Origin of the sequence: Pseudomonas sp. EL_65y_Pfl2_R96, from assembly GCF_963970905.1 — a bacterium.
Classification (GTDB): Bacteria; Pseudomonadota; Gammaproteobacteria; order Pseudomonadales; family Pseudomonadaceae; genus Aquipseudomonas.
On sequence record NZ_CAXAQH010000006.1, the window covers coordinates 57,672 to 249,208 of the forward strand.

Consider the following 191,537-nt stretch of genomic DNA (forward strand, 5'->3'; position numbering starts at 1 on the left):
GTCGGTGGCCCGCGCCAGTTCGGCCTTCACGGCAGGCACCATCAATTCGGCCGCGCCCGGTCCGAGACCGATCACCGCCAGACGCCCGCGCGGGCGGCCAATCTGTGTCACATCCAATGGCTGCGCGGCGACGGCGATGGCCAGGCACTGCGCCACCGCAATGATCGTTGCATCGGGCACCGCGCTGCGCGCCAACTCACCGCCATCGGCTGCCGCCGCAACGAAGCGCAGTGGCACTCCGAGCTCCAGCGCCGCTTCACGCAATGCCGCACTGGCGATCAAATCATCAGCCGCCACCAGGCACGCCAACGCTTGCACTGCCACTTTCGCCTGCTGCAATGCCGCGCGAACCCTGTTCGGCAGATCAGCCACTTCGGCACTCACCGCCACCGCGACGCTGCGCGGATAAATCAGCAGTTCGTTGGCGCTCGCCTCACGCTCGGCAGTGCCGACATGGATCGAACGCTGCGCCTGCGGATCTTCCGGCAGTTGCGCCTGATCCAACCACGGCGCCCCCCCTTCGATACGCACGCTGTGCCCGGCGAGCAGGTCAGAGACGAAACGCTTGCCCAGCTCCAGATCGCCGAGGGCATAACCGCTGGGCGGATTGAGCAGGCAGGTGCCAAAGCGCAATTCACCACTGGTGGTGATCGCCGCAGCGACCTGCAATCCGGCAGCGATCTCTCGCGCCATGACATTCACCCCGCCGAGGCCGCCAAGCAGCGGCACCACCGCGCTACCGTCTTCAGCCACGGCCAGCACCGGTGGCTCGGCCCCCTTCTCCAGCAGCAACGGTGCCAGGGTACGAATCACAATCCCCGCCGCGCAGAGGGCGATGATCGGCGTGTCCTGTTGATAAAGCTCGCGCAGGGTTGCGCCGAACTCGTGATAAACACGGTCAGCGCCTTCCACCCGTGCGGCCAGTCCATGGATCAGTGCGCCAGGGTATAGCTGCGCAATCTTGCGTGCGGTCGCGAGGCTGCCATTGCCGAGAATGACAATCGCCGGAGCGGAATGGGCCATCAGCCTTGCCACCTTTCACCGGGAACGATGATCAGCGAGAAATACGGCGAAGACATCGGCTCGACCTGATCCAGCGGCACGATTTTCTGGTTGGCCATGGTCGCGCGCTCCACGTACAGCGCGCGCTCCGCCAGACCGAGCTCTTCCAGCACCTGACGGACCTTGGGGAAGTTGCGCCCCAGTTTCATGATCACCGCCGCATCGGCATCGGCCAGTCGCCGCTTGAGGTCTTCGTGGGGCAACACACCCGACAACACCGACAGGCTCTGGTTGCGATACACCAACGGCGCACCGAGTACCGACGCGCCGCCGAGCATCGAGCAGACACCCGGCACGACTTCGGCTTCATAACGCTCGGCCAGACGATCGTGCAGGTACATGTAGGAGCCGTAGAAGAACGGATCGCCTTCGCAGATCACCGCCACGTCACGGCCCGCATCCAGATGCGCGGCGATTTCTTCGCCGGCGGCATCGTAGAAATCGCTGATCACTTGTTCGTACGACAACGGCGCCGGCAGCGCTTCGGTGGTCACCGGGTAAACCAGCGGCAGCAGGGTTTGTGCGTCCTGCAGATGCGCTTCGATGATGCCGAACGCATTGCCCTTCTTGCCCTTGGCGACGAAGTACGCCACCACCGGTGATTCGCGCAGCAGGCGCAAGGCTTTGACGGTAATCAGTTCCGGATCACCGGGGCCGACGCCCAGGCCAATCAAACGTCCAGGTTGCTGCATCATTCGATCTCCGTGGCGAGGGCGTTGACGGCGGCGGCGGCCATGGCACTACCACCCAGCCGGCCTTGCATGATGACGAAAGGAACGCCACGGCTGTCCGCCGCGAGCATCGCCTTGGATTCGGCGGCGCCGACGAAGCCCACCGGGAAGCCGAGGATCAGCGCCGGTTTCGGGGCACCGGCGTCGAGCATTTCCAGCAGATAAAACAGCGCGGTCGGCGCATTGCCGATCACCACCACACTGCCTTCCAGGTGCGGGCGCCACAGTTCCAGCGCGGCGGCGGAACGGGTATTGCCCAACTCGCGGGCAAGCTCCGGGACGCTGTCGTCGCGCAGGGTGCAGATCACTGGGTTATTGGCAGGCAAACGCGCGCGGGTCACGCCTTCGCTGACCATCCGCGCGTCGCACAGAATCGGCGCGCCAGCGGCCAGTGCATCGCGCCCGGCCTTGCCGGCGCCTTCGGAAAACTGCAGACCGTCGATGGCCTCGACCATGCCGCAAGCGTGGATCACTCGCACCGCGAGTTTCTCCAGGTCGGCCGGAATGCGCGCGAGGTTGGCCTCGGCACGAATGATCGCGAAGGAGTTGCGATAGATCTCCTGACCGTCGCGGATGTAATCAAGCATCAAAGGAACTCCGTGAGCGGGCGTCGAGCAAGGCCACGACCGCTTCAATAGTAAGGTTGCGTGCGTGCAGCGCGCCGAAACCCGGCTGCGCTGCATCGCGAAAATAGAGGTCGTAGTGACCGGGTGAGACGGCCAGCAAAGTCACTGGCGTGACGTGCGCCGCCGCGCAGGAACGCGCGCAGCCAGACAGATGCACATCAAAGACTTGGCCGTGACGTTGCAGCAACGCCGCCAGTTGCAGGGCATCACCCTTGGTGTCGGACAGGCCTTTGCCGCAACCCGCCGAACCGGTGCAGGCGATCAGATGCGCCAAGGCATCGTCTGCCGAACAGCGCAGGCCCAAACTTTCCAGGCTGTGGATAACTTGAGCGGCGTCGTCTTCGTGGATATCTGGCAGCAGCAGGCTTTGCCAAGGTGTGAAGCGCAGACTGCCATCGCCCCGTTCACGGGCCAGTTGTGCCGCGCCCCGAAGCATGGCGGGATCGAGCCGGCCCAGAGGCGGCGTCGCGCCGACATAGACACGACCGGTTTCACGCTGAGGATGAGCGCCTATGTGCAGAACACGAGAGTGCAGAACGCTTGAGTTCGTAACGCGCGGCTCGTTCACGATGGACAGTAGCGGCACACGTTCGGCCACTTGAGCGACAAACCCGGCCACCGGGTATTCGGCCAGCAGATGACGCATGCGCGTCTGATCGGGACGCGCCAGATCGAGGAACAACTCAAGCACCGCGATCACCAACGCATGGCCGTCCTCCAGTCGTACCGCGCCCGACGGAGTCTGGGTCGGGCAACCCGCCAGACCGAAGGCCAGCACGCACTCACCCTCTTGCTCAACGGCGCTCAACCACAGGTCGTGAGGATGTTCGAGCATCGCCAGGCTTTCGCCGCCATCGAGTTGCACGGCAAATTTGGCGCTCAACTGGTGAAAACGCTCATGGCTTTGCAGGCTGGTGAGGGTCTGTTCGGCCAGCGGGCGCGTATCGAGCAACATCTGCTGGTCGATCCCGGCGGTCGGGCTAAGCATCAAATTGCGAACATCGTCGCCCGCCGCGGTACGCGGGCCCAATCCTGCGGCGAGCAGGCTGTCGATCAAGGCCGCCTGCTCGCTGCCAATCCCGCGAATCTGCAGGTTGGCGCGGTTGGTCGCCTCGATCACGCCCCCGGCAAAGCGTTCGGCCGCACTGGCCACCGCCTCAGCCTGAACCGCGCTGATCGAGCCGCCATTCAATTTGATCCGACAGATACCGCCATCCAGTGCCGGGACAATACGCAGCAACCCCGGGCAGGCCGAGGGGCGTAAGGCGGTGGACATCGGGCGTTCGTTCAAAGGGGCGACCGGCTGTGTGGGAAAGGCGCTTCGCGGGCGAAGGCGCGGTATTATGCCTGCTTTGTCCGACGGCATGAAAAGCCTGCCCGTCGGAACAGTCCGTTTGTGGACTTTTTTTGAGGACGGCAGATGTCACCCTGGCTGACAGTAGTAGGTATCGGTGAAGACGGCTTCAAGGGCCTGGGCAAGAACGCCCGTCGCGCCCTGCTGGGCGCCTCGCGGATCTTCGGCGGCCAGCGGCAACTGGATTTATTGCCGGTGTGCATTCGCGGCGAGCGGCAGCTCTGGCCCAGCCCGTTTTCCCTTGAACCATTGCTGGCACAGCGTGGCGAGCCGGTTTGTGTGCTGGCCAGCGGCGACCCGATGTTCTTTGGCGTGGGCGCCAGCCTTGCGCGGCAAGTGCCCGCCGAACAGATGCTGATTCTGCCGGCGCCCTCTTCTTGCTCTCTCGCGGCAGCGCGAATGGGCTGGCCGTTGCAGGACGTGGTGACGCTTTCGGTAGTCGCCCGCCCCGTCGCCGCGCTCAACGCCCATGTGTTCAGTGGTGTGCGCTTGCTGGTGTTGAGCAACGACGGTCAGAGTCCGGCGGCCATCGCGGCGTTGCTGCGCGAGCGCGGTTTCGGGCCGAGTCGCCTCACCGTGCTGGAACATCTGGGCGGCGAAGCCGAACGACGCATCGAAGGTGTCGCCAACGATTGGACTGACCCGGCGATCGCCGACCTGAACCTGATCGCCATCGAATGCATCGCTGAAACGAACACCCCGCGCCTGTCCCGACTGGCCGGCCTGCCGGACTCAGCCTTCCAGCATGACGGCCAACTGACCAAGCGCGATGTACGCGCCATCACCCTCGCCCGCCTTGCTCCGATACCCGGCGAACTGCTGTGGGATGTCGGCGCTGGCAGCGGTTCGATCGGCATCGAATGGATGCGCGCTCATCCGAGTTGCCGGGCGCTGGCCATCGAAGCTGATGAAGGGCGGCAGCTGTTGATCGAACACAACCGCGATGCCTTGGGCGTCCCCGGTCTGCAACTGATTCGCGGCAGCGCGCCGCAAGCCTTGGCCGGGCTAGAACGCCCGGACGCGATTTTCATCGGCGGCGGCGTCACCCGCGAAGGCGTGCTCGACACTTGCTGGGCGCAACTCAAACCCGGTGGCCGGTTGATCGCCAACGCCGTCACCCTGCAAAGCGAAGTGACCCTGATGGCCTGGCGCGAACGGCATGGCGGTGAACTGACCCGCATTCATGTCGCTCAGGCGCAACCGCTGGGCGAGTTCGACACCTGGCGTCAGGCGCTGCCGATTACCCTGCTGGACGTGACGAAACCCCTCGATGCGTGACGAAACCGCCGAACAACCCGCCCCGCTGCGCAGCGGCCTGACCACTGGCAGCTGCGCCACCGCCACCAGCCTCGCGGCGGCACGCCTGCTGCTTGGTGGCGTGGAAGCGGACGCCGTCGAGATCATTCTGCCCAAAGGCAAACGGGTGCAGATGCGCCTGGAATTCTGTCGGCTGATGAACGACGGCGCCGAAGCCGGAACGATCAAGGACGCCGGCGACGACCCGGACGTGACCCACGGCGCCCTGCTCTTTTCCCAGGTGCGCCTGCACCGCGAGCCGGGCATCCGCTTCAGCGCCGGCCGTGGCGTGGGCACCGTCACCCGGCCCGGCTTGGTGCTGGGCGTCGGCGAACCGGCGATCAACCCGGTGCCGCGCAAGATGATCAGCGAGCACCTGACGCGGCTGGCCGAGGAGCTGGATTACCAGGGTGGTTTCGAGGTCACGGTGAACGTCGAGGACGGCGAAGCCCTGGCGCTGAAAACCATGAACCCGCGACTGGGGATTCTCGGCGGCTTGTCGATCCTCGGCACCAGCGGCATCGTCCGGCCATTCTCCTGCGCGGCCTACATCGCCTCGATCCATCAAGGCATCGACGTGGCCAAAACCAACGGCTACCTGCACATCGCCGCGTGCACCGGCAACGCCAGCGAAGACACCATGCGCCGAGTCTACGACCTGCCGGAAATCGCCCTGATTGAAATGGGCGACTTCGTCGGCGCGGTGCTCAAGCATTTGCGCAAAGTGCCTGTGGATAAACTCAGCCTGTGCGGCGGCTTCGGCAAGATCAGCAAACTGGCGGCCGGGCACATGGATTTACACAGTCGGCATTCAAGTATCGACCTGCCGCAACTGGCTGAATGGGCCGCAGCGGTCGGCGCCGATGAGGCGTTGCAACAAGCGATCCGCGACGCCAATACCAGTCAGCAGGCGTTGGCGATGGCCAGCGCCGCCGGGATCGCGCTCGGCGACGCGGTGTGTCAGCACGCCCTGGACTTTGCCCGCAGCGTGGTGCCGGCGCAGGTTCAGGTCGAAGTGTTCGCCATCGATCGCCAGGGCGGGATTGTCGGCCATGCGGGAGTTTTCCAATGAAGCGTGTGTTGTTGCTCGGTGGCGTGACTGAAGCATTGGCCATCGCCCGGAGTCTGGGCCCGGAACACATTTACAGCCTGGCCGGTGTCGGTCGTGTACCGACGGATCTGAACTGTCAGGTTCGCGTCGGCGGCTATGGCGGCGCTGAAGGTCTGGCGCAATTCATCCGGGATGAAGGCATTGACCTGCTGCTGGATGCGACCCATCCCTATGCAGCGCAAATCAGCCAGAACGCCGCCACCGCCGCGCAATTGTGCGGCATCGCCTGCTGGGCCCTGCGGCGTCCGGCCTGGCAACCACAAGCCGGGGATGACTGGCGCGAAGTCAGCGACTGGGCCGAACTGATCGAAGCGCTCAACCCCTTCCGCCGACCGCTGTTCACCCTCGGACGCGAACCGTTGCAGCACCTGCACGAAATCCCGCCGGAGCAATTCTGGACGTTGCGTGCACTGGACGTTTATCCGGGTAACGAGCGCTGCGAAGTGATCGGCGCGCGTGGGCCGTTTCTGATCGAGGATGAACGCGAACTGTTCGAGCGTCGGCAGATCGATGTGCTGATCAGCAAGAACAGCGGCAGCACCGCCACCGAGCCGAAACTGGAAGTGGCGCGGGAACGTGGAGTGCCGGTGCTGGTGTTGAAGCGGCCGGTGTTGCCGGGGGTTGAGCGGGGGTTTGAGGCGGTGGATGAGGTGCTGGCAGAACTGGGGAAGCGCAATCTAACGGACGCGTAAATAATTGTGGCGAGGGAGCTTGCTCCCGTTGGGCCGCGAAGCGGCCCCCCTATCTCAAAAAAGAAAGGGACCGCTGCGCAGTCCAACGGGAGCAAGCTCCCTCGCCACAGGATTGTGGATTAGCCTCAACTCATCCGGCATTTCCAATCGATACCGCTACACTCGTTTGAAAATCTGCTGCGACACCACACCGCACGCGGCCTTTTTACTTATCGCCCCTGATCAGGCTAAATAGCCGCGCCTGATTGCCCACTCAACCGGATCTGCCCTCATGTCCCGACAACGGCTTGCATTTGCCTGGATCGCCTGCTTTGCAGTGCTGTTCAACATGCTCGCCATGCCGATGTCCGGAGCGATGGCGCAGACGGCGAAATCGCCTGCCGAGCAGTTGTTGTGGGGCAGTTTCTGTTCTTCCAGCGGCACGAAGCTGGTGGCGATTTCCCTCGGCGCTATCGAGCAGAAAGCTCCGCAGAGCGACGACCATTCCAACATGCAACATTGCTGGTGTTGCTCGGGTTCCGCACCGTTAGTGGCGCTACCGGGGCATGCTCCGCAATTGTATTTCGCGCGATTCGAGGCCAATCGAAGCCTGCCGCCTGCCACGCTCGACACACCGACACCGCGCCAGCAATGGCCCAGTCTCAACCCCCGCGCGTCCCCTCTGGTGTGATTCCTTCTCGCAATTGACCTGCGTTTTGAATCGTTCTGGAGAACTGCCATGTTGAACAAACTCATCGTTCTGGCTGTGTTGCTGCTGCCTGCCTGTTTTGCCAATGCCCAAGAATACAAGGCTGGCGAGCTTGAGATCGCCGATCCGTGGTCGCAAGAGTTGCCGCCCAATGCGCCCACCGTCGCGGCGTATTTCGTGATTCACAACAGCGGCAAAACCGCTGACCGGCTGCTCAGCGTCGGATCGCCGATATCCGGCAAGGCCGAGTTGCACGAACATGTGATGCAAAACGATCTGATGAAAATGCAGCAAGTGCCCAGCGTCGAGGTTCCGGCTGGCGGCGAAGCCACCTTCGCGCCGATGGCGTATCACGTGATGCTGCTGGAGCTGAAAGACCGCAGCCTGTTGAGCGACGGCAAGCGCTTTCCGCTGACGATGCACTTCGAGAAGTCTGGCGATGTGACGGTCGAGGTCACGGTGCAGAAAAAGGCACCAGACGGCATGCAAGAGCATATGCACGCCCAGTAATCGCCCGCGTTGAAATCGCCCATGCGCCCGCTTGGCGCCAGGTCATCCGTGCAACGTCGTCAGTCAATGAGCCTGACGCGTGGCAGCTGGATCAGCCTGTTCGCCATGCTGATGATCTTTATCGGTCCGCTGATTTCTCAGTCGATGCCGATGGATTCGCGTGCCTCGATGTCCTTGAGCATGTCGATGGACATGCCCATGGACATGTCGGCCATGGAGCATGGCGCGCAACCCGCCGCCGAGCACTGCCCACCCAAAGCCGACCATCATGCGCTCTGGGAAAAATGCGGCTATTGCAGCCTGCTGTTCAATTGCCCGGCGCTCACTGGCGGCCAGTCCTTCGTCGCCTTCAACAATCCACAGACAACCACCTTCACCACACCCTTCACCCGCCTGGGCCACGCCCGGCAAACCTTCTTCCCCGGCGCCCGCACCCGCGCGCCGCCCATCGTCGCGTAAACACCCACCTCCGCTCTCACACGGTTTAGAAGACAGCCGCAGGCTGCCGGCCGTGTCGTTTACGACTGTTCGATGGAAATTGTCATGTCCAGGTTTTCTGCTGACACACGTTTGGGCACTGCCCAGGCTTCTCTTGCCCTGAACCAATCCTGCGTTCGTTTCAGGCAGGCCACCGCCGTCCTTTGCGGCTTGCTGCTGACACCGATGGTGCTGGCCGATGAACACACAGGCCACACCGAAGAACTGAGCCCGACGGTGATCACTGCCATCGCGCCAAGTTCGCCGCTGACCATCGTCACCAACCCCAAGGACCCGCGCCAACCGGTGCCGGCCAGCGACGGTGGCGATTATCTGAAGACCATCCCCGGTTTCGCGCTGGTACGCAACGGCGGCACCAACGGCGATCCGGTGCTGCGCGGCATGTTCGGCTCGCGCCTGAATATCCTCACCAACGGCAGCATGATGCTCGGCGCCTGCCCCGGCCGCATGGACGCGCCAACCTCATACATTTCACCGGAAACCTACGACAAACTGACCGTCATCAAAGGCCCGCAAACCGTGCTCTGGGGGCCCGGCGCATCGGCTGGCACCATCCTGTTCGACCGCGAGCCGGAAAGCTTCGGCGAACTCGGCACCCGGGTGAACGCCAGCGTGCTGGCCGGTTCCAACGGCCGCTTCGACAAAGTGGTGGACGCCGCTGCCGGCGGGCCGCTGGGTTACGTGCGGGTGATCGGCAACACCGCGCATTCCGACGACTACAAGGACGGCGACAACGACACCGTGCCTTCGCGCTATGACAAGTGGAACGGCGACGTTGCTGTCGGCTGGACCCCGAGCGCCGACACGCTGCTGGAGCTGACTGCCGGCAAAGGCGATGGCGAAGCCCGTTACGCCGGGCGCGGCATGGACGGTTCGCAGTTCTTGCGCGAAAGCCTGGGCCTGCGCTTCGAACAATCGAACATCGGTGAGGTACTGGATAAGGTCGAGGCACAGGTCTACTACAACTACGCTGACCACGTGATGGACAACTACACCCTGCGCACACCGTCCGGCACCGGGATGATGGCCGGCCCCATGGCCTCCAACGTCGACCGCCGGACCCTCGGCGCGCGGATCAAAGCCACTTGGCGCTGGGCCGACGTGCAGTTAATCAGTGGCCTGGATGCGCAAACCAACGAACATCGCCAACGCAGCGCCATGGGCGTCGACACTTACAAGGATGTGCCACGCAACAAGGACGCCGACTTCCACAATTACGGCGTGTTCAGCGAACTGACCTGGTACGCCGCCGACCGTGATCGGCTGATCACCGGTGCACGACTGGATCGCGCCTCGGCCAAGGATTACCGGCAGACCATCGGCTCCGGGATGATGACCCGCTCGAACCCAACGGCCGACGACACCCGCGCCGATACGCTGCCGAGCGGTTTCGTCCGTTACGAACATGACCTGGCCGACAGTCCGACCACGCTGTACGCGGGCCTCGGTCATGCCCAGCGCTTCCCGGATTACTGGGAGCTGTTTTCGCCCAACTCAGGCCCTGCCGGTTCAGTGAATGCGTTCGACTCGATCAAACCGGAAAAAACCACCCAGTTCGACTTCGGCCTGCAATACAAGACCGAAGACCTCGAAGCCTGGGCCTCGGGTTACGTCGGCCAGGTGCGTGACTACATCCTGTTCAACTACACGCCCGGGATGACGGGCACCACCTCGCAAGCCGAGAACATCGACGCGCGAATCATGGGCGGCGAACTCGGTGTGGCCTACAAGCTGACAGCCCACTGGAAAGCCGACGCGACCCTGGCCTACGCCTGGGGCAAGAACAGCAGCGACGGCAGCGCGCTGCCGCAAATGCCGCCGCTGGATGCACGTTTCGGCCTGACCTACAGCGAAGACAACTGGAGCGCCGGCGCCCTGTGGCGGGTGGTCGCGGCGCAGAACCGCATCGACCAGAACAAGGGCAACGTGGTCGGCAAAGACTTCGACACAAGCTCGGGCTTTGGCGTGTTTTCGCTCAACGGCGCGTACCGGATCAACAAGAACTGGAAGGTCAGCAGTGGCGTCGACAATTTGTTTGGCAAGGCTTACGCCGAACACTTGAACCTGGCGGGCAACGCCGGTTTCGGCTTCCCGGCCAATGATCCGCAAGCCATCAACGAACCGGGGCGCACGCTCTGGACCAAGGTGGATATGAGCTTCTAAAAGCTTCGCGGGCAAGCCCGCTCCCACACGGGCGACGTTGAACCTGTGGGAGCGGGCTCGCCCGCGATCGGTTGCGCAGCAACCGCACTAAACAACAAAAACCTACGCCTGGCGGAGCACACGAATGAAACACCCCAAACCGAATTTCTACAACCTGGCCTGGCGCTGGCATTTCTATGCCGGCCTGTTCGTCGCACCCTTCATGGTCATGCTGGCCCTGACCGGCATCATCTACCTGTTCAAACCGCAACTCGATCCGTTGATGTACGGCAGCCTGCTGAACGTCCCGGCCGCTCATCACACAGTCACCGCCGACGACCTGCTAAAACGCGTGAAAGAGGCGTATCCACAAGGCCGGATCAAGCAGTACCTGCCACCGGTCAACGCCGAGCGCAGTGCACAATTTGTGGTGATCAATGAAGGTCATGAACTGAACGTGTTCATCGATCCGTACCACGGCGACATCCTTGGCGAGCAAGACGCGAAGAAGAATCTGCAAGCGATTGCGCGCTCGATTCACAGCGAATTGATGATCGGCACCGTCGGTGATCGGCTGGTGGAACTGGCCGCCGGTTGGGGCGTCGTGCTGGTGGTCTCCGGGCTATTTTTGTGGTGGCCGCGCGGCCAGTCCGCCGGGGTTCTCTGGCCACGTTTGAACAGTCGTGGCCGCGTGCTCTGGCGTGACCTGCACGCAGTGACCGGTTTCTGGGGCGCGGCGTTCTTGCTGGTGATGCTGCTCAGTGGCATGACCTGGACCGGGTTCTGGGGCAAGCAATACGCCAACCTCTGGAACCGCTTTCCGGTCGCCATGTGGAATGACGTGCCCAAGTCCGACGTCGAGGCCCGCAGCCTCAACAGCGCCACGCGCCAGACCGTGCCCTGGGCCATGGAGAACACGCCGATGCCGATGTCCGGCGACCACGCTGAACACATGGCTCACACCGGCACACAGGCCGGTCCGGCAGCGCCGACCATCAGCCTGCAAGACGTGCAGAACATCGCCGTGCAGCGCAAGGTCGAGCCCGGCTACAGCATCACCTTCCCCACCACGGCCACCGGTGTGTTCACCCTCGCGGTGTTCGCCGACGACCCGCGCAACGACGCCACCCTGCATATCGACCAGTACACCGGCGACGTCCTCGCCGACGTGCGCTGGCAGCATTACAGCAACGTCGCCCGGGCCACGGAAGTCGGCGTGATGCTGCACGAAGGCAAGATGTTCGGCCCGTTCAATCAGATCATCGTGCTGCTGATCTGCCTGATGATTTTGCTCAGCGCCGTCAGCGGTGTGGTGATCTGGTGGAAGCGTCGCCCGCAGGGCAAATTCGGCGTGCCGCCGCTGCGTCATGATCTGCCGAAGTGGAAAACCGCGATGGTCATCATGTTCGGGCTGGCGGTGATGTTTCCGTTGGTGGGGGCTTCGCTGGTCGTCGTGTGGGCATTGGATTGGACGCTGCTGTCGCGCTTGGGCCGGCAAACTGAATCCACCTCACCTTCATCATGAAACAGGCGAGATGCGCGGGATAGAAGGATCTGTAGACTTCCGGCGCTTATCTCCCGGTCATTTTCAGTGTTACTGTATAACGAGAATGTACCGCCTTGCCCGCAGCCGGATGCTGCGGGTTTTCTTTTGAAGAAGTGACTCACCGCCTCGATGAACAAGTACCTCTTGTCCGGCCTCTGCCTGCTCGCGATGAATAACAGCGCCCAAGCGCAGCCGCTGACTCTGCCGACCGGCACCATCACCGCACCGGCCTTTGACGACGACACCGTCAGCCTGAACACCCCGACCACCGCCGGTTCACGCCTTGATCTGACGTCGCTGGAAACCCCGGCCAGTGTCGAAAGCCTGACCGGCGAACAAGTCCGCTCGCGTGGTGATCGCAACGTGCAGGACGCGGTGTCGCGCAGCACCGGGATCAGCCGCACCGGTACGCCCGGCGATGGCGGCACGTCGTTGTCGGCGCGGGGTTTTACCGGGCAGGGTTCGGTGATGCAGTTGTTCGACGGCAACCGAATGTACTCCGGCATGGGCACCGTGACCTTCCCGGTCGACACCTGGTCGGTGGAGCGGGTCGATGTGCTGCGCGGCCCGGCGTCGGTGCTGTACGGCGAAGGCGCGACCGGCGCAGTGGTCAACGTGATCCCGAAAAAGCCCTTTGAAGGCGAGATCGAAAACCACGTTCGCCTCGGTTACGGTTCCTACGACAGCCAGCAACAGGCCTTCGACAGTGGCGGTTCGTTGAGCGATACGTTGAGCTACCGCTTGAACCTCAATCGCCTGCGCAGCAACGGTTGGGTCGACCGTGGAGATTCATCCAGCGACTTCATCAGTGCCGCCCTGCGTTGGCAGGCAACGGATGATCTGGCCATCACCCTGGCCCATGATTACGGCGATCAGAAGCCGATGAATTATTTCGGCACGCCGCTGATCAACGGGCACTTCAAAGAGAGCCTGCGAGACAAGAACTACAACGTCAGCAATGACAAGCAACACTACAACGATCAATGGACGCGCCTGACCAGCGACTGGCAGATTTCCGAGAACATCAGTTCGAGCAATGAACTCTATTACCTCAAGGCCCAACGTCGCTGGCAGAACGCCGAGAACTACAACTTCGACCGCGATAACCAACAACTCAGCCGTAGCGGCTATTTCGGCATCGGCCACAAGCAGGAACAGGTCGGCGACCGTCAGACCTTCACCTTCAAACACTCGCTGTTCGGTCTCGACAGCCAGACCGTGACCGGCGTCGATTACAACCGCATCCGCTTCCAGCTCGAAAGCAACTCGCCGTTCACTGACGTCTTGCCCGATGGCCAACCGGTCGATCTGTATCACCCGCAGCGCGGCAACTTTGAGAGTGCCGATCCGTACCGCGATCAGTTCCAGTCCACCACCAGACAAATGTCGGCCTTCGCCGAGAACCGCACCCAGCTGAGCGAACGCTGGTCCCTGGTGACCGGTGTGCGTCGCGACTACGTGCACGTGGACCGCGAGAACCTGATCGATGGTAGCCAAAGCGACAAGACCCTGACCGGCAACAACTGGAAGGCTGGCCTGGTGTTTGCCGTGACCCCAGACACCTCGTTCTACGGCCAGTACGCCACCAGCACAGATGGTGTCGGCGGTTTGATTTCCCTGAGCCCGAGCCAACAGCAATATGACCTGGCTAGCGCCAGGCAGACCGAAATCGGTGTGAAGCAGATGTTCTGGGACCAACGCGGCGAATGGACCCTGGCGGCCTATCGCATCGTCAAAAAGAAACTGCTGACCGATGATCCAGGCAATCCGACGCTCAAGCAGCAGGTCGGTCAGCAATCGTCCAACGGGCTGGAAGCCAGCCTCGATCTGCAACTGCCGCACGCCTGGCAGTTGCAGGCCAACGCAGCCATCGTCAAAGCCAAATACGATGACTTCGAAGAGGTGGTCAGTGGTGTGCCAGTGTCGCGCAACGGCAATCGCCCGGCGGACGTGCCACGGCGCACGGCGAATCTGTGGCTGAGCAAAGCGATCAACGATGACCTGAAGGCCGGGGCCGGTGTGCGCTATGTCGATGCGCGTTTTGCAGACATGACCAACCAGAACGAACTGCCGAGCTACACCGTGGTGGACGCCACGCTGTCATGGAAAGCGCTGCGTAATACGACGCTGGGGGTGCAGGTGAACAATCTGTTTGACCGTCAGTACGCGCAAAGCCAATACAATGAGGGCCAGCAGTGGATCCTCGGCGAGCCGCGATCGTTTTTTGTCACCGCTGATTACACCTTTTAAAAGATGGAATGCTCTTGTGGCGAGGGAGCTTGCTCCCGCTGGGTTGCGAAGCGACCCCAAAACCAGGCGCGCCGGTTTTCTCTGACACTGCGCATTGTCTGGTTTTGCGACTGCTGCGCAGCCGAGCGGGAGCAAGCTCCCTCGCCACAGGTGTGTGCTGACTTGAACGATCATCAGGAATGAAATGACCTCGCTGAACCTCACGAACCTCGCCTGGACACCCCTGGGTCACGGTCACTGTCATCACCAGTTCCAGCTGCGTGACGCATCGCTGCACGTGGCTGCCGGTGAGTTCGTCGGGTTGATCGGCCCCAACGGCAGCGGCAAAACCAGCCTGTTGCGTTGCGCCTATCGTTTCAGCAAACCGGAAAGCGGTGAGGTCAAACTCGACCATCACAACGTCTGGAAGCAATCCTCTCGTTGGTGCGCGCAACGCATCGCGGTGGTGTTGCAGGAGTTCCCCGATGCCTTCGGTTTGACCGTCGAAGAAGTGGTCGCCATGGGCCGCACGCCGCACAAAGGCCTGTTTGATGGCGACACCCTTGAAGACCGAAAACTCGCGACCAACGCCCTCGAATCGGTCGGCCTCAAGGGCTTCGAAGACCACGCCTTCGCCACCCTTTCCGGCGGTGAAAAACAGCGTGTGATCCTCGCCCGCGCCCTGGCCCAGCAACCGCAATTGCTGATCCTCGACGAGCCGACCAATCACCTCGACCCGCGCTATCAGCTGGAGCTGTTACAACTGGTCAAACGCCTGCAAATCGGCACGCTGGCGAGTATTCACGACCTCAATCTGGCAGCGGCTTTCTGCGATCGGCTGTACGTAATCAATCACGGTCACATTGTGGCCAGCGGCCCCCCCAAAGAAGTCCTGACCGCACAACTTTTGCACAACGTGTTCGGCGTCGACGCCCTGATCGATGACCATCCCTTGCACGGCTACCCACGAATCACCTGGATAACCCAACCATGACTTTGCGTTCCCTGTTTTGCGTCGCTCTGTTGCTGGGCAGCGCCCAAGCATTGGCCGAGGCCACCCATTACCCGCTGACCGTCCAGAGCTGCAACCGCGAAGTCACCTTCAAGGCAGCACCGAAACACGCGGTCAGCCATGACATCAACATGACCCAGATGATGCTCGCCCTCGGTCTCAAACCCAGGATGGCGGGGTATAGCGGCGTGACGGGCTGGAAGTCGGTGACGCCCGAGATGCAGACCATCCTCGATGGCTTGCCGGAGCTCGCGGCCAAGTACCCGTCGGTGGAAACCCTGCTCAACGCCAACGTCGATTTCTTCTTTGCCGGTTGGGATTACGGCATGCGCGTCGGCGGCGATCTCACGCCGCAAACCCTGCAACCGCTGGGCATCAACGTCTACGAACTCACCGAGTCCTGCGCCTTCGTCATGAAGCGCCCGCCGGCCAGTCTGGAAGACACTTACAACGACCTGCGCAACCTCGGGAAAATCTTCGACGTGCAGGACCGCGCCAACACCGTGATCACCCAAATGCAGGCGCAAGTCGCCGACATCCGCAAGGATCTGCCGACGGACAAACCTCGGGTATTTCTGTACGACAGCGGTGAGGACCGGGCCATGACTTCCGGGCGCCTCGGCATGCCACAGGCGCTGATCGATGCCGCCGGTGGGCGCAACATTCTCGACGACGTTGATGCGAGCTGGACGCGGGTGAATTGGGAGAACGTGGTCGAGCGCAATCCGCAGGTGATCGTGATCGTCGACTACGGCGAAGTCACCGCCGAGCAGAAGGAACAATTCCTGCTGAACAACCAGGCCCTGCAATCGGTGGACGCGATCAAGAACCAGCGTTTCATCGTCATTCCGTACGTGCAGGCCACGCCCGGGATCGACAACGTGCTGGCGGTCGAAACCCTGGCCAAGGGTTTCCACGGCGAATGATCGATCGTCGCTATGCCTTGTTGCTGATCGCCCTCGGCGCGCTGTTGCTGGTGTCGTGTGTGGTATCGCTGGGCTTCGGCCCGGCGCGGGTGCCGGTGGAGGTGGTCTGGCGGATATTGCTGCACAAGATTGTTGGTGTCGGTGTTGCGGACTGGACTGCCGGCCAGGAACACATCGTCTGGCTGATCCGCGTGCCACGCATGTTGCTCGGTGCGCTGGTAGGCGCCGGTCTGGCGTTGATTGGCGCGGTGCTGCAAGCGGTAACGCGCAATCCATTGGCTGATCCGCACCTGCTTGGCGTGACCTCCGGCGCGACCCTCGGCGCGGTGATCGTGGTGCTGCATGTCGGTGAAATCGTAGGCCTGCTGACCTTGCCGATTGCCGCGTTTATTGGCGCGCTGCTGAGCATGTTGATCGTGCTGATGATCGCCAATCACAATGGGCGGCTGGACAGTGATCGGCTGCTGTTGTGCGGCGTGGCGGTGTCGTTCGTGATGATGGCGATCGCCAATTTGCTGTTGTTTCTCGGTGATCACCGCGCCAGTTCTGCGGTGATGTTCTGGATGCTTGGCGGGCTCGGGTTGGCGCGTTGGGAGTTGCTCGCGGTGCCGGCCGCCAGTGTGTTGCTTGGGTTGGTGTTGTTGCTGGGGATGGCTCGGCCGTTGAATGCGTTGATGGCGGGTGAACAGACGGCGGTGACCCTCGGCCTCAATGCTCGCACCGTGCGGCTGCGGGTGTTTTTGATTGCCTCGTTGATGACCGGGGTGTTGGTGTCGATCAGTGGGTCTATCGGGTTTGTCGGGCTGATGGTGCCGCACATTGCGCGGCGATTGGTTGGGGCAGAACATCGGCGATTGCTGCCGGTGTGCGTCTTGTTGGGCAGCCTGTTCCTCGTCTGGGTGGATGTGGCCGCACGTACCCTGATCGCCCCGGAAGACTTGCCCATCGGCGTCGCCACTGCGGCGATTGGCGGGTTGTTCTTCATCGGCCTAATGCGTCGTCGCTGACTCCACAAGGACACCACTGGACCTGTGGGAGCTGGCTTGCCTGCGATGGCGGCGGCACATTCAACATTTCTGTGGCTGACCCACCGCTATCGCGGGCAAGCCCGCTCCCACAGGGATGTATGGCTCCGCATACCCGGATTTGATCGTTCCCACGCTCCCGCGTGGGAATGCCGCCAGGGACGCTCCGCGTTCCGCTGTTGAATGTTTAACGGATGTGTCAAAACACGGAACTTTCCCACGCCTTTTTCAGGTTGTTCGTCGGACGCGAGCCCTCTAGTCTTGGGCTGTCGCTGAAAACTCAGCGATCGGGTGTGAGAGCCCGGAAGAGGTTTTAATCCATCGCCAGTACCACCATAATCGCCGACAGCTTATCCGCTGCCTGCAATGCTCTATGGCGGCTGTGTGCGGGCGGACTTCGGTCCGGCCGGGTTTGATCCTCTACCGGTTTCTCACTCCGCACATAGCTGCCACCACTCCGTCGCGTGAGAAACGACGAGTGATGGCTTCAACTGATTAGAGGACATTTCAATGAATAAGAAACTCGTACCAGACCCACCCTTCAATACCACCACCCCCAACGCCGAAGCCTCGCGCACCGAAGAATTACTCAAAGACCGCGAAGCCATAAAACGCGCCCTCGACTACTACCTCGATCCCCCGGCGCCCTACACCGAAAAACCCCGCCGCCCCAGCACCATGTTCATCGTCGCCCCGAATATGGATACCGAAAGCCTCCTGGCCCACGCCTGTGAATCGTTGGCCACAGCGAGTGTCCTGGCCAGCGATTCCGCCAACAACCTGATCGGACCGCAGCGCTATACGGTGTTGGCGATTCAACAGAGCATCATGCTGGCGGAGCTGGCGGTGAACCGGGCGCTGGATAACGTCGATCCGGCGTAGACCGCGTTATCGTTCATCGCGAGCAGGCTCGCTCCCACAGGGATTATCGTCGTCCACAGATTCCGCGTACGACACACATCTACTGTGGGAGCGAGCCTGCTCGCGATGGCGGCGACACATTCAATACTCTTGTGACTGACTCACCATCTTCGCGAGCAAGCTTCGCTCCTACAGGAGCCAGGCAATATCTGCGCCCCAATGTGGCGCACCTCTTCGCACCAACGCGCCAATCGCGATCCTTCATGGTGCGCCGCCCACACCGCGCAACCGCTCTAATACGACATTTCCTTGCCCTTCCCCGACCGGGCACAGCCCTTGCTAAAGACCCTTCAGTCGTCCGCATCTGCCAACCATAAAAAACCTTAACGTTCATGGAGATCGCACAATGAAGCGTCGCAGTTTGATCAAGGCTTTCACACTATCGGCAAGCATTGCCGCGATGGGCATGGCCTGGACGGTCCAGGCCGCCGAGACCATCAAGGTCGGTATTCTGCATTCGTTGTCCGGCACCATGGCGATCTCCGAAACCTCGCTCAAAGACATGGCGTTGATGACCATCGACGAAATCAACGCCAAGGGCGGCGTGAACGGCAAGATGCTCGAACCGGTGGTGGTTGACCCGGCATCAAACTGGCCGCTGTTCGCCGAAAAGGGCCGGCAGTTGCTGACTCAGGACAAGGTGGCGGTGGTGTTCGGTTGCTGGACGTCGGTGTCGCGTAAATCGGTGCTGCCGGTGTTCGAAGAGCTCAACGGCCTGCTGTTCTACCCGGTGCAATACGAAGGCGAAGAGATGTCGCCGAACGTGTTCTACACCGGCGCGGCACCCAACCAGCAAGCGATTCCGGCGGTGGAATACCTGATGAGTGAAGAAGGCGGCAGCGCCAAGCGCTACTTCCTGCTCGGCACCGACTACGTCTACCCGCGCACCACCAACAAGATTCTGCGCTCGTTCCTGCACTCCAAAGGTGTGGCGGACAAGGACATCGAAGAGGTCTACACCCCGTTCGGCCACAGCGATTACCAGACCATCGTGGCCAACATCAAAAAATTCTCCGCCGGTGGCAAGACAGCGGTCATCTCCACGGTCAACGGCGACTCCAACGTGCCGTTCTATAAGGAACTGGCCAACCAGGGCCTGAAAGCCACCGACGTTCCGGTCGTGGCGTTCTCCGTGGGCGAAGAAGAATTGCGCGGCATCGACACCAAGCCGCTGGTGGGCAACCTCGCGGCGTGGAACTACTTCGAGTCGGTCGAGAACCCGCAGAACAAGAAATTCGTCGCCGACTGGAAAGCCTACGCCAAGAAACACAACCTGCCGGGCGCCGACAAAGCGGTGACCAACGACCCGATGGAAGCCACCTACGTCGGCATCCACATGTGGGCGCAAGCGGCGGAGAAAGCCAAGTCCACCGACGTCGACAAAGTCCGCGAAGCCCTGGCCGGCCAGACCTTCGCTGCGCCGTCCGGCTACACCCTGACCATGGACAAGACCAACCACCACCTGCACAAGCCGGTGATGATTGGCGAGATTCAGGCCGACGGTCAGTTCAACGTGGTGTGGCAGACCGAAGGGCCGATCCGCGCCCAACCGTGGAGCCCGTTCATTCAGGGTAACGACAAGAAGCCGGATTATGCGGTGAAGAGCAACTGATTCACCCCGCTTAGCCTGATCGTTCCCACGCTCTGCGTGGGAATGCCTCAACGGACGCTCTGCGTCCGCTTTGGGACGCGGAGCGTCCCGGGCTGCATTCCCACGCGGAGCGTGGGAACGATCAATACAGGACACTCGCTATGCCCACCGCCCTTTACCGCTTGATCCTCGTCATCGCACTTTTGTTACCGATGGCCACCCACGCCGGCGACGCCGAAGACTTCGTCGCGGCCAATCCCTTGCAACAAGCAAAACTTCTGGAAGCCTGGGCCGCGCAACCCGATCCGGTCCGTATCGAACTGATCAACGCCCTGCAACAAGGCGAATTGACTGTCGATGGCCAGCCTAAAATCCTGCGCCTGAATAACCGCTTGCGAGGTCTGATCGACACCGCTTTGGCCAGCCACCAATTACTCGCCGCCGACGCACAAATCCGCTTGGCCGCCGCACAGCAATTGCAGAAAAGCGCCAAACCCGCGCAGCTGAAATTCCTCGACCAGCAACTGGCTGGCGAAAAAGACGAAACCGTTCACGCCGCCCTGAGCCTGGCGCTGGCCAATCTGCAACTGGTCGATACCGACCCGGTCGTGCGCCTCGCCGCTGTGCGTCTGCTCGGTGAAACCGGCGACCCACTGGCCCGCACCCGCCTCGAAGGTTTGCTGGAGCCGGGCGTTGAAGCCGATGCCAGCGTGCGCACCGCCGCTGAAACCAGCCTGGCTCAGGTCAAACGCAAACTGCTGATCGGTGAGATCCTCGGGCAAGCCTTCAGCGGTATGTCCCTCGGTTCGATTCTGCTGCTGGCGGCATTGGGGCTAGCAATCACCTTCGGCCTGCTCGGCGTGATCAACATGGCCCACGGCGAGATGCTGATGCTAGGCGCCTACTCGACTTACGTGGTGCAATTGATGTTCCAGCGCTTCGCCCCGCAAGCCATTGAGTTCTATCCGCTGATTGCCCTGCCGGTAGCGTTTTTCGTCACCGCTGCAATCGGGATGGCACTGGAACGCACGGTGATTCGTCATCTCTACGGTCGCCCGTTGGAAACCCTGCTCGCCACGTGGGGCATCAGCCTGATGCTGATTCAATTGGTGCGGCTGGTGTTCGGCGCGCAGAACGTCGAGGTGGCCAACCCGGCGTGGTTGTCGGGCGGGATTCAGGTGCTGCCGAACCTGGTGCTGCCGTACAACCGCATCGTGATCATCGCGTTCGCCTTGTTTGTGGTGGTGCTGACCTGGCTGCTGCTGAACAAGACGCGCCTGGGCCTGAACGTGCGCGCCGTCACCCAGAACCGCAACATGGCCGCCTGCTGCGGCGTGCCGACCGGGCGCGTCGACATGCTCGCCTTCGGCCTCGGCTCGGGCATTGCTGGCCTCGGCGGCGTGGCGCTCAGCCAGATCGGCAACGTCGGCCCGGACCTCGGCCAGAGCTACATCATTGACTCGTTCCTGGTGGTGGTACTCGGCGGTGTCGGTCAACTGGCCGGCAGCGTGCTCGCCGCCTTCGGGCTCGGCATCGCCAACAAAATTCTCGAACCGCAGATCGGTGCGGTGCTGGGCAAAATCCTGATCCTCGCGCTGATCATTCTGTTCATCCAGAAACGTCCGCAAGGCCTCTTCGCACTGAAAGGACGGGTGATCGACTGATGAATCAGCCTCTGATACTCACGGCCACACAAAAAGCCGGCCCCAAGGTCACGATCGCCGTCGGTGGAGTAATCCTCGCTCTGCTGCTGGCGTTGCCATTGCTGTCGTTGTTGCCAGCAGACAGCATCTTTCATGTCTCGGCTTACACGCTGACGCTGGTGGGCAAGATTCTTTGCTATGCCATCGTCGCCCTGGCGCTGGATCTGGTCTGGGGTTACGCCGGCCTTTTGTCGCTGGGTCACGGTCTGTTCTTCGCCCTCGGCGGTTACGCCATGGGCATGTACCTGATGCGCCAGGCTTCGGGTGACGGCTTGCCGGCGTTCATGACGTTCCTGTCGTGGACCGAGTTGCCGTGGTACTGGACCGGCACCAGCAGCTTCCTCTGGGCCATGTGCCTGGTGGTGCTGGCGCCGGGTTTGCTGGCGCTGGTGTTCGGTTTCTTCGCCTTCCGTTCGCGGATCAAGGGCGTGTATTTCTCGATCATGACTCAGGCCCTGACCTTCGCCGGGATGCTGCTGTTTTTCCGCAACGAAACCGGGTTTGGCGGCAACAACGGTTTCACCAACTTCCGCACCATCCTCGGGTTCGGCATTACGGAACCGGGGACGCGTGCGGTGTTGTTTTTCGCCACGGTGCTGTTGCTGGTGGCGAGCCTGTTCATCGGCTGGCGGCTGGCGCAAAGCAAGTTTGGCCGAGTACTGACCGCGTTGCGCGATGCCGAAAACCGCCTGATGTTTTGCGGCTACGACCCGCGTGGTTTCAAACTGTTCGTGTGGGTGTTGAGCGCGGTGCTATGCGGTTTGGCTGGCGCGCTGTATGTGCCGCAAGTCGGCATCATCAACCCGAGCGAAATGTCGCCGACCAACTCGATCGAGGCCGCCGTGTGGGTCGCCTTGGGTGGTCGCGGCACGCTGATCGGGCCGTTGCTTGGCGCCGGAGTGGTCAATGGCATGAAGAGCTGGTTCACCGTGGCATTCCCGGAATACTGGCTGTTCTTCCTCGGCGCGCTGTTCATCGTCGTGACGTTGTACCTGCCTAAAGGCGTGATCGGCCTGCTGAAAAAAAGAGGTGAACAATGAGAGTCACTGCGACGGCGGAATTCATGCTCGAACCGGCCTTTTTCCCCGTGGAGCCCAACAAGGACGCCGGCAGCAGCCGCGACGCCATCGGCCTCGGGCAACGCGTGGGCCCCGGCCTGAATACGCGCCACGGCACCATCCTGACCCTGGAAGACATCAGCGTCAGCTTCGATGGTTTCAAGGCGCTGAACGATTTGAACCTGTACATCGGTGTAGGTGAATTGCGCTGCATCATCGGCCCCAACGGCGCGGGCAAGACCACGCTGATGGACGTGATTACCGGCAAGACTCGCCCTAGCCATGGCAAAGCCTGGTTCGGTGAAACCCTCGATCTGACGCAGATGAGTGAAGTGCAGATTGCCCAGGCCGGCATCGGTCGCAAGTTTCAGAAACCGACAGTGTTCGAAGCGCTGAGTGTGTTCGAAAACCTGGAGCTGGCACAGAAGACCGACAAGTCGGTATGGGCCAGCCTGCGGGCACGTCTGAGCGGCGAACAAACAGATCGCATCAGCGAGGTGCTGGAGACCATTCGCCTGACCGCTTCGGTCAATCGCCCGGCGGGTTTGTTGTCCCACGGTCAGAAGCAGTTTCTGGAAATCGGCATGTTACTGATGCAAGACCCGCAACTGCTGTTGCTCGACGAGCCGGTGGCAGGCATGACCGACGCCGAAACCGAATTCACCGCCGAGCTGTTCAAAAGCCTGGCCGGCAAGCATTCGCTGATGGTGGTCGAACACGACATGGGCTTCGTCGGCTCGATCGCCGACCACGTCACCGTGTTGCACCAGGGCAGCGTGCTGGCCGAAGGGTCGCTGGAACAGGTGCAGGACAATGAGCGGGTGATCGAGGTGTACCTCGGTCGCTAGACCTGCAAATACAAAACCTGTGGGAGCGGGCTTGCCCGCGATGAGGCCTGCACATCCAACATCTTTGTTGAGTGACACACCGCCATCGCAGGCAAGCCAGCTCCCACAGGGTTCTGTGTGGAACAGAAGGAATTAGAACATGCTGCAAGTCGACAAGCTGCACCAGTACTACGGCGGTAGCCACATCCTGCGGGGCCTGACGTTTGAGGTGAAGGTCGGCGAAGTCACCTGCCTGCTCGGGCGCAATGGCGTGGGCAAGACCACCCTGCTCAAATGCCTGATGGGTTTGCTGCCGGCCAAAGAAGGCGCGGTGAACTGGGAAGGCAAACCGATCACCACATTCAAGCCGCACCAACGGGTGCATGCCGGCATCGCTTACGTGCCTCAGGGCCGGGAGATCTTTGGCCGACTGACCGTGGAAGAAAACCTGCTGATGGGCCTGTCACGGTTTCCCGGCTCTGAAGCCAAGGAAGTCCCGGCGTTCATCTACGAGCTGTTCCCGGTGCTGCTGCAAATGAAGCAACGGCGTGGCGGTGACTTGTCCGGGGGGCAGCAACAGCAACTGGCGATCGGTAGAGCACTGGCCAGCCGTCCACGGTTGCTGATTCTCGACGAACCCACCGAAGGTATCCAGCCGTCAGTGATCAAGGAAATCGGCGCGGTGATCAAGCAGCTCGCAGCGCGGGGCGACATGGCGATTCTGCTGGTGGAGCAGTTCTACGATTTCGCCGCCGAACTGGCCGACCAGTATCTGGTGATGTCTCGGGGAGAGATCGTGCAGCAGGGTCGTGGCGAAAATATGGAGGCCGAGGGTGTACGCGGTCTGGTTACGATCTAATCTGTAGCGTCCTAACGATAATTAGAAAATATGACCTTACCTGCCCACACCATCCTGTTCACCCCCAGCTGGCATGCCGAGCTGGAACTGGGTTACGCCCGTTTCGGTGACAGCACACGCCCGGTCCAGCGCCGTCACAAAGGCCCGCTGCGGGTGCAGAAGCATCTGTATGCCGAAGGCCCCGAGGTGTGTCAGCACATCATCGTCCACCCGCCGGGCGGGATTGCCGGTGGTGATCGGCTCGACATCTCAGCCAGCGTCGGTACGCACGCCTGGGCGCAAATCACCAGCCCCGGCGCCGCCAAGTGGTATCGCGCGGTCGGGCCGGCTTATCAGAAACTCGACTTGCGTGTTGCCGCCGGTGCTACGTTGGAGTGGCTGCCGCAAGAGACGATTATCTTCAGCGACGCTCAGGCGGAACTCAGCACGAGCATTGATCTGCAAGGCGATGCACGGCTGTTCTACTGGGACGTGGTGGCATTGGGTCGCCCGGCCAGTGGCGAACGCTTCGACCTCGGGCATTTTCAGGCGCACCTGAATATCCGCCGCGACGGCCAGTTGCTCTGGCACGAACGCCAGCGCATTGTCGGGAACGATGGTTTGCTGGACTCGCCGATAGGGCTGGATGGCCAACCGGTGTTTGCGACGTTGCTGGTGACGGGTGAAATTGATAGCGAATTGCTGGAGAAGTGCCGCTCGCTGAGCAATGACGTGCGCGGGGATCTGACGCAGCTGCCGGGGCTTTTGGTCGCCCGATGCCTGGCCAGTGAAGCGCTGTTGGCGCGAGGCTGGCTGATCGATTTGTGGCGGTTGCTCAGGCCAGCATTGCTTGGCCGAGAAGCCGTCCCGCCCAGAATATGGGCCACCTGAATGATGCTTTTATGTGGGAGCGAGCCTGCTCGCGATAGCAGTCTTACAGCCAACATCTCTATTGGATGTGATGACCCCATCGCGGGCAAGCCCGCTCCCACAGGTTTTGTATTTACAGATCCGAATACCTTTTTATCTGCCCGGATGGATTCCAAACGATGGACCTGACCCCACGCGAAAAAGACAAGCTGCTGATCTTCACCGCCGGCCTCGTGGCCGAACGACGTTTGGCTCGCGGCGTGAAGCTCAATTACCCGGAGGCCATGGCCTATATTTCCGCGGCGTTGCTCGAAGGCGCGCGGGACGGCCAGACCGTGGCCGAGCTGATGCATTACGGCACCACCCTGCTCAGCCGCGAACAAGTGATGGAAGGCATCCCGGAAATGATCCCGGAGATCCAGGTCGAAGCGACGTTTCCCGACGGCACCAAACTGGTCACCGTTCACCAACCGATCGCCTGAGGCCGCGCCATGACTTTCCACATCCGCGATGCGCTGCACGCCGATCTGCCAGCGATCCGCGATATCTACAACGACGCCGTGCTCAATACCACGGCGATCTGGAACGAACAGGCCGTGGACCTGGGCAACCGCCAGGCCTGGTTCAGCGCCCGGCAAGCCCAGGGTTATCCGGTGCTGGTGATCGTCGACGGCGACAACAGCGTACTCGGCTACGCTTCTTTCGGTGACTGGCGGCCGTTCGACGGGTTCCGCCACACGGTCGAGCACTCGGTGTATGTGCGCAACGACCAGCGCGGCAATGGCCTCGGCCCGCGCCTGATGGAAGCGCTGATCGAACGCGCCAAAGGCTGCAACAAACACGTGATGGTCGCCGCCATCGAAAGCGGTAACGGCGCCTCGATCCGGCTGCACGATCGGGCCGGTTTTGTCGTCACCGGCCAAATGCCGCAGGTGGGTACCAAGTTCGGCCGCTGGCTGGACCTGACCTTCATGCAACTGATTCTCGACCCGGGCGTAATGCCTCCCGGTCCCCACAAGGAGTGATACCCATGAACGCCGCCCAACTGCGCCGCGTCAACGTTGAAAGCTTTGCGCACTATCGTCAGGGTTTGATTGATTTGCTGCTCGACGCCGTCGGCTATGGCGCCAGTGTCGGGTTCATGGCGGATCTGGACGCCACCCAGGCCCGAGCCTATTTCGATGAAGTCCAGGACAACCTGAACAAAGGCAACGTGCTGCTCTGGGTGGTGGTCAAGGACGAACAGGTACAGGCCAGCGTGCAACTGACGTTGTGCCAGAAAGCCAATGGGTTGAACCGCGCCGAAGTGCAGAAACTGCTGGTGCGTGAACACGCCCGTCGTCGCGGCCTGGGCCAACAGATGATGCATGCCCTTGAACTCGCTGCCCGCCAACACAAACGCGGCATGCTCTACCTCGACACCGAGGCCGGCTCCCCCGCCGAAGACTTCTACAAGGCGATGGGCTACACCCGCGCCGGCGAAATCCCCGACTACGCCTGCGACCCGAACGGCCAGTACAAACCGACTGCCCTTTACTACAAGATTCTCCAAGGAGCCCATTGATGATTCCCGGTGAATACCAGATCCAGCCCGGCGACATCGAACTCAACGTCGGCCGCCGCACCCTCAGCCTGAAGGTGGCCAACAGCGGCGACCGGCCGATCCAGGTCGGCTCGCATTACCACTTCTTCGAAACCAACGACGCTCTGACCTTCGACCGCGCCGCCAGCCGCGGCATGCGCCTGAACATCCCCGCCGGCACCGCCGTGCGCTTCGAACCGGGGCAGAGCCGCGAGGTCGAGCTGGTGGACCTGGCCGGGCATCGCCGGGTGTTCGGCTTTGCCGGACGGATCATGGGCGACCTCGACTGACTGATCGTTCCCACGCTCTGCGTGGGAATGCATCCCGTGACGCTCCGCGTCACATAACGGCGGACGCAGAGCGTCCATGGCGGCATTCCCACGCAGAGCGTGGGAACGATCAATGAAGGAACTGCAATGAAGATTTCCCGTCAGGCCTACGCCGACATGTTCGGCCCCACCGTCGGTGACACGGTCCGTCTGGCCGACACCGAGCTGTGGATCGAAGTGGAACAGGACTTCACCACCTACGGCGAAGAAGTGAAATTCGGCGGCGGCAAAGTCATTCGCGACGGCCAGGGCCAGAGCCAGTTACTGGCCGCCGAGGTCGTCGATACCCTGATCACCAACGCGTTGATCATCGACCACTGGGGCATCGTCAAGGCCGACGTCGGCCTCAAGGACGGGCGCATCGCGGCCATCGGCAAGGCCGGCAACCCGGACATCCAGCCGAACGTCACCATCGCGGTCGGCGCCAGCACCGAAGTCATCGCCGGTGAAGGCATGATCCTCACCGCCGGCGGCATCGACACCCACATCCACTTCATCTGCCCACAGCAAATCGAAGAAGCGCTGATGAGCGGCGTCACCACCATGATCGGCGGCGGCACGGGACCTGCCACCGGCACCAACGCCACCACCTGCACCTCCGGGCCATGGCACCTGGCGCGCATGCTCCAGGCCGCCGATGCGTTCCCGATGAACATCGGCCTCACCGGCAAGGGCAACGCCAGCCTGCCGGAACCGTTGATCGAACAAGTCAAGGCCGGCGCCATCGGCCTCAAGCTCCACGAAGACTGGGGCACCACCCCGGCGAGCATCGACAACTGCCTGACCGTGGCCGACCAGTACGACGTGCAAGTGGCGATTCACACCGACACCCTCAACGAGTCGGGCTTCGTCGAAACCACCCTCGCCGCCTTCAAGGGCCGCACCATCCATACCTACCACACCGAAGGTGCCGGTGGCGGTCATGCCCCGGACATCATCAAGGCCTGCGGTTTTACCAACGTGCTGCCGAGCTCGACCAACCCGACCCGGCCGTTCACCCGCAACACCATCGACGAACACCTCGACATGCTGATGGTCTGCCACCACCTGGACCCGAGCATTGCCGAAGACGTGGCCTTCGCCGAAAGCCGCATCCGCCGGGAAACCATCGCCGCCGAAGACATCCTCCATGATCTCGGCGCCTTCTCGATGATCAGCTCCGACAGCCAGGCCATGGGCCGGGTCGGCGAAGTCATCACGCGCACCTGGCAGACCGCCGACAAGATGAAAAAACAGCGGGGCCCGCTGCCTCAGGATGGTGAAGGCAACGACAACTTCCGCGCCAAACGCTACATCGCCAAATACACGATCAACCCGGCAATCACCCACGGCATCAGCCATGAAGTGGGTTCGGTCGAGGTGGGTAAATGGGCGGACCTGGTGCTCTGGCGTCCGGCGTTTTTCGGGGTAAAACCGACGCTGATCCTCAAGGGCGGTGCTATCGCGGCCAGCCTGATGGGCGACGCCAACGCTTCAATCCCGACACCGCAACCGGTGCACTACCGCCCGATGTTCGCCAGCTACGGCGGCTCACTGCACGCCACCAGCCTGACCTTTATCAGCCAGGCGGCACAGGAAGCCGGTTTGCCCGAAGCCCTGGGCCTGAAGAAAAAAATCGCCGTGGTCAAAGGCTGCCGCGACGTGCAGAAAACCGACCTGATCCACAACGATTACCTGCCGAACATCGATGTCGATCCGCAGACCTATCAGGTCAAGGCCGACGGCGTGTTGCTCTGGTGTGAGCCAGCGGATGTGTTGCCGATGGCGCAGCGTTACTTCCTGTTCTAGATTTTCTGATAATCCTGTGGCGAGGGAACTTGCCCTGATGCCAGTCAGTTAAGGCGCGGAACCTGTGGGAGCGGGCCTGCCCGCTCCCACAGGGATTTCGGTTGCCTTGGCCCCCCCTCGCCACAGATGCATACAGCTCCCGCACATCTGCTTGAGCATTCGCTCGACTGATATGGGGCTAAGATGCGACTCCCGCCCTTTGCTCCACAGGTAATCGCCCATGCGCCTCAGTGATTTCATCGTTCAGAACGTAGACCGTATCGTCGATGAATGGGAGCAATTCGCCAAAACCATTACCCCCGCCGCCGAAAACATGGACAGCATGGCTCTGCGCGATCATGCAAAAGCGATCCTGCTGGCCGCCACACGGGACATGAACAAGCCTCAGTCCGCCAGTGAACAACTGGCAAAAGCCAGGGGCGAAGGTCCGGAAAAAACCCCGAGCCTGGACGAAGCCGGTGCCAACCACGGCGAGCTGCGGCATACCGTGGGTTTCGACCTGGTGCAGATGACCTCGGAGTTCCGCCATCTGCGCGCCTGTGTGATCCGCTTGTGGGTCAACAGCCTGGACTCGCCGGATCTGGCCTATTTCCAGGACATGATCCGTTTCAACGAAGCCATCGACGAAGCCCTGGCCGAATCCACCGCGGCGTATGCCGAGCAGGTCAATCGTTCCCGGGACATCTTTCTGGCGATCCTCGGCCATGACCTGCGCGCACCGCTGCAAGCAGTGAGCATGTCCACCGAAATGCTGATGCGCAAAACCACCCTTGAGGGCGACGCATTGACCTGTGCGCTCCACATCAAACGTGGCACCCGCCACATGGCGGTGATGGTCAGCGATTTGCTCGAGCTGGTCCGCAGTCGCCTGGGCAAGCGCCTGCCGATCGAACCGGTGCCCATGGATCTTGCCGAGGCGACGCGTGACGCGATTGCCCAAGCCTGCGCCGCTCGTCCGCAATGCGATCCGACACTGAACGTCGAAGGCGATGCCCAAGGTGTGTGGGATGGCCGAAGGCTCAATCAAATGCTGCAAAATCTGATCGGCAACGCATTGCAGCACGGTTCGAACCACAGCGCGGTCAAACTGACCCTCAGGGGCGAAGCGGACAGTGTTCGGCTCACAGTGCATAACGACGGCACGCCGATTCCGCCCGAGGCGATCGACACGATCTTCGATCCGCTGGTACGCAGTGCCGACGAAGAACTCGGCGGGCCGACCACCAGCCTCGGTCTGGGACTGTTCATCGTCAAGGAAGTGGTTGATGCGCATCAAGGGACGATCGAGGTCAGTTCCAATGAGACCGATGGCACGCTGTTTACCGTGGTGTTGCCCAGGAAGGTGTGAGGCAGGAAGACCCCGTTATCGTTCTTCGCGAGCAAGCCCGCTCCCACAGGGGAATGCGATCGAATGTGGGAGCGGGCTTGCTCGCGAAAGCGTCCTCAAAGGCAATACAAAAACACAGAACGACTATTCGATCAGCAGCCGCCCCAACCGCTGCCTGAGCATGCGGTTCTCGGCCCGCAGTTGCCGGACCTCTTCAAGCAGGTCCAGCGCCAGGGCAACGCCTTCCCATTCCAGCTCCAGATCGCGCCGCAGCTTGGCGGCGCGCTTGGCCAGTGCCAGCTCATAATCGGTGAAGCGCCAATCCTTGGGCAAGGCTCCCTGAGGTTCAAGGATGCCGTGTTCGACGATCTCGATCACATGCACGTCCGACAGTTCGGTCGCCTCGCAAAATTCTGCCAGGTCCAATAGAACGATCACGGGGTCGCTCATGATTGGCTACTCCTTATCTTTGAATCAAAAGTTCTCTCGCGGATCGAAAGCGGCTTTTTTCGCCAACTCCTCCCACAACTCTTTGACGTCATGGTCGAGTTTTTTCGGCATCACCGCCTTGAGCTGCACGAACAGGTAGCCACGGTGGCCGGCCTTGTGCAGCAAACCGTGGCCCTTGGCGCGCATGCGCTGGCCATTCTGGCTGCCGGCCGGAACCTTGAGGTTGATCTTGCCGGTCAGGGTCGGCACCGCGACTTCGGTCCCCAGCGCCAGCTCCCACGGTGCCAGCGGCAAGGTGATGATCAGGTTCTCGCCTTCGACATCGAATTTAGGGTGCGGCGCAAAACGAATGGTCAGGTACAGGTCGCCATTGACCCCGCCGCCAATGCCCGGAGCCCCCTGGCCCTTGAGGCGGATGCGCTCGCCGTCGGCTACGCCGGCAGGGATCTTCACGTTCAGGCTTTTGCTGGTGTTGCTGACATGCTGGCCGGCAGCGTTGTACTGCGGCACCTGGAAGCTGACCTTCTTCGATTCGGTCGAGAGGGTTTCTTCCAGAAAAACCGGTAATTCCATTTCCACGTCTTGCCCTCGACGTCCGGCGCTATGGCCCGACCGTCCACCACCATTGAAACCCGGACCACGGTTGCCGAAGATCGAACTGAAGAAGTCCGAGAAATCGCCCGTGTCCTGACCACCACCACCGAAACCACCGCGGCTCTGCCAACCCGGCGGGCCCTGAAAGGGCTGGCCGTGGTGGCCGTATTTGCGCAAGTCGTCGTATTCGGCGCGCTTGTCGGCGCTTTTCAGCGCTTCATAGGCTTCCGACGCGTCCTTGAATTTGGCCTCGGCATCCTTTTCCTTGCTGACGTCGGGGTGGTATTTACGCGCCAGCTTTCGATAGGCGGCCTTGATCGCCTTATCGTCCGCGGTCGGTTCCACACCGAGAATCTTGTAATAGTCTTTGAAGTCCATCGAGGGAATCACCATCCATTATCGAAATCGCGCAGCTCGGTACAGCATGCTCTTGTTTGCAGCGTCTGGATTGACCAATCTCAACTTTGTGACCGGGCAGCGCATCAGAAGTTTATCGGCAGCAGGGCGCGGTTCTTGCAGTCGCCCCAAGGGTTGCCAAGTCTATGCAGGGAAGTTTGGGGGTGATGGACCATCTTTCAAGCGCTGACCGCTGCGATTTAACAGATAGTCGGCCTTCGAATCTTCGCCGCACTGGCATACACTGCGCGGCCGTTTTTTAACCGGAACTTGAAAGACATGAAAAACGCATCTCCAGCCCGTGCCTGTGGTATCGACTTCGGCACGTCCAACTCCACCGTCGGCTGGCTGCGCCCCGGCATGGAAACGCTGATCGCGCTGGAGGACGACAAGATCACCCTGCCCTCGGTGGTCTTCTTCAATATGGAAGAACGCCGCCCGGTGTACGGCCGACTGGCGCTGCACGAGTACCTGGAAGGTTACGAAGGCCGGCTGATGCGCTCGCTCAAGAGCCTGCTGGGCTCCAAGCTGATCAAGCACGACACCAGCGTCCTCGGCACGGCGATGCCGTTCAAGGACCTGCTCGGGCTGTTCATCGGTCAGCTGAAAAAGCGCGCCGAAGCCGACGCCGGTCGGGAGTTCGAGGAAGTGGTGCTGGGCCGCCCAGTGTTCTTCGTCGATGACGACGAACTGGCCGACCAGGAAGCGGAAAACACCCTGGTGGACGTGGCCCGCGCCATCGGCTTCAAGGACGTCTCGTTCCAGTACGAGCCGATCGCAGCGGCGTTCGACTATGAGTCGACCATCGAAAAGGAAGAGCTGGTACTGATCGTCGACATCGGCGGTGGTACGTCGGACTTCTCGCTGGTGCGCCTGTCGCCTGAGCGCCGCAACCACGACAACCGTCACGACGACATCCTCGCCACCGGTGGCGTGCACATCGGCGGGACCGATTTCGACAAGCAGCTGAGCCTGCAAGGCCTGATGCCGCTGTTTGGCTACGGCAGCCGGATGAAGAGCGGCGCCTACATGCCCACCAGCCACCACATGAACCTGGCGACCTGGCACACCATCAACTCGGTGTACTCGCAGAAGTCGACCCTGGCCCTGGGCAGCATGCGTTACGACATCGAAGACACTGGCGGCATCGATCGCCTGTTCAAGCTGATCGACCAGCGCGCCGGGCACTGGCTGGCCATGGAAGTGGAAGAAACCAAGATCCAGCTGACTCACGCCGACAGCCGCCATGTGCCGCTGGATCGCATCGAGTCCGGTTTGAGCGTGGAACTGACCCGGGCGCTGTTCGAATCGGCCATCGACAACTTGCTGGAGCGGGTGCGCAACAGCGTGACCCAATTGCTGAACGACGCCAATGTACGGGTCGATCAGGTGGATACGGTGTTCTTCACCGGCGGTTCGAGCGGGATTCCGGCGCTGCGCAACAGCATCTCGGCCATGTTGCCGAACGCGCAGCATGTTGAGGGGAACATCTTCGGCAGCATCGGTAGCGGGTTGGCGATCGAGGCGATGAAGCGTTACGGCACCCTCGCATAATGATCGTTCCCACGCTCTGCGTGGGAATGCCGCCATGGACGCTCTGCGTCCGCTGTTGAGGCTGTGACGCGGAGCGTCACGGGATGCATTCCCACGCAGAGCGTGGGAACGATCCGGCGGGGTTACACCATCCCCACCAGCTTCAACTCACTCTTCAGATACGCGTAGTAAATCGGCCCCGCCACCACCCCCGGCAGGCCGAACGCGGCTTCGAACACCAGCATCGCCAGCAGCAACTCCCACGACTTGGCACTGATCTGCCCCCCGACAATGCGTGCGTTGAGGAAGTATTCGAGCTTGTGGATAAAGATCAAATAACCCAGTGCCGCCACCGCCACCCAGATCGACAGCGACAAGCCGACGATGGTGATCAAGGTGTTCGACATCAAGTTGCCGATCACCGGCAGCAGGCCGAGCAGGAAGGTCAGCACGATCAGGGTTTTGGTCAGTGGCAGCTTGATCCCGAACATCGGCAGGATCACCGCGAGGAAAATCCCGGTGAAAAAGGTGTTGAGCAGCGAAATCTTGATCTGTGCGAATACGATGTTGCGAAACGCCTGGACCAACAGGTGCAAACGGTCGAACAACGCCGCGGCCAAGGGCTTGCGTTTGGTCAGGTCCGGCACGCGCTGCAAGGCGATGATCGCCCCCAGCACCATACCGATCAGCAACGTCACGAACATGTGCGCCGCGTCCTTGCCCACCAGTTGCAAGTCGCTGAGATGCTTGCTCATCCACTCGCCGATGGCCACCCGGAACTCGGCGGCACTGGCGGGCAAATAAGCGTCGATGAACGGCGGTAACTGCCCGCGCGCGCGGTCGACCACGACCATGAATTTGTCGAGAGAAGCGCCGGGGTTTTCCGCCTCGTGCAACAGAAAACTGATCGCACCGGCAAAGATCAGTGCCAGCACACTGACCACTAATGTCCCCAGCAACGCCACCGCCAGCCAGCGCGCACGCCGACCTTCGATCAGCCGCTGCAACTGCGGCGTGAGCATGTTGACCAGTTCGAACACCAACAACCCGGCCAGCAGACTGGGCAGCAATCGCAGAGGGATCACCAGCAGCAAACCGCCAAAAATGATGACCCAACTGATGAGCAACAGAACGTGACGCTGAGAAAACGCTGACATACAGCCTCAAAACGAACGACGTAAAAGGATTGGCAGTCTGCCAGCGTTCCGGGGCGAGCACTAGGGATTGTATCGGTCGACCTTACCGGCCACAAAGCGTCCCGATCTGACCTCCCTGCTTATTTTTTCTTCAGGCACTCGCTCATGAACGCTTTGCGCGCATCGCCCTTCAGGGCTTTGGTAGCGGCATCGGCGTTGCAGGTTTTCATCTTTTCCTGTTGAGGTGTCATGGGTTTGGCGGCATCGGCGGCCGGCGCGGCTTTGAGGCAAGTGCTCATGAAGGCTTTGCGCTCGTCGCCCTTGAGGCTCTTGGCGGTAGCGTCGGCATTGCAGGTGGTCATCTTGTTCTGTTGGGCAGTGGCGGCGAAACCCTGGGAGCAGAGCAACAAACCGATCAACAACAACGGGGCACGCAACATCTTCATGGAGTTTTCTCCTTGTTACCGCACCGATGGGTGCGGCCTCGCTCTGAAGTGTAGACAAAGCCTGTTACACGTTCACCTGCTATCGAGGTGGCTGCGTCGATACTGTTCCGGCGTACACCCGGCCTGGCGCTGAAACATCGCGATAAACGCCGAGCCGGTGCTGTAACCCATGTCGAAGGCGATTTCCTGAATGTTACGGTGGCTGTCCAGCGCTTCGATCGCCGCCAGAAACCGCAACCGTTGCCGCCACTCCCCGAAGCTCATGCCCAATTCACGGACAAACTGCCGCGCCAGCGTGCGCTCGCTGACATGAATGTTCGCGGCCCAATCCGCCAATGGTCGGTTGTCTCCGGGGGCGGCCTGCAGGGCTTGCAGAATACCGAGTAACCCGGGGTTGCTGGCGTAGGGCAAGTAACACTCTTGCATCGGCGCCTGTTGCAGTTGGTCCACCAGCACTTGAGCCAGACGCTTGTCCGCGTCGTGCTCGGGAATTTTCACATCGCGGGCGGCGAAGTCTTTCAGGATCGCCTTGAGAATGTCGCTGATCGCCAGGGTGCAGGCCTGCTGCGGCAGATCACGGCACAGCATCGGCGCCAGGCAGACCGCGCGATAGTTGATCGGCTGATTGCTATAGAAACTGTGCTCGGTCCCGGGCGGCACCCACACCGCGTATTGCGGCGGCGACATGAAACGGCTGCCGTCGACATCCATGTGCAACACACCATGGGCCGCGTACTCCAGCGTGCCCCACGGATGCCGGTGAGGCGCGGCGTATTCGTGGGCGTTGAAGTCGGCGTAGCGGAAATACACTGCTGACGGCAGTTCGCTGAAATCCAGCAGATCGATGTGTTTGCTGTTCATGCTGTCCGGAATCAGAGGCAGGTTGTCTGGATTGAAGTATAGGCTTTGATACAGACAGACGGATAATCCCCCTTCATTAACATTCTGGCTTTTTTCCGATGCAATACGCTTATCCCCTGCTGGCCATTTTCATTTGGGCCGGCAACACCGTGATCAATAAACTCGCGGTCGGCGCGATCTTCCCCGCCGAAATCGGTTTCTACCGCTGGCTGCTGGCCGGGATTCTGTTCACGCCTTTCATGCTTAAACCGGTGATTAGCCACTGGCCGGCGATCCGCCCGAACCTGAGCAGGATTTTCATCCTTGGTGTGCTCGGCATGGCGGTTTATCAGAGCCTGGCCTACTTCGCCGCGACGCTGACGTCGGCCACCAACATGGGGATCATTCTGTCGCTGATGCCGTTGATGTCGCTGGCCATGGCGATGGTCAGCCTCGGCCAACGCCTGACCGCCGGCGCACTGGCCGGTGCGGTGTTGTCGTTTGCCGGTGTTTTGGTGGTGGTGTCGTCCGGCAGCCTCGGCGCATTGCTGGAGCATGGGGTGAACCTGGGCGACGCGATGATGCTGATCGCCACGCTGGCTTATGCGGTTTACAGCACCCTGTTGAAAAAATGGCAGCTGCGTTTGCCGCCGCTGGTGTTGCTGTATTTGCAGGTGCTGGTCGCGGTGGTGGTGCTGTTTCCGTTGTTCCTTGCCTCACCGAAAATCGGCCCGACCCTGCACAACATTCCACTGGTGCTTTACGCGTGCCTGCTGGCCTCGATGCTTGCGCCGCTGGCGTGGATGCAGGCCGTGGTGCGCCTGGGGCCGAGCCGGACCACGCTGTTTTTCAATTTGCTGCCGTTGATTACGGCGCTGATTGCGGCGGTGGTGCTGCATGAGCAGTTGGCGCTGTATCACCTGGTGGGTGGAGTGCTGACATTGGGTGGGGTGATTTTGTCGGAGCGGTGGACCACCGTGCTGGGGCGTGCGTAACCATTTGTGGCGAGGGAGCTTGCTCCCGCTCGAGCGCAAAGCGGTCGCAATATATGGGGCTGCTTCGCAGCCCAACGGGAGCAAGCTCCCTCGCCACAAGGGGCTAAACCCCGGCCGCCTTCAACCTCGCCGCATGTTCGACAAACAACCGCACCGGCTCTGCGCCCTTGCCCACCAACCCCAGCGACTGGTTGACGATATCGAAGTGATCCATCGGGTATTCATCACCAATCACCGTCCCCAGATGCGAGCTGTAACGCCCGACCATCCCGTCGCAATGCCCCGCTTCACGCACAAAGGTTGTGGCAAACAACCGGCAACTGCGATTGGTCCCGTCGAACAGGTTGCACCCGCGATCGGTTTTGCCCGGCTGTAAAGTCCCGGACCAGGAGTAATAACGCACGCCGTTAACCTCTTCCGGCCCCTGCCCGCCCCAAGTGTCAGGCAACCCCTGTGGATAACGCTGATTGAACAGCGCCACGCCTGCCGTGGTCAGCGATTGGTGCGAAGCCTCGATATCCACCGGCAGTCTCGGCCCCCGATAACCGGTTTCCAGCAGGCACATCAACGCGCTGATCAGCCACAGCAAAAAGCTGAGCAGCCGGCCTTTGGCGCTGTCAGCCGGATAATTTTCATGTAGGTAGTCCGCCAACTCCGAGCCATGGTTGGGGCCGGCCACCGAGGTCACCGACGCCACCTGGTCCGGGCGTTTTGCCGCGGCATAACGGGCGGTCAACGAGCCTTGGCTATGGCCGATCAGATTGACCTTCCCGGCTCCGGTTTCGCGCAGAATCTCCTCGATCCGTGCCAGCAATTGCTCGCCGCGTACCTCCGTGGAATTGAGCGGCGAGACCTGCACCGCGATCACGGTCGCCCCATCCCGGCGCAACGCCGAAATAATGCCGTACCAATAGGGGTAGAGCAGCAGACGGATAAACCCGAGCATCCCCGGGACCAGCACCAACGGGTAACGCGTGGCGGAACCTTGCGACATGGATGAACAATCCTTGTGAGCGGTGAGATGAAGCGAGGCTGGATGCAAGGCATCAGCCAAGCATCGTCACCCAAGATGACAACTCGACGACCCGTCTATGACAGCCACCCTACTTCAACCCTGCCACGCCTGCCACAATCAGCCCGACCGACACCAGCTTGAGCATGGTCAGGCTTTCACCGAGTAGCGCAAAACCGAGGAACACCGTGCCCAGCGAACCGATGGCAGTCCAGATCGGGTAGGCGATGCTCACCGGCAACTCGCGCATGGCCAGCGTCAGAAAGTAAATCCCGCCCACCGCGGCCACCACGGTGATCACCGAGGGCCAAAGCCGGGAGAAGCCTTCGGCGTACTTCATGCCCATGGCGAAGGTGACTTCGAACCCGGCGGCGATCAGCAAGAACAGCCAGGCCATCTACAACTCCCTGGCCAGCGCCAGCAAACGCTGCTCGGCCTCGGCCACGGAAACCTGGAAAGTACGCTCGGCAGACTCTTCGCCCTCGGCGGCGACAACCGTAATGTCGGTGATGCCGATGAACCCCAGCGCCGTGCGCAGCAACGGATCGGCATGGTTCATCGCTTCCAGCTCACCACCCGGCCCGAAGCCGAATCCGCCGCGACTGGTGACGATCAACGCTTTCTTGCCTCGCACCAGTGGTTCGTACTGAGCGACGCCGTTGTCCAGGGTGTGATTGAACGTCAGCCCGAGCCGCACAATCTGGTCGATCCAGGCCTTGAGGCCGCTGGGCACGCTGAAGTTGTACATCGGTGTGGAAATCACCAACAGATCATGGCCGAGCAACTCCCCCACCAATTCATCGCTGAGTGCCAGGTCGGCCTGCATCGACAGCGGTCGCGCTTGCGGCTCTGGATGAAAAGCGGCCGCTACGAAGGCTTCGTTGACGGGTGGAATCAACGCCCGACCGACTTCACGGCGAGTCAGTTTCGACTGCGGGTTGCGGACCTGCCAGGCCGAAATAAACACCTCGGCCAAACGTCGTGAATGGGAACGGTCGCCACGGGGGCTGGCGTGAATGGCAAGAATTCTGCTCATCTGAATCTCCTGAAGACTAAACTCTAACTGTTTGTGGCTCGCAGCTTGAAGCTGGCAGCCGCGTCTATTCAAATGAGCAAAAATCAGTTTGGGTGAATCTATTTCACCCATGGAGTTTCAAATGTTTGCCTCGTTACCGCTGACCGCCCTACGGGCCTTCGAATCCGCCTCGCGCCTGCTGAGTTTCAAGGCCGCCGCCGAAGAGCTCTCCGTGACGCCGACGGCGGTTTCCCACCAGATCCGCTCCCTGGAAAACTGGCTCGGCGTGCCGCTGTTCGAACGACTGCCACGGCAGGTGCGCCTCACCGAGAGCGGCGAACGGCTGTTCCGCAGCCTGCACGGCGCCCTGCTGGAAGTGGCGCAAAGTGTCGATACCTTGCGCCCGCAACGCAGCGGCACGAGCCTGACGGTCTCCACCACGGCCGCCTTCGCGGCCCTCTGGCTGGTGCCAAGGCTGGGCCGGTTTTACGCCCGCCATCCGAACATCAGCCTGCGGCTGGACACTCACTGCGAAGTCATCGATTTGCATCAGGACGCCAGTGTCGATCTGGTGGTGCGTTACAGCCTCGACGATTACCCGAACCTGTATGGGCTGTGCCTGTTCGACGAATCCTTCGGGGTCTATGGCTCGCCTGAACAAGCGGCCCTGGCAGCCCGTCGGGTACCGACCCTGATCAGCGTGCGCTGGTACAACTCCAAGCTTTACGCCCACGGCTGGGAGGCCTGGTGCGCGCAGTCCGGCGAAACCTGGCTGGCCGGGCAACCGCTGGTGCGCGAATACGACGAAGAGCATTACGCGCTGCAAGCCGCCATCGCCGGGCAAGGTCTGGTACTGGCGAGCAATATTCTGGTGTCGGAAAGTGTGGCCAGCGGTTTGCTGGTGGCTTATCGGGGTGGTATTCAGGTCGACGGGGCCGGATACAGCGCGCTATGCGTGCCGGGCCGTGAACGGCATCCGCCGGTGCGGGCATTCTTTGCGTGGTTGCAGGAGGAAGCTCGGTTGTCGGGTCTATTGCCAAGATCGCAGCCTGCGGCAGCGCCTACAGGAGAACTCATTTCCCTGTAGGCGCCTGCGAAAGCGTCATAACAGACGCCAACGGATTACCGGGTTGGCTTAACCGTCACCGGCGCCTTCCCGGCCTTCATCTGCTCCAGCAACGGCGCACATTGATTGGGCTCACCCGCGCTGGGCGCTATCAGCGCCAGCAAGCCCGCCGCTGGCGCGGCAATCACACCCAATGCCACCATCCCCGCCCCACGCAACATCAATGGCACCGCTTTCACACCCGCATCCGGCTTGATGAATTTGCCCCGCACATACAGCGGCGAACGCAGCGAAATCAAACGCCAACCCTTGGATTCCGGGCTGATGGTGAGGTCCAGTTGCTCGGTCGCCATGTTCGCCGAGCCATCGATGTAGACGATCGCGTTCTCGGTATCGAAGACGAACAGCCGCGTGGTCGCCAGCCCACTCTTGATGTCGAAATCGGCCGCCGCGCAGTTGATCCTCACTTCCTTGTCGCCAAAGATTTTGCCGACCACATAGTTGCCGACGTTCAATCCCGCCAGTTCCATCAGTTCGCGGCTGATCGCGCCATCATTGATCAGCATTTTCAGATTGCCATCGGCAGTGCCCAGCAATTTGGCCACCGAGTTGCCCCGTCCGGTAAGGTCGGCGTCGCCATTGAGTTCACCGAAACTGGTTTTCATCAGATCAAAGGTGGGAAATAGCTGCTCGAGCTTGAACTTGCGCGCGGTCAGTTTGGCCTGGCCTTCCAAGGGCTCGGTACGTCCGTTCAGACGAATCTGCGCATCCAGGTTGCCGCCGGCCACACCGAAACGCAGGGGCTCGAGGCTGAGCACGCCATCCGTCAGCACTAGATGTGTGTAGAGATCGTTGAACGGCAGTTTTTCGTTGTGAACAATGCGCTTGCCGGTGAACTCAACGTCGGCATCCATGGCGCGCCAGCGTTCGGTCTTGAACTCCTCGACCGGCAGCACCTTGTCTGTCGGCTGCTTGCTTTCACCGCCACGGGCCGTTTGCTTGGCATTGGAGTCGGCGCCGATCAGCGGGGCCAGGTCGCTAAACAGCAGTTGATTGGACACCAGCGCCCCGCTGAGTTTGGGCCTTGGCTGGCTCGCGAGATAAGCCAGGTTGCCGTGGATGTCACTCTCGCCGATCTTGCCGTTGAAGTCCTCATAACGGTACAGCGCCCCGCCCGGTTCATGCAGCTTGGCGGTCAAGTGCCCGTCGGTGGCGTACGGCGGAGTATCCGGGAGCGTCACGCCGATCAGCGGATAGAGATTGCCCAGGCTGGCACCGGCCAGTTTCAAGCGCAAATCCAGGGCGCCGAGATTCAATGGATCGGTGAGCGTGCCGGCCAGCTCGACGCTGGTGTCGGCGATGTTCACTTGCGCCTGAAGCGGGAACGGCCTGGTGGCATCCTGTAAGGCCAGCAACCCCCCGATTTTGCCTTGGCCGGCCAGATTCTGGCCGTGGTATTGGCCTTTGACCTTCAACGCGAACGCGTAATCCTGCGGCGAACCGCCCTTCTCAAGCGCGGTTTTCGCCGCTTTGTCGCCGACGATGTCACTGAACGGAATCGGCTTGCCCAGCGGATCGATAAGCAAGTCGAGGCGGGTTTTCAGGCTCTGGTCGTCGAGCGTGACATGGCTCTTGTCGAAGCCGATGGCACCAATGTCCAGCGCCCAGTGTGAAGGCTCGGCGTTCGGGTCCTTGGGATCGAACTTGAACGTCCAGTTGGCGCGGCCGTCGGCCAGACGCTGCAGGTCGGCATTGGGCTCGGTCAAATCGATGCGCGGGATCACCACCCGCTGCGTCAGCAAGGCCAGCGGCGAGATGCGCAGTTCTACGCGCTTGAGGGTGGCCATCTGCGGTCGCTTCGACCAGTCCGGGCTGCCCAGGCTCAGGTCCTCGGCCACCACATGTGGCCACGGCACCCAGGCCCGCCAGCCGCCCTCGTCGGGCTCGCGCTGCCAGACCACCGCGAGGTTGCCATTGATGGCGAACGGACGATGCAGTTCTTCGGACACTTTGGCGTTCAGGGGCGGCTTGATCCGGTTCCAATCGAAGAACGCGATGATCAGTACCAGAACGGCCAGCAGGACAACGAGGCTGGCGAAGGTCCAGGCAAACATTTTACGAGTGCGCGTCATTGCACAGGGCTCCTGAATACGACTGAGCGCCCGGACAGCGACGCACCTATGAAACGTTAGGCCAGAACCGGCCTGCCATGACATCTAGGACTGGGAAATGGCGTGCAGGTTTAACCGCATAGCCGTTTAACACTCAAATAATCGGTCGTGGCCACACTGCTCCCTCATCCGGCGTTATAGACCCGCACTTTTGTGCTGCACGAGTGAGTCGAAAATACCCACATCAGCGCAAAAACGTTCGTCGGCAACGCCCGTTCTAGAGCGCTTCGACGGAACAATCAATTCCGTTGATTATTACCATTGCGTTTATGAACTTTTACATCGACTTATCGAGAGTAGCATTGCCCTCGTACCCACTTTATCGCCCTCCCAAGGAGCAACCCATCATGAAACGCGAATTACTGCTTAGCCTGACCCTCTCGATGTTAGCCAGCACCGCTTTTGCTCTGCCGGCCGCTGATCAGGCCACTCCACAAGTCAAAGACAGCCACTCGGTGTTCAGCCAAACCGTTGCCGAAGGCGGTAATGATCGCCTGAAAGAAAAAGGCCTGATCACTCAAGATGGCTCAGACCGTACCCCACAAGGTCAAACCCTGGCCGCTGACGGTACCGACCGCACCCCACAAGGCCAAACCCTGGCCGCTGACGGTACCGACCGTACCCCACAAGGCCAAACTCTGGCTGCTGACGGTACCGACCGTACCCCACAAGGCCAAACCCTGGCTGCTGACGGTACCGATCGCACTCCACAAGGCCAAACCCTGGCCGCTGACGGTACCGACCGCACCCCACAAGGCCAAACCCTGGCCGCTGACGGTACCGATCGCACCCCTCAAGGCCAAACCCTGGCTGAAGGCGGTGGTGACCGTATGATCGAACGCAACAGCGCTGTGAGCTAAGCCCATGGTGGCCCTGAAAAAAGCCCAATCCCCGGATTGGGCTTTTGACTTTATAGAAGCCGAATTTCCCCGCGCAATCCCCCGATAGTCGTTCGACGCCAGCGAAGCCGATTTGCTAGAGTGCGCCGCTGTCCCTGTCCAGAAAACACTCTTGCGATGCTGCCCCGCGCCGAACAGAAACAACAGACCCGCAACGCCCTGATGGACGCTGCCCGCCACCTGATGGAAAGCGGCCGAGGATTCGGCAGCCTGAGCCTGCGGGAAGTCACCAGAACCGCCGGAATCGTCCCCACCGGTTTCTACCGGCATTTCGCCGACATGGATGAGCTGGGCCTGGCGCTGGTGAGCGAAGTCGGTCAGACCTTCCGCGAAACCATCCGCCTGGTGCGCCATAACGAGTTCGTCATGGGCGGCATCATCGATGCCTCGGTGCGGATCTTTCTCGATGTGGTCACGGCCAATCGTTCGCAATTCCTGTTTCTGGCCCGCGAGCAGTACGGCGGTTCGCTGCCGGTGCGCCTGGCCATCGCCCGCTTGCGCGAAGACATCAGCTCGGACCTGGCGGCCGACTTGGCGCTGATGCCGAAACTGCAGCATCTGGACATTGCCGGCCTGAGCGTCATGGCGGACCTGATCGTCAAAAGCGTGTTCGCGACCTTGCCGGACATTATCGATCCACCAGCGCAGGCGTTGCCGGAGCATCTGACGCCGCAGGCGAAAATTACCCAGCAGTTGCGGTTTATCTTTATTGGCTTGAAGCATTGGCAGGGACTCGGCAGTACCGAGTAAACAATTCCCCCCTGTGGGAGCGGGCTTGCTCGCGAAGAGGGAGTGTCAGTCGACATCAATGTTGCCTGGCACACCGCCTTCGCGAGCACGCCCCCTCCCACACCGTTAATCGCGCCGCATTTTGGTGCGCCGAAAACCCTCTCGCACCAACTTCAATCAACCCCCTGCAACACTCTGCGTCTCCCTCTTCGCTCTGACAGGCATTTCCCGCGTCTCACCCGATTGGCAAGCCCCTTGCTCTAGCTACAACATCGTCTATTGCTGGAAGCCTTCCGATGCTGGTGATTCACCGCAGAATTGACCCTCAACCCGTCTGGGCCGCCGAGTTACACCTGACCTTCGAAGCCCGGAGCAAAAGCCGCTTGCGCTGTTTCAGTGCCGAGGGTGAAGACGTCGGGTTGTTTTTGGAGCGCGGTCAGCCGCCACTGTTTGACGGCGAATGCCTGCGAGCCGAAGACGGGCGCGTCGTTCGCGTTTGCGCTCGCCCCGAACAACTGCTGCACGTCACCTGCGCCAACGCCTTCGAACTGACCCGCGCCGCCTATCACTTGGGCAACCGCCATGTGGCCTTGCAAGTCGGCGACGGCTGGTTGCGCCTGCTCGACGATTACGTGCTCAAGGCCATGCTTGAACAGCTTGGCGCCAAGACCGAAAACATCGAAGCACCGTTCCAGCCAGAACACGGTGCCTACGGCGGCGGCCACCACCACTCGCGACACGGCGACGAGGATTTCAACTACCCGCCGAAACTGCACCAGTTCGGCGTGCGCTTATGAACCCGGCCTGGGCGCTGCTGCGTCTGGCCAGCCCGCAGCTGCCGATCGGCGGCTACAGCTATTCCCAAGGTTTGGAGATGGCTGTGGATAACGGCCGCGTGAACGATCCCGACAGCGCGCGACGCTGGATCAGCGATCAGTTGTTGCTGAACCTCTCCCGTTTCGAAGCACCATTGCTACTCGCCCATTGCACCGCCGCGTCCGAAGAAAACTGGGACGAGTTGCTGCAACGCTGCGAAGAGCATCGCGCCAGCCGCGAAACCCGCGAGTTGCATCAGGAAAGTCGGCAGATGGGCTATTCGCTGCAGCAATTGCTCAACGGCTTGCCGGAACTGGATGCGCCAGCCCGTGCTTTCCTCGACCAACGCCCCGAACCGCATCTGGCCCTCGGCTGGGCTCTGGCGGCCCGCGCCTGGCAAATCAGCCCGCAAGATGCGCTGGCCGCCTGGCTCTGGAGCTGGCTGGAAAATCAATTGGCGGTGCTGATGAAAACCCTGCCCCTGGGCCAGCAAGCCGCCCAGCGCCTGACCAGTGAGCTGCTGCCGTTGCTGCAACAGGCGCAGCAAGACGCCACCCGAATCAACCCCGAACACGTTGGCAGCGCCGCTTTCGGCCTGTCCCTGGCGTGCATGGCCCATGAGCGCCAGTACAGCCGTCTGTTCCGTTCCTAGGGCCTTTTATTTTGGAGAATCACATGAACGCACAACCTCTGCGCGTCGGCATCGGCGGCCCGGTCGGTTCCGGCAAAACCGCCCTGACCCTGGCCCTGTGCCTGGCTCTACGTGAACGCTACAACCTCGCCGTCGTGACCAACGACATCTACACACGCGAAGACGCCGACTTTCTGGTGCGCAACGAAGCCCTGGCGCCGGAGCGGATCATCGGCGTGGAAACCGGCGGCTGCCCGCACACGGCGATCCGCGAAGACGCCTCTATCAACCTTGAAGCCGTGGATCAACTGAACCGGCGCTTCCCGGGGCTGGACCTGATTCTGGTGGAGTCCGGTGGCGACAACCTCTCGGCGACCTTCAGCCCGGAACTGTCCGACCTCACTATCTACGTGATCGACGTCTCGGCCGGCGACAAGCTGCCGCGCAAGGGCGGGCCGGGGATCTGCAAATCCGACCTGCTGGTGATCAACAAGATCGACCTCGCGCCGCTGGTGGGCGCGTCGCTGGAGATGATGGACAGCGACACCAAACGCATGCGTAACGGCAAACCGTTCGTCTTCAGCAACCAGAAAACCGGCCAGGGCCTGGAAGCGATCATCGCCTTCATCGAACGCCAGGGTCTGCTGACTGCGGCCTGACCACACTTATCAACAAGGAAGCTTATCCATGACACTGAAACGCATTCTGGGCGCCATGGCCCTGCTGCTGACTCCAGCCATTGCCTTCGCTCATCCGGGCCATGGCGACAATGGTTTGATGGCCGGTATCAGCCACCCGATCGGCGGCCTCGATCACTTGCTGGCGATGGTTGCCGTAGGGTTGTGGGCGGCGCAGCAGAAAGGTGCTGCGCGCTGGGCACTACCGTGCACGTTTGTTGGCACCATGCTGATCGGCGGCTTGCTGGGTTTTGAAGGACTGAACCTGCCGGCGCTGGAAAGCGCGATAGCGGCATCGGTATTGGCACTGGGCCTGGCGGTGGCTTTGGCGGTGCGTCCACCATTGAGCCTGGCGGTGGCTGCGACCGCGTTGTTCGCGCTGTTCCACGGCGTGGCGCATGGCCTGGAATTGCCGGACATGTCCAGTCCCTGGGTGTACGCGGCGGGGTTTGTGGTGGCGACGGCGGCTTTGCATGCAACGGGTTATGCGGTGGTTCGAGTGCTGCCTCAAGCGGCCGCTCCGTTGGTTCGGCTGGCCGGTGCGGCTTCGGCGGCGACCGGGGTCTGGTTGTTGGCAGGCTGACTTTTTTATCGCCTGTTCTGGCCTCTTCGCGAGCAAGCCCGCTGCCACAGATCGAGTGTGGGAGCGGGCTTGCTCGCGAAGGCGGCCTGACAGACACCGCGTCTCTCGGGCCTGCCTCTCTGCTACCATGTCGCGCAATCGCCCCTGCCGTGACGACGCCAGCCAATGCCGCCTGTTTCCCGCTCTGCTTCCCAGCCTGAATTGACCGCCCTGTTCGCCTCGGTGCAACAGCACTTCCAGAACGTGATCGTGCCGCTTTGGCAAGGCCCCGGCTGGAACGCCGACATGGCATTGCCTTTTGAAGCGCTGGACGCCGAACATCGACCGCTGCCCCCTCAGCGCTACCGGGCCATGGCCTGCGCGCGGCAGTTGTATCTGTTTTCCAGCCTGATCGGCCAAGTGCCCCAGGCCGAAGAACGTGCGGCGGCGCTGTTCCGTTCCTTGCAGCGGCATTTCCACGATGCCGAGCATGGCGGCTGGTTCTACAGCATCGACCCGCAAGGTGCGCCGCTGGATCAACGCAAAGACCTCTACACCCACGCCTTCATCCTGTTCGCCTGCGCTCATTACTGGAGCAAGGTCCGCGAACCGCTGGTGGAGTCGGTGCTCAACGCCGCGCTGGAAGTTGTGGCGCAACGTTTCGCCACGGGCGACGGCCTGTACGAAGCCAGCCTGGACCGTGACTGGTCCTCGCTCGAATCCGGGCCGCTGCAGAATCCTTTGATGCATTTGGCCGAAGCCTTCCTCGCCACCCTTTCGGTGCGCGAAGACGCTGCTGTGCAAGGCGCGCTCGTCGAGTTATGCACAGCCATGCAGAAACGCTTCATCGATCCGCAACACGCGGTGCTGATGGAGAAACCGCTGGGGGCTGTGGATAACTGGTTCGAGCCGGGCCATCAGTTCGAATGGTATTTCCTGCTGCAATCCTCACCGCTGCTGCGTGGCTCGAAACTGCACACCTCGCTGGAACGCGCGTTTGCGCTCACCGAGCAACGAGGTGTCGATCAGCAGACCGGTGCTGTGCGAGCGATGCTGGAACTGGACGACCGCCCACGCGACGCGACCCAACGCATCTGGGCCCAGGCCGAATATCTGCGCGCCCTGACCTTGCGCCCGGGCAGCGAAGCATCGGTGCAGCACCAATTGCAGGCGTTGCAACAGCGCTTTCTGCATGGGGGCGGTTGGTATGAGTGTCGCGATGAGCATGGCGAAGTGAGCCGCAAGGACATGCCTTCGACCACGCCTTATCACTTGGCAACCTGTTATCGCGGGTTGGCCGAGTATCTCGGCTGAGTTTTTTGTGGCGAGGGGGCTTTTGCCCCCGTTGGGCTGCGCAGCAGCCCTTGTGTTTTGTCAGTTGCATCGCAGGTGGCTGCTTCGCACCCGAACGGGGGCAAGCCCCCTCGCCACAATTACGCCTTGCCACCATTACGCTCAATGGCAAACCCGCTCCAGGTCTGGCTCACCGGCATCAGCTCGAGGCTGTTGATATTGATGTGGGCCGGCGCGTTGAGCACCCAGAAAATGGTCTCGGCGATGTCTTGCGGCTGGATCGGCTCGGCACCGGCGTAAGTGGCGTTGTAACGCTCCTGATCACCGGCAAAACGCACCAGCGAGAACTCGCTCTCGCACAGGCCCGGCTCGATGTTGCTGACCCGTACACCCGTACCTTGCAGGTCGCAGCGCAGGTTCAGGGAGAACTGCTTGACGAACGCTTTGCTCGCGCCATACACGTGGCTGCCCGGGTACGGGTAATTGCCGGCGATGGAGCCGAGGTTGACGATGCTGGCGCCACGACCATGAGCGATCAAACGCGGCAGCAACAGGCGGGTGCTGTACATCAGGCCTTTGATGTTGGTGTCGACCATGGTGTCCCAATCATCAAGATCGCACTTGGGGGCCGGGTCCACGCCCAAGGCCAGGCCGGCGTTGTTGATCAGCCCGCGCAACTTGGCGAAGGACGGTGGCAGATTGGCAATCGCCTCCTCCATGGCCTTGCGATCCCGTACGTCGAGTACCAGGCCATGAACCTCGGTCTGCTTCGACAACTCGGCGCACAGGGCATTGAGGCGCTCTTCACGACGACCTGTCAGCACCAGCTTCCAGCCGGCCTCGGCAAAACGACGGGCACAGGCTTCACCAAAACCGGAAGTCGCGCCGGTAATAAACAGGGTGTTGGACATCGTGTTCTCCTTGCTTCGACTGATCGACAGCCCTTGGAATAGAAAATCAGCTCGCAGCATGCCCGGCCTTGTCCACAGCGGCAACCGTCGAAAAAAACGTACAAAAAACGATCAATGCTGGCAACGCCATATGCGCCGTGGGTTGCAGCCATGTACGCGCACCTTATCCACAGGCCGGTCCACAGTTTCCGGGGGCAAGTGGAAAAGCTGCAAGCCGCTGTCCACAAGGCTTTGCGGGCAGATTAGAAAGTTTTTTGCTTGACCCTCGGGGGCCTGCTGTGTAGCCCCGGGCAATTCGCACGACCGAGCGGGCAAACCGACGATGGCGCCAAGCCAGTAACTACGGCCCTCAGCCGAGTCTTTCCAGAGTTTAATCACAGACTTATCCACAGGCTTGTCCACCTCGATTCATACGGTGTTCGCCCATAATAAACAGGTTGACAACGCCGGCTCGAGGGCCAGCAAAAACACCTGATCAAAAAACAACCACACCTCTGCAAGCCACGGATTCAAAGGCTTGCAGCCAGCTACTCCCACGTTATTCACAGCCAGCTCCACAGCAAACGGGGACAAGTCAAAACCGTGACAAAACAGCAATTTGCAGCGGCTTTATGTCGCGCTTTGCGAGGTCATGAATATTGTTTTCCACAATTTCCCAAAAGCACACCGCCCATGTGGGAGCGAGCTTGCTCGCGATAACGGTGGGTCAATGAAAAGCATGTCGACTGACACTCCGCTATCGCGAGCAGGCTCGCTCCCACAGGGTTAGTGGCGTTTCATAGATAGAAAAAAGCCCCGACGATTGCTCGTCGGGGCTCGTTGTTGCAACGCAGAACTCAGTGGCCGCCAAGGTAGGCGTTACGCACCTCCTCGTTCACCAGCAGTTCCTTGCCGGTACCGCTGAGGCGGATCTCGCCGTTGACCATTACGTACGCCCGGTCCGACAGCTTGAGGGCGTGGTTGGCGTTTTGCTCCACCAGGAAGATGGTCATGCCGGTCTTGGCCAGTTCCCGCAGGGTCGCGAAGATCTGTTTCACCACGATCGGGGCCAGGCCAAGGCTCGGTTCGTCGAGCAGCAGCAATTTCGGCCGGCTCATCAGTGCACGGGCGATGGCGAGCATCTGCTGCTCGCCGCCAGACATGGTCATGGCCCGCTGGGTGCGTCGCTCTTCGAGGCGCGGGAACAGCTCGAACATGCGCTGCATGTCTTCCTTGGCGTACTTGTCACCGATCGGGATGGTGCCCATCAGCAGGTTTTCCTCGACGGTCATGTCAGGGAACACCCGGCGGCCTTCCGGCGATTGAGCGATACCGTTGGACGCGATGTAGTGGGACGACTTGTGAGTGATATCCACACCCTGATAGACGATTTGCCCGTCAGCCGCCCGTGGCTGGCCGAAGATCGACATCAGCAGGGTCGACTTGCCGGCACCGTTGGAGCCGATCAGGCTGACGGTTTCACCTTCATTGATGTGCAACGAGACTTTCTTCAGGGCCTGGATCGGTCCGTAGAACACGTCGATCTCTTTCAGTTCGAGGATCGGTTGACTCATACCAGCTCCTCTTCGTCGGCGCCCAGGTAGGCGGCAATCACTTTCGGATCGTGTCGGATCGCTTCGGGTCCGCCCTCGGCGATGACAACGCCGTGGTCCAGCACCACGATGTGGTCGGAAATGCTCATGACCATGCCCATGTCGTGTTCGATCAGCACCACGGTCAGATCGTGCTCGTCGCGCAGCAGCCGGATCATCGCGCTCAGCGCTTCGGTTTCCTGAGGGTTGAGGCCGGCGGCCGGTTCGTCGAGGCAGATGATCTGCGGCCGGGTACACATGGCCCGGGCGATCTCCAGACGACGCTGCTGACCGTAGGACAGTTCACCGGCCAGCCGGTTGGCGCAATCCACCAGGTCCACCACTTCCAGCCAGTAGAACGCATGGTCCAGCGCATCGCTTTCGGCCTTGCGGTAGCCCTTGGTATTGAGGATGCCCGCCAGCATGCCGCGGTTGACCCACATGTGCTGGGCCACCAGCAGGTTTTCCAGCACCGACATCTCCTTGAACAGGCGAATGTTCTGGAAAGTCCGCGCCAGACCGGCACGGTTGATCAGGTGCGTGCCACCGAACATCTTGTAGCGGAGCCGGCTGACGAAGCTTTTCGGCGAAACGAAATCGATGGCCTTGAACGGTTCCCCGAGCATCTTGATGACGTTGGTTTTCACGCCTCGGGTGTTGAGCTCGATATGCCCGCCGGACGCTTTGTAGAACCCGGTCAGGCAGTTGAACACGGTGGTCTTGCCTGCGCCGTTGGGGCCTATCAGCGCGAAGATCGAGTTGCGCTTGACCTTCAGGCTGACGTCGCTCAGCGCTTTGATGCCACCGAAGTGCATCATCAGATTCTCGACCGAGAGTACGACTTCACTCATGGCGCTACTCCTTTACGCGGGGTCACACCGGTACGGCTGATCCGAATCAGGCCGCGCGGTCGCCAGATCATCATCAACACCATCAGGATGCCGAACAGCAGCACGCGATACTCGGCGAAGCCGCGCAGCAGTTCCGGGGCAACGGTCAGCACGAACGCTGCAATCACCACGCCGATGGTCGAACCCATGCCGCCGAGTACCACGATGGCGAGGATCAGTGCCGATTCGAAGAAGGTGAACGACGTCGGGTTCACAAAGCCTTGATAGGTCGCGAAGAACACCCCGGCCAGACCCGCCGTCGATGCGCCGATGGTGAACGCCGACAGCTTGACCAATACATGATTGAGCCCCATGGAGCGGCAGGCGATTTCGTCCTCACGCAAGGCTTCCCACGCGCGACCGACCGGCATGCGAGTCAAGCGGTGCTTGATGTACAGCACGGCCAGCACCACCAGGAACAACACCGCATAAATGAAGTAGTACTTCACGTCCGGGTTATAGGCGATGCCGAAGAACTCATGGAACGGAACTCCGCCCTCTTTCGCCCGTTTGCCGAACTCGATACCGAAGAACGTCGGCAACGGTGCCGCCATACCATTCGGGCCACCGGTCAGGGTCAGCCAGTTGTTGAGGATCAGCCGGATGATTTCACCAAAACCCAGGGTCACGATGGCCAGGTAATCACCGTGCAGGCGCAACACCGGGAAACCCAGGATGCACCCGGCCAGCCCGGCGGTGATCGCCGCCAAAGGCAATACCGTCCAGAAGCCCAGCCCCAGGTATTGATAACCGAGCGCCAGCCCGTAGGCACCAATGGCGTAGAACGCCACGTAACCCAGGTCGAGCAGACCGGCCAGGCCGACCACAATGTTCAGGCCCAGGCCCAGCAGCACGTAGATCAACCCGAGGATGACCACGCCCAGCAGGTAGGAGTTGGAGAAAAACGGCAGCACCACGGCGATGACAATCATCAGCGGGATGATCCAGCGCAACCGGGATTTGTAATCGGGCGCCAGTACATGAACGCCAGAGCCGGTGCTTTCAAAGCCTTCGAGAATTCTCAGGCCTTTGGGTGTTTGCAGAAACAGGCTCAGGGCAAAGCGGCCGGTCATGACGATGGCGACAATCCAGCCCACCCTCACCGGCTCCAGATTGAAGCTGTAGCCGTCCAGGACAATGCCGACAATCGGGCCGAACACAATCAGGGCAATCAGGCCGGCAAGAATCGCGTCAACCAGGCTTTTTTTGACATCAATGGTTTTTTTAGTGGTTGAAGACATCGCTTACACCTTCGACACAAGAGGACGGCCGAGCAGGCCTTGAGGCCGAAAGACCAGAACAAGAACGAGCAGCGAGAAGCTGAAAACGTCTTTGTAATCCGAGTTGACCAGCCCCGAGAACAACGACTCGGAGATCCCGAGAATGATCCCTCCCAGCATGGCGCCGGGCAGTGAGCCGATCCCGCCGAGTACCGCCGCGGTGAACGCCTTGATACCGATGACGAAGCCCGCGTAGAAGTCGAACGTGCCGTAGTTCATGGTGATCAGCACGCCGGCCAGGGCCGCCATCGCGGCACCGATGATGAACACGTAGGAAATCACCCGATCGGTGTTGATCCCCAGTATCGAAGCCATCTTGCGGTCTTGCTGGGTAGCGCGGCACATGCGGCCGAGTTTGGTGTACTTGATGACGTAGGTCAGCAGGCCCATCCCGACGAATGCGGCGACCAGAATGAAGATTTTGGTGTAGGTGAGTTGAACGAAGCCGCTTCCGACTTCAACGCGCCATGCACCGGTCAGCAGTGTCGGTACACCCTGTTGGCGGGCGCCCTGACTGATCTGTGCATAGTTTTGCAGGATCAGCGAAATACCGATGGCGCTGATCAGCGGTGCCAGTCGGGTGGAGTTGCGCAGCGGTTTGTAGGCGACGCGCTCGATGACCCAGCCATACACCGCGGTGACGATGATGGTGAAGACCAGCGTGCCGAGCATCAGCAGCGGGAAGGATTCGATACCGAAGTAAGCCAGCAGAGCCAGACTGATCGCCGCGAGGTACGCAGAGATCATGTAAACCTCGCCATGGGCGAAGTTGATCATGCCAATGATGCCATAGACCATTGTGTAGCCGATGGCGATCAGGCCATAGACCGACCCGAGGGTCAGGCCGTTGACCAGTTGCTGCAGGAAAATACCATCCATAACGCAATCTCACGCACTTGAGAGACTGCACAGAAGCCAGTTGCAACAGACCGCGGTTCAGCCGCCGGTGCAACACGCTGGTGTGCAGCTCTACGAGAAAAGACAGACGAGCCTTCTGGCGGATACCAGTCAGCTAAATAGCGGTGAACACAATCTTTGTGGCGAGGGAGCTTGCTCCCGCTGGGTCGCAAAGCATCCCCTAAAACAGGACTGCTGCGCAGTCCAACGGGAGCAAGCTCCCTCACCACAGGCCGGTCACACGCTCATATCACTTCTGTTTTTCCAGTTGGTGGTATTTGCCGTCCTTGTCCCACTGGTAAACCACGTAGTCAGAGACTTTCAGGTCGCCCTTGGCGTCCCAGGTCTTCTCGCCCATCACGGTTTGGACCTTGTTGGCTTTCAGCCATTTGGCGGCGTCGTCGCCCTTGTTGGACTTGGCACCGTTGAAGCCGGCAGCCAGGGCCTGAACCGAAGCGTAAGCATAGAGGGTGTAGCCTTCAGGCTCGGTACCGGCCTTGCGGAAGGCGTCTACCACAGTCTTGCTGTCTGGCAGCAGGCGTGGGTCGGCACCGAAGGTCATGTACACGCCATCAACGTTCTGTGGGCCACCGGCGGTGGTCACGAGTTCGTCGGTCACGATGCCGTCATCGGACATGAACTTGACGTCCTTGAGGCCCTGCTCACGCAGTTGACGAACCAGTGGACCGGCTTCCGGGTGCAGGCCACCGAAATAGACGACATCGGCACCGGCCGCACGGATCTTGGTTACCACGGCGCTGAAGTCTTTCTCGCCACGGGTCAGGCCTTCGTACAGCACCGGCGTTACGCCGCGCTTGGCCAACTGGGCCTTGGTGGCATCCGCCAGACCTTGGCCGTAGGTGTCTTTGTCGTGCAGAACCACGACTTTCTTGCCCTTGAGCACGTCGACGATGTAGTCGCCGGCAACGATGCCTTGCTGGTCGTCACGGCCGCACATACGGAACATGGCGGCCAGGCCGCGTTCAGTGACCTGCGGGTTGGTGGAACCTGGAGTGATCGCAATGATGCCCGCTTCGTCGTAGATCTCGGAGGCCGGAATGGTCGACGAGGAGCAGAAGTGACCGACCACGCCAGCGACTTTCTGGTTGGTCAGGTCCTTGGCGACCGTCACAGCCTGCTTCGGTTCGCAGGCGTCATCGCCTTTGACCAGTACGATTTTTTCCCCGTTGATACCGCCGGCGGCATTGACCGCATCGGCCGCTGCCTGTGCACCCTTCATGTACTGTTCGCCAAATGCCGCGTTGGCGCCTGTCATCGGACCCGCCACACCGATTTTCACATCAGCCTGTGCAAACGCAGAAACACCCAACGCAGCTGCCACTGCGAGGGCCAGAAAGCCTTTCTTGTAAAACGTCTGGGACATGAGGTGGTGCTCCAAGGTTTTTTTTTAGTTGGCACTGCGACTTCACTGAATGCTCAGAGCAAGGGCCGTGCCATCGGTTTTTTATTCTGAAAAAAGTCGCTGCTTTATTGTTATTTCGACTGTTTCGGACCCTTTTTCATTGGGTGTGCAACCGTCTAAACCGCGAGAGGTGAAACCATTTATTTTAAAAGGCGCAACCCGTATGAGCCATCATTGCAACCGCAGCACTAAACGATGTGCAACCGGCCTGTAACAGCCTGCGTCACCGAACTGCACACTGCTGGTGCGCAACTGCTACAACCCGCACCTTTTACAGGCTAGCCGCTTCGCGAAAAAGCGCCGCTTCCAGCAACACATTTCAACAATCAAATAACGATCCGCAGGCACTGGCCTGCGTGATACAGCGAAAATCCGGCCTCGTACAGACAGCTGCGCAATCCCACACCCGCCAATGGCTGCATGGGTGCGAAGGGAATCGGCAGGGCTTGAGGATTTCCGTTACACAGATAATCAGCAAAGGCTTTGCCGACCACAGTGCCAGTAGTGACGCCCCGGCCGTTGTAACCGGTAACGGCCACCAGACCCGGCGCCGGCTCGAACAGGCGCATCAAATGATCGGGGGTGAAGGCAATGCAACCGGTCCAGGTGCATTCCCATTCCACCGGTTTCAGGTAGGGGAAGTAATGCTGCTGAACCCGGTCGGCCCAGGCTTTCAGGAACCAGGTCGGTTTCTGGTTGCCATTGCCGAGACTGCCGAGCAACAACCGCCCTTCGGCATCGCGACGGATGCTGCTGAGCACCTGCCGGGTGTCCCAGGACCCTTGGCCACCGGGCAGAATCCGTTGCGCGGCGTCTTCGGTCAGCGGCACCGAAGCCACTTGATAGTAATAACCGGGGAAGAAGTTGCGCCGCAGCGCTGTCCAGTCGCCTTCGGTGTAGGCGTTGGACGCAATCACCACCTGCTCGGCCAGCACCGAACCCTGGGCGGTCTGCACCGACCAGCGCTGGCCCTGACGTTCGAGTCGGGTGACCGGGGAGTGATCGAACAGCTGACCGCCAAGACCGATGGCCGCGTTGGCCAGCCCCGTGGTGTAGGCCATCGGGTTGATCGTGCCGGCGCGCCGATCGAGCAACGCGGCGGCGATCTTTTGGGTGCCCGTGGCTTGTTCGCAGGCAGCTCCGGAGAGCAACTCCACCGGTGCACCGCGACGTTTCCATTGGGCTTCGCGACTGCGCAGATCCGCCTCGCCACGTGCGTTATGCGCCATGTGCAGCGTGCCTTCGCGGCGCAACTGGCAATCGATGTTGTATTTGTCGATCAGGCTGAACACCAGCGACGGCGCCGCACCGAGCATGCGGTTGAGCTGACTGCCGACCGCTTCGCCGAAACCGGCTTCGATTTCGTCCGGTGGAATCCACATCCCGGCGTTGACCAGCCCGACGTTACGTCCCGAACCGCCATGCCCGGCGCGATGGGCTTCCAGCACACAGACGCTTTTACCTTGTTCCAGCAGGTGCACCGCCGCCGACAGGCCGGTGAAACCGGCACCGATGACGCAGACATCCACCATCACCTCACCCTTGAGCGCCGCATTGTCGGGCCTTTGCGGCGTCAGCTTTTCCCACAGACATTCTTCGCGTAACGGCATTGCCAGACTCCAATCAGAAACCTAACCAACACACCATTCCCCTGTGGGAGCGGGCTTGCCCGCGATAGCGTCAGCACATTCATCATCTGAGTGACTGACAGATTGCCATCGCGGGCAAGCCCGCTCCCACAGTGTTCTTCATGGGTTCAAAGGATGCACTTAGTCGAACGTAATCCCCTGAGCCAACGGCAGCTCCAGCGAATAGTTCACGGTGTTGGTCTGACGGCGCATGTACCCGCGCCATGCGTCCGAACCGGACTCACGACCACCGCCTGTTTCCTTCTCACCGCCAAACGCCCCGCCGATTTCCGCGCCGCTCGGGCCAATGTTGACGTTGGCGATGCCGCAATCGCTGCCCACCGCCGACATGAACTGCTCGGCTTCACGCACATCGGTGGTAAAGATGCACGACGACAGGCCTTGTGGCACGGCATTGTTCAGGCGCAACGCCTCTTCGAACTCGCTGTAACCGATCACGTACAGAATCGGCGCAAAGGTTTCGCTGCACACCACGTCACTCTGCTCCGGCATTTCGACGATGGCTGGCGAGACGTAATAAGCGTTGGGGAATTTGTCTTCCAACTGACGCTTGCCGCCGAACACCCGGCCGCCTTCGCTCAAGGCCTGCTCCAGCGCGTCCTGCATGTTGTCGAAGCTGTGTTTGTCGATCAGCGGCCCGACCAGATTGCCTTCCAGCGGATGGCCGATGCGCACCTTGGAGTAAGCGGCTTTCAGGCGGGTGACGATTTCTTCTTTCACCGACTCGTGGGCGATCAGGCGACGCAAGGTGGTGCAACGCTGACCGGCAGTGCCGACGGCGCTGAACAGAATCGCCCGTACGGCCATGTCCAGGTCGGCGCTTGGGCCGAGGATCATCGCGTTGTTACCGCCCAGTTCCAAAATGCTGCGGGCAAAACGTGCGGCGATTTTCGGCGCCACTTCACGGCCCATGCGGGTGCTGCCGGTGGCGCTGACCAGCGCGACACGCGGATCATCAACCAGAGCTTCGCCGGCATCGCGACCACCGATGATCACCTGGCTCAGGTGCGGCGGGGCGTCGCTGAAATTCTTCAGGACGCGGTCAAACAGCGCCTGACAGGCCAGTGCGGTCAGCGGGGTTTTCTCCGACGGTTTCCAGATCACCGGGTTGCCGCAGACCAGCGCCAGCGTCGCGTTCCAGGCCCAGACGGCAACCGGAAAGTTGAAGGCGCTGATCACGCCAACGATGCCCAGCGGGTGCCAGGTTTCGCGCATGTGGTGGCCAGGGCGCTCGGAGGCAATGGTCAAACCGTACAGCTGACGGGACAGACCGACCGCGAAGTCGCAGATGTCGATCATTTCCTGAACTTCACCCAGGCCTTCCTGAGTGATCTTGCCCGCTTCCCAGGACACCAGCTCGCCCAGATCGGCCTTGTACTCGCGCAGGATGTCACCCAACTGGCGCACCAATTCGCCACGGCGCGGCGCCGGCACCTTGCGCCACAGTTCGAACGCATGATCTGCGCGACTGATGTGCTGCTCGACTTCAGCAGCGCCTTCCCAGTTCACGGAGGCAATCCGGCTGCCATCGATCGGCGAATGCACCGGCACTTTGCCGTTCTGGTACAGGGCCGGGTTTACACCAAGACGATCAAGCAATGCGGCAACCATGGGTCACTCCTCAAGCAAAAAACAGAAAACGTGCAGCCGGATTAATTCGACTGATGAGACCTGTAGTTTTAGCGCTCCCGAGGTTACCCAACAAACGACCTTTAAGAGAGATATCATTCCGTTTATTCATGCTGCGAATCTGCCGGTAAAAAAGAGCATCGAGAGAAACAAGAAGAAGGAAAACCAATGCTGAATAAACGCTACCTGCCGTCGATCACTGCGCTGCAGTGCTTCGAGGCCGTGACCCGGCATTTGAGCTTCACCCGGGCCGCCGAAGAGCTGAACCTGACCCAGAGCGCCGTCAGCAAACAGGTCGCGCAACTCGAAGAATTGTTGCAGCACCTGCTGTTCCGCCGGGTGCGCCGACGTCTGCAAATGACCCCGGCGGGGGATTTGTACCTGGTAGAGGTGCGAAAAATCCTCACCCAAGTTGAAATGTCGACCCATTACCTGCGTTCCTACGGCGGTGACACCGAAGTCTTGCGCGTCTCCACGCCTCCGACTTTCGGTGCGCGCTGGCTGGTGCCACGCTTGAAAGGCTGGCGCCTGCGTCATCCGTCAATTCATCTGGACCTGTGCAGCGAACAGGAAGCCGACGATCTGCTGCAAGGTCGCAGCGACCTGGCGTTCTACTTCGGCCAGGGCTCACGGCCCGGCACCGAATGCCTGAAGCTGTTTGGCGAAGAGCTTGTTCCTGTGTGTGCCCCGGGCAGTCTGCCAGATACGCCGTTCACCGATCCGACCCAACTCACCGACCTGGTCCTGCTGCAAAACGCTTCCCGCCCCCAGGCCTGGCACGACTGGTTCGACAGCCAGGGCTACCACACCGAACACAGCTACCACGGCCCGCGTTTCGAAACGTTCTATATGTGCATCCGTGCTGCCCAGGTCGGCTGCGGCGTGGCGCTGCTACCGAAGTTTCTGGTGGAAGAGGAATTGGCCGACGGCAAACTGGTCATTCCCTGGCAGCATGCAATGCCCAGCACCGACGCCTATTACCTGGCCTATCCGGAGCATTCGGCGGAAGTGCCCAAGGTGCGGGATTTTGTGAAGTGGATGCTGGAGCAGATGGACAATCCGGATGCGCCGCAAAGTTGAAATATCACGCAACCTCCGTGGTAAGGGGGCTTGCCCCCGTTGGGCTGCGTAGCGGCCCTAAAACCGGCAACCCGGTTTGTCCGGCTGATCATGGCGTCACGCAATAACAAAGCGGCCATCGACGACTTTGGTTTGAGCGAGACGAGCGCGCACATCATCATCGATGGCGGGATCATCCATTCTGTAAAGCCGCACCCTGCGATACGCATTGACTCGATTGATCTGCTGTCCAAGATACTCCCAAACCACCCTCGAACACGCAGGAGTACGATGGTCACCTGCGGAAACGCCCATCTTCAAGCCATTGAGTCGAGTAATACAGCTTTTGAAGCTCGGGATGAGAATGGTTTGGCTAATCTCGTTGGACGTCAGCGACTCATAATCGATGAGGAACAAGCGATCCTGTAAGTAGTAGGCAATCCCCACGTATCGATACCGCTCAAACTCCCCATCCGTCCCAGTTATCTGTAAGCGTTCATTTCGTTCGTATACGAAATGCTGCCCCTCCTCGTACATATGCACCAGGGAGCACAGAACGGAACCGGGCTCTGTCATTGCATGGTAGTACTCGTAGTAGTAACCCGTGTGGGCTTTTAGCTGCGACGAAGACTGTTGCCGAAGGTGATCAAGCATCCGCTGCGGTGCCGTCACCTCGCTGGACGGACTGATTCGCCTTGCTTTAGCGCCGATAAGAATGATGAATTGCTCTGTCGGCAAACCTATTTCGAACTCTTCGACTCCGAAAAAATCACAGATCCGTTTAAGGTTAAAAGGTGTGGGAAGGCTATTTCCGCATAGATATTTATTAAATTGCCCACGATTAATTCGAAGTTTCCTACAGACTTCCGCGACGGATCGATAGTGACTACACAGCAGCCTTAAGTTAGCCGGAAAAAAATCAGACATACAAACCCATCACAATAGTGCCAGAAGACTCGAACATAGCATCAACCCGCATCATTTTTAACCAACTTGCGAAATTGCGCGCAACGATAGATGACCGGATATTACGGTTCCTGAAAGCTTCAGGACCTGCTACACCATAAATCCGCCAGCACTCTAAATAGCAAGGAGCTTTGAATGCTTGACATCATCAACGACTTTCTCTCCGGCAAGGTTTTGATACCTTTAGTTCTTGGGCTGGGAAGCTATTTCACAATCCGCTCAAGATTTGTCCAGCTCCGATACTTCATCCACATGATCTCGGTATTACGCGGGAACTGGCATACCGGCAATCATCACTTGAGTTCATTGCAGGCATTGACGCTCAGCCTGGCCGGCCGCGTCGGAACCGGCAATATCGTTGGTGTCGGCATTGCCGTGAGCATGGGCGGCCCCGGTGCAGTGTTCTGGATGTGGATGACCGCTCTATTGGGGATGTCGAGTAGCTTTTTCGAATGCGCGCTGGGTCAACTCTACAAGCGCTGCGATGCAAACGGTCAATATCGTGGGGGCCCGTCCTGGTACATCCAGCATGGTCTGGGCAAACGCTGGCTCGGAACGATTGCTGCGCTCCTGCTTTTGGTGACCTTCGGGTTTGCCATCAATGGCCTTGAGTCCCATGCCGTATCGCACTCTCTCAACAATGCCTTTGGTTTATCGACGACATGGTCCGGACTCACGCTGTCTCTGTTACTGGGCATTGTGTTCGTGGGCGGTATAAAGCGCATCGCGGCGGTTGCCGATTTATTGGTTCCCCTTAAAGTTATCGCCTATATCGGTGTAACGCTTTACGTGATCGTGTTGCAAATTGACCTGGTCCCCGGAGTGCTGCTCAGCATTGTCAAAAGCGCGTTCGGACTGGATCAGGCTTTTGGCGGGCTGGTGGGCAGTGCAATCATGATGGGGGTGAGGCGCGGAGTGTTCTCCAATGAAGCAGGACTGGGCAGTGCGCCTAACGTCGCCTCTGCGGCAAAAATCGCCCATCCGATAGCACAAGGCGTGGTGCAAGCGTTCAGTGTCTTCATCGACACCATCATTATTTGCACGTGTACCGCGTTGATCATTTTGCTTTCCGGCTTTTATGCTCCCGGTTTCGAAGGCGACGGCATTGCGTTGGCACAAAACTCACTGGCTGAGGTAGTAGGCGATTGGGGCCGGATGTTTATCAGCGTGGTACTTGCCCTGTTTGTGTTCACGGCAATGCTCTACAACTACTATCTGGGAGAAAACAGTTTACGATTCATCTTCGCAGCGCCCCATAAATCATTAATTGCGTACCGCATATCCGTATTGATGCTGGTCTTTTGGGGTTCGGTTGAAGACCTTTCCACGGTGCTCGCGTTTGCCGACATCACCATGACATTTTTGGCGTTGGTCAACCTTATTGCGATGACACTGCTATTCAACGTCTGTATGCGAATCCTGGGCGACTATGATGAGCAACGTCGCGTAGGAATAAAAAAACCCGTTTTTGACTCAAGCACATTCAGCGATCTGGATCTCGATTTGATGGCTTGGCCCGCGATAACAAATCCTCTCCCGCCGAAGAACCCTGTTTGTGCGGATCGGCCTCCAGCTAAAGCTCAGATCGCATAAATTTCAATGAACGCTGAGCCATTGCACTTATGCGATGGTTCAGCAGATAAGCAATGCCCAGGCAACATCATCACCCCCCCAAAAAAAATAATTACTCTCGCCCTCATAACCCAAGCGCGCTCAAGGAGTTCGTCTATGAATCGCTACCAGCCCCTTAAATCCAACGCATCTAACATTCCAACTTTTTATATAGACTCACAGGTCGCATCCCACCTGTTATTTGAAGATGCCTGTTTCAGAATACGCGCCGCAACGAGCCTTTTAGAGGCGCTGACCTCTGTAACCGTTAAAAACACTAATGACGCTGACTTTTTCCGCCTGATACTTCCGGCCTATATATTGCTACAGGACGGTGTCGACGCGCTGGACCAAATAACATTTAAAGGATTGTAAGTCATGGCCAAATCAGCGACTCATGAAATGATAAAAGCAGCAATGATCAAGGCAATTGAAACAGGGCTTATTCCTCGTCACTCCCACTTGGATGGCTATGTAAGAAGTTGGGAGAGCCTGGCGCTCGTCATCCAGGCAGCGCTCGAGGCAACAGCAGATAACTGAGGAGTCGCAGGTGTTTGCATATGAAGGTGCCAGCAACATGTGATTATTCCAGCATGAACACAAAAAAAGCTGGCAATCCTCACCGCTGATATGCGCCACTAGCCCCATTCATTGAAACAGCTGCAACGCCGCTGCCCCGGGCCGCGGCCCGCCTGGAGAACCCCGTTATGAGCGAGAGTGTGTTTGCCGATCGTATCGTGCAGAACCTGCTCGACACCGACTTCTATAAACTGACGATGATGCAGGCGGTGCTGCACAACTACCCTAACGTGGAAGTCGAATGGGAGTTTCGTTGCCGTAACAGCGAGGATCTGCGCCCGTACCTGGCGGAGATCCGTTTCCAGATCGAGCGTCTGGCCGAGTTGAGCCTGAGCGCCGATCAGTTGAGCTTCCTGGAGCGCATCAGCTTCCTGAAACCGGACTTCCTGCGTTTTCTCGGGCTGTTCCGTTTCAATCTGCGCTATATCCACACCGGCATTGAAAACGGCGAGTTGTTCATCCGCCTGCGCGGGCCGTGGCTGCACGTGATTCTGTTCGAAGTGCCGTTGCTGGCCATGGTCAGCGAAGTGCGCAACCGCTATCGCTACCGGGAAATTGTCCTGGAACAGGCCCGCGAGCAGCTCTATCGCAAATTCGACTGGTTGACCGCCAACGCCAGCACCGACGAATTGTCCGAGTTGCAGGTAGCCGATTTCGGCACTCGCCGTCGCTTCTCGTACCGCGTGCAGGAAGAAGTGGTGAACGTGCTCAAACATGACTTCCCCGGTCGCTTCGTCGGCACCAGCAACGTGCACCTGTCCCGGGAGCTGGATATGAAGCCGCTGGGCACCATGGCCCACGAATGGATCATGGCCCACCAGCAACTCGGTCCACGGCTGATCGACAGCCAGATTGCCGCCCTCGATTGCTGGGTCCGCGAGTACCGTGGTCTGTTGGGCATTGCCCTGACCGACTGCATCACCTCCGATGCCTTCCTCAGCGATTTCGATCTGTTCTTTGCCAAGCTCTTCGACGGCTTGCGCCACGATTCCGGTGACCCGGTGCTCTGGGCCGAAAAAGCCATCGCCCACTACCACAAGCTGGGCATCGACCCGATGAGCAAGACCCTGGTGTTTTCCGACAGCCTGACGCTGCCCAAGTCTCTGGAGATTTTTCGGGCGTTGCGCGGTCGGATCAATGTCAGCTTCGGTATCGGTACCAACCTGACCTGCGATATTCCGGGTGTCGAACCGATGAGCATCGTGCTTAAAATGACGGCATGCAACGGCCAACCGGTGGCCAAGATTTCTGATGAGCCTGGCAAGACTCACTGCAAAGACCCGAATTTCGTCGCCTATTTGCGACACGTTTTCCAAGTACCTGCCGCCCTTTCCAGTACATCAAGCAAGGAGTGAATTCATGCAAGCCGTACAGCGTGAGATTGCTGAACAGCTCAAGGTCCAGCCGCCGTTCGCGGATCAACTCGCCCTCGAGGCTGAAGTCGCCCGTCGGATTACCTTCATTCAGGACTGCCTGGTCAATTCAGGGCTCAAGACGCTGGTGCTAGGCATCAGCGGCGGCGTCGATTCCCTGACCGCCGGCCTCCTGGCCCAACGCGCCATGCGTGAACTGCGCCAGCGTACCGGTGATAACGGCTACAAGTTCATCGCCGTGCGCCTGCCGTACCAAACGCAGTTCGATGAACACGACGCCCAGGCCTCGGTGGACTTCATCGCCCCGGACGAGCGCCACACGGTTAACATCGGCCCGGCGGTGAAATCCCTGGCCGGTGAAGTGGCAGCCTTCGAAGGCAAACAGGCGGTCTCGGTGGATTTCGTATTGGGCAACACCAAGGCGCGGATGCGCATGGTTGCGCAATACACCATCGCTGGCGCAGCTCATGGCCTGGTGATCGGCACCGACCACGCAGCGGAAGCCGTGATGGGCTTCTTCACCAAGTTCGGTGACGGCGCCTGCGACCTCGCACCGCTGAGCGGCCTGGTGAAAAATCAGGTCCGGGCGATTGCCCGTAGCTTCGGCGCGCCGGAGCCGCTGGTGGAAAAAATCCCGACCGCCGACCTCGAAGACCTGTCGCCGGGCAAACCGGACGAAGCGTCCCACGGCGTGACCTACGCCGAGATCGACGCCTTCCTGCACGGCGAACCGGTGCGCGAGGAAGCGTTCAAGATCATTTGCGATACGTATAAAAAGACTCATCACAAGCGCGTGATGCCGTTTGCGCCGTGAGCCGTGAATGAACGAAAAAGCCCGCTGAGGAGTTGATCCTCAGCGGGCTTTTCTTTGGCTTGAGCTGAGCATTTGTCGATGCTGAAGGCCCATTCGCGAGCAAGCCCGTTCCTACACTGGGTCTGCGGTGTATACAGATCAAATGTGGGAGCGGGCTTGCTCGCAAAGAACGATAACGCGGCAGCCCGTCTTACTTCAGGGTAACAGTGCCTTTCATCATCGAGATGTGGCCCGGGAACGAGCAGAAGAAGCCGTATTTTTCCGCAGCATCGAGCTTCGACACATCGAACGTCACCGAGTCGGTTTCCTTCGCACCGATGACTTTGGTGTGAGCGATGATGCGGGCATCGCCTTCTTTCAGGTAGTTCTTGTCGATGCCAGCGGCCAGGCCGTCGGTGGCGATCGGCTGCATGTCTGCCTCTTTGCTCAGCACCCAGTTATGACCCATGACGTTTTTCGGCAAGCTGCCGGAGTGAGTCAGTTCAACGGTGAACGTCTTGCAGCTTTTGTCGATTTCAATGGCCTTGGTGTTGAAGGACATCTGATCGGTGGAGTCGATGGTCGTCTTGCACTCGGCAGCCATCAATTGGCTGCTGGCCAGTGTCAGCAGGGATACCGCAACAAGTTTGGCAAACATGGTGAATCTCCAAGGCAGGGTTAACAAAAGTGCGAATGGGCAGAAGACTGCCTGAAATCTTCGCAAGTTCCTATGACCTGAATCAAAAATTGTATACAACTTTCGGGCTATGACTCTCATCGAAACAATCTACCAGCCAGACGCCTGGCATGGCCCTATCATCAGGGCCGTCATCTCTCATCTGGAGCGTCTGTCATGTCTTTCAACAGTTTGTTGAGCAGTTTGCTCGCCGCCTATGCCTGTGGTGCCAGCGGTACTTACGAAACACCTGAACACGAAGTTTAGTCCTTGGAACGATGCAAACCTGCCTTTACTCTGTGGCCCTGATGACCGTGGAGTAAGGCATGCCTTTAGCATCCGTTTGTGTATTTTGCGGTGCCAGCACCGGCACCAATCCGGCTTATCGTGAAGCGGCTGTCGCCCTGGGGCGAGCATTGGCCGAGCGCAAGCTGACCCTGGTCTATGGTGGCGGCGCCGTCGGGCTGATGGGGATTGTGGCCGACGCCGCACTGGCGGCCGGTGGTGAGGTGATCGGGATCATCCCCCAGAGCCTCAAGGACAAGGAAATTGGCCATAGCGGCCTGACCCGCCTGGAAGTGGTCGACGGCATGCATGCGCGCAAGGCGCGAATGGCCGAACTCAGCGATGCCTTCATCGCCCTGCCTGGCGGTCTGGGCACACTGGAAGAACTGTTCGAAGTCTGGACCTGGGGCCAGCTCGGCTATCACGGCAAACCGCTGGGTTTGCTGGAAGTAAACGGTTTCTACAGCAAGTTGACGTCTTTTCTTGATCATATCGTCGGCGAAGGCTTCGTTCGCGAAGCGCACCGTGACATGCTGCAAATGAGCGAATCGCCGCAAACCCTGCTCGAAGCACTGGACGCCTGGCAACCCTCGGTACCGCCAAAATGGACCGAGCAAAAACCCAGCTAACGGCTCGGCATCGATACAGGGCAGAATATGCGCCGCTCAACCTCACCTTCGACCCCAGAGGATCGCCCATGGCTAAACCTAATTATTCCTTCGCCAAACGTCAGAGAGACTTGGCCAAGGAGCAGAAGAAAGAGGAAAAGCTTCAGCGCAAGAAAGCTACAGCTGAAGAAGAAGCAGCAGCACTGAACCCGGATACCGAAGGCGAAGTGGCTACAGACGAAGCTGAAGCACCGAAAGATCAGGCGCCCGACGCCTGAGACCCTCAGGGCCCGATGATCTGATCAGGCCCACCGGATCTGTGTCCAGGGTCAGCAACGATGTTGCTGACCCTCACAGGCCAATCTGAAAATACCCCTCCAGAACTGACTTGCACATCCCCATGTGGGAGCGAGCCTGCTCGCGATGACGGCGGCACACTTAGCAGTTACCTGACCGATACACCGCTATCGCGAGCAGGCTCGCTCCCACAATTTGATCTCAGTTACTCCAACGGCATTACTGTGACCCGAACCTCGGGATCGTGGCTGCCACCGCCCAGGATCACTCCGCGCAATGGCGACACATCGGAAAAATCCCGGCCCCAGGCCAAGGTGATGTGCTCCAGCGCTGGTTGCACATTGTTGGTCGGGTCAAAATCCACCCAGCCCAGCACCGGACAAAACACCGACACCCACGCATGCGACGCATCGGCGCCGATCAGCCGTGGCTGGCCCGGCGGTGGCTGGGTCAGCAGGTAGCCGCTGATGTACCGCGCCGCTAATCCACGGGAGCGCAGGCAAGCGAGCATCAAATGCGCAAAGTCCTGGCAAACCCCACGTCGCCTCTCCAGCACTTCAACCAGCGGCGTCGCCACTTGGGTCGCTTCGGCATCGAAGGTGAATTCGCTGAAGATCTTCTCCATCAACGCCTGAACACCCAGCAGCAATGGCCGACCAGGAGGAAAGCAACTTTCGGAGAACTCGACGAAACTGCGCTTCAAATGCACATAGGGCGACTCGAACCGGTAACGGCAGGCTTCCAGCAACTCGGATGAAAGTGGCTGACTGCTGTAGGTCAGCGCGTTGCAGGTCTCTTCCCAGGCCGGCGATTGATTGAAGTCCAGCGACGGCCGGGCCAGCACTTCGACGGTGAGCCGGGCATTGACCAGCAATTCATCGTGGGGCCGCTCGAACGCCAACCGGGTCAGCGGGTTGCCGAACACATCCAGCTCATCCCGGCGCGAAGTCGGCTCGGGACTGATCTGCAATTGCTGTTCGGTGCAGCGCTGCCAGGCACAGGCTCGCGGCCACAGATGCGCCAGTTGCTGGGCCAGGGACACTGGGCTGTCGTAGTGATAATGGGTGTCGTGGAAAATCTGGTAATGGGCATTCATCAGACGGACACCGTGCGCTGGCTGACATCATCGACATGGGCGAAATGGCGCAAGGCCAGGCGATCCGACACCTGTCCGCTGGCATCGGCGATCTCTTGCAGCAGATCGGCCAGCCCCTCTATGGCGGCTCGGACACTGGCCTCGCCGAATAGCGAATTCTCCAGGCAGCCCAGATCGAAACGCGCCAGCCGCTCCACCAACTGCGGCAGACCTGTCTCACGCGGCGCGCCAAAGTCGTCGTTCAAGCGTTTCAACGTGCGGGTCACCAGTTTCAACTGGAACAGCACCGCGTGAGGGTTCTGCTCGTCGAGCAACAACAGGTCGAGCACCGGGATCAATTGCGCCACCGCCAGGTACCGCGAGCGGTAGGTGATGCTGCTGTTACCCAACTCCAGCAGCCACTCCAGCCCGGCCTGATCGAAAGCCCCGGCGCCGCGCAAAAACGCCGCCAGACTGCCGCTGAGAAATTGCAGCCGTTCGATTCGCCGACCGATCATCAGGAAACGCCAGCCTTCGTCCCGGGTCATGTCGTCCAGGGCAAAACCGGACAGCGCCGCCAGGGACATTACCAAGCGGTTGAGGAAATCCAGCAACTCGCCGAAATCCGGCTCTTCGGTTTCCAGTTCCATGGCCTCGCGCTGCAACTCCACCAGCGCTTGCCAGTTTTCCCGGGAGAGCTTGCCGCGCACCTGCGAGGCCGCCCATTGCAGACGTTGCAGATTGGAACGCAGGCTGAACGGCCAGTCATCGCCGAGCAATGCCGCGAGCAAGCGCTCCGGCAGTTCGCCTTCGTCGGGCAACAGGTGCAGCCGCTCACCAAGGTCGACCGCCGCCTCCAGCGCTTGCGGACCATCGCCATCGACATAGCGCGCCAGCATGATCCGCAGCAACCGCGCGCTGTCATCGCAGCGCTCGCAATAACGGCCAAACCAGAACAGGTTCTCCACCACCCGCGACGGAAGATACGGATCGCGGCGCACCAAGTCATGAACACCGATGGTGCGCTGGGTTTTCCATTGTTCGCCGCTGGGGGCCCGCTCACCGAGCACCCACGTGTCCTTGCTCGCACCACCGCGCTGCATCGACACCACTTCGGCGTCTGCCTCGGCCGCCACTCGGGTCAAGCCACCCGGCAGCACTCGATAACCATCACGACTGGCCACCGCATACACCCGCATGCCGATGGCCCGAGGCTGCAACTGACCGTCCTCGGCCTGCCAGATCGGCGCCTGGGAAAGTTGCGCCAATTCTTGCGCAACATAGGCATAAGGCCGAGCCTGCATGCGCCCAGCCAGCGCCCGACGCTGTTTTTCACTCAAATCACGGCCAAATACCGGCGCGAAGCTCTGGGATGGAAACGCCGGTTTGATCAGCAATTCCGGGAGTTTTTCCAACGCCTGGGCCAGTACCGGCGCTTCACCGCACCACCACGTGGCGATGGACGGCAGGATCAGTTCTTCGCCGAACAAGAACTGATTGATCCTTGGCATGAAGCCCAGCAACCCCGGCGACTCCAGTACGCCGCTGCCCAGGGCGTTGGCCACCAGCACCCGGCCCTGGCGCACAGCTTCCAGCAACCCCGGCACGCCGAGGGCCGAGTCGGTGCGCAATTCCAGCGGGTCGCAGAAATCATCGTCGAGGCGGCGCATGATCGCGTGAACCCGGCGCAGACCGCTCAGGGTTTTCAGGTAGACGGTGGCGTCACGAACGGTCAGGTCGCCGCCCTCCACCAGTGGATAACCGAGCTGACGCGCCAGGTACAAATGTTCGAAATAGCTTTCGTTGAAGCGACCCGGTGTCAGCACCACCACCAGCGGCGCTTCATCGTCACACGGCGCCTGGCGAGCCAGGGTTTCCTGCAAGGTGCGGAAGAACCCGGCCAGGTGCTGCACTTTCAAATCCCGGTACAACTCGGGGAAGGCCCGGGACACGATGGTGCGGTTTTCCAGCGCATAACCGGCACCGGATGGCGCCTGGGTCCGGTCAGCGGTGACCCACCAACGACCGTCAGGCGTGCGCGCCAGGTCCACGGCATACAGATGCAAAAAGGCCCCGTCAGGCGGAGAAATACCCTGACAAGGCCATAAAAAGTTGTTGTGCCCGAACACCAGCTCGGCCGGCAGCAGTCCTTCAGCGATCAAACGCTGCGGGCCATAAAGGTCGGCCAGCACCGCATTCAGCAAACGCGCCCGCTGGGCAATCCCGGCGGACAATTGCTCCCACTCATCGGCGGCAATCACATGGGGCAACAGGTCCAGCTCCCAGGGCCGGTCGGCGCCCTTGGGATCGGCATAGACGTTGTAGGTCACGCCGTTTTCCTGAATTTGCCGGGTCAACAACGCCTGGCGCTGCACCAGTTGTGTCGGGGTGCTGCGTTGCAATTGGTCGAACAGCCGACGCCAGTGCGGGCGCACCGCGCCGCTGTCGTCGAGCAGTTCGTGATAAGTGCCCGCCGTCAGCGGGTAGCGGTCAAGCAGGTCAGGCATGGAAAGCTCGGCAGACAGCAAAGAACGGTCAGACTAACGCAGGCTCATGACGCCCGGATAGACGAAAAATCCGAGCGTCGTGTAGGGCTTAGAAACGTCGTAAATCGAGCGTCATCGGCAGCTCGTCGTTAATCGTCACGTTCGGTATAGGAAGTTTCCCTGGGGTGTGCCCGATTCGGAAGAATCGCGCCATGCGTCGGCTCTCCGCTTCATTAGCGTTCACCGGCAAGCTGTCGTAATTGCGCCCGCCCGGATGGGCGACGTGGTACTGGCAGCCGCCCAGCGACCGTTCCATCCAGGTGTCGAGCAGGTCGAACACCAGCGGCGCGTGGACCGGGATGGTCGGTTGCAGGCAGTTGGAGGGCTGCCAGGCACGAAAGCGCACGCCTGCAACGAATTCGCCAACCCGGCCGGTCGGTTGCAGCGGCACCGGAATGCCGTTACACGTCAGCAAATAACGTTGCGGCGCCAGTCCCGTGACTTTGACCTGCAAGCGCTCCAGGGACGAATCCACATAACGCACCGTGCCGCCCACCGCGCCCTCTTCACCCAGCACATGCCAAGGCTCCAGGGCCTGACGCACTTCCAGCTCGATACCACTGACGGCGTAGTCGCCGACCTTGGGAAAACGAAACTCCAGATGCGCGGCAAACCACTCGGCGCGCACGGGATAACCGGCGGCATCCAGATCGACGATGACGTCGGCGAAATCCTGCTCGATAAAGTGCGGCAGCAAGAAGCGATCGTGCAGTTCGGTACCCCAGCGCGCCAGTTTCGGCGGCGCATAGGGTTCGCGCCAGAATCGCGCCACCAGCGCCCGCAGCAACAATTGCTGCGCCAGGCTCATGCGCGCATGAGGCGGCATTTCAAAGGCGCGCAACTCCAGCAAACCGAGGCGCCCGGTGGCGCCGTCGGGTGAATAGAGTTTGTCGATGCAGAACTCTGAGCGGTGGGTGTTGCCGGTGACATCGATCAACAAGTTGCGCAGCAGTCGATCCACCAGCCACGGCGCGCATTCTTCCCCCGGCTTCGGCATCTGGGCGAAGGCGATTTCCAGCTCATACAACGAGTCGTTACGCGCTTCGTCCACCCGTGGCGCCTGGGATGTCGGGCCAATGAAAAGTCCGGAAAACAGGTAGGACAAGGACGGGTGGTTATGCCAGTAACTGATCAGGCTGCGCAGCAAATCCGGACGACGCAAAAACGGTGAATCAGCCGGCGTCGCACCACCCAATACGAAATGGTTACCGCCGCCGGTGCCGGTATGGCGACCATCGATCATGAATTTCTCGGTGGTCAGGCGAGTCTGGCGTGCTTCTTCGTAGAGAAATTCGGTGCGTTCAACCAGTTCGTCCCAAGTGGCGGACGGTTGCACATTGACCTCGATCACGCCCGGATCCGGGGTGATGCGAAAGTTGCTCAGACGAGGATCGCTCGGCGGTTCATAGCCTTCCAGCAACACCGGGCAATGCAGCTCCTGGGCCGTCGCCTCGATGGCGGTGACCAGTTCCAGGTAGTCCTCGACCTGCTCCAACGGCGGCATGAACAGGTACAAGCGGCCATCCCGAGCCTCGGCGCAGAATGCGGTGCGGGTCAGCCAGTCTGCGGATTCGTCGACCTCGATATCCCGTTCAACCGCTTCGGCCGGCGTGCCCGGACTGTTCAACTGCTGAGTGTCCGGCAGCGCCGGGAATTCCTGGTTCGGGTCGTTGGGGTAAATGAATGGATACTCGGCCGCTTTCACCCAAGGCTGTGACCCCAGCGGCAAGCGATAACCCAGCGGCGAATCCCCCGGTACCAGCCGGCAGTGTTCATCGCGCAGGTACCAGCGACCGCTCTGCCATTGATCACCCTTGGCGGTGCGGGCCAGCGGCAGGACCTGACCGATCACCTTGTCCAGGCCCTGGCTGAAGACTTTGCGCAGCCGCGCCCGCTCCAATGGTTCTTCCAGGCGCGAATCTTCGGCGCTGACGTTCTGCGGCAAAGCGCCTTCGCGCCAGAGGTAATAGAAATTGTCTTCGTAGGCCGGAAACACGAAGCGTGTCGGAATTTTCAAGCGCTCGGCGACACTCGCCAGAAAACGCCCGGCCAGTTCGCCATCGGCGCCGTAGTCTTCCTGCTCATCGGCGATCAGCGCGCTGTTGTGCCAGATCGGCACACCATCCCGCCGCCAGTAGCAATTCAACGACCAGCGCGGCAGTTGTTCACCGGGGTACCACTTGCCCTGGCCGAAATGCACCAGGCCTTTGGGCGCGTAGTGCTTGCGCATGCGCTGGAACAGTTCGGCGGACAGGCGACGCTTGTCCGGGCCGAGGGCGGCGGTGTTCCACTCGGCGCCGTCGGGGTCATCGATGGAAACGAAGGTCGGCTCGCCGCCCATGGTCAGGCGTACGTCGCCTTCCAACAGGTCGGCATCGATCTGCCGGCCCAGCGCCTGAATCGCCTGCCATTGATCTTCGGTGTAGGGCTTTGTGACGCGCGGCGCTTCCCAAATCCGCTCCACGGACATTTCGTGGGTGAATTGACACTCGCACGGTTCCACCAAGCCACTGATCGGCGCCGCAGAGCCCGGATCGGGACTACACGCCAACGGAATGTGTCCTTCACCGGCAAACAGCCCTGAGGTTGCGTCCAGGCCGATCCAGCCGGCGCCGGGCAAGTAGACCTCGCACCAGGCATGCAGGTCAGTGAAGTCCACCTCGGTGCCCGAGGGGCCGTCGAGGCTTTTGACATCGGCGGTGAGCTGGATCAGGTAGCCGGAGACGAAACGCGCCGCCAACCCGAGGTTGCGCAGCAGTTGCACCAGTAGCCACGCCGAGTCGCGGCAGGAACCGGAGGCGTGTTCGAGGGTGTGTTCGGGGGTCTGGACGCCAGGCTCCATGCGAATCAGGTAGCCGATGTCTTCACTCAGGCGCTGGTTGAGGGCGACCAGAAAATCGACGCTGGGCAGCGGCGTGCGGTCGATGCCGTCCAGGTAGGCTTGGAACTTCGGCGTCAGGGGCAAGGTTTCCAGATAGGGGGCCAGCTCCTGGCGCTCATCGGCGGCATAGGTGAACGGGATTTTTTCCGCGTAGGGCTCAAGGAAGAAGTCGAACGGATTGAACACTGCCATTTCTGCCAGCAGGTCGACTTCGATCCGCAGCTCATCGGTTTTTTCCGGGAACACCAACCGCGCCAGGTAATTGCCCTGAGGGTCCTGCTGCCAGTTGATGAAGTGCTGCTCGGGCGAGACTTTCAGCGCATAGGACAAAATCCGCGTGCGACTGTGGGCCGCCGGGCGCAGGCGAACGATCTGCGGACCGAGCTCGACAGCACGGTCGTAGCGGTAGTGTGTGACGTGATGCAATGCGACATGAATCGACACGGCGAGCCTCCTGCGAGCCTTAAGCGTATTCGAAAGCGCGCAAGACTTATGCCACCCAGCAGCGCAGGCACTTTCATAGATTTGCTTAGGGCAGTACAGCACCAAAATCGGGCGATGCGGGAAATTGCTTTGGGCCAGGTGCACGCAAATGTGGCAAGCCGCTACTGTGTGAGCCTCACAGGGTGTGCTTCAGGCTCGCTTCGAGCCGCTTGATCCGCTGGCGGATGCGAGCACCCACCTGCAAAACCCTGATCCCACGCTGGTAGCGCCGCTTGCTCATCAAGTACAAACCGATCAGCGACGGCACCGCCGCTATCCAGGCAAACCCGGCATGATTCGCCTCGACCATCACCAGCAACGTGATCGACAGACAGAACACCAGCATCGTGAACAATCCCCAGACCGCCTTGGCGTAGCCGCGAGTCAGCGCAATGAAACACAGGGACATCACCAGACACCCGCCGAACATGGCGAAGATGACGTTCTCCATCATCGGGTAGTCATGTGGGAAAAATGCCGTACCGAACACCGAGCCGGTCAGTGACATGGCAAAAATCGTCATCATCATGACCGCCACATGAATCCACCCATAGCGCCGCACATACGGTTGCCAGGCCAGCCAGTGGGCGAATTTCAACTGCATGAGTTTGTCGGCGGCGGTTTGTGGCGCGGGGGATTTCTTGCGGCGGGACACGGTGTTCTTCCTTGAAGTTGAAAAGCTGCAGCCTGATCGTCCCACGCTCCTGCGTGGGACGATCAGCAAAACGCCAACCCGAAGGTTGGCATTCTGTTGTCAGCGATCAGCGTTTAGCGCGGGACAACCGGCTTACGCGCAGGCTTGGGCCCTTTGCCTTTGGCCGCGTCCTTGCGATCCTTGGCCGCTTGCTGATTGCGGGCAAACGCCGCAGCCTTGGCCTGTTCACGCTTGTCCCACGGGTTGCCGCCATCGCTGGCGCGCGGTGGCAGACCGGTGTGCTGGGTCAGAATCTTGGTGGTCTTTTCCCCTGCCACTTTGTGGCTGCCGGCCGGTGTCGAGTTCTTGCGACGGGCGCTCTGGTAGCTGTCGGTCGCCGGCTGATGCAGCGGGATCAGCTGGTTCTTGCCCGGCCCGATCAGGTCGGCGCGGCCCATGCGGGTCAGCGCTTCACGCAGCATCGGCCAGCCTTTGGGGTCGTGATAACGCAAGAACGCCTTGTGCAGACGACGCTGCTCTTCGCTCTTGACGATGGTCACGCCGTCGCTCTTGTAAGTGACCTTACGCAGCGGGTTCTTGCCCGAGTGGTACATCGCGGTGGCGGTGGCCATCGGCGACGGGTAGAACGCCTGCACCTGATCGGCACGGAAACCGTTGCCCTTGAGCCACAGAGCCAGGTTCATCATGTCTTCGTCGGTGGTGCCCGGGTGAGCGGCGATGAAGTACGGAATCAGGTACTGCTCTTTCCCGGCTTCCTTGGTGTACTTCTCGAACATGCGCTTGAACTTGTCATAGCTGCCGATGCCCGGTTTCATCATCTGGTTGAGCGGACCTTCCTCGGTGTGTTCCGGGGCGATCTTCAGGTAACCACCGACGTGGTGGGTCACCAGCTCCTTGACGTATTCCGGCGACTCGACCGCGAGGTCGTAACGCAGGCCGGACGCGATCAGGATCTTCTTCACACCCGGCAAGGCACGGGCGCTGCGATAGAGCTGGATCAGCGACGAGTGGTCGGTGTTCAGGTTCGGGCAAATGCCGGGGAACACGCATGAAGGCTTGCGGCACGCGGATTCGATTTCCGGGGTCTTGCAGGCGATGCGGTACATGTTCGCCGTCGGGCCGCCGAGGTCGGAAATGACGCCGGTGAAACCTGGGACCTTGTCACGGATCTCTTCGATTTCGCGAATGATCGACTCTTCGGAACGGTTCTGGATGATCCGGCCTTCGTGCTCGGTGATCGAGCAGAACGTACAGCCACCGAAGCAGCCGCGCATGATGTTCACCGAGAAACGGATCATGTCGTAGGCAGGAATCTTTTCCTTGCCGTATGCCGGGTGCGGAACCCGTGCGTAAGGCATGCCGAACACGTAGTCCATTTCTTCGGTGGTCATCGGAATCGGAGGCGGGTTGAACCAGACGTCCACTTCGCCGTGCTTCTGCACCAGCGCACGGGCATTGCCCGGGTTGGTTTCCAGGTGCAACACGCGGTTGGCGTGAGCGTAAAGAACCGCGTCGCCACGGACTTTCTCAACCGACGGCAGACGAATCACGGTCTTGTCGCGCGTCATCCGTGGGCTCGCCAGGATCTGCACGACCTTGGCTTCGCTCGGGTCTTCAACCGGCCCCTTTTCCTGCTCGATCGCGCAAGCCTGGGTATCTTGGGTGTTCACGTACGGGTTGATGATCTTGTCGACCTTGCCCGGACGATCGATACGCGTGGAATCGACTTCGTACCAGTCTTTCGGCGTGTCGCGACGGATGAACGCGGTGCCACGCACATCGGTGATGTCTTCGATCTTGTGACCATAGGACAAGCGCTGGGCGACTTCGACAATCGCACGCTCGGCGTTGCCGTAGAGCAGGATGTCGGCGCAGGCGTCGATCAGGATCGAGTTGCGCACCCGGTCCTGCCAGTAATCGTAGTGGGCGATGCGGCGCAGGGAGGCTTCGATGCCACCGAGCACGATCGGCACGTGTTTGTAGGCTTCCTTGCAGCGCTGGCTGTAAACCAGGCTCGCGCGGTCCGGACGTTTGCCCGCTAGGCCACCGGGGGTGTAGGCGTCGTCGGAACGGATTTTCTTGTCGGCGGTGTAGCGGTTGATCATCGAGTCCATGTTGCCGGCCGCGACACCGAAAAACAGGTTCGGCTCGCCGAGCTTCATGAAGTCGTCTTTGGACTGCCAGTTCGGCTGCGCGATGATCCCGACGCGGAAGCCCTGGGCCTCCAGCAGCCGGCCGATGATCGCCATACCGAATGACGGATGGTCGACGTAGGCATCACCGGTGACGATGATGATGTCGCAGGAATCCCAGCCGAGCTGATCCATCTCCTCCCTGCTCATTGGCAGGAATGGCGCTGGCCCGAAACATTCGGCCCAGTACTTGGGATAGTCAAATAACGGCTTGGCTGCTTGCATGTCGATAACCGGTGTTGGCTTTCATTGAATTTCGCGGGCGCGGAATATAGCACAAATTTTGACCAATTCCGACGGCTATGGTCGGAAATTGCGGCGACCCATCGCGGGCAAGCCCGCTCCCACAGGTTCGGTGTAATCCCTGTGGGAGCGGCGGTGCGGCGATCCGACTTGCCCGCGATGAGGCCCGATCAGGCGATGTAGATATTACTCATCGTCGTCGAAGTTGTAGCTACCCGGCGCCAGGTTTTCAAATCGGGTGTATTTGCCGATGAAGGCCAGGCGGATAAAGCCGATCGGGCCGTTCCGCTGCTTGCCGATGATGATTTCGGCAATGCCTTTGTGTTCGGTTTCCGGGTGATACACCTCATCCCGGTACACGAACATGATCACGTCGGCGTCCTGCTCGATCGCACCCGATTCCCGCAAGTCGGAGTTTACCGGGCGCTTGTTCGGCCGTTGCTCCAGGGAACGGTTGAGCTGGGACAGAGCCACTACCGGGCAGTTGAATTCCTTGGCCAGGGCTTTCAGGGACCGGGAGATCTCGGAAATCTCGTTGGTCCGGTTGTCACCGCTGGAGCCGGGGATCTGCATCAGCTGCAGGTAGTCGATCATGATCAGGCCGATCTCACCGTGCTCACGCACCAGACGACGAGTCCGCGCACGCATTTCCGAGGGGCTGATACCCGCCGTGTCATCGATGAACAGCTTGCGATCGTTGAGCAGGTTGACCGCCGAGGTCAGGCGCGGCCAATCGTCGTCTTCCAGACGACCGGCCCGGACCTTGGTCTGGTCGATCCGACCGAGGGACGACAACATACGCATGATCAGCGATTCGCCTGGCATCTCGAGGGAGTAAACCAGAACAGCCTTCTCGCTACGCAGCACGGCGTTTTCCACCAGGTTCATCGCAAAGGTGGTTTTACCCATGGATGGACGGCCGGCGACGATGATCAGGTCCGACGGTTGCAGACCGCTGGTTTTCTCATCGAGGTCGGTATAGCCGGTGGACAGGCCGGTGATGGCATTGTCGGTGTTGAACAAGGTGTCGATACGGTCGATGGCCTTGGTCAGCAGGTCGTTGACGCTCACCGGGCCGCCGGTTTTCGGACGGGCTTCGGCGATCTGGAAGATCTGTCGTTCAGCTTCGTCGAGAATCTCGGCGGCGGTGCGACCTTCCGGGTTGAAGGCGCTGTCGGCGATTTCGGTGCTGATACCGATCAGTTGGCGCAAGGTCGCCCGCTCGCGAACGATTTGGGCATAGGCCTTGATGTTGGCGACGGACGGCGTGTTTTTCGCCAGTTCGCCGAGGTAGCCGAGGCCACCAACCTGGGACGTCTGACCTTCCTTGTCCAACTGCTCGGCCAGGGTCACGACGTCGATCGGCTGGTTCTGGTCCGCCAGTTTGGCGATCGCCCGGAAGATCAGGCGGTGGTCATGCCGATAGAAATCGCCGTCGGAGACTTGATCGAGCACGCGTTCCCAGGCGTTGTTGTCCAGCATCAAACCACCGAGCACGGCCTGTTCGGCCTCGATGGAATGCGGCGGCACCTTCAGGGCAGCGGTTTGCAGATCGTATTGCTCGGGAGCGGAGATATCGTTCATGGCCACTTGGTTTGTCAGGAAGAGCTGGGATTATAAAAATCAGGAACTACAGAAAGACAAAGGGCACGACCTGTAAACAGGATCGTGCCCGATGTTACCGGCAAGCACCCAAGGGTGCCAGCCGACAAGTGCTGCTTAAGCTGCTACCACGACAACGCGTACGGTGGCTTCAACTTCGGCGTGCAGGTGCACGGCTACGTCGAATTCGCCTACGTTGCGGATGGTGCCGTTCGGCAGACGAACTTCGCTTTTTGCAACTTCAACGCCAGAGGCGGTCAGTGCATCAGCGATGTCGTGGGTGCCGATCGAACCGAACAGCTTGCCTTCGTCACCAGCGGTGGCAGTGATAGTCACTTCCAGCTCAGCCAGTTGGGCGGCACGGCTTTCAGCCGAAGTTTTACGGTCTGCTGCGGCTTTTTCCAGCTCAGCGCGACGCTCTTCGAACGCAGCCAGGTTGGCTGGGGTCGCAGCGGTAGCTTTGCCGTAAGGCAGCAGGTAGTTACGACCGTAACCAGCCTTAACGTTCACTTTGTCACCCAGGTTGCCCAGGTTGGTGACTTTTTCCAGAAGGATCAGTTGCATGTGAAAATCCTCTTAACTTTTAACCTTCACCGTTCGCGTTATCGGCATCTTTCGGCGCCGAACGACCGCGAAAATCAATCAGGCTGTCGACGATGGCCAAGACCACCAGCAACGGATAGATCAGCTGCATGAACAGCAACAGCGTGACGTACAACCCCACCAGCCAGAATTTGGCCAGTCGCTTTTGCGCCACCAGCCCGTGAATCAAGGCCAGCCCGGCGAACACCAGCGGTACGCTGCACAACGGTGTCAACATGGCCATCTGCGAACCTAAGTTAGGCCCCAGAAGCATCAACACCAGCAGCAACATCGCCGGCAAAAGCGGGATTCGGATGGCGCGAAACTCGCGACCAAAACCACCCGGGTTGTACAACAACGCCTGCCAGTAGCGCCCGACAATCAGGCTCAGCACACTGACGATTTGCAACAAGGCCGCAATCAGGCCGGTCAGGACCGGTGCAATCAGGGACGCGAAACGCGCTTGCTCGTCTACCGACAATTGCTGGTAGACATCACCGAGTAGCGACGGCATGACTTTTATCAACGCCTGCGCCAGCATCTCGATCTGGGGCGCAAAAGCCACCCCCAGCACCACTGAAAACACCAATCCCATCGCTATGCTGACCAGCAGCACGCGGTTCCAGGACTCGCTTGCGCGCAAAACCAACGCAAGGCTCGAAGACCCCAGCAGCACCAGAAGTGCCCGTGGGTCGTCGGAGTAAAGCCACCAGATCAACGCCGGCAGCAGCCCCAGAGCAAGAACGCCCAAGGCGTCCTTCAATCCGCGCCGCAGGAGCACAAGGCATCCGGCGGCAGCACCCAACCAATACAACAACGGCAATGTTGCGCATCCGGCCACTACCAGAGTGGCCTGCATACGGCCGCGCATGATGAACTCAGCTAAGGCGCGCATGCATTCAATCCTTTGCTACGTGTCGACTGCCCGGTCTCAGCGGCCGTGGCTGTCGGTGTAGGCCAGCAGGGCCAGGAAGCGGGCGCGCTTGATAGCGGTGGCCAGCTGACGCTGATAACGTGCTTTGGTACCGGTGATGCGGCTTGGAACGATTTTGCCGGTCTCGGATACGTAAGCTTTCAGAGTGTTGAGATCTTTGTAATCGATCTCTTTCACGTCTTCAGCGGTGAAGCGGCAGAATTTACGACGACGGAAGAAACGTGCCATGTAATAGGCTCCTCAAAAGGTCCGTGGATTACTCGTCAGCGTTATCGCTGGCGTCGCTGTCATCACCATCAACGCCTTCGGCGTCGGAGTGCTCAGGACGGTCGCGACGCTCACGGCGCTCACTGCGGTTTTCTTCAGCCTTGAGCATCTCGGATTGGCCGGTAACGGCTTCTTCGCGACGGATGACCAGGTTACGGATCACTGCATCGTTGTAGCGGAAGTTGTCTTCCAGCTCGGCCAGGGCCTTGCCAGTGCACTCAACGTTCAGCATCACGTAGTGAGCCTTGTGAACATTGTTGATTGCGTAGGCCAGTTGACGACGGCCCCAATCTTCCAGACGGTGGATTTTGCCGCCGTCTTCTTCGATCAGCTTGGTGTAACGCTCAACCATGCCGCCGACTTGCTCGCTTTGATCCGGGTGGACCAAAAAGATGATTTCGTAATGACGCATGAATGCTCCTTACGGGTTGTAGCCTGCCGCTCAAAAGCGGTCAGACAAGGAGTGAATGACACTTATGGACTTGCCGGCGATAGACACATGCGTGCCTGCCGTCACAGCAAGGGGCGCAATTGTAGAGAAGGGTCGAGAGAGGTGCAAGGCAATTGGTGATTATTTGAACAACCCCAATCTTCGCCCAGACACAAAACCACTGTGGGAGCGAGCCTGCTCGCGATGGGGTGCAACATTCAACATTTGTGCTGAATGTAACTCCGCTATCGCGAGCAGGCTCGCTCCCACAGGGATTACAACCGGATCAGGACTTTTTGGCGGTTCCGGCGGCTTTGACGCCGCGCTGGCGCAGGGCCTCGAACAGGCAGACGCCGGTGGCCACGGAAACGTTGAGACTGCTGACGCTGCCCGCCATCGGCAGGCGCACCAGATAGTCGCAAAGGTCGCGAGTCAGGCGGCGCATTCCGCTGCCCTCCGCCCCCATGATCAGGATGGTCGGGCCGGTCAGGTCCTGCTGATACAGATCCTGCTCAGCCTCACCTGCCGTACCGACGACCCACAAGCCACGCTGCTTGAGCTTTTCCAGGGTGCGCGCCAGGTTGGTCACGGCAACCAACGGAATGACTTCCGCCGCACCACAGGCGACTTTCCGCACCGTCGGGGTCAGGGTCGCTGACTTGTCCTTCGGCACGATCACTGCCAGCGCGCCGGCCGCATCGGCCGAACGCAGGCAAGCGCCGAGGTTGTGCGGATCGGTCACGCCGTCGAGTACCAGCAGCAACGGTGCGCCTTCGGTGCGATCGAGCAGCTCGTCGAGCATCGCCTCGCCCCAGACCTGGCTCGGACTCACGTCCGCCACCACGCCCTGGTGCACGCCTTCAACCCACGCATCCAGCTCACGGCGCTCGGCCTGACCGACGGCTACGCGATTTTCGGCAGCGAGCTCGATCAGCGTCTGAACCCGCGGATCACTGCGGCCTTCAGCCAGCCAGATCTGCTTGACGCGTTTTGGGTGGTGACGCAGCAATGCTTCTACCGCGTGCACGCCGTAGATCTTTTCCAACTGACTCATGACTTGGCCTTAGGTTTACGCGCCCCGCCGCTTCTGGCGGCTGGAGCGGAACCCGCTTTTGGCGGGCCTTTACGGTGTTTGCTTGGTTTTGCTGGCTTGCCGCCGGAGGCCTTGTCAGGCGCCGACCGCCCGGTCTTTCCCCCAGACGCCGCTTTACCGCCGCCTTTCGCTTCAGACAGCAATGCCTGTTTCATTTCACGACTTTTGCGCAACTCGGCATTTTTTGCCGCGGCATCGCTCGGGCGATAGGCTTCGACAGCCTTTTCCTTGGCAGGACGACGACCGGTTTTCGCCGGCGCCGGCTCCACAGCCGATTTTGTAGTAGCGGCGGCAGGCGCAGCGGTTTCAGCGCCACGCTTTTTGCGGCCGATCGGCGCGCTGATGGTTTTTTCAGCCATCTCGAAGTCGATCTTGCGCTCGTCGAGGTCGACGCGCATGACCCGCACTTCAACGGTGTCGCCAAGGCGGAAACTGCGACCGGTACGCTCACCGGCGAGGCGATGGTGCACAGGGTCGAAGTGGTAGTAATCGCCCGGCAGCGCGGTGACGTGCACCAGGCCTTCGACGTAAATATCGGTCAGCTCGACGAACAGGCCGAAACCGGTCACGGCGGTGATCACACCCGGGAACGATTCGCCCACGCGGTCTTTCATGAACTCGCACTTGAGCCAGTTCACCACGTCGCGGGTCGCTTCGTCGGCACGGCGCTCGCTCATCGAGCACTGCTCGCCGAGCTGCTCCAGGGTCGCTTCGTCGTACGGATAGATGCGCGCCTTCGGAATGGTCATCGCGCCGGCACGACGAACGTGCGGGGTGTCCATTTTCGAATGGATGACGCTGCGAATCGCCCGGTGCGTGAGCAAGTCCGGGTAGCGGCGAATCGGCGAAGTGAAGTGGGTATAGGCTTCGTAGTTCAGGCCGAAGTGGCCCTGGTTATCGGCGCTGTACACCGCCTGACTCAACGAACGCAGCATGACGGTCTGGATCAGATGGAAATCCGGACGATCCTTGATGCTTGCCAGCAAAGCCTGGTAATCCTTCGGCGACGGACCGTCCTTGCCTTTGTGCAGGGACAGGCCAAGCTCGCCAAGGAAAGCGCGCAGTTTTTCCAGACGCTCCGGTGGCGGGCCATCGTGGACGCGGTACAACGCAGGGATTTCGTGTTTTTTCAGGAATTCGGCGGTGGCCACGTTGGCCGCCAGCATGCATTCCTCGATCAGCTTGTGGGCGTCGTTACGAACAGTCGGGCGGATTTCGGCAATCTTGCGCTCGGAACCGAAGATAATCCGGGTTTCCTGCGTTTCGAAATCGATTGCGCCGCGCACGTGACGGGCCGCCAGCAGAACCTTGTACAGCGAGTACAGCTGCTTGAGGTGCGGCAGAACGTCAGTGTATTCACCACGAAGCTGACGCGCTTCGGTGGCTTTCGGCGTTTCCAGCATGGCGCTGACCTTGTTGTAGGTCAGGCGGGCGTGGGAGTGAATCACCGCTTCGTAGAAGCAGTAGTCGGTCATCTCGCCGGATTTGGAGATGGTCATCTCGCAAACCATGGCTAGGCGATCGACGTGCGGGTTCAGCGAGCACAGGCCGTTGGACAGCTGTTCAGGCAGCATCGGCACGACGCGCTCGGGGAAGTACACCGAGTTGCCACGAACCTGGGATTCGTTATCCAGCGCCGAACCGATTTTCACGTAGCTGGAAACGTCGGCAATCGCCACGTACAACTTCCAGCCACCGGAGAACAGGCGCAGCTTGCCCGGCTTGGCTTCGCAGTAGACCGCGTCATCGAAGTCGCGCGCATCTTCGCCGTCGATGGTCACGAACGGCAGATGGCGCAGGTCGATGCGCTTCTCTTTGTCTTTCTCTTCGACTTCAGGCTTGAGCTTGGCAGCTTCCTTGAGTACCGCTTCAGGCCAGACATGAGGAATATCGTAGGTGCGCAGGGCGACATCGATTTCCATGCCCGGCGCCATGTAGTTACCCACGACTTCGACCACGTCGCCTTGCGGCTGGAAGCGTGGCGTCGGCCAGTGAGTGATCTTCACCTCAACGAACTGACCGATCTGGGCATTGGCGTTGCGACCTGGCGTCACCAGCACTTCTTGCTGGATCTTCGGATTGTCCGCGACGACGAAACCGATGCCGCCCTCTTCGAAGTAACGACCGACGATGGACTCGTGGGCACGGGACACCACTTCGACGATCATGCCTTCGCGGCGGCCGCGACGATCGAGCCCGGAAACACGCGCCAAGGCACGGTCGCCGTCGAACACCAGGCGCATTTGCGCCGGGCTCATGAACAGATCGTCACTGCCGTCGTCCGGGACCAGGAAGCCGAAGCCGTCACGGTGACCGCTGATGCGGCCCAGGATCAGGTCGAGCTTGTCCACCGGCGCATAAGTGCCGCGACGGGTATAGATGAGTTGAGCGTCGCGCTCCATGGCGCGCAGGCGGCGGCGCAGGGCTTCGATCTGGTCTTCTGTGGTCAGACCGAACTCTTCGACCAGCTGCTCGCGGTTAGCAGGCGAACCTCGATCAGCGAGGTGCTGAAGGATCAGTTCGCGGCTAGGAATAGGGTTTTCATATTTTTCCGCTTCACGAGCGGCCTCGGGATCGAGGGACTGCCAATCGGCCATTAGAGAGTTTTCACCTTGTCTATATGCGGGTTAGTTTGGCATAGGCGTAATGAAACGGGAAATTTCAGGCTATGACAGCCCATCTAAAGCCCTTTATCGACACCGCAAAGCTGATTTGAATGCCGCCGGTAAAATTTTCCAGGTTTTTTTGATGACAGGGGTTTACAGTTAAAAAGACGCTCCGTATAGTGCGCGCCATCGACGACGCACTAGCGCTGCCGATACTGCCCAGATGGTGAAATTGGTAGACACGCCAGCTTCAGGTGCTGGTGACCGCAAGGTCGTGGAAGTTCGAGTCTTCTTCTGGGCACCAATTTCGAGCTTGAGATTAGATCAATTTCAAGGCTCATACAAAAACCCGCGAAAGCGGGTTTTTTGCATTCCAAGCTTCTGATTTATTAAAACTAAATCAGGGGTTTACAGATCAAAATGCTCTCCGTATAGTGCGCCACATCAACAGCGGCAACGCTGAAGATACTGCCCAGATGGTGAAATTGGTAGACACGCCAGCTTCAGGTGCTGGTGACCGCAAGGTCGTGGAAGTTCGAGTCTTCTTCTGGGCACCAATTCAAATTCAAGGTCTCGATCTTGAATTTCACAAAAACCCGCGAAAGCGGGTTTTTGCGTTTTGTGGCGAGGGCGCTTGCTCCCGCTGGGGCGCGAAGCGGCCCCCTCATTCTTTTAGTCAAATCTTATTGCCCGGTTTTGCGACTGCTTCGCAGCCGAACGGGAGCAAGCTCCCTCGCCACAAAGGCCCGCCCCACCCCCTCTAGCCAACACTCCTCAGACCCGCAAGGCGCACTTGAGAAGCAATATCGTTTATCATTGTTTCAAGTTTTTGCAATGCGACAGTGAGGAACCCTGCGAATGATGTTTCGAAATACCCTGCGCCGCGGCCTGACCATCACCCTCCTCGGCCTGACACTCGCCACTCCTCTCACCCAAGCCGCCGATCCGGTTTCCCTGACACTCTATAACGGTCAACACAAGGAAGTCGGCGACGCCGTCGCCAAAGCCTTCGAGGCCAAGACCGGGATTCACGTCAATGTGCGCAAGGGCAGCAGCAACCAGCTCGCCAGCCAGATCGCCGAAGAAGGCGATCGCTCCCCCGCCGACGTGATCTACACCGAAGAATCGCCACCGCTGAACAAACTCGGCGAACAAGGCCTGCTGGCCCAGACCGATACCGCCACCCTCGCCGTTCTGCCCAAAGACTACGTCGCTGGCAACGGTACCTGGATCGGCATCACGGCACGGGTCCGCGTCGTCGCTTTCAACCCCAAGCTGATTGACGAAAAAGACCTGCCCAAATCAGTGATGGAATTCTCCGATCCAAAATGGCAAGGCAAGGTCGGCTTCGTGCCTTCCAGCGGCGCCTTCCAGGAGCAGGCCGTAGCGATCATCAAAGTCCACGGGATGGACGCCGCCGAAGAATGGCTGACCGGCCTGCGGGCGTTCGGCAAGACCTACAGCAACAACATGGTTGCGCTGAAAGCCGTGGAAAATGGCGAAGTCGCCACCGTGCTGGTGAACAACTATTACTGGTTCGCCTTGCAGCGTGAAAAAGGCCAGCTCGACTCGAAACTGCATTACTTCACCGGTGGCGACGTCGGTGGGCTGATCACCGTTTCCAGCGCTGCGGTGCTGAAATCCAGCAAGCATCCAAAAGAAGCGCAGCAATTGCTCGCCTACATGGCCAGCGAAGAAGGTCAGCGCGTGATCACCCAGACCACCGCCGAATACCCGCTGCACAAGGGCATGGCATCGGATCGCGGTCTCAAGCCATTCAGCGAACTGCAAGCGCCGAACGTCACGCCGGCCGACCTCGGCAACGCCGAAGAAGCCCTGGACCTGGAACGCGACGTTGGCTTGAACTGATGAGCGCATCGTTATCCGCCCCCGCCTTGCGCGGGAGCTACGTACCACCGCGCAAGCGGCCGTCGATCTGGTTGTTGCTGCCGGTTTTGCTGCTGGTGGTGCTCAGTCTGTTGCCGCTGGCTTATGTCGGCCTCAAGACCTGGCAAGCCGGCTGGGCCGAGGCGTTGCATCTGTTGTGGCGGCCCTACGTGTTTGGCCTGTTGCGCAATACGCTGGCGCTGATGCTGGGCGTCACATTGGCCTGTGGTGTGATTGGCTTGTCACTCGCCTGGTTGCTGGAGCGCAGCAATCTGCCGGGACGGCGGTTATGGGGCGTGATCCTGTGTCTGCCATTCGCGGTGCCGGCGTTTGTCAGCAGCTTCACCTGGGTGTCCCTGAGCGCTCACTTCGAAGGGCTGGGCGGTGCGATTCTGGTGATGAGCCTGTCCAAGTACCCGCTGATCTTTCTGCCGGTGGCGGCGACGCTGCGCAATCTCGATCCCTCTCTTGAAGAGTCCGCACGGACCCTGGGGCAGAATCGTTGGGGCGTATTCTTCAAAATCACCCTGCCCCTGCTCTGGCCGTCACTGCTCGCCGGCTCGCTGCTGATTGCGCTGCACATGCTGGTGGAGTTCGGCGCGCTGTCGATCATCGGCCTGCAAACCTTTACCACGGCGATCTATCAGCAGTTCGAACTGGAGTTCAGCAATGCCAACGCGGCAATGCTTTCTGCCGTATTGCTGGCGCTGTGCCTTATGTTGCTGTGGCTCGAATTGCGAGTGCGCGGCAAAGGCCGACATGTGCGCACCGGCCAGGGCGCGGCGCGGCATGCGGAGCAGGTTCGTCTGGGGCCATGGGCGACTGCCGGACAGCTTTACTGCTTGCTGCTGGCGATCATCGGCAGCGGCATTCCACTGGGAATGCTGGCGTACTGGCTGATGGTGGGTTCATCGGCGGCGTTCCCGGTAGCCGCGATCAGCGAGGCATTGTTATCGTCCCTGGCGCTGTCGCTAGGTGGAGCTGCGCTGTGCCTGGTGCTGGCGGTGCCGGTGGGGTTGCTGGTGGTGCGCCATAAAGGCCGGCTGGCGATCTGGGCCGAGCGCCTGCCGTATCTGCTGCATGCATTGCCAGGGTTGGTGATTGCGCTGACCCTGGTGTATTTCGCTCTGCATTATGCGCCGGTGCTGTACCAGACCTCGGCGCTGCTGCTGATTGCTTATGCGTTGTTGTTTCTGCCACTGGCGCAGGCGCCGATTCGCACGGCACTGAACAAGGCTGCGCCACAACTGGAAGAGGCCGCGCGCACGCTGGGGGCCTCGTCTTTCAGCGCGTTTTGTCGGGTGACCCTGCCCATCATCTTTCCCGCCCTGGGCGCAGCGTTTGCGCTGGTGTTTCTGGATGCGATGAAAGAACTGACGGCAACGCTGCTGCTGAGCCCGACCGGGCTCAATACATTGGCGACGGAAGTCTGGGCGCACACTGCGAATGTGGAGTTTGCGGCGGCGGCGCCTTATGCGGCGTTGTTGATTGTGGTGTCGGGGTTGCCGGTTTACTTGCTTACGACCCGGATGTATTTGAGCCGCTGACATCGTCATCGCGAGCAGGCTCGCTCCCACATTTGATTTAGGGTGTTCACACATTTTGTGTCCACCAACAATCACTGTGGGAGCGAGCCTGCTCGCGATGAGACCCTACCAGCCAATACAAGCCTTAAGCCCTGAACTGCCCCAGGCTCGCCTTCAACTGCGCCGCCAAGCCATCCAGCACCTTGCCACTGGCCGTGGTTTCCACCACCGCCTGAGCAGCCTTCTCAGCTTGAGCATGGATAGTCTCAACCCGCCCACGTACTGCCTGTGCACCTTGCGCCTGATGCGCCGCGGCCTGGGTCGCCAGACCGATCGCCGCATGCACCTGTTCGACCGACACCTGCACCGACTGCTGCAACCGCGCACTGTCGCGCAACACCAGCAAACCTTCGCTGGCCTGACGTCCGGCCTGCCCGATTGCCGCAACGGCCTCGCGCGCGCCCTGCTGCAACGCAACGATGTGCGCCTGAATGTCGCCGGTCGAGCTCTGAGTCTTGCTCGCCAGCGCCCGCACCTCGTCCGCCACCACGGCAAACCCGCGACCGGTCTCACCGGCACGCGCCGCCTCAATGGCCGCGTTCAGCGCCAACAAGTTGGTTTGCTCGGCGATCCCGTGAATCACCGTCAGCACCACTTCAATCTGCTCACTCTGCTGCGCCAGCCGCTCAATGACTTTCGCCCCGGTATCAACTTGTCCGGCCAACGCTTCGATCAGGCTACCGACTTTCGCTGAGGTCCGAGTGTTCTCATCGGTGGCCTGACGAATATCCACCATCTGCTTCAAAGCAGCCTGCATCGCATGGCTTTCAGACTGAGCTTCGTCAGCCATCTGCGACAACGCGCGCAAGCTTTCGGCCACTTCATCGCGCTGCATGCCAGCCGCGGCATCGGCGCCGGCATTGCGCAAGGTCATGGCGCCGATTTCCACGCCGGTACGCTGGGCCACATCGCCAGCCTCACGCACGATCGGCTGCAACTTATCCACAAAGCGATTGACCGCCGAGGCCATGTCGCCGATCTCATCCTGACTATTGATCTGCACGCGCTTGGTCAGATCACCCTCACCTGCCGCCAGATCATCCATGGCGGTGATCAGCATCTTCAAGCGGTTGACCACTCGACGGCCCAGCACCACCGTCAGCAACAGCAGCACACCGAAACCCACCACCACCAGGCTCATACCAATTCGCCAGCGCAAAGTCCCCGCAGCTTCCTGCACGGTACTGGTAGTATTGGCTTTCATTTCAGACGCGGTGGACTGCGCCGATTGCAGACGCCCACGCATCGCCGTTGCGCTATCAGCCGCCGCGCCTTTGAGGCTGTCACCCACCAATTGATCGCTGCTGGCGATCAACGCCGAGAAGCGCTTGTCCAGCGCCGCCAGATCGGTTTCCACGGAGGCGGTCGAGACCCCCATCAAAACCTTGCCGATCTCCACCCCATTGGGGCTGATCGAGGCTTCGAGGTAGTAGACCGACGGATCGCTCTTCGCCGCATCCAGCACCTTGTCCAGCGCCCGCTCGCCCTGGCCTTTTTCCAGAAGCGCCTTGTTGATCGGGTTCTCCCGATTGAGATAGCGCGTCAGGTGCTGGCCCGTCGCATCATCGTAGATCACGAACAACACATTGGGATTGCGCTGGGCACGGCGAGCGAACTCGGACAGGGTTGGAATGTCACCGTCCCACATGGCGCGAGGTGCGACCGAGGCCAGAAGTTGCGCCATCTCGTTGGCCGAATCCTTCAGGCCCTTCTCCAGCGTCGTACGCAGCTGTGCCTGCTCGTCCTTCAGACGCGAAGACAACCCGGCGGTCAGGCGCTGACGGGTACTGGTGGACAGGCTATCCAGGCTCGACGTGACTTCACGCCCTGCCTGCTCAAGCTCACCGGAGAGCTTTTGGCTATCAGTGCTCAGGCGCACACCCAAATCGGCTTCCAGTGCAGTCACTGTGCTCCGGGTCAGAGCGACAGCCACCAGCACCTGCACCAAAAGGGCGATACCAAGGGTAACGAACACAGGCCGCAAGAGACGGCTTTGTAACAGTGAGAGAACGGCCGACACTGGAAATCCCTCTGCTTTAACGCCATTAAATTGATGGCACTCTGAAGGCGATATTCACAGCAAAGGTCATGCCGTCCAACAGGCATAAACGACAAAGGCCCCGATTAAGGGGCCTTTGTGTTTTACATCAACGACTTATTAAGCGAACGGGTGACGCAGAACGATGGTTTCGTTGCGGTCCGGGCCCGTCGAAATAATGTCGATCGGCGCACCGACCAACTCTTCGACGCGTTTGATGTAGTTGCGTGCAGCCTGAGGCAGCTCTTCCAGGGTCTTGGCACCGACGGTGGATTCGGTCCAGCCTGGCATTTGCTCGTACACCGGCTCCAGGCCGATGTAGCTGTCGGCGTCAGTCGGTGCGTCGATCACTGCACCATCCTGGTTCTTGTAGCCCACGCAGATGTTGATGGTTTCCAGACCGTCCAGCACGTCCAGCTTGGTCAGGCACAGGCCCGAGATGCTGTTGACGTCGATGGCGCGACGCAGGATGACGGCGTCGAACCAGCCGCAACGACGGGCACGGCCGGTGGTAGCACCGAACTCATGGCCACGCTTGGCCAGAAAAGCCCCCACGTCATCGAACAGCTCAGTCGGGAACGGACCCGAACCCACGCGAGTGGTGTAAGCCTTGGTGATGCCGAGGATGTAATCCAGGTACATCGGACCAAAACCCGAACCGGTGGCGATGCCGCCTGCGGTGGTGTTGGAGCTGGTCACGTACGGGTAGGTGCCGTGGTCGATGTCCAGCAGGGAGCCCTGGGCGCCTTCGAACATGATGTCTTTGCCGTCGCGACGCAGGTTATGCAGTTCGGCGGTGACGTCGAGCATCATCGGCTTGAGCAGCTCGGCGTATTCCATGCACTCGTCGAGTGTCTTCTGGAAGTTGATTGCTGGCTCTTTGTAGTAATTGACCAGTACGAAGTTGTGGTAATCCAGCAACTCGCCCAGCTTGGCGGCGAAACGCTCACGGTGGAACAGGTCACCGATGCGCAGACCGCGACGGGCTACCTTGTCTTCGTAAGCCGGGCCGATGCCGCGACCGGTGGTGCCGATCTTCAGCTCGCCACGGGCCTTTTCACGGGCCTGGTCCAGCGCTACGTGGTAGGACAGGATCAGCGGGCAGGACGGGCTGATACGCAGGCGCTCGCGCACCGGTACGCCTTTCTCTTCCAGCTTGATGATTTCCCGCAGCAGGGCGTCGGGTGCAACCACCACGCCGTTACCGATCAGGCACTGCACGCCTTCGCGCAGCACGCCCGACGGGATCAGGTGCAAGACGGTTTTTTCGCCGTCGATCACCAGGGTGTGGCCAGCGTTGTGACCACCTTGGTAGCGCACTACGGCGGCAGCATGTTCGGTCAGCAGATCAACGATCTTGCCTTTGCCCTCATCACCCCATTGGGTGCCCAGGACTACGACATTCTTACCCATAACACTTGTCCTCATTCGCGCAAACTTGGTGCCGGCGGCGGCCGGCAGGAAAACTCAAGAAGCCAGTGGCGATACTTGCCAAAGCCCGTTCTGCTGAATCAATTGCCGGTCGCAGTCCGCTTCACGGGCGGCGGCCAAAGGCTGCCCAGGCAATGCCTGGACGACACGCTGACCCTCACTGCGCAACTGGCAAACCTGCTGCCAGAGTGCTGCATCCGTACTGTCAGGCATCCAGATACCGCCAGACGGTAGCTCGATCTCAGCACGCCCCAGGGTCACCAGGGTTTTCAAATCGGTAGAGAAACCGGTCGCCGGACGGGCGCGACCGAAGTCGGCGCCGATGTCGTCGTAACGACCGCCCTGAGCGATGGACTGGCCAACGCCCGGCACAAACACAGCGAACACCACACCGGTGTGGTAGTGGTAGCCGCGCAACTCGCCCAGGTCGAAGTACAGCGGCAACTCCGGGAAACGCGTAGACAGTCGCTCGGCAATCGCCAGCAAATCGTCCAGCGCCGCCAGAACAGGCGCTGGCGCATTGGCCAGACGCTCACGTGCAGCGCTCAACACTTCACGACCGCCACACAGGTCGACCAGCGCCCGCAGCATGCCCGATAGATCGGCAGGCAAGCCTTCGGTCAAGGTAATGACCTCGTCGATGGCTTTACGTTGCAATGCATCGAACAACTGTTGCTCGACTTCGCCGGACAAACCGGCGGCGCGGGCCAGGCCACGGTAGATGCCGACATGACCGAGATCCATGTGCACATCCGGCACATCGGCCAGTTGCAGCATGGCCAGCATCAGGCTGATGACTTCCACGTCGCTGCTAGGGCTGGCATCGCCGTACAACTCGGCGCCCAGTTGAATCGGGCTGCGTGAGGACGACAAGGCACGTGGCTGAGCATGCAGCACGCTACCGGCATAGCACAGACGGCTCGGGCCTTCACGACGCAAGGTGTGCGCATCGATGCGCGCCACTTGCGGCGTGATGTCTGCACGGAAACCCATCTGCCGGCCCGATTGCGGGTCGATGACCTTGAAGGTACGCAGATCGAGATCCGAGCCCGCGCCGGTCAGCAGGGACTCCAGGTACTCGATATGGGGGGTCACGACAAACTCGTAACCCCAGCTCTGGAACAGATCCAACACCTGACGACGCGCTACTTCGATACGCGCGGCTTCTGGTGGCAGTACTTCTTCGATGCCATCTGGCAGCAGCCAGCGGTCTACCGTTGCCATTACGCCATTCCCCTATGATCCGGGCAGCAAGCCTTTGGGCGAGCCTTGAGTGAAGCAGAAAATGATCGGCTCATGTGCATAAACCACGCGCATGAACAACGGGGCGAAAAGCCTGAAACCGGCTTCGCCAACCACTTTCCTCGAAAAACCTGTCGAGTCATTCAACTCGGGCGCCTGCATAAAAACAGCAATCAAACGTGCAGACGCAAAAAAGCCGGGAATTTCCCGGCTGCCGCATCATACACACGTTTTCCCAAAGGATCACCCCGCCCGAGGTTTTAGCCGCCCGGCGGGATGATTCAGGTCAACGTCGTATCAAGGCTTGGCTTTTTCCAGGTAACGGAAGAAGTCGCTGCCCGGGTCCAGGACCATGACGTCGGATTTGTTCGCGAAGCTTTCACGGTAGGCACGCAGGCTACGGTAGAACGCGTAGAACTCCTGATCCTGACCGTATGCCTTGGAGTAGATCGCAGCAGCCTGGGCGTCACCGTCACCGCGAACCTCTTCGGATTCACGATAGGCTTCAGCCAGCAGCACGCGGCGTTGACGGTCGGCGTCGGCACGGATGCCTTCAGCCAGCTCGTTACCCTTGGCGCGGTGCTCGCGAGCTTCACGCTCACGCTCGGTGCTCATACGTTCGAACACGCTGCGGTTCACTTCCTTCGGCAGGTCGATGGTTTTGACCCGGACATCGACCACTTCGATGCCCAGCTCTTTTTCCGCCATCTTGTTCAGCGAATTGGTGATGTCTGCCATCAGCGCATCGCGCTCACCGGACACCACTTCGTGCAGGGTGCGCTTACCGAACTGGTCACGCAGGCCCGACTCCAGACGACGGGAAAGACGCTCGTCGGCAATCTGCTTGAGGCCGGAAGTCGCGGTGTAGAAGCGCTCGGCATCTTTCACGCGCCACTTGGCGTAGGCATCGACCATTACGGCTTTCTTTTCCAGCGTCAGGAAGCGTTGTGTCGGTGCATCCAGCGTCATCAGGCGCGCGTCGAATTTGCGCACCTTGTTCACGTAAGGCACTTTCACGTGCAGGCCCGGCTGAACATCGGCCTGGACCACGCGACCGAACTGCAGCATCACCGCGCGCTCGGTCTGAGCCACGATGTAGAAGCAGTTCCAGGCAACGATCGCCACGACGACGCCGATAATAAGGGCGATCAGCGATTTATTGCTCATCAGCGACTCTCCCTGGTACGTGCTTGCTGTTGCTGCAGATCAGTTGCCGCACGCGCATTCACTTCATTACTGCTGGCTGCTGCGCCGGTCACCGGAGCGCCGGGGCTGCGACCACTGTCGATCATCTTGTCCAGCGGCAAGTAGAGCAGATTGTTCTGGCCATTCTTGTTGCCGGTCACGAGAACCTTGCTGGTGTTGCTGAAGATTTCCTGCATGGTGTCCAGGTACAGACGCTGACGGGTAACTTCAGGGGCTTTGCGATACTCGGCCACCAGCTTGGTGAAGCGATCGGCCTCACCCTTGGCACGGGAGACGGTCTCGTCGCGGTAACCGTTGGCATCCTCGAGGATGCGCTGGGCCTGACCACGGGCTTCCGGCACGACGCCGTTGGCGTAGGTTTCAGCCTGGTTGCGCGAACGCTGCTCGTCTTCACGGGCGCGGATCACGTCGTCGAAGGCTTCCTGAACTTCACGCGGTGCGGCTGCGCTCTGTACGTTGACCTGGGTGACGGTGATACCGGTGCGATAGGTATCGAGGAAGCGTTGCAGACGCTCCTTGATTTCGCTGGCCATCAACTCACGACCTTCGGTCAGCACCTGATCCATGGCGGTAGAACCCACCACGTGACGCAAGGCACTGTCGGTCGCGTGCTGCAGGCTGATTTCCGGCTGGTCGACGTTCAGCACGAAGTCTTGCAGGTTACTGATCTTGTACTGCACGGTCAGCGGCACTTCGACGATGTTCTCGTCTTCAGTCAGCATTTGACCCTGCTTGGTATAGGCACGCTCACGCGTGACGTTTTCCATGTACTTGCGATCGATCGGCGGGAAATAGATGTTCAGGCCCGGGCCGACGGTTTCATAGTATTTGCCGAAGCGCAGCACCACGGCTTGCTCCTGCTCGTCGACCACGTAGACAGCGCTGTACAGCCACACGGCCGCCAGCACGACCAGGCCGATGCCGAGCAGGCCGCCGAAGCCGCCACTCTTGCCCGAACCGCCGCCCTCGTCACCGCGTTTTTTACCACCACCGAACAACCCGTTCAGGCTTTCCTGCAGCTTTCGGAAGGCCTCGTCGAGATCCGGTGGGCCCTTGCGGTCGCCGTTATTACGGCGCTTGCCACCCCAAGGATCCTGATTATTCGAGTTGCCACCCGGCTCATTCCAAGCCATAGCGCTCTCCATCTGATAAAGCAAAGACGCACCCACGGCGCGCCGACCAATGCTACAGAATGCCTGTCACCACGGCACAACCGCTTTCTCAGGCTTTTATTGCAAAGTGTGTTGCTCGATGAATTCCATCGGTTGCAGACCTTCGCGGCTCACGAGTCGATTCAATTCAATTCGTGGCAAGCGAACGGCCAGCAAGCTGATGCCTTCTTCGTCGTGTTCTTCTTTTTGCACCGCACCGAGTTCGAAAAACTGCGCACGCAGTCGAGCAAAACGTTGCGGCAACCGCAAGGTACCAACAAACAAATCACTGCCTAACAGTTCGGCCACGGCCTGCTTGAGCAAGTCCAGACCGGTACCGTCCTTGGCCGACAACCAGACCCGCTGCGGTTTGCCATCGGCATCGCGCTGGATCTGCGGCTCAACACCCTCGAGCAAATCGAGTTTGTTGTATACCTCAAGGATCGGCAAGTCTTGTGCTCCGATCTCCCCGAGCACCACCATGACCTGTTCTATCTGGGCCATACGCTCAGGCTCATGCGCATCGATCACATGCAGCAGCAGGTCGGAGTTGCTCGACTCTTCGAGCGTAGCCCGAAATGCCTCGACCAGCTTGTGCGGCAGGTGACGAATGAAGCCCACGGTGTCGGCCAGCACGATCGGCCCGAGGTCATCGAGCTCGAGTCGGCGCAAGGTCGGGTCGAGGGTCGCGAATAACTGGTCGGCGGCGAAGACGTCGGAATCGGTGACCGAGTTGAACAGCGTCGATTTGCCGGCGTTGGTATAACCCACCAGTGAAACCGTCGGGATGTCAGCACGTTTGCGCCCGCGACGAGATTGCTCGCGCTGGCTGCGGACCTTTTCCAGGCGCCCCTTGATCTGCCGCAGGCGAACCCGCAACAGGCGCCGGTCGGTTTCCAGCTGGGTTTCACCCGGACCGCGCAGACCGATACCGCCCTTCTGCCGTTCAAGGTGAGTCCAGCCGCGAACCAGCCGCGTACTCATGTGCTCAAGCTGAGCCAGTTCGACTTGCAGCTTGCCTTCATGGGTGCGGGCGCGTTGGGCGAAGATATCGAGAATCAAACCCGTGCGGTCAATCACGCGACACTCGAAAATACGTTCGAGGTTACGTTCCTGACTGGGCGTGAGGATGTGATTGAAAATCACCAGATCGACCTGTTCGGCGCTGACCAGGTCGCGTAACTCTTCGACCTTGCCGCTGCTAATCAGGGTTTTGGCGGTTGGCCGATGACGCGGCACGTTAAAAAACGCGACGGTCTCGGCGCCAGCCGAAATTGCCAACTCCTGAAACTCCTGCGGATCTTCGCGCGCCTCAGGGTCCTGACCATCCAAGTGAACGAGAATTGCCCGTTCACCACCACCGTGGCGCTCAAAGAACAAAGGAGACTCCTATCAGGCGTTACCTGGCTCAGCGTCACCTGCTTCGGATTCGGTTGCGCTAGGCAGACGAATTGGACGAACCGGCACCACTGTAGAGATAGCGTGTTTGTAAACCATTTGGCTAACGGTGTTTTTCAGCAGGATAACGAACTGGTCGAAAGACTCGATCGTGCCTTGCAGCTTGATCCCGTTGACCAGGTAGATGGAAACCCCCACTTTCTCTTTACGTAAAGTATTCAAGTAAGGGTCTTGTAGCGAATGCCCTTTTGACATGTGCCGCACTCCTTTAAGGATTCAATATAAAAAATAGGTAAACAGATGGCTTGGGGCCGTCACACCCCCAAGGATAGACGGCAATTGCAAGGACTCAGCTCAATATGGAGATGGTCCCGAGGTATTTCAAGGCGCGCGGCAGATTGTCGCAATCGAGACTGTCCAACCAATGTAAATCAGCCCAACTGCGCAGCCAGGTGAACTGGCGCTTTGCCAATTGGCGCGTGGCAATGATTCCACGCTCCTGCATCTCGGCTTGCGTCAGCTTGCCATCCAGGTAATCCCAGACTTGTCGATAGCCTACAGCACGTATAGACGGCATCCCCGAATGCAGGTCACCTCTATCTCGCAGGGCTACGACCTCATCGATGAATCCCTGTTCCAACATATTTGTGAATCTTTGTTTAATGCGCTCGTGCAGTACCTGGCGATTTGCCGGAGCGATGGCCAAGTTCGCGACAGTATAGGGCAATTGTTGCAGTCCCGAAGCGGCTGCTTCAGTACTTTGCGCAGATTGTCGCAAGCGTAGCTCAGTCATGCTCTGACCACTGACGCGATAAACTTCCAGCGCTCGACTGAGACGCTGCGGATCGTTCGGATGAATACGCGCCGCGGATTGCGGATCGATGACTGCCAATTGATCGTGCAGGGCTTGCCAGCCAAGGCGTGCAGCCTCTTCTTCGATTTGCGCGCGCACGTCTGGATCGGCCGCCGGCATGTCGGCCAGACCTTCGAGCAAAGCCTTGTAGTAGAGCATTGTGCCGCCTACCAGCAGCGGAATTTTGCCCCGCGCGGTGATCTCGGCCATGGCCTCAAGCGCATCACGACGAAAATCCGCAGCCGAATAACTCTCGGCCGGGTCGAGAATATCGATCAGGCGGTGCGGGAATTCGGCCAGAATTTCTTTGGAAGGCTTGGCGGTGCCAATGTCCATGCCACGGTAAACCAGCGCCGAGTCGACGCTGATCAGCTCGCAGGGCAGGACCTTGGTGAGTTCTATAGCCAGGTCGGTCTTGCCGGCAGCCGTCGGCCCCATCAGGAAAATCGCAGGAGGGAACTGGCTCATCAACGACCGCGCAAAAACAGTTTGTCCAGATCGTCCAGGCCCAGTTGGGTCCAGGTCGGTCGGCCATGGTTGCATTGACCGCTGCGCTCGGTGTTTTCCATGTCCCGCAGCAGACCGTTCATTTCCGGCAGGGCCAGACGCCGATTCGCACGAATCGCGCCGTGGCAGGCCATGGTGCCGAGCAGTTCGTTCAAGTGCGCCTGAATCCGGTCGCTTGTACCGTATTCCATCAAATCCGCCAGAACGTCGCTGACCAGTCGATTGGCTTCAGCCTGTTTCAGCAACGCGGGGATTTGCCGGATCGCCAGAGATTCCGGCCCAAGGCGCTGTAACTCAAAGCCCAGACGCTGGAACCAGGCGACGTGTTCTTCGGCGCAATCGGCTTCACGCTGACTGACCGCCAGGGATTCTGGCACCAACAACGGCTGACCGCTCAGGCCTTCGCTGGCCATGGCGATTTTCAGGCGTTCGTACATGATCCGCTCATGGGCGGCGTGCATGTCCACCAGCACCAGGCCCTGGGCGTTTTCCGAAAGAATATAGATGCCCTTGAGCTGCGCCAACGCGTAACCCAGCGGCGGAATATCGTCCTGCCCGGCCGGCAGCGCGACCGCATTGGCCTCGGGCAACGGCGCGAAGAACTCGCGGTAGGCCGCCTGAGCTTCGGCGACGGGCACACCGGACTGAGGCCGTGGCGTGTATTGATACTGATAACCGGCACCCGCGCCAGAACCCGCCGTGGTATTGAAGGTCGGTTGGGCCTGAGGCTGTTCCAGCAATGCATTGGCCGCCAGACGCATCTCGCCCTGAGGGCCGAACTCGCCGGCTTCGATGCCGGTCGGCCGGACCACTGCGGTCGCGACAGGCGCGCCCAGATGATCTTCCGGCCGCACATCGCCGAGGGCGCGGTGCAAGGTGCCATAGAGGAAGTCGTGAACCATGCGCCCGTCGCGGAAGCGTACTTCGTGCTTGGTCGGGTGCACGTTGACGTCGACGCCCGCCGGATCGACTTCGAAAAACAGCACGAACGTCGGGTGCCGACCATTGAACAGCACGTCGCGATAAGCCTGGCGCACCGCGTGGGCCACCAGTTTGTCGCGCACGGCGCGGCCATTCACAAAGAAGTACTGCAAGTCTGCCTGGCTGCGGTTGAAGGTCGGCAACCCGACCCAGCCCCACAAGTGCAAACCATTGCGCTCGATTTCGATCGGCAGCGCTTGCTCCAGAAAACCCGCCCCGCAGATCGCCGCCACACGCCGGGCACGGGCCGCATCATCATGGGCTTCGTGCAGGCTGAGGATGGTTTTGCCGTTGTGGCGCAGATGGAACGCCACATCGAACCGCGCCAGCGCCAGACGCTTGATCACTTCTTGCAGGTGATCGAATTCGGTTTTTTCGGTCTTGAGAAACTTGCGGCGCGCCGGGGTATTGAAAAACAAATCTCGCACTTCCACCGAAGTCCCCACCGGATGGGCCGCCGGTTGCACGCGCGGCGCCATGTCCCGGCCTTCGGTTTCCACTTGCCAGGCCTGATCGGCATCGCGAGTGCGGGACGTGAGAGTCAGGCGGGCGACAGAGCTGATGGACGCCAGCGCCTCACCGCGAAACCCCAGGCTCATCACCTGTTCAAGATCTTCCAGGTTGCGAATCTTGCTGGTGGCGTGACGGGCCAGGGCCAGGGGCAGGTCATCGGCAGAAATGCCGCTGCCATCGTCGCGCACCCGCAGCAGCTTGACACCGCCCTGCTCCACATCGACATCGATGCGTCTGGCGCCGGAGTCGAGGCTGTTTTCCAGCAACTCCTTGATCACCGAGGCCGGGCGTTCAACCACTTCACCGGCGGCAATCTGGTTCGCCAGCCGCGGGCTGAGCAGCTCGATGCGCGCGGTGTTGGTCAGCACCTGGTTCATTCTTTGGCCGCCAGTTCAGTGCCGGGAATGGTCAGATGTTGACCGACTTTGAGCTCATCATTTGCCAGGTTGTTGGCGCTGCGCAAGGTGGCCGGCGACACCTGATAGCGCACGGCGATCATCGCCAGGGTTTCGCCGGGGTTCACGCGATGGTCACGCGGGCCTTGGGCGATCTTGCCGGAATCGCGCAGCCAGGCAATGTAGGTGCCCGGCGGTGGATTCTGCTGGAAGAACTGCCGCACGCCGCTGCTGATGGAACGCGCCAGCGCTTGCTGGTGGCTCGATGCCGCGAGTTTCGAGGCTTCGTTGGCGTTGGAGATAAACCCGGTTTCCACCAGGATCGACGGGATGTCCGGCGACTTCAACACCATGAACCCGGCTTGCTCCACGCGCTGTTTGTGCAGCGGCGTGACGCGACCGATGTTGCTCAAGACTTTCTGGCCAACGTTCAGGCTGGACGTCAGAGAAGCGGTCATCGACAGATCGAGCAGCACGCCGGCCAGCATGCGGTCCTTGTCGTCGAGGCTGACGTTACCGGCACCGCCGATCAAATCGGAACGGTTTTCGCTGTCGGCCAGCCAACGGGCGGTCTCCGACGTAGCGCCGCGGTCAGATAGGGCAAACACCGACGCACCGAACGCGGCAGCCGAAGGCGCGGCGTCGGCGTGGATCGAAACGAACAGGTCGGCGCCTTTCTTGCGGGCGATTTCGGTACGGCCGCGCAACGGAATGAAGTAGTCGCCGGTACGGGTCAGTTCGGCGCGGAAACCTTTCATGCCATTGACCTGACGCTGCAGTTCACGGGCGATGGCCAGCACCACGTCTTTTTCACGCTGACCGCGAGAGCCCGAGGCGCCTGGGTCTTCGCCACCGTGACCGGCATCGATCACCACAATGATGTCGCGCTTGCCGGCCGGAGCGGGTGGCAGTTTGAGTGTGGGTTCGGACGGCGTGACGGGCACGGCGGGCACGGTGGCCACAGACGGCGTTGGCGCAGGCGGTGGCGCGGCGTCGGCCGCGTTGTCGAACAGGTCGACCACCAGACGATTGCCATATTGGGCGTTCGGCGCCAGGGTGAAGCTTTTCGGCGTGACCGCTTTTTTCAAGTCGATGACCACCCGCAAATCGGTCGGCGTACGCTGAGCCGAGCGCATTGCCGTGATCGGAGTATTGGAAGTGGAGACGTTCAGTGGCGAACCGAGCGTCGCGCCATTGATGTCGATCACCAGCCGATCCGGCGCGGTCAGGGTAAAGACGCTGTGCTGGACAGGCCCCGTCAGGTCGAACACCAGTCGCGTGTTGTCCGGCGCCCGCCACAGGCGAACACTGTTGACCTTTGTCTCGGCCACAGCGTCGACGGTCACCGCCAGAAACAACAACCCTACGGCAGCAACCAACGCGCGAAAGCGCATACCTAACCCCATCATTTAATTGGATTCCAATGCCAAAGCGGCACACCACAGCTCGCCACGCGAGCCCTGGGGCAAAATTTTCAGCGAACGCCCGCTGTCTTGCGGGCTAATGGTAATGGTCAGGTCGGGCTTTGGCAAAAAGCCTGCACCCTTCTGGGGCCATTCAATCAGGCACAGAGCGTCGTCTTCGAAATAGTCGCGGATGCCGAGGTACTCCAGCTCCTCCGGATCGACCAGACGATAGAGGTCGAAATGGAAGGCGCGGACCTCACCAATCTCGTAAGGCTCGACCAGGGTAAAGGTCGGACTTTTTACCGCACCCGTATGTCCCAGGCCACGAATAATGCCTCGAGACAGCGTGGTTTTCCCCGCGCCCAAATCCCCCTCAAGAAAAATCAGACCATGCCCTTCGGTGGTTTGAGCGATGCGAGCGCCAAACGCGGTCATCGCCTCTTCATCAGCCAGGTACAGGGTTACTTCAGACACGGTGCTTGCTCCTCCAACAACTGACGAATGGCTGGAATCAGATCACTGGCCGCCAGCCCGCGGCCGAATTTACCTTGTTGCTCGCCGGCATTGGCGTGCAGCCAGACCGCCAGGCACGCCGCGTCATACGCGTCCATGCCCTGAGCGAGCAAGGCGCCCACCAGACCGGCCAGCACATCGCCCAAACCGGCGCTGGCCATGGCCGGATGGCCCTGATGACACAGCGCAAGGCGCCCATCGGGGCTGGCAATCAGACTGCCGGCGCCCTTGAGCACCACCACCGCTGTGTATTTTTTGCTCAATGCATGGGCCGCGGCCGGACGGTCGGCTTGAACGTCGGCCGTCGATATCCCCAGCAATCGCGCCGCTTCGCCAGGGTGCGGCGTGATAACACAACCCGCGGGCAAGTTCATGCCACCTTCGGCCAACAGGTTCAACGCATCGGCGTCCCAGACTTGTGGCAACGACGCATTGGCCGCGGCCGACAACAGACTGCGCCCCCAGGCGGCTTGCCCCAGCCCCGGGCCGACGACCAGCACCGAGGCCTTTTCAAGCAGGCCCATTAACTGATTGGCCGACGAAGTGCCGAGCACCATGGCTTCAGGCAATCGCGCCAACACAGCCGGAACATGCTCGCCGCGAGTGGCCACGGACACCATGCCGGCACCGCTGCGCAGGGCACTTTGTGCACTGAGCACAATGGCGCCGCCAAAACCGCGATCACCGCCGATGAGCAATACGTGGCCAAAATTGCCTTTGTGGGACGTTGGAGCGCGACCGGTCAGACGCGGCACATTACCGGCCGTCAGGCGACGAGCGCTGACCGTGGCCCCGATAAATGTCTCGGGGGCGGCTTGCAGATCGTTGAAGACCAGATCGCCAACCACATCCGCAGCGTCACCGGTGAACAGACCCAATTTCAAACCGATGAACGTCACTGTCAGGTCAGCCCGGACCGCAATGCCGAGCATGCGGCCCGTATCGGCGCACAGCCCCGAGGGGATATCCACCGCCACCACCGGTAGCCCACTGGCGTTGATCGCGGCAATGGCGCCGGCATACGGCTCGCGCACGTCACCGGTCAGGCCGGTGCCGAGCAAGGCATCCAGCACAATGCCGCGCAATTCGGAGTGCGCGCTCCAGCCTTGAATGGCGACGCCTTCGGCTACTGCCTCGGCATGGGCCGACGCCGCATCGCCCTGCAAACGCCCTGGGTCACCGACGGCCAGCACCCGTACGTGCCAGCCGGCACGCCGGGCCAGCACGGCCACCAGGTAACCGTCGCCGGCGTTATTGCCGTGGCCGGCCACCACGCTCAATTCGTGCGCCGTCGGCCAATGACGGACCAGCGCACGCCAGGTCGCCCGCGCCGCACGCTGCATCAATTCGAAGCCCGGTGTGCCCGCCGCGATCAGGCTCGCATCGAGCCCTCGGACTTGCGCGGCGCTATACAGCGCGTCGGGTAATTCATCTTTAGTGTGCGGCATGCGTCTTCAGGCTCCGATGTCTGGCAGAATTATACGCATCTCAGCTCCGGTTTCTCTCGCCTCATGCCCGCTATTACCACAGACCTGCCCGCCCTCGCCCAATCCATCAAGGACTGGGGCCGCGAGCTGGGCTTTCAGCAAGTCGGCATCAGCGGCCTCGACCTGGCCGAGCATGAGCAGCACCTGGAGCGCTGGCTCGCGGCCGGCTATCACGGCGAAATGGACTACATGGGCGCCCACGGCAGCAAACGCTCGCACCCGGAAGAGCTGGTGCCCGGCACTTTGCGCGTGGTTTCCCTGCGCATGGACTACCTGCCGGGCGACACCGAAATGGCCAAACGCCTGGCCCAACCGGAAAAAGCCTACGTCTCACGCTATGCCTTGGGCCGCGACTACCACAAATTAATTCGTAAACGCGTGCAACAACTGGCGGAAAAAATTCAGGCGGTGATCGGCCCCTTCGGCTACCGCGCGTTTGTCGACAGCGCCCCGGTGCTGGAAAAAGCCATCGCCGAACAGGCTGGCCTGGGGTGGATCGGCAAAAACACGCTGGTCTTGAATCGCAAGGCCGGCAGTTACTTCTTCCTCAGCGAACTGTTCGTCGACCTGCCGCTGCCGGTGGACCCGCCCCACGCCAGCGAACACTGCGGTCGCTGCACTGCCTGCCTGGACATTTGCCCGACCAATGCCTTCGTCGGCCCCTATGTGCTGGACGCCCGGCGCTGCATTTCGTACCTGACCATCGAGCTGAAAAGTGCGATCCCGGAAGATTTGCGGCCGCTGATCGGCAATCGGGTGTTCGGCTGTGATGACTGCCAGATCGTCTGCCCGTGGAACCGCTTCGCCCGGCCTTCCGGGGAAAGCGACTTCAAACCCCGGCACAACCTGGACAACGCCGAACTGGCCGAACTGTTCATGTGGGACGAAGAGAAATTTCTCAGCAGCACCGAAGGCTCACCGCTCAGGCGCGCGGGTTACGAACGCTGGCTGCGCAATCTGGCGGTCGGCCTGGGTAATGCCCCGTCGAGCATTCCGGTGCTGGAGGCCTTGAAGGCACGGCGGGACTATCCGTCGGAACTGGTGCGTGAACACGTGGAATGGGCCTTGAAACAACACGGCCTCGCGTAGGAGCTGCCGCAGGCTGCGATCTTTTGATCTTAAAAAATCAAAGTCAAAAGATCGCAGCCTGCGGGCACGAGTACGGCCCAAGAGATAAGGATGTGATCAAGCCTCGTCGTTATAAACGAACTTGGGCATTTCCCAGTGGAAACGGATCGCCAGCAAGCGCAGCAGAAAGCCGCCGAACAGGGTGATCAGAATCGCCTGCTCACCGGGTAATTGCAGGTAGACACAGAGCAGATAGCACCACGCCGCGGCAAACGAGACGCTGGCGTAGAGCTCGCGGCGGAAGATCAGCGGAATGTCGTTGCAGAAGATGTCCCGCAGGATGCCACCGAACACCCCGGTGATCACGCCGCTGACCGAGGCCACCAGCATGCCGTGGCCCATTTCCAGGGCGGTCATGCAACCGATCAAGGTGAACGCCACCAGGCCCACGGCATCGAGCACCAGAAACAGCGAGCGCAGGTGACGCATCCAACGGGCGATGAAGATCGTCAGCATCGCCGCGACTGAGGTCAGCACCAGGTATTCAGGGTGTTTGACCCAGGTCAGTGGGTAATGGCCGAGCAACACGTCACGCACCGAACCGCCGCCCAACGCCGTGACGCAGGCGATCAGCACCACGCCAAACCAGTCCATTCCGCGACGACCCGCAGACAGGGCGCCAGTCATGGCTTCGGCAGTAATGGCGATCAGGTAGAGCATCAGCAACATGGCGGCGGTCCTTACAAGAAGGCGCGCAGTCTACTCAGATCGTCAGGGCACCAAAAGGGGGCAAGAGAACCTGTGGCGAGGGAGCTTGCTCCCGCTGGGCCGCAGAGCGCCCCCATTTACTGAAAGCGCAATTCTTCAGATAGAACTTTACGACTGCTGCGCAGCCGAACGGGAGCAAGCTCCCTCGCCACAAAAACCGACTCCATACCCAATCAGAACTTGATGAAGTTCTTGCGGTAGTGCTGCAGCTCGGCGATCGATTCGCGGATGTCGTCCAGGGCCAGGTGGGTACTGCCCTTCTTGAAGCTGTCACGCACGTCCGGCGCCCAGCGCGCGGCCAACTCTTTGAGGGTCGACACGTCGAGGTTGCGGTAGTGGAAATAGCTTTCCAGGGATTTCATGTGGGTATAAAGGAAGCGACGGTCCTGGCAGATGCTGTTGCCACAGATCGGCGACTTGCCCTTCGGCACCCATTTCTCCAGGAAGGCGATGGTCTCGGCCTCGGCTTCGGCCATGCTGATGCGGCTGTCGCGGACCCGTTGGGTCAGCCCGGAGCCGCCGTGCTGACGGGTATTCCACTCGTCCATGCCGGCGAGGATCTCGTCGCTGTGATGGATGGCGATCACCGGACCTTCGGCCAAGGTGTTCAAATCACTGTCGGTGACGATGGTGGCCATTTCGATGATGACGTCGGTATCAGGGTTAAGACCGGTCATTTCCAGGTCGATCCAGATCAGATTCTGCGGATTTTGCATGTGTCGGCTCCTAGGCAATGCTGCGCAGTTTAGCCTAGGCCGGTGGCCGGGCGTGCTAAACTCGCGGCCGTTTTACCTAATCGCTGCATTCTCGATACGGAACACCCATGGCCAAACGCCAACTCAATCGTCGTCAAAACTGGCGCATCGAAAAGATTCAGGGCGAGCGCGCTGCCCGCGCCGCCAAACGCGAGTCCTCGGCTGTCGAGGCACTCGAAGGCGGCGACCTGGGTCCGGAACAGACGGGCCTGGTGATCGCGCACTTCGGTGTGCAGGTCGAAGTCGAGGCCCTCGATGGCGAATTGGCCGGCCAGGTGTTCCGCTGCCATTTGCGCGCCAACCTGCCGGCGCTGGTGACCGGCGATCAGGTCGTGTGGCGTGCCGGCAACCAGGGCATCGGCGTGATCGTGGCGCAACTGCCGCGTAAAACCGAGCTCTGCCGTCCAGACAGCCGTGGCCAGCTTAAACCGGTGGCGGCCAACGTCGACTTGATCGTCATCGTCTTCGCCCCGCTGCCCGAGCCCCATGCCAACCTGATCGACCGTTATCTGGTCGCCGCGGAACACGCGGGTATTCGGCCGTTACTGCTGCTGAACAAATTCGACTTGATCGACGAGCAGAACGCCCCGGCGTTGAACGCCTTGCTGGCGGTTTACCGCACGTTGGGCTACCCGGTGCTGGAAGTGTCGGCCCACCACGGCAATGGCATGGAGCAGTTGCAGAAGCAGCTGGACGGGCACATCAGCGTATTCGTCGGCCAGTCCGGTGTTGGCAAGTCGTCGTTGGTCAACAGCCTGCTGCCTGAAGTCGAAACCCGCGTCGGCCCGCTGTCCGAGCTGTCGGGCCAGGGCACCCACACCACCACTACCGCGCGATTGTTCCACTTCCCCGGTGGCGGTGAACTGATCGACTCCCCGGGTATCCGGGAATTCGGCCTGGGTCACGTCAGCCGCGCCGACGTCGAAGCCGGTTTCATCGAGTTCAACGACCTGCTCGGCACCTGCCGCTTCCGCGACTGCAAGCACGACCGCGAGCCGGGTTGCGCATTGCTCAAGGCGCTGGAAGACGGCCGCGTGCAGCAGCAACGGATGAACAGCTATCGGTCGATCATCGCCAGTTTGCCGGAAAGCAGCTATTAAGTAGCCTGGATCATTTTCGTGATGCTACGAAAATGATCAGCAGCATCCCGCAGACACAAAAAAGCCGCGAATATCGCGGCTTTCTCATTTTCAGCGTACGGCTTTTTCCAGCTTCCAGCCCAGCGCATCCAGAGCGTCACAGCCGTCCTGAATCAATATATGTGCAGCATTGGCGAAATGCTCCAGGTCGTGACCTTCGGCGTTTTTGATGCACAGGCAGGTGACGCTATTGAGCATATTGCGGGCGGCTTTGATTCGGTGAGTGGCGGTTTCGAGGAGATCCGAGACTTTGGCTTCGGTGTCGATGTATAGCGTCGGGCCGACGCTGAAGTTGCCTTGCAGAGCGTGGTACTGGGTCATGTTTCTATCTCATCTGATAAGTGAAACTCCCACCCTTTCGCGGCTAAACGAATTGGGTGGTAGCTGTACGCGGGTTAGCCGACCGGACAGATGAACCCGGCACACCCGAAGGTGTCCCACGCACAGCCACCATAGACATGCAGATGCCAGGCAGCAAAAAGCGCCGCGATTATACGGGCGCTTGTGCATCATCTGTTACGACCGGCTAAAGTCGATCACCGATTCGTCGGTGCCGGACGAACTATAGGCGAGGTTCCGGCGAAGTAAAACCCGGTTTATGGGTCTCGGAGCCGTCCTACACCATTCTCCGAACAGTCCTCATTCCTTGATTTTTATCGCCGGTGGCTCAGTCCCATTGTGGGTATAGATCAACTCGCCTTCGATACGCCAACACCTTGCTCGTGCTCCAGATCAACAAGGCGTGTGATGGGGCCATTTGCTTTCAGGCGTTCAGTGACAACTTTTGGCCATAGGTTGCGAGAGCGGCGTTTGGCGAGGCTGTAGGTGAATTCCTGAATGCGAAACCATGGATAAAAGAGAAAAGTCAGAACGAGCATGACTACATCGCTGCCGCCCAAGTAGTTCTTCCCGTCACTTTCCATCCGTCTTTTTTTTATGCCATTGAAGGTGTCCTTGAACCAACCGCTCATGTTTGGCTGCACTGCCAGTTGGCTTTTTACGAAAGCATCAGACTCGCTGTGATTTCCCTGCTCGTCGAAATACGGGCCGTTGTTCATATAGGAACGGATATATTCCCAAAAGCCTTTCTGCATCGCCAATGATTTGCCGAAGGGAGGGCCGATACTGACCATCAATGCAATTTCCGGCGTTTCAAACTGCCACATGCGTATTTCCAGCGAGGTACTTTGCATGCCGCCAATGTGGGTGCCAACGAGCTGGTATTCATTAGCCACGGCGGTTATGCCATCCCATGGAGCGTGGAGCAGTACACCTTCGTGGTTGAAATACACTTCGCGAGTGCGGCGGTTGAACAGAATGGGCAACGGTAAGGGACGAAGGGTTTCCCAAAAAAAAGGAACAAGGAAAAAAGCTGCTGACATGATCAGGCCCATCGGAACGCTTTCCCACTTTCCATTGATCATTAACAAAAAAGCCATTCCTAGCCCACCCAGCCCTATCCACCCGCCAAGACCCGTAAATTGCCCCCGATCCGAATCTCCGCCTGCCTGCAAAGCCAAATAGTGTTCAGTATGCTCATCAGTAATGAACAGCTCCATTGGCTGCTCACCAGTGGGCTTATCCGCTTCCAGCAGTACAGTGGGGATAGCGCTGTATCGCGGCTGATCCAGCGTTTTCATATCCATGCCCAGTCCTTGATTTTTACCGCCGGCAGCGTCAGTCCTTCACGCGGCGAATAGATCAACTCACCCTCAATGCTCCACAAATGCCGCACGCCGTCCTCATGGTAGACGCGTCGGTATGGGGTTATGCCGGCTTGTACAGTAATCCGACTGCCACTATGCCGATCAAAATTTTCACCTGTCCATTCGACCTTTTTGACCCGCTCGGGGTGATATCCGAGTGTATCGCGCCAGACTTCATGGCCCTTGAAGTGGATCATCCCATCCGTCATCTGAATGTTTTCCCCCGGCAGGTTCAGCATCAAGTAGGTGGAGGTGACTTGCCCTTGATAGGGGTGCAACTCTCTCAGTCGGAAGACTTCAAAATTGACAGGAAACAGAATGGGATATAGACGTTCCATTGACTGGGTGTAGTTATTTGACCAACCGCTGTCCGGACGGATACCGAAATGACTGTTTTTTACCCATTTTTCCAGCGGTGAGTCAGTCGTATAGAGCCGGGCAATGACCCCGCCTACAATCACCACGGAGAGCCCCAAAAGCTTGATGCCCAAGTGGGGCACGACATCCAGTCCTTTAGAAATAGCCGCCGCATCCCCTGCTATCACGGCCGCTCGCGCAATGCGCAGTGCTCGAAACGCTTGAGCCTGGAGCCTGATACTTGCTACCGAAGCCCCGATAAGCCCCAGATTAACCGAGAAGCTATCGAAGTCACCTGCCTGGAACGCTTCAAAGGCTTCAAAACCATAAACCACCACATCAAAACAGAGGAAAGCTGATTGCAACAAAGAAGCACCTGCGGCCATTCCCATGGCTCGAACTAACGCGAGCCTCGCTGGAATAGAGTTTTTGCCGCCCTGGCTAATAGCAGAAGTCCAGCTAACCTCTGCTACCCGCTGACCAACTGCCGCACCTGCTGCTCCGACTCCAGCCAAAGCGCCGAAAGCACCAACCCATTTTTTGGTAGTTCCGCTATCTACTAACTGATCCATTGACCAATAAAAATTCAGCCCCGCCATAAACGTCACCAAAACCTTGATCGGCGCTTTATCCCAAGCCCCTTTCAGATCCAGCACGCTACTCAAGTCCACTCCTGATGCCAGATTCACCGGCAACGGTGGCAGTTTGGTGCTGGCCGGCACCAGATGCATGAACGGCACACTCTGCCCCACCGCGCCGACCAGCGGAGCGACACTCAAATGGGCTGGCGCCGCTGGGCGCGTTTCCATCAAATCGCTGTACCACTCGCCCAACTGACGCGACGTAACGCCCAAGGTCTGGATGCGCTGGTCGCTACGGGCCAGGGCCGCCGCCATGTACAAACTCCCCGCTGTGCTGGCCGAATTCTGCGCCTGATGCAGTTGCAACCCGGCCATCGGAGCGATGGCCAGAAACAAGGCCTCCACGCCCGCCGCTGGTTTGTGATGCTTCAGTTTGTCGGCGGTCTTGTTCAGTGCCTCGGCATAGCCGAAAGCACTGGCAAGCTTGCTAGCACCTTCCTGCAACGCCGCCGTGTTGTCGTTGAACGCATCGCCCAGATCGACGAGGTATTTGATTTCACCTTTGCCAAGCCGTGCGGGTAATCCGAGCAAAGCCCAAAGCAGCCAGGGTTTACCCGGCGAGTTACCGCCCAGATTCTGGGTAATCGCCTGAGCACCGATGCTGGTAGTGGCCGGCCCGAGACAAGCCGCCGCGAAATACAACTCCAATGCCTCACGGGCAATCGGTTGGGTAATGTCGAAATGGCCGCAAGCCGTGTCCATGCTCGACGCACCGGTCACTTGCAGGGTGTTGAACCACGCCACCCAGAGTTGGGCCAGACGACGCGTGTCGGCGGTATATCGGTCATTTTGGATTTCCTGATCTCTCCATAGCCGCTGGAGTTCGTCATGGCGGGTGATGGACGGCAACTGTGCACTCAGTTGCCGGTCGCCTTCGCTCAGTGACTTGATGACACTGGCCATCGCCCACGTTTCAGCGTGATGTTCCTGATAACTGTCGAACGCTTCCTTACGCACACGCATCAACGCGGCAAGGTCGAGCAGCACGCCCCACGCATCATCAATAACGGCGTAGGTCTGCTGTTCGCAAGCCTTCATCTGCTTTAGCACTTTCAACCAGTCGGGTGCGTGCTCCGTTTCGGATTGACCGCTCCAGCCGTAGCTCGTCGCATCGGTGTATTCACCAATCTGCTTGGTGACGGTGTCAACCGTGCCGCTGAACGGCGCGACACCCGGAACAAAACTGCGCATGATGCGCTGACGCACGGCGGGGTCTTTTCTGGCGGCCTGGTATTGCGCTTCACTCCAGCGAACGGGCGACCAGACCAATCCGGTAGGGTCGCCCGCTCTTAACACCAGATGGGGTTTGACCCGAATGTCGATCACCCTGCCCGCACGCGGGGTTTGGGTGAGCTGAGCTTTTTCGACCTGATATTCAACCAACTTGGGCGGACTGCTCTCCCAGACGTAGAGCCAACCGTCGCGCAACAAACGCGAGGTGTAATTGAGCGCATGCCCGGTCAAGTCAGGATGCCGAGGCCCCAACTCGGGAAACGAGCCGCTCAGCGCTGGCAAGTCGTAGGCATCGGTATCGACAGCGACGGTTGGACCGAGGGCGTATCGCAGAGGCAAAACGGCAGCGAACAGCGGGCAGGTTCCAACGCGGATTTTATTCTGGGCACTCATGCGTTTTTCTCCGAGTTGGCGGGAAGGCTCAGTGCATGCAGAAGCGGCTCAGGCAAGGTGATTTGCGCGGCCAGACCTTTATTGGCCGGTGCTGAGTCGAATTCAGGCGCTTTGTTTTCCCAAGCGCACACTGGCGCGTTGCCATGGCGTAGCCAGACGCTTTCCACACCAAACCAAAAGCCTGCTGGCCATTGCGCTCCCGCCAAACAGGCGCGTCGCAAAACCGAGCCATCCGCCAGGCGCAGCCACAGCTCTCGCTCATATTCATCAAATATGCGCAACCGACGTTGCAGGATCGGTAGCCATTGTTGTGCACTCTGTGGAGAAGCCAGCCAAACACCGTGTTGCAAGTCAGAGCCACCCCACCATGCGGCGTAGGCCGCGCTACCAAGTGAGGCATTGAGTAGAAATGGCCCCGCTGCGCCAATCGGCTCGTAGGCGGTTCCCTTGAAAAGCGATTGAGGAGCGTCTGCGCCGTAGTGCTCGTGAAGCCAATCGATAGCGTCCTCATACTGGGAACCGTCAAGCAGGAGCAGGCCTTTGTTCGGGGTGATCGGGGTCATGCTTCAGCCCTCTCTGTTAACTGATGTTCCGGGGCGGCATCGCATATCGGGCAAATGCCGGAATCGGCCTCACGAAAGACGATGTTCTGTTTGAGTAGTGCTTCCATGGGAAGGGTGTCGACAACCACTGCCTCGTCAGCTTGGGGAACTACTGACAGTGCCGCCTGCCCGGGCAGGCCCACGACCGGCGAACCACCCTCGACAATAGCGACACTGCTGAAAATCCCGCTCGAATTGATAACGATGTGCTGACCACCGGCCTGCAACGTCAAGCTCGTTCCAGCATTAATGACCACGTTGGCAGCGGTGACATGGGCCTGCGAACCGGCCTGAATCACCAACGTGCCCTCTGCCGTCGTGCTGCTGTTGCCGGTGATTGAGATGAGTTCGTTGCCGCCGATCACCGTGTTGCGCACACCTTGGGTCGTGCGCAACTCGTCGCCCTTGATCAGGCTGGTGCTGTGGTTGTCGACCTGTTCGAAGCGGTCGTTGCTGATCAGGCTGTGGCTGTCGCGGGTGATCTGTTCGCGGCGGTCGTTGCCAATTTTGGTATCGCTGTCGTTGAGGATCAGTTGTTCGAGGTCGCGTTGGGCGCGCAGGTAGATTTGTTCCTGCCCGGCGCGGTCTTCAAGCGACAACTCGTTGTAACCCCCGGTGTCCGGGGAGCTGTGGCTGCGCAAGACGGTTTTGGTTTTGTGCTCGGGCAAGGGGTATGGCACAGGCGTGAGCTTGTTGGTCACGCACCCGGTGATCAATGGCTGGTCGGGGTCGCCGTCCAGATAGGTGACGACGACTTCCATGCCGATACGCGGAACGGTCACTGCCCCAAAGCCATCCCCCGCCCAACTGGATGACACCCGCACCCAGCAACTGCTTTTTTCACTGTTGAGTTCGGCCCGGTCCCACGGCAGTTCGATCTTCACGCGACCATACTCATCGCAGTAGATCTCTTCGCCGACAGGGCCGGTGACTCGGGCGGTCTGGCTGACCAGCGCCGATCGTCGTGCAGGTAGCGGTGGCCGATAAAGCACATCCCATGGAATGGCGCTGAAGTGGTTGCGATAGCCTTGGGTAAAGCCGTCTTCAGGTTTGACGTCGCTGGTGATGGCCTCTTCCAGTGACTGAGGCTGTTTTCCGGCGTGCGACACACTGAGCAACAGCCACAAATCGTTGCACGCTTTACGCGGGTGTTCGGTCAGGTTAAAAAAGTGACCACTGCGCAGGCACGGCTGATCGCTCTGGCCCTCGACCAACTGGTAATCGGCACGGTGCCGCTCCAAGGCCTGGCGAGCGAGTTGTTTGCCGCGTTTTTCGTTCTCGATGAATACGGGGTAGCGATAGTCTTCAAGCTCAGGGCTGAACTCGGCCGTGAAGCGGCTTTCCAGCAACAGACTCGGGCGTTGGAAGTCGTAGTCCCGGCGCGTGGTCGTGCTGGTGCGGCTGCGAAAGCCCATGGAAAACTGCTTGACCACCGGGTGGTCCGCCACCATGCCGGAGTCTTGTTGATAAGGGGTTTCGCCCAGTTTGGGGAGCCAAGTCTGGTCGTCGGTGAACACCAGCAAATGACCGTCTGCCGAATGCTGGTGATGCCACGCGATGCCGTCCTCGGCGCACAGGCGCTGGACGAACTCCAAATCGCTTTCCCCCAACTGAGTGCAGTACTCGCGCTCGGGGCTGGTACTGACATGGAAGGTAAACGCATCGGCCTGAATGCCGTGGCCTTTGAGCACCTGAGCAATGATTTGCGGCACGGTCAAGTGCTGGAAAATCCGTTGATCGTAGCTGAACTGCAAGTAGTGCAGCGTCGATACAAGGGTCAAGTGATAACGGGTCAGGCGTTTGCCGGCTTCACCGACGAACACCTCTTCAATATGGCCATGAAGGCCTTCGCCGTTAAGTCCGAACTGGAGAAATGCAGTCTGACTGAGCAGGCTCTCCAGATCGAAATCCGGGTTTTCGCTGACCAGTTCAACCTGGATCGCGTACAAGGCACTGATGGCCTCAACACCGTCAAAGGCGAAGACTTTGAAATCGTGACGAACAGCGGGGATGTGCAGCGCGAAGTGCGCCGTATTGGCCGATCCGAACATACGCTTATCCTTAAGCAAAGAGGAAATGAAGCGCGATGTCCAAACCGTCCGTGATCTGTGCACGCGAAATTGGCGGGCACGCTAACAAGACAGGCAAAGGATGGATGTAGGACTGTTCTTTAAACCCAGAAGGAATCTTCGCAATCGAAGATCAGCCTCTCAACGAACAACAAAAATAAAGATTGGTAGGATCCCATCCCCGAAAGCACGGACAAAAAAGCCGCGACGATCGCGGCTTTTTTGTATTTCAATGCTGACCAATCAATGGCCGAACGGTTACTCGCGGCGCAGGTCAATCCTTTTTGGGTCGTGGGGGATTGTCCTGACGATAGGTGTGCTGGGGTTTGATGACCAATTGCCTGACCTGACTGTCCAATTCTTTGCTGTGATACAGGTCCAGGCATTTGAGCAGCTCAAAGCGAACGCCTTTTCGCTCTGATTCGACCAGTGGATTGTGATAATCACGAGCCAGAAACTGATCAACCAGAGTTCTACCGGCTTGAGGTGCTTGCTCCAGATCGAAATAGGTCCAATCCATAAGCGCGCTGGCACTGCTTCCGGCGTCCTGGGCGGCTTCAGATTCGCTCTTGTAGGCTGTGGCGATGCAGTCTGCCAGCACCATATCCTTGTAGTTTTGCGCGTAGGTGCGCCCGCCTGCCTGTGGGGAGTGGGTCGGATCATCCTTGGCCCAACTGTTGGAAGGTGCGACTGCCCAAGCCAGAGCCAAGACCGCAGTCAAATATTTCATCAAGACAAACTCCAGAAGTTTGCGCGGTCGGTTTGATAGTTCACACCTGGCTCATTGAAATAGCAGACAAAAAAGCCGCGATGATCGCGGCTTTTTTGACCTCAGGAAACCGCTGCCGGCGGTTTCGGTTCGACGGTCTTCAGCTCAGGCTTCTGAAACGGGTACAGGTGCTGGCGCAGGATACCGCCCGGCAAGTCCTTGCCAAAAACACCGTAGCGCGTCGGCCACTCCTTGGGCGGCAACTTGAAGGTGCCGAACAGCATATCCACCAACGGCGTATGGATCGCATAGTTCTTGTAGATGTAATCCTTGTGCCGGGCATGATGCCAATGGTGATAACGCGGCAGGACCATCACATAATTCAGCCAGCCGCCGTTGATCCGAACATTGGCATGGGCCAGCACGGCCTGTACGCCGACCAGAATCACATAGGCGTTCAACGCCTGGGGCGCGAAGCCCAGCAGCATCAAAGGCACCAGCACGCCGGTGCGAGTCAGCAGAATCTCGATGAAATGAACACGCGAACCGGCGAGCCAATCCATGTGCGTGCTTGAGTGATGCACGGCATGGATGCGCCATAACCACGGCACCACGTGATACAACCGATGCAGCCAGTATTGACCGAGGTCGGCCACCAGCACCGCCAGCAAAAACTGCACAACGATCGGCAGGCTTTGTACGCTAGCCTGCAAGTTCGTCGACACCGCCCAACCGGCTATATAGCTCGACGAGGCGGTGATGAAAATCAGGATGAACTGCACCAGCATATGACTGACGAAAAAGTAGGTCAGGTCAGTTCGCCAGTGCGGACGCAGAATGTTTTGCTCGGGGTCCTTGGAATAGAGTTTTTCCAGCGGGATAAAGACGATGGCCGACACCAGCAGGGCCAGTACGAACCAGTCCAGCCCCAGCGAATACGGTGTCTGCCCTATAGAGCTGACCTGCACATTGGTGCCGCCAAGAAACACCGCCAGCCCCGAGGCAACAAGTCCGGTGATCCCCAGGCGCTTGCGCGTGTTGAGCAGGATATTCAGGGTGCCGAGGCAGAAGGACAGCACCAACCCGAGCAACAGCGTGGTGCGCGCAAACTGCTCGTCGTACACCTTGCGCAGTTCGGCGGTGGTCAGCCATTCGGGAAAGAGAAAGCAGAATACCGCCAGCAGGCTCAATAGCCCGAGCGTCGCCGAGATGTAGCCACTGACCCGGCCTTCACCAAACTTGAAGGGTGCGTTGCCATGTCGCTGAAAATAGGACTTGAGTCTTTCCATTACCGGTCTTCCATGATTCCGAAAACAAACTTGCAGTGAGTTGAGTCATTGCGACGCTGCACTGACGCAGCCAGAGACAAAAAAGCCACGACTATCGTGGCTTTTTTGCAGGTTATTGCTTGGGCGGTACAGCAGGTTTGGCCGGCTCACCCGACTTTGGCGCAGGAGCATCAAACAGATTCAAACGCTCACGAAGCTCATGGGCCGGCAGCGGTTCTTTATCCGCCGGCAATGCGTTCGGATCGGCTGGCGGCGCGGGCACTTCGCCCGGCCCGCCCTGCCCCTGCGTCGGCGCTGGCGCCGGTTCCGCACCTTGCGAACCTTCGATGGCACGCTGGGCTTTCTTGGTCAGCACGATGATGTCGATCCGACGGTTGACCGGGTTGAACGGGTTCTCCCGGTCGAACAGCGCCGACGAGGCATAACCCACGACGCGCGCTACCTGAGCGTCCGGATAGCTGCCGGCGACCAACGCGCGACGAGCTGCGTTGGCGCGGTTGGCCGAGAGCTCCCAGTTACCGAAGTCGCCGGTGCCCGAGTACGGCTTGGCATCGGTGTGGCCGCTGATGCTGATCTTGTTCGGCACCGCTTTGATGGTGTCGGCCATGGCCAGCAGGATGTCTTCGAAGTACGGCTTCAGACGGGCACTGCCGGAGTCGAACATCGGGCGGTTTTCGGCGTCCACGATCTGGATGCGTAAACCGTCCGGCGTGATTTCGAACAGAATCTGGTCCTTGAATTTCTTCAGTTGCGGGTTCTCTTCGACCTTGTTCTGCAGTTCTTGCAGCAACAGTTCGAGACGTTCCTTCTCGACCTGCTCGGCCATGCCTTCAACCTGCTCGGCGTCGATGGTCACCTTGTCTGGCTGCGGCTGAGATTTCACCTCGGGGTTGAGGGTGTTCTCCGGCGCCAGGGTCGGCGTGCCGCCCAAGTCGATGATGTACGGCGTGCCGCTTTCGGAAAACCCGACCGGGTCCTTGAAGTAACCGGCGATGGCAATCTTCTGTTCAGGCGTCGCGGTGGACAGCAGCCACAACACCAGGAAGAACGCCATCATCGCCGTCGCGAAGTCCGCGAAGGCGATTTTCCAGGCGCCCCCGTGATGCCCGCCGGCGATGCGCTTGACGCGCTTGATGATTATCGGCTGGTTATTTTCCATGACTTAGCGACCGCGAACCGCTTGTTCCAGCTCAGCGAAGCTAGGACGGTGCGCCGGGTACAGAACCTTGCGACCGAACTCCACCGCCAGCGACGGCGGCATCCCGGAAGCCGAAGCCACCAGCGAAGCCTTGATGGCTTCGTAGATGTTCAGTTCTTCCTTGGCATCGTGAGCCAGGGAGTTGGCCAGCGGACCAAAGAAACCGTAGGCCGCGAGAATACCGAAGAAGGTACCGACCAGTGCCGCACCCACGTGCAGACCGATGGATTTCTGGTCGCCTTCGCCCAGGGACGCCATGGTCACCACGATCCCCAATACCGCCGCGACGATACCGAAACCGGGCATGGCGTCGGCGATGCCGTTCACCGCGTGGGACGGGTGCTCGAGGTCTTCCTTGAGGCTGTAGAGTTCCATGTCGAACAGGCCTTCGAGCTCATGGGGAGCCATGTTGCCGGAGGACATGATGCGCAGGTAATCGCAAATGAACGCGGTCATGCGCTCGTCTTTGAGCACTGCCGGGTACTTGGCGAAGATCGGGCTCGCGGCGGCATCTTCGATGTCACCTTCGATCGCCATCATGCCTTCGCGACGGCTCTTGTTGAGGATCTCGTAAATCAGCCCCAGCACTTCCAGGTAGAAGGTGTGGTTGAAACGCGAACTGAACATGCCCAAGGACTTCTTGAGCACGTGCATCGTCATATGACCGGGGTTGGCCTGCAGGAATGCGCCAAGGGCTGCGCCACCGATAATCATCACCTCGAAAGGCTGGATGAGGGCGGCAATCTTGCCGTGGGAAAGCACGTATCCGCCGAGCACGCTCGCGAATACGACAATGATGCCGATAATTTTAGCCATAGGTAGGAGAGCACTTACTGAGTCGGGTTCAAGGTCATATTCGGAAGTTAAAAAATCTCTTCTTCTACTTATCGGCAAAACTGCGCCAGACTATAGCCAGTTCAGGCGAAAAGCCAATTTGACCCGCACCGGGCATAGGTAATGCAGACGATGATCGCGTCCAGACATGGCTAACGAAACGAACGTCCCAACACCAAAACCGACCACACTCGAAGGCTGGGTCAAGCTTCTCGATGGCGTGCGCCTGCCGGTTCCGCAAGCCAGCCACGACCGCGTCTGCAAAGCCATCCGCGATAGCCGCAGCTCACTGCGCGACATCGCCGAACTGATGCAGGACAGCCCGGCCCTGGTCTTGAGCGTGATTCGCGAAGCCAATCGCCACACCCATGGCAGCTTGACCGAGCCTGCCGAGAACCTTGAGGTGGCGATCAATCGCCTCGGCTTGAAACGCACCGAAGAATTGCTCGAGCGCCTGCCCGCCGAACCCCACTCGCAGATTCCCATCGCCCTGCGCCAGCTTCAGCTGATCAGCCAGCACGCCACCCAGCAGGCCAACGGTTTTTTTGCCAGTCGCCTGGCGCGGTTGTGGCAGGACATCCATTGGGGCAGCCTGCTGTTTCTTTCACCGCTGTGGCCCATGGCGTTGACCCATCCGCAGTTGCTTGAAGAGTGGGAATTGCGGGTCATCCATAAAGGCGAGTCGGCACGCAAAGTCGAACAGCAATTGTTCGGCGTGCGCCTGCTGGAAATCTGTCTGGCGCTGGTGGACACCTGGCGTTTGCCGATCTGGGTCCAGCAGGGTTATCGACTGCTGCGCAGCGAGCAACGTGAACTGGTGAAAGTCCTGCGCATCGCTCGCGACAACGATCACCCGCTGCGCCAACAGAACCGCCTCGACGACGACCCGACGCTGCGCCGCTGGCTCAATCAGCCAGCCAATACCGTGCTGCTGGCCAACGGGCTGGCGTTGTCGGCTCAACAGGCCTGGGACAGTCCCCACTGTGAGCGTTGGCAGTACCTCACCAGTCTTTACCTGCAAATACCGATGGATGAAGTGCAGCAACAATTGCACCAGCAAGCCGCCAACAGCGCCCGCCATCACGCCATGCCGGACCTCTGGCACCCGGCCGTCGCGCTGATCTGGCCGTGGGGCACGAATCGCGTGCACGCCGGTTTGCTGCCAGCAGCGGCGCCGACTGCCGAGGACCTGGCGAAGTGGCGTAAGCAATGTGCCGAATTGCTGGTGGAGCCAAGCCGCTTTACCAATGCCATGCACTTGACCACATCTGCCCGAGACGCTCTGGTGGCGTGCGGCATGCGGCGGGTGATGATCCTGATGGCCGATCGCACACACGCTAATCTGCGTGTGCAGCAGACCGCCGGTCTGCCAAAGGAAGTCGCCGGTCTGAACCTGATAGTCAGCCAGAGCACCGTGCTGCAACGCCTGCTCGCGCAACAGGCCCAGGTGCGCCTGACGCCGGCCAACAATGCACAATTCTCGGCCCTGTTGCCGGCCAGCCTGCGTAAACAATTCGGTGGCGAACACTTGCTGCTGCGCTCACTGGTCAACAACGGCCGGGTGATCATGATCGTGGTGGCGGATCAGGGCGGTGGGCCGTTCTCGGAAATCACCGTGCAAGCTTTCGGCAAAACCGCGCAATGCATCGAAAAGGCCCTGCACAGTTTTAGCCACCGCTAGCCGGTCAGTTAAGTGAAGGCCAAGACCTGTGGCGAGGGGGCTTGCCCCCGTTGGGCTGCGAAGCAGTCCTGAAACCTGCAACCTCGTTCTGCCAGGCACACCGCATGCACCGGATTCGCGACTGCTTCGCAGCCGTACGGGGGCAAGCCCCCTCGCCACAGAGCCTGGCCATCCGTTGTTTCCTGTGCCGAAATAACTGATAACAGGCCCTCATGACGCTGCGCTACAATCCTCCCCTTTGTGCTCTGGAGACCTCACATGTCTGACTTCTCTGGCTTGGCGCTGGTGATCGAACCGGGCGACCTGCTCCCGCGTCTCGACGCCCGCGAACTGATTCTGGTGGACCTGACCAGCAGCGCACGCTATGCCGCAGGGCATATCCCCGGCGCACGCTTTGTCGATCCAAAGCGCACTCAACTTGGCCAGGCGCCTGCGCCAGGCCTGCTACCGACCCAAGCCGCTCTTGAAGCATTGTTCGGCGAACTGGGGCACAACCCCGATGCGGTCTACGTCGTCTATGACGACGAAGGCGGCGGTTGGGCCGGGCGCTTTATCTGGCTGCTGGATGTCATCGGCCACAGCAACTATCACTATATCGACGGCGGTCTGCCGGCCTGGCTGGCAGAAGGCTTGCCCATGTCGATCCAGATCCCGCCTGTGGTCGGCGGCCCGGTCACCCTGACCCTGCACGACGAACCCACCGCCACCCGCGAATACCTGCAAAGTCGTCTCGGTGCCGCCGATCTGGCGATCTGGGACGCGCGCGGACCACTGGAATACTCCGGCGAAAAAGTGCTGGCAGCCAAAGGCGGGCACATTCCCGGCGCGGTCAATTTCGAATGGACCGCCGGCATGGATCAGGCGCGCAATCTGCGCATCCGCACCGACATGCCGAAAATCCTGGAACAGCTCGGTATCACCAAAGACAAAGAAGTCATTACCCACTGCCAGACTCACCATCGCTCTGGCTTCACTTATCTGGTGGCCAAGGCGCTCGGTTATCCGCGAGTCAAAGGCTACGCCGGTTCCTGGGGCGAATGGGGCAACCATCCCGACACGCCCGTAGAGATTTAAGGTTTTTAAGGACAGTTAATGAATAAGCGTTTGTTTATCCTCAGCCAATACCTGCTGCCCCACCACTTGCTCTCGCGACTGGCCGGCTGCATTGCCGAATGCCGCGTGCGCTGGTTCAAGAACGCCTTTACCGCCTGGTTCGCCAAGCGTTATCAGGTGGACATGTCCCAGGCGCTGGTCGAGGACCTGACGGCTTACGAGCACTTCAATGCGTTCTTCACCCGCGCCTTGAAAGATGGCGCTCGCCCGCTGAACCCAACCCCGGGCGCGATCCTCAGCCCCGCCGACGGCGCCGTCAGCCAGCTCGGCCCGATCGAACACGGTCGTGTCTTCCAGGCCAAGGGCCACAGTTTCAGCGTGCTGGAACTGCTGGGGGGTGACGCGGCCAACGCTGCGCCATTCATGGGCGGTGATTTCGCCACCATTTACCTGTCGCCCAAGGATTACCACCGCGTACACATGCCGCTGGCCGGCACCCTGCGCGAGATGGTCTACATCCCCGGCCGCATCTTCTCGGTCAACCAGACCACCGCTGAAAACGTTCCGGAACTGTTCGCCCGCAACGAGCGTGTGGCGTGCATTTTCGACACCGAGCGCGGGCCGATGGCCGTGGTGCTGGTGGGCGCGATGATTGTGGCGTCGATCGAAACCGTCTGGGCCGGTTTGGTGACACCGCCCAAGCGCGAGTTGAAAACCTTCCGTTATGATGAAGCGGCCCGTGCGCCGATCCATCTGGAGAAAGGTGCGGAACTGGGTCGTTTCAAACTCGGCTCTACGGCTGTCGTGCTGTTCGGGCCGGATCAAGTGAAATGGGCTGAAGGGCTGGGCGCTCTTTCGCCCGTGCAGATGGGCCAGGGCATCGGCTTGCCAACCGCCTGACCCCTCGATCCGATCCCACGAACATCTTTCGTGGGGTCGGGCATTTCCTCCTGCTGCGCCCCCTCCTCCAGCGCTCTTAGCTGCTACAGTCAAAGTCATTCGTTGCCCATTTCCTGGTCGGAGTTTGTCTACGGCATGAATGACACCAATCCTGCCCTGCTGCTACGCGCACCGATCCCGACGCAGTCGCGCCTGTCTTTCTGCGAAGCCACGCCTCGCGACCTCAAGCGCTGGATCGCCAACCTGCCCAAAGCCAACATCGGCGAAACCGCCCGCCAGTTGTACCAAGGCTTGAGCGAACTCAATCAACTGCTCACACCCAGTGACAATCGCCTGCAATTGCTCGAACTGCTGCGGCCCGAGGTGTATTACGTCTGCAAGCACCTGGAGCGGCATTTTCTGCATCAGACGATTGTGCTCGACGAGCGTTCGCGCAAGATCGCCAACCTTTGCCAGGCGCTGCAAAGCCACTTGGCGATCGGCTACAAGCAGATCGTCATCCGCATCGCACCGCGCTTGAGCAAAGACCGTGCGTCGCTGCTGACCCAGGCGTTGCAACGGGCCATCCATTGCCTGAACGGCGCGTTGATCCGCGCCACAGAGCTCTATTGTCCGGTGCCCGAAGGTCTGTGGCTGGAACTGCATCAGCTGTACCGGATCGGCTGTCAGTACCAACTGCAAAATACGAGCGTGCGTGATGAACTGGCCAGCCAGACGCAAAAGCTCAGCATCGAGCAAACCTACGTCGTCGCCCTTCTGCTGGGTGCTGCACGCTGCAATCAACTGCGCCAGAACCAGATCACCCGGCTCGCCGAGGTGCTGGAACCCTGGAGCCAATGGATCAAACTGCAACCGGCCCAACCGGACAGCGGGCTGTTTGCCGTCGCCCCGGATCTCGACACCGGTCCGCGTTATCGCTCCAAGTTCCTGGCCGAACAACAGGAAAGCTTGCTGGGGATCGACCCGCAGCCCCTCGTCGCAGCCATCGAAACCCATCTGCAACAGTCGGCCGACAAGGCATCGCCGCTGCCCGTTCCAGCGGGGCTGAATCTGGATACGCTGCAACACCTGCATGCCGCCTGGAGCCAGGCCGCCGAGCGCAGTTTCCAGCGCACCGTCGGCCACGGCACGTTGACCCTGTGCGTGGGCATGAGTGCGTTGCACTTTTATCTCGGCGGGCACCGATCGTTCAATGACATCCTGAAAAAACCCGGCGCCCGCCCCGCGCAATTCTCGGCTACCGCCCCGACAGGTCGCGCCAAAGACCAATGGAGCCAGGCCTTCGACGCCGCCCCCCAAGGCACCGCCGACACACTGCTGCCCTACGAAGAGATCGAATACCCGCACCTTCAGAACGATGACAGCCATGAGGCAGCCGACCGCCAACAGCATTTCCCGACCTATGTGCTGGCGGTGATCAATCACAGTCCCGGTGGTTATTGCCTGGCTTGGCCTGGCGCAGTGCCCGCCGAGCTACAGGCCGGCGAGATAGTCGGTATCGAGGACACCGCGGGGCAAGGCTGGAGCATTGCAGTGGTGCGCTGGATCCGCCAGGTGCGGGGCGGCGGTACACAGATGGGTATCGAGCAGGTGGCGCCTTGCGCCGAACCCTGCGGCTTGCAACTGATGCGCTCCGGTGACGAGCATAGCCAGTACTTGCGCGGGCTGTTGCTACCCGCCATCAGCGCCATTGAACTGCCGGCCACCCTGCTCACGCCGCGCCTGCCATTCCAGGAAGGCAATAAGGTGTTGATCAATACCAACGGCGAGGAACGCCGGGCCGGGCTGGAGCGTCGGGTGGCGAGCACCAACAGCTTCAATCAGTTTGCCTACCGTTCGCTTGAGACAGCCAGAAACGAAAACGCCGCGAGGAGCGGCGTGGTCGGGGTAGCGGAAGAATTTGATTCGTTGTGGAAGTCGCTTTGAGGGCGAATCCGAGAGACCGCGGCGCCCCCATCGCGAGCAGGCTCGCTCCCACATTTGATCTCTGTTTGACGCAGATCCAGTGTGGGAGCGAGCCTGCTCGCGATGGGGCCCGCCCAGACTGTCGAAGATTTAGAGCTGCCCGTCGCGATCCCGGAAGCCCAGCAGATACAGCACGCCATCCAGCCCCAGGGTGGAAATCGCCTGCTTCGCCGACTGCTTGACCAGCGGCTTGGCACGGAACGCCACACCCAGCCCGGCAATCGCCAGCATCGGCAGGTCGTTGGCACCGTCACCGACGGCAATCGTCTGCTCCAGACGCAAGCCTTCCTTATGCGCCAGCTCACGCAGCAGATCCGCCTTGCGTTGCGCATCGACAATCGGTTCGACCGCCACGCCAGTCACCTTACCGTCGACCACTTCCAGTTCGTTGGCGAATACATAGTCGATACCCAGCTTGGCCTGCAATTGCTTGGCGAAGTAGGTGAAACCGCCCGACAAAATTGCCGTCTTGTAGCCCAGACGCTTGAGTTCGGCGAACAGGGTTTCGGCGCCTTCGGTCAGGCGCAGGGAAGCGCCGATGGAGTCCAGCACGCTGACGTCCAGCCCTTGCAACAGGGCCAGGCGCTCCTTGAAGCTTGCGCGGAAGTCCAGTTCGCCGGCCATCGCCCGTTCGGTGATCGCGGAAACCTGATCGCCCACGCCGGCAGCCTTGGCCAGTTCGTCGATGACTTCGGCTTCGATCAGCGTCGAGTCCATGTCGAACACCGCCAGACGACGGTTACGGCGGAACAGCGAGTCTTCCTGGAAGGCGATGTCGACGTTCAGCTCTTGAGCAACGCTGAGGAACTCGGCCCGCAGTGCTTGCGGATCAGCCGCCTCGCCGCGCACGGAAAACTCGATGCAGCCCTTGCCCTTGTCAGCCGGGGTGTCCAGCGGCATGCGCCCGGACAGGCGATCGATATGGTCGATATTCAAACCATATTTGGCGGTGATCGAACTCACACGCTGCAATTGCTCGGCGGTCACTTTGCGGGTCAGCAGGGTGACGATGTGGCGTTTCTTGCCCTGATTGCCGACCCACAGCTGGTAGTCCTCTTCGGACACCGGCGTGAAACGCACCTGTTGCTCAAGCTCATAGCCTTTGAACAGGATGTCCTTGAGCACCGAGTTACCTTGTTCGGTATCGGGAATTTCAACCAGGATGCCGAACGACAGGGTGTCGTGGATCACCGCCTGACCGATGTCGAGAATGTTCACACCACCCTGGGCCAGAACGCCGGTAATGGCCGCAGTCAGACCCGGACGGTCGACTCCCGTGATGTTTATCAGGACGATTTCGCGCAAGGCGCACCCCCGCAGGTGGAAAAAAACCGCATTCTACCCATTTTCAGTGACCATCGGGCACCGCGAGCGCTTTGACGGTCCAAGGCCTGTCGCTATACTGCGCGTCAACTTCACGGACAAAGAGCCGAGCTCAAGTGAACCGGCCCACGCCAGTAAAAACCGATAACTTCTTTCTGCTGATCTTCCGGGCACTGCGTCATCGCCGTGTACCGATTGCATTGCGCATTGCCAGCCATAACGTGATCCTGGTCGCTCTGGCCCTGGTGATCTATGCCTGCGTGATGGGTTTGCAGTTCAAGCAGGCCATGCATGAGCAGGCGGATGCCCTGGGCGAAAGCCTGACCACCCAGACCGCTACGTCGGCCACGGAGCTGTTGGTGTCCAACGACATCCTCAGCCTGAACGTGCTGCTCAACAACCTGACCAAGAACAAACTGGTGGCCCATGCCGCCATCTACAGCGTGGATAACCGCATCCTCGCCGAAGCCGGTCAGCGTCCCAAGCATAGCCTGCTGGGCGAAGCCGAGGGCATGTACCAGAGCAAGATCACCTTCCAGGACGTGACCGCCGGGCAACTGCGCATCAGCCTGGACATGGATCAGTTCCAGCAGCCGATGACCATCAGCCTGCAAAGCATGGGCATTCTGAGTGCGATACTGCTGGCGCTGTCCCTGGCCTTGAGTCTGCGTCTGGGCCGGCATATTTCTACGCCACTGCTGCAATTACGAGTGTGGCTGCGCAATATCGACGAATACACCCCGGCCACCGGGCGCCAGGATGAAATCGGTGATTTGGCTCGTCAGCTGCACGCCAATTTCGCGCCGGAGCCGGCCGAGCCTGAGCCCGCGCCGGAACCGGAACCGGAATACGACGACAGCGATTACGAAGACGCCGACGCTAGCGAGCCAACCTTCGAAGTCCGTAACCTGCGCGATCCGAGTTTCGATGAAACCAAGCCTGTCGCCGGCCTTAAGCCTGCGCCACGGCGTATTGTCAGCACGGTCGAAGACGACGAGGACGACGAGGATCCGTTTGCCGATCTGCGTGACGACTCGGCAGACAGCGCGCCAAACCCCGTCGCAAAGCCGCAGGTATCGAACGTGCCTCAGCACAGCGCGGTACTGGCGGTGCAACTGGGCGCACAGGATCAGTTGCGTCGCCTGCCCCGCGCACGCCTGGAAGAACTGCTCAAACGCTACCGCGATTGCCTCGATCAGGCCGCGTCGCTTTACCAGAGCGAACTGCACACCCTGAACGATGGCAGCACGCTGATGCTGTTCCACACCGAAGACAGCGGCGATGACTACCTGACCAACGCCATCTGCTGCGGTGAGTTGCTGCGAGCCCTGGGCCATCAGTTGCAGATCGAAGTCGCCGACAGCGGCATCACCCTGCAATTGCAGCTGGGCCTGACCCTCGGCGACGAGTTGTTCGGTCTGAGCCAGATCGACCTGCTGCTGACTGAAACCGCTCAGGATGCACTGGCCCTGTCGCAACACAGCCGCAACCTGCTGCTGGTGGAGCGCAAGATCAGCGACGATGCGCTGATTCGTCAGCGTGCACGGATCCGCCCAATCGCAAGCCCAGAGGGTGCGTGCTGCGTAGAACGCTTGATGGAGCCTTATCCGTCGATGCTGGAGCGGCAACTGGCACGGATGCACGAACGCCGGGCGTAACACCACAGTTCCCGTTATAAAGAAGCCCGCAGGCAAGTGATTGTCTGCGGGCTTTTTGGTGACCGTCTGAAAAGATCGCAGCCTTCGGCAGCTCCTACAAAGTTCGCATACACCTGCAAACGCGGTCTACACGGTCCCTGGAGCTGCCGAAGGCTGCGATCTTTTGATCTGGGCTTTTTGTTGCCTGTTCCGGCCCCATCGCGGGCAAGCCCGCTCCCACAGGGGATTTCTGTCTTACACAGGTTTTGTATTCGCAGGGGTCAGCGTGGGAGCGGGCTTGCCCACGATGGGGCCGGCAGCAGCACCGCAGATCCCCAACCTGCAGAAACAACAAGGCCCGCATTTACACGGGCCTTGTTTCGAATCCATCCAGGCTTAGAACCTGAACACTTCCATATCCGTGCGAATCGGTGAAGCCATCGGGATTTTCGGTTGTTTTTCCGGCTCTGCCGTCGGCGCTACAGGCTTGGCAGCCGGTTTGCGGGGTGCTTCGGCGATGGGTGGCTGGTTGGCCAGTGGCTTGAGCGCTGTCGACAGTTGCTCGGCCAGACGCTGCAGCAATACGCCTTGAGCCTGAACCTGAGCCGCAGTCCCGCCAGCGTGCTGTTCCTGCAGATGAATGATGCGGTTATCACGCACCTGACCACGACGGTCGATCAGGCGCCATTGCGCATCAAGAATTGCCGGTTGCGACTCACCCGAGTCCAGACGCGTGATGGTCAGCAGAACCTGAACATCCGGAGTAAAGCCCACTGTCGCGGGTGCCAGAACAACGCGTTGGCTGTCCAGATGACCGGCGACCTGACGCAGCAACAACTGATCGATATCCGACGACAGGCTGCCCGCCCACCGGCCATCGGCCGACGCTTGCAGGCTGCCATCCGGCTGACGCTGCAACAAGGTTTCGCGTTGCAGATAATCAGCAACCGTTACCGGGCCCAGCAATACCGCCATGCCGGCGCTTTGCGCAGGCTGTGCCGGACTTCCGCTGTCCAGCTGATACAGCGACACTGGCTGGTGCACGCTGCAACCCGCCAGGCCAAGAACGCCAGCGAGCATCAAAATAAAAGGAAGGCGCAGAGCAGTCATCGTCCCATCCAGGTGGCTGCCACAAGGCTCACCACAGTGAAAATACTCAAAAAATATGAAGAACGCTCGGCCACGCCGGCGCTTGAAAGGCCATATCATCCGTGAATATGCGTTCCGACTCCAGCGCCAAAGCGTCGATCTACGCGTTAAATCGTAGATCGAGCGCTCTAGGACGCTTAATTGAGGTTTTCGACGAACAGCGCATCCACCCTCTGAAAGCCACGTGGCAGTTTGTTGCCGCGACGCCCACGCTCACCTTTGTAGTGTTCGAGGTCGTCCGCTTTCAGCGACAAAGTACGTTTTCCGGCCTGCAGTACCAAGGTGGCACCTTCCGGCAAAACGGCGATGTCTGTGACATATTCTTCGCGACTGGCAACACGTTCACCGGAAATCCCGATGATCTTATTGCCTTTACCTTTACCTAATTGTGGCAGATCGCTGATTTTGAAGATCAGCAGGCGACCCTCGGTGGTCACCGAGGCCAGCCAGTTGTGCTCACGATCGACCACCGGACGCGGCAGAATCACTTTGGCGTTGTTTGGCAGGCTCAACAGGGCCTTGCCCGCCTTGTTCTTGGCTTGCAGGTCTTCACCCTTGACCACGAAACCGTAACCGGCGTCAGAGGCGATCACATACAGCGAATCGTCTTCAGGCATCAGCACGCATTCGAAACTCGCCCCTGGCGGCGGTGTCAGGCGGCCGGTCAGCGGCTCGCCCTGGCCACGGGCCGAGGGCAAGGTGTGGGCCGCGACCGAATAACTGCGGCCGGTGGAATCGATAAACACTGCAAACTGGTTGGAGCGACCGGCCGCCAAGGCCTTGAAGCCGTCCCCGGCCTTGTAGGAAAGCCCGGTGGCGTCGATTTCGTGCCCCTTGGCCGAACGAACCCAGCCTTTTTCCGACAGCACGACCGTCACTTTCTCGTTCGGCAGCAGATCGTGCTCGGTCAGGGCCTTGGCCTCGGCGCGCTCGACAATCGGCGAACGACGGTCGTCGCCGTAGGTTTCGGCGTCCTTGATCAGCTCGGTGCGTACCAGTTTTTTCAGCTTGGCTTCGCTGCTCAGCAGCGCTTGCAGCTTGGCTTGTTCCTTGAGCAGTTCATCCTGCTCGGCACGCAGTTTCATCTCTTCCAGTCGCGCCAACTGGCGCAAACGGGTATCGAGGATGTAGTCGGCCTGGATTTCGCTCAGGGCGAAACGCTCGATCAGTGCGGCTTTCGGGTGCTCCTCGGTGCGGATGATGTGAATTACTTCATCCAGATTGAGGTAAGCGATCAACAAACCGTCCAACAGGTGCAGGCGACGCTCGACCTTGTCCAGGCGGAATTGCAGACGACGACGCACGGTCTGCACCCGGAACTCCAGCCACTCGACCAGCAAGGCCCGCAGGTTTTTCAGCTGCGGCTTGCCGTCCAGGCCGATGATGTTGATGTTGACCCGGTAGCTCGACTCCAGCTCGGTGCTGGCGAACAGGTGCTGCATCAGCGCGTCGTGATCGAAGTTTTTGCGCACAGCGGGAATGATCACGATGCGGCATGGGTTTTCGTGGTCGGACTCGTCGCGCAGGTCAGCGATCTGCGGAGCCTTGGAAGGCTTGGCCTGCATCATGCCCGCGATCTGTTCCAGCACCTTGGCTCCGGACACCTGGTGCGGCAGCGCGGTGACGATGATGTCGCCGTCTTCAATGTGGTACACGGCGCGCATGCGCACCGAGCCCTTGCCGGTTTCGTAGATTTTCAGCAGGTCGGCGCGCGGCGTGATGATTTCCGCTTCGGTCGGGTAATCCGGGCCCTGGATGTGTTCACAGAGCTGCTCGACCGTGGCTTTCGGCTCATCGAGCAAGCGCACGCAGGCGGTCGCGACTTCGCGCAGGTTATGCGGCGGTACGTCGGTGGCCATGCCCACGGCAATACCGGTGGTGCCGTTGAGCAGGATGTTCGGCAAACGGGCCGGCAACACCAAAGGTTCTTCCAGCGTGCCGTCGAAGTTCGGGCCCCAGTCCGCGGTGCCCTGGCCCAGTTCGCTGAGCAGCACTTCGGAATAACGCGACAGCCGCGCTTCGGTGTAACGCATGGCGGCGAAGGACTTCGGATCGTCCGGCGCACCCCAGTTACCCTGGCCGTCGACCAGCGTATAGCGGTAGCTGAACGGCTGGGCCATCAGCACCATGGCTTCATAGCACGCCGAGTCGCCGTGAGGGTGGAACTTACCGAGCACGTCACCGACGGTACGCGCCGACTTCTTGTGCTTGGAATCAGCGTCCAGCCCCAACTCGCTCATCGCATAGATGATGCGCCGCTGTACCGGTTTCAGGCCGTCGCCGATATGCGGCAGGGCACGGTCCATGATCACGTACATGGAGTAGTTGAGGTAGGCATTTTCGGTGAAGTCAGCCAGTGACCGGCGTTCTACACCGTCCAGGCTGAGATCAAGGGAGTCGCTCATGCGGGCCTCATCGGTTCGTTGTCTGGCGCAGCAGCATGGTGCCACCGCGCTGGGTAAATTCAAGTTTGTTCAGTGCGCTCATGCCGAGCAGCACCTGATTGCCGTGCAAACCGGGCGCCACCAGCGCGCGAACGTCACGCAGCACGATGCCCCCCAGTTGCAGCCGGTCGAGACGGGTTCGATAACCCTCGCTCAAGCCATTGGCCGTGCTCAGGGTCACCCCGAAGCCTTTTTCCAGTTTCAGCCGTTCGGCCACTTCGGCCGGGATCGACACATCGGTCGCACCGGTATCGAGCATGAAATCCACGGCCTTGCCGTTGATCTGGCCAGTGGCGACAAAATGCCCCTGGCTGTTGCTGATCAGCTTCACTTCGATAAAACCTTCGCCCTGCTCAGAGCTGACGACGGTGTTGGGATTCTGCTGACGTTCCTCCCACTGACCAAAGAACCGCGTCGCCAGAAACAGCGCGGCGCACCATGCCAGTATCATCAACACCCGGCCGGCGCGTTTGCCCGGCGGTTGCTGACTCATGGCTTGGCACTCCAGCCACCTTCAGGCGCGGCAAAGCGCCAGACAATCGGGCGTTTTTCGCCGTCGTTACGTGCGCCGTCGTTGTTATCAATGCCGATCCAGGCACCGTCGGCATCCACCACCAGCGCTTCCGCCAGCCCATAGGCCTGTGAATAACGACGGTTTTCCTGCAAGGCCTCGGCGGCAAACGACCAGCAACGCTCGACCTTGGCGGTCACCGCATCACGGCGGCAGACCTGAAAGGCGTTGCGTTCGAGGGTAAACAGCTTGCCGTCGAACAGTGACAGATCGGCAAAATCCCGGGAGACCGCTTTGGCCTTGGGAAATTGCGCTGGCTGCATTTCCACCCCGGCCTCACTCAGCAGCGCACAGCCACCGTTGCAGTCCCAGACCGTTTGCTGGCGCTTGATCAGCAGCAAACCGCGGCGCTCACGTTCGGCGGCCAGCCACAGCGTGTCACCGGCCGAATTGATCGCCAGGCCTTCGAACAACGCATTGAAGTGCAACAGCATGCCGCTGGCCCGCGCTTCGCGAACCGGCATCGGCGAGATTTTCAGCCAGGACGCCGGCCCGATTGGCGGGACTTGCAGCACCGCGGCGTGGGCTTCGCTGACGACGTACCGATTGCCGGCGCTGTCGCAAGTGATGCCTTCGAAATCCAGATCCCCGCCCCGCACGAACGACGCCACCCAGGTCCGCGAACGCAAGCCCCAGGGCAAACCGCTGTCAGGCACCAGAGGTACGTCGATGTGCACGGTTTCGGCTAGCCAGGTGTTGTTGCGGGTGTCGAGACGATAGATTTGATCATCGTCGCGATCCGAAACTGTCCACAGCTCCTTGCCACACTGGGCCAGCCCCGACAGATTACCGCCGCGCATGCCGTCGACGGCATGTTCGGACAACAGGCGCAGCTCGGGTGCAGGCTCCGCGCAAACCGTCACCGAAGTCAGCAGCAACGCACACGCCAGGGCCCAGCCAAACCGCATCAGCCCAGAACCTCGGCCAGGTTGCCTTTGGATTCCAGCCAGGTCTTGCGATCGCCGGCGCGTTTTTTCGCCAGCAGCATGTCCATCATTTCCGAGGTTGCGGCGAAATCTTCCAGCGTCAGTTGCACCAGACGCCGCGTGTTCGGGTCCATGGTGGTTTCGCGCAGCTGCGGCGGGTTCATTTCACCCAGGCCTTTGAATCGAGTGACCTGCGGCTTGCCGCGTTTCTTCTCGGCCACCAGGCGATCGAGAATACCGTCGCGCTCAGCCTCGTCGAGGGCGTAGTAAATCTCTTTGCCCAGGTCGATTCGGTACAGCGGCGGCATGGCGACGTAGACGTGACCGGCATCCACCAGCGGGCGGAAATGCTGGACGAACAAGGCACAGAGCAAGGTTGCGATGTGCAGACCGTCGGAGTCGGCGTCGGCGAGGATGCAGATCTTGCCGTAACGCAGCTGGCTCATGTCCGCCGCGCCCGGGTCGACGCCAATCGCCACGGCAATGTTGTGCACTTCCTGGCTGGCCAGCACTTCGCTGCCGTCGACTTCCCAGGTGTTCAGAATCTTGCCGCGCAACGGCAGGATCGCTTGAAACTCTTTGTCCCGCGCCTGCTTGGCCGAACCGCCGGCGGAATCACCTTCCACCAGGAACAGCTCGGAACGCATCGGGTCCTGCCCGGCGCAGTCGGCGAGTTTGCCCGGCAGCGCCGGCCCTTGGGTAATGCGCTTGCGCTCGACTTTCTTGCTGGCCTTAAGACGACGGCCGGCGTTGTTGATCGCCAGCTCCGCCAGCAACATGCCGGTTTCCGGGTGAGCGTTGAGCCACAGGCTGAAGGCATCCTTGACCACACCGGAAACGAAGGCGGCCGCTTCACGGGATGACAGACGCTCTTTGGTCTGACCGGAGAATTGCGGCTCCTGCATCTTCATCGACAGAACGAAAGCGATACGCTCCCAGACATCTTCCGGCGCCAGCTTCACGCCGCGCGGCAGCAGGCTGCGGAATTCGCAGAACTCGCGCATGGCATCGAGCAAGCCCTGACGCAGACCGTTGACGTGAGTACCGCCCTGGGCTGTCGGGATCAGGTTGACGTAGCTTTCCTGAACGCTGTCGCCACCCTCGGGCAACCACAGCAGCGCCCAATCGACCGCTTCTTTGTTACCGGCCAGGCTGCCGCAGAACGGCTCGTCCGGCAGGCGTTCGAATTCGCTGACCGCGTCTACCAGGTAGGAGCGCAGGCCGTCTTCGTAATGCCATTCGACTTTCTCGCCGGTGGCCTTGTCTTCAAAACTGACCAGCAGCCCAGGGCACAAAACGGCCTTGGCCTTGAGCACATGCTTGAGGCGGCTGATGGAGAATTTCGGTGAATCGAAGTACTTCGGGTCCGGCGCGAAGAACACGCTGGTGCCGGTGTTGCGCTTGCCGACGGTGCCAATCACTTCCAGCTCGGTTTTCTTGTAGCCATCGGCGAAAGTCATCTGGTATTCGTTGCCGTCGCGCTTTACGCGCACCCGGACTTCGGTCGACAAGGCGTTGACCACGGAAATACCCACCCCGTGCAAGCCGCCGGAGAACTGGTAGTTCTTGTTGGAAAACTTGCCGCCCGCATGAAGCTTGGTGAGGATCAGCTCGACACCCGACACGCCCTCTTCCGGGTGAATGTCCACCGGCATGCCACGGCCGTCATCGCTGACTTCCAGGGAGTGATCGGCGTGCAGGATGACCTGCACCGACGTCGCATGCCCGGCCAAGGCTTCGTCGACGCTGTTGTCGATGACTTCCTGGGCGAGGTGGTTCGGCCGACTGGTGTCGGTGTACATGCCGGGGCGTTTGCGCACCGGGTCGAGGCCCGAGAGGACTTCGATGGCGTCTGCGTTATAAGAGCTAGCGCTGGGAGTGGCCATGGGGTCTCGTCGTCAGTGTTCGTTGAAATAGGGGCAAAGCGTCACAGTGTTGTGAAGTCGATCGCCTGATACAAATCTGCGCCGATGTCGGCAAAACTCAATATTGTCGGCAGTTGCGCGGCAAAACCCTGGAAACCATGGTCGCCGCCGGCCTGAATGCGCAAGGCACAGGCCCGGTAATATTGCTGGGCGAGGCGATAGTCCAGCGTTTCGTCGCCGGTCTGCAACCACACTTGAAACCGCTGCGGATCCCGGGGCGCCGGCACTTCCAGCTCGGCCAGGGCCGTCACATGGTCGTGGGTCAATTCCCAGGTCTCATTGGTATACAGGTTTTTCTGCGTTCCCAGAAACCCGTCGAACATCCGGTGCGGACTGACGGCAGGGTTGATCAACAGGGCTTTCAAGCCATGGCGCTCGGCCAGGTGAGTCGCATAGTAGCCGCCGAGTGAGCTGCCGACCAGCAGTGGCCGCCCCAGCTCCACAATCGCCTGCTCCAGCTGAGCAATGGCCTCACGGGGATGGTGATGCAGGGCCGGCACGCGCAAGTGATCGCTCAAGCCCAGCCGTTCCATCACATTGATCAACTGGCAGGCCTTTTTCGACGCCGGCGCGCTGTTGAAACCGTGGATATAAAGGATCGAACCAGACATTTGAGCGCCCTGTGCGTCGGGTAAAGAGGCGCAGTTTACAGGGAGATGGGGAGATCGGGGATATCCGCAGAAATCGGGTCGTCTTTGCGGACGCCATCGCGGGCAAGCCCGCTCCCACAAGGGTCTGAGGCGCTCACAAATCCCCTGTGGGAGCGGGCTTGCCCGCGATGGCCGCGCCTCGGTCTTTGGAAATGACAAATAAATCAGTAGCCGTTGGAGCCGTAATCAATCTGGAAATCGAAACCGGTGACGCGCTCAACGCCTGTCTCGAGCTGGCCATCCGGCAACAGCCGCAACCACCGATACCCCGGTGCCTGTTCACTCACCTTGAAATCGTCACTGCCCGGCTCGAACTGAATGCAGGTCGAGGGCGATGCCATCAGGCGAACGCCATTGCGCAGTTGATCAATTTCCTGATGCACATGCCCCCAAAGCACTGCGCGAACTTGAGGAAAGCGATCCAGCACTGCGAACAACGCCTCTGGATTGCGTAGCCCGATGGGCTCCATCCACGCACAGCCGATCGATACAGGATGATGATGGAAGCACACCAAATGATGCCGCTGCGGCGCCTCGCTCAACGAGCGGGCCAGCAACTGCAATTGCTCATCCTGCAAATACCCCGGCACCGACCCCGGCACGGCAGAGTCGAGCAACGTAACCCGCCAGTTGCCGATGTCCACCACCGGCTCCAGCAGCGCACTCTGCACGGCCGCCTCGGCCATGATCCGTGGCTCGTCATGATTGCCGGGAATCCAGCGTCCCGGTGCATCGATCTGCCGCGTCAAGCCACGAAACAATTGGTACGACTCCAGCGTGCCGTCCTGGGACAGATCGCCACTGGCAATCATCAGATCGATTCGCGGCTGCTGCTTCAATACCAGCTCAATCACTTGTTGCAGGCTGTCGCGGGTATTCATGCCTAGCAACGTCCCGTCCGCCTCGGCAAACAGATGACTGTCGGAGAGTTGCACCAGCAACGCCGGATCGGCGGTGGTCAATGTGGATACGCTCGGCAAGGCGTTCTCCCAGGGCGTGATCACGGGATTGATGAATGCCGCAATTATGCTGGGGGACAATCAAAAGAGGAAACCTGTGAACCGGACGCAGTTCACAACTACACAGGGCTCTTAGCGCACAACAGCGTATTCGTGCCCGCAAGCCAGACAATGACTCAGCCATTCCCCCAGGAACAGATTGAGCTGAGCCTTTTCATCCGGCTGATGCATCGCGGCGTTCGGGTAAGGATAGATGCCGCGAAAGCGTCGTGCATGTTCGGCGCTGATGACTTCGGCCATCCGTGCGTCGTGGTACACCTGCACTTCCAGTTGCGGCACTGGCAACCACGGCAAGCTGTGTTCCTGACGCACTTGCAAGGTGGTGGTGTACGGACAGGCTTGCAGCACTTCCAGGGCCAGTACGCCAAGCATCTGGTCGCCCTGGGTCACGGCAATGCGCCGGGCCGCCGGATCGTTGCGCATGTCCGGCAACAGTCGCATCAGGCGCGCGTAGTTGGCCTCGCAGGAGGCTTGCAGCCCCACGAGGTCAACCCGATAGCGATCGCGCAGTTTGTTTACGACCATAACCCCCTCACTTCCACGCGGTTCAAAGCCAGCCATTGCAAGGCAATGATGCTTGCCGCGTTGGCAATACGTCCATCGCGCATGGCTTGCAGGGCATCTTCGAAGGCCCAGACCGTGACGCGAATATCTTCTGCCTCTTCCTCCAGCCCATGCAGGCCGCCAACCCCGGCACTGTCGCAACGCCCCAGGTACAAATGCACAAATTCGTTACTGCCACCCGGCGATGGAAAATACTTGGTCATCGGCCAGAGTGCCCCGAATACAAGCCCAGCTTCCTCCTGCGCTTCGCGGTGAGCAACTTCTTCCGGTATTTCATCCTTGTCGATCAGACCGGCGACCAGTTCGATCAGCCATGGATTATCGGTCTTGCCCATGGCGCCGACGCGAAACTGCTCGATCAGCACCACTTCGTCGCGCTGTGGATCGTAAGGCAGCACGCACACCGCATCGTGGCGCACGAACACTTCACGGTTGATCTGGCGACTCATGCCACCGGCGAACAATTCGTGGCGCAAGTGCACGCGGTCGAGCTTGTAGAAGCCCTCGTAGCACTTTTCGCGCCGAACGATATCAACGGTGGTCGGAATGGCGTTGGCAAAATCAGTCATGACAATCCTCTTTACTGCAAATCCGATCCGAGGCTCCTTTTTGTTACTTGCAACCCCGACTTCGCGCCATCCTAACGCGCCCGCGATGTTTGATGCAGCCCCTTTACAGTCAGCGGGATAGACGGTGAGGACGAAACCAACTCTAATTAGCTTAGTGGCGAACTGACTGCTTCGTTGATAGTCGAAGCGGGTAACTTTTCGCCTTCCCCTGTTTCATAAAGGACGCCCATGTCGCTTTTCAAGATCGCCTCCGTGGCCGCCATCGCCCTGACCCTGGGTGCGTGCCAGAGTCTTTTCCAGCCCAATTACCGGGCGCCGCTGGAAACCACCCGCGACGCTTCCGAACAGCTGAAACCGGGTTGCGCCAACCCTGAATGCCCGCTGGTGAACATCGATACGCTGCGTTTCCCGGCTGAGCCTGCGCTTGACGGCATCATCGAAAAACGCCTGCTGCAAATGACCCGCACCTCGCCCGACGCCCCTGTAGCGCCGACGCTGGCAGCGTATCGCGAGCAGTTTTTGAACAGTGCCGGCCCGCGCTACAGCAGCTATCTGCAAGCCAAGGTACGTGAGCAGCATGACGGCTTGGTGATCATTGAATTGTCCAGCTACCTGGATGACGGCGGTGCCCATGGCACGCCGGGCCGCGGCTTCATCAACTACTCACGCCAACAGCATAAAGTGCTGACGCTGTCGGACATGGTGATCCCGGGCCAGGAAGAAGCGTTCTGGAAAGCAGCCCAAGTGGCGCACAACAGCTGGCTGATCAGCACCAAACTCGATCAGGAGCCGGAGTTCGTCAAGAGCTGGCCCTTCGTGAAAACCCAGAACGTGGCGTTGACGTACGGCGGGGTGATCCTCAAGTACGAAGTGAGCACCCTCGCGCCTTACGCGCTGGGCCACGTCGAACTGAAGATCCCCTACCCACGCCTGAACGGCATTCTCAAGCCTGAGCTGTTTCCCGGCCGTAGCTAAAGGCTCGACCGAGCACCAGTTGCAGCAGCCCTGCCAGAATCAACGACGGCAGGGTTGCGCCAATGTCCGGATACAGATTAGCCAGCAAATGATAGGTGCTCACCCCGCCCAACCAGGCGAGTAGCGCCGGCCAGCGCAAGGCAGCCGAGGCCACTTGGCTACTGCGTTTGCGCAGGATGAAGTGATCCACCAGCACCACGCCGAACAGCGGCGCAAACACCGAGCCGATCAACAGCAGGAAGTTTTGATACTGGGCCAATGGCGCCAGGCACGCGATCAGCGTGCAGATCACGCCGATGGCCAAGGCCAGATGCTCAACTTTCAAGCGCAACAGAATCCCGCTGGATACCGCCGCCGAATGAATATCGGCAAAGGCATTTTCTGATTCATCCAACAGAATCAGCAGCAGCGGAATTCCCAGACCGGCACCGGCCAGCGCCAGCAGCAAGGCATTCACTTCACCGCTCGGCGCGAACGCCAGGGTGTACGCCACGCCCAGACTCATCAGCCAGAAGTTACCGATAAAGAAGCCCAGTGCCGTGCCGCCGAAGACATTCTTCGCACGCTTGCCGAAACGCGAGTAGTCGGCAATCAGCGGCAACCAGGACAGCGGCATCGCGATCGCGATGTCGAAGCCCACGGCAAACGGCATCGAACCGTCACCGACCTGCGCCCACAATACGGCCAGATCGGCCTTGGCGAACAGGTTCCAGGTCAGCCAGATGCACGCAGCCAGCAGCAGCCAGATACCCCACTTGCGCAGGATCTTGCGCACGAAAGTCAGCGGGCCGCTGACGGCGAGCAAGGTGGCCAGTGCACCGAAGAACAGCGTCCACAACAGCGGATTCGACAGCAGGCTGCCTTCGCTGAATGCACGGGCGCCGAGCAGGCTGGCAGCGTCGCGCATCACGATGATTTCGAATGCCCCCCAACCGATCAGTTGCAACAGGTTTAACACCGCCGGAAGGCTGGCGCCTTTTTTACCGAGGCTGAGTTTGAGTGCCGCCATCGACGACAGGCCGGTGTCGCTACCAATCACGCCGACAGCGGCCAGCAACAGCACGCCGACCAGCGTGCCGAGAAAAATCGCCAGCAACGAGCCGGACAGGCCCAGACCCGGGGCGAGCAGCGCGCCGGTCTGCAACACCATCAGGCCAATGCCGAGGGAGAACCACAGGGAAAACAGATCGCGGCCGCCGAAGACGCGTTTGTCGGTCGGCACCGCGATATCCGGGGAGTAAGTGCTGGGTTGGATGCTCAAGGGGGTTATCTCGGAGGAACATTTGTTGTTTTTTTTGATCGCTATCGCGGGCAAGCCCGCTCCCACAGGGGATGTGTCGTACACACATCCCCTGTGGGAGCGGGCTTGCCCGCGATGGGGCCCTCTCAGGCCCCGACCTTTCGGATCAAATCAAACCTTCTTGTACAACTGACTGCCTTCCTGCTTGAACCGCTCAGCCTGTTCTGCCAGACCTTGCGCAACTTCCGCATCGACAGTTTCGATCCGCTGGTTAGCCGCGTATTCACGGACTTCCTGAGTGATCTTCATCGAGCAGAATTTCGGCCCGCACATGGAGCAGAAGTGCGCGACCTTGGCCGAATCCTTCGGCAGGGTTTCGTCGTGGTACGAGCGCGCGGTATCCGGATCGAGGCCCAGGTTGAACTGGTCTTCCCAACGGAATTCGAAACGCGCCTTGCTCAAGGCGTTGTCACGAATCTGCGCCCCCGGATGCCCTTTGGCCAAGTCAGCAGCGTGAGCCGCGATCTTGTAGGTGATGATCCCGGTCTTCACGTCATCCTTGTTCGGCAGGCCCAGGTGCTCCTTCGGCGTCACGTAGCACAGCATGGCGCAACCGAACCAGCCGATCATCGCCGCGCCGATACCGGAGGTGATGTGGTCGTAGCCTGGGGCGATGTCGGTGGTCAGCGGGCCGAGGGTGTAGAACGGCGCCTCGTCGCAGCACTCGAGCTGCTTGTCCATGTTCTCTTTGATCAACTGCATCGGCACGTGGCCCGGGCCTTCGATCATGCACTGCACGTCGTGCTTCCAGGCGATTTTGGTCAGCTCACCGAGGGTTTCCAGCTCACCGAATTGCGCAGCGTCGTTGGCGTCTGCAATCGAGCCCGGACGCAGGCCATCGCCCAGCGAGAAGCTGACGTCGTAGGCCTTCATGATTTCGCAGATGTCTTCGAAATGGGTGTAGAGGAAGTTTTCCTTGTGGTGCGCCAGGCACCACTTGGCCATGATCGAACCGCCACGGGAGACGATGCCGGTGACGCGCTTGGCGGTCAGCGGTACGTAGCGCAGCAATACGCCGGCGTGGATGGTGAAGTAGTCGACGCCCTGCTCGGCCTGCTCGATCAGCGTGTCGCGGAACAGCTCCCAGGTCAGGTCTTCGGCGGCGCCGCCGACTTTTTCCAGAGCCTGGTAGATCGGCACGGTACCGATCGGCACCGGCGAGTTACGGATGATCCATTCGCGGGTTTCGTGAATGTGCTTGCCAGTGGACAAGTCCATGACGGTGTCCGAACCCCAGCGAATGCCCCAGGTCAGTTTCGCCACTTCTTCTTCGATGGACGAACCCAAGGCACTGTTGCCGATGTTGCCGTTGATCTTCACCAGGAAGTTACGGCCGATGATCATCGGTTCCAGTTCGGTGTGGTTGATGTTGGCCGGAATGATCGCGCGACCACGGGCGATCTCTTCACGGACAAATTCGGGGGTGATGATTTTCGGCACGCTGGCGCCGAAGCTGTAGCCGGCGTGTTGCTGGTCCAGCAAGCCTGCGGCACGGGCCACTTCGAGCTTCATGTTTTCGCGGATGGCGACGTATTCCATCTCGGCGGTGATGATGCCTTTACGGGCGTAGTGCATCTGGCTGACGTTGGCCCCCGGCTTGGCGCGGCGCGGGTTGTTCACGTGGGCGAAACGCAGCTTGGTCAGCTCCGGATCGGCGAGGCGTTCCTGGCCGAAGTTGGAGCTCAGGCCAGGCAGACGCTCGGTGTCGCCACGGGATTCGATCCACGGCGAACGCACATCGGCCAGGCCTTTGCGCACGTCGATGATGACGTTGGGGTCGGTGTACGGGCCCGAGGTGTCATACACCACCACCGGCGCGTTGATTTCGCCACCGAAGTCGGTCGGGGTCACGTCCAGGCTGATTTCGCGCATCGGCACGAGGATGTCGGGGCGCGTGCCCTGGACATAGATTTTTTGCGAGCGGGTAAACGGCTGAACCGATTGCTGATCGACCTTGGCCGAATCACTCAGGTTGGTTGCGATTTTTGATTTTGTAGTCATCACGGGCTCTCCAGACAGCATCCAGGCAGTGGATTTTTGTCGGAGCGAACCTGTAAACGAATGGACGCACGGATGCTGGAAACCAGCTGTGCTGTGCTCAATACTCGAGGGGTGTTCGATTGTCGAACAACATCCCGGACGAAGCACAAGAGGACTCGCCGGGTGACGAGAAATCTTGTTCCCTACGCAGGCGCTAACCTGATCAGGTTCAACGGGATCCGAAATTATTCGATCTCAGCCTCATAGCAAGGCACCCCGACAAGAACCCGGCCAGTCTAGACATAACCGGCAAAGAACGCCAACACCGCAGCAAACACCATGATGAGTGGCGCAATTACCGGATTGTTGCCGTGCCTGCGTGCAACTACACTCGCTACGCCGTGCGGCGCCTTGACGCTGCAGGGCGCCCCACCGTAGCCTTGCAGCTCAAATTATCAGCGTAATTTTTAGGGATGGCCTCATGCTGCGCAAACTCTCACTGGCCCTTGCCGTGTCTTGTGCGTCCAATGGAATGGCTTGGGCAGCAGAAGCGCCCTTATCGACCAAAACCGACCTGGTCAGCGTCTATCAGGAAGCGGTGGACAACAACGCCGATATCGCCGCCGCCCGCGCCCAATACGGCGCCCAGAAGGAAGTTGTGCCCCAGGCCCGCGCCGGGCTGCTGCCCAACCTGTCGGCCGGTGCCGACATAAACAACACCCGTACTGCGCTCGATCAGCCATCGGTGACCTCGACCCGCAGCGGCACGGCGTATCAGGCGACCCTGTCGCAACCGATTTTCCGCGCCGACCGCTGGTTCCAGTTCCAGGCCGCCAAGGACGTCAACGAACAGGCCGCCTTGCAACTCTCGGCCACCGAACAGAACCTGATCCTGCAAAGCGCCGAAAGCTATTTCAACGTGCTGCGCAGCCAGGACACCCTGGCCTCGACCAAGGCCGAAGAAGCAGCCTTCAAACGCCAGCTCGACCAGTCCAACGAGCGCTTCGACGTCGGCCTGTCGGACAAGACCGATGTGCTGCAATCCCAGGCCAGTTACGACACGGCACGGGCCAACCGGATTCTCGCTCAGCGTCAGGTGGATGACGCGTTCGAAGCGCTGATCACCCTGACCAACCGTCAGTACAACTCGATCCAGGGCATTGTCCATACCTTGCCGATCCTGCCGCCAGCGCCAAACGACGCCAAGGCCTGGGTCGACACCGCCGCCAAGCAGAACCTCAATCTGCTGGCCAGCAACTACGCGGTGAGCGCCGCCGAAGAAACCCTCAAGCAGCGCAAGGCCGGACATGCGCCCACCCTGGATGCAGTCGCGCAATACAAGAAAGGTGACAACGACGCCCTCGGCTTTACCAACCCGAGCGCGACCGGCGTGCGTTACGGCGGCGATGTGGAACAACGCACCGTCGGCCTGCAATTGAGCATTCCGCTCTACAGCGGCGGGCTCACCAGCTCCCAGGTGCGTGAGTCTTATTCACGGCTGGATCAAACGGAACAACAACGCGAAGCCCTGCGTCGCCAAGTCGTGGAAAATACCCGCAACCTGCACCGCGCCGTCAACACCGACGTCGAGCAGGTGCAGGCACGCCGGCAGTCGATCATCTCCAACCAGAGCGCGGTGGAAGCGACCGAAATCGGTTATCAGGTGGGGACGCGCAACATCGTCGACGTGCTCGACGCCCAGCGTCAGCTGTACACCTCGGTGCGCAACTACAACAACACCCGCTACGACTACATCCTCGACAACCTGCGTTTGAAGCAAGCCGCCGGCACCTTGAACCCGGGGGATTTGCAGGACCTGACGCGTTATCTCAAAGCCGACTACAACCCGGACAAGGACTTCCTGCCACCGGATCTGGCCAAGGCTGCGGCGGAGCAATTGAAAGCGAAGCCTTAAAAAACAAAAGATCGCAAAAGCAAAAGATCGCAGCCTTCGGCAGCTCCTACAGGGTGTACATCAATCCCAATGTAGTAGCTGCCGAAGGCTGCGATCTTTTTGTTTCAGGCAACTCGGTCTAACGCTCGATCAACCGCCCCAAGCCATCCATCAACCGCTGCAACGCGCCCTGATTGGTGCGCATCACCTTCAGCCCCGCCTCGGCCATCCGCTGCGCATCGCGCGGCAGTTCGAACAGCCGCTGCACTGCCAGCGCCAGACTTTCGGCATCATCGACCTCGGCCAACGCCCCGGCGCTGCGCAACTGTGCGGCGATCTCGAGGAAGTTGAACAGGTGCGGCCCGCTGAGCACCGGTTTGGCCAGGGCTGCCGGCTCCAGCAGGTTATGCCCGCCGTTCGGCACCAGGCTGCCACCGACGAACGCGCTGTCGGCCAAGGCGTAGAGAAACAGCAACTCGCCCATGGTATCGCCCAGCAGCACCGACGTGCCGGCGGTAACCGGCTCGCCTGTCGAACGCCGTACCGTGGCGAACCCCTGCTGCCGGCACAACTCGAACACCGGGTTGAAGCGCTCCGGATGACGCGGCACCAGAATCAGCAAGGCGTCGGGATGACTTGCCAGCAGCCGACGATGGGCAGCCAGCACCACTTCGTCTTCACCTTCATGGGTACTCGCGGCGATCCACACCGGACGCTCCTGCGCCTGCCATTGCCCACGCAACTCGGCGGCACGCTGCAACAGTTGCGGGTCGATGGTCAGGTCGAACTTGATCGAACCGGTCACTTCGACAGTTTCCGGGCGCGCCCCCAAATCGCGAAAACGCTGCGCCTCGGCTTCAGTCTGCACCGCGAACAGGCTCATCTCGGCGAGCATCGGACGGGTCAGTTCAGGGAAGCGGCCATAGCCCTTGGCTGAGCGTTCGGACAGTCGCGCATTGGCCAACGCCACGGGAATTCCGCGCTTGGCGCATTGATGGATATGGTTGGGCCAGAGCTCGGTTTCCATGATGACCGCCAGTTTCGGCCGGGCCCGATCAAGGAATCGCTTTGCTGCGCAGGGCAAGTCGTAAGGCAAATAGCAGTGCTGAATGCGCGGCTCGTCGGCGAACAGCGCCTGGATGCGCTCGGAGCCGGTCGGGGTCATGCAGGTGACGGTGATCGGCAGCGTCGGATAACGTTGCAACAAGGCACGAATCATCGGCGCCGCGGCGATGCTTTCGCCCACCGACACCGCATGCACCCAGAGGCCGTCCGGTTTCATCACCGGTAGCGCAAGGGAGAAGCGCTCGCCAATGCGCCTGGCGTACGCCGGCGCCTTGCGCGCCCGCAGCCAAAGCCGAATCGCTACCAATGGCAGCCCCAGGTAAAACAGCACGGTGTAGAGAGTTCTATTCATGGCGGCGGAGTTTATCGGTTTTTTAGCCGATCGCCTGCAAGTGCACGGCAAAACGTTCCGCCAGCCAACGAGCTGCCGGGCCGAGGGGCTCGTCGCGGCGCCAGACCAGTTCGACAATTAATGCCGGCGGCGTCCATTCGCTGGCCAGTTCGACCATCAGATTCTGATACGCCGGGTACTGCACCACATGGCGCGGCAACCAGGCCCAGCCGAGGCCGCGCATCACCCATTCGGCCATCACATAGAAACTGTCGGCGCGCCAGACCTGCGGGCTGGCCGGCTCACTGCCGGGATAGACGCTGGACTGCGTGGACATCAGCAACTGTCGATGCTGTGCCAATTGCTGACAATCGACCTGCGTCTGCTTCGCCAAGGGATGCCCCACGCCGCACACCGTGACCATTTCGACGCTGCCCAGCACCCTCCGCTCAAGGGCTTCGGGAATCTGTTCGTGATAGAACAACAAGCCCAGATCGGCCCGACGCTCCACCAATTTGCGCGCGACATCACCCTGAGCGGCGCTGGTCAACTGCACTTCGAGGCTGGGAAACTTTTCTGCCAGAGCCTCGAAGCTTTCCACCACCGCTTGATAGGGCATCGCCTCGTCCTGAGCCACCCGCAGGCTCGCTTCCTGGCCGCGCATCATCGCCAGTGCCCGGCCGTTGAGGCGCTCGCATTGGCGCAGCACTTCCCGCGCCTCTTCAAGCAGGGCCGTGCCGGCTTCGGTGAGTTTCGGCTGACGACCGCTGCTGCGATCGAACAGGCTCACGCCCAGGTCCTCTTCCAGCAGCGCAATCGAACTGCTGACCGCCGACTGCGCCTTGCGCTGATCCCGCGCCACCGCGGAAAACGAACGCTGTTCCGCTACGCTGACAAACAAGCGCAGCTGTTCCAGACTCCATTGCATGTTCATGGCTCAACCCATCTTCAAAACAGATAGGTAATGACTTTACCGCATCTGGCGGATCTCTAAAATGCCGACCTCAGAGAGCAACGCTTCATACGAGGATTGACCCATGACCGCTTACTACTACCTGGCCATCGCCATCTGCGCCGAAGTAATCGCTACCGTTTCGATGAAAGCGGTCAAGGGTTTCAGCACGCCATTGCCGCTGCTGCTGGTCATCGTCGGTTACGGTATTGCTTTCGGGATGCTGACCCTGGTGGTGCGCAGCGTTCCGGTGGGCGTGGCCTACGCGGTGTGGGCTGGCATGGGGATCGTGATGGTCAGCGTCGCGGCGCTGTTTATCTACGGGCAGAAGCTGGATGTACCGGCGATGCTGGGGATGGCGCTGATTGTGCTGGGGGTCGTGGTTATTCAGCTGTTCTCCAAGACTGTCGGACACTAAAACCCGAAGCACGATCTATTGATCACCAACAAATCCCCTGCGCATCGAGTCTGTATACTGCGCCCTCGTCTTGAACACTGAGGTCGCTGCATGCCATCCGTTATTTCTACCGACGTTCTGATTGTCGGCGCTGGTGTCGCCGGCCTCTGGCTGAATGCGCGTCTGCGCCGCCAGGGTTTTTCGACCGTGCTGGTGGAAAGCGCCAGCCTCGGTGGCGGGCAGAGCGTGAAGTCCCAGGGCATCATCCACGGCGGCGCCAAGTACGCGTTGCACGGCGCCCTGACCGGTGCCTCGGAAGCCATCGCCGACATGCCGCGGCGCTGGCGTGAAGCGCTGGCCGGCGACGGCGAACTGGACCTGACCGGCGTACGCATGCTGTCTGAAGCTCACTACCTCTGGTCCCCCGGCACCCTCGCCGGCAACCTCACCAGTTTCTTTGCCAGCAAAGCCGTGCGTGGGCGGGTCGATCAGGTCAAGGGCGAGCAGCTGCCGCCAGCCCTGCAAGACAAGCGCTTCAAAGGCAAGGTCTATCGCCTGGCGGAACTGGTGGTTGATGTACCGAGCCTTATCCGACGCCTGGCCGATCTGGCCGGCGACGGCTTGCTGGCTGGTCAGCACATCGAACCGCTGCTGGAAAACGGCGAACTGGTCGGTTTGAAAGTCGACGAACGCGAGATCCGCGCCCAGCGCATCGTCCTCAGCGCCGGTGCCGGCACCGCCGACCTGCTCACGGCGTTGGGCCTGAGCCAACCGGCCATGCAACGCCGGCCCCTGCACATGATCATCGTCAAAGGCCCGGGCCTCAAACCGCTGTACGCCCATTGCCTGGGCGGCGGGCCTAAGCCGCGCGTCACCGTGACCACCCACCCGGCCGCCGATGGCCAGTGGGTCTGGTACCTGGGTGGCGACATCGCCGAAGCCGAAGGCGTGGCCCGCGACCCTGCGGCGCAGATCGCCACCGCACAAAAAGAACTCGGCAACCTGCTGCCGTGGATCGACCTGAGCACCGCACAGTGGGCGACCTTGCGGGTTGACCGCGCCGAGCCGCTGCAATCAGGCCTGACCCGCCCGGACAACGCCTTTCTCGCCGAGCAGGATCGTCTGCTGGTGGGCTGGCCCACCAAGCTGGCCCTGGCACCGGACTTCGCCGACCGCGTCCTGGCCTCATTGCAACGTGACGGCATCCAGCCGAGCCATTCGGCACCGCTGCCTGAACTGCCGAAACCGCCGATGGGCGTCCCTGCCTGGGAGCAACTGCTGCCATGAGCCAACCGACCCTGCACGACCTGCATCGCCCTTTGGGCAGCACCGGCCTGCTGGTTTCGCCCCTGGGTCTGGGCACGGTGAAACTAGGCCGCGATCAAGGGGTGAAATACCCCAATGGCTTCCAGATCCCCGACGATGACGAAGCGCGCAGGCTGCTCAAACTCGCGCGCGACCTGGGCATCAACCTGATCGACACTGCCCCGGCCTATGGCCGCAGCGAAGAGCGTCTCGGCCCGTTGCTGCGAGGTCAACGCCAGGACTGGGTGATCGTCAGCAAGGTTGGCGAAGAGTTTGCCGACGGCCAGTCGCGTCACGATTTCAGCGCCGCCCATACTCGCTTTTCGGTCGAACGCAGTCTGCAACGTCTGGAAACGGATGTTATCGATCTGATCTTGGTGCACTCCGACGGCAACGACCTGGCGATCCTGAATGAAAGCGAGGTCTATGCCACCCTTGCCGAGCTCAAGCGCGAAGGCAAGATTCGCGGTTTCGGCTTTTCCGGCAAAACCGTCGAAGGCGGCTTGAAGGCTCTGGAACAAGGTGATTGCGCAATGGTCACCTACAATCTGAACGAACAGAACGAGAAGGCAGTCATTGACTATGCTGCTGCTCACGGCAAAGCGATCCTGGTCAAAAAAGCCTTGGCCAGCGGCCACGTGTGCCTGAGCCCGGGCGTGGACCCGGTGCGCGCCAGCTTCGAGTTGCTGTTTGAACACCCGGGTGTAGCCAGTGCTATTGTCGGGACCATCAATCCGCTGCACCTCGCCCACAACGTCGCGACCGTTGCCCAGGTCCTTCGTAGCAACTGACGCCGCCCACGCGGCCTTAAGCAGGAGCCGACATGCCGCGTACGCTGATAAGAAAGAACCCGAGCAACTTCAAAACCCTGCCGTTATTCGTCGAAGCAACGCCCGAAGGCCTGAGTTACCAGAGCGTCGGGATGCCGTTGAATTTTTCCCAGACCCTGCAACGTCGCCGCCCGGTGACAGTGGCCGACAGCGAGCGGTTTGCCCTGGAGCTGGCGAACCTCGGGGTCTCGGTGCGCCTGACCCTGCATTGGCAGAATCGCGATTACTGGGTGTTGGTGCGTCAGCGTCGGCAGGACCGCGGCGATGTGGTGCTCAAGCTGATCTCCGGTTACGTACCGGCCCATGAGCTGAATCTACCGCTGCACACAGCGACCCAGGAAATTGCCGAAGAATGCCTGCTGGAAACCCCGGAAGGCTGGCTCAGCGGGCGCTTCAACGACACCTGGCTGCCAGCGCCCTATTCGTCCGCCCTGCATTACCGCGAAGCCATGCCGTTTCGCCTGACGCCCCTGTCCGGCTCGGCGCGCCCGGTGCGCTGCGCCAACATGCCGCTGATCGAACGCCCGCGGGCCTACGTGCATTTGCCGACCGCATCGCTGCAATTGATCTACGACTTGCGCCTGGAGGTGCCCAAGGAAGCCAAATCCCTGAGCCTGTTCCATGTGGACGAACGGCTGGAGGGCGATCAATTGGTGGCCCGGCTCGATCGCAAACGTCCCGATTTGTACTTGATGCCACTGCAGGACGGCCAGCCGATGGGCGAGCTCTATACGCTGAAAAAGGATCAGTTGTACCCGGCGAGTACCCGCGGGCTGTATTTGGCAGAAAGTTTTGCCCGGCAGGAAGGCTGGCTGGTGAAGGATGAGCGGATTCGCTGGAAAGATTGGGTGCGGCAACAGGGTTTGAGCCCGCCGGGCAAAGACTCCGGTTTAGCCCGGTTACGCGGGAAGGCGAAGCAACTGCTGAAAAGAATCGTGCCGCGCAAGAAAGTCAGCTCTTGAAGCAAAAGATCACATAAAGCAAAAGATCGCAGCCTTCGGCAGCTCCTACAGGGACATGTGTACACCCATGTAGGAGCAGCCGAAGGCTGCGATCTTTTTCATGATCCTCCTACAGAGTGGAAGGATCATGCTCGGTCAGTGATTGCGGATCTTCTCGACAATCGCCGTGGTCGAGCTGTTTTCCACCAGTCCCAGCACTTTCACGGTCCCGCCGTAAGCGCTGACGATGTCTGCGCCGACGACCTGGTCGATCCCATAATCACCGCCCTTGACCAGCACGTCCGGCTTGACCTCGCGCAGCAGGTTTTCCGGGGTGCCCTCAGAGAAGCTGATCACCCAATCCACGGCGCCCAGACCTGCCAGTACCGCCATGCGACGGTCGACGCTGTTGATCGGACGACCTGGCCCTTTCAGGCGGCTCACCGACGCATCGTCGTTGACCGCCACGATCAGACGATCGCCCTGGGCCCGCGCCTGTTCGAGGTACGTCACATGGCCGGCATGCAGGATGTCGAAGCAGCCGTTGGTGAAGACAATCTTCTCGTTGTGCGCACGTGCGTCGTCGACCGCCAACAGCAATTGCTCGAGCCCCAGCACGCCACGCTCGGAACCCTCTTCACGCTGGATCGCGCGACGCAGTTCCGGCGCGCTGATAGCCGCCGTACCGAGCTTGCCGACCACGATGCCCGCCGCCAGGTTGGCCAGGGCTACCGCGTGGGGCAGTTCTTCGCCAGCGGCAATCGCCGCCGCCAGGGTAGAAATCACCGTGTCACCGGCGCCGGTCACGTCGAATACTTCACGGGCACGGGCCGGCAGGTGCAGCGCCGGATGATCCGGGCGCAACAGCGTCATGCCGTGCTCGCCACGGGTCACCAGCAAGGCACCGAGGTCCAGGTCATGCATCAGCTGCGCGCCCTTGCTCACCAATTCATGCTCATCGGCGCAACCGCCGACAATGGTTTCGAATTCGCTGAGGTTCGGGGTAATCAGGCTCGCGCCACGGTAGATCGAGAAATCCTTGCCTTTAGGATCGGCCAACACTGGAATGCCACGGGCACGGGCGGCCTGGATCAGCACCTGATGATTTTTCAGCGCGCCTTTGCCGTAGTCGGACAGCACCAGCACCTTGATGCCTTCGAGCAATTCGTCCACTTGCTCGCCCAGCGCCAGGGCGTCGGTGGCAAAAGGTTCTTCGAAGTCGATCCGCAGCAATTGCTGGTGACGGCTCATGACCCGCAGCTTGACGATGGTCGGCTGGTGCGCGATGCGCTGGAACAACGCCCGTACGCCGGCGCCCTTGAGGCTATTGACCAGGCTGTCGGCCGCTTCGTCGTCGCCGGTCACGCCGACCAGCGAGGCCGGCGCACCGAGTGCGGCAATGTTCAGGGCAACGTTGGCGGCACCGCCCGGGCGGTCTTCGATTTGCTCGACCTTGACGACCGGTACCGGCGCCTCAGGGGAGATCCGTGAGGTACCACCATGCCAGTAACGGTCGAGCATGACATCGCCGACCACCAAGACAGGGGCTTGATTGAATCGCGGCATGGACAACTTCATGGAGCAACCCACATACAAAATGAACAAGGGCGCGATATTAACACAGGGTTGGCGCTGGCTTGCGTGACGGCTGCAACCGGATGAATCGGCGGGATTTTCTGCTCATTTATTGAGCAAAAACAGCGATAGCCGACGGCAAGCATCCGCGAGTTGCAGCGTATGGGTATCGATCTCGCACTCCGCCGTCAACGGTGCCTCATAAGGGCTGTCGACTCCCGTGAAGTCCTTGATTCGCCCTTGCCGGGCCGCTTGATACAAACCTTTTGGGTCGCGTTGCGCGCACACGGCGAACGGCGTGCTCACATACACCTCAATGAAATCACCCTCGGCGAACAATCGACGCGCGGCGTCACGCTCGGCGCGAAACGGCGAGATCGCCGCGACAATCACTATCAACCCGGCGTCGACCATCAGCCGTGCCACCTCAGCCATGCGCCGAATGTTTTCCCGGCGACACTCAGGCCCCATCCCCAAATCACGACACAAGCCGTTGCGCAGGTTATCGCCATCGAGCAGAAACGTGTGCAGCCCGTGCTGATTGAGTTGCAGCTCCAGCGCATTGGCCAGTGTCGACTTGCCCGCCCCTGACAAACCCGTCAGCCAGAGGCAACGGGGGTGCTGGAATTTGATTGCCGCCCGGTCGCCGCTCGACAGCGATAAAGCGTAAGGCCTGATCCGGGGAATCGGCATCGACCGGCCCTCATTCATAACCGAGCATTTCATAATCGCGCTGGTACACCCGGCGCACCAGCCGACGGGTACGCACCGTGCAGAAATCACGGGCAAGCATCGGGCGCCGCTGCTGCGAACCGTTGACGTGGGGCAGCACCGCCGAGTGGCCCAGCTGTTCGCAGACCAGCCGGAAATCCCGCTCCAGATGCTCCTGATAGCCAATGAAATCCAGCGCCAGATGCCCCAGGGAGTCGGTGAGAAAGTCTGTTTGTGCTGCAAAATGCATTTGGCGGCTGATCGTCTCCGAGTGCAGCCAGCGAGCGACGAAATCATCGAAGTCACGGTAGTGGCTGACCAGCTTCTGCGCCGCCTGATCGCGCCGGCCCAACTCGTTGCCCCGCAGAAAAGCATAAGCCGAGTAAGCCCTTTCCAGAGGATCACGAACGAAGGCGAACTTGAAACTGGCGGCAAACTGCTCCGGAAATTGCTGCTCGTACCAGTACAACGGCAAGTGCCCCGGGCTCCAGCCATCGAACATCGCGGCACACACGCTGCTCCCGGCACATTTGGGAACATGAATGAATAGACAGGAACGCTGTTCGAAGGCCTGGGGAAAACTCAGGTTGGCCGACATCGACTTGTTGATCACCTGCCGATCCACGACCGACAGGCGCCCCAGCAAAAAAGCCCGCTGCGGCTTGGGCAAGAGCTTCCAGAGATAACGTTGCAGCATGGCAATACCCGCGCGAAAGGGATGGCCCCCTCGATTGAAGTCAAAGTTCGTTCAGGAACCTTAACAAGCGCGTTGCCGAGATTTATTCCGGTTTGGTCAAGAAGCGTAAAGGTCTGGATACAATCCACCGGACGCGTTGCACGCCGGTGAATGCGAGGGTAAGCCAGGCTTACCCTCGCATCGGGTCAGGCAATGTCTTCAGCCGGGGCGTCGAGGCCCATGGCGTTCAGGCGGGCGTAGTAGCCATTCTGCGCCAGAAGTTCGGCATGGGTGCCGCGCTCGACGATCCGGCCCTGATCCATGACCAGAATCAGGTCAGCCTTCTCGATGGTCGACAACCGGTGAGCGATCACCAGGGTGGTCCGGCCTTTCATGACTTGGTCCAGCGCAGCCTGGATATGCCGCTCGGATTCGGTATCGAGGGCCGAAGTCGCTTCGTCGAGGATCAGCAACGGCGCGTTCTTCAACAGGGCCCGGGCAATCGCCAGACGCTGGCGCTGACCGCCGGACAACAACACGCCGTTCTCGCCGACCTGGGTGTCCAGGCCTTCGGGCAACTGCGCGATGAAGTCCATCGCGTAGGCGTCTCTTGCCGCTTTTTCGATGTCTTCACGGGGTGCGCCAGCCAGATCGCCATACGCGATGTTGTTGGCCACGGTGTCGCTGAACAGCGTCACATGCTGGGTCACCTGAGCGATGTGCTTGCGCAGGTTCAGCAATTTGTACTGTTCCACTTCAACGCCATCGATCAGGATCTCGCCCTTGTCGTGGTGATAGAAGCGCGGAATCAGGTTGGCCAGGGTCGACTTGCCACTGCCCGAGCGCCCCACCAGTGCCACCATTTGCCCCGGCTCGACCGAGAAGCTGATGTCATCGAGTACCTGGCGCTCGGTGCCCGGGTAGGTGAAGCTCAAGTGACGCACGTCCAGCCGACCGCTGACCGCATCGCGCTCGATGGTGCCGGTATCGACTTCAGGTTCGACATCCAGTTGCTCGAAGATACTCTCGGCGCCGGCCACACCTTTCTGGATGGTCGAGCTGACTTCGGACAATTGGCGGATCGGCTTGGGCAACAGGCCCGCCAAAGTGATGTAGGCCACCATGTCACCGGCGGACGCATCGCCACGCAGGAGCAGCACCAGGAACATCAGCACCGCCATGGCGCTGTAGATCACCAGTTGCAGCAGCGGCGTATAGATGGCGCCTGTGCGGGTCATGCGCAGTTGCTTGTCGGTATTGCCTTGGCTGGCGTTGAAGAAACGCTTTTCTTCGTAGACTTCGCCGCCGAAGCTACGCACCACGCGATAGCCCTGGATGGTTTCCGAAGCCACATGGGTCACGTCACCCATGGCAGCCTGGATCTTCTTGCTCTGTTTGCGAAATTTCTTGCTCGCGGTGCGCACCATCAAAGCGATCAACGGCAGGATCGCAACCATGACCAGCGTCAGGCGCCAGTTCATGAACAGTAGCGAGATGAATAGAAAGATCACCGTCATGCCTTCACGGATTACGACCTTGATCGCATCTGTCGCCGCCCCCGTGACCATAGTCACGTTGAAGGTGATGCGCGAAATCAGATGACCCGAGTTATGCTTGTCGAAGTAGCGGTTGGGCAAGACCAGCAGGTTGTTGAACAACTGTACGCGCAAGTCATGGACCAGCCCGAGGGAAACCTTGGCCAGGAAGTAGTTGCCCAGATAAGATCCCAGCCCCTGCCATGCCGCAATCAGGATGATCAGCAAAGGCACAGCCTGCAGCAGTTGCAGGTCACGCAGGTAAGGCACGCTTGGAAATAGCGCCGCTTCAGGGTTGGACAGGCCGTCGACGAAGTACTTGAGGATGTAGCCAAGCATTGGCTGAGTCGAAGCGAAAATCAGAAAACCGACAATGCTGATCAGGAACAGACTGATGTACGGCCGGACATAGCCGAGCAGGCGGAAGTAGATTTTCAAGCTCGATGGGCTTGCGCAGAGACTGGAGTCGGTCATATCACGCGAATGTCGATAAAAAGGACGCTGACTTTAGCACAGCTTCTTCAGGGTTCTGGCAATCGCATAAAGGCTGTTATTGTAAGCTTCACAATCAACATCAAATAGCCATCATCCCGAAATGACCGATCACAGGATTGAATCTCTCAGCATGCAACTCAGTGGTTTCAACAGCACGTCCAATCGAGTATTCGATTTCATTTGCCTCTGGATTCTTCCACTCGGCTACTTCCTGCTCCTGTGTGCGCTGTTCTTTCTGCCGGGGCGCAGCCTGCATCACAAGCTTTTTTATGGCCTGTTCAGCATTCCATCGTTTATCGCCCTTTGCCTGCGTCCCCGTGAATTCAAAGAGTTGCTGCGCGAACCGATTGTCGTCGCGGCGCTGCTGTTCGCCGCCTGGGCCTTGCTCAGCCTGAGCTGGGGACCGCCGATGGAGCACAGCGTGATTGGCCAGTTCAAACCCGCCTTGCACACACTGTTGCTGTTCGCTGGCTGCTACCTGCTGGTGCGCCACCGAAGCGAGATCGTCCAGCCCTTACTGTTCAGCGCCGCGATGGTCGGGCTGATCGCTTCGGTCTATAACCTGTTCATGTTTGCCCGCATCTACGAGCCGGGCATGCGCCTGATCGGGGGGGGCGCATTCGACAATCCACTGCTCAGTTCCCACGCATTCGGCTTTTTTTGTACCTACTGGCTGAGCTTGAGCATGACCAGCAAGCGTCGCCAGATGCTCTGGCTGAGCGTCCCGGCGATGGCAATCATGTTCGCCGCAGTGATCGCCACCGGCTCCAGAACTCCACTGGTTGCATTGACACTGGCTGCGCTCTGGCTGAGCTTCATCAGCTGGAACCGTCGCTCCTTCGTATTGCTGAGTGCCCTGTTGATCAGCGGCGCAGCGGTTGCCGTACTGTTTTCGCGGATGATCATCGAGCGCGGCGACTCCTATCGTTTTGAAATCTGGCAGCTGGCCTTGCACAAAATTGCCGATCACCCGTGGATCGGTCATGGCTACAACGCCACCCTGACCCTCGATCCCGGCATTGGTTACACCTTGCAAGAGCCTCATAGCTTCGCCTTGGGGGTGCTCTATTACGTCGGTATTTTCGGCTTGCTGCCGTGGCTGTTCTTCCAGGTGTGGAGCTTGCTGAACAGCTGGCGGTATCGCCTGCAACCGTTGTTCATCATCACCTCGACCTGGCTGGTATTTGGCATCGGCGCAGGCCTGACCGAAGGTGGCGGGATCATCTCCCGGCCCAAGGAGCACTGGTTCCTGCTGTGGATACCGCTGGCACTGATCGCCGCCCTGAGCATCAACCAGCGTGCCAGACGCCTGTTGGCGATGCCGATCAAGATGTTGACGCCGACGGCCCTGCAACAGCTGACCGCCAATGCCCAGGTGATCGAAGAAGACGGGCTGGGGCCTAAAGTCCTGCGCCTGGTCGATGGTAGCTTCCTCAAGCTGTTCCGTCGCCGCCGCTGGTACACCTCGGGCAGCTTCAACCCCTATTCCGAACGTTTTGCCACCAACAGCCAGCAATTGCGCAACATGGGTATCCCGACTCCGCAAATTCTGGACCTGTACCGACTCAAAGACGGTAGCAGTGCCGTGCACTATTCACCGCTGCCGGGCAGTACCTTGCGCCAGGTTCTTCAAGGCATAACCGCGCCCGCGGTGCGTCAGGCGCTGGTTGAGCGTTTCGGCAAGTTCATGGCGCAACTGCATGAACAAGGCGTCTATTTCCGTTCCCTGCACCTGGGCAACGTACTGGTACTGGATGACGGTGAATTCGGCCTGATCGATCTGGCGGATATGCGCATCTATCCGTCATCGCTGAGTCTGTCCCTGCGTCGGCGCAACCTGCGTCATATGCAGCGTTACACCGAGGATCGACGCTGGCTGTTCGAAGACTACTTTGACGCGCTACTCCAAGGCTACGCCGTGATAGCGTCGAAATCCGCTGCGGATAACCTGCACAGGCAAGTGCTGGCCGGGAGCCATCCGGCCCGGGCTCATTAATGGTTGAAACCAACCCGCTCATTGCGCTGGCAGCCTACCTGTTGGCCATCGCGACCGCCGCGCTGCTGTTGCGCGCCGTTCCGAAAATCGCCCGACACCTCAGGCATGCCGGTGAGAACCGCTATGCCAGCATCGATGGGCTGCGCGGCTATCTGGCTTTCGGCGTGTTCGTGCACCATTCAATCATTACCTGGATCTTCCTGCGGACCGGCGTGATCGAATTTCCACCGAGCAATTTCTACTCACAGCTTGGTCAGGCCAGCGTCGCGCTGTTTTTCATGATCACCGGCTTTCTGTTCTGGAGCCGATTGCTCACCCAGGGGCGCCAACACGACTGGCTGGCCTTCGCGATATCGCGGCTGTTTCGTCTCTACCCGCTGTACCTGCCGCTGATGTTGATTGTGTTTGTCACCGTGTTCTACCTGCAGAACTGGGAATTCAACGAACCCGCGACGCAACTGCTCGGCCAGACGCTGGCCTGGCTGACCTTCGACCGACCGGACGTCAATCAGTACCCGCAAACCGGCATGCTGATCTCCAACGTCACCTGGACACTGGGCTACGAAGTGTTCTTCTATCTGGCCCTGCCGCTGGCCGCCATGGGGTTCATCTATCGCGGCAGCTGGCTGCAAGTGGGGCTGTGCCTGATCGGCATTTATGCCCTGTATCAATTGGTCGGCTGGGAGCACTCGCTGAAAAAGCACTTCCTGGCCAGCTTCCTCGGCGGCATCGGCGCCGCGTACTGGATTCGCCGGCCGCACCTTGTGGCCTGGAGTCAGACCCGACTGGCGGGGATCATCGCCTTGCTGGCCCTGGCGATTGCATTTACGGCATTCAACCGCGCGTTCGACCTGATGCCACTGCTGTTGCTCTCGCTGTTTTTTGTGATCGTTGCGTCTGGCAACACACTGTTTGGCGCCCTCAAACCGCGCAGCATTCGCTGGCTTGGAGAAATCAGCTACAGCGTCTATCTGCTGCACGGGTTCGTCCTCTGGGCGATAGTGCAGCGCCTGCCGTTGGTACTGCAGCTGGATACCCGGGAAACCTGGATATTCCTACCGTTGCTCGCCCTGTGCAGTTGCCTGCTGATCATCATCAGCAGCCTGACATTCCTGTACATCGAAAAGCCGGGCATCAATGCAGGAAAGAAAACCGTGAAGTGGCTGCGCCAAAAAAGGAAAGGGCAGAAAATGCTCTCGGAGACAATCGCTCAACAACGTTGAACAATCATTGGGGCTGCCGCTGACGGGCATACGCAAGGAAGCCTTCGATATCATCGCTGCAAAGTTTGTCGGCCAGGCCGTACAACTCAGCCTCCGGCCAGTCCCACCAGGCACTCTGGAGGAGGAGCAAACGCTGCTCCTCGGGGAAACGCCAACGCAGAAAGCTCGCCGGATTGCCACCGACCACCGCGTAGGGCTCGACATCGCGAGTCACCAGCGCACCCGCCGCGACGATTGCGCCATCCCCCACCGTCACACCCGAGAGTATTGTGCTGTTGGAACACAGCCACACATCGTTGCCGATGTTCACATCGCCGTTGGTGCCACTGTAACCACTGATATGCGAGGCCTGTGCAACCATCGCCGGGAACGGAAACGTGGTGACCCAGTCCGCACGGTGATGCCCACCGAGAAAAATCTGCACGCCTTCAGCGATCGAGCAATACGCGCCAATGCTCAGCGTCGAACCTTCCTTCCAGTCATGAACGTGCGGCAAGCCGTAACTGCCACGACCGAAGGTGTACTCCGGGTATCGCAGCTTGAAACGTGCCATACCCCGCTCGATCTTCGGCAACTTGCGAATCGCCCGCTTGGCGCGCTTTTCTCGATAGCGTTGTATCCAGCCCATGTCTCAGTCCTTTTCCAAGGGTGAGAAAAACAACCGCCCCAGCCCTCGCCAGGTCTTCTTGTTCCAGGCCTTGAACGGTATCTGCGCCAGCAGCTCCCGCGCCAGCTTGCGGTCGCGATTGGCGGTTTTCAGAAACATCGAGCTGAGGAATTTGTAACGCACCTCGTCGTACAGCGGATGATCGCTGAACAGCGCGTAGGAGCGCAGGATGTTGTCGACCATGAAGCGGTGATTCTTGTAGGAGTTGGTGGCGTGCTTGCGATAGCGCGCCATCAGCACATTCAGGCCATCGATGAAGTAACCGGCGCGGGTCACTTTCAACTCGATCAGCAAATCCTCCAGACGAATGTTCGGATCGAAGCCGCCTACCTTGTCCAGCGCTTCACGACGGATCATCAAGGTCGGTGCCGGCGGATAGGGCTTGCGCTCCAGGAACATGTCCTCGAAATCCAGACGGCGGAACGGCACATCGCGGCGCTGACGCTTCTCCGGGTAGAGGTTGCCGTCAGCATCGATCAGCTCGATGTTGCCAGCGCAGATCCCGACCTCGGGCTTGCCATCCATATAGGCCACCTGAATGGCGATCCGCTCCGCCAGCATGATGTCGTCGGAACCGAACGGCACGATCAGGCTGCCCTTTGAACGAGCGATGGCGCCATTGAGGGTGTTGGTCAGCCCCTGGTTCTGCTGAACCCGAAAATCGAAGCCGTGCAGCGCCTGCAAGGCATTGATCCGCTCGACACTGTCATCGCTGGAGCCGTCATCGACGACCAGCAGTTCGATATTTTCGTAGGTCTGGTTGAGGACGCTGAGAATGCTTTCCTCGATATAGCGGCCGTGGTTGTACGACGCAATGATGACCGTGACGAGAGGTTGCGCGTCGCTCATGGTTGTTCCTTGCGGGCCAGGCTCAAGCCGGAGTCGATCAGGTTCAGGTATTCCTGACGGAACACCTCGATGTCGTGTTGTTCCTGCAGATAACGGTAGGCCTGTTCGCCCTTGGCCTTGAGCTCGTCGTCCGACAGGCTCAGGTAGTTATCCAGTGCCGCGACCAGCGTCGGCACGTCCGCCGGGGTAATCGCCAGACCGCCCGCGCCCTGAATCAGCGGCAACATGGCCGGCACGTTCGAGGCGATCACCGGCAGATGCCCGCTCATGCCCTCGAGCAATGCCAGCCCCAGGCCTTCAGCCAGGGATGGCATGGTCCAGATGTCGAACGCCCGAACATACTGCAAGGCGTTTTCCCTGAACCCCAGCAAATGCGCGCGGCCGGTCAGCCCCAGGCGCTCGATTTCGGCGGCCAGGCGCGACTCTTCGCGCCCCGCCCCGATGATTGCCAGTTGGGTGTTCGGGTATTTGTCCTTGAGGGCGGCAAAGGCCTGCAACAGATAGGTGTGGCCCTTGACCGGCACCAACCGGCCCAATGCGCCGATCAAACGCACCGACGGGGCGATGCCCAACAACTCCCGGGCACGCTCGCGGCTGTGCTGCAAACCTTCGGCCTGTTCGATGTCGATGGCGTTGGTGATTGCGTAGGTATTCTGATCGGTAAAGCCGCAGTCACATTCGAGCAGGTACTGTTTGACCGCTGGCGACACGCCGACAAAGCGCCAATGGTGATCGATCAGGCGTTGGGTCTGGCGACGCCGGTAAAACCGGTCGTACTCGCCAAAACCGTGGGAGATGCCGATGCACAGCGGTACTTTCAACCAGCGGTTGAGCGCCAGCATCATGTTCACCGGTTTGAAGCGGTTGCAAATCACCACGTCGAATTTTTCTGTGCGGCAGAACTTGTACAACTCCCACATGGCGCGCAGGCGCATGCCCTTGAGGGACTTGTCGGAAAACTCGAAATACACCGAACGGTCCGCGCGGCTCAACGCCTCGCCAGGCCTGGGTTTGCCGCGCAGGAATGCCGCGGTCACTTCATAGCGATCGCTCGGCAGGGCCTTGACGATCTGCTCCGCGAGGTCGGCAAAATCATGGGCTTTGACGTTGTAGTCAGGTTGCAATTGCAGAACCTTTGACCGTTGACTCATAACTCTCCCCGGTGAAAACCAGTCGCATCGATGACCCAGGCCGGTTCGGCGGCGAGGCGCCTGATCTCGGCCGGATCGGGTGGGGGCAACCGTGACCATTCGTTGCGTTTCCAGCAAACGAAGTGGAAATACGGAAACCGGCGATCGCCATCGCGATCGTTACTCAAACAACCATTGCGCCAGTACCAGTGATGTGGAAAGTCATCCGTGCCGTCATGCCACTTGATGCAGCCACCCGGAGTGCTGAACGCTTCGGTGAATTCGCTGCGTCGACGCCACGGATTGAACTTGCCCACCAGGGAGAACAAAGGCTCGGGGAAATTCTTGCGCCAGAGGAAGATTCGACTGAACGCCCCCTCGTCCAGCGCGTGATGCGCCTGATCGGCAAAGCGCGCTTGCCAGTCCTTCATCTGCATGAACAACTCACGCTTGCGGGCGGTGTTGCGCATCAGACAGAGATGTCCCGATACCCGTCGTTCATGGGTGGAGAACAGGTCATAACTGGCCAGCCGATCGGCAGTGAAATAACTTCGCAGGTCACCATACACCAGATCAATATCGCCGAATGCCCAGAAATCATAGCCTTGCAGGCGGTCGACATGGATATGCCCCAGGGCCGGCTTGATGTCGCAGAGCTTGTACGCGGCATCAGGCGCAAAGTTGATATTCAGTCGCCGCGACACCAGCGCGCAATACTCACTGAAGCTCATGGCCTCGACAGTCACGTTGGGCGGCAGATTCTCGGGCGTACCACAGTCACTGAACAGCAACCAGTCGATATCGGCGTTGCGTCGGCAGCTCTCGAGGAAAAACGGCATCCAGAACGGCCAATGACCGAAATACGGGATCAAGAAAAGAATACGCGGGCATGGATTGATCACAGAAATACTCACTGCTGCTTATATACGGGCCATGCTAGGCCGCGTTGTACTTCATTTCTGTCGCCCAAATGTTTCATCATGCTTCAGAAGCCAGAACAACTCGTGGCGCCTGACCGCTTTGCGAAAGAAATCGTTCTCTCCATAGATAGCTGGCACTCTACTGGCCAGCAACCACTGTATCAACCGTCGCAAACGTCGCTTGAACGGCAGGGTCGGTTGCAGATCGTGCATCATGCCCAACGCCATGGCCTTATCACGCTGAAGCGCCAAGGGCATTGGCAGGCAGCAAGGCTGCATCGACGTTACCGAATCGAATGCCGGCGGCAGGGCGATGCCATGCCCGGCGTCGCCCATTGGCCAGCGATCGTTGTCATGCAGATGATTGGCGTAGCCGAGTACGGTGATCGGCTGCCATTCCAGCCCCTTTAATGCCTCAAGGACCGCTTCCTGTGCACAAATGTGGTCGGGGTGCGGATCGAGGGTCGGGTGTGGCAATACGATCACTTCCGGACGGGCTCGCAGCAACAATTCACGCAGATCGGCCAGCAAATTGTTCCAGGTCGGCGCACCGTTGACATCGCCCGGCAGAACAAATGGATTCAACTGACGGAACAACCGGGTGTCGCTCAAGTCTGCTTCCCGCGAACCCACAGGCGTGTCCGGCGCGGCCTGCATCGCTGCCAGTTGCAGACAGAAATACCCCAGCTGTACGCAATGGGCTTCAGGCACCCCGGCCCAGCGCGGCACGGCGATACTGTCCCAGGCGCGCAAACGGCCCTTGAGACGAGCCGACTCGACCTTGTTCAGGCCCATTTGCTGATAGTGTTCGGCTTCGATCTCACCTGCGGTCAGGGTGACGATCCAGGCTTCGTCGGCCTGGCTGTACAAACCGTAGGCGGCCAATTCGGCGTCATCGGCATGGGGAGCAATCACCATCACTCGCTGACGACGGTAGTCCGGTTGCTCGAACGCCCAGAGCACAGGTTCGCCAAGTAATCGGCAGAATCGCCCGCGCAGACGCAACTCGCCTTTCGACAGCACGTGCGCCTGACCACTGAGGTTGAGGTAACGCAAGCCGTTTACACCGCGTTCGAAGGTTTGTCGGTCGGGATTATCGCCCCCCGACAATTCGACCACCGGATCGATAAAGCGCCCCAGCCAAGTGCTTTTCACCCGCAGCGCCAGCACCAGCGTAGCGTCATCGACCAGCATGACGCCCTCGTCCAGCCGCAGCCGTTCACCGTCCAAGTGAATTTTTGGCTGCGGTGTGTACGGCGGGAAGCTGTATTGGTAATCGTCTTTGGGCGAATAAAACAGATGGTCGGCGAACCACGCCTCGTGGGCGATCCAGCCCAGCACCGCGAGCACCAGCGGCAGCCACCAGGCCACCAGCACACCGATGGCGATCAACAGCATCAACGCGATCAACAGACCGATACGTTTGTTGCGCCGATGGCGCTTGAGCAGTTGCTGTTTGCGGCTCATGGGTTGGCTCATACGGTGAAGACCGGCACAGAATTGCACCAGCGGTCCTTGTACTCACGGTCGGTCCGACCAAAGGAAAACCGCAGGGGCTTACCCAACGCGCGTGCGTGCTCCCAGGCGCTTTGGGTGTTGAGGAAGCTCAGTACGCTGCCGGGGCTGAACTCGCGGGTCTCGGGATCGACACCGCCGTTGACGTACTCGACGCTGATCCACTCCGGCGCCTCGACGCGGTACACCAGTTGAATCGCAATCGGTGCGTCGTTGAGGAAAATCACCGAGCCGATCAGCAACTCACGCAGCAATTCGATCACTTCGCCCATGCGCTCGGCACCGGTGGCCGGGAACCCCCAGCGACGCTGGAACAGGTCGCAATAGATAACCGCCAGTTCACGGCTGGAAAATTCGGCAACCGGCCGCACCACGCCGCCCGCCTCTTCCAGCAGACGCAATTCCCGGCGCTGGTTGTAGCGAAACTTCTTCGACAGCTCTTCAGGTGTCCGGGCCAACGCCAGCTGTTCGGTCTGCAACTTGATGCCGGTGAAGCGGCCTTCGCTCAGCGCCGACAGGTAACGCCCGCGATGGCGCAGCGGTGCCTGGGCATCAGCGGCGGCCGGCAGGATCAACTCGGCATTGCCGAGGTCAAACAGGCCTTTTTTACCACTGCGCTTGAGCACGTCCTTGGACAGCGCCAGGTCGCGCCCCCAGGTTGGAATGGCGGCTTTCAGTTCGCCGTCCTGCTCCCACGCCAGATAGCGCACCGGGATGTCGGCCAACTGTGCCAGACGTTCGACCACCAGAGGATGAGTTGCGACGCTGCCGCCAAAACGTTGCCAGGCCTGTGCATAAGCCGAGGCGTCGACCTGCGCCCAGCCACGTTCGCGCCAGCTTTGAAATCGGTTGAGCATCAGCCCCTCGGTGCCAGTTCGGTAACGTGCGGCAAATGCCAGAAAGCGTCGCGCACCGCGCGATCGGAGAAGCGCTCACGCAAGCGGTCAAACATCAGCTCGGCACATTGGCGACGTTGCTGCTCGTCCATCGCGGCCAGATGCTGCAACCCTTGCGCCAGGTGCTCGGCATCACCCAGCGGGAACAGAATGCCCACGCCTTCAACCACTTCCCTGGCCCCACCGCACGCGGTGGCGAGCAACGGCACACCGGCGGCCATGGCCTCCAGCAACACCATGCCGAACGGTTCGTGATCGGAACTGAGGGCAAACACATCGAAGGCGCGGAAGTAACGACGCGCCTCGGGCACCTGACCGAGGAACAACACGCGATCGCCGATACCCAGTTCACGCGCCAGGGCCTTGAGGTCCTGCTCTAGCCGACCGCTGCCCAGGATCACCAACTGACTGTTGGCCGGCAACCCCGGCAATGCCGCGGCGAAACCATGCAGCAACGTGGTTTGGTCCTTGTCCGGATGCAGGCGCCCGACGTTGCCGACAATCCAGGCATCCATCGATAGACCGAGGGTTTCCCGGGCCTCACGAACCGATACCTGACTGGTCTGCAACGCTGGCACATCGACACGGTTATAGAGCGTCTGAATCCGCCCGGCCGGCCATTTCGGCAAGCAACGGCGCATGTCGTCACGTACCGCATCGGAGACGCCGATCAGGCTCAGGCGCTTGCGGAAAATATTCGCGAAGAATTTGCGGGTGCTGCGCTGGTAATCGCCAAACGCATGATGCACGCCAATGACCGGCAACGAAGTACCGAGCAAGGCGATGTAGATCGGTTTGAAACGGTGAGCAATGCAGAAACTGAAGTTGCGCGACGCGGCGATCTTGCGCAGATCGCCGATGGCGCCCAGCTTCAGGCCACGAATGGCCTTGGAGCTGTACTCCATGAACAGCACTTCATCGGAAGCGCAGCTCGCGGCGACTTGGCTATCTGCAGCCCCGGTCAAAAACACCGTGGTCACGCGATAACCGGTCCCCGCAAACAGGCTGGCGTACTGCCGGGCGCAGTCCAGAAACGGCCCGTCATAGCCGTGACAAAACTGCAGCACATGGCGTTCAGCCGAGCGTGTCATAAGCGTCCGCGCCCTCTTTGACCACCAGAATGTCTTCCATGATCAGGTACTGCAGGTCGGAACCGAAGAACATGTTCAAGGCGTCGGTCGGCGAGCAGATCATCGGCTCGCCACGACGGTTGAGCGAGGTGTTCAGCGACACGCCGTTACCGGTCAGCACTTCCAGCGCCTTCATCATGTCGTAGTAGCGCGGGTTGTATTCGCGCTTGAGCACCTGGGCCCGGGACGTGCCATCCTCATGGACGACTTCCGGCACACGGGTTTTCCACTCTTCAGCCACTTCGAAGGTGAAGGTCATGAACGGCGCCGGGTGATCGATCTTGATCATCTGCGGAGCCACGGTGTCGAGCATCGACGGGCAGAAAGGCCTCCAGCGCTCGCGGAACTTGATCTGATGGTTGATCCGGTCTGCCACGCCGACAGCACTCGGGCAACCGATGATCGAACGACCGCCCAAGGCGCGCGGACCGAACTCCATGCGGCCCTGGAACCAGGCCACCGGGTTGCCGTCGACCATGATTTTGGCGATGCTTTCCGGCATGTTCTCAAGCTTGCGCCACGCAGGCTTGCTCGGGTGACGGGCACAGGCAGCGAGCACGTCTTCGTTGCTGTAGGACGGGCCGAGGTAGACGTGTTCCATCTTCTCGACCGGTACACCACGGGCGTGGGACACGTAAGCCGCAGCGCCAACCGCGGTACCTGCATCGCCGGAGGCAGGCTGAACGAACAGCTCTTTGATGTCGTCGCGGGCAATGATTTTCTGGTTCAGCTTGACGTTCAACGCACAGCCACCGGCGAAGGCCAGTTTGCCGGTTTCCTTGAGCACATCACCCAGGTAGTGGTCGATCATCTGCAACGCCAGTTTCTCGAACAGCGCTTGCATGCTCGCGGCGTAGTGAATGTACGGCTCGTCGGCGATATCGCCTTCACGCTTCGGACCCAGCCACTCGATCAGTTTCGGCGAGAAGTAGAAACCCTTGCCCTTCTCTTTATAACGACGCAGGCCGATGACGTTGGCGTAGTCGGTGTTGATCACCAGCTCGCCGTTCTCGAACGAGGCCAGACGCGAGAAATCGTATTTGCTGGCGTCGCCGTATGGCGCCATGCCCATGACCTTGAACTCACCGTCGAGCATCTCGAAACCGAGGAACTCGGTGATTGCGCCATACAGGCCGCCGAGGGAGTCCGGATCGAAGAATTCCTTGATCTTGTGGATCTTGCCGTTTTCGCCGTAACCGAAGAAGGTCGTGGCGTACTCGCCCTTGCCGTCGATCCCCAGGATCGCGGTTTTCTCTTTGAAACCGGAGCAGTGGTAAGCGCTGGAGGCGTGGGCCAGGTGGTGCTCGACCGGCTCGATCTTGATTTTCTTCGGATCGAAGCCCAGTTGCTCGAGGCACCAGACAATCTTGTTGCGATAGCGCTTGTAGCGACGATTGCCCATCAGGATCGCGTCGAGGGCGCGGTCCGGGGCGTACCAGTAACGCTTGGCGTAGTGCCAGCGCGCCTTGCCGAACAGGCTGATCGGCGCGAACGGAATCGCCACCACATCAACGTCGGACGGCTTGATGCCAGCCTGCTCGAGGCAGAACTTCGCCGATTCGTAAGGCATGCGGTTCTTTGCATGTTTATCGCGCACGAAGCGCTCTTCTTCAGCCGCCGCGACCAGCTTGCCGTCGATATACAAGGCTGCGGAAGGATCATGGCTAAGGGCGCCGGACAGGCCAAGAATCGTCAATGCCACAGGGGTCTAGCCTCTTTAGTCTGCATGCAGGCGCAATGCGCCTCAAAAATTAATGTGCCCTCGCAAGGGGCGAGAGACAGCTAAAGGGCGGGATTATAGCGTAAACGTGGCGGGAATGACCCTGCCCTTATCAGCGCCGTGAAGATGACGCCGAGCCCAAGCGTTCTCCTTTGCTCATCCAGGACCCGCCCGCCAGTAAATCCTGATATTGCCGTCCGTAGCCTGCCGGTAAATCGTGTAGGGCAAGGAAATCGTGTCGAAGGCACCCGAAAGGGTCAGATCCAGCAATACGAACGGCACCAGAATACCGGTGGGATCGGGCGGTGCGTTCAATACGCAAAAATCGTGAGCCAGACCGCTATAGATGCGAGGGATGGACTGGCAGTAGGTCTTTTGCTTCCTGAGGCCACGGGCGACCTCTTCGTCATCCTGCAGCACCGTGACAGCGGTCCCGCAGCCGGATAGCGCCAGTGAGAAAGTGCTCAGCAACACAGCCATTTTTATCGTCAAAATATGCCCTCCGGGAACGTCGGGCAAACTAGCATCGTGGCTATTCAGCGCACAGTTCATGGGTTCTGCAGATCATGTAGGACGATTCATAAGAACTTGTCCGTCTCTACCAGCAGGGGACTTGGCTGACAGTTCCGGCCTCTTCGCGAGCAGGCTCGCTCCCACACTGGATCGGTGTCGTACACCTATTTTGTATACGACCGAGAACTACTGTGGGAGCGAGCCTGCTCGCGATGGGATTCAGGCAGCGCTAGAGATATCTTTGGGCAACCGCTGATCAATCACTTGGTACAGCGCACTGCCCTCGGGCCAGTTACGCATGAACCGCGCCCGGTCCCGCGCATAGGCAGGGGCGAAACTACTGACCGAGGCATGCTGACACATCGAATCCAGATCGATCAGCGCCCAGCGATCCTGCTGCCAGAACAGGTTATGGCCTTTGAAATCGCCATGGCTGATCCGCTCGCGAATCAGCTCGGCAAACAGATAATCCAGGGCCTGCAACTCGGCCTGCGGCGCTTCACCGCTTTCAACGTACGGCGCAAAGCGCTCGATGATGTCCGGCCCCGGCAAATACTCGGTCACCAGGTACGCCCGACTGCGCAGCCAGAGAAAACGCTTCTCCAGCAAGGCCAATGGCTTGGGCGTGGCGATGCCCAGGAACGCCAGGCGATTGCCTTCACGCCATGAGTGCCAGGCGCGACTCGGGCGCCAGAAACGCTTGAGCCAGTGAGCAAAGCCTTTGATGTTGTAACGCTTGACCACCAACGTGCGCCCCGCCACGTCGACCTTGCCGACGCTCGCCGCGCCGCCGGTCTTGTACAGATGGCCCTGATCGAGCAAGGCATCGGCCTGCTCCAGCACTGGCAGCATCGCGGCCTCTTCGTCACGGCGAATCGCCCGCAAGCCGAACGCTCCGCGCTGGACACTGAATAGCGTGCATTCGCGGCCGACCTTGATCAGGAAGTCCTTCAAACGCCAGCGGCGAACCTTGTCGATCTGCTTCTGCAACGCTTCCATGGGCAAGGCATGCTCACCGTTGCCCAGCAAGTAATACACCAGCAACTCTTCGGTGAAGGGCTCCAGCGATTTGGGCAACTGGGCGAAAAACACCCCGAGATTTTCCAGGACTTTGTGCCGCGACAGCGGCTTGCCAGCCGTCTCGGCACAGATCCCGGCACCATCGATCAAATACAATTGACCGCCGTGGCGCAGCAGGTTGTCCAGGTGCAAATCTTCCTGCCACAGGCCTTTGCTGTGCAGTTGCCCAATGGCGCCCAAGGCGTCGGCCAGCACCGCCGATTGTTCATCCGCCAACGCGGGCAAGTGTTCGACCTGTTTCCAGGCATCCCCCAGGCTCTCGGCGCCCTCAAGGAAATCGAACAATAGCCAGCCACCCTCACCGTCCTTCAGGCCATCGGCCAATAGCAACGGCGTGGTTAGCCCCTGCGCAGCGAGCAAACGCACGCCATCCAGCTCACGCTGAAAATGCCGCGCCGCTTTACCGCCAACCAGCAACTTGGCCAACACCGGCCGGCCGCGCCAGACGCCAGCGCCAACGTAACGCTGCCCCGGCAACACCCGCAGCAGACTCAGCAACTGCAACTCGGCAGGCCCCGCGGCATCGGCCAGTGGAATGCTCAGCGGCAGGCTTGGGCTACGTCCGGCGTTTTTCAGTTCGGACAAACGCATCAACGCGCCTCCTTATGACTGCGCCGTGCACTCAGGCGCGATACCCAGCGGTCCACCAGCGAACTGTTCAGCGGCTGATCCAGATATACCGCCAACAACTCGCGCAGCTGAATTTCGCTCCATTCCGGCGCCCGCCGCAGCAACGGCTCCAGGTCCTTGATCCGATCACGCTGGCCGAAAAACAGCGGCCGGGTTTTTTCCAGGTCAATCAACTGAGCCTGATAACCGTCACCGGTGGCCTGAAGAAAAATGTGCTTGGGGTAGAAGCAACCGTGAACCTGACGTACCTCATGCAGGCGTCGCGCCAGTCGCCCACAGGCCTTGAGAATGGCCGAGTGCTGTGCCGCGCTCAGATCCGACCAGCGCTGCAACAGCGAATCCAGATCATCCCAACCATCCAGCGCGCGGGTCAGCAGAATCGCCCGGACTTCGCCGTCGACCTTGCGCTCACCAAAAAACACCGCCTGCAGCGCCGGAATACCCAGTGCCTGATAACGACTGATGTTGCGAAACTCACGGGCAAAACTCGGCTCGCCCAAGGGCGAATGCCAGGTGCGCGTCAGGTAGTTGCTCTGGCGCTTGAGGTAGTAGCCATGGCCTTCCAGTTCCAGCCGAAACACACTGCTCCAGCCACCCCGAGCGGTGTTGGGTTCATCCACAGCTTCGAGCTGTTTGGCCCAGAGCGCGTCAAAGGTGCCGAGGCCATGGCGCTCAAGCAGCGCACGGTCTTCAGCAGCCAGAAAATCAGTCATTCGCGTCCCTCGAAAAATCTCACCACGTGCCGAATCCGTTTCTTGTCGACGGCATTGAGCCGGGTGCATTGGCGGTATTGCAGGTAGAAGCGCAGACGCTGGGTGGCCGACAGGTGATACTTGGCCACCTTGTCCAGGCAAGCCAAGTCTTTGGTGATCCGGTATTTGAGCCAGAAGCCGCGCCAGAAATCACCGTTGGGGCAGTCGATCAGAAACAGCCGGGGCTCATCGTCGATCAGCAGGTTGCGCCACTTCAAATCGTTATGAGTAAAACGGTGGTCGTGCATCGTCCGGGTATAGCCCGCCAGCTGTCGACTGATGTTGTCGACCCAGGCGCGGTCCGCCAGTTTCGGATCATGCCGATCAGCCAGGGCCGACAAATCTTCGGTATGGGGCAGCTCGCGTGTGATCATCGCTCCACGGTCGTATGCCACACCGCGCCGTTCCAGCCCCCAGGCCACTACTTCGGCGGTGGGAATGCCCCATTTGGCGAAACGCTTGAGGTTCTGCCACTCGGCCTTCACCCGCGGTTTGCCCAGATAACGGCGCAGGCCTTTGCCGGCGCCGACGTAGCGCTTGACGTAATAGTTGACGCCATTGCGCTGGACGCGAATGACCTCGGACAGTGGATCGCGGGTCAGTCGCTCGCCCTCGAGCGCGAACACCGCGTCAAGACTGCCGAAGTCTTCTGCCAGATCGCTGTAAGCAGGTTCCAGTGTCCAACCCGACATCAGAGCGCGTCCCCGTATCGCTGCTTACGCTCGTAGAGCTTGTTGGCCTTGCCTTCGAGCCATGCCAGCAGTCCAGCTTCTTCAGCCAGAATCTGGCGCAGGGGCTGTTGGAAGTACCCCTTGAGGAAACGCAGTTTGTCGCGACGGGTCAGGCCAATGTCGAGCGCCGAAAAATACAGCGCCGCCAGGTCCTTGTTGCGCCAGCGCTGGGTAATCGTCGGACGGGTCTGAGCACGGTGCAGATCGATTACCGACAGCTTGAAATCATCAAAGGTCACCGGCTTGTCGGTGTGCAGCAGGAAGTGGCAGATGTAGCAGTCGCGGTGGTTGACCCCGGCACGGTGCATCATGCCGGTCATGCGCGCGACTTCGGCGATCAAGGCGCGCTTGAGTTTTGGCTCGGGCGGCTGCTTGACCCAGTCGATGCTGAAATCTTCGAGGCTGACGGTGGGCGCCAGTTCTTCAGTGACGATGAACGAATGCTGGTCCGCCGGGTTGCTGCCTTTTTCGCCGTAGGCGACAGCGGTCATGGTCGGCACGCCGACTTCTTGCAGGCGTTGAATGGCCTTCCACTCCTGGCCCGCGCCAAGCACTGGCAGCTTGGCGGTCAGCAGATTCTTGAAGATCTCGCCCCAGCCGATGCCCCGGTGGATCTTCACGAAGAACCCGTGACCATCCACTTCAGTACGCAGTGTCCGGCGCGCTTCAAGCTCGCGGTACACCTCGCCCTTGAGGCCCTCGACTTCAGCGAACGGATCGCGTCCGGCCCAGAGGCTCTTGAACGGTTCAGCCAGCATCAACTTCATTAAGCGTGCTCCGCCAGAATCACATCGGCCGCGTGCTGCGGCATGCTGTAGAGGTCGGCCGTCTCGGCGAAGGCCAGACCGTTGCGGCTCCAGGCCGCCCGTGCATTTGCGTCGTTCAACATGCCAGTCAGGTATTGAGTCAATTGCGCCTGATCGAAGGGCTCGTCCAGCACCAGACCCGCGTCGGCCTCGGCGATGTAATGGGCGTAGCCGCACACCGCACTCACCAGCACCGGCAAGCCAGCCACCAGGGCTTCAAGCAATACCGTCCCGGTGTTTTCGTTGTACGCCGGGTGGATCAACAGATCGGCACCGAGCAGGAAACGCGGGATATCGCTGCGCCCCTTGAGGAACTGCACGTTGTCGCCGAGCCCCAATGTGGCGCTCTGCAACTGGAATACTTTGGGGTCGTCCTGGCCAATTACAAACAGTCGGGTGCGTTTTTTCAGCTCGGCGGGCAGCGCGGCCAGCGCCTTGAGACTGCGGTCCACGCCTTTGGTCTTGAACCCGGAGCCGATCTGCACCAGCAGCAGCTCATCGTCCTTCAGGTTGAATTCGGCTCGGAACCCGGCGCGAATGTCATCCGCGTCCGCTGGGCGACGACGGTCCTGGGCGATGCCCGGTGGCAGCAGATGAAAACGTTCGATCGGCGTGTCGTAATGCTTGATGAACAGCGGCTGCTGGACTTCGGAAATCATCAGCACTTCGGTCTTGGCGTCCTTGGCGAACACCGCGCGCTCGTACTCGGCGAAGTGCCGGTAACGGCCCCAGCGACGGTACAGGGAGTTGCGCAGGTTCTGCGCCTTGTCTTCGAAGCAGCCGTCGGCGGCGTAATAAACGTCCAGGCCGGGCATTTTGTTGAAACCGATCAGGCGGTCCACCGGACGCTTGGCCAGATCGGCCTCCATCCATTCGGTGAGTTTCTCATTGCGCCGATGATTGAAGAACGCCTTGACCGGCGCCACCAACACTTCGAAACCCGGCGGAACGTCACCTTCCCAGATCAACGTGTAGACGCGAATCCGATGGCCGCGCTGCTGACACTCCAGGGCGATGCGCATGAAGTCGCGCTGCAAGCCCCCGAATGGAAAGTACTTGTACAGGACAAATGCCAATTGCATCAGCGCAGCTCCTCAGCCAGTAACAACGTGCTCAGTCGGCTCGCGACACGCTCGGGATTCAGACGCGTGAAGCACAGGGGCCACTCGCGCTTCAGGTCGAACCGACGGGCATCGTCGGCCGTCGGTTGATAGGTGCATTTCTTTTGCAGGCACGGCGCGCAAGGGAAGTCGCTGGCCATGTGAATCTGCGACTTGCCGTACGCGCCGGTCAGGCCCGGGTTGGTCGGGCCGAACAGCGACAGGGTCGGCACGTCCAGCGCTGCGGCCAAGTGACCGAGACCGGTGTCCACCGCCACGCAGGCTTGCGCCCCGGCCAGGACTTTGCCGACACCCGCCAGGTTCAGCTTAGGCAGCACTTCGACGTGTTTCATGTCTTTGGCTATGCGCTCGGCGCGGGCCTTTTCGATGGGGTTGCCCCACGGCAGTTTTACCGCCACACCGAGGTACCCCACCCGCTCGGCCAGCTCGCGCCAATAGGCTTCGGGCCAGTGCTTGGTGTCCCAGGTGGTGCCATGGAGAAACACCACGTACGGATTCTTGCGCGGCAATTCCACCAGCCGTTCGACGCTCAGGCCGTAGTCGCCCAGCCCTTTAGGCAGGTCGTAACCCAGGGCCACCGCGAACAGCTGACGCACTCGCTCTACTGCGTGCTGCCCACGGGCCACGGCCAGACGCCGGGAATAGAAGCGCGCGGCGATCGGTTCACGGGCCGAGTTCTTGTCCAGCCCAGCCACCGGGGCTTTGGCATAGCGGGTCAGCAACGCGCTTTTCAGCAGGCCCTGGGCATCGATCACCAAGTCATACTTTGTCGCGCGCACGCTTTGCTTGAAGCGCTTCCACTCGCCACTCTTGATGGTCTGCCAGATGTTCTTGCGCCAGCGACGGATCGCCACCGGAATCACCTTGCCCACGGCAGGGTGCCAGGTCGGGATCTCGGCGAAGCCTTCTTCCACCACCCAGTCGAACTTGATGCCGGGGATCGCCCGCGCCGCGTCGGTCAACGCTGGCAACGCATGAATCACGTCGCCCAGCGAAGAAGTCTTGATCAACAGTACCCGCAAACTATTTGACCTCGACCACAGTGCCCAGCAACCGCTGCAAGGCTTCGTTCACCGCTTGCGGCATGAGTTGGCGCAAGCAATTGTAATGACCGAAACGGCAGGTGCGATCGAAGCACGGACTGCATTCGATGCCCAGGCGCACGATCTCGACATGTTCGGCCAGCGGTGGCGTGAAACCCGGCGACGTCGAGCCGTACACCGCCACCAATGGACGGTTCAGCGCCGCGGCCACGTGCATCAGGCCAGAGTCGTTGGAGACTACCGCGTCGGCACAGGACAGCAGATCGATGGCCTCGGCCAGGGAAGTTCCACCACTGAGGTTCACCGACTCTTCACGCAGACCGGGAATCAGCCGCGCTCGAATGTCTTCGCCCACCGCATGATCGTTTTTCGAGCCGAACAGCCAGACCTGCCAGCCCTCACGAATCCTCGCTTCGGCGACCTTGGCGTAGTGCTCGGACGGCCAGCGCTTGGATTCGCCGAACTCGGCGCCGGGGCATAGCGCCAATACCGGACGGTCGAGGGCCAGACCGAACTTGGCCAGTGCGGCGTCGCGGGTCACCGGGTCGATCTGCAGGCTCGGCCGTGGATACGGCTTCGGCAGCTCGGCGCCGGGCTCAAAAGCCAGGGCCATGAAGCGCTCGATCATCAGTGGGTAACGCTCTTTGTCGAGCGTACGCACGTCATTGAGCAGGCCGTAGCGGAACTCGCCGCGCCAACCGGTGCGTTTCGCAATACCGGCAAAAAATGGCACCAGCGCCGATTTCAGGGAGTTGGGCAGCAGGATGGCCTGGTCGTATTGCCCGGCCAGGGATTTACCGATGCGCCGACGCGTCGCCAGCTCCAGCACGCCATGGCCAAGCGGGAAGCTCAAGGCCTGGCGTACTTCGGGCATGCGCTCGAGGATCGGCCGGCTCCACTCGGGGGCCAGCACGTCGATTTCGCATTGCGGGTGGCGCTGTTTAAGACACTGAAAAAGTGTCTGCGCCATCACCATGTCACCGACCCAACTGGGCCCAACGATCAGAATTTTCATGTGGTTTCCAAAAACGAGCCGGGGAGGCATACGCCTCCCCGCCTCGAGAATCCAGCACCTTCGGGGTGAGCCGTCAGGTCATTTGGACGAGCCGATTGGGGCTCGTCGGATAAATTTAATACACATCCATGTCAGCAAGCATAAATCTATGTGGCGAGGGAGCTTGCTCCCGCTGGGCTGCGAAGCAGCCCCAAAACTGCCACTGCGTTTTCATCTAACAGACCGCACGATCTGATTCGGGAGCGCTTCGCACTCCAGCGGGAGCAAGCTCCCTCGCCACAAAAGCCTGCCACGCTCATGTCAGCTTCAGCTTAACCCCAGCTCGCGCCAGATCCGCATGACCTGCCGCCGTTCATCCACGAACTGGTCGCCCGGTATCACCCCGGCGTCCTTCTGCAAGGCCTCCCGGTGAGCGGCGGAGCGGTAGGCTTTATAGGCCTCACGCAACAGGCTGGCGTCTTCGGCGGGTATCAACCCCTCCTCTTCCAGCCCTTCCAGAATGCGGATATTGTCGGTATAGCGCAGTAAGGACGGATGCGCCTCAGACCACGCCAGAGCCGCGTATTGCACCATAAATTCAATATCGACGATACCTCCGGCGTCCTGCTTGAGATCGAACGGCGCCGTGGCCTCGAAGGCATTTGCCGCCGTGCCGGCCGCCGTGCTCTTGCTGCCGAGATTATCGCGCATCTTGGCGCGCATCTCGCTGACCTCCTGGCGCAAGGTCGACAGATCCCGCGATTTGGCCAATACCGTCGCGCGAACCTTCTCGAACGCCTGGCCGACATCCTGACTGCCCACCAGCACCCGCGCCCGCACCAGCGCCTGATGTTCCCAGGTCCAGGCTTCGTTTTCCTGATATCGGGAAAACGCCCCCAATGAACTCACCAGCAAACCGGACGCACCGGACGGCCGCAGGCGCATGTCCACTTCATACAGCTGACCGGAGTTGGTCTGGGCCGTCAGCAAGTGAATGATCCGCTGCCCGAGCCGGGTAAAGAACTGTGCGCTGTCAATGGGTTTCGGGCCGTCGGTTTCCGCTTGCGGATCCGCGTCATGAATGAACACCAGGTCCAGGTCCGAACTGTGCCCCAGTTCCAGACCGCCGACTTTCCCGTAACCGACAATGATGAAGCCAGGGTCGCACAAGGTGCCGTCGGAGCACAGCGGCGTACCGTACTTGGCCACGGTCTGGCGCCAGGCCAGGGCCAGCACTTGTTCGAGGATCGCTTCGGCGAGCCAGGTCAGGTAATCACTGACCTTCATCAATGGCAGGCTGCCGGCGATTTCCGAGGCCGCGACGCGCAAGCTGTGCGCCAGTTTGAAATGTCGCAGCGCCTCCATTTGCTGCTCAAGGTCGTCTTCGGGAATCCGCGTCAAACGCTCGCGCAACTCGGCCGCCAGTTCCGGCGCCAACGGCGGCTTGAACAACCGGCCTTCGTTGAGTAATTCGTCGAGCAGCAACGGGAAGCGCGTGATCTGTTCGGCAATCCACGGGCTCGCGGCGCACAGTGTCAGCAAGCGACGCAAGGCGCCGGGGTTCTCGGTCAACAACACCAGATAGGCGGAGCGACGTGCCACGGCTTCCACCAGCGGCAGCACCCGCTCCAGCACCAGATCGGGATTGGCATGTTCCACGGCCTGGGCCAGCAAGCGTGGAATAAAAGCATCAAGACGTTCACGCCCCAGGCGCTGCATGGCGCGCAATTGCGGACTGCTGCGCAGGCTGGCCAGGGCTTTCAACGCCTTGGTGGCATCGGCGAAACCGCCCTCTTCGAGTTGACGGCACGCGGCCTCTTCATCCTGCGCCTCTTCCCATAGCGGCAGCCATTCCCCGCCGACCACCACTTCGTTCCTGGCTCCTTCCTCCTCGTCGGGATCGGCGATCACCTGACCGAAGTGCCAGGCCACCCGTCCACGCCAGTACATCAGTTGTTCGTGGAACGCCGTCCAATTGGCAAACCCGAGCATAAAGGCAATGCGCGCCTGATCCTGCGGGCCATCCGGCAGCATCTGGGTCTGGCGGTCGGCAATCGCCTGGATCGCGTGCTCGGTGTAACGCAGGAATTCGTAGCCTTCGCGCAATTCGCTGACCACCGCCGCCGGCAGGTAGCCCTGCCCCTCCAGGGTGCTCAGTACTTTTAATAGAGGACGTTGTTGCAGGCTCAGGTCGCGGCCACCGTGAATCAGCTGGAAGGCCTGGGCGATAAACTCGACTTCACGGATGCCGCCGGAGCCGAGCTTGATGTTATCCGCCATGCCCTTGCGCCGGACTTCCTGCTGGATCAGCTGCTTCATGGTGCGCAGCGCTTCGATGGCCGAGAAGTCCAGGTAACGCCGGTAGACGAACGGCCGCAGCATCTCGAGCAACTGGGCGCCGGCCACCTGATCGCCGGCCACCACCCGTGCCTTGATCATCGCGTAGCGTTCCCAGTCGCGCCCCTGATCCTGGTAATACTGCTCCAGCGCGTTGAAGCTCAGCACCAGGGCACCGGCCGAACCGTAAGGCCGCAAACGCATGTCGACGCGGAACACGAAACCGTCGACGGTCATCGGGTCCAGCGCCTTGATCAGCCGCTGGCCGAGGCGAATGAAAAACTCCTGGTTATCCAGCGACCGCTTCACGCCGACGGTTTCGCCGCCCTCGGGGTAGGCGAAGATCAGGTCGATGTCCGACGACAGATTCAGCTCCACCGCGCCAAGCTTGCCCATGCCGAGGATAACCATCTGCTGCGGCTCGCCGCTGCGTCGCCCGGTGGGCGTGCCGAACTGCTGGCAATGCCGCTGATACAACCACTGATAGGCCTGATCGATGCTGGCATCGGCCATGTCCGAGAGGTCGCGACAGGTCTGGATCAAATCCGCCTGGCGGGTCAGGTCGCGCCAGATGATCCGCACTTGCTGGCGTGCGCGCTGGCGACGCAGGGCGCGGCCAAGTTGGTCGTCGGTTTCGGCGGCGCTCACCGCCGTCGCAATCTGTGCGCACAATTCGCCCGGAGCAAAGGCGCGGTCCAGTTCGCCGGACTGCACCAGCTCCAGCAACATCAAAGGGTCACGCAGACTCTGTTCAATCACAAAGTCACTGGCAGCGGTGACGCGAGCAAATTGCGCCCAGCGCTCAGGCGTCCAGGTGGACAGGCCATGGTCGCCGGGAAGAACCCCGACCGTCGTACGGAACGACTGCTCGGCACGGGTGACCAACGGCAGGAGTACGCCGGGCAGTTCGGCAAGCGAAGGATGGCTCATGGTCTATCCTTGATCGGCGTGCGAAGGGCTGCATGTAGTGTTTTGTGAAAATACACTACGTGATCAACTGTCGAACAAAGGTTAGAAATAGCTGAAATATCTTTATTTTTGGCAGCGACCATCAAGCTTTCACCTTTTATGGTTGGCAAAAGACCAACCTTAACGATTATTCTCACAACGCAGCCGGAGGCCACAAGCCAATCATCTGTAGTTTTACTACTCGTCTATACATTCGAAAGGCTGAAATGCCCGAAGATTTGTAGTAAAACTACACGCCGCCGGAACAACCTATCGGCAATCCAAGAATTTATAATCGTCTGCCCACAAGGCCAGTCGCAAACTCAGGCAACCGATTCTGGAAGCCTTTCCGCCCTGGAGCAAGCCATGCAAGACCTCGATCCCGTCGAAACCCAGGAATGGCTGGACGCCCTGGAATCGGTTCTCGACAAAGAAGGCGAAGACCGTGCTCACTATCTGATGACCCGTATGGGCGAACTCGCAACCCGCAGCGGTTCGCAATTGCCTTACGCCATCACCACGCCATACCGCAACACCATTCCCGTTACCCACGAAGCACGCATGCCTGGCGACCTGTTCATGGAACGCCGCATTCGCTCGCTGGTACGCTGGAACGCGATGGCCATGGTGATGCGCACGAACCTGAAAGATTCTGACCTGGGCGGTCACATCTCCAGCTTCGCCTCCAGTGCAACCCTGTACGACATCGGCTTCAACTATTTCTTCCAGGCCCCGACCGACGAACACGGCGGCGACCTGATCTACTTCCAGGGCCACACCTCGCCAGGCGTTTACGCCCGTGCATTCATGGAAGGCCGCATCACCGAAGACCAGATGAACAACTTCCGCCAGGAAGTCGACGGTCAGGGCCTGTCGTCCTACCCGCACCCTTGGCTGATGCCTGACTTCTGGCAGTTCCCGACCGTATCCATGGGCCTGGGTCCGATCCAGGCGATCTACCAGGCACGCTTCATGAAGTACCTGGAACACCGTGGCTTCATCCAGCCGGGCAAACAGAAAGTCTGGTGCTTCCTGGGCGACGGCGAGTGCGACGAGCCGGAATCCCTGGGTGCCATCTCGTTGGCCGGCCGCGAGAAGCTGGACAACCTGATCTTCGTCATCAACTGCAACCTGCAGCGCCTTGACGGCCCGGTTCGCGGCAACGGCAAGATCATCCAGGAACTCGAAGGCGTGTTCCGCGGTGCTCAGTGGAACGTGACCAAAGTCATCTGGGGCCGTTTCTGGGACCCACTGCTGGCCAAGGACGTCGACGGCATCCTGCAACGCCGCATGGACGAAGTCATCGACGGCGAGTACCAGAACTACAAAGCAAAAGACGGCGCATTCGTGCGTGAACACTTCTTCAACACGCCAGAACTCAAGGCGATGGTTGCAGACCTGTCTGACGACGAGATCTGGAAGCTCAACCGTGGCGGCCACGACCCGTACAAGGTCTACGCGGCGTACCACGAAGCGGTCAACCACAAAGAACAACCGACTGTCATCCTGGCCAAGACCATCAAGGGTTATGGCACCGGTGCCGGCGAAGCGAAAAACACTGCGCACAACACCAAGAAAGTCGACGTCGACAGCCTGAAGTTGTTCCGTGATCGTTTCGACATCCCGGTCAAGGACGATGAACTGGAAAACCTGCCATTCTTCAAACCGGAAGAAGGCAGCGCCGAAGCCCGTTACCTGAGCGAGCGCCGTACCGCACTGGGCGGTTTCGTGCCTCAGCGTCGCGCCAAGAGCTTCAACATCCCGACCCCTCCACTGGACACCCTCAAGGCGATCCTGGATGGCTCGGGCGACCGTGAAATCTCCACCACCATGGCCTTCGTGCGGATCCTCGCGCAACTGGTCAAGGACAAGGAAATCGGCCCGCGCATCGTCCCGATCATCCCGGACGAAGCCCGTACCTTCGGTATGGAAGGCATGTTCCGTCAGTTGGGCATCTACTCCTCCGTCGGCCAGCTCTACGAGCCAGTAGATAAAGACCAGGTGATGTTCTACAAGGAAGACCAGAAGGGTCAGATCCTCGAAGAAGGCATCAACGAAGCGGGCGCCATGAGCTCCTTCATCGCTGCCGGCACTTCGTACTCCAGCCACAACCAGCCGATGCTGCCGTTCTACATCTTCTACTCGATGTTCGGCTTCCAGCGTATCGGCGACCTGGCCTGGGCCGCTGGCGACAGCCGTACCCGTGGCTTCCTGATCGGCGGCACCGCCGGCCGTACCACCCTGAACGGTGAAGGCCTGCAACACGAAGACGGTCACAGCCACCTGCTGGCTGCCACCATCCCGAACTGCCGCACCTACGATCCAACCTACGGCTACGAGCTGGCGGTGATCATTCAGGACGGCATGAAGAAGATGACCGAAGAGCAACAGGACGTCTTCTACTACATCACCGTTATGAACGAGTCCTACCAGCAGCCAGCCATGCCGGCCGGTGCCGAAGAAGGCATCAAGAAAGGCATGTACCTGCTCGAGGAAGACACCCGCGAAGCGGCGCACCACGTTCAGCTGATGGGCTCCGGCACCATCCTGCGTGAAGTCCGTGAAGCGGCGAAGATCCTGCGTGAAGAGTTCAACGTCGGCGCTGACGTGTGGAGCGTTACCAGCTTCAACGAACTGCGTCGCGATGGCCTGGCCGTTGAGCGTACCAACCGTCTGCACCCTGGCCAGAAGCCTAAGCTGAGCTATGTCGAAGAGTGCCTGAACGGCCGTAAAGGTCCGGTCATCGCCTCTACCGACTACATGAAGCTGTTCGCCGAGCAAATTCGTCAGTGGGTCCCGTCCAAGGAATTCAAAGTCCTGGGCACCGATGGTTTCGGCCGCAGTGACAGCCGCAAGAAGCTGCGTCACTTCTTCGAAGTCGACCGTCATTTCGTGGTGTTGGCAGCCCTGGAAGCCTTGGCTGACCGTGGTGACATCGAACCTAAAGTGGTGGCTGAAGCCATCGCCAAGTTCGGTATCAACCCGGAAAAACGCAACCCACTGGACTGCTGAGGAGACACTCTGTGAGCGAACTCATTCGCGTACCTGACATCGGCAGCGGTGAAGGTGAAGTAATTGAACTGTTTGTGAAGGTCGGCGACCGTATCGAAGCCGATCAGAGCATCCTGACACTGGAATCGGACAAGGCGAGCATGGAAGTGCCTGCGCCTAAGGCCGGCATCATCAAGAGCCTGAAAGTGAAGCTGGGCGATCGCCTGAAAGAAGGCGACGAACTGCTGGAACTGGAAGTCGAAGGTGCCGCTGCCCCGGCCCCTGCGGCTGCCGCTGCGCCGGCTGCCAAGGCTGAAGCCAAGCCGGCTGCTGCACCTGCGCCGGCGGCTCCTGCTGCCGCGCCGGCTGCCGCCAGCATTCAGCAAGTGCACGTGCCGGACATCGGTTCGTCGGGCAAGGCCCAGATCATCGAGATCCAGGTCAAGGTCGGCGACACCGTCGAGGCTGATCAGTCGCTGATCACCCTGGAATCCGACAAGGCCAGCATGGAAATCCCTTCGCCCGCTGCGGGCGTGGTTGAAAGCATCAGCGTCAAACTCAACGACGAAGTCGGCACTGGCGACCTGATTCTGGCCCTGAAAGTGGCGGGTGCTGCTGCACCGGCCGCTGCCGCGCCAGCTCAGGCTGCTGCGCCTGCTGCCGCTGCTCCGGCGCCTGCCGCCGCAGCCCCGGCGGCACCGGTTGCCGACAGCGTTCAGGATATTCACGTCCCGGACATCGGTTCGGCGGGCAAGGCCAAGATCATTGAAGTGCTGGTCAAGGCTGGCGACACCGTCGCTGCCGACCAGTCGCTGATTACCCTGGAATCCGACAAGGCGAGCATGGAAATTCCATCGCCTGCCGCCGGTGTGGTGGAAAGCATTTCCATCAAGCTGGATGACGAAGTCGGTACCGGCGACCTGATCCTGAAGCTGAAAGTCAAAGGCGCGGCGCCTGCTGCGGCCCCGGCTCCAGCCGCTGCTGCTCCGAGCGCTCCTGCTGCACCTGCTGCTCAGGCTGCAGCCGCGCCTGCAGTTGCCGCCCCGGCCGCTGCTCCAGCCAAGCCTGGCGCCAAGGTTCACGCAGGTCCTGCGGTGCGCCAACTGGCCCGTGAATTCGGCGTCGAGCTGAGCGCGGTCAGCCCAAGCGGCCCGCACGGTCGTGTGCTGAAAGAAGACGTGCAGGTTTACGTCAAAGCCATGATGCAGAAGGCCAAGGAAGCACCGGCCGCTGGCGGCGCAACTGGCGGCGCGGGCATCCCGCCGATTCCGGTCGTGGACTTCAGCCGCTTCGGTGAAACCGAAGAAGTGCCGATGACCCGCCTGATGCAGGCCGGCGCTGCCAACCTGCACCGCAGCTGGCTGAACGTGCCACACGTGACGCAATTCGACTCGGCGGATATCACCGAGCTGGAAGCGTTCCGTATCGCACAGAAAGCCGTGGCCGAGAAGGCTGGCGTCAAGCTGACCATCCTGCCGCTGCTGCTCAAGTCCTGCGCTCACTTGCTCAAGGAACTGCCGGACTTCAACAGTTCGCTGGCGCCAAGCGGCAAGGCGATCATTCGCAAGAAGTACGTGAACATCGGTTTCGCGGTCGACACCCCGGATGGCCTGCTGGTACCGGTCATCAAGAACGTCGATCAGAAGAGCCTGTTGCAATTGGCAGCCGAAGCCGCGGCCCTGGCTGAAAAAGCCCGGACCAAGAAGCTCTCGGCCGACGACATGCAAGGCGCCTGCTTCACCATTTCCAGCCTCGGCCACATTGGCGGCACCGGCTTCACGCCGATCGTCAACGCGCCGGAAGTGGCGATCCTCGGTGTTTCCAAGGCAACCATCCAGCCAGTCTGGGACGGCAAAGCCTTCCAGCCGAAACTGATGCTGCCCCTGTCGCTGTCCTACGATCACCGTGTGATCAACGGTGCCGCCGCTGCACGCTTCACCAAGCGTCTGAGCGACCTGCTGGCGGACATCCGCACCATCCTGCTGTAACACCGGCTGGCCCTCCTTGACCGGAGGGCCCGTCGCGTTCCATGTTTTCCGAGCGCCACGCTCGTACCTCAACCCCGCCAATTTGGCGGGGCTTTTTTTTGCTTTAAACGCAATCCATGTGGGAGCGGGCTTGCTCGCGAAAACGGTGTATCAGGCGACATCAATGTTGAGTGTGCCACCGCCTTCGCGAGCAAGCCCGCCCCCACAGATTCCGCACCTTGATTGACGGGTGTTGAGCCCTCCTCTACGCGTTCTTCCTACATCCAAGGCTTACGTTGCTTACAACTCAAGTCCACTTCTGCCCGATATTTTTCGCGAACCAATAACTAGTCTTAGTTTCGAGGATTCCCAACAGGAACTTCGATTACTTAATCAGCTTAGTTAGCATTACCTCGAACGGATTCGAATATGTTCAAACCTACTGTCGGCCCTATCATTGGCCACACCACAACTAACCATGCCCGCATTTTCTTGCGCGGAGAGTCACAGGACAATGCCTTGGTATTTGCAGGCATCCGTTATCGACGCACTGGCGAGGAACACTGGTCCGAAAGCCTATTTGCAAAACTGACCATCGTGCGGGATATGTCTGATGTGATGACACTCAACGATCTTGCCAGCGATACCGACTATGAATACCAGGCCGGCTGGTTCAGCCCCATGAGCCCGGTGCATACCGTGGAGACGGTTCAGGAGTTGCCGCTGCAATGGCCGCGGGAGATCTACCGCTTTCGCACTCAGTCCAGCAAAACCACAACGCCACGGGCGTATATCGTTGGCTCATGTCGTTACTTGCGAATGACTGCTGGCATTGCGTCGGCACCGCATCTGGGCGACCGGATTTTTGCCTCGATCACAAACCTGGCGGGACGCGCCGAGCCGCCCATCAGCGCCATGCTGATGACGGGTGACCAGATTTACGTCGACGACCTGAACCTCGTAGCCCCCGACCGGGAATACAAAGATATCCTCAGCAAGTACCGCACGGCTTTTTCGCAGCCTCATATCTCGAAGTTAATGTCCGGCGTGCCGACTTACATGATCCTCGACGACCATGAAATCGAAGACAACTGGCCGGCCAACAAAAGCAAGGCCGATGATTACTTATATAAAAACGCCATTGCAGCGTATGAGTTATATCAAGCCAGCCACAGTCCAGCCCATGAACTGCTTGGCAACGGGCAAGTAAGCAGAAGACTGGAACAGTATTGGTATCAGTTCTGCGAGGGCGATATCGAATGGTTTATTACCGACAGCCGAACCCGACGCAATCTGTCAGCCAACGACCGGCGCATCCTTGACGAAGAACAGGAACAGGCGCTGCTCAAATGGCTCATCAACAGCCCTGCCCGGGTCAAATTCGTGGTCACCAGCGTCATGTTTTACCCCGACCGCAAAAGCTATGGCGATGACGCCTGGAAAGCCTTCCCGGAACAACGGCTACGGCTGCTGGAGACGATTCGCACGCGCGGCATCAAGAACGTCTTCTTCATTTCCGGCGACGTCCACGGCTCCCTGACCAGCCGCCTGACCCACACCGAGGATTCGGATTTCGAAGTTCACACCATCGTGTCTTCACCGCTGCGCAACAGCAAACTGCTGCCGTATGCCAAGGCATCGACCTTCATCCTCGATCAAGCGCTGGCCCGAACAGCCGCCGGAGACTATCGGCACGAATTGACCAGTGAAGTGATCAGCCAGGACAACTTTGCCCATCTGATCGTCGAGGCCGAACAGGTTCGCGTCAATTATCACGATCGGGATGGCAAGCCATTACAGTCGATCAGCATCAAATTGCGTTGAACCCGAAAAGATCGCAGCCTTGGGCAGCTCCTGCGGGCTGCGATTTTTCGGCCCACACCACTACTTTCACCCATGAATTGGAGAAATCTTCGCCCCTGCCGACATATTCTTATAGCACTTGGCCTTCATGTCTCTTGTCAGTCGGTGTCGCAATGATGCAACCTTGCCGCAGGCGACAGTAAAGAGGGCGAGAGCCCGGCGCGATCAGCATATTCGAAGCGAGTTTCCCTCCATGAAAAGCCAACCCGATGCCGCCAGCCGTATGGTGGCCGAGGTAGTGACGCAGTTGCCTGTGCCCTCGCGGCTCGGCATGCTGCGTTTCGAACGGCTGAATGAACCGAGCTGGGCACTGCTGTTTCTCGATCCCAATTGCGAACGACAGTTCGGCCTGCCGGCCGTGGAGCTCTGTGCCCTGGTCGGCTCGCCCTACGCCAGCCTGATGGAGCCCGAGGCGCGCTATCAACTGCACGACACGATCCAGCAGCAACTCACCGCAAACCCGCATTATCTGATCCGCTACACCTTGCACACCGCCGCCGGCGAACTGAGCCTGCTGGAACTGGGCGAAGCTTACAAACAACACAATCGGCACCTTCTGCGCGGCTACCTGATGGTCGTAGACGGCTTGTTCATCGATGACCCCCTGCTGCCGGTGCTGGATCTGGAAACCCAGAATTCGCGCCTGCAAATCGCCCTGGAACTCAATCAACGTGCCCAGCAGGAACAACTCCAACACCTGGAGCGGGTGCGCGCCCAGCAAGACCTGATTCTGCTGCTGACCCGCCAGCGCTACAGCACCAACAACTCCCTGCAAGAAGCCGCCGAGCTGATCACCCGTAGCGCCTGCGATATCTATGAAATCGACTGCGCCAGCCTGTGGAACCTCGACGGTTCGCTACTGACGCCGATCTCGGCCTATCACCGCGCCACCCGCAATCACAAACTGCCGGAACCGATCGACGTCAGTGGTTTTCCCGATTACCTCGACGCCTTGCACACCGGCCGCGCCATCGACGCCCATAACTCCATGCGTGACCCGCGCACCCGGCACATGGCCGAGAGCCTTCGCCCCCGCGACGTCAACGCCATGCTCGACGCCAGCATCCGTATCGATGGCCAGGTGGTCGGCGTGCTCTGCCTGGAACAATCCGGTGTGACCCGCGCCTGGCAGTCGGACGAAATCGCCTTCGCCGGCGAACTGGCGGATCAGTTCGCCCAGGTCATCAACAACCACAATCGCCGAACCGCCACCAACGCCCTGCACCTGTTCCAGCGTGCAGTGGAGCAAAGCGCCAACGCCTTTCTGCTGGTCAATTGCGACGGCGTGGTGGAGTACGTCAACCCAAGCTTCACGGCGATCACCCAGTACACCACCGAAGAAGTCCACGGCCAGCGGCTGTCGGAACTGCCGGCGCTGGAAAACCTCAGCGAACTGCTATTCGACGCGCCGTCAGCACTGGCCAAGAGCAACAGCTGGCAGGGCGAGTTCAAGAGCCGACGCAAAAACCTCGAACCCTACTGGGGTCAGTTGTCGATTTCCAAGGTCTACGGCGACAACCGCGAACTGACCCACTACATCGGCATCTACGAAGACATAACCCACACCAAGCTCGCCCAGCAGCGCATCGAGCGCCTGGCTTACACCGACAACCTGACCAACCTCGGCAACCGCCCGGCGTTCATTCGCAACCTTGACGAACGCTTCGCCCGAGACAGCGATACGCCGATCAGCCTGCTGCTGGTGGACATCGACAACTTCAAGCGGATCAACGACAGCCTCGGCCACCAGACCGGCGACAAGCTGCTGATCAGCCTGGCCCGGCGCCTGCGCAACAGCCTGAGCCCGAGCGGCAGCCTGGCGCGTTTTGCCAGTAATGAATTCGCGGTGCTGTTGGACGACACGGACCTCTTGGCTGGCCAGCAGGTCGCCAACCAATTGTTGGCAACCCTCGACAAACCGATGTTCGTCGACAACCAGCTGATCAGCGTCACCGGCTCCGTGGGCCTGGCCTGCGCGCCGCTACACGGTCGCGACCCGCAGACGCTCATGCGCAACGCCGGCCTGGCGCTGCACAAGGCCAAGGCCAACGGCAAACACCAGGTACAGGTGTTCACCGAAGCGCTGAACGCCGAGGCCAGCTACAAACTGTTCGTCGAAAACAACCTGCGCCGCGCCCTAACCCAAAACGAGCTGGACGTGTTCTACCAGCCCAAGCTGTGCCTGCGCAGCGGTCGTTTGCTGGGGATGGAAGCGCTGCTGCGCTGGAACCATCCGGAAAAGGGCATGATCCGCCCGGACCAGTTCATCAGCGTGGCCGAAGAAACCGGGCTGATCATCCCCATCGGCAAATGGATCGCCCGCCAGGCCTGCCGCATGAGCAAAGACCTGACCGCCGCCGGCCTCGGCAACCTGCAAGTGGCGATCAACCTGTCGCCCAAACAGTTCTCCGACCCGGACCTGGTGGCGTCCATCGCCAACATCCTCAAAGAAGAAGAGCTGCCGGCCAACCTGCTGGAGCTGGAACTGACCGAAGGCCTGCTGCTGGAGGCCACCGAAGACACCCACTTGCAGCTCGACCAGCTCAAGCGTCTGGGCCTGACCCTGGCCATGGACGACTTCGGCACCGGTTACTCGTCACTCAGCTACTTGAAAAAATTCCCGATCGACATCATCAAGATCGATCGAAGCTTCATCCATGAAATACCGGACAACCAGGACGACATGGAAATCACCTCCGCAGTGATCGCCATGGCCCACAACCTGAAACTCAAGGTCGTGGCCGAAGGCATCGAGACGGCCGAGCAGCTGGCCTTCCTGCGCCGCCACCGCTGCGACGTCGGCCAGGGCTACCTGTTCGACCGGCCGATCCCGGGTTCCGAGCTGATCGAAAAGCTCAAACGCTACCCGCGCGGCCCGATTGCCTGAGCACACCGCAATCCCTGTGGGAGCGAGCCTGCTCGCGATAGCGATCTATCAGTGACGTGGATTCTGACTGACACACCGCTATCGCGAGCAGGCTCGCTCCCACAGGGATAGTGCGTAACTGACCGGCATTAGGCACACTGGCAGTCTGTTTATTTACATCTCAACCTGACTGAGAGGACTGATCATGGTTCTGCGCTCGGAAATCCTGGTGAACAAAAACGTGCTCCCGACTAAAGAACAAGCTCTGCCTGGCCGCGAAACCCCGATGACCGTCCCGGAGAAACACTTCGTCCACGACGCGCCACTGCTGGGCCCGTTTGCGATGGACGTGGATTTCGCGATCTTCGGCCTGGGCTGCTTCTGGGGCGCGGAGCGCAAGTTCTGGCAGCGCGAAGGCGTGGTCAGTACGGCGGTGGGTTACGCCGGCGGCTTTACGCCAAACCCGACGTATGAAGAAGTCTGCTCGGGCCTGACCGGCCACAGCGAAGTGGTACTGGTGGTCTACGAGCCGGCAAAAGTCAGCTACGAACAGCTGCTGAAGATGTTCTGGGAACTGCACAACCCGACCCAGGGCATGCGCCAGGGCAACGACATCGGCACCCAGTACCGCTCGGTGATCTATGCCACCAACCCGGCGCAACTGGCTGCGGCCAAGCACAGCGAGCAAGTATTCCAGGTCGAGCTGACCAAGGCTGGCAAAGGCACCATCACCACCGAAATCGAAGAAGCGCCGACGTTCTACTTCGCCGAGGCGTATCACCAGCAGTACCTGGCCAAGAACCCCGAAGGCTACTGTGGGATTGGCGGTACTGGCGTAACGTGCCCGATCTGATTTTCGGGCCCTGAAAGCATCGTCGGATCGCCGCCCGGACCAAGCCCGCTCCCACAAGGTGATGTGTCTGACCACTATGTTGTGATCGACATAACACCCTGTGGGAGCGGGCTTGCCCGCGATGGCGTCGGATCAGACGCCACTAATGCAATGTATCAACTCTCGGCAATCAACCAATCCATCTGCCACCCACCCTGAGTCTGCCCAAGTTTCTTGGACAACCACGGCAGCAACTCACGCAATTCCTCCTCCAGCCCCCATGGCGGATTGGCAATCGCCAACCCCGAACCATTCAGGCTATTGGGCGTATCCAGCGGATGCACCAGCAACTCCACCCGCAACAACTTCGGCGCGCCCGTGCCGGCCAAGTCCTGATAAAAACGCCGCAACATGCGCTGGTCCTTCACCGGATACCAGATCGCCGCCACCGTCTGCCGCATCCGGCCAATCGCTTCTTTCAACGACGCCGCACAACGCTGCATCTCATCGAGCTGCTCGAACGGCGGATCAATCAACATCACTGCCCGCTTCTCCTGCACCGGCAACATCGCACGCGGCACATGCCAGCCTTCGCCCAAGTGAACCTTCACCCGACGATCACCGGCCATGTTGTCCTTGAGCAGCAAGCCGTCTTCGGGGTGCTTCTCATTGAGCATCAGCCGATCCTGCGGCCGCGTCAGCCGCCGCGCCAACTCCGGCGACCCCGGGTAATAGCGCAACTGGCCATCCGGGTTCATGTCGTGCAGCACCTTCATGTAATCGGCAGTCAGCGCCGGCAAATCCGGCTGATCCCACAACCGCGCGATGCCTTCCAGGTACTCACCGGTACGACTGGCCTGATCGCCCTGAAGGTCATACAGACCAATACCGGCGTGAGTGTCGAGATAGGCAAACGGCTGCTCCTTGCGCGACATCAGGGCGATGAGGCGGGTCAAAGTCAGGTGTTTGAACACATCGGCGTGATTGCCGGCATGGAAGGCGTGACGATAATTCATGATTGCTCCTGCGAAGGCCGGGAAGTTTACCTTGTACGGCGCAGAACGTCAGGGGTTCGCGGCTGAGCGGGCAATCTGCCCGGCAATCACCCCAACGCAGAAGCAAGAAAACGATCACACCCCCCGTAGGAGCTGCCGGAGGCTGCGATCTTTTGATCTTGCTTCTGCGACAAGGGGACTTGCCCCCGCTGTGAGCTGGACGCCTCATAAAACAGCTACTATTCAAGAGCAGTTGGAGCCAAAGGCGTGACTATCATTCCGAGCGCATTTGGAAGCGAAGCTATCAACATGGAAGGTGAAGCATAATGGCTATCAATTCTGACGACGCCTCATTCAGCATCTCTATTAAAAGACCCCGTTTTAGCAATTTATGGAACGCATACGCAGAAGTAGGACATAAGTCATCCATAGATGTTTATGGCCTTGTCGGAGGCCCCGTCGAAGCGGCAAGGGCAGACAAGCCTGACGCCTATGCAAATGCTTGCGCCTTAAGAATAAGCAGGGCATTTAACTACGGCGGATACAAAATACCCAAAGGCACAATCATACCCAATACCCCTATCTATCGGCTTGCCGGAGCAGACAAACTCCCCTATATCATGAAAGTGGTAGATTTTCTTGCCTTCCTGAAACATAAGTGGGGCGAACCCGACCACACAATAACCCAAAGCAATTTGAGTTATATAAATGGCAAGAAAGGCGTCATCATTATGGAAATCGCCGGATGGAGCGACGCAACAGGGCATGCAACCCTTTGGGATGGGGGCATGACCGGTGACGACAGCGACTACCATCGGCAAGACAGCCATACTTATGACAATCCAAATGTAAAATTAAAAAAGATAAATTTCTGGAAATTGAAGGAATGACACGCTCACGGGCAATTCTGCTTTTACTTCTATTCATTTCGGGCCGAGCGATATCTGCGGAAGCGTATATCGACAAAGCTCGGGAAACATTGAAAGACTATGGATTAGCCAACTGCATATCCAGCCAATTCAAAGGCGAATCAGAAATAAAATCTGATATAGGCCTCGCCATTGGGGCCTACTCAGCAATGGGAAAAGGCCAGCATCTAATAATACAAAATGAAGACACCCTGGAAGTCACACACAATCCATACATGGAAACCGAAAAATTCATGCTTGACGCCTACACAAACTTTTCATCGGTCAGCAAACACTCAGATAAAAAAATGGTTTTTTACGCTTGCCTTGAGATTTACAACTCCGAAGAGCTGAACACGTTCATAAAATCTCAGGATCAATATTTACCAAAATAAACGCTAAAAATCGAAAAATACATGATCCTTCCTACAGCCATGTGGGAAGGATCACCGTCTCGCCAATGTTACGGTTGCGCCCGTAACCGTCGCCCAATCACATCCAGCACATCACAGCCATCGCGCAATGGAATGGCGCAGAGCAAGGCAAAATCGCTGAGAATGAAGGACTCACACTCGACCGAACCGCGCATCGATATGTTCTCAAGCACCTGAGTGACTGCGCGAATTCGGTAGTTGCCAGCGTCATGCAAAACATCGAGCGGCGCGTGGGTATCGACGAACAGGGTGGGCATGTCGGTGCAGTTGCTGGTGAGGGCCATGAAGCGGTTGTCGGGGTGAGGGATTGGCTTTTCGTAGGGTGGATCAGGTGTAAGAGTTTTCATTTTTGAGAGACCTTGGTGGATGAATTCAAGCTACCACCGGCCTTTCCTACGGGCTTGGGTGGCAGCCGTACGCGAGAGTAGGAAACTGAGGAGATCCACCAAAACTCAGCCACGCCGAAGCGTGTCCCGCGTACAGCCGCCGCGAACGATGTTACGGACACAAATTAAGTGCCGCAATCAAACGACAGCGCTGATGCGCGGTGAATTTCCAAGGGTTCCTACACCCTGCCACTGCATATGCAGCGACAGCCAAAGACTATCCATGGATCTCACCTCGCACCAGTTCATGGAAACCGATACGTTTTGAAGGAAACTTCCGACGACCTTGCCCAGAAATTTCGCTGCCGTGCCTCCTCTGTCACCAAGTAGATTGGTCTTCAAGACTGGCCTTGTGTAAGGTCGGCTTTCCATTCTTCGCTTGCCAACTTATATATATCTTCAAAAAATCCACGAGGATCGTCTATCTCTGTTTCATCCCAAGCCATAGATGTATTGGCGTCGTAGTCGCTTTCAAACTGAGTAGAAAAATCAAAGTCTGGCAGCTTCAAAGCCTCCTCAAGCACCTTGAACATCAAGAATCTGTGCCTACAAGTAAGATCATCAAAATCATTTAGCAGAAACCCCCTGATAATCTTCTCTCTGTCATCCTTGTTATTTGGATCATATGCCGACAAAGTAACGCCCAGAGTATCCTCAAGATCATAAGTAGAAATACCTCCCAGCCAATACGAAAGCAAAGGCTCAAACGGAAGATCAAACAAAGGCCACTTCAACATTGCACTCATCCTAATCAAGGGCAGACCGAAATGGGACGACCGAAATGGGACAGATTTATTTGATACTATCTCCCTCCAATAACTTCAGGCATAATTCACGCTCCATTACTTTCCGACTGATAACACTTCAAACGATCCAGCAAAACTTCCATAAACCGACGCTGATCTTTAACCTCATCATCAAAGTACGTATCCACCCTTGTGAACACCTCATCAAAGTTTTCCCCCATATCTAAGTAATACAGTATCGTATCGATAAACCATTGACGCTCATCTGCCCGATACACTAGAAAATCTGGCTTCAGCAAAAGATCAAACAACTCAGCCAACTCACGATCATCATTTACATCTTTAGATACTATTATTTTTTCTCTTTCTTCACTTTTTGTATTTTCGATATCAAAGGCAAAAAGCAAGCTTCTCAAAACAACCATGCTCGGTTTTGGCTTCATCACCTGAACTCCGTGTAAGACGTTATCGCATCACCATCGTCATTTAGTATGACAATAGCCTTGTTCTGCTCCCCATACTCAAGCCCTCTTCTTTTGTAGCCCTCGCCAACTTTACGCCCAAAATCTATTGGCTCTCTAGAATTCAAAAGACCACTTTGTCTAAATATTAGTTTCGCCCTGTAAATGGCATTTAGTTGATCCCGATGGGAAACAAACTTAGTCGCTGCACTTGGTATCACAGGCTGCCCCCTTCTCCTTCCCTCTGTATAAAACTTAATCTCACCCGTCGCGGGGTCCTTACCTGTACTCACACGATCCAGTTGAGATTGAAGAGTCGTTTGAGCTCCATGCCTTTGTAAAAAGTGAGCTTTATCTATCGAGTCTTCCATTTCTTTTAATCGTCTAAATGCAACCGCCTCCGCCAACTCATCAATCCGCGCCCTCCGCTGATCACCTGTCAGCTTCGGCAGCGCCGGCTCACCTTCATCAACCTTAGCGCCAGTCGTATCATCCGGCGCCCCACACCCAGGTTTGTTCGGTGGCGGACAATTCCCGCTCAACCCCAACGGATCCACCCACCCCGTCGGATTCGGCGTGTACTGGTACTGGTTCAGCCCACCCGCCAACTTGACCGGATCCGGCGTCAGATACCGACCAACCTCCGGATCATAGTACCGATGCCGGTTGTAGTGCAGGCCGCTTTCGACGTCGAAGTATTGCCCCTGAAAACGCAGCGGCTGATCGAGCTGCTCTCCCCCTCCGAACGCCAGATGCGTGACCTTGCCATAGGCGTTGTACTTCGCCGACCAAACGATCTCACCACCGTAATCCGTCAGTTCCTGCGGCGTACCGAGGTGATCGAGTTGGTAGTAGAACGGGCAAGCCTTGCGCGGGCCTTTGCCGTCGAGCATCGCCAGCGGACGGAAACTGCCCGGCTCGTAGACGTAGCTGCGGTAATGCTCGTGGCTACTTTCAGCGACGAGGTTGTCGCCCTGCCAGAAGAACTCGGTAGTTTTGCCGTCAACGGTTTTGGCGATGCGGCGGCCGAAGGCGTCGTAGCGGTAGCTTGAGCAACGACCGTCCGGGGTGGTGACGCCGATAAGCCGGTGCTGGCAGTCGTAGCGGTATTCGGTGACGAGTTTCTGTGCGGTGCCGCGGCGTTCGCGGATCAGGTTGCCGAAGGCGTCGTAGTCGTAGTGGCGGTCGCCCTGCATGAGTAGGCGATTACCGAGCACCTTCGCGGCGCCGGGGCGGTCCTGCATCAGCAGGTTGCCGGCAGGGTCGTGGGCGAAGGTTTCCGGTGGGTCGTCGCGGGTGTGGCGCACGCGGGTCAGGCGGTTGAGTGCGTCGTAGTAATAGCTGCGCTGGCCATGACGGCTGTCGGCGATGGTTGCCAGGTTGCCGTTGACCGCATACCCGTAATGGCGCATGTACAGCGGACTGGATTGCTGGTTGATGGCGTGGGCTTGTAACCGGCCTTGTTCGTCGTAGTGGTATTGGCTGGTGAGCTGACCTTGTTGACGCTGCTGTTCGCGGCCGAAGGCGAATTGGTGGGTGGTGAGGCGTGTGCCGTTGAGGTCAATGGCCGTCAGCGCGCCGCCCTTGGCGTGGTGGTAATCGAGCTTGCTGCCGTCCGGCAGACGCAGGCGGTTGAGTTGGCCGCAGGCGTCGTAGGCATAACGCAAGGTGCCCCAGCCCTGATGCTCGGTGATCAGGCGGTCCTGCTGGTCGTACTCGAATTCCAGCGGATGGTCGTGGCCGTCGTCGACACTGGTCAGTCGGC

The 191,537-nt window shown here is 60.0% G+C and carries 165 protein-coding genes, 2 tRNA genes and 1 riboswitch (1 of these 168 only partly in view); of the genes, 69 read left to right on the forward strand and 98 right to left on the reverse strand.

The genetic code is table 11. The features are described 5' to 3' along the window. The 4 genes in view from cobJ to cobG are tightly spaced (each overlapping or abutting the next) and all read right to left on the reverse strand, a layout consistent with a single transcriptional unit that may run on beyond the window. Positions 1-1,023, reverse strand: the 5' portion of a protein-coding gene (cobJ, locus tag AACY49_RS08955) for a precorrin-3B C(17)-methyltransferase (RefSeq protein ID WP_339523079.1). 681 nt of this gene lie to the left of the window's left edge; 1,023 of the gene's 1,704 nt are visible here — the first part of the coding sequence; its start codon is at positions 1,021-1,023; the stop codon falls past the left edge of the window. After that, complete coding sequence (locus tag AACY49_RS08960) at positions 1,023-1,754, reverse strand: precorrin-2 C(20)-methyltransferase (RefSeq protein ID WP_258700795.1); 732 nt, start codon at positions 1,752-1,754, stop codon at positions 1,023-1,025. The genes cobJ and AACY49_RS08960 overlap by 1 nt, the downstream gene beginning before the upstream one ends. Next, a complete protein-coding gene (locus AACY49_RS08965) occupies positions 1,754-2,380 on the reverse strand; it encodes a precorrin-8X methylmutase (RefSeq protein WP_007937188.1) in 627 nt (208 codons plus the stop codon). The genes AACY49_RS08960 and AACY49_RS08965 overlap by 1 nt, the downstream gene beginning before the upstream one ends. After that, complete coding sequence (gene cobG / locus AACY49_RS08970; RefSeq protein WP_339523082.1) at positions 2,373-3,695, reverse strand: precorrin-3B synthase; 1,323 nt, start codon at positions 3,693-3,695, stop codon at positions 2,373-2,375. Before cobG ends, AACY49_RS08965 begins: the two co-directional genes overlap by 8 nt. 144 nt (positions 3,696-3,839) lie before the next feature. On the opposite strand from cobG, the gene cbiE reads away from it, so the two are divergent. From cbiE to AACY49_RS09095, 25 genes are all read left to right on the forward strand, one after another. Beyond that, the gene (cbiE, locus tag AACY49_RS08975; protein ID WP_339523084.1) at positions 3,840-5,051 is read left to right on the forward strand and encodes a precorrin-6y C5,15-methyltransferase (decarboxylating) subunit CbiE; all 1,212 of its coding nucleotides are present in this window, start codon (positions 3,840-3,842) and stop codon (positions 5,049-5,051) included. Continuing rightward, positions 5,044-6,141: a cobalt-precorrin-5B (C(1))-methyltransferase gene (locus AACY49_RS08980; protein WP_339523086.1), complete on the forward strand. Its 1,098-nt coding sequence runs from the start codon at positions 5,044-5,046 to the stop codon at positions 6,139-6,141. Before cbiE ends, AACY49_RS08980 begins: the two co-directional genes overlap by 8 nt. Next, positions 6,138-6,872 (forward strand): cobalt-precorrin-6A reductase, encoded by a 735-nt coding sequence (locus AACY49_RS08985; RefSeq protein WP_339523088.1) that lies wholly within the window; start codon positions 6,138-6,140, stop codon positions 6,870-6,872. Before AACY49_RS08980 ends, AACY49_RS08985 begins: the two co-directional genes overlap by 4 nt. A 271-nt stretch (positions 6,873-7,143) precedes the next feature. Beyond that, complete coding sequence (locus AACY49_RS08990) at positions 7,144-7,542, forward strand: DUF2946 domain-containing protein (RefSeq protein WP_223483948.1); 399 nt, start codon at positions 7,144-7,146, stop codon at positions 7,540-7,542. 48 nt (positions 7,543-7,590) lie between these two features. After that, a complete protein-coding gene (locus tag AACY49_RS08995; protein WP_339523095.1) occupies positions 7,591-8,070 on the forward strand; it encodes a copper chaperone PCu(A)C in 480 nt (159 codons plus the stop codon). 21 nt (positions 8,071-8,091) lie between these two features. Further along, on the forward strand, positions 8,092-8,529 hold the full coding sequence (locus AACY49_RS09000; protein WP_258697758.1) for a DUF2946 domain-containing protein: 438 nt from the start codon (positions 8,092-8,094) through the stop codon (positions 8,527-8,529). 84 nt (positions 8,530-8,613) lie between these two features. After that, positions 8,614-10,731, forward strand: a complete 2,118-nt coding sequence (locus AACY49_RS09005; protein WP_339523097.1) for a TonB-dependent copper receptor — start codon at positions 8,614-8,616, stop codon at positions 10,729-10,731. A gap of 124 nt (positions 10,732-10,855) precedes the next feature. After that, positions 10,856-12,235, forward strand: a complete 1,380-nt coding sequence (locus AACY49_RS09010; protein WP_339523099.1) for a PepSY-associated TM helix domain-containing protein — start codon at positions 10,856-10,858, stop codon at positions 12,233-12,235. Between the two features lie 150 nt (positions 12,236-12,385). After that, a complete protein-coding gene (locus AACY49_RS09015; RefSeq protein ID WP_339523101.1) occupies positions 12,386-14,506 on the forward strand; it encodes a TonB-dependent receptor in 2,121 nt (706 codons plus the stop codon). Positions 14,507-14,690: 184 nt separating this feature from the next. Further along, complete coding sequence (locus AACY49_RS09020) at positions 14,691-15,479, forward strand: ABC transporter ATP-binding protein (protein WP_258697762.1); 789 nt, start codon at positions 14,691-14,693, stop codon at positions 15,477-15,479. Then, positions 15,476-16,423 carry an ABC transporter substrate-binding protein gene (locus AACY49_RS09025; RefSeq protein ID WP_339523102.1) on the forward strand — a complete coding sequence of 316 codons (948 nt, stop codon included), beginning with the start codon at positions 15,476-15,478 and terminating at the stop codon, positions 16,421-16,423. Before AACY49_RS09020 ends, AACY49_RS09025 begins: the two co-directional genes overlap by 4 nt. Continuing rightward, entirely contained in the window at positions 16,420-17,430 is a 1,011-nt protein-coding gene (locus AACY49_RS09030; protein ID WP_339523103.1) for a FecCD family ABC transporter permease, read from the forward strand. Before AACY49_RS09025 ends, AACY49_RS09030 begins: the two co-directional genes overlap by 4 nt. Positions 17,431-17,958: 528 nt before the next feature. Beyond that, positions 17,959-18,330 (forward strand): DUF6124 family protein, encoded by a 372-nt coding sequence (locus AACY49_RS09035; RefSeq protein ID WP_258697765.1) that lies wholly within the window; start codon positions 17,959-17,961, stop codon positions 18,328-18,330. 385 nt (positions 18,331-18,715) lie between these two features. Next, the gene (gene urtA / locus AACY49_RS09040) at positions 18,716-19,981 is read left to right on the forward strand and encodes an urea ABC transporter substrate-binding protein (RefSeq protein WP_339523104.1); all 1,266 of its coding nucleotides are present in this window, start codon (positions 18,716-18,718) and stop codon (positions 19,979-19,981) included. 140 nt (positions 19,982-20,121) lie between these two features. Next, complete coding sequence (gene urtB / locus AACY49_RS09045; RefSeq protein ID WP_339523105.1) at positions 20,122-21,624, forward strand: urea ABC transporter permease subunit UrtB; 1,503 nt, start codon at positions 20,122-20,124, stop codon at positions 21,622-21,624. Continuing rightward, entirely contained in the window at positions 21,624-22,703 is a 1,080-nt protein-coding gene (urtC, locus tag AACY49_RS09050; protein ID WP_258697768.1) for an urea ABC transporter permease subunit UrtC, read from the forward strand. Before urtB ends, urtC begins: the two co-directional genes overlap by 1 nt. Further along, positions 22,700-23,569, forward strand: coding sequence for an urea ABC transporter ATP-binding protein UrtD (urtD, locus tag AACY49_RS09055; RefSeq protein WP_258697769.1), 870 nt, complete (start codon positions 22,700-22,702; stop codon positions 23,567-23,569). Before urtC ends, urtD begins: the two co-directional genes overlap by 4 nt. A 139-nt stretch (positions 23,570-23,708) precedes the next feature. Beyond that, positions 23,709-24,407, forward strand: a complete 699-nt coding sequence (gene urtE / locus AACY49_RS09060) for an urea ABC transporter ATP-binding subunit UrtE (protein ID WP_007907370.1) — start codon at positions 23,709-23,711, stop codon at positions 24,405-24,407. A 30-nt stretch (positions 24,408-24,437) separates the two neighbouring features. Further along, positions 24,438-25,277: an urease accessory protein UreD gene (locus tag AACY49_RS09065; protein WP_339523106.1), complete on the forward strand. Its 840-nt coding sequence runs from the start codon at positions 24,438-24,440 to the stop codon at positions 25,275-25,277. Positions 25,278-25,435: 158 nt separating this feature from the next. After that, complete coding sequence (gene ureA, locus AACY49_RS09070) at positions 25,436-25,738, forward strand: urease subunit gamma (RefSeq protein WP_007937143.1); 303 nt, start codon at positions 25,436-25,438, stop codon at positions 25,736-25,738. 9 nt (positions 25,739-25,747) lie between these two features. Continuing rightward, positions 25,748-26,281: a GNAT family N-acetyltransferase gene (locus AACY49_RS09075; protein WP_258697771.1), complete on the forward strand. Its 534-nt coding sequence runs from the start codon at positions 25,748-25,750 to the stop codon at positions 26,279-26,281. Positions 26,282-26,286: 5 nt separating this feature from the next. Continuing rightward, complete coding sequence (locus tag AACY49_RS09080) at positions 26,287-26,820, forward strand: GNAT family N-acetyltransferase (RefSeq protein ID WP_258697772.1); 534 nt, start codon at positions 26,287-26,289, stop codon at positions 26,818-26,820. Next, positions 26,820-27,128, forward strand: a complete 309-nt coding sequence (locus tag AACY49_RS09085) for an urease subunit beta (RefSeq protein ID WP_008011171.1) — start codon at positions 26,820-26,822, stop codon at positions 27,126-27,128. Before AACY49_RS09080 ends, AACY49_RS09085 begins: the two co-directional genes overlap by 1 nt. A 126-nt stretch (positions 27,129-27,254) precedes the next feature. After that, positions 27,255-28,955 (forward strand): urease subunit alpha, encoded by a 1,701-nt coding sequence (gene ureC / locus AACY49_RS09090; protein ID WP_339523107.1) that lies wholly within the window; start codon positions 27,255-27,257, stop codon positions 28,953-28,955. A 220-nt stretch (positions 28,956-29,175) separates the two neighbouring features. Next, positions 29,176-30,303, forward strand: a complete 1,128-nt coding sequence (locus AACY49_RS09095; RefSeq protein ID WP_339523108.1) for a sensor histidine kinase — start codon at positions 29,176-29,178, stop codon at positions 30,301-30,303. Between the two features lie 123 nt (positions 30,304-30,426). On the opposite strand, the gene AACY49_RS09100 is transcribed toward AACY49_RS09095, so the two are convergent. Both AACY49_RS09100 and AACY49_RS09105 read right to left on the reverse strand, forming a co-directional pair. Further along, positions 30,427-30,732, reverse strand: a complete 306-nt coding sequence (locus tag AACY49_RS09100) for a chaperone modulator CbpM (protein WP_258697775.1) — start codon at positions 30,730-30,732, stop codon at positions 30,427-30,429. 24 nt (positions 30,733-30,756) lie between these two features. Next, on the reverse strand, positions 30,757-31,704 hold the full coding sequence (locus AACY49_RS09105) for a DnaJ C-terminal domain-containing protein (RefSeq protein ID WP_258697776.1): 948 nt from the start codon (positions 31,702-31,704) through the stop codon (positions 30,757-30,759). A 297-nt stretch (positions 31,705-32,001) separates the two neighbouring features. On the opposite strand from AACY49_RS09105, the gene AACY49_RS09110 reads away from it, so the two are divergent. Continuing rightward, positions 32,002-33,276 carry an Hsp70 family protein gene (locus tag AACY49_RS09110; RefSeq protein WP_339523110.1) on the forward strand — a complete coding sequence of 425 codons (1,275 nt, stop codon included), beginning with the start codon at positions 32,002-32,004 and terminating at the stop codon, positions 33,274-33,276. A gap of 122 nt (positions 33,277-33,398) precedes the next feature. Here the strand turns inward: AACY49_RS09110 and AACY49_RS09115 are convergent, their stop codons facing one another. From AACY49_RS09115 to AACY49_RS09125, 3 genes are all read right to left on the reverse strand, one after another. After that, the gene (locus tag AACY49_RS09115) at positions 33,399-34,412 is read right to left on the reverse strand and encodes an AI-2E family transporter (protein WP_339523112.1); all 1,014 of its coding nucleotides are present in this window, start codon (positions 34,410-34,412) and stop codon (positions 33,399-33,401) included. A 119-nt stretch (positions 34,413-34,531) separates the two neighbouring features. Next, entirely contained in the window at positions 34,532-34,837 is a 306-nt protein-coding gene (locus AACY49_RS09120; RefSeq protein ID WP_339523114.1) for a PsiF family protein, read from the reverse strand. 72 nt (positions 34,838-34,909) lie between these two features. Beyond that, the gene (locus AACY49_RS09125; RefSeq protein WP_339523116.1) at positions 34,910-35,698 is read right to left on the reverse strand and encodes an AraC family transcriptional regulator; all 789 of its coding nucleotides are present in this window, start codon (positions 35,696-35,698) and stop codon (positions 34,910-34,912) included. Between the two features lie 98 nt (positions 35,699-35,796). Here AACY49_RS09125 and AACY49_RS09130 point away from each other — a divergent pair, with 98 nt between their 5' ends. Next, on the forward strand, positions 35,797-36,672 hold the full coding sequence (locus AACY49_RS09130) for a DMT family transporter (RefSeq protein WP_339523118.1): 876 nt from the start codon (positions 35,797-35,799) through the stop codon (positions 36,670-36,672). 103 nt (positions 36,673-36,775) lie between these two features. On the opposite strand, the gene AACY49_RS09135 is transcribed toward AACY49_RS09130, so the two are convergent. The 3 genes from AACY49_RS09135 to AACY49_RS09145 form a co-directional block, all read right to left on the reverse strand. Beyond that, entirely contained in the window at positions 36,776-37,666 is an 891-nt protein-coding gene (locus tag AACY49_RS09135) for a triacylglycerol lipase (protein ID WP_339523120.1), read from the reverse strand. Between the two features lie 109 nt (positions 37,667-37,775). Beyond that, entirely contained in the window at positions 37,776-38,081 is a 306-nt protein-coding gene (locus tag AACY49_RS09140; RefSeq protein ID WP_258697783.1) for a DMT family transporter, read from the reverse strand. Continuing rightward, the gene (locus AACY49_RS09145) at positions 38,082-38,720 is read right to left on the reverse strand and encodes an FMN-dependent NADH-azoreductase (RefSeq protein WP_339523123.1); all 639 of its coding nucleotides are present in this window, start codon (positions 38,718-38,720) and stop codon (positions 38,082-38,084) included. Positions 38,721-38,829: 109 nt separating this feature from the next. On the opposite strand from AACY49_RS09145, the gene AACY49_RS09150 reads away from it, so the two are divergent. Continuing rightward, on the forward strand, positions 38,830-39,786 hold the full coding sequence (locus tag AACY49_RS09150; RefSeq protein ID WP_339523125.1) for a LysR substrate-binding domain-containing protein: 957 nt from the start codon (positions 38,830-38,832) through the stop codon (positions 39,784-39,786). A 35-nt stretch (positions 39,787-39,821) separates the two neighbouring features. Here AACY49_RS09150 and AACY49_RS09155 read toward each other — a convergent pair whose 3' ends face one another. Continuing rightward, positions 39,822-41,897 carry an AsmA family protein gene (locus tag AACY49_RS09155; RefSeq protein WP_339523127.1) on the reverse strand — a complete coding sequence of 692 codons (2,076 nt, stop codon included), beginning with the start codon at positions 41,895-41,897 and terminating at the stop codon, positions 39,822-39,824. Between the two features lie 386 nt (positions 41,898-42,283). Between AACY49_RS09155 and AACY49_RS09160 the strand changes: the two genes are divergently transcribed. The 7 genes from AACY49_RS09160 to AACY49_RS09190 all read left to right on the forward strand — a co-directional run bounded on the left by AACY49_RS09160 (position 42,284) and on the right by AACY49_RS09190 (position 47,564). Then, complete coding sequence (locus tag AACY49_RS09160; RefSeq protein WP_339523129.1) at positions 42,284-42,796, forward strand: hypothetical protein; 513 nt, start codon at positions 42,284-42,286, stop codon at positions 42,794-42,796. 156 nt (positions 42,797-42,952) lie between these two features. Beyond that, positions 42,953-43,585 carry a TetR family transcriptional regulator gene (locus AACY49_RS09165; RefSeq protein ID WP_258697788.1) on the forward strand — a complete coding sequence of 211 codons (633 nt, stop codon included), beginning with the start codon at positions 42,953-42,955 and terminating at the stop codon, positions 43,583-43,585. Positions 43,586-43,860: 275 nt separating this feature from the next. Then, positions 43,861-44,361 (forward strand): urease accessory protein UreE, encoded by a 501-nt coding sequence (gene ureE, locus AACY49_RS09170; RefSeq protein WP_258697789.1) that lies wholly within the window; start codon positions 43,861-43,863, stop codon positions 44,359-44,361. Beyond that, positions 44,358-45,032: an urease accessory protein UreF gene (locus AACY49_RS09175; RefSeq protein WP_258697790.1), complete on the forward strand. Its 675-nt coding sequence runs from the start codon at positions 44,358-44,360 to the stop codon at positions 45,030-45,032. The genes ureE and AACY49_RS09175 overlap by 4 nt, the downstream gene beginning before the upstream one ends. Before the next feature lie 23 nt (positions 45,033-45,055). Next, on the forward strand, positions 45,056-45,670 hold the full coding sequence (gene ureG / locus AACY49_RS09180) for an urease accessory protein UreG (protein ID WP_258697791.1): 615 nt from the start codon (positions 45,056-45,058) through the stop codon (positions 45,668-45,670). Positions 45,671-45,698: 28 nt separating this feature from the next. After that, positions 45,699-46,271: a HupE/UreJ family protein gene (locus AACY49_RS09185; RefSeq protein WP_339523136.1), complete on the forward strand. Its 573-nt coding sequence runs from the start codon at positions 45,699-45,701 to the stop codon at positions 46,269-46,271. Between the two features lie 165 nt (positions 46,272-46,436). Then, positions 46,437-47,564, forward strand: coding sequence for an AGE family epimerase/isomerase (locus tag AACY49_RS09190; protein ID WP_339523138.1), 1,128 nt, complete (start codon positions 46,437-46,439; stop codon positions 47,562-47,564). Positions 47,565-47,683: 119 nt separating this feature from the next. Here AACY49_RS09190 and AACY49_RS09195 read toward each other — a convergent pair whose 3' ends face one another. The 8 genes from AACY49_RS09195 to amaB form a co-directional block, all read right to left on the reverse strand. Next, the gene (locus AACY49_RS09195; RefSeq protein ID WP_258697794.1) at positions 47,684-48,454 is read right to left on the reverse strand and encodes an SDR family oxidoreductase; all 771 of its coding nucleotides are present in this window, start codon (positions 48,452-48,454) and stop codon (positions 47,684-47,686) included. Positions 48,455-49,290: 836 nt separating this feature from the next. Continuing rightward, positions 49,291-50,007: an ABC transporter ATP-binding protein gene (locus AACY49_RS09200; RefSeq protein ID WP_258697795.1), complete on the reverse strand. Its 717-nt coding sequence runs from the start codon at positions 50,005-50,007 to the stop codon at positions 49,291-49,293. Continuing rightward, a complete protein-coding gene (locus tag AACY49_RS09205; RefSeq protein ID WP_339523141.1) occupies positions 50,004-50,876 on the reverse strand; it encodes an ABC transporter ATP-binding protein in 873 nt (290 codons plus the stop codon). The genes AACY49_RS09200 and AACY49_RS09205 overlap by 4 nt, the downstream gene beginning before the upstream one ends. Continuing rightward, positions 50,873-52,156 (reverse strand): high-affinity branched-chain amino acid ABC transporter permease LivM, encoded by a 1,284-nt coding sequence (gene livM / locus AACY49_RS09210; RefSeq protein ID WP_320392406.1) that lies wholly within the window; start codon positions 52,154-52,156, stop codon positions 50,873-50,875. Before livM ends, AACY49_RS09205 begins: the two co-directional genes overlap by 4 nt. A 3-nt stretch (positions 52,157-52,159) precedes the next feature. Continuing rightward, positions 52,160-53,074, reverse strand: a complete 915-nt coding sequence (locus AACY49_RS09215; RefSeq protein ID WP_007939055.1) for an ABC transporter permease subunit — start codon at positions 53,072-53,074, stop codon at positions 52,160-52,162. Between the two features lie 268 nt (positions 53,075-53,342). After that, entirely contained in the window at positions 53,343-54,476 is a 1,134-nt protein-coding gene (locus AACY49_RS09220; RefSeq protein ID WP_258697798.1) for a branched-chain amino acid ABC transporter substrate-binding protein, read from the reverse strand. Between the two features lie 365 nt (positions 54,477-54,841). Then, positions 54,842-56,125 carry an L-pipecolate oxidase gene (amaA, locus tag AACY49_RS09225; RefSeq protein ID WP_339523146.1) on the reverse strand — a complete coding sequence of 428 codons (1,284 nt, stop codon included), beginning with the start codon at positions 56,123-56,125 and terminating at the stop codon, positions 54,842-54,844. 159 nt (positions 56,126-56,284) lie between these two features. Further along, positions 56,285-57,775, reverse strand: coding sequence for an L-piperidine-6-carboxylate dehydrogenase (gene amaB / locus AACY49_RS09230; RefSeq protein WP_320392407.1), 1,491 nt, complete (start codon positions 57,773-57,775; stop codon positions 56,285-56,287). 186 nt (positions 57,776-57,961) lie between these two features. Here amaB and AACY49_RS09235 point away from each other — a divergent pair, with 186 nt between their 5' ends. Next, positions 57,962-58,873, forward strand: coding sequence for a LysR family transcriptional regulator (locus AACY49_RS09235; RefSeq protein ID WP_258697801.1), 912 nt, complete (start codon positions 57,962-57,964; stop codon positions 58,871-58,873). 96 nt (positions 58,874-58,969) lie between these two features. Here AACY49_RS09235 and AACY49_RS09240 read toward each other — a convergent pair whose 3' ends face one another. After that, a complete protein-coding gene (locus AACY49_RS09240) occupies positions 58,970-59,779 on the reverse strand; it encodes a helix-turn-helix domain-containing protein (protein ID WP_339523149.1) in 810 nt (269 codons plus the stop codon). A gap of 174 nt (positions 59,780-59,953) precedes the next feature. Between AACY49_RS09240 and AACY49_RS09245 the strand changes: the two genes are divergently transcribed. From AACY49_RS09245 to nadE, 5 genes are all read left to right on the forward strand, one after another. Beyond that, positions 59,954-61,411 carry an alanine/glycine:cation symporter family protein gene (locus tag AACY49_RS09245; protein ID WP_339523151.1) on the forward strand — a complete coding sequence of 486 codons (1,458 nt, stop codon included), beginning with the start codon at positions 59,954-59,956 and terminating at the stop codon, positions 61,409-61,411. A 135-nt stretch (positions 61,412-61,546) separates the two neighbouring features. Further along, a complete protein-coding gene (locus AACY49_RS09250) occupies positions 61,547-61,804 on the forward strand; it encodes a hypothetical protein (RefSeq protein ID WP_339523153.1) in 258 nt (85 codons plus the stop codon). Between the two features lie 3 nt (positions 61,805-61,807). Further along, entirely contained in the window at positions 61,808-61,969 is a 162-nt protein-coding gene (locus AACY49_RS09255; RefSeq protein ID WP_156877841.1) for a hypothetical protein, read from the forward strand. Positions 61,970-62,136: 167 nt separating this feature from the next. Next, on the forward strand, positions 62,137-63,363 hold the full coding sequence (pncB, locus tag AACY49_RS09260; protein WP_258697806.1) for a nicotinate phosphoribosyltransferase: 1,227 nt from the start codon (positions 62,137-62,139) through the stop codon (positions 63,361-63,363). Between the two features lie 4 nt (positions 63,364-63,367). Further along, the gene (gene nadE, locus AACY49_RS09265; RefSeq protein ID WP_258697807.1) at positions 63,368-64,195 is read left to right on the forward strand and encodes an ammonia-dependent NAD(+) synthetase; all 828 of its coding nucleotides are present in this window, start codon (positions 63,368-63,370) and stop codon (positions 64,193-64,195) included. Positions 64,196-64,385: 190 nt separating this feature from the next. Here nadE and azu read toward each other — a convergent pair whose 3' ends face one another. After that, entirely contained in the window at positions 64,386-64,832 is a 447-nt protein-coding gene (gene azu, locus AACY49_RS09270; protein ID WP_258697808.1) for an azurin, read from the reverse strand. Between the two features lie 344 nt (positions 64,833-65,176). Between azu and AACY49_RS09275 the strand changes: the two genes are divergently transcribed. Together AACY49_RS09275 and AACY49_RS09280 are read left to right on the forward strand one after the other, a co-directional pair. After that, positions 65,177-65,764 carry an LOG family protein gene (locus AACY49_RS09275; protein WP_320392412.1) on the forward strand — a complete coding sequence of 196 codons (588 nt, stop codon included), beginning with the start codon at positions 65,177-65,179 and terminating at the stop codon, positions 65,762-65,764. Between the two features lie 68 nt (positions 65,765-65,832). Further along, entirely contained in the window at positions 65,833-66,021 is a 189-nt protein-coding gene (locus AACY49_RS09280) for a hypothetical protein (protein WP_253546718.1), read from the forward strand. Between the two features lie 224 nt (positions 66,022-66,245). Here the strand turns inward: AACY49_RS09280 and AACY49_RS09285 are convergent, their stop codons facing one another. The 12 genes from AACY49_RS09285 to rnr all read right to left on the reverse strand — a co-directional run bounded on the left by AACY49_RS09285 (position 66,246) and on the right by rnr (position 83,620). Next, positions 66,246-67,136: a transglutaminase family protein gene (locus tag AACY49_RS09285; RefSeq protein WP_339523164.1), complete on the reverse strand. Its 891-nt coding sequence runs from the start codon at positions 67,134-67,136 to the stop codon at positions 66,246-66,248. Continuing rightward, on the reverse strand, positions 67,136-69,622 hold the full coding sequence (locus AACY49_RS09290) for a circularly permuted type 2 ATP-grasp protein (RefSeq protein ID WP_339523166.1): 2,487 nt from the start codon (positions 69,620-69,622) through the stop codon (positions 67,136-67,138). Before AACY49_RS09290 ends, AACY49_RS09285 begins: the two co-directional genes overlap by 1 nt. An 88-nt stretch (positions 69,623-69,710) precedes the next feature. Continuing rightward, positions 69,711-72,986, reverse strand: a complete 3,276-nt coding sequence (locus tag AACY49_RS09295; protein WP_339523168.1) for a transglutaminase family protein — start codon at positions 72,984-72,986, stop codon at positions 69,711-69,713. Between the two features lie 175 nt (positions 72,987-73,161). Continuing rightward, entirely contained in the window at positions 73,162-73,680 is a 519-nt protein-coding gene (locus AACY49_RS09300) for a hypothetical protein (protein WP_320392416.1), read from the reverse strand. Positions 73,681-73,793: 113 nt separating this feature from the next. After that, the gene (locus tag AACY49_RS09305) at positions 73,794-76,097 is read right to left on the reverse strand and encodes a YgiQ family radical SAM protein (protein WP_320392417.1); all 2,304 of its coding nucleotides are present in this window, start codon (positions 76,095-76,097) and stop codon (positions 73,794-73,796) included. Between the two features lie 204 nt (positions 76,098-76,301). After that, positions 76,302-77,699 (reverse strand): replicative DNA helicase, encoded by a 1,398-nt coding sequence (dnaB, locus tag AACY49_RS09310; RefSeq protein WP_253417023.1) that lies wholly within the window; start codon positions 77,697-77,699, stop codon positions 76,302-76,304. 135 nt (positions 77,700-77,834) lie between these two features. Beyond that, complete coding sequence (rplI, locus tag AACY49_RS09315; RefSeq protein WP_008035347.1) at positions 77,835-78,281, reverse strand: 50S ribosomal protein L9; 447 nt, start codon at positions 78,279-78,281, stop codon at positions 77,835-77,837. Between the two features lie 19 nt (positions 78,282-78,300). Beyond that, the gene (locus tag AACY49_RS09320; protein ID WP_008009810.1) at positions 78,301-79,194 is read right to left on the reverse strand and encodes a hypothetical protein; all 894 of its coding nucleotides are present in this window, start codon (positions 79,192-79,194) and stop codon (positions 78,301-78,303) included. A 36-nt stretch (positions 79,195-79,230) separates the two neighbouring features. Further along, positions 79,231-79,461 carry a 30S ribosomal protein S18 gene (gene rpsR / locus AACY49_RS09325; RefSeq protein ID WP_002551829.1) on the reverse strand — a complete coding sequence of 77 codons (231 nt, stop codon included), beginning with the start codon at positions 79,459-79,461 and terminating at the stop codon, positions 79,231-79,233. A gap of 28 nt (positions 79,462-79,489) precedes the next feature. Beyond that, the gene (gene rpsF, locus AACY49_RS09330) at positions 79,490-79,912 is read right to left on the reverse strand and encodes a 30S ribosomal protein S6 (protein WP_007902678.1); all 423 of its coding nucleotides are present in this window, start codon (positions 79,910-79,912) and stop codon (positions 79,490-79,492) included. 304 nt (positions 79,913-80,216) lie between these two features. Then, positions 80,217-80,984 (reverse strand): 23S rRNA (guanosine(2251)-2'-O)-methyltransferase RlmB, encoded by a 768-nt coding sequence (gene rlmB / locus AACY49_RS09335; protein WP_018928494.1) that lies wholly within the window; start codon positions 80,982-80,984, stop codon positions 80,217-80,219. Then, entirely contained in the window at positions 80,981-83,620 is a 2,640-nt protein-coding gene (gene rnr, locus AACY49_RS09340) for a ribonuclease R (RefSeq protein WP_339523179.1), read from the reverse strand. The genes rlmB and rnr overlap by 4 nt, the downstream gene beginning before the upstream one ends. Positions 83,621-83,846: 226 nt before the next feature. On the opposite strand from rnr, the gene AACY49_RS09345 reads away from it, so the two are divergent. The 4 genes from AACY49_RS09345 to AACY49_RS09360 all read left to right on the forward strand — a co-directional run bounded on the left by AACY49_RS09345 (position 83,847) and on the right by AACY49_RS09360 (position 87,063). Beyond that, positions 83,847-83,933, forward strand: a tRNA-Leu gene (locus AACY49_RS09345). Positions 83,934-84,099: 166 nt separating this feature from the next. Further along, positions 84,100-84,186, forward strand: a tRNA-Leu gene (locus AACY49_RS09350). A gap of 301 nt (positions 84,187-84,487) precedes the next feature. Next, positions 84,488-85,498 carry an extracellular solute-binding protein gene (locus AACY49_RS09355; protein ID WP_339523181.1) on the forward strand — a complete coding sequence of 337 codons (1,011 nt, stop codon included), beginning with the start codon at positions 84,488-84,490 and terminating at the stop codon, positions 85,496-85,498. Then, positions 85,498-87,063 carry an ABC transporter permease gene (locus tag AACY49_RS09360; RefSeq protein WP_339523183.1) on the forward strand — a complete coding sequence of 522 codons (1,566 nt, stop codon included), beginning with the start codon at positions 85,498-85,500 and terminating at the stop codon, positions 87,061-87,063. Before AACY49_RS09355 ends, AACY49_RS09360 begins: the two co-directional genes overlap by 1 nt. Before the next feature lie 124 nt (positions 87,064-87,187). On the opposite strand, the gene AACY49_RS09365 is transcribed toward AACY49_RS09360, so the two are convergent. The 12 genes from AACY49_RS09365 to AACY49_RS09420 form a co-directional block, all read right to left on the reverse strand. Beyond that, positions 87,188-89,122: a methyl-accepting chemotaxis protein gene (locus tag AACY49_RS09365; RefSeq protein ID WP_258697818.1), complete on the reverse strand. Its 1,935-nt coding sequence runs from the start codon at positions 89,120-89,122 to the stop codon at positions 87,188-87,190. A 138-nt stretch (positions 89,123-89,260) separates the two neighbouring features. Beyond that, positions 89,261-90,553, reverse strand: a complete 1,293-nt coding sequence (locus AACY49_RS09370) for an adenylosuccinate synthase (protein ID WP_339523186.1) — start codon at positions 90,551-90,553, stop codon at positions 89,261-89,263. 54 nt (positions 90,554-90,607) lie between these two features. Continuing rightward, complete coding sequence (locus AACY49_RS09375; RefSeq protein WP_109627704.1) at positions 90,608-91,795, reverse strand: ATP phosphoribosyltransferase regulatory subunit; 1,188 nt, start codon at positions 91,793-91,795, stop codon at positions 90,608-90,610. Positions 91,796-92,110: 315 nt separating this feature from the next. Beyond that, positions 92,111-92,980: a protease modulator HflC gene (hflC, locus tag AACY49_RS09380; RefSeq protein WP_038978712.1), complete on the reverse strand. Its 870-nt coding sequence runs from the start codon at positions 92,978-92,980 to the stop codon at positions 92,111-92,113. Beyond that, positions 92,980-94,152, reverse strand: coding sequence for an FtsH protease activity modulator HflK (hflK, locus tag AACY49_RS09385; protein ID WP_339523192.1), 1,173 nt, complete (start codon positions 94,150-94,152; stop codon positions 92,980-92,982). The genes hflC and hflK overlap by 1 nt, the downstream gene beginning before the upstream one ends. Before the next feature lie 96 nt (positions 94,153-94,248). Further along, on the reverse strand, positions 94,249-95,550 hold the full coding sequence (gene hflX, locus AACY49_RS09390) for a ribosome rescue GTPase HflX (protein WP_008009827.1): 1,302 nt from the start codon (positions 95,548-95,550) through the stop codon (positions 94,249-94,251). 12 nt (positions 95,551-95,562) lie between these two features. Then, positions 95,563-95,823 carry an RNA chaperone Hfq gene (gene hfq / locus AACY49_RS09395; RefSeq protein WP_007902656.1) on the reverse strand — a complete coding sequence of 87 codons (261 nt, stop codon included), beginning with the start codon at positions 95,821-95,823 and terminating at the stop codon, positions 95,563-95,565. Positions 95,824-95,917: 94 nt separating this feature from the next. Beyond that, positions 95,918-96,889 carry a tRNA (adenosine(37)-N6)-dimethylallyltransferase MiaA gene (gene miaA, locus AACY49_RS09400; RefSeq protein WP_305504228.1) on the reverse strand — a complete coding sequence of 324 codons (972 nt, stop codon included), beginning with the start codon at positions 96,887-96,889 and terminating at the stop codon, positions 95,918-95,920. Continuing rightward, positions 96,889-98,799, reverse strand: coding sequence for a DNA mismatch repair endonuclease MutL (mutL, locus tag AACY49_RS09405; protein WP_445262633.1), 1,911 nt, complete (start codon positions 98,797-98,799; stop codon positions 96,889-96,891). Before mutL ends, miaA begins: the two co-directional genes overlap by 1 nt. Next, positions 98,796-100,226, reverse strand: a complete 1,431-nt coding sequence (locus AACY49_RS09410) for an N-acetylmuramoyl-L-alanine amidase (RefSeq protein WP_445262634.1) — start codon at positions 100,224-100,226, stop codon at positions 98,796-98,798. Before AACY49_RS09410 ends, mutL begins: the two co-directional genes overlap by 4 nt. Then, positions 100,227-100,697, reverse strand: a complete 471-nt coding sequence (gene tsaE / locus AACY49_RS09415; protein WP_339523199.1) for a tRNA (adenosine(37)-N6)-threonylcarbamoyltransferase complex ATPase subunit type 1 TsaE — start codon at positions 100,695-100,697, stop codon at positions 100,227-100,229. Beyond that, positions 100,685-102,184 carry an NAD(P)H-hydrate dehydratase gene (locus tag AACY49_RS09420; RefSeq protein ID WP_339523202.1) on the reverse strand — a complete coding sequence of 500 codons (1,500 nt, stop codon included), beginning with the start codon at positions 102,182-102,184 and terminating at the stop codon, positions 100,685-100,687. The genes tsaE and AACY49_RS09420 overlap by 13 nt, the downstream gene beginning before the upstream one ends. Positions 102,185-102,247: 63 nt before the next feature. Here AACY49_RS09420 and queG point away from each other — a divergent pair, with 63 nt between their 5' ends. After that, entirely contained in the window at positions 102,248-103,312 is a 1,065-nt protein-coding gene (gene queG / locus AACY49_RS09425; RefSeq protein WP_258697823.1) for a tRNA epoxyqueuosine(34) reductase QueG, read from the forward strand. 96 nt (positions 103,313-103,408) lie between these two features. Here queG and AACY49_RS09430 read toward each other — a convergent pair whose 3' ends face one another. Both AACY49_RS09430 and orn read right to left on the reverse strand, forming a co-directional pair. Then, a complete protein-coding gene (locus AACY49_RS09430; protein ID WP_258697824.1) occupies positions 103,409-104,020 on the reverse strand; it encodes a trimeric intracellular cation channel family protein in 612 nt (203 codons plus the stop codon). Between the two features lie 212 nt (positions 104,021-104,232). Continuing rightward, complete coding sequence (gene orn / locus AACY49_RS09435) at positions 104,233-104,775, reverse strand: oligoribonuclease (protein ID WP_007939601.1); 543 nt, start codon at positions 104,773-104,775, stop codon at positions 104,233-104,235. 107 nt (positions 104,776-104,882) lie between these two features. On the opposite strand from orn, the gene rsgA reads away from it, so the two are divergent. Continuing rightward, the gene (rsgA, locus tag AACY49_RS09440) at positions 104,883-105,914 is read left to right on the forward strand and encodes a small ribosomal subunit biogenesis GTPase RsgA (RefSeq protein WP_258697825.1); all 1,032 of its coding nucleotides are present in this window, start codon (positions 104,883-104,885) and stop codon (positions 105,912-105,914) included. Between the two features lie 90 nt (positions 105,915-106,004). On the opposite strand, the gene AACY49_RS09445 is transcribed toward rsgA, so the two are convergent. From AACY49_RS09445 to motA, 9 genes are all read right to left on the reverse strand, one after another. Then, positions 106,005-106,274 carry a hypothetical protein gene (locus AACY49_RS09445; protein ID WP_339523207.1) on the reverse strand — a complete coding sequence of 90 codons (270 nt, stop codon included), beginning with the start codon at positions 106,272-106,274 and terminating at the stop codon, positions 106,005-106,007. Positions 106,275-106,642: 368 nt separating this feature from the next. After that, on the reverse strand, positions 106,643-107,599 hold the full coding sequence (locus tag AACY49_RS09450) for a hypothetical protein (RefSeq protein ID WP_339523209.1): 957 nt from the start codon (positions 107,597-107,599) through the stop codon (positions 106,643-106,645). Next, entirely contained in the window at positions 107,590-110,283 is a 2,694-nt protein-coding gene (locus tag AACY49_RS09455; RefSeq protein WP_339523211.1) for a toxin VasX, read from the reverse strand. Before AACY49_RS09455 ends, AACY49_RS09450 begins: the two co-directional genes overlap by 10 nt. Next, positions 110,280-110,846 carry a DUF4123 domain-containing protein gene (locus AACY49_RS09460; RefSeq protein ID WP_258697829.1) on the reverse strand — a complete coding sequence of 189 codons (567 nt, stop codon included), beginning with the start codon at positions 110,844-110,846 and terminating at the stop codon, positions 110,280-110,282. Before AACY49_RS09460 ends, AACY49_RS09455 begins: the two co-directional genes overlap by 4 nt. After that, positions 110,843-112,936, reverse strand: coding sequence for a type VI secretion system tip protein TssI/VgrG (tssI, locus tag AACY49_RS09465; protein ID WP_339523216.1), 2,094 nt, complete (start codon positions 112,934-112,936; stop codon positions 110,843-110,845). The genes AACY49_RS09460 and tssI overlap by 4 nt, the downstream gene beginning before the upstream one ends. Positions 112,937-113,228: 292 nt before the next feature. Next, positions 113,229-113,684: a type VI secretion system amidase immunity protein Tai4 gene (locus AACY49_RS09470; protein ID WP_258697831.1), complete on the reverse strand. Its 456-nt coding sequence runs from the start codon at positions 113,682-113,684 to the stop codon at positions 113,229-113,231. Positions 113,685-113,785: 101 nt separating this feature from the next. Next, a complete protein-coding gene (locus AACY49_RS09475; RefSeq protein ID WP_258697832.1) occupies positions 113,786-114,952 on the reverse strand; it encodes a sterol desaturase family protein in 1,167 nt (388 codons plus the stop codon). A gap of 112 nt (positions 114,953-115,064) precedes the next feature. Further along, the gene (motB, locus tag AACY49_RS09480; protein WP_258697833.1) at positions 115,065-116,111 is read right to left on the reverse strand and encodes a flagellar motor protein MotB; all 1,047 of its coding nucleotides are present in this window, start codon (positions 116,109-116,111) and stop codon (positions 115,065-115,067) included. Between the two features lie 3 nt (positions 116,112-116,114). After that, positions 116,115-116,966, reverse strand: a complete 852-nt coding sequence (gene motA / locus AACY49_RS09485) for a flagellar motor stator protein MotA (protein ID WP_258697834.1) — start codon at positions 116,964-116,966, stop codon at positions 116,115-116,117. Between the two features lie 166 nt (positions 116,967-117,132). Here motA and AACY49_RS09490 point away from each other — a divergent pair, with 166 nt between their 5' ends. The 4 genes from AACY49_RS09490 (at position 117,133) to AACY49_RS09505 (ending at position 122,544) form a co-directional block, all read left to right on the forward strand. After that, positions 117,133-118,665, forward strand: coding sequence for an HDOD domain-containing protein (locus tag AACY49_RS09490; RefSeq protein WP_339523224.1), 1,533 nt, complete (start codon positions 117,133-117,135; stop codon positions 118,663-118,665). Between the two features lie 258 nt (positions 118,666-118,923). After that, complete coding sequence (locus AACY49_RS09495) at positions 118,924-119,739, forward strand: rhodanese-like domain-containing protein (RefSeq protein WP_258697836.1); 816 nt, start codon at positions 118,924-118,926, stop codon at positions 119,737-119,739. A gap of 18 nt (positions 119,740-119,757) precedes the next feature. After that, positions 119,758-120,618: an archaetidylserine decarboxylase gene (gene asd, locus AACY49_RS09500; RefSeq protein ID WP_339523226.1), complete on the forward strand. Its 861-nt coding sequence runs from the start codon at positions 119,758-119,760 to the stop codon at positions 120,616-120,618. Positions 120,619-120,753: 135 nt separating this feature from the next. Then, entirely contained in the window at positions 120,754-122,544 is a 1,791-nt protein-coding gene (locus AACY49_RS09505; RefSeq protein WP_339523228.1) for a molecular chaperone, read from the forward strand. A gap of 129 nt (positions 122,545-122,673) precedes the next feature. On the opposite strand, the gene serB is transcribed toward AACY49_RS09505, so the two are convergent. Beyond that, positions 122,674-123,888, reverse strand: a complete 1,215-nt coding sequence (serB, locus tag AACY49_RS09510) for a phosphoserine phosphatase SerB (protein WP_007902606.1) — start codon at positions 123,886-123,888, stop codon at positions 122,674-122,676. A 134-nt stretch (positions 123,889-124,022) separates the two neighbouring features. Between serB and AACY49_RS09515 the strand changes: the two genes are divergently transcribed. Then, positions 124,023-125,564 (forward strand): AhpA/YtjB family protein, encoded by a 1,542-nt coding sequence (locus AACY49_RS09515; protein WP_339523231.1) that lies wholly within the window; start codon positions 124,023-124,025, stop codon positions 125,562-125,564. A 375-nt stretch (positions 125,565-125,939) separates the two neighbouring features. On the opposite strand, the gene AACY49_RS09520 is transcribed toward AACY49_RS09515, so the two are convergent. The 9 genes from AACY49_RS09520 to AACY49_RS09560 all read right to left on the reverse strand — a co-directional run bounded on the left by AACY49_RS09520 (position 125,940) and on the right by AACY49_RS09560 (position 135,360). Then, positions 125,940-126,653, reverse strand: coding sequence for a PqiC family protein (locus AACY49_RS09520; protein ID WP_339523233.1), 714 nt, complete (start codon positions 126,651-126,653; stop codon positions 125,940-125,942). A 176-nt stretch (positions 126,654-126,829) separates the two neighbouring features. Beyond that, positions 126,830-129,097, reverse strand: coding sequence for a DNA topoisomerase IV subunit A (gene parC / locus AACY49_RS09525; RefSeq protein WP_258697841.1), 2,268 nt, complete (start codon positions 129,095-129,097; stop codon positions 126,830-126,832). A 7-nt stretch (positions 129,098-129,104) separates the two neighbouring features. After that, entirely contained in the window at positions 129,105-129,629 is a 525-nt protein-coding gene (locus AACY49_RS09530; RefSeq protein WP_258697842.1) for a retropepsin-like aspartic protease family protein, read from the reverse strand. Beyond that, positions 129,626-130,615, reverse strand: coding sequence for an esterase-like activity of phytase family protein (locus AACY49_RS09535; protein WP_339523238.1), 990 nt, complete (start codon positions 130,613-130,615; stop codon positions 129,626-129,628). Before AACY49_RS09535 ends, AACY49_RS09530 begins: the two co-directional genes overlap by 4 nt. Further along, complete coding sequence (gene parE, locus AACY49_RS09540) at positions 130,615-132,519, reverse strand: DNA topoisomerase IV subunit B (protein WP_258697844.1); 1,905 nt, start codon at positions 132,517-132,519, stop codon at positions 130,615-130,617. The genes AACY49_RS09535 and parE overlap by 1 nt, the downstream gene beginning before the upstream one ends. A 41-nt stretch (positions 132,520-132,560) precedes the next feature. After that, positions 132,561-133,169 carry a YqiA/YcfP family alpha/beta fold hydrolase gene (locus AACY49_RS09545; RefSeq protein WP_339523240.1) on the reverse strand — a complete coding sequence of 203 codons (609 nt, stop codon included), beginning with the start codon at positions 133,167-133,169 and terminating at the stop codon, positions 132,561-132,563. 203 nt (positions 133,170-133,372) lie between these two features. Next, the gene (gene cpdA / locus AACY49_RS09550; protein ID WP_320394564.1) at positions 133,373-134,188 is read right to left on the reverse strand and encodes a 3',5'-cyclic-AMP phosphodiesterase; all 816 of its coding nucleotides are present in this window, start codon (positions 134,186-134,188) and stop codon (positions 133,373-133,375) included. 111 nt (positions 134,189-134,299) lie between these two features. Beyond that, a complete protein-coding gene (locus AACY49_RS09555; protein ID WP_007939629.1) occupies positions 134,300-134,752 on the reverse strand; it encodes a DUF1249 domain-containing protein in 453 nt (150 codons plus the stop codon). After that, positions 134,743-135,360 carry an NUDIX domain-containing protein gene (locus AACY49_RS09560; RefSeq protein ID WP_258697847.1) on the reverse strand — a complete coding sequence of 206 codons (618 nt, stop codon included), beginning with the start codon at positions 135,358-135,360 and terminating at the stop codon, positions 134,743-134,745. The genes AACY49_RS09555 and AACY49_RS09560 overlap by 10 nt, the downstream gene beginning before the upstream one ends. A gap of 228 nt (positions 135,361-135,588) precedes the next feature. Between AACY49_RS09560 and AACY49_RS09565 the strand changes: the two genes are divergently transcribed. Then, on the forward strand, positions 135,589-136,335 hold the full coding sequence (locus tag AACY49_RS09565) for an RsiV family protein (protein WP_320392439.1): 747 nt from the start codon (positions 135,589-135,591) through the stop codon (positions 136,333-136,335). Here AACY49_RS09565 and cytX read toward each other — a convergent pair. Together cytX and thiC are read right to left on the reverse strand one after the other, a co-directional pair. Then, entirely contained in the window at positions 136,304-137,596 is a 1,293-nt protein-coding gene (cytX, locus tag AACY49_RS09570) for a putative hydroxymethylpyrimidine transporter CytX (RefSeq protein WP_339523245.1), read from the reverse strand. The genes AACY49_RS09565 and cytX overlap by 32 nt on opposite strands. A 150-nt stretch (positions 137,597-137,746) precedes the next feature. After that, positions 137,747-139,636: a phosphomethylpyrimidine synthase ThiC gene (gene thiC, locus AACY49_RS09575; protein WP_258697850.1), complete on the reverse strand. Its 1,890-nt coding sequence runs from the start codon at positions 139,634-139,636 to the stop codon at positions 137,747-137,749. Between the two features lie 162 nt (positions 139,637-139,798). Further along, a riboswitch (TPP riboswitch) is annotated at positions 139,799-139,904 on the reverse strand. Between the two features lie 192 nt (positions 139,905-140,096). On the opposite strand from thiC, the gene AACY49_RS09580 reads away from it, so the two are divergent. Beyond that, positions 140,097-141,530, forward strand: coding sequence for a TolC family outer membrane protein (locus AACY49_RS09580; RefSeq protein ID WP_320392440.1), 1,434 nt, complete (start codon positions 140,097-140,099; stop codon positions 141,528-141,530). Positions 141,531-141,648: 118 nt separating this feature from the next. Here the strand turns inward: AACY49_RS09580 and waaA are convergent, their stop codons facing one another. Continuing rightward, positions 141,649-142,926, reverse strand: a complete 1,278-nt coding sequence (waaA, locus tag AACY49_RS09585) for a lipid IV(A) 3-deoxy-D-manno-octulosonic acid transferase (RefSeq protein ID WP_320392441.1) — start codon at positions 142,924-142,926, stop codon at positions 141,649-141,651. A 22-nt stretch (positions 142,927-142,948) separates the two neighbouring features. Next, entirely contained in the window at positions 142,949-143,839 is an 891-nt protein-coding gene (locus AACY49_RS09590) for a LysR family transcriptional regulator (protein ID WP_339523249.1), read from the reverse strand. 103 nt (positions 143,840-143,942) lie between these two features. Here AACY49_RS09590 and AACY49_RS09595 point away from each other — a divergent pair, with 103 nt between their 5' ends. The 4 genes from AACY49_RS09595 to AACY49_RS09610 all read left to right on the forward strand — a co-directional run bounded on the left by AACY49_RS09595 (position 143,943) and on the right by AACY49_RS09610 (position 147,351). After that, on the forward strand, positions 143,943-144,275 hold the full coding sequence (locus AACY49_RS09595) for a DMT family transporter (protein WP_258697853.1): 333 nt from the start codon (positions 143,943-143,945) through the stop codon (positions 144,273-144,275). A gap of 90 nt (positions 144,276-144,365) precedes the next feature. Next, positions 144,366-145,541, forward strand: a complete 1,176-nt coding sequence (locus AACY49_RS09600) for an NAD(P)/FAD-dependent oxidoreductase (RefSeq protein WP_339523252.1) — start codon at positions 144,366-144,368, stop codon at positions 145,539-145,541. Beyond that, on the forward strand, positions 145,538-146,350 hold the full coding sequence (locus tag AACY49_RS09605; protein ID WP_339523254.1) for an aldo/keto reductase: 813 nt from the start codon (positions 145,538-145,540) through the stop codon (positions 146,348-146,350). The genes AACY49_RS09600 and AACY49_RS09605 overlap by 4 nt, the downstream gene beginning before the upstream one ends. A gap of 32 nt (positions 146,351-146,382) precedes the next feature. Then, entirely contained in the window at positions 146,383-147,351 is a 969-nt protein-coding gene (locus AACY49_RS09610; protein ID WP_258697856.1) for a metal ABC transporter ATPase, read from the forward strand. A gap of 135 nt (positions 147,352-147,486) precedes the next feature. On the opposite strand, the gene hldE is transcribed toward AACY49_RS09610, so the two are convergent. The 4 genes from hldE to msbA all read right to left on the reverse strand — a co-directional run bounded on the left by hldE (position 147,487) and on the right by msbA (position 152,301). Further along, positions 147,487-148,908 carry a bifunctional D-glycero-beta-D-manno-heptose-7-phosphate kinase/D-glycero-beta-D-manno-heptose 1-phosphate adenylyltransferase HldE gene (hldE, locus tag AACY49_RS09615; RefSeq protein WP_258697857.1) on the reverse strand — a complete coding sequence of 474 codons (1,422 nt, stop codon included), beginning with the start codon at positions 148,906-148,908 and terminating at the stop codon, positions 147,487-147,489. Positions 148,909-149,010: 102 nt separating this feature from the next. Then, the gene (gene cysC / locus AACY49_RS09620) at positions 149,011-149,616 is read right to left on the reverse strand and encodes an adenylyl-sulfate kinase (RefSeq protein ID WP_339523257.1); all 606 of its coding nucleotides are present in this window, start codon (positions 149,614-149,616) and stop codon (positions 149,011-149,013) included. After that, complete coding sequence (locus tag AACY49_RS09625) at positions 149,609-150,313, reverse strand: sulfotransferase family 2 domain-containing protein (protein WP_339523259.1); 705 nt, start codon at positions 150,311-150,313, stop codon at positions 149,609-149,611. The genes cysC and AACY49_RS09625 overlap by 8 nt, the downstream gene beginning before the upstream one ends. A 185-nt stretch (positions 150,314-150,498) precedes the next feature. Then, positions 150,499-152,301: a lipid A export permease/ATP-binding protein MsbA gene (gene msbA / locus AACY49_RS09630; protein WP_258697860.1), complete on the reverse strand. Its 1,803-nt coding sequence runs from the start codon at positions 152,299-152,301 to the stop codon at positions 150,499-150,501. 151 nt (positions 152,302-152,452) lie between these two features. On the opposite strand from msbA, the gene AACY49_RS09635 reads away from it, so the two are divergent. Both AACY49_RS09635 and AACY49_RS09640 read left to right on the forward strand, forming a co-directional pair. After that, the gene (locus AACY49_RS09635; protein WP_339523261.1) at positions 152,453-154,318 is read left to right on the forward strand and encodes an O-antigen ligase family protein; all 1,866 of its coding nucleotides are present in this window, start codon (positions 152,453-152,455) and stop codon (positions 154,316-154,318) included. Further along, positions 154,318-155,541, forward strand: coding sequence for an acyltransferase family protein (locus AACY49_RS09640; RefSeq protein WP_339523263.1), 1,224 nt, complete (start codon positions 154,318-154,320; stop codon positions 155,539-155,541). The genes AACY49_RS09635 and AACY49_RS09640 overlap by 1 nt, the downstream gene beginning before the upstream one ends. 4 nt (positions 155,542-155,545) lie before the next feature. Here the strand turns inward: AACY49_RS09640 and AACY49_RS09645 are convergent, their stop codons facing one another. The 17 genes from AACY49_RS09645 to glnE form a co-directional block, all read right to left on the reverse strand. Next, on the reverse strand, positions 155,546-156,094 hold the full coding sequence (locus tag AACY49_RS09645; RefSeq protein ID WP_445262636.1) for a CatB-related O-acetyltransferase: 549 nt from the start codon (positions 156,092-156,094) through the stop codon (positions 155,546-155,548). 78 nt (positions 156,095-156,172) lie between these two features. Then, positions 156,173-157,057 (reverse strand): glycosyltransferase, encoded by an 885-nt coding sequence (locus tag AACY49_RS09650; protein ID WP_258697864.1) that lies wholly within the window; start codon positions 157,055-157,057, stop codon positions 156,173-156,175. Next, entirely contained in the window at positions 157,054-158,208 is a 1,155-nt protein-coding gene (locus AACY49_RS09655; RefSeq protein WP_339523267.1) for a glycosyltransferase family 4 protein, read from the reverse strand. Before AACY49_RS09655 ends, AACY49_RS09650 begins: the two co-directional genes overlap by 4 nt. Beyond that, positions 158,205-159,089: a DUF6625 family protein gene (locus tag AACY49_RS09660; RefSeq protein WP_339523269.1), complete on the reverse strand. Its 885-nt coding sequence runs from the start codon at positions 159,087-159,089 to the stop codon at positions 158,205-158,207. The genes AACY49_RS09655 and AACY49_RS09660 overlap by 4 nt, the downstream gene beginning before the upstream one ends. Positions 159,090-159,140: 51 nt before the next feature. Continuing rightward, positions 159,141-160,574: a PIG-L deacetylase family protein gene (locus AACY49_RS09665; protein ID WP_339523271.1), complete on the reverse strand. Its 1,434-nt coding sequence runs from the start codon at positions 160,572-160,574 to the stop codon at positions 159,141-159,143. 8 nt (positions 160,575-160,582) lie between these two features. Further along, positions 160,583-161,479, reverse strand: coding sequence for an antimicrobial resistance protein Mig-14 (locus AACY49_RS09670; RefSeq protein WP_258697868.1), 897 nt, complete (start codon positions 161,477-161,479; stop codon positions 160,583-160,585). Continuing rightward, the gene (locus AACY49_RS09675; RefSeq protein WP_258697869.1) at positions 161,479-162,609 is read right to left on the reverse strand and encodes a glycosyltransferase; all 1,131 of its coding nucleotides are present in this window, start codon (positions 162,607-162,609) and stop codon (positions 161,479-161,481) included. The genes AACY49_RS09670 and AACY49_RS09675 overlap by 1 nt, the downstream gene beginning before the upstream one ends. Continuing rightward, the gene (locus tag AACY49_RS09680) at positions 162,593-164,350 is read right to left on the reverse strand and encodes a carbamoyltransferase family protein (protein WP_258697870.1); all 1,758 of its coding nucleotides are present in this window, start codon (positions 164,348-164,350) and stop codon (positions 162,593-162,595) included. Before AACY49_RS09680 ends, AACY49_RS09675 begins: the two co-directional genes overlap by 17 nt. Before the next feature lie 174 nt (positions 164,351-164,524). Continuing rightward, a complete protein-coding gene (locus AACY49_RS09685) occupies positions 164,525-164,860 on the reverse strand; it encodes a YceK/YidQ family lipoprotein (RefSeq protein ID WP_258700799.1) in 336 nt (111 codons plus the stop codon). A gap of 240 nt (positions 164,861-165,100) precedes the next feature. Continuing rightward, on the reverse strand, positions 165,101-166,552 hold the full coding sequence (locus tag AACY49_RS09690; protein ID WP_339523279.1) for a lipopolysaccharide kinase InaA family protein: 1,452 nt from the start codon (positions 166,550-166,552) through the stop codon (positions 165,101-165,103). Next, positions 166,552-167,304: a lipopolysaccharide kinase InaA family protein gene (locus AACY49_RS09695; RefSeq protein WP_258697872.1), complete on the reverse strand. Its 753-nt coding sequence runs from the start codon at positions 167,302-167,304 to the stop codon at positions 166,552-166,554. The genes AACY49_RS09690 and AACY49_RS09695 overlap by 1 nt, the downstream gene beginning before the upstream one ends. Further along, positions 167,301-168,035 (reverse strand): lipopolysaccharide kinase InaA family protein, encoded by a 735-nt coding sequence (locus AACY49_RS09700; protein ID WP_258697873.1) that lies wholly within the window; start codon positions 168,033-168,035, stop codon positions 167,301-167,303. The genes AACY49_RS09695 and AACY49_RS09700 overlap by 4 nt, the downstream gene beginning before the upstream one ends. Next, the gene (rfaP, locus tag AACY49_RS09705; protein WP_258697874.1) at positions 168,035-168,841 is read right to left on the reverse strand and encodes a lipopolysaccharide core heptose(I) kinase RfaP; all 807 of its coding nucleotides are present in this window, start codon (positions 168,839-168,841) and stop codon (positions 168,035-168,037) included. Before rfaP ends, AACY49_RS09700 begins: the two co-directional genes overlap by 1 nt. Further along, positions 168,841-169,962 carry a glycosyltransferase family 4 protein gene (locus AACY49_RS09710; RefSeq protein WP_258697875.1) on the reverse strand — a complete coding sequence of 374 codons (1,122 nt, stop codon included), beginning with the start codon at positions 169,960-169,962 and terminating at the stop codon, positions 168,841-168,843. Before AACY49_RS09710 ends, rfaP begins: the two co-directional genes overlap by 1 nt. After that, on the reverse strand, positions 169,962-171,023 hold the full coding sequence (gene rfaC, locus AACY49_RS09715; RefSeq protein WP_258697876.1) for a lipopolysaccharide heptosyltransferase RfaC: 1,062 nt from the start codon (positions 171,021-171,023) through the stop codon (positions 169,962-169,964). The genes AACY49_RS09710 and rfaC overlap by 1 nt, the downstream gene beginning before the upstream one ends. A gap of 1 nt (position 171,024) precedes the next feature. After that, the gene (gene waaF / locus AACY49_RS09720) at positions 171,025-172,059 is read right to left on the reverse strand and encodes a lipopolysaccharide heptosyltransferase II (RefSeq protein ID WP_339523284.1); all 1,035 of its coding nucleotides are present in this window, start codon (positions 172,057-172,059) and stop codon (positions 171,025-171,027) included. Positions 172,060-172,365: 306 nt separating this feature from the next. Beyond that, on the reverse strand, positions 172,366-175,305 hold the full coding sequence (gene glnE / locus AACY49_RS09725; RefSeq protein WP_339523286.1) for a bifunctional [glutamate--ammonia ligase]-adenylyl-L-tyrosine phosphorylase/[glutamate--ammonia-ligase] adenylyltransferase: 2,940 nt from the start codon (positions 175,303-175,305) through the stop codon (positions 172,366-172,368). Between the two features lie 384 nt (positions 175,306-175,689). Here glnE and aceE point away from each other — a divergent pair, with 384 nt between their 5' ends. The 5 genes from aceE (at position 175,690) to msrA (ending at position 185,863) form a co-directional block, all read left to right on the forward strand. After that, positions 175,690-178,335: a pyruvate dehydrogenase (acetyl-transferring), homodimeric type gene (aceE, locus tag AACY49_RS09730; RefSeq protein ID WP_253417082.1), complete on the forward strand. Its 2,646-nt coding sequence runs from the start codon at positions 175,690-175,692 to the stop codon at positions 178,333-178,335. Positions 178,336-178,346: 11 nt separating this feature from the next. Beyond that, positions 178,347-180,302 (forward strand): dihydrolipoyllysine-residue acetyltransferase, encoded by a 1,956-nt coding sequence (gene aceF, locus AACY49_RS09735; RefSeq protein WP_339523289.1) that lies wholly within the window; start codon positions 178,347-178,349, stop codon positions 180,300-180,302. A gap of 408 nt (positions 180,303-180,710) precedes the next feature. Beyond that, on the forward strand, positions 180,711-182,105 hold the full coding sequence (locus tag AACY49_RS09740) for an alkaline phosphatase D family protein (protein ID WP_339523291.1): 1,395 nt from the start codon (positions 180,711-180,713) through the stop codon (positions 182,103-182,105). A 232-nt stretch (positions 182,106-182,337) separates the two neighbouring features. Then, entirely contained in the window at positions 182,338-185,031 is a 2,694-nt protein-coding gene (locus AACY49_RS09745; protein WP_339523293.1) for a putative bifunctional diguanylate cyclase/phosphodiesterase, read from the forward strand. 184 nt (positions 185,032-185,215) lie between these two features. Continuing rightward, complete coding sequence (gene msrA, locus AACY49_RS09750) at positions 185,216-185,863, forward strand: peptide-methionine (S)-S-oxide reductase MsrA (protein ID WP_339523295.1); 648 nt, start codon at positions 185,216-185,218, stop codon at positions 185,861-185,863. Positions 185,864-186,018: 155 nt separating this feature from the next. Here the strand turns inward: msrA and AACY49_RS09755 are convergent, their stop codons facing one another. Continuing rightward, complete coding sequence (locus AACY49_RS09755) at positions 186,019-186,858, reverse strand: 23S rRNA (adenine(2030)-N(6))-methyltransferase RlmJ (protein ID WP_008009107.1); 840 nt, start codon at positions 186,856-186,858, stop codon at positions 186,019-186,021. A 305-nt stretch (positions 186,859-187,163) separates the two neighbouring features. On the opposite strand from AACY49_RS09755, the gene AACY49_RS09760 reads away from it, so the two are divergent. Next, positions 187,164-187,727, forward strand: a complete 564-nt coding sequence (locus AACY49_RS09760) for a type VI secretion system amidase effector protein Tae4 (protein ID WP_258697882.1) — start codon at positions 187,164-187,166, stop codon at positions 187,725-187,727. Next, positions 187,724-188,140, forward strand: coding sequence for a type VI secretion system amidase immunity protein Tai4 (locus AACY49_RS09765; protein WP_258697883.1), 417 nt, complete (start codon positions 187,724-187,726; stop codon positions 188,138-188,140). Before AACY49_RS09760 ends, AACY49_RS09765 begins: the two co-directional genes overlap by 4 nt. A gap of 68 nt (positions 188,141-188,208) precedes the next feature. Here the strand turns inward: AACY49_RS09765 and AACY49_RS09770 are convergent, their stop codons facing one another. The 4 genes from AACY49_RS09770 to AACY49_RS09785 all read right to left on the reverse strand — a co-directional run. After that, on the reverse strand, positions 188,209-188,526 hold the full coding sequence (locus AACY49_RS09770; protein ID WP_258697884.1) for a hypothetical protein: 318 nt from the start codon (positions 188,524-188,526) through the stop codon (positions 188,209-188,211). Positions 188,527-188,903: 377 nt separating this feature from the next. Beyond that, entirely contained in the window at positions 188,904-189,302 is a 399-nt protein-coding gene (locus AACY49_RS09775; RefSeq protein WP_339523300.1) for a hypothetical protein, read from the reverse strand. A gap of 95 nt (positions 189,303-189,397) precedes the next feature. Continuing rightward, entirely contained in the window at positions 189,398-189,754 is a 357-nt protein-coding gene (locus AACY49_RS09780; RefSeq protein WP_258697886.1) for a hypothetical protein, read from the reverse strand. Beyond that, positions 189,754-191,537, reverse strand: a 1,784-nt coding sequence (locus AACY49_RS09785) for an RHS repeat domain-containing protein (protein ID WP_339523302.1), incomplete at its 5' end; no start/stop codon positions are given. The genes AACY49_RS09785 and AACY49_RS09780, both read right to left, overlap by 1 nt.

Coding starts and splice junctions, on each gene's coding strand:
- AACY49_RS08960 (WP_258700795.1), bottom strand. CDS start 1,754: ATGCAGCAACCTGGACGTTTGATTGGCCTGGGCGTCGGCCCCGGTGAT.
- AACY49_RS08965 (WP_007937188.1), bottom strand. CDS start 2,380: ATGCTTGATTACATCCGCGACGGTCAGGAGATCTATCGCAACTCCTTC.
- cobG (WP_339523082.1), bottom strand. CDS start 3,695: ATGTCCACCGCCTTACGCCCCTCGGCCTGCCCGGGGTTGCTGCGTATT.
- cbiE (WP_339523084.1), top strand. CDS start 3,840: ATGTCACCCTGGCTGACAGTAGTAGGTATCGGTGAAGACGGCTTCAAG.
- AACY49_RS08980 (WP_339523086.1), top strand. CDS start 5,044: ATGCGTGACGAAACCGCCGAACAACCCGCCCCGCTGCGCAGCGGCCTG.
- AACY49_RS08985 (WP_339523088.1), top strand. CDS start 6,138: ATGAAGCGTGTGTTGTTGCTCGGTGGCGTGACTGAAGCATTGGCCATC.
- AACY49_RS08990 (WP_223483948.1), top strand. CDS start 7,144: ATGTCCCGACAACGGCTTGCATTTGCCTGGATCGCCTGCTTTGCAGTG.
- AACY49_RS08995 (WP_339523095.1), top strand. CDS start 7,591: ATGTTGAACAAACTCATCGTTCTGGCTGTGTTGCTGCTGCCTGCCTGT.
- AACY49_RS09000 (WP_258697758.1), top strand. CDS start 8,092: ATGCGCCCGCTTGGCGCCAGGTCATCCGTGCAACGTCGTCAGTCAATG.
- AACY49_RS09005 (WP_339523097.1), top strand. CDS start 8,614: ATGTCCAGGTTTTCTGCTGACACACGTTTGGGCACTGCCCAGGCTTCT.
- AACY49_RS09010 (WP_339523099.1), top strand. CDS start 10,856: ATGAAACACCCCAAACCGAATTTCTACAACCTGGCCTGGCGCTGGCAT.
- AACY49_RS09015 (WP_339523101.1), top strand. CDS start 12,386: ATGAACAAGTACCTCTTGTCCGGCCTCTGCCTGCTCGCGATGAATAAC.
- AACY49_RS09020 (WP_258697762.1), top strand. CDS start 14,691: ATGACCTCGCTGAACCTCACGAACCTCGCCTGGACACCCCTGGGTCAC.
- AACY49_RS09025 (WP_339523102.1), top strand. CDS start 15,476: ATGACTTTGCGTTCCCTGTTTTGCGTCGCTCTGTTGCTGGGCAGCGCC.
- AACY49_RS09030 (WP_339523103.1), top strand. CDS start 16,420: ATGATCGATCGTCGCTATGCCTTGTTGCTGATCGCCCTCGGCGCGCTG.
- AACY49_RS09035 (WP_258697765.1), top strand. CDS start 17,959: ATGAATAAGAAACTCGTACCAGACCCACCCTTCAATACCACCACCCCC.
- urtA (WP_339523104.1), top strand. CDS start 18,716: ATGAAGCGTCGCAGTTTGATCAAGGCTTTCACACTATCGGCAAGCATT.
- urtB (WP_339523105.1), top strand. CDS start 20,122: ATGCCCACCGCCCTTTACCGCTTGATCCTCGTCATCGCACTTTTGTTA.
- urtC (WP_258697768.1), top strand. CDS start 21,624: ATGAATCAGCCTCTGATACTCACGGCCACACAAAAAGCCGGCCCCAAG.
- urtD (WP_258697769.1), top strand. CDS start 22,700: ATGAGAGTCACTGCGACGGCGGAATTCATGCTCGAACCGGCCTTTTTC.
- urtE (WP_007907370.1), top strand. CDS start 23,709: ATGCTGCAAGTCGACAAGCTGCACCAGTACTACGGCGGTAGCCACATC.
- AACY49_RS09065 (WP_339523106.1), top strand. CDS start 24,438: ATGACCTTACCTGCCCACACCATCCTGTTCACCCCCAGCTGGCATGCC.
- ureA (WP_007937143.1), top strand. CDS start 25,436: ATGGACCTGACCCCACGCGAAAAAGACAAGCTGCTGATCTTCACCGCC.
- AACY49_RS09075 (WP_258697771.1), top strand. CDS start 25,748: ATGACTTTCCACATCCGCGATGCGCTGCACGCCGATCTGCCAGCGATC.
- AACY49_RS09080 (WP_258697772.1), top strand. CDS start 26,287: ATGAACGCCGCCCAACTGCGCCGCGTCAACGTTGAAAGCTTTGCGCAC.
- AACY49_RS09085 (WP_008011171.1), top strand. CDS start 26,820: ATGATTCCCGGTGAATACCAGATCCAGCCCGGCGACATCGAACTCAAC.
- ureC (WP_339523107.1), top strand. CDS start 27,255: ATGAAGATTTCCCGTCAGGCCTACGCCGACATGTTCGGCCCCACCGTC.
- AACY49_RS09095 (WP_339523108.1), top strand. CDS start 29,176: ATGCGCCTCAGTGATTTCATCGTTCAGAACGTAGACCGTATCGTCGAT.
- AACY49_RS09100 (WP_258697775.1), bottom strand. CDS start 30,732: ATGAGCGACCCCGTGATCGTTCTATTGGACCTGGCAGAATTTTGCGAG.
- AACY49_RS09105 (WP_258697776.1), bottom strand. CDS start 31,704: ATGGACTTCAAAGACTATTACAAGATTCTCGGTGTGGAACCGACCGCG.
- AACY49_RS09110 (WP_339523110.1), top strand. CDS start 32,002: ATGAAAAACGCATCTCCAGCCCGTGCCTGTGGTATCGACTTCGGCACG.
- AACY49_RS09115 (WP_339523112.1), bottom strand. CDS start 34,412: ATGTCAGCGTTTTCTCAGCGTCACGTTCTGTTGCTCATCAGTTGGGTC.
- AACY49_RS09120 (WP_339523114.1), bottom strand. CDS start 34,837: ATGAAGATGTTGCGTGCCCCGTTGTTGTTGATCGGTTTGTTGCTCTGC.
- AACY49_RS09125 (WP_339523116.1), bottom strand. CDS start 35,698: ATGAACAGCAAACACATCGATCTGCTGGATTTCAGCGAACTGCCGTCA.
- AACY49_RS09130 (WP_339523118.1), top strand. CDS start 35,797: ATGCAATACGCTTATCCCCTGCTGGCCATTTTCATTTGGGCCGGCAAC.
- AACY49_RS09135 (WP_339523120.1), bottom strand. CDS start 37,666: ATGTCGCAAGGTTCCGCCACGCGTTACCCGTTGGTGCTGGTCCCGGGG.
- AACY49_RS09140 (WP_258697783.1), bottom strand. CDS start 38,081: ATGGCCTGGCTGTTCTTGCTGATCGCCGCCGGGTTCGAAGTCACCTTC.
- AACY49_RS09145 (WP_339523123.1), bottom strand. CDS start 38,720: ATGAGCAGAATTCTTGCCATTCACGCCAGCCCCCGTGGCGACCGTTCC.
- AACY49_RS09150 (WP_339523125.1), top strand. CDS start 38,830: ATGGAGTTTCAAATGTTTGCCTCGTTACCGCTGACCGCCCTACGGGCC.
- AACY49_RS09155 (WP_339523127.1), bottom strand. CDS start 41,897: ATGACGCGCACTCGTAAAATGTTTGCCTGGACCTTCGCCAGCCTCGTT.
- AACY49_RS09160 (WP_339523129.1), top strand. CDS start 42,284: ATGAAACGCGAATTACTGCTTAGCCTGACCCTCTCGATGTTAGCCAGC.
- AACY49_RS09165 (WP_258697788.1), top strand. CDS start 42,953: ATGCTGCCCCGCGCCGAACAGAAACAACAGACCCGCAACGCCCTGATG.
- ureE (WP_258697789.1), top strand. CDS start 43,861: ATGCTGGTGATTCACCGCAGAATTGACCCTCAACCCGTCTGGGCCGCC.
- AACY49_RS09175 (WP_258697790.1), top strand. CDS start 44,358: ATGAACCCGGCCTGGGCGCTGCTGCGTCTGGCCAGCCCGCAGCTGCCG.
- ureG (WP_258697791.1), top strand. CDS start 45,056: ATGAACGCACAACCTCTGCGCGTCGGCATCGGCGGCCCGGTCGGTTCC.
- AACY49_RS09185 (WP_339523136.1), top strand. CDS start 45,699: ATGACACTGAAACGCATTCTGGGCGCCATGGCCCTGCTGCTGACTCCA.
- AACY49_RS09190 (WP_339523138.1), top strand. CDS start 46,437: ATGCCGCCTGTTTCCCGCTCTGCTTCCCAGCCTGAATTGACCGCCCTG.
- AACY49_RS09195 (WP_258697794.1), bottom strand. CDS start 48,454: ATGTCCAACACCCTGTTTATTACCGGCGCGACTTCCGGTTTTGGTGAA.
- AACY49_RS09200 (WP_258697795.1), bottom strand. CDS start 50,007: ATGAGTCAACCGATCCTCGAACTGAAAGAGATCGACGTGTTCTACGGA.
- AACY49_RS09205 (WP_339523141.1), bottom strand. CDS start 50,876: ATGAGTGAAGTCGTACTCTCGGTCGAGAATCTGATGATGCACTTCGGT.
- livM (WP_320392406.1), bottom strand. CDS start 52,156: ATGTCTTCAACCACTAAAAAAACCATTGATGTCAAAAAAAGCCTGGTT.
- AACY49_RS09215 (WP_007939055.1), bottom strand. CDS start 53,074: ATGGATGGTATTTTCCTGCAGCAACTGGTCAACGGCCTGACCCTCGGG.
- AACY49_RS09220 (WP_258697798.1), bottom strand. CDS start 54,476: ATGTCCCAGACGTTTTACAAGAAAGGCTTTCTGGCCCTCGCAGTGGCA.
- amaA (WP_339523146.1), bottom strand. CDS start 56,125: ATGCCGTTACGCGAAGAATGTCTGTGGGAAAAGCTGACGCCGCAAAGG.
- amaB (WP_320392407.1), bottom strand. CDS start 57,775: ATGGTTGCCGCATTGCTTGATCGTCTTGGTGTAAACCCGGCCCTGTAC.
- AACY49_RS09235 (WP_258697801.1), top strand. CDS start 57,962: ATGCTGAATAAACGCTACCTGCCGTCGATCACTGCGCTGCAGTGCTTC.
- AACY49_RS09240 (WP_339523149.1), bottom strand. CDS start 59,779: ATGTCTGATTTTTTTCCGGCTAACTTAAGGCTGCTGTGTAGTCACTAT.
- AACY49_RS09245 (WP_339523151.1), top strand. CDS start 59,954: ATGCTTGACATCATCAACGACTTTCTCTCCGGCAAGGTTTTGATACCT.
- AACY49_RS09250 (WP_339523153.1), top strand. CDS start 61,547: ATGAATCGCTACCAGCCCCTTAAATCCAACGCATCTAACATTCCAACT.
- AACY49_RS09255 (WP_156877841.1), top strand. CDS start 61,808: ATGGCCAAATCAGCGACTCATGAAATGATAAAAGCAGCAATGATCAAG.
- pncB (WP_258697806.1), top strand. CDS start 62,137: ATGAGCGAGAGTGTGTTTGCCGATCGTATCGTGCAGAACCTGCTCGAC.
- nadE (WP_258697807.1), top strand. CDS start 63,368: ATGCAAGCCGTACAGCGTGAGATTGCTGAACAGCTCAAGGTCCAGCCG.
- azu (WP_258697808.1), bottom strand. CDS start 64,832: ATGTTTGCCAAACTTGTTGCGGTATCCCTGCTGACACTGGCCAGCAGC.
- AACY49_RS09275 (WP_320392412.1), top strand. CDS start 65,177: ATGCCTTTAGCATCCGTTTGTGTATTTTGCGGTGCCAGCACCGGCACC.
- AACY49_RS09280 (WP_253546718.1), top strand. CDS start 65,833: ATGGCTAAACCTAATTATTCCTTCGCCAAACGTCAGAGAGACTTGGCC.
- AACY49_RS09285 (WP_339523164.1), bottom strand. CDS start 67,136: ATGAATGCCCATTACCAGATTTTCCACGACACCCATTATCACTACGAC.
- AACY49_RS09290 (WP_339523166.1), bottom strand. CDS start 69,622: ATGCCTGACCTGCTTGACCGCTACCCGCTGACGGCGGGCACTTATCAC.
- AACY49_RS09305 (WP_320392417.1), bottom strand. CDS start 76,097: ATGCAAGCAGCCAAGCCGTTATTTGACTATCCCAAGTACTGGGCCGAA.
- dnaB (WP_253417023.1), bottom strand. CDS start 77,699: ATGAACGATATCTCCGCTCCCGAGCAATACGATCTGCAAACCGCTGCC.
- rplI (WP_008035347.1), bottom strand. CDS start 78,281: ATGCAACTGATCCTTCTGGAAAAAGTCACCAACCTGGGCAACCTGGGT.
- AACY49_RS09320 (WP_008009810.1), bottom strand. CDS start 79,194: ATGCGCGCCTTAGCTGAGTTCATCATGCGCGGCCGTATGCAGGCCACT.
- rpsR (WP_002551829.1), bottom strand. CDS start 79,461: ATGGCACGTTTCTTCCGTCGTCGTAAATTCTGCCGCTTCACCGCTGAA.
- rpsF (WP_007902678.1), bottom strand. CDS start 79,912: ATGCGTCATTACGAAATCATCTTTTTGGTCCACCCGGATCAAAGCGAG.
- rlmB (WP_018928494.1), bottom strand. CDS start 80,984: ATGAGTCAGTTGGAAAAGATCTACGGCGTGCACGCGGTAGAAGCATTG.
- rnr (WP_339523179.1), bottom strand. CDS start 83,620: ATGGCCGATTGGCAGTCCCTCGATCCCGAGGCCGCTCGTGAAGCGGAA.
- AACY49_RS09355 (WP_339523181.1), top strand. CDS start 84,488: ATGATGTTTCGAAATACCCTGCGCCGCGGCCTGACCATCACCCTCCTC.
- AACY49_RS09360 (WP_339523183.1), top strand. CDS start 85,498: ATGAGCGCATCGTTATCCGCCCCCGCCTTGCGCGGGAGCTACGTACCA.
- AACY49_RS09370 (WP_339523186.1), bottom strand. CDS start 90,553: ATGGGTAAGAATGTCGTAGTCCTGGGCACCCAATGGGGTGATGAGGGC.
- AACY49_RS09375 (WP_109627704.1), bottom strand. CDS start 91,795: ATGGCAACGGTAGACCGCTGGCTGCTGCCAGATGGCATCGAAGAAGTA.
- hflC (WP_038978712.1), bottom strand. CDS start 92,980: ATGAGCAATAAATCGCTGATCGCCCTTATTATCGGCGTCGTCGTGGCG.
- hflK (WP_339523192.1), bottom strand. CDS start 94,152: ATGGCTTGGAATGAGCCGGGTGGCAACTCGAATAATCAGGATCCTTGG.
- hfq (WP_007902656.1), bottom strand. CDS start 95,823: ATGTCAAAAGGGCATTCGCTACAAGACCCTTACTTGAATACTTTACGT.
- miaA (WP_305504228.1), bottom strand. CDS start 96,889: ATGAGCCAGTTCCCTCCTGCGATTTTCCTGATGGGGCCGACGGCTGCC.
- mutL (WP_445262633.1), bottom strand. CDS start 98,799: ATGAACCAGGTGCTGACCAACACCGCGCGCATCGAGCTGCTCAGCCCG.
- AACY49_RS09410 (WP_445262634.1), bottom strand. CDS start 100,226: ATGATGGGGTTAGGTATGCGCTTTCGCGCGTTGGTTGCTGCCGTAGGG.
- AACY49_RS09420 (WP_339523202.1), bottom strand. CDS start 102,184: ATGCCGCACACTAAAGATGAATTACCCGACGCGCTGTATAGCGCCGCG.
- queG (WP_258697823.1), top strand. CDS start 102,248: ATGCCCGCTATTACCACAGACCTGCCCGCCCTCGCCCAATCCATCAAG.
- AACY49_RS09430 (WP_258697824.1), bottom strand. CDS start 104,020: ATGTTGCTGATGCTCTACCTGATCGCCATTACTGCCGAAGCCATGACT.
- orn (WP_007939601.1), bottom strand. CDS start 104,775: ATGCAAAATCCGCAGAATCTGATCTGGATCGACCTGGAAATGACCGGT.
- rsgA (WP_258697825.1), top strand. CDS start 104,883: ATGGCCAAACGCCAACTCAATCGTCGTCAAAACTGGCGCATCGAAAAG.
- AACY49_RS09445 (WP_339523207.1), bottom strand. CDS start 106,274: ATGACCCAGTACCACGCTCTGCAAGGCAACTTCAGCGTCGGCCCGACG.
- AACY49_RS09450 (WP_339523209.1), bottom strand. CDS start 107,599: ATGGATATGAAAACGCTGGATCAGCCGCGATACAGCGCTATCCCCACT.
- AACY49_RS09455 (WP_339523211.1), bottom strand. CDS start 110,283: ATGAGTGCCCAGAATAAAATCCGCGTTGGAACCTGCCCGCTGTTCGCT.
- AACY49_RS09460 (WP_258697829.1), bottom strand. CDS start 110,846: ATGACCCCGATCACCCCGAACAAAGGCCTGCTCCTGCTTGACGGTTCC.
- tssI (WP_339523216.1), bottom strand. CDS start 112,936: ATGTTCGGATCGGCCAATACGGCGCACTTCGCGCTGCACATCCCCGCT.
- AACY49_RS09470 (WP_258697831.1), bottom strand. CDS start 113,684: ATGAAATATTTGACTGCGGTCTTGGCTCTGGCTTGGGCAGTCGCACCT.
- AACY49_RS09475 (WP_258697832.1), bottom strand. CDS start 114,952: ATGGAAAGACTCAAGTCCTATTTTCAGCGACATGGCAACGCACCCTTC.
- motB (WP_258697833.1), bottom strand. CDS start 116,111: ATGGAAAATAACCAGCCGATAATCATCAAGCGCGTCAAGCGCATCGCC.
- motA (WP_258697834.1), bottom strand. CDS start 116,966: ATGGCTAAAATTATCGGCATCATTGTCGTATTCGCGAGCGTGCTCGGC.
- AACY49_RS09490 (WP_339523224.1), top strand. CDS start 117,133: ATGGCTAACGAAACGAACGTCCCAACACCAAAACCGACCACACTCGAA.
- AACY49_RS09495 (WP_258697836.1), top strand. CDS start 118,924: ATGTCTGACTTCTCTGGCTTGGCGCTGGTGATCGAACCGGGCGACCTG.
- asd (WP_339523226.1), top strand. CDS start 119,758: ATGAATAAGCGTTTGTTTATCCTCAGCCAATACCTGCTGCCCCACCAC.
- AACY49_RS09505 (WP_339523228.1), top strand. CDS start 120,754: ATGAATGACACCAATCCTGCCCTGCTGCTACGCGCACCGATCCCGACG.
- AACY49_RS09520 (WP_339523233.1), bottom strand. CDS start 126,653: ATGACTGCTCTGCGCCTTCCTTTTATTTTGATGCTCGCTGGCGTTCTT.
- parC (WP_258697841.1), bottom strand. CDS start 129,097: ATGAGCGACTCCCTTGATCTCAGCCTGGACGGTGTAGAACGCCGGTCA.
- AACY49_RS09530 (WP_258697842.1), bottom strand. CDS start 129,629: ATGAGTCAGCAACCGCCGGGCAAACGCGCCGGCCGGGTGTTGATGATA.
- AACY49_RS09535 (WP_339523238.1), bottom strand. CDS start 130,615: ATGCGGTTTGGCTGGGCCCTGGCGTGTGCGTTGCTGCTGACTTCGGTG.
- parE (WP_258697844.1), bottom strand. CDS start 132,519: ATGGCCACTCCCAGCGCTAGCTCTTATAACGCAGACGCCATCGAAGTC.
- AACY49_RS09545 (WP_339523240.1), bottom strand. CDS start 133,169: ATGTCTGGTTCGATCCTTTATATCCACGGTTTCAACAGCGCGCCGGCG.
- AACY49_RS09555 (WP_007939629.1), bottom strand. CDS start 134,752: ATGGTCGTAAACAAACTGCGCGATCGCTATCGGGTTGACCTCGTGGGG.
- AACY49_RS09560 (WP_258697847.1), bottom strand. CDS start 135,360: ATGACTGATTTTGCCAACGCCATTCCGACCACCGTTGATATCGTTCGG.
- AACY49_RS09565 (WP_320392439.1), top strand. CDS start 135,589: ATGTCGCTTTTCAAGATCGCCTCCGTGGCCGCCATCGCCCTGACCCTG.
- thiC (WP_258697850.1), bottom strand. CDS start 139,636: ATGACTACAAAATCAAAAATCGCAACCAACCTGAGTGATTCGGCCAAG.
- AACY49_RS09580 (WP_320392440.1), top strand. CDS start 140,097: ATGCTGCGCAAACTCTCACTGGCCCTTGCCGTGTCTTGTGCGTCCAAT.
- waaA (WP_320392441.1), bottom strand. CDS start 142,926: ATGAATAGAACTCTCTACACCGTGCTGTTTTACCTGGGGCTGCCATTG.
- AACY49_RS09590 (WP_339523249.1), bottom strand. CDS start 143,839: ATGAACATGCAATGGAGTCTGGAACAGCTGCGCTTGTTTGTCAGCGTA.
- AACY49_RS09595 (WP_258697853.1), top strand. CDS start 143,943: ATGACCGCTTACTACTACCTGGCCATCGCCATCTGCGCCGAAGTAATC.
- AACY49_RS09600 (WP_339523252.1), top strand. CDS start 144,366: ATGCCATCCGTTATTTCTACCGACGTTCTGATTGTCGGCGCTGGTGTC.
- AACY49_RS09605 (WP_339523254.1), top strand. CDS start 145,538: ATGAGCCAACCGACCCTGCACGACCTGCATCGCCCTTTGGGCAGCACC.
- AACY49_RS09610 (WP_258697856.1), top strand. CDS start 146,383: ATGCCGCGTACGCTGATAAGAAAGAACCCGAGCAACTTCAAAACCCTG.
- hldE (WP_258697857.1), bottom strand. CDS start 148,908: ATGAAGTTGTCCATGCCGCGATTCAATCAAGCCCCTGTCTTGGTGGTC.
- cysC (WP_339523257.1), bottom strand. CDS start 149,616: ATGAATGAGGGCCGGTCGATGCCGATTCCCCGGATCAGGCCTTACGCT.
- AACY49_RS09625 (WP_339523259.1), bottom strand. CDS start 150,313: ATGCTGCAACGTTATCTCTGGAAGCTCTTGCCCAAGCCGCAGCGGGCT.
- msbA (WP_258697860.1), bottom strand. CDS start 152,301: ATGACCGACTCCAGTCTCTGCGCAAGCCCATCGAGCTTGAAAATCTAC.
- AACY49_RS09635 (WP_339523261.1), top strand. CDS start 152,453: ATGCAACTCAGTGGTTTCAACAGCACGTCCAATCGAGTATTCGATTTC.
- AACY49_RS09640 (WP_339523263.1), top strand. CDS start 154,318: ATGGTTGAAACCAACCCGCTCATTGCGCTGGCAGCCTACCTGTTGGCC.
- AACY49_RS09645 (WP_445262636.1), bottom strand. CDS start 156,094: ATGGCACGTTTCAAGCTGCGATACCCGGAGTACACCTTCGGTCGTGGC.
- AACY49_RS09650 (WP_258697864.1), bottom strand. CDS start 157,057: ATGAGCGACGCGCAACCTCTCGTCACGGTCATCATTGCGTCGTACAAC.
- AACY49_RS09655 (WP_339523267.1), bottom strand. CDS start 158,208: ATGAGTCAACGGTCAAAGGTTCTGCAATTGCAACCTGACTACAACGTC.
- AACY49_RS09665 (WP_339523271.1), bottom strand. CDS start 160,574: ATGAGCCGCAAACAGCAACTGCTCAAGCGCCATCGGCGCAACAAACGT.
- AACY49_RS09670 (WP_258697868.1), bottom strand. CDS start 161,479: ATGCTCAACCGATTTCAAAGCTGGCGCGAACGTGGCTGGGCGCAGGTC.
- AACY49_RS09675 (WP_258697869.1), bottom strand. CDS start 162,609: ATGACACGCTCGGCTGAACGCCATGTGCTGCAGTTTTGTCACGGCTAT.
- AACY49_RS09690 (WP_339523279.1), bottom strand. CDS start 166,552: ATGCGTTTGTCCGAACTGAAAAACGCCGGACGTAGCCCAAGCCTGCCG.
- AACY49_RS09695 (WP_258697872.1), bottom strand. CDS start 167,304: ATGACTGATTTTCTGGCTGCTGAAGACCGTGCGCTGCTTGAGCGCCAT.
- AACY49_RS09700 (WP_258697873.1), bottom strand. CDS start 168,035: ATGTCGGGTTGGACACTGGAACCTGCTTACAGCGATCTGGCAGAAGAC.
- rfaP (WP_258697874.1), bottom strand. CDS start 168,841: ATGAAGTTGATGCTGGCTGAACCGTTCAAGAGCCTCTGGGCCGGACGC.
- AACY49_RS09710 (WP_258697875.1), bottom strand. CDS start 169,962: ATGCAATTGGCATTTGTCCTGTACAAGTACTTTCCATTCGGGGGCTTG.
- waaF (WP_339523284.1), bottom strand. CDS start 172,059: ATGAAAATTCTGATCGTTGGGCCCAGTTGGGTCGGTGACATGGTGATG.
- glnE (WP_339523286.1), bottom strand. CDS start 175,305: ATGAGCCATCCTTCGCTTGCCGAACTGCCCGGCGTACTCCTGCCGTTG.
- aceE (WP_253417082.1), top strand. CDS start 175,690: ATGCAAGACCTCGATCCCGTCGAAACCCAGGAATGGCTGGACGCCCTG.
- AACY49_RS09740 (WP_339523291.1), top strand. CDS start 180,711: ATGTTCAAACCTACTGTCGGCCCTATCATTGGCCACACCACAACTAAC.
- AACY49_RS09745 (WP_339523293.1), top strand. CDS start 182,338: ATGAAAAGCCAACCCGATGCCGCCAGCCGTATGGTGGCCGAGGTAGTG.
- msrA (WP_339523295.1), top strand. CDS start 185,216: ATGGTTCTGCGCTCGGAAATCCTGGTGAACAAAAACGTGCTCCCGACT.
- AACY49_RS09755 (WP_008009107.1), bottom strand. CDS start 186,858: ATGAATTATCGTCACGCCTTCCATGCCGGCAATCACGCCGATGTGTTC.
- AACY49_RS09760 (WP_258697882.1), top strand. CDS start 187,164: ATGGCTATCAATTCTGACGACGCCTCATTCAGCATCTCTATTAAAAGA.
- AACY49_RS09765 (WP_258697883.1), top strand. CDS start 187,724: ATGACACGCTCACGGGCAATTCTGCTTTTACTTCTATTCATTTCGGGC.
- AACY49_RS09770 (WP_258697884.1), bottom strand. CDS start 188,526: ATGAAAACTCTTACACCTGATCCACCCTACGAAAAGCCAATCCCTCAC.
- AACY49_RS09775 (WP_339523300.1), bottom strand. CDS start 189,302: ATGTTGAAGTGGCCTTTGTTTGATCTTCCGTTTGAGCCTTTGCTTTCG.
- AACY49_RS09780 (WP_258697886.1), bottom strand. CDS start 189,754: ATGAAGCCAAAACCGAGCATGGTTGTTTTGAGAAGCTTGCTTTTTGCC.